Consider the following 190557-nt stretch of genomic DNA (forward strand, 5'->3'; position numbering starts at 1 on the left):
TGCAGCACTGGACTGCCAGCATTCATTGCTTCAATCAATGAACCTACGGCATTGCCTGCACCTGCGCCCGTACTGGTCAAGGCCACACCTAAGCCTTTAAAACGTGCATGTGCATCCGCCATGGTGACAGAACCTGCTTCACCGCGCGCTGCAACAAAACGCATTTTTTCACGCCGGCCTACAGCATCAGCAATTGGCAAGTTGTGAATAGAAATCACGCCATACATGCTGTCTACATTGTGCTGTTCTAATACTCGAGCGATTGCTTCGCCTACATTTACACGTTCAGTCATTGTTCTTTCCTTAATTTTTTCAATTCGTTGTTTATGGGTGTTTAGCTGCTAGTCCGACCATGGATTGGCTTGCTCGTTTAAACCCAGATAAATACTTTTTTGCTGCATATACGACAGGATACCGAGGCGCCCTTTTTCACGGCCAATACCGCTGTCTTTAAAGCCGCCAAATGGTGCGCTGATAGAGAATTTTTTATAGGTGTTGATCCACACTGTGCCCACTTCCAGCAAACGGGCAATTTTCCATGCTTTACGGTAGCTTTCTGTCCAAATGCCTGCGGCTAAACCAAAACAGCTGTCATTGGCTTGTTCAAATAAGTCTTTTTCGTTGTCATATGGCATAACCACCAATACAGGGCCAAAAATTTCTTCTTGGCAGGTTTGCGCGCTATTGCTTAAACCCGTAATGATCGTGGGCTTGTAGAAACTGCCTTTGGCAAACTCGCCTTCTGTAATCGCCTCACCGCCAGTGACTACCGTACCGCCTTCAGCTTTGGCTAATTCCACATAACGGTGCACAGATTCCAAATGTTTTTGGTTAATCAATGAGCCCATATGCACATTTGGCTGTTCAGGATGCCCCACACGTAAACCTTCAGTGATCTCCACCAAACGTTTTAAGAAGCTGTCATAAATTGACGTATGGATGAACAGACGCGAACCTGCAATACACGCCTGACCTGCCGAGCTGAAAATACCGTAAGCAATGCCTTTGGTTGCAATTTCAATATCTGCATCTGGCAGTACAATCGTTGGAGATTTACCACCTAACTCTAAAGATGTGGTAATCAGCTTTTCAGCGGCAATATGCGCCAAGTGGCGGCCAGTAGATGTACCGCCCGTAAACGAAATTTTGCGAACCAAAGGATGCTGTGCAATAGCATCGCCAATGACAGAACCACGTCCAACCAGTACACTCAAAATGCCTTTCGGCAAGCCTGCTTCTTCAAAGATTTTAGCCAGTTCTAAGGCAATTAATGACGTCGCTTCGGCAGGTTTTAAAATCACCGCGTTGCCTGCTGCAATGGCTGGCGCCAATTTTTGCACTTCGCTGGCAATTGGAGAATTCCAAGGAGTAATGGCTGCTACCACACCCACTGGTTCATGCACGCTCATGGTCAAAAAATCTTGTGCACGTTGCGTAGTCAATTCTTCATTAAAAGTTTCGCATGCTGCTGCATTAAAGCGCGCAGTTGCTGCCGCGCTCATCACCAAAGCACGTGTTTCAGCTAAAGGCTTGCCGTTGTCACGCGTTTGTAATTTAGACAATTCATCTGCGCGGGCTTCAATAATGTCGGCTACGCGGTACAAAATTTTTGCGCGCTCATGCGGCAAAGAATTGCGCCACTCTGGCTTACGCCAAGCTTGATCGGCCTTTGTAATCGCTTCTTCAACATCTTCCAAAGTTGCGGTTGAGATTTCCGCATTGACTGAATTGTCTGCTGGAAAAACGCTTTGAATCACGTTGCCGCGGCCTAAACGCCATTCACCTGCAATATAAATTTCTTTTACCATGACACTCACCCAATCCCTTTAAATCTGAATCGCATCTACGCTATTTCTGCACGCACGGATCACGCTCAATGCGGCCAATGTTGAAGTCTTTGGATTACTCTCCAAAGGCACTCCAATCATTTCAATACTCATTTGACCAAACCGCCCTTGGGCAATAATGGTATGTTTGTTTTGGCTGATGTTCGGATCAACCGTCAGTTCAACCATGGTTTCATCCATACCAATGCCTGCCAGCGCAATGGTGGCCGCCACATTGGCATTGGCTGGAAAATTCAACGCAGCTTCACGTGCAGTTCCGGTATAAAAAACGGTTGCTTCAGTCACTTGATCTAAATCAATCAGCTTTTCCGCATAACTGCCGCGCCAGCTATTTGGGCTTTTGCAGCCTTTATAAGTGACTTTTTCCAAACCGCCTTCTTTGGCAGCCGAAATACCGTCAATTCCTGCAATTGCGCCTGCCAGCAAATGAATATGCGCACCAGACTGCTCTGCTGTATTTTGCAGCTGTTCAAAGAAAGCGCTGTCAGCCAATGTGCCTACAGAGATCAAGCCAATGTTCCAGCCTTTTTCCAGCACTTTTGCAGCATGTTCTTTGACTGCTGCCTGACCTGCCACTTCAATCACGTAGTCTGGTGTGCCGTCACAGTCATCAATATTGGCAATGACTTGAACATCGGCTGCCACTTCTTGCTGTACGTTTTGAATACTGCGCTCAGGCACCACCACCCATTTCAGCTCAAGGTCTTTAGGCAAATGGCTACGGACTTCATTTGCCATTGCGCCAAAACCAATCATCATTAACTGTTTCATACGCTCACCTTATAAATGCTTGTTAAAGCCGCCAGACACATCAACCGCAGAGCCTGTGGTGTATGACGCCATTGGCGATGCCAAGAACACCAAAGCGCGCGCCGGCTCTTCAGGCTTGCCCAAACGTGCCATTGGAATACCGCGTTTTTTGGCAATATTGCCAATCCACTCTTCCCAGCTTTGGTTATGATCAGAACGGGCTGCAAAGCGGCGTTTCCACTGTGCAGATTCCACCATGCCCAATAAAATCGAGTTCACGCGGATGTTGTACTGAGAAAATTCATGCGCCAACGAATGGGTTAGATTCAGCAATGCTGCCCGTGCAGATGAGGTCGCAATCATATGCGGCTCTGGCTGCAGCGCCAGCAAAGAATTGACATTGGTGATCGATGCACAAGCCGACTGCTGCAGCGCAGGCAAAAATGCGCGGATTGGATGCAGCACACTGAAATACTTCAGTTCAACTTCTTTAATCCAATCTTCATCCACTGTATTTTCAAAATTAGAAACACGGCCTTGGCCTGCGTTGTTAATTAAAATATCGACACCGCCAAATTCGCTATTCACTTGTTTAGCAAAGCGTTTAACATCCGCTTTGTCTAAAACATTACAAGTCGCAGTAAAAATTTTGGCATTTGGATAGCGCGATAAAATCAGCGCTTTAGATTCATTTAAACGCTGCTCATCACGGCCGCACCATGCCACAAGCGCGCCTTCCGCAACTAAGAGTTCTACCGTTGCCAGCCCAATGCCAGACGAGCCGCCGGTGACTACTGCTTTTTTTCCTTCTAATTGGAAGCTCATTTCCCTATCTCACATCAGTGCTTAATTAAGCGACAATAAAATTTGGTTGAATTGCTCTGCTTGGTCCAAATAACTTAAGTGGCCCGCAGCGGCAATGTCGTAACACGGCTTCAGCTGAAACTGATCTGCCAATGCTTGAATATCTTGTGGAGGCGTAATGCCGTCCGCCATGCCTTTAATCACATGAATATTGTGCTGTTCTGGATTTAAATAGCTTTGGATTGCGTCATAAGCCAACAGGTACGATGCATCACTAAAACCATCTAAATGAATGTTGTGCATCACCGCTTCAATCAGCGCTAGCGCCTCAGCTGAAGCATTGGCCACCAAATGCGGCCCGCGTGATTGCGCCATGCCAGATGCGCCCAGTGTTTGCAGCATTTTGGGACGCTTTTCAAAGACATCCTGCTGTTTCTGTGCATCACTGCCTTTGTAGCCTTGCGCCACATTAGCAATCACTAAAGCCTCTACAGCATCTGGATACAGCGCATTAAAAGCCGCAGCTTGCATTGCACCTAAAGAATGCCCAACTAAAATAATTTGTTCTTGGCCCTGACCCGAACCTAAGTTCAGATCTAAAGCATCTAGCATGCCTTTTAAGCGTTTTGCATAATCTGCTGCATTTGGCTTTGTAACTAAACGGTCCGACTGGCCATAGCCCGGCGCATCCCATGCAATGACATGAAAATGATGACTTAAATCTTGCAGCTGCTTGACCCAAGAACCCGAGCCAGAACTGATGCCATGCAGCAACACCAGAACTTTTCCTGTACCCGCTTCGCGGTAAGATTGCTGCACGCCGTCAAACTGAATCATTTTCAATTCAAACTGCGCCAATTGCTCGATTAAAGTCATCTCTTTACTTCCTAAAATTAACGCTTGATTTGAGACAGCGGATGCTCAGGTGGATAGTTCGGAATGGTCGGCTTACCCGTACCGAGCATTACGCACATCAAGGCATCTTCAGTACCAGGGTTAAATAGGCCGCGGTAAATGCCCGGCGGAATTGAAATCAAATCACGCTCTTTTAAACGGGTTGAATATTCTTGGCCGTCGTGTTCAATGAACAGGTCAATTTCACCGCGCAGCATAAAGAACACTTCTTCTACATCGTGATGAATATGCAGCGGGCCTTCACATTGCGGCGGCAGCACCATCGTAGAAAAGGTAAAGTTTTCTGCAGGAACGGTATTGCCATCATTTGCTACACCCGTTGCGCCTGTACCCATATAACGCATCTGTGCGCGGCGGTATTTCGGGTCGTAATCCGCTTGGAATTTAAGTGCATCAAAATCATATTGACGCGTTTCAAAGCGCGCGATGCGTCCACCAATCCAGTCTTCCAATGATTGGCCTTCAGGCTGTGTCCAAGATTCAAATTGTTGTACAGACATGACTATCTCCTTTTCAGCTCCAAAGCTTTTTAGTATTGGAGCAATTTCATTCAGGGTGTTCTTTACGCGCTCAGCTGTTTTCCTGAGCGCGTGTGTTAATTTTTAATACAGCTCAATCAGTAGCGTTTCAGCAATGGCGCCAAGAAGAAGGAACCAATCACGGCCACCGCAGCCAAGAAAGTAATGCCGATATTAAAACTGCCGGTTTGCATCACAATTGCGCCGATAATCACAGGCGCTGCTGCGCTGGCAAAGTTGCCCAAGCCATTGAAAATGCCGCCTGCGGTTGCGCCGACATCTGCTGTGGTAATACGCGCCAGCAAAGCAAACACCGCTGCGACACCAAAACCCCAAGCCATTGCGCTGAGCGACATCGCCAAAATCACCAGCATTGGATTGGTCGCAATGACCATCACGTACATGAAAATACCTGCGACCAATAAACCGCCGCTGACTTGAATCGCACGCTTGCCTATCTTGTCGGAAAGGAATGCGCCAGCCACTTCACCAATCAGCATGGCTATGAACGGCAAGCTTGAGTAAATACCGAACTCTTTCAAGTTGAAACCTTTGTCCTGAATCAGGTACGAAGGCACCCAGCTATTCAAGCCCCACAGGTAAGTCATCAACGCGATATTGAACACACACAGCAACCAAAATGCGCTGTTGCTGAACAATGCTTTGGTATTGCTCAAATGCGTACTGAAATTCACGCGCTTGCCCACACCTTCTAAATCCACAGTACGTTTCAGCTGTAAATTGCGTAGGCCAAAGACAATTAAACCCAGTACGACAAACGTCATTGCACCCATCACAAAGAAGGTGGTGTGCCAGTCATAGTGCGCTAGGACGAATGCGGTAATAGGAAAACCTAAGAATGCGCCAATCGGTGTGCCCAATAAAAACATGGTTGATGCACGCGCTTGCTGACGGTCTGTGTAAGTTTGTTTCACAATGGTATAGGCCAAGGCGAATAAAGGACCTTCTGCCAAACCAAGCAGTACACGGAGTGTTAACATCGCTGAATAATCTGTGGTGAAGCCCATCAGAATCATCAGCATTCCCCAAGAGCTCACACTCCAGAACAGCATCTTTTTAGGACAAAAAATGTCGCCTAAAAAGCTTAAAAACATTGATGAAAAGCCATAAGCCAACAGGAAACTGGTCATCAGCCAGCCCAGTTTGGCCTTGTCTTGTCCAATGCCCATCGCATTCTGAAAAGTCGCGTCAGAAAACAATACGGCAATACTGATTTTGTCAAAGAAAGCCAGCACCACGCAGATCATTAAAATGATTGCCGGTGTCCAATGCTTAAACCCTGTTTTTGCACCACTATCCATGGGTAAATCCTTTATTACATGGTCTAATATTTGGGTTAAAACAATTACTTAAGCTTCATTAGATTAAAGTCAGGATCTTGCAATTGAGCTGGATCCAACTCACGGCTGCTGGCCATCCAACGTTTTGCCAGTTTCACCAGTTTTGAGTCATTGACTGCAATCATGTTGAGCAGTTGATTGTGTTCATCCAAATAAAAAAACGTTATTTGCAAATCTGAAGTTTTACGAATCACCACCTGATGTGTTTTTTCAGGTTGATAAGTGCCTAAAATTTGAATGTTGCATTGATATTGATCTGACCATAACCAAGGAATATCTTGATAAGCAGTCATGTCCCCAAGCATGGATTTGGCAGCCGCGATCGCCTGATTTTGCGCATTGGCCCAAGACTGGATGCAATAGCCCAAATTGGGGTGAATCGCTACATCGCCCGCAGCATAAATATCTGCATCGGATGTTTGGCCAAATTCATTTACCACAATGCCATCTTTAACTTCGAGTTCAGCTAAAGCAGCCAATTCCTTTGCAATTTCCGCACCTGCACCCACCACCACACAATCAAACTGCTTTAATTTTATGTCTGCATCAAAAACTTCGACTTTCTGATCAGCTGTTTCGATCAAATGCAGCTTGGTGGCATTGAGATGAATGGCCGTGCCTGCATCTTCATGCAATTGCTTTAAATAATCTGAGACTTCAGGACTCACACTGCGTGCGCAAAGACGTGAGCCGTATTCAAAAATTTCAACCTGCTTGCCCTGCTTGCGTGCAGTGGCTGCAATTTCAAGACCAATCCAGCCGCCGCCAATCACTGCAATATGCTCTGCTGACTTAAATTTTTCAGCCAATTTTTGGCAGTCTTTAATGTCACGCATGGTGTAAACGTTGTGCATGCTGGACCATGCAGAAACAGGAACGCGTGCTCGGCTGCCCGTGGCAATCAGCAACTTGTCATATGCCAGCACTTTGCCGCTTTCCAAATGCACGGTTTTATCCGCTTTATCCAATTTGACCGCATGGTCTGGCTTATGCCATGTCACTGAAAAATCATTGACCTGATCTGCAGAAAATAAATTTAGGCTTTCAACTGCCGCTTCCTGCGACAATACTTGCTTAGACAATGGCGGACGCTCATAAAAGACTTGATCTTCATTGGATACCACATGAATTTCACCGCCAAAACCTTGACCGCGCAGCGTATGCACTGCCCAGCCAGCGGCCTGCCCTGCACCCACAATTACAATCCTGTCCATGCTGATCTCCTTATCCTGATTGGACTTTAAGCGGGTTTGACCTGACGGCGGGTTTCATGATCTAAACCGCCTTCAATTGCCCACTCCGTAAACAGCTCCAAGCTGTGTTCTTCTTCACGCGGCTGCCATTCTTCTGTCAGGTAATCATCATTGGTGTAGTACTCAAAAGCACCGCCCAATGGCGAGTTGACATACCAGAAATACGCCGATGAAATCGGGTGGCGGCCCGGACCAATAAAGGTTGACCAGTCTTGACGGTTCATGCTCAAACCGCCGCCAATCACTTCATGAATATCACGCACCACAAAAGCTACATGGTTTAAGCCAGCAGGCTTATTCGGAATAGACAGCAGGAATAAATCATGGTGGAAACCTTCACCGCGGCAGCGTAAAAATGCACCGCGCTTTCGGTAAGCATCTGACAAATGAAAGCCAATTTTTTCAATATAAAACGCTTGCGTGGCTTCCAAATCTGGCGTGAAAAACACCACATGGCCAATATCGACAGGCTCAGCTTTTTCATACACTGGGCTGGCTGCGTTCACACGCTGAATATTGCCAAATTGGTTGATGCCTTCGGTTTTTGCTGCAGGAAGCTCATGTGTAATGCTTTTTTCAAACACAATGGTCATGCCATTAGGATCGCGGCACTGCACATGTGAAGTCGAGCTGGCAAAACCTGCTTCATTGGCTAAACTTGCTTTTAACTGTTCAAAGTCTTGTTCATTTTCAACACCCCATGTCACTTCACGCAGTGTTGAACCTGCTTCAATCGCTGGCGGCAAGCGCGCATCTGCAATATCAAACAGGTAAATTTTGCTGCCATTTTGGGTCTGATATAAATCTGTAGCATCAATATCTGAATCAACAGCTTTTAAGCCAAAATCAGTTAAAAAAGTATTCGCCTCTTGGCGGTTTTCGACACCAAATTTAAGGACTTCAATTCCTGTAATCATGTCGTGCTCCTTAATTAAATACAAAACCGCCGTTCACAGGAATATTCTGTCCAGTCACAAAAGAAGATAAATCTGAAAGCAGATAAATCGCTGTGCCGTTTACATCCTGTGGAAGCTGCTGACGCTGTATTGCTCTTCCATTGACATACAAATCATGACGCGACTGAGGTACATATTCTGTGGCTTCAACCAAGGTCAACCCTGGACTGATGGTATTGACACAAATATTGTCTGGACCTAATTCAGTTGCCATGGAACGGGTCATCGAGATAATTGCACCTTTGCTGGCCACATAAGCCATCAACTTCGGTGCGCCCCATAAAGCAGTGTCTGATGCAATATTGATAATTTTGCCCTGACCTGAAGCTTTTAAATGCGGCACGCAAGCTTGAGAAACCAGCCATGTACCTTTGACATTGACCGTCATTACTCGGTCCCAAAGCGCTTCGTCATAGCCCATCATGTCCACACCGCCTACGCCTGTAGCTAAGGCAGCACAGTTAATTAGACCGTCTAAACCACCAAGGGCTTCAACAGCAGTTTGCACCGCATGTTGAATAGACTGTTTTTGACTTAAATCGATACTGACGGCAGATACCTGAAAACCTGCATGCGCTAACTTTTCAGCTTCTGACTGCACCAAATCCGTCAAAATATCTGCCATGACCACCGCAGCGCCAGCTTCTGCAGCCGCTTGAGCAAAATCGCGCCCAAGGCCTCGCGCTGCACCAGTCACTAAAATGCGCTTGCCCGCTAAAATCTGTAGGCTAGCCATTGGCAGTTTCCTTCATATCAATACGGTTTGAATCTTGCGCACCGCGTAATGCCGTAATTTTCTTAATCTGCTTTTCCGCTTCTTTTTTCATTAAGCGGCGTAAGCGTGAAAGCCCGACATCGTGCTGATAAAGAAATTCATGCTGACGCGCATTTGGCGCCATGTTTTCAAGAATAATGCGGTCTTGCTCCAACACATCCCAATGTAATTGCTCAAGATGGTTGCGGTACAAGAAGCGCCATACATTACGTTGCCAGCCAGAGACTTTACGGCAGCGCCAGAAAAATACGCGGGTGTTATTGGCATCAATCGGTGTTGCAAAACCGACAATCCAGAACTCGCCGCCCGGACCAAATGACTTACGGTAAGGAATAGATAAACGCAGCCACGCAGCACCTGTTTGACCGTATTCAACCCAGTCAAAGTTCACACCCGTCTGGCCTTCTTTTTCAAAAACAAAGCCATCTTTAGTAGCACGATGCTTCATTTCTGCCGTGCGTTCACCGTCTGCCATAGAGTGCGATGTGCAATGCAGGTATGTGCCGTGCATTGGGTCCATCACGTTATCAATGGCATATTGATGGTTCACTTTCCAATCTGCCATGCAAAGGAATGAACTCCACTCCTCAGTTGCAAGCTGATCCGGCAAAACCAGTTCTGCAGGCGCTTCTGCATCATCAATACCAAACCAAATGAAGATCGCATCATTCAGTTCTTTCACTTGATAAGACTTCACACAGTCACTGCCTTTAAGCGGGCAATCATGTACCGCTGGCACATCTTCCACTACGCCGTCATGACGCACTTCTACACCGTGATACCAGCACGCTACGCGGTTACCCAGATTCCAGCCTAAAGATAAACGTGCACCGCGGTGCGGACAGCGGTCTTCCAAGGCATGTACAGCGCCTTGCTCATCACGCCATACCACAATATTTTCGCCTAAGCGGGTAATGCCGACTGGATTTGAACCCACTTCCCAGCTGGCCAATACTGGATACCATTGATCACGCAGACCAAGATCCAAATATTGTTCTAAATTAATTTCTGTCGTCATGATGAAATCCTTTTCTTAGTAGCCTAGACGCTGCATCTCTTTCGAGAAGCTTTCAGCGGTCCATACATCACCCGCTACCGTTCTAAACCCTTGCTGATTCAGCGCTTCGGTTAATGCATCCAGTTCAGTCACATCATTACTGAAGGCTTGAATTAAATGCTGTACAAAGTCCAGTTCGTACTGGCTCGGTGCTCGGCTGCGGTTCTGCCAAACTAGGTGCTCAACATCTCCAGGGATTTGAATATTGTTGATACCTGCTTCGGTCGAAGGCGTTGCATTGATCCATCTCGCGAGCTTTTCATTAAATTCTTTCATGTGAATATTTCCTTTGCTTCACTGCTTAGAGCTGAATTTGAACTTCTCCGTTCTCAACTCTGACAGGGTAAGTGCACAAATCTCTGCACCCTGGACCGCTTTCTAAAGCGCCCGTTTCCAAATTGAAAATTGCTTCGTGCAGCGGGCATTCAACTGTGAGTCCTTCAATGAAGCCTTCAGTCAACAATGCATATGCATGCGGGCAGACATTTTCAACAGCGAAATAATTTTCCTCGATCACAAAGACACCAATCTTTTTGTCGTCAACCTCAATCGCTTTAGGTTCTTCCTCAGCGACTTCGTTCACCTTGCAAACAGATATCCAGTTCATGTGCTCATCTTCCGTGTTTTATATGTAAAACATAATTTGATATTTAAAACATTAATAATAGAATAATACCTGACCAATTTAGTTGTCAATTTTTATATAACTTTAAAATTCAATAACTTATTAAAATTAAACATTTTGAAATGTTTTAAATGCGAAATATTTATTTATATACGAAACATTGTGATATTAAAAATACCCCGTTAAAATAGGCATAGATCTTCTCAAGCGAGGAGATAAATCAGCATAAATACAGGTTAGCTTGGCAATGAATTCCACAACTACAGATGCCCTATTGGAGCAGGAAACTGACTCTAATAATGATGAGCGTTATTTAGTACCCGGTTTGGTACGCGGCTTAGCCATATTAAAATTATTTGATCAAAGCAATCAGGAAATGACCATTTCTGAAATTGCAGAAAAAATTGACGTGAACCGTTCCAGCGCATTCCGATTGATTCATACATTGGAGCATTGCGGATACTTAAGAAAAATGTCGCAAAAAACCTTTGCGCTGAACAGCAATGTGATGGAATTGGGCTATAACAGTCTATCTAAATCATCTTTAACGGAACTGGCCGCACCAATCATGCGCAATCTGCGCGACCAGATTAAAATTGCGGTGCATCTCTCTATCTTGGAAGGCACAGATATTGTTTTTATCAGCAATGTGCAGTCTATTGGGCCATTCACCAGCAATGTACATATCGGCACGCGCTGGCATGCGCATGCAACCGTTATTGGGCAATTAATCCTGTCGCGCCTGCCTGAGGCGGAAGTGATTCAGCGCTATGAAAACTTTACAGACTGGAAGGTCTATTCAGAACGCACACCGCGAGACATCAAATCACTGCTGGCGCGTTTAAATGAGGTGCGTAAGCAGCCCTTCATGGTGAGCTGGGGGCATTTTAATACCGACATGGCTGCCTGCGCTGCGCCTATTTACAGCCAAGCCAGCGGTGATGTAACGGCTGTGCTGTCCGTCAGCTGTCCTTTAAGCACTTATACAGAAGACGAGTTTAGAGGCGAAATCGCGCAGAACGTCATTGAATATGCGAACCAAATTTCTAAATTTATTTATATTTGACGCTATTAAGCACAGCTGTGTTTTCATATGCTGAAATCGGCAGCGCGCCAATTACATATAGGTGTAATTGGCGCGCTGCCTAATCTGCGCGTTAATTTGCTTACTGTAAATTGGCTTTCAGAATTTTAAGATACTCATTTAATTTTTTAATGTCGTTGGGTTTTAAGCCCGTAAAACTATCCGTTAACAGCAATGAGGCGATTTCATTAATTTTCTCGACCATGGTCCAGCCCTGCTCTGTCAAACTGACTTGAGTGACTCGATTGTCATTGTCGCAAATTCGGGTATCCAGCAACCCCTCATCTTTTAAACGGTAAATGATTTTAGTCACCGTCGGCATTTTCATAATTGTATTGATGATCAGCATCAGTTGCATATTTTCCAAAAATTCCAAAAATTCCAAAAAAAAGCGCACCTTAAACGATATATTTGAATCAAATTAAATGCCCCATTGCTACCTTTTTTAATTGCTATATTTTGAAAACTTTTACGGCGCATTGTTCTGCTCTGAAGCATTACCTCACATCATCTGCTCTCAATAGCCGTTCATTCGCCCAAAAATGCTTAAAAGCGCACATAAGCAATAGATTTTCATGATCAAAAGCAAAAATTTAAAAACGGGCCAAATCTTTAAATATGCACCAAAACATCACACTTTAAAAATGAAAAATTGTTCAACTCTTACTTTATTATTTATCGTACATTATTCGACTAAGGCACATTGATTTATCAAAATTTTACACATAAAATCAATCTATTAAGAAGTGAGCACAAATTATCCTTTGGCCGCAAAATATTATGGTATTCTCCAAAAAAGCGCCGAGCTTAGCTCATTAATAATTTATGCACGTGAGAATGCTTATGCTTAAAAAATTTGAAATATTTGATAATCCTCGGGAATTAGCCCTTGCTGAAATGTCAAAAAGCATTCCTGATGAACAGTGGGAAAAGAATCTACAATTCCTGAATAACCTGCGGAAAATAATCGCTGCGCATCCAGTTTCCACACACCCTGCCATTCAAGTATTAAACAGCGGCCAGCTTTGTATAGAGCAGCTCAAAAAAATTCATCTTGAATACCGGCATGCCATTGTTCAAATATTTACTGATGCCTTATTAATGGCGCAATTTCAAAGCAAACAGCTGGAACTCAAATTACATGCAGGCGCTAAACTCGCACCGCGTGTGCTGCTGAGCCTGAACATTTTGGATGAATTCGGCTTCCGCCCTGGCTTTGATAAAAATAATTATTATCAAGGCAATCCAGCTTATGCGCATTACCCGCTCTTTGAAGACTTACTGGCACAATATGGCATTAGCGAAACTGAACGCAATGCATATCAACCATCCCAAATTGCTGATGATGTCCGCAGCTATTTAGAAGCATCCTACAGCAGCTATATGAAAGTTTTAGCGCTTTTAGCCGTAGCAGAAGAAGAAGTGATTTTATTCAGCCCGCCTCTGCGCCAAGCGACCAAAGCTGCAGGCATTACTGTTGATGGCGGCGGTTATTATTATGTGCACGGCATCTCCAGTGATGAAACCGCTGAAGCGGCAGATGATGATCATCAAAATGACCTCTGGTATGCCTTAGCGCAGGCCATCACAGCAGATGATTATGATGGTTTACACCAGCTTTGCATTGAATACTGCGCACTATGGAATAGCTTTTGGGATTTGCAAATTGAAGACATAAACGAATTCGCAGCATTGCAAGCGGTATAAATTGCTGCTGCGGCTGTTCTATCATGCAATCCTTAAATAAAAAGCCTGAATATAAATATGCTTGATCAATAAGGTCGATTTGCTTAAATCGATTTGGCTTGACTCACTGAATATTAAAGTGTTGAGCAGCAGCGATTGCTTGATTTAAAATCAGCAGTACATCAATTCGCCCTGCTGAATATACACACCCTAGCATCTGCTTTTTATACACATGCTGAATTATAAGTACAGCTAAAAAAGAAATGTCGCTAAAAAGCCACGAACAGTTTCATGGCTTTCTTAAGAGCTAATCCTTCTGAACGGACCAAATACTTCCTGTCTCCGCAGCTTGTTGACGATGTTTTGCTTGTTGGTAAAACCTGAAAAATACCCCAGCAAAAATTACAGCGGTAATATCAATCCACCATAAAGCGCCATGCGAAGCCCATAGGCTTGAATTTGGCAGAATAATTGCAGCCAGTGACGTTAGTGGCAGACAGCACAGCACCACAGCTATCGCCATAAAAAACTGTGGCAAAGCTTTTGCAGCGCCAGCAGCAAAACAGTAGATGAGACTCAGTGCAAAAACCGCATAATAGCTATACATGAGCCAGTGATTTAAACTGCTTAATTCCGCATAAAAAACATACCCCCAGCGCCCAGTCAGCATACTGCTGGCAATTGCTAGAATACAGCCGAGACAAGCACCTACAGTTAAATTAGCAATCATCCTCACATCTTTACGCTGCTGAACTGGACTCAACTCTGGATTTTTTTGCCGCTTCAAACGCGACTCAATCCAAAGGATATTTCCTGAATAAAACAGGAATGCGCCGCCGACACCTAAAATAAGATACAGCCAGCGGGTCAAATCACCGCCATAGTTACCAAAATGCAAACTGAACATCGAGCGGATCACTTGATCCATCGCGCTCGCAGAGGTATTTAAATTGCTGGTACTTGGCGCTTTATCCAAATAAGGATTAAAGACCATGACATCAAAACGGTCACCGCGCAGCATTTGATCCGCGCTATACAAATTGGCACGTGCAGAGGCTTTTTCCGGCCGATCCATATGATTAAAACTGATGGAACTGACCTGATATTCAGGCGCCTGCAGCTTAATTTTTTGCAGCAGCTTTTCAATGTCTAATGGCACTGGTGTTTCTACAACTTTTGCCACCGCCGAACGTTGAGCCTTGGCTTTATCATTGCCAATTAAATTTCCTATTGCATCGTAAAACACATCATGAAATGCAAAAGCAATCACCGACACGCTGATAATAATATGAAAAGGTAAACTGGTAATGCCCACTACATTATGTGCATCCAGCCAAAAACGCTTTTTGTTTTTACCTGCCCGAACCGCAAAATAGTCTTTTACCAGCGTCGGCAATAAGATAATCAGGCCTGTCATCAGCGCAAGAAAATACAATACGCAAACCACACCCATGACATACATACCAATTGTATGATGTCCCAAAGTCCCAGGTATGCCCGCTGTTTCATGCAGCTGTTCAATCAGCCAGCCCATTTTAGATAGATTTTCTTGTTCTACTCGCAGTGTATTTTCGGCATTCAGCGTCGCCAGCATACTATTTTGATGCGTATCAAAGCCATGATCATCCTGCCCTTTCAGCTCAGGCGGCTGCCATTGCATTGGCGCATAATGAAATTCTTTAGAATCAAAATTAAGTTGGAAGCTTTTCTGCGTTTCAGGATATTTGGCCTGAACCTGCTCAATCAAAGTATTGTACTGAGAATTTGCAATAGGCTGCAGCTGCTGCTGTGGCGGTGTTGCCCAGCGGCTTAAGTCATGCTGAAACATGCTTAAGCCACCTGCAAAAAAGCAGATGAATAAGACAATGCCTGAGGTAATGCCAACCCAAGTATGCAGTGTTTTGGCATGCCTGATGATATCGGTACGTACTTTCATACTATGTGGCTCTCATCCAGCATAAAGCGCCATATGCCAAAGCATTCAGCAGCAGAAAAATGAAGATAGACTGCCAGCCCTTAGGAATAAAATAGGCAATAAAACATAAAGGCAACCATATCCAAGGAATAGACCACATACCCAATTGCGGTGCGAGACTCGGGCTAAAATGTTGCACTGCCCATAAGGTAATTAGCGAAGCGCACAGCAGCGCCAGCATGAATCCCAACACAAAACCCGCAAAAGATTTTGACCACCAATCAGGCTGGATTTTTTGTTTAAAGAATGAATTCATGCGCTATATTTTTTCATCATTAAAGGGATAAATGGTAAAAAAGACCAAACGACCAGCAGTGTTAAAAGCCACATATATACTGCGGCTAACTTTGGCAAAGATAGAACAAAAAGCAGCAATGCCAAGACTAGGCTACCAACGCCAAGCCAACGATATGAACGGGATAAAACGGACTTCATGAGCCCTTGATTGGGATGCGTGCAATACAGAAGAATGCTGCCCAAAAAGACAAAGAAAAATGCAAGAAACTTCATCACTTACACCTTAATTATGGTTATTGAAAGACTATATTGCCAAGCTTAAGCAATGCATTGATAAATAGAGATCGATTTAAAAATTAGAAAATTTGCAGGCAAACGCTGGTATGTTTATAAAACGTGCATCACACAAAAATTGAAATAAAATAGGAAAGATCTCAAACAATCATTGCAAGAGATCTCCCATTTGCAATCAGCATTATTCCAACGCTGACTGATTATTCAGACTTAGAAATCAAAGGTTAAGCCAAGTTTATAAGTACGGCCAGAACCTAATGTTGTGAAGCCGCTGTTGAACACACCTGCCCAATATTTTTCATCGGTCACGTTATCAATATTTGCGCGGAATGTTGTATCTACACCGCCAATATTGGTTTTGTATTTCGCACCGATATCTAATAATGTGTAATCAGGCAATTCTAAAGTATTGGTATTATTTAAATACTGTCTATCCACGTAATTAGCACGTGCATTTACACTAAAACCATCAAGCTGCGGCACACTATATTCAACCCCCAAACCAGCAGTAAACTCAGGCTGACCTTCTACTGTATTGCCAGTAATATCAACTTTACCACTCATGCCTTTTGTATATTCCACATCAATATAGGCTAAGTTGCCCCATACGATCAGATTATCAATCAGGTTGCCAGAGAATCCGTATTCAATCCCTTTGGATTTAGTTTCGCCGCCATCAGTGGTAATTTGGCTAGCACCATTTACAGGAGCTGTATAAAACTCTGTAATGGTACTTGGTTTTTTAATTTGATAGGCCGCTAAAGTGTGCAGCCATGAACCATGCTGGTATTTGGCACCAACTTCATATTGCTTGGTTTGGAATGGCGCAAAAGTTGTTCCATTGTTCGCATCCAACGGATTATTAACTGTACTGCCCTGCGCAAGGCCTTCGACATAGCTGGTATAGAGTGAAATATCTTCACCCCATGGTTTAACCACAATACCAAGGCTTGGTGACAGCTTATCTTCACTGTATTCAACACCCGTCAATGGGTTTTTAATGTCCATATCTTGGAAACGAGCGCCTAAAATCAGCTGTACTTTATCATCCAGCATTGAGATTTGGTCAGTTAATGAATAGCTGATGTAATCATTATCAGATTGTTTAAACATCTCTGGGGCATTTGATGGCATTGAACCACCATTACTTGGATTATAAATATTCGTCGTAAATGGTACAGCTGGAGAACCTTGTCCAGTATGCTTTTTGACTTCTTGATGTAAATAATCCGCGCGTAAACCAACGACATGATCAATAGCGCCCGTACTGAATGCGCCTTCTAGCCCTAAGTTAGCTGTAGAATTGTGCTGCTTCAATTTCACATGATAATACTGAGAATTCGCATCACCTGCCTCATTGGTCACAATCATGCGCGTGCCAAACAGATGTCCTTGATATTCTTGTTCTGCGGTACCAGCACCTGCAATGACTTTCAGATTATCCAGCAGTTTATATTCACCCGATAAACCTACGTACTGAGCAGACTGCTCCCCATGCAGGTTAGGGAAATAATTCTTTTTGCCGTCTGGCGCATCAAGTACTTTACCTAATTGCGCAAAAGACACCATTGCCGGTGATCCACCACTGCGTTTGTCTTTGGTCGCATAAGCATCAAAATTAAGTTTAGCGCGGTCCGTAGTCCAATCTAAGCCCAGAACAGCCGAAGTACTTTCGTCTTCTAAACCGTCAACTACATGTTCACCTTGACCAAAGTTGGCACTAAAACGCGCACCAAACTCTTCATTTTCACCCATACGGCGTGCGACATCAAAGCCTGATTTATAAAAACCATCGCTTTCAAAGTTAGCATTAACACGAGTCAATTCTTTATCAGCGCGTTTGGTATTGGCAATAATCACACCGCCCACACTGCCGCCAGGCGCCATACCCGCAACCAGAGCATTAGGACCTTTTAATACAGTAACCGAGCTTAAAATATCCGTGGTAATCCGCCCTGTTGGCGCCATACCGTACATGCCATTTAAGTTGTAATCTTCCCAATTGACACTAAAACCGCGGATATTGAAGTTTTCGTTTAAATGACCGCTGTTTGTGGTAGTACGAATACTTGGATCAATTTTCAACACATCCATCATGGTATGCGCATGCGAGTCCTGAATGGCTTGATCACTGTAGTTGCGGATCGTAAATGGTGTATCCAGCACATCTTTTTCGCCCAAAATATTCAGTGTTGCTTTCTTTTTTAGTTTCCCCGTGACATCGGTTTCTTGCGAGTCCGCTTTGACAACAATCGTTGGCAATACCGTTGTATCTTCAGCAACAGCAAAAAATGGCGCGGCCATTAAAGAGAGAAATAATAGATTTTTTTTCAAGATGATGTCTCACTCTATAGTGATGTTAAATTTTGTAGACATCATACACAAATTAATGAGAATGATTCGTATTTGATTAACAATTCTCATTAATATTAACTATACAAATATTTCTTTTAAAAGTTAAAACCGATCATAGTGGCATTATTTATTGAACAAACATCAATGAATAGATTGGTATAAAGCAAAGAGCATTCACTTCAACATTCACCTGATTCAAACCAATGAACGAACATTTTTTGAAATGAGTTCGGCTGACTTAGTCATTATTATTTTTAAAAATTAAGGCAATTCAGTTTTCTTGTTGATTCAGATTCAGCACCAAATGCTGAAGCACGATAAAACAGCCCGCCCATATGCATCATTCAATGCCTAAGTCACGGACTGTTTTCGTGTATGCAGAATGTTTATTCCAAATAGAAAGTCTTTAAAGGCGGATAACCATTAAACTCAACTGAAGCATAAGAAGTGGTATAGGCACCAGTACTCAGCCAATACAAACGGTCGCCCATGACCAAATCTTTGGGTAAGGGATAGGCAACTTTTTCATACATGATATCGGTAGAATCACAGGTTGGGCCTGCCAGCACCACATTGGATTTAGGTGCATTATTCAGCATTTTCGGGGTATAAATCGGGTACTTAATCATTTCCCCCAAGGTTTCTATTAAGCCATTGAATACACCGACATCAGTATAAATCCAGCGCTTTTCATCCTGTTCAGACTTATTTGCAATGAGCACAATCTCTGAAACAATCACCCCTGCATCTCCAACCAGAGAGCGGCCCGGTTCTAAAAACAATGTGACTTTTTGCTTAAAGTGATCATCCAAATAGCATTGAATGCGTTTTGCATAATCTTGAATGCTGTCAATATCTGCTAAATATTGTGCTGGAAAACCGCCTCCCGCATTAATCAGCTCAAGCTGTATGCCATGTTGCTGCTCAAGCGTGTCAAAGACAGTTTTCACCGTTTTTAATGCCGTGCGCCATACCGTTACATCATTTTGCTGACTGCCCACATGGAACGACACACCATAAGGCTGAAGCCCCATTTGTTTGGCTTTGACCATCAAATCTATTGCCATCTGCGTATCACAGCCAAATTTACGGGATAAAGGCCAGTCCGATGTTGTACCAGACTCGACCAATACACGGACAAACACACGTGAATTTGGCGCATGCAGTGCAATCTGTTCTAAATCTGCCTGTGCATCTGTGACAAATAAACGAACGCCTTGCTCATATGCATATTTCACATCGACAGCTTTTTTAATGGTGTTGCCAAATGAAATCCGCTCGGGCGAAATGCCGCATTCAATCACCCGATCCAGCTCATATACGGAAGCCACATCAAAATATGAGCCTAATCGATCTAAACGCTGCAGAATTTCACAGCTAGGATTGGCTTTGACCGCATAGAAGATCCGTGCCATGGGAAAACTTTGCTGCAGCTCCTGATATTTAAATTCTACACGATCTAAATCCACCACTAAAAATGGGCTGGGTTTATTGGCAGCAAAGTTCTGAATTTTTTGCCACTGTTTTGAAGAGTAATAATTTTCTAACTGCATGGAAATCCACCATTACATACAGATGTGAACGAAAATGGCCTTTGGCTATGATGTTGGCTGGGACCGTTCAATACGGCGGTCAATCGTCTAGATTGACCGCTTTAATTTGGAAGCGATAATTTTGGAAGCAACAATCAAGCTGGACGCAATTTTAAGCGCTGCTGCCAGTCATTTAATGTTGGCTCTTCGACCAAGTCTTGAAATTCAACACTCAGCCCTTGTTCACGCCATTGGCCGACCAAAGTCATTAAACTGACGGAATCTAGGCCAAGCATAAATAAGTTGTCATCATTTTGAATTTCACTGGCGTCAATTTCCAATTGCTTGGCCAATGTTTGACGCAGCCCGTCCAATGTCAATGCAGCATGGCTCATCGTACAATCTCCGTTTGAAGCTCACTGAGCACAGCTGCTGTATCTACCACTTTGGCACAGCGCCCAGTTGCATATTTCAATGCCAGTTCATGTTCTTCTAAACTGAAATCTGCCAGTGCATCACCTACTAAAAATGCCTGCATATCCAGCATAAATGCCTCAGCCGCAGTCAGTAAGCAACCAATATGCGCATACACGCCGCAAATAATCAGCTGATCACGGCCCGCGTCCTTAATACGCTGTTCAAAATCACTTTTCTTAAATGCGCTATAACGCCATTTGGTTAATACCGTATCTTGTTCGGCAGGTTTTAAGCTTGGAATAATCTGCACAATTTGCGGATCATTGCCCAAACCTTTCCCCCAAAAATCGGTCAGCAGCTGACGGTGCTCTGTACTTTGATCTCCTGGCTGAGCGGTGTAATACACGGGTATGCCTAGAGCATGGCATTGATCAATCAATTGACGGCAATGCTGGATCAGCTCTGGAATGGGTGCTTGCGTCTGGTCATAAAAATCTAAGAAATACTGCTGTAAATCATGCACCAAAAGTACAGCGCGGCTCGGGTTAAGCGTCCAATTTACTTTATTGATGGGAAAATGCTGCGCCTGCGGCATGGGATAACTTGCAATACGTGGAATAGCCATGGTTTTACCTATTAATTTATCAATTCTGTTATGCAGCCAAGCGCTGTCTTAATGCTTTTTTATCAATTTTGCCCAAAGCGGTATAAGGCATGTCTTCCACAAATTCGATGCGGTCTGGAATCTTATATGTCGCCAAGCCATAGCTTTGTACATATTGACGAAGCTGCATCATTAAACGTGTGGCGCTAGGATCTTGAGCATCTGCGCGCCATTGAATATAAGCGCAGCTTTTTTCTCCCAGCATGGCATCTGGCATAGACACCAATGCAGACTGAATCACCTGAGGATGCTGATTCAGCACTTGCTCGACTTCTTCGGTCGCAATTTTTTCACCGCCACGGTTAATCTGATCTTTACTGCGACCTTCCACAATAATATTGCCCGCCGCATTGATGCGTACCAAATCACCCGTGCGGTAAAAGCCATCTACCGTAAAAGCACTGCGGTTATGTTCAGGCGCGTTGTAATAGCCGCGAATGGTATAAGGACCACGCGTTAATAAATGCCCTACTTCACCCTGAGGCACTTCTTGGTCTTGATCATCAACCACTTTAATTTCATCATCTGGGCTAATTTTGCTGCCCTGCGTTGTTATGATCTGCTCGACATCATCGTCATAACGGGTGTAATTAACTAAGCCTTCCGCCATGCCAAAAACCTGCTGCAAACGGCAGTGATATTGTTCAATCAATTGCCGTGCCAAAGCATCCGCTAAGCGCGCACCGCCAACTTGCAATACCTCTAATTTGGCAAAGATATTTTCAGCACCCTTTTGTACGGCTTCTGCCCAGCTAGCAGCCAATGCAGGCACCAATGAAATATGAGTAATCTGATGCTGCTGAATGAATTTAAAACATGCATCCGCAGATGGGTCCTGTGACAAAACCAAAGTCCCGCCTGCATAAAACAGACCTAAAGAACCTGCCGAACTCATGCTGAAATTATGCGCCACAGGCAAAACCATCAGCATCTTAGTTTGCTGATTCAACTCACAAATCTCGGCACTGGCGCGCACGCTATATAAATAATCATCGTGGGTTCTGGGAATCAGTTTAGGTGTGCCGGTACTTCCGCCAGACAATTGAAAAAATGCCATATGACGCGCAGTCAGTTTAGGTGGAACAACACGTTTTTTTTGCAGCTGGGCAGTATCTGGCCAAGAGTCAAACTCTCCAGCATCGCCCACCACAATCACCTGTTTTAAACTCTCACAGCGTTGCTGGCATATTTGCGCCAATGTTCTGTAGTCAAAGCCCATAAATTTATCAGCGCAAATATAGAGTTTTGCTTGCGTCTGATTAATAAAATAGCTGAGCTCTGCATGTCTATGCGCAGGCAAGCTCATGACTGGACGCATACCAATGCGCAGCGATGCAAAATAGGCAATAAAAAATTCTGCAATGTTAGGCAGTTGGATCACCACAGCATCACCCGTTTGATAGCCTTGCTGTGTCAAATACACTGCAAATTCATCAATACGCTGCTGCAATTCGCAATAGCTATATTCGCGCTCACCGCAAATCAACGCAGTATTTTCAGCATATTTGTCTGCGCATTCTGCAAAAAACTCGCTGATGGTTTGTCCAATCCAATAGCCTTTTGCTATGTACTTTTCTGCAAACTCAAGCGGATATGGAACAATACCCTCACTCAGTTTTTGCTCTAATAATGGTTCTAAATTCATAATACTGCCTTACTGATAAGCCAGCTGATCTGCGTCTAAACCCAATGCATTGAGCATGGTTTTAAATTTCGCAATGGTTTCATTCAACTCACTGGTAGGCTGAGATGCTTCGACAATTCCTGCACCTGCATACAAACGTGCTGAATGCTCAAAAATACGGCCACAGCGGACATTCACCGCCCATGCCCCATTGCCGCTTGCATCGCTCCAGCCCATCGTTCCTGCAAATAAATTACGCTGAAATGGTTCTAACTCTGAAATCAGCTGACGCGCTAAAGGCGCAGGCTGACCGCATACCGCTGGTGTTGGATGTAAAATGGTGGCCAAATCAAAGACATGCATATCAGGATCTTTTAGTGTCCCTTTAATTTGAGTTGCCAAATGCCACACCGTTTGTGTTTTGATCAGCGATGGGCTTTTAGGAATCGATAAACTTTGACATAAAGGTGACAGTTGGTCTGCAATTGCTTCAATGACGACCGCATGTTCATGCTGATCTTTTGCCGATGCAAATAAACGCTCTGCCTGTGCTTGGTCTTCTGCAGGATCTGCACTGCGCGCCAAAGTTCCAGCAACAGGATTGCTGAATACATATTGATTTTGCTTGGCTACTAAAAGCTCCGGACTGGCCCCCATAAACCAGCCTAATTTTTTTGGATCTTGCGCCAAGGCAAAGGTATAACCCTCTGGATTAGTTTTAAATAATTGATAAAACAGTTCTACAACTGGAATTTTCTGTTTGCACTGCAAGTCGATTGCACGTGCCAGTACTGCTTTTTCCAGCTCCGTTGTTTTCATTAATTCCACCAGCTTTGCTACCCCATCGACATAGTCGGACTGCGGCGGAATTAAAGTTGCTTGAACTTGTGAGAGTCGTTCAATAGGTTCCGGAAAATTGGAACTGCCTGTCACAAAGGTATTTTTCGCTTCTGCAATCGACATCTCAGGTAAGTCCCGATTATCAAAAGGCAAGCTGCCAACCAAAATGAGTTCTGCATTTCCTGTGGTTTGAATTTTCTGCTGAAGCTGCTGCTGTGCATGCTTTAACCATGCCTGCTGCTGATCGGCAAATGACAGCTTGGACTGACGTTCGAATTGAATATTTTCAAGCAATTTTTTACTTGAAATCGTCCCCGTTGGCGTTGCAAAAACAAAGCCGGCTAAATCTGCCTCAATCAAATCCTCCTTGGTTATTCCAATCATGTTTTTAAATACTGATGGTTCTATTGGCAACATATTTGCTCTCACATCTTTCAATTATGTTTTTTTTACTGTTTCAAACTGCACTGATTTCATTAGAGCAGTTGAACTCATGTACTATAATGATTATTATTATCAAATAGAAATGATAATCGTTACATTTTGTTAACATAATAAAGGATCGTGGAATGTTCACAGTGTTTGTTGTAACTGGTGCCGCACGAGGCATTGGCGCAGTCGTAGTCAAAAAATTACTGCAGCAAGATCATCGTGTTATTGGTATAGATCTCAATCCAGATGTAAAAGCATGGGAGGTCATGCAGCACATACCGCCAGCACAGCAGCAAAATTTTTATGCTATAGCGCATGACATTAGTCAAACAAATAGCTTGATCGAATGTATTCAGCAATCCCCATGGGCAGACCAGCCGATTACAGGATTGGTCAATGCTGCGGGCATTTTAGAAATGGGCAGCTTGCTGGAAACCACAGCAGCACAGTGGCAGCACAATTTAGCAATCAACTTTATGGGGCCTGCCTTGCTGTCCCAATGGGTTGCACAGCAAATGATTCCTCATAAAACTGGCGCTATCGTCAGCATCAGCTCAAATGCCGCGCTCATTCCGCGCATGAATATGGGCCTGTACGCTACCACCAAAGCAACGGTAAGCCATTACTTCAAAAACTTAGCACTTGAACTTGCACCGCATGGCATTCGCTGTAATCTGGTCTTGCCGGGCTCTACCCTCACACAAATGCAAAGACAGTTGTGGGCAGATGATCAACCACCGCGTGGAATTATTGAAGGCAATTTAGAACAATACCGTAACGGTATCCCACTGGGCAGCATGGCTGAACCTGAAGATATTGCCAATGCTGTTTTGTTCTTACTTTCAGATCAAGCCAAGCAAATTACCATGCATGAATTAGTGGTCGATGGCGGCGCTACACTTGGCATCTAGCTCCACCAAAACTAGCTGCCAGATTTAATCTGGCAGTTTTTTTTCAATACTTAATTCGCTGCATCGCAGTTCAGGCTGCTGCAGCCATAAGCGCAGCATGCGCATGAAATCATGCCAGTACTCGCCCAATGCTTGAACATCATACAGTTCTTTATGACCATCTACAGCAAGATATAAGCGCTCTATCCCATCTACAAATTTGTTGGTAATCGCGATGTCAAAATCTTCAATCGGCCCTGCAGATATAGTGGTTTTGGTTAATCGGCAGCCTTCAAATTGTTCTGGCAATGGATAAGGAATCCAATTCACAATTGGCCCAAATAAAATATTTTCATAAGGGTCAAAACCGTCCAGCACATGGCGCATCTGCTCAAAATAACTTTGCTGATGCGGGCGAATTTCATTAAAGCGCTGTGCCAAGAGCTGTACGGTTTCAGGTAAATTTTCTTGACCATTGCCTGCTAAGCGCAGAGGTAGAATGTTCATGACTAGGCATGGAATCCGCATGGACGCTGTGCCTAAACGCGACATCATAGGCACACCAAAGCATTGCTTTTCATCACCAGACTGTTTAACCAAATAGCTCATCATCACTGCCATGACCACCATGGCGCTGGGTAATTTCAGCTCAGCAGCCAATTGGTTCATCTGTTGCTGCGTTTCCCAATCAATCACATCTTCATAACGCGGGCCTTGATAAAATGGCTGCTTTAATTTGCGCTTTAAACGCTTTTTAGGCGCAAGTTCATTGGAAAAATTTTCGCGCCAGAACTGCAAATCCTGCTCAGCTTTAGGCGACTGCAAGTAACGCTGTTCATCTGCAAGAAACTTATCAAAATGATCAAAAGCCTTATTTTTTAATGGCGCTGTATTTTTTAAAGATTGGTAATAATCTAAAAAGCGGCTAATCATCAAACCATAAGCATAGCCATCTAATGCCACATGATGCGCTCTAAAAAATAGCCCGTATTTTTGCTCAGCTAAATGTGCAAAGACATAGTCATACAAATGCCCTTCGCTTAAATCAAAGGGCGGCTCAACAGCTTGATCAGCCCAATCCAAAATGCCCTGCTCGTCTAAATGCGATAAATCTACACATTGTGCTGGGCGCAAATCGACATCATCCACACGATAAGCCTTGCCGTCCTGTTCTACAGCGCGCCAATGCAATGCCTTGGCTTCCTTCAGCGTCAGCTCTACAGCCTGCTGAAATAATTCTCGATTTAATGGCCCTTCAATAACCAGCCATTCTGCGGTATGAAATGGGTAACTGCCATGATAATGATGCCCTTTCCACATACTGTGCTGTGCACGGGTTAAAGGAGCCAAAGAATCGATTGTTTGCATGTGTCATACCGTTATTCAAACAATTTTTATAAGTCAGTATAAAAATCTTATGTGTATTTATTGAGGAAAAAGCCCTGTCTGCCTGATTGCTGCAGCGCTCAAAATATTAATTATAATAATTATCATTTGCAAATGATTTCTATTTGCATTAGTGTAACCTCATAAAATCTACAGGCAATACAGCTTATCAGTTCGTATATCACGCCCTTGGTAAATGGAGATAAACACTCATGGCCCAAAACCTCATCGCTCAGCCGCGCCATATTTATGTCCATTCATCAGAACAGCTCTCGGCTCATTTGCAGCGTGTTTATTTTCGCAGTGATGATTTTTCTGATTTTCCTACCAACCAAAATGGCGCACACATTAAGCTGTTTTTTCCAGATCAGCCTCATCAAAAACCGCTTTTGCCACAGCGCAATGAACTAGGCAAAGTCATCTGGCCTGAAGGGAAAAAACCCATCACCCGCACCTACACCATCCGTCATTTTTTAATCCAAGAACAATTATTAGCAATCGATTTTGTACGCCATGCAGATTTTGGCATTGCGGCAGACTGGGCTATTCATGCCCAAGCTGGCAATATACTGGGACTGGCTGGCCCCGGTGGCCCCGCCCGCTTTAACCCTGATGTGCAGTATTGGGTGTTCATTGCAGATTTATCTGCGCTTCCAATGCTGGCGGCATCTTTAGAACAGCTTCCCACTCACGCACAGGGCCAAATTTGGATTGAAATTGAAGATGAAGCCGATCAGATTGAATTGTCTTATCCAGCAGGAATGTCATTAAACTGGCTTGTTGCACATGCCAATCCAGAACAGCAGATTGATGCATCGTTACAGCAGCTGGATTGGGATACTCAGCAAATTTCTGTCACATTGGCGGGTGAAAGTGCACGAGTGATTAACCTGAGGAAATTACTGCGAACTCAATATCAGCTACCAAAAACCCATTTGTATGCTGTGCCCTATTGGAAAAAAGGTCAAAGTGAAGAGGCGTATCATCAGGAACGCCATCAGGTGATGGATAATGAAGCGTAGCCGTTGAACACGAACGATAAGACAGTATGAATTTTAAGAATAAAGAAAATATAAGAGTGGTTACAGTGAATTTAAAACATGAAGTTATGGTTATATTGCTCATCAGCGCTTTAGTCACCGTGATCACTACCCAATATATTCTTGCGCAATCTTAAATTCAGGCGATGTTAAGCATAAATAAACATATACATCAAAATTTAGATGCAGGATTGATTACATTCATTCAATCCTGCATCACTTTAATAACAAATTAGCCCACTTCATTGCGGATATTATTCACCATATGCAATAAGCGTGGCGCGATTTCATCTTCCAGCTTTTCACGGCCTAAAATAAAACTTGGACCGCCGCAGTTAAAGACCAATAAGCCATGCTGCTCATGATAATAAGGCACAGCAACCGAATTCACATCCTTATGCCACTCCCCAACAGAAAAGCAATAGCCAAAATCCTGATAATCTTTAAAGGACTGGTCTAAATCACGCTTAATTTTAATCCATTCATCTTTATGTTTTGAGCGGATGGCATCGAGTAAAAATTCACGTTCATCTTCAGGCATTGCCGCCAAACATGCGCGTCCTACAGAACTCAGATGAATGGGCAAATAGGTGCCCACTTGACGGCGCATGGTGACATTGCCTTTGCCCTGAACGACGTCCAAATAGATCATATTCAGGCGGTCACGGGTCGCCATGGCAACAGCAGCCTCAGCATAATCCGCCAATTCTTTCATGTAATGATGTGCAATCGATCGAATAGACAGATTCGAAAGCATTGAATATCCAAAAGATAAAACACCGACTGATAGCTGATATTTGCTTGAATTTGGAACCTGTTTTAAATAACCCAAACGTGACAAAGTATGCGTCAAGCGCGTAATAGTCGGTTTTGGAAGGCCTGTCATCTGCGACAGTTCCAGATTGCCCAAATGCTGATGCTTAGGCGTAAAACAGCGCAACAATTCTAAGCCGCGGGCAAGTGCAGTAATGTATTGACGATCATTCTCCTCTTGCATGTCCTCAATCGGGTGCAAAAGTTCATGGCGCAAAGGAGCCAACAATTTTTCTTCTTGCTGCAATTCTGTACCGTCTGTCATTCCAAAATCTCTAAATATTCAATAAGCGTACCGCATGGCGAAATTATAATATAGTTAATACCTATATAGCAAAACAGCAACTTTGATAAAAAGTTGCTGTTTTTTTTAAACTTAAAGAAATTAAAAATTGCTCTAAGCGATAATTCCTTTTTCTTTTAAGTTTTGCAGCTGTTCAGCACTGACCACACGCGATAATACCTCATCCGTATGTTCACCCAGCATTGGCGGCGCTTTTTTGTATTGTACGGGTGTACGCGACAATTTAATTGGCGAGCCAATGACTTGCAGCTTATCTTTTAATGGATGGTCCATTTCTACCAGCATATTGCGCGCTTGCACTTGCGGTTCTTGAAAGGCCTGTTCAAGGTTGTTAATTAAGCCAACAGGCACTTTCACGACATGAATCGCTTCAACCCAATGTTTTGCTGTATTACCCAAGAAATGTGCGGCCAGTAAATCACCAATTTCTTGACGGTGCTGAATACGTAAAGCATTGGTCATAAAACGCGGATCAAGCGGCAATTCAGGCAAGCCAATGGCTTGGCTCAATGCAACGAATTGCTTGTCATTGCCGCAAGCAATAATAAAGTCTTGGTCAGCAGCACGGAACACTTGATAAGGCACAATATTGGCATGCGCATTACCGTAACGGCCCGGCACTTTACCCGAAGCCAAATAGTTCATGCCTTGGTTGGCCAACAGCGCCACTTGCACATCCAGCAAAGCCATATCCACATGCTGGCCTAAGCCTGTGATATGCCGATTGAGCAATGCCGCTTGAATGGCAATGGTTGAATACAGCCCTGTGGTTAAGTCTGCAAAGGCAACGCCAACTTTTTGCGGACCGCCGCCCGGTAAATCATCTTTTTCACCAGTCACAGACATTAAACCGCCCATGCCTTGGACAATAAAGTCGTAACCCGGTTCAGGCGCACGAGGACCTGTTTGACCAAAGCCCGTAATTGAGCAATACACCAAACGCGGATTAATCTCTTTTAAGGTTTCATAATCCAAACCATATTTTTTTAGAGAGCCCGCTTTGTAGTTCTCAATTAAAACATCAGAATTTGCCGCTAAAGCGCGCACCAACTCCTGCCCTTCTGGTGTTGCAATATCAATGGCAATTGACATTTTATTGCGGTTGGCGGACTGGTAATAAGCAGCTTCACGCGTATCTTCACCACGATCGTTTTTCATCCATGGTGGGCCCCACATACGGGTATCATCACCTGTTTTTGGACGTTCCACCTTAATTACTTCAGCGCCTAAATCTGCAAAGATTTGACCACACCAAGGACCTGCAAGTACGCGACTTAAATCCAGTACGCGAATACCGTCTAATGCACCCATGTGTTTTTCCTATTTATACGCTTTCAATAACCATTGCGAGACCTTGTCCCACACCAATACATAAACTGATCACGGCATATTTTTGACCGCGGCGCTTTAATTCACGTGCTGTACTCAAAGCCAAACGTGCACCCGATGCGCCCAGTGGATGACCGACAGCAATTGCACCGCCATTTGGGTTAACTCTTGGATCATCCAGAGCCACATCCAAACCTTTTAGGCAGGCTAAAACTTGAGATGCAAAAGCTTCATTGATCTCAATAACATCCATATCTGCTAAAGTCAGATTGGCGCGTTTCAAGGCCAGTTTGATGGCATCTACTGGACCTGCGCCCATGATGCGCGGCTCAATACCTGCTGCGCCAGATGACAGAATTTTTGCAATCGGCTTAAAGCCTAAAGTTTGTTCCGCCTCTGCTGAACCAATAATCAATGCGGCTGCGCCATCGTTGACACCAGATGCATTGCCCGCAGTCACCACGCCGTCTGCAAACAATGGTTTCAGTTTTTGAAGCGCTTCCATATTAGACGATGGGCGCGGATGCTCATCGACTGCTACTAATTTAGGCGGTAATTTTCGGCCCTGCGCTACTTCTACCGCTGTAATTTCAGCTTCAAAAAAACCGTCTTGCTTAGCGGCTTCGTATTTGGCTTGAGATGCAGCGGCAAAAGTGTCGGCATCTGCACGTGTAATACCGTATTCCACAGCAACGTTATCGCCCGTTTTTGGCATGGTGTCATCACCAAATTGTTTTTCGATGATTGGGTTTGGAAAACGTGCACCAATGGCTGAATCAAACACTTTAAAATCGCGGCCAAAGGCTTTTTCAGATTTGGCAAATACAAATGGCGCGCGTGACATAGACTCCACACCGCCAGCAATGAAAATATCGCCTTCACCGCAGCTGATGGCACGCGCAGCATCAATCACGGATGCTAAGCCAGATGCGCAAAGGCGGTTGACTGTTTGCGCAGGTGTTTTTACATCCAAACCCGCAAGCAAAGCAGCATGACGCGCAATATTGCGGCTGTCTTCACCCGCTTGGTTGGTATTGCCTAAAATGACGTCATCATAAATATCGTTGGGTAAATTGTGCTTTTCAAGAAGCGCTTTAATCACACCAGCAGCTAAGTTGTCTGGGCGAATGGTTGCAAGCTCACCTGCATGACGGCCAAATGGCGTACGTAAACCATCATAAATAAATGCATTTAACATCGAATTTTCCTTTTTGGTCCGATTAAACAGATGCGCTTTGAAGCAAAGATAATTTGAGCTGAGCGCGGCGTTTTAGCCATGGGCTTGGACGGTAACGCTGATCACCGGTATTGGCTAAAATACGTTCTAAAATCAGTAAAATACGTTGAGCACCTAGAACATCTCCCCAAGAGATCGGTCCATACGGATAACCCAAACCAAGTTTGACGGCCTTATCAATATCCGATGCTGCTGCAATTTGCTGCTGGCCAATATCACAGGCCAAATTCACCACCATTGCCAACACACGCTGCGCGACAAAACCGACACTTTCAGCAATCACAGTTACACCATGATTATTTTTTGCAAATAGTGCATGTGCTTGGTTGATATATAGTTTTTGAGTCACAATTGATGGCATCAGCGTGCGGTGCTTGGTAAAATCTGTCAGCATATCAATGCTCACCGCGCGTGTTGCATCAACACCTAAACGTAATGCAGCCGTGGTCGTATCTTCACCATATGTTGCTAAAATAATTAAACTGTCCGCTGCCGGTTTTTCTGCAGCATCAACAATGAAACCGTTTTCGTTTAAGTAGTCACATAAAATCGCCGCATCTTGCTCACAATCTGTTTTAATCCAGACTGGACTGAATGCCGTGATTGCAGGAACAGTTTGGATCGGCTCTTCATTGGTTTTTTGGCCATCTTGATATTTATAGAAGCCTTCTCCGACTTTACGGCCGACCTTTTTACCTGCCAGCATTTGTCGAGTCAGCGCATGCGGACGGTATCTGTCTTCTTGATAAAATTGATTAAAAATCGATTCCATCACTGGATGAGACACATCTAGCGCAGTTAAATCAAAAAGCTCAAACGGACCCATGCGAAAGCCTGCACCATCACGTAAAATCCGATCAATATCCGAAACGCTGGCAATGCCCTCGCCTAATGCTTTTAACGCTTCTGTACCATAAGCGCGGCCTGCATGATTGACAATAAACCCAGGGGTGTCTTTGGTGCGTACACCCAAATGCCCTATGCGCTGCGCCAGTTCCAGCAAATCAGCAACCACAGACTCATCTGTTGCTAAGCCTGCAATCACTTCTACAATTTTCATTAGCGGTACAGGGTTAAAAAAATGAAAGCCTGCCAGTCTTCCTTGATGTTCAAGTTCAGACGCAATGGCCGTCACAGACAGTGACGAGGTATTTGTCGCTAGAATAGTCTCTGGCGATACAATCACTTCCAGCTGTTTAAATAAACTTTGCTTAATGTCTAAGTTTTCAATGATGGCCTCAACCACCAGATCCACACCTGCCACTTGCTCAAGCTGCTCGACCACTGTGAAACGCGCTAAAGTTTCATTCAGTACAGCTTCTGTGAATTTACCTTTGGCCTGCAACTTTTCCAGCATGGACTTAAGTTTTGCGAGGCCTGCGTCGGCTGCGCCAGCTTTGGCATCATATAAACGCACCTCAAGACCTGCCTGAGCCGCAATTTGCGCAATCCCCATGCCCATTACACCAGTGCCAATGAGCGCCATCGATTGAATGGTCATGTCTTATTCTCCAGTGTATTGCGCAGGACGTTTTTCAAAGAAAGCATTGACGCCTTCTTTTTGGTCCTTGGTATCAAATAAAATTTGGAATGCTTTACGCTCAAGCGCCAGCGCGCCTTGCAGCGATTGATCCTGCCCGAGGTTCGTGACTTCTTTAATTTGCTGAACAGCAATTGGTGAAAAACTTGCGATGGTTTTAGCCAATTCAATGGCATGGCTAATGGTCTGCTCATCTTCTACCACTTCAGACACCAGCCCCATACGGTTCGCTTCTTCTGCAGAAATGAATTTGCCTGAAAGCACCAAAAGCATGGTTTGGAATTTGCCAATCGCGCGCAATAAGCGCTGCGTGCCGCCTGCACCCGGCATTAACCCTAATTTAACTTCAGGCTGACCGAATTTTGCAGATTGACCTGCAATAATGATATCGGCATGCATGGCCAGCTCACAGCCTCCGCCTAAGGCATAGCCATTCACGGCCGCAATAATCGGCTTTGGACAATCCACCAAACTTTGCCAATATTGCTCTGTATGACGTAAATACATCTGTGCAGTCGTTGCAGTTGTAAAATCTTTAATATCTGCGCCTGCAGCAAAAACCTTTTCACCGCCTGTAATCACAATGGCGCGCACAGCATCATTTCGACTGAGCTCTTGAAAAGTTTCTGACAGCGCTTGGCGCAGTTCTAGGTTTAATGCATTACGCGCTTCCGGACGGTGCAATTGAACAACGGCAACGCCATCTTCCTGAAGGCTAAGATTCAATATTGGGTTGCTTTCCATAACTATCTCATTTCGCACAGCGGTATTTAATACACAATATACATATTTTAATGTCTTTGTAAATTCTAAATTTGATGCATTAAATTTTTTACGATGTTATTTAAATTAAAAATAAATAATAAAAACAATTATTTAATCAATAAACTCAACTAAATATCAAATACCGCTGTGCGAAATATACTTTCGTATATGTTGATTCAGGTTTTGCTTTTGATTAATATCCGACTAAATCGTTTTGTGTAGATCTTGATCATCGTGTGGATTTGCGGGTCAAGTTAAATATCCTAAATATGGAGTGAGATCATGGTTCGTGATCAGGAAACCTTAGACCAATTGGTTGATATGATTCGTCAATTTGTTGAAGGTGTATTAATCCCAAATGAAGAAGTTGTTGCTGAAACTGACGAAATTCCAGCAGAAATCGTCCAGCAAATGAAAGAGCTGGGCTTATTTGGCTTAACCATTCCTGAAGAATATGAAGGCCTCGGCTTAACCATGGAAGAAGAGGTCTATATTGCCTTTGAACTCGGGCGCACCTCTCCTGCTTTCCGCTCTTTAATCGGGACAAACAACGGTATTGGCGCTTCTGGCCTAATTATCGATGGCACTGAAGAACAAAAACGCCACTTCCTGCCTAAATTGGCAAGCGGTGAAATCATCGGTTCATTTTGCTTAACTGAACCTGATTCAGGCTCTGATGCAGCATCACTCAAAACCACTGCAGTAAAAGATTGCGATGAATACATCCTAAACGGCACTAAACGCTTTATTACCAATGCTCCACATGCTGGCGTATTTACTGTCATGGCGCGTACCAATACCGAGCTTAAAGGCGCCGCGGCAATTTCTGCATTTATTGTAGACAGCAAATTGCCAGGTATTTCATTGGGCAAGCGTGATAAAAAAATGGGCCAAAAAGGCGCTCATACCTGTGATGTGATCTTTGAAAACTGCCGCATCCCTGCTTCTGCTTTAATTGGCGGAGTTGAAGGTGTGGGCTTTAAAACAGCCATGAAAGTTTTAGATAAAGGCCGTATTCACATTGCGGCCTTAAGCGTTGGCGCTGCAACCCGCATGCTGGATGACTCACTGCAATATGCCGTTGAACGCAAACAGTTCGGTCAGGCCATTGCTCAATTCCAGCTGATTCAGGGCATGCTTGCCGACTCTAAAGCAGAAATTTATGCTGCAAAATGTATGGTTCTTGACGCCGCTCGCCGCCGTGATGCAGGTCAAAATGTCAGCACCGAAGCCTCTTGCGCAAAAATGTTTGCCACTGAAATGTGCGGCCGTGTTGCTGACCGCGGTGTGCAGATTCATGGGGGTGCAGGCTATATCAGTGAATATGCGATTGAACGCTTCTACCGTGATGTCCGTTTATTCCGCCTGTATGAAGGTACAACTCAAATTCAACAAGTGATTATTGCGCGTAACATGATACGCGAAGTTACCCAGTAACCGTTTTGGCTGGGTCAACATCTCCTTGCGGCCCAGCCTTTTTTTATTAAGGTAAAGGATTATGACGATCAAGAATACGATCTCAAAAATCGGTCCTAACACATGGAAAGTTGCTTTTATATTCGCATTCCTTGCGTTATTGGTCGATGGTGCTGATTTAATGCTGCTGTCTTACAGCTTAAACAGTATCAAAGCTGAATTTGGCTTAACTCCTGTAGAAGCAGGTATGTTAGGCAGCTTTACTCTCGCCGGCATGGCAGTTGGCGGCATTTTCGGCGGCTGGGCATGCGACAGGTTTGGCCGTGTCCGTATTGTGGTCATCTCTATCTTATTATTCTCTGTCCTCACTTGCGGACTAGGTTTTACCAACTCCTTCATGGAATTTGGCGTACTGCGCTTTTTTGCATCCCTCGGTCTAGGCTCTTTATATATTGCATCAAATACACTGATGGCAGAATATGTGCCGACTAAATTCCGTACGACGGTACTGGGCACTTTGCAAGCAGGCTGGACCGTTGGCTATATCGTTGCAACCTTACTTGCAGGCTGGCTCATTCCCGACCATGGCTGGCGTGTGCTTTTTTATGTCGCCGCATTGCCCATCATTCTGGCAATTCTGATGCATTACTTAGTGCCAGAACCTGCTGCATGGCAAGAAAGCCGCTTTAAGAAAATTGAAAAATCAGCTGAGCCCGCTCAGTCAACTTGGAAACTTATTTTCCAAGATAAGAAAAACCGCAATATGTTTATTTTATGGGCATTAACTGCTGGTTTCTTACAATTTGGCTATTATGGTGTAAATAACTGGATGCCAACTTATCTCGAAAGTGAACTTGGCATGAAGTTTAAAGAAATGACGGCTTATATGGTAGGCACGTATACAGCCATGATTCTAGGTAAGATTCTGGCTGGCTTTATGGCAGATAAATTAGGCCGCCGTTTCACTTATGCTTTTGGCGCAATTGGTACAGCCATCTTCCTGCCGCTTATCGTGTTCTATAACTCACCTGAAAATATTTTATATCTATTGGTCATCTTTGGCTTCCTTTACGGTATTCCATATGGCGTAAATGCAACCTATATGACTGAAAGTTTTGCGACCAACGTCCGCGGCACAGCGATTGGCGGCGCTTATAATGTTGGACGCTTAGGCGCAGCGATTGCACCAGCAACGATTGGCTTCCTCGCAAGCGGCGGATCAATTGGCATGGGCTTTGTGGTGATGGGCGCCGCTTACTTTATCTGCGGTGTCATTCCAGCCTTATTCATTAAAGAAAAACAATACGATCCGCAAAAATCGTAATTCATTTCTCTCACAAAAAAGCCTCTACGTAGGCTTTTTTTTATGCGCCTGATGTTTATATTTCGCTTTTTTTAGTGATAGTGAATATGCTAAAATATCGCTAAGCGAAATAAGGTTTCATAATTATGGAAGATTTAATCCGAGAATCGATGGAGTTTGATGTCGTCATCGTTGGCGCAGGCCCTGCCGGGCTTTCAGCGGCGATCAAAATCCGTCAACTTGCAATTGAAAATAACCTGAACGATCTGTCCGTTTGTGTCGTGGAAAAGGGCTCCGAAGTCGGTGCGCACATCCTCTCTGGCGCGGTGCTTGAACCGCGCGCAATCAATGAACTCTTCCCTGACTGGAAAGAACAGGGCGCGCCTTTAAATGTGCCTGTCACTGAAGACAAAACTTACTTCCTATTGTCTGATGAAAAGTCTCAGGAAATGCCGCATTGGATGGTGCCTAAAACCATGCACAATGACGGCAACTATGTCATTTCGCTAGGCAACGTGGTGCGCTGGTTAGGCGCTAAAGCGGAAGAGCTAGAAGTGTCTATCTTCCCTGGCTTTGCCGCGTCTGAAATTCTGTACCATGCAGACGGTACAGTAAAAGGCATTCAAACCGGCGACATGGGTATTGGTAAAGACGGCGAACCGACGCACAACTTTACTCCAGGCTATGAGCTGCATGCGAAATACACGATTTTCGCTGAAGGCTGCCGCGGCCATCTAGGCAAGCGCCTGATTGCAAAATTTGATTTAGATAAAGATGCCGATCCGCAGCATTACGGTATCGGTATTAAAGAATTGTGGGAAATTGATCCTGCGAAACATAAAGCGGGTACCGTCATGCACGGTGCTGGCTGGCCTTTGACTGAAACTGGCTCTTCTGGCGGCTGGTGGCTGTACCACGCAGAAAATAACCAAGTGACTTTGGGTATGATTGTCGATCTGTCATACACCAACCCGCACATGTATCCATTCATGGAAATGCAGCGCTGGAAAACCCATCCGCTGATTAAACAGTTCCTTGAAAGCGGCAAACGTATTTCTTATGGCGCGCGTGCTGTGGTGAAAGGCGGTTTCAACTCGCTGCCGAAATTCACCTTCCCAGGCGGCAGCTTAATTGGTGATGACGCAGGCTTCCTGAACTTTGCCAAAATCAAAGGCTCTCACACTGCCATGAAATCAGGCATGCTGTGCGGTGAAGCGGTCTTTGAAGCGATCGCTGACGGTGTGGAAAAAGGCGGTGACCTTGCCATTGCCCGTGTCACTGAAGGCGAAGATTTCTTTACTAAAGAACTGACRGCGTACACAGAAAAATTCAACAGCAGCTGGCTGAAAGAAGAACTTCACAGTGCACGCAACTTTGGCCCTGCGATGCATAAATTCGGTACCTTTGCTGGCGGCGCGTTCAACTTTATTGATCAAAACGTCTTTAAAGTGCCGTTCACTTTGCATGACTTACAGCCTGATTTCAGCGCGCTGAAAACTGTAGATGCCAACAATGTGAAGCCGAACTATCCAAAACCGGATGGCAAGCTGACCTTTGACCGTTTATCTTCAGTATTCGTATCCAATACGGTGCATGAAGAAAACCAGCCTGCTCACTTGAAACTGACAGATGCGTCTATTCCTGTAGATGTAAACCTGCCGAAATGGGATGAGCCTGCACAGCGCTACTGCCCAGCTGGTGTGTATGAAATCATGGAAAATGATGACGGTTCGAAGCGTTTCCAAATTAACGCGGCCAACTGTGTGCACTGCAAAACCTGTGACATCAAAGATCCATCTCAGAATATCACTTGGGTAACGCCGGAAGGCGGCGGTGGTCCGAACTATCCAAATATGTAATTTGAATAGTTCTGCGTTTGAACGTATACCCTTTGCCGAAGTTATTCATTAACTCTGCATTTTAAATTTTTTAGGTAATCCCAGTTCTCTAGAGAGCTGGGATTAAAAATTGGACTGCGCTCAAACACATTCGCAAATTCAATGCATCTCTTTTTCAGAAAATAAAAATATCCAAATCTCTAGGCACAATGCCCTTTAAATCATTTCAAATTGAAGAAATTCGTGGTTATTACACATCCCATTCCAGTCACCCTTTCAGGTGACTTCCCACATAATAAAACTCTATAAGCTTCCTAACGATATAAAACTTATAGGGTCTGAATCGGTGAATACTCAACTAAACCAAGGCGGTATATATACAACTTTCAGCGGTGAAAGCTTTGAAGTCATTAACCCCGCTACAGCAACGCCTTTTGCAGTTTTAAACAGCAGCAGTGCAGCCGAGATTGACCACACTGTGAATCAAGCAGTAGAAGCATTTGCAACATGGAAACAGGTAACCGATACAGAAATTTATGCGCTTTTCAGTGCTATCGCTGCCGATATCCGCAGCCAAAAAGCCGAAATTGCAAGCTTAATTACCCAAGAGCAAGGCAAGCCGCTGTTTTTAGCAGAAGTTGAAGTCGAGCTTGGCGCAGGCTGGATTGAGCACCTGCGCGATACAGAAATTCCTGTAGAGCAATATGAAGAAGCCAACGGCAAAGTGATCCGTATATATAACAAACCCATCGGCGTAGTGGCCTCCATTACGCCATGGAACTGGCCTTTTATGATTGCGATCTGGCATCTGTTCCCTGCCCTGAAAACCAAAAATTGTGTGATTAACAAACCTTCTGAATATACCCCGCTCAGCACCATCAAACTGATTGAAATTATCAACCATCATTTGCCTGCAGGCGTTTGCAGTATTGTCCTTGGCAAAGGTGATACTGGTGCACATCTGACAGCGCATCCAGCTATTGGTAAAGTGGCATTTACTGGCTCAACCCGAACAGGTCAGGCAATTCTCAAAAATTCAGTCGACAGCTTAAAAAGTGTTGTGCTGGAACTGGGTGGCAATGATGCTGCGATAGTTTTGGAAGATGCAGATCTGGATTACGTTGCTGAAAAAATCTTTGGTTCAGCCTTTTTAAATATGGGGCAAACCTGTACCGCCATTAAACGCTTGTATGTACACGAAGACATTTACGATGCTTTGGTCGAAAAACTGCTGGCTATGGCGCAAGCACAGGTCATTGGCTCAGGCTTAGACTCTGCAACAACTTTTGGCCCAGTGCAAAATGCCATACAGTATCAAAAAGTCAAAGCACTCATTGATGATGCTATTACACAAGGCGCATCCGTATTGACGGCAAAAATGGAAGTGCCTGAGCACGGCTATTTCATTGCGCCCACTATTATCGGTGACCTGCCGGCGGGCACAGCACTAATTGATCAAGAACAATTCGGCCCTGTGCTGCCAATTATCCGCTTCAATGATATTCAGTCAGTCATTGCAGAAGCCAACCGTTCTGAATTTGGTCTGGGCGGCTCAGTCTGGTCGGCAGATATAGCCAAAGCTGAAGCCGTGGCACAACAGCTGGAGACTGGCACTGTATGGATTAACCGCCATGCAGAAATGTCGCCGAATGCTGCTTTTTGCGGCTGGAAAATGTCAGGTCTGGGCCATGCCTTTGGTTTAAGCGGTTTGCTGCAATTCACCAAAAAACAAGCGATCCATATCAATCCATAAGCCGAGCGCTTTAGCCTCACTCAAAGCTTTATATGCGCAGTAAAATCCCCTCGGATGTGCTGCGCATTTATTCATTTGCTAAAAAATATGATTGCACAGGACGCCCATGCTCGAAATCGCATCCATTATTTTGCCCATTTTTTTAACTATTCTGATCGGCTATTTGGCGCTGCATTTTTCAATGCTGAGCAAAGAACACGTGAAACTGCTGGGTCTATTTATTATTAAAATTTCACTGCCCTGCCTGCTGCTGGTCAGTATTTCCTCACAAGATTTTCATTCCCTGCTGCAGCTGCCATATCTGATCAGCTATGGCGTAGCCTCATTTGCGGTATTTATTTGCGCAGTGCTGATTTATTTCAAACTGTTTAAAGCGCCGCTGACTGAAGCTGGCGTGATGGGCATGGGCGCTGCTATGTCCAATACCGGTTTTATCGGCAGCGGTCTGCTGTATTTATTTTTGGGCGAAAAAGCTGCGATTTATTTCGGCATGACTTTTTTAATTGAAAACTTTATTGTGTTTTTAATGTTCTTGATCTGCATTGAGCTGGATCAGCATCATGCGCCGCTGCGGCAAATTCTTAAAACTGGGCTCGTGAATATCGCCAAGAACCCGCTGATTATTGCTTTGGTTTCGGGCTTTGTTTTAAGCGCCTGCCAGCTGCCGCTGCCTGAACTGCTGCAAAAAACCTTAAGACCGATTGGCCAAACATCAGCACCATTGGGGTTATTGGTTATCGGCGGCAGCCTATACGGAATTTCACTGCGCGCGCAAACACATTTAGGGCGTGATATTGCCGTGATTACCGCATTAAAACTGCTGATGATGCCGCTATTGGTCTATGGCATGTTTCAGCTTTTTCCGTCCGCCAGCGCAGAGATGATCTTCGCAGGCGTGCTGCTGTCCAGCGTTTCTATGGTTGGCCTATTTGCTGTATTTGGCCAGCAATACGACCTGCAGAAAGTGCCCGCGGTATTACTGGTCAACACAATCCTTTGCATCATCAGTCTAAGTGCTGTAATCCACTTTTTACACCTTTAACGCGTTTGAATGGTCTGCCTGAGCTGATCCCAAAATTCGTTCACATTTTCGGGATCATTCATTTTATTTTTAATGATATAAATATGATTATTAAAACGGTACTGCGCATCAAACTGTGTCAGGCGGCCATCTAAAATATCTTTTTCCACCAAAGAATACGGAAGCCACGCAATACCAAGCCCCTGCAGCGCCAGTTCACGCAAATCCTGTGCATTATCCGCTTCATACAGTTTTTTATAATTCAAACTTTTAATTTTTTCATCAACAAAACTTTTTAAAAAGGTTTCACGTCCATACGCCAGCAGAGGGAAATGCTTGCTTATATTATATTTAGGCGTATCCCCTTCATTTAAACTGACTGGAACCACCTGTATTTCCTGCAATTTTAAATGCGCTAAAATCTCAGGATTCAATGAGCGGATCAAATCCTCGTCACCATAACAGATCAGAAAATGGCAAGCGCCCTGCATTAACTTTTTTAGGCCTTCCCATAAATTCACGCTACTGATTTCATAATGCAGGCCTTGCATTTGTGCAGGTAAAGCGCCAATAAATTTTGGAAAAAAATGCGCCAGCAAAGAATGCGAAATGCAGATTTTAATACCGTCATGTTTGTCCTGCTGCTGTGCATGCAGCAAGTCCAGCGTATTGTTCAGCTGGCTGCGGATGCTTTTTGAGGTTTTCAGCAGCACCTTGCCGGCATCCGTAAAACTGACGGTTTTAGACTCACGGTTGAGCACAGCAAAACCCAGCACTTCTTCTAAATGCTGCATTCTGCGGGTAAAGGAAGACTGGCTGACATAGCGACTTTCAGCAGCTTTAGAAATAGACCCTTCTGTTTCTAAAGCAATGAGATCTTCGACCCAGCGAATCTCTAAATTCATAAAATTTTGGTTTTAAAATAACTGAAATCAATATGCATTAATTGAATATTATCTGCAATAAATGCATTAGAGAATAATACAAAATGTTTCTAACATCTAAAAGATCTTAAACCACAGGTTCAATTTAAATGAATGCCGTCATCTCAAGCCGCGTAGAAAAAGATTTGATTGGAGAACGACAAATACCTAACCAATATTATTATGGAATTCAAACACTTCGCGCTTTAGAAAACTTTAACTTAAGTCCTAACAAACTGAATCATTTTCCAGTATTTATTCAGACATTGGCGCTGGTAAAATTGGCCTGCGCACAAGCCAACTATAAATTGAACTTGCTGGATGCAGACAAATATCAAGCCATTGAATATGCATGCAAGCAGATTGCTGCTGGCGCATATCAGGACCAGTTTGTATTGGACATGCTGCAAGGCGGCGCCGGCACCTCCACCAATATGAATATCAATGAAGTCATTGCCAATGTAGGTCTGGAATATATGGGCCATGCCAAAGGCCAGTACCAATATCTGCACCCGAACAATGACGTCAATATGTCGCAGTCCACCAATGACGTGTACCCAACTTCTATTAAGCTGGCATTGGCAGAAATGTGCACCCTGTTGCATGCGCCCTTTCAAAACCTGATTGGCGGTTTAAATGCCAAATCAGAAGAGTTTAAAGGCATTATGAAAATGGGCCGTACCCAGCTGCAGGATGCTGTGCCCATGACCTTAGGCCAAGAATTTGCAGCCTTTGCCGGCACACTGCAAAAAGACTTGCAGCTGCTGCAAATGCTTGCTCCGCAAACGCTGCTGCAGGTCAACTTGGGCGGCACAGCGATTGGCACAGGCCTGAATGCAACGTCTGCATACCGTAAACTGGCAGTGGAAGCTTTAGCAGAACTGACAGGTAAACCCGTACAAAGCGCAGACAATTTGATTGAAGCCACCTCAGACATGGGCGACTTTGTGCTGCTGTCGGGCTTATTAAAGCGTACGGCAACCAAGCTGAATAAAATTGCCAATGATTTAAGGCTGCTGTCCAGCGGACCGCGCACAGGTTTTGGTGAAATTCAGCTGGAAGCGCGCCAAGCCGGCAGTTCGATTATGCCGGGCAAAGTCAATCCAGTCATTCCAGAAGCGCTTAACATTGCCAGCTTTCAAATTATCGCCAATGATTTGGCCGTGACTTTAGCCGCCGATGCTGGTCAACTGCAGCTGAATGCAATGGAACCTCTGATTGCTTTTAAACTGTTTGAATCACTGGATATTATGGGCAATGCGCTGCAGATGTTCCAAGACAAATGCATCAGCACACTGCAAGCCAATCCAGAACGCTGCCGTTCACTGGTGCAGAACTCTATTGGCATCATCACTGCGCTGAACCCGTATTTGGGCTATGAAACCACCACCCGTTTGGCGAAAACAGCATTCTTGCAAGGCAACAGCGTACTGGATCTGATTCAGGCCGAACAGCTGATTCCTGCCGAACAGATACAGCAGATTATGTCGATTGAACAGATGACTCAGTCCGCTTAAACAAAAAGCCCTGCTTGATGCAGGGCTTTTTGATGGTGATAAATTTATGCCGTGAATTAAATGCCGCTTGATAAACAAGCGGCGTTTTTTAAAGAAGCATCAATTCCGAAAAATAATCGGACTGCCGTCCATAAAACGGTTAAAACGCATTAAAGATAAATCAATTTTAGGTGTCTGCTGCATCACCAGATCCGCCAGCGCTTCTGCAGCAGCAGGCCCAACCGTCAAGCCATTATAAAATCCCGAACCCACATAAAAGCCTGGCACGCTGTCTACCGCAGAAAGGTACGGCATGTGATCCGGCGTTGTGGTTAAAAAACCCGCCCAGCTTTCTTGGAATGTTCTTTGATTGTCCGCGGCATATAAAGCATAACGCTGCATGGCATCCTGCAAAGGCGGTGTAAACACTTCAGGCGTCAGGACACGGTGCTGCTGCAGCGGTGAATCCCCTGTACGGCAGTAACGGTGCATATTTTTATATTCAAACAGCAGCGTATTAATATCAAATACTGGTGAAAACTGCCCCTGCATGGCGACCATGGCCTGCATCAGTTTCGGCATGTTTTTCAGCATGCTGACCGTAATCGGCAAGCGTACTGCAGGCGCGCAAATATCAACACTGTTATGGCTGGAATGGCGAATCGCAATATCACTCTCAGCTGAAATCAGCGGCAGTTTTTCATTCAGTTCAAATGCATCGAGGCTGGCAGCAGAAGTGCTGACCCGCCCAATACTGGCAAAGGCCATAAATTGCGGCAAGTCCAGACCTAGACTTTGAGCCAAATACGGCGTCCAAGCGCCCCCAGCCAAAATAACGAAGTGGCATTTAATCTCACCCAGCTCAGTCGCAACGCCGCATACGCGCCCAGCCTGCGTCAAAACTTCACGCACGGCGCAGTGCTGAAACAGCTGACCGCCTTTGGCGCGAAAAGCCTCCGCTACTGAAGAGGCAAAATGCTGCGGCTCTGCGCAAGCGTCACTGGGCTGGTATAAACCGCCAACAAAGTCTTCACGCCAGCCCGCGGTTTTTTCTTTCAGTTCTGATTGCGTCAAAATCTGGCCATCTATGCCCGGCATGCCTTTGACTGCATCCAGCCAGCCAGCAGCTGCTGCCAAACCCTCTTCAGATAAAAAGCCTGTGACCGAACCAGTTTTGACATAGCCTGTTGGGCCTTGCACCCGCGTATGCATGTCTTGCCACTGCTGCTTAGCGCGGGCTGCCATTTCCAGTTTGACTGGGTCTGCAAATAAACTTTCAATATATCCCAGCGAACGGCCTGAAGACTCCCCCGCCACGGCCCCTTTTTCACACAGCACAACCTTCAAACCGCGCTCTGCCAGAGTCAGTGCGGTTAAACAGCCTATATTGCCGCCGCCAATCACTACTGCATCGGCTTCCTGAGGCAATACTGCATCACTTTGCACTGGACGCGCCCGAGACACGCCATTGCCCAGCCTAACACCGCCGCGGTTTTTCAGCACCGCTAAGCCAGACTGGGTAAACAATTTCAGCATTTGCCCATAAGGCGGCGCTGCCTGTTCATGATTTTGCACTTGTTCGGTCATAGTTGAGGCTCCAGCACAGTGCCATCACTAAAACGGCTTAATCTGAATGTGTCTGCATCAGGATGTTCCGGCAGTCCCAGCATCATGCCAGACAGCATCTCCGCCAGCGCAGGTCCCCACGAAAAACCGTAGCCGCTGGCCATTAACACATAAAAACCCTCAATATCCTGCACAGCACTGGCAATTGGCGCATTATCTTGGGTAAAAGCAACCGTACCGCACCAATGTTCTGCAATCGGCTGGTTCTTTAGTTCTGGGAAATAGGCTGCCATCTGCTGTTTAGAGCTTTCAGCGGCGCTTAAATCGACTGTGCCAGTAAAGACCCGATGCGCTTCAAATGGCGAACTATGATGGTGATTCCAGCTGCGCTTTATTTTCCAGTCATTTAAAGTGTTCTGTCCAAAATTGATTTTGACGCCTTTTGAGCCGCCCAGCATTTTTTGAATCGGTAAAAACTTGTTGAATAAGCGCAGCGCATCACGGCTGATCGGCGCACTCATGCCAGTCACCAAGCCAAGTGAATAACCGCCGTCAACCTGTTTGCGCCAAGCAAATGCGCCTTTTCCGCCGCAGCCCGCTGGACCGCCTTGAAAATCCTCCACCCGCCCCATCGACATCACCACATACAGCTGCGGCACATCAATGCCATGATGGGCGCAAAAAATCCGTGTCCATGTATTTACAGCAGACACGGCCTGACTAGTACGAATATAGCCTTTTTCGGTAAATACACCTTTGACTTGACGGTTTTGAATGTCCAAACCGCGGGCTGCGCAATGCGTGACAAAAACTACACCCAGCCGCTTGGCATATTCGGCAACTGCTGCGGTTGTCAGCACTGGTTCTATACAGCCATCGCTCGGCGCGGTAATTGCGCCATAGCATTGACCAGTAAATTCAGGCGCAAGCTGCCCGACTTGATCGGCAGCTAAAATTTGAATGTCCGTATCCGCTTCAGGCTGCACGGAAGCCAGCCATTCTTGATAAAATGCAAACTCTTCTGCAGATTCGGCAAAATAGCTGATGCTCTGTTCACGGTAACCTAAATCGCCGATTTCCTGCTGCAGTTCACGCCACAGACTTTTACTGCGCCGCGTCAATTTCACTTTATGCACAGAATTCAGCAGCTGCGACACCCAGCCAAAGGCTTTACTGGAGGATTCACAGGCAATTTCGCCCTTTTCCAGCACCACAATTTTTTTGCCTTGCTTCGCCAAATTGCAGGCGGTCAGTACACCGCAGATGCCTGCACCGATAATCACCGCATCGGCCTGTTCCGGCAGCGCACTCGCCGCTTGTACTTCTACTGAACGCATGATGCCAAGCTCAGTATGGCGCGGCGGCGGCAGTATTATGTCTGGACTAGCTGCGGTCTGCAGCATGTCTGGCGTTTCTGTCATACCTGTCCCCTTAGCCCTGCTGTGCGGCGTCTGCCCATTCAATATGGCCAATGACCGCTTGATGCTCTGCATTGATCCAGCCTTTGTTCAGGGCATAATCCAGCATTTGTTTTAAACCATGAACCCAGGCTTCATCCTGCAAACGGCTGCCAGCTTGCTGTTCTATAAACGCAATGCTGACTTCCGCCTGATCTGCATTCAGCATCCGTCCTGCGCCAGCTTGCGCAAACTGCGCGGCTGTGAGTTCTAAACGGCCACGGGCTTCAATATGAAATTTTTTAAAATCATCAAGTTCGACAATTTCCACCTGTTCTGGACTCGCAATAATTTTCATCGTTCTCTCAATCTATCGAATATGTTCTGTCATCAAACAACATCACTGAGCAAAGGCTCAATGATGTTCCTGACGGATGCGCATGACTTCTTCCATGTTGTCGCCAGCAGCAATGTGCTTATAAATTTTGGCTTTGTTTTTCTTCAAATACAGCGCATACAGCAGACCAAAAATAAAGGCCGCCAGCACTGAATACGGCAAATAATTGCTCCACGCTGCTTCCATGCCGGTAATAAAATTAAAGCCTTTTAATTCGATATACATGGCAGCGGTCAGCAGTACGATAGACAGCGCTGGCGCAAGATAAGTTTTCCACCAATGGCCTTGGCTTTTTTTACTGCGCATGAAATAGCCAATCACAGCAAATGAAGACAGAATTAATAATGATGTGCCGCTAATGGCTGCAATGCCAAAGCCGATCGGGCTGAGCTGGCTGTATGGGCTGATGCCGAATGAAGCCGCTAAAACAATGACTGCGCATGAAATGCCAATTAAGCTAAAAGCAGCATTGGACGGTGCGCCATTGCTGTTCAGTTTTGCCAAATAGCGTGGCAGAATCCGGTCACCTGCAAGGCCGTTTAAATAACGCGCCATAAAGTTCACGACCGCCAAATTGCAAATCATTACACCTAAAATCGTCACAATACCGAACAGCAGCAGGCCTGTTTCACCCAGTGATGCTTGAATCGCGCCAATAATGAAACCGAAAATTTGCTGTGACAGCACTTGGTCCATCAGTGTTTGCGGACTAGCAAAGGACACCAGCGTCCAAGACACCAAGAAGAATGTTAAAGATAAAATGGTCACCGAAATCGCCAGCGCGCGCGGAATCATTTTTTCTGGATTTTTCGTTTCAGGCGCATACAAAGCCCCCGCCTCTAAGCCTTGAAAGACTAAGAAAGAGAAAATAAAAGCCACATGCCAGTTGCCGTATTGGAAGACATCCCAATGAATCACTGCCGGTGAAAATGCAGCAGCTGCGCCATGCAGATTGGCAATGCCGAACAGCAGCGCCGCGATCAGCAGCAATTCACACAGGACAATCACCCCGCCGACAAAGGCGCTGAAATCAATTTGGTTCCAGACCATGATGCCGACAAATGCCACCAAGCCGACAAGACTCATTTGCCAGCTTAAATCAAAGCCAAGTGACGTTACGGTTTCCCCAATCACGGCAGAGCCCACGGCAAAAGAACCTAAACAGCCAGAGACATAGCCCACTACCGCAATCATCGATGCACCCACACCAAAAGGCTTGCCGACACCGCGTGCAATGTAGCTGTAAAATGCGCCTGGACGGCTGATCTGGCGGACCATTTCAGCATAGCCAATGCAGAATAGGCCAATAATTGCGCCCGCGATTAAATACGTTAAAGCGGAGGACGGCCCGCCAAAAGCCAAGCCCAAAGGCAAAGTTGCCATCACCACCGACATTGGCGTTAAAGCGGCCAAAATCAGTACGACAATCTTCCATGTTGTCAACGTTCTCTGCGGCATGCCGACTTCTTGCACATCAGCACGAGCAAGTTGATTTTCTAGTGTACTGCTCATAGTTGTTCCTTCAAGAGTTGATGATTGGCGGCAAGCTAAATTTGAAAACGATCAAATGTATACGGCGCCGGATTGATAATAGGCGGATGTCCACAAAGTAAATCTGCTGCCAGCTGTCCTGCGGCTGGCGATGTGCCAAAGCCATGCCCAGAAAAACCTGTGGCAAGAGTTAAACCGGGAATTTTTGCCACAGGGCCAATGACAGGCGTTGAATCTGGTGTGACATCAATGACGCCTGCCCAAGCCGATTTGATTTTGACCTTGACAAATGCAGGCCAGGCTTTTTGCAAATTGTTCAGCGCTTCTTGATTCAAACGCATGTTGGATGCAGGGTCCATGGTGCGGATATGTTCAAACGGAGAAATGGACTGCCCTGACCAGCGGCGCGCAAGGCTTAAATCCTTTAGTGAATAACGGTTAAAACCGATGCGTAAAAATCCGCGCTGATGACGCAGCTGATCTAAATATTGCGTGCCGATCAGCAAGTGATCGAGGGTCAGAGGCGCATCCAATGCCCCGCGCTGGGTGATAATAAAACCGCCATCTCGGTGCTTTCTGAATGAAAAATCTGGCGCGCCGACTGCAATTTCTGTAGCGACTGGCAGCCGCTCTGTATGCAGCACCGAACAAATCAAAGGCAGCGTCGGAAAATGGATGCCTAAGTTGCCTAAGAATTTGCGTGACCATAAACCGCCAGCCAGCAAAATTTGCTCACAGCGGATTTCGCCTCGTTCTGTCACCACACCAGAGACTTTTCCGCCTGTTAGGCTTAAAGTGCGCACAGCGCAGTTTTCGATAATCACAGCGCCTTTTTTTAATGCCGCCTGTGCAATCGCGCTGGCGGCCAATGTCGGTTCAGCACAGCCGTCGGACGGTGTATAAATACCGCCGCGCCATTTTTCCTGTCCATTCGGCACCAGCTGCGCAATTTCTTGACCGCTCAGAATACGTGAATCTAAATCCAGCGCTTCAACCGATTTTTTCCAGCCTTCATACATGGCCATTTGCGCATCATCACGGGCAGCAAACAAAATCCCAGACTGACGGTAACCGACCTCCGCATCGACCCGCTGCGCCATGCCCGCCCATAAGCGGTCGGACGCTTGCGCCAAGGGCACATCATCAGCCAAACGGCTGGTTTTTCGAATCCAGCCCAAATTACGCGAAGACTGCTCGCCTGCAATCCGGCCTTTTTCCAGCACGGTCACCGCTACGCCGCGCTCAGCCAAATTCAGTGCAGCCGTCAGCCCGACAATACCGCCGCCAATAATCACCACCGCCGTTTCTTTCGGTATCACTACTGAGGTCTGTACAGGAGTCGTTTGAGGCGCCATCACTTTTATCCTTTCTACATTCACGGCATAGAACAGCCATGCAATAAAAATGCAGCGCTCCGTAGATTGCTGCATTTTTATCTGATTAAACCGAAACCACCAATTCTTCTACATCTGCTGTGCTTGCGCCTAGGAAGGCTGTCAGCTCAATTTCCACCTTATAAACCGTAGAGCCTAATGGCGGGCAGGTAATGGTGGTTGCAGGGTTAATGCCTTTGAATTTCTGCCCGACCACGCCCATCACCGCTTCAATATCTTTCGGCTCCTGCACATAAACGCGGGAGAAAATAGCATCCGCCAAGCTGGAATCCACAGCCTTTAATGCATTTTCCACATTGGCAAACACCTGCAAGGTCTGCTCTATAATATCTTCTGGTATCTGTTTAGTTTCAGGGTTACGCCCAGCGGTATTGGACACGTAAATCCAATTGTCTACTTTTACGATGCGTGAATAGCTGCCTTTTTCTTCAAACGGTGAGCCTGTTTTTACTTTTACAATTTTCGTCATGTGTGTATTCCAATTTAAATCTATATCAATGTGTGAAGTCTGCTTTAAGCCAAAGCTGGCGTTTCCCATAAATTCAGCGGGACGCCTAAGCCTTGCGCCTTCGCGCTGCGGTAAATGTAAGTGCCCCACGCCACATCCTCGACCGGCATGCCGCCGACAGACATTAAAATAATTTCGTCATCGTTCTGACGCGCTGGCGCTTCTTTGGCCACAATTTTTCCCAAATCTTCCAAACGCGCTTCGGGCAATACGCCAGCTTCCAGCAGGTCAATAAATTTGCAGCCAATCAGCGGCACATTGTGATGCAACGGACGCGGCAGCTCTTCTGCCCATGCGTGATATAGGCCTGGATTGTCCATCACCAAACGCGATTCTTTCGCCATCGCGTCGTCGATATTGCACAATGAAGACATGCTCAAGAATGCCCCTGCTTTGACCCATTCACGTTTGATCAGCGGGTATTCATCCGGATTGCCGACTTGGCCTGAAGTGCAGTAAGCGACGAGATCCGAATCACGCACCAGCGCTTCTGCATCATCTACTTCAATGATGCTGCTGATTTGCGGATAGGTGTCTTTCACCCAAGCAATATAGCTGTCTAAGCTTTTGCGGCTGCGGCCTTTAACTTTTAAGGTATCAATTTCAGGGCAAGCTACCATAAAAGCGCTGAGGCTGGTTTTCGCCATTACGCCTGGCCCTAAAATACCCAGCACTTTGGAATCTGGACGGGCAAGGAAACGTGCGCCTACTCCCGGGATTGCGCCTGTACGGTAGGCTGAAAGCAGGTTGGCAGACATAATCGCTAAAGGTGCGCCAGTGTCGGTGTCATTTAAAATAAACATCAAGATTGAGCGCGGCAGACCGCGTTCTTTATTGGCAATGTTCGAGCCATACCATTTCACACCTGATGTGCCGAAGCTGCCGCCCAAATAGGCAGGCATCGCCATAAAGCGGCGGTCTGCGGTCGGTTTCGGCATATTCGGAAAAGGTGAATTTTCAGGAAACGTCACCATTGCGCCATGTGAATCATTATTTGAACCTGCCATGCGGTAGTCGCCGCGGTACAGCAGTTCAAACATTTCCTGCATCGCGTCTACACACTTCGCCATATCTGTCACGCCGGCTTTAATCATGTCGGGTTCAGACAGATAAATAAAATCAATCTTTGCTTGGTCTTTTTCCATATCACTTCAATCTATTTCAAGCTGTACTGACCAAGGCTCTAAACGGGCTTGCTGGTCAGATCAGCGTTTTTCTGGAGAGTTTTCCGAATCCAGCCCAAACCGCATCCAGAAAAAATAATCATTTTTTAATCTGTAAATACATTGCTGCTGTCTGCTGTGATGACTGCGCCTTTATAGGCCCACACATCAAATTCAACTTTCATGCGCGGATCAACCAAGCCCACGATCGTCAGCGCGGCGCTGGCCGTCCGTGTACCGCTTAAGTACTGACGGATCACCGCATCGACTGCCGCCACGTCAGCACGGTCAGTGACATAAGGTGTAAACCACACCACTTCATTCAAGCTGCTGCCTTGGCTTTCCAGCATGACTTTGATTTTTCCAAATGCAGTGACGGCCTGTTCTTGCGCAGATTCAGCAATATGCCCTGATGCATCATGACCGCCTATACCGCTGACCAGTACCCAGTCTTCGTTGGCAGCAAAATGCGCGAATGGATGCGGCGGAAGCGGGTTGGCATTGGACTGCCAATTTTTCTTACTCATTCCCCGCTCCTTAGGCCTGTTCTGTGCCGTTTTCTTCCCATTTGCGAATCACTGGATCTTCACCTGGAATGGCATTTTTCCAGATATCAATCAGGTTGCCGTCACGGACAATGGCAGGATTCGGCACGTCTTTACGGCGTTTCACTGCATATTCCATCACGGTGTCATAACCTTGCGGCGAAGTGCGTGTATCCAGCGGTTTGCCGTTTTTACGGAAATGCGGCAGGACTTCTTGCGAGAAAATGGTCAAGCATTTATCCAGCAGCCAGCGCTTTTTAATGCCTGTAGAAAAGTTCAGCAGCACGCGGCCGCAGCCTGTTTCCAAAATCGTTTCTTCTAATTTCTCAATCACAGTTTGCGGAGAACCCACGACCACCCAGTTATTGTCGATCAGGTCTTGCAGGGTCATTTTTTTGGTATCAAGACCATAGCCATTCGACAAAATCGCTTTCATGGAGTTGAGTGAGGTATAGCCCGGCGGGAACGTTTCTACTGCTGAAGTTTCAAAGTAGTTTTGGTAATCCCACAAGTATTCCGCTTCCACTTCCTTACGTGCAATTTCATCGGTTTCCGCAACATGCACTTGAATTACGCAGGCGCTTTGCTTGGCATCCGGCTCATAGCCTTCTTTACGGCAAAGCTCACGGAATTTTTCCATCGTTGCTTTCATTAAAGGGCGATGGTTCAGCACGGTTTGGTAGGTGTAACGGCGTTTCGCAGCCAATTCCAAAGTTTCCAATGAGCCGCCGCTTGGCAGCAGAAAATCCACTTTATGATCTAAACGCGGCCACACATTGACATAGTTTTGGTTAAAGAATTTACCGCGCCAAGTAAATGGGCCCGGCTCACTCAAAGCCTTCGCCAATAAATCATGGCCTTCTTTATGGCGCTCACGCGCAGTGGCAGGATTCATGCCTAATGAGTGGTACTGCTGACCTAACCCCATCGGCAAACCAATCATCAGCCGGCCATGCGACATTTGACTAACTAAAGCAATTTCTTCCGCCAAACGGATTGGCGATTGATACGCATTCAGCAGCGGGCCGCTGGCTAAAATTTTGATGCGCGATGTGCGTGCAGCCAAATAGGCCGCTGCCACCATGCCAGACGGAAATGGGTTAATCGGGCCATTGTGCTGTTCGGTAAATGCCACGCCGTCTAAACCGTATTTTTCCATGCTGACCAGCACGTCCAAGGTGTTTTCTAAAACGTTTTGACCTTGAATCGGGTCATAGTAAGAATTCGGCAAATCAATATAAATTGACTTTGAAGGACGGTCGCCTGAATACGGAATATTGGGATAAACCCCTTCTACTGTGCCGAAAAACTCGACATCGTGCTTAATTTTGCATGCATCTGAATTTGATGTAGTCATTTTGAATCCCTCAATTTTTATCTTTGACTTAAGCTTCTGCTGCAGTTTTGGCTGCGGTACTTAAAGCAGGCGCTGATGTGCGGTTTTTAGCAATAAATGCGCTGATTAAGGCCGCCACTTCTTGCGGGTTTTCGTACACCAAAGCATGGCTGGTCGGAGAATTGCTGACATTGCCCAGCGTTTTCAGTTCGCTGTTTGGAAGTAACGCGGCGTAGCGTGCAGGCTGCAGATTGCCCGTCATGCGGTCATCTTCGGCTGCGATCACCAATGCTGGCGCTTTCACGCGCTGCAAACGGCGGTTCAGCTTGTAGTCATAGCGCGGATTCCAAAATAAAAGCGCCGATGTGCCATCTTCATGAAATGCCTGCAAAATATCGCTAGTCCCGCCCTCTTGAACTAGCAGCTCTTCATGCGCTGCAGCGCGGCCGTTGAACAAAGCATCTAGCGCGGCTTCTGGCTGAAAGCGGAACACGTCAATAAACGGCTCATCATCAATATGCAGGCCCAGCGGCGTAATGAGGGTGATTGAGGCATAGCGTTCTGGGAAATACACCGCCAAATTGGCTGCCAGCCATGCGCCTAAAGATGTGCCCACCAAGTGGAAATGGGTCAAACTCAATGTGCGGAAGAACGCATCGTAATGCAGCACAAAGTCTGTCCATGAATCCTGATCTTCAAAACGCGGCGTGTCGCCATAACCAGGGTGCTCAGGCGCAATCACATCAAACTGCTCTGCCAGCGCCTGATGAATTGGCCCCCATTGGCGTGTGCCTGCGCCGCCATGCAAATAGACCAGCGTTTCGCCTTGGCCTTCACGGCGGTAAGCAACATCCAGCCCCTCTACTTCTACAATTTTAGGTTCTGTCCAATTTTTCCATTGGCGCGATGCAAATTTAGAAGTGTCAATCTTCAATGATTTTTCTAATTCGATTTGAGGCATGTGGCTAACTCCGAGAATATCTTGACGACTAATCTCAGGTGAAAACACTTTTTCAGCAATCACACAAAAAGGTGACAAGCCAAGCGGGCCGTCACCTTTCTGGAGTAGTGTATTTTTTTTCGCCGTGTGTAGATTTTATACAGGAACGATCAAAAGGAGATTGTCATAGCAATGATTTTAAATCTGCCATGACAGGTTTCTCACTTAAGGAAATACTTATGAATATGCACACTTCAATGTTGGACACGATGGCGCTGCGCACAGCGTTTTCTCATTTTCCGTCGGGCGTCGTCGCCATAGGCGCGCGTCACAATGACGAAAATCATGCCTTGGTTGCCGCAGCGTTTAATGTCGGCATTTCGCTTGAACCTGCACTGGTCAGTGTTGCCATTCAAAACTCATCTTCGACTTGGCCTATTTTAAAAAATGCCCCTGAACTTGGTATTTCTGTGTTTGCCGAACATCAAAAAACCTTGTGCTATCAAATTAGCGGCAAAGACAAAAGCAAACGTTTTGACAATGTTGAACTGTCTTACAGCGTCAACAATGCCATGTATTTACCAGAAGCATCGCTGTATTTCACCTGTGAAATTTATGCGGAATACCCAGCCGGCGACCACACCATGGTGCTGCTGAAAGTGAAATCATTCAGCACTGGCAGCCACGAGCCGATTGTTTTTCATAAATCCAGTTTTACCGTTTTAGAAAAAACCCAATAACACCGTTTTGGCCGGCCCTAGTTTAGCGCTGGCTTTTTTATGCTCCATATAATGCATTATCCAAGGGGACTTCGATCCATGACACTGAAAACTCTGTTTAAACCTTCCATTCTGCTCAGCTGTATGGCGCTTGCCAGCCATAGCTTTGCAGCAGAAATTTATAAAGATGACCAAAAACAGCTGGATGTAAATATCACCAGCTGGGTCGGCGCATTCAGTTCGCAGGAAAACTACTATCCAACCGATAAAAACGGCAGCCAGTGGACAGAAGGCTTTGTCAAATACGGTGTGTCTGGCAGTCTAAAAACAGCTGCAGACAGCTCCATTTATGGTGCAGTGGCTGGTGTGACCTCTTTTGTCCGCGGGGATGGCGACATGGCCGGCAACAGCCGTGGCACGGAAGACAAAAACACATTGGAAGATGCCTATATTGGCTGGAAGTCGGGCAATTTACTGCCAGCTTTAGGTGAAAATGGCTTAGATATTTCTTTCGGTTCACAAGTCTATCATTTAGGCGATGGCTTTTTGGTGACTGATGACAGCGCCAACTTAGGTGAAAACCGCAATTATCCAGATGCCGAAAGTAAAATGGTCAGCCGCGGCGGCGCGTACTATACCGCTGCCCGCCGGTCTTTCCATAAAGCGGCTGTCGTCAAAATTGGGCAAGCGGAAGGCTTAAAAACTGAACTGGCATGGGTGCAGTCAGACAACCCGATTCATGCCTCATCTGAATTTGCTTCTGCAGATGTCAACTATAAATCTGGCCCGCACAGCATTGGCTTTGACTATATTAAATTTTTAGATTTCAACGAAAATGAAGCTGCTTTGCTGAATCCGAATGTCTTTATGCGCGACAACATGCAGGTCTACGCCGTACGAGGCTCAACCAATGCGGGCATTGAAAATGTCAACTTAAGCTTTAACTTCAGCCGCCAAGAAAAAGAAAAACTCCTGACACCTACGTATGATGTGATTGATCAAAACCATAATGACAATGCATGGTATGCAAGCGCTGGCTATAATTTTGCCAAATCGCCTTGGACCCCTTCACTGAATTACCGCTATACGCATTATTCTGAAAACTGGGACCCGATGTTTGTCGGTGTTGAAAAGCTTGGCACATGGATTCCAGGTGAAGTTGCCGGCAACTTTGCTGGGCCATTCAACAGCAATTCCAATATTCACATGATCAGTGTTGAAGCATTCCCGAGTGAGAAGCTTCTTTTGGGTGCAAACCTGTATAAATTTGAATCTATTGATACCAGCTCTCAGCCTGACTACAGCGGTAAAGAACTGGATTTATTTGCCATGTATCAAGTCAACCAAGCGCTGTCACTGATTCCAATTGTCGGGATTTATAAACCTGAAAAATCTGCAGACAACAACGGCAGCCAAATTGGCTCGACCAAAACCAATGTATTTGCCGGGCTGATTGCCGCCATTACCTATTAATAAAAATAGATTAAAAAACACCCGCAAGCCATACAAAATAAAATTATAAAATGGCTTGCTATAGTCGACAAAAATAATACACTTTATATGAATAAGAAATTAACCATTGCGCCGAAATGAATCGGCATGCTCTAAGCAAAATGGTCTAAATATTGCTAATAGGATGTTAGCAGAAAAGTTCAACTTAGCTTGTATAAGGGAATATTATGAATATTTCACCAGAAGCCCTCGCTTCGTTAATATCTTCAAGCGGTTCAAATAGTTTTGGCAATTCACTTCTCAATTTATTTAATGATAATTTAGGAATTATTGCCTGTCTGGGCTATCAATATACGGCGGATCAGCATCATCCCCGTAAATTAATGTCTTCGCATAGACTTGGCTTCAATAATCTTCAGGAAATTAATGAGAGCATTGATACTTGGATTGCCAGCGATTATGACAATGACCCGCTGTTTAAATATATTCAATACAACTCTGCATCCATTCCAAGTACGCATTTCTTAGATATCAATCATTTAAAAGCCAGCGATAAAAAATCTGAAGTCATTCTGCAAAAATATTACGATCCATTTGAAATAGGTGAGGAAATTACATGGAGCTATAAAGCTGGCGATCATTTTTACACGATTAATCTGTGCCGCCACAAGTCCTCTGAACGCCTGTCAAATCATCAAAAAGCTTTTTTGACCCGCATTTCAAATTTGGTTGTGCAAAGCACGATTCAGCATTCAAAGCTTCTGCAGCTGAGTGATGTGCCTGTTACAATATTTAGTACAGCACCTATTAATGTTGATATCGAACAAGATAGTTTTGAAGACCGAAATGCAAATATTGAAAAAATTACCAATATTTTGCTTAGATATAATTTGACACACCGCGAAGCTGAAATCTGCGCATATATTACTCAGGGCTATAGTTCTGTAGCCATCAATCTCATTTTGAATATCTCAATCAATACCATTGCTACACACCGAAAACGGGCATATTCAAAACTGCAAATTTCATCGCAAAGAGAATTATTCCGCTTAATTTACAAAAATCAAATTATTTGATTTTTAAAGACTTAACTTGCAATAAAATTTAAGAATAGAACTGAGTGAAAACTTTGAGCTTTTATTAATTAAGCTCAAAATTTTTATTTCGTTTAATTTATACGAGCTATAAATAGCATCACTTCATCATTATATTTAATGGCAGGAAAAAGGCTTAAATCTTTACGGTTTAAGCCTTTTTTCTTTAAAACCTGGCATATTTTGCTAAGTTTTGGAAGATATTTGGGGGGAATAGCGTCAATTAAATAAAATACTAACCCATTCATTCCAAAGCTATTTTATGGAATAAAAAAATAATTAACCCAATTTTGACCCATTAAATTTAGTCCTTTGAATCACTTAACAATCTTGTTCAAATTTTATCTCTTGATTCGAAATTTTATATTTTTTTTCAACAATGAAAGAAATATTAAATCAATAATTTATAAATTAACTCTAATTACTATTTTACTAAGACTTATTTACTTCCATTCATCTTAACTTAAAGATTTAATCATGTGCTATCTATCAAAAAACTCAACTCTTTATAAATAATTTATTTTTAAATATTTCACTCAATCTAAAGAGTATGCCCAGTTACTCAATTTTATAATTAGTAAATTCATAAAAACATTAATAATAATTAAATGTTATAGAGTATTAAATGAAACCCTATGATTAAAAACCCCCACATTCAGAAGCAAAATATCTAACAAGCTTATTCAAATATTAAAGCACCTCCAAGCTGCTTTATCAAAGAGAATATCCAGATTTAAATATTAAATATTAATGACTTGATCAATATAAAAGTTTATCAATTTTTCTTTATTCATCCCTGCTTGTTTACAGCTGTTTGAACTGATAAGCAGAGCAACCCCATAGGTAATACTCCAAATATAAGAAAAATAATCACGAACAGAAAATACACTTCCCATCCGTTTTAAATGCTCCGCTGTAATGTCTTTCATTTCGAGAATTCTTTTTTCACGTATAGAATACAGCTCGTCAAATAAATAGTTCAGTTTTCGTTCTTGACTGGTAATCTGTTCCTCTATTGTATGTAGTCTAATCGTGCGATTTGAATTATTTAAATGATACAACATAAAATTTGATAAAAACGTCTTGATATCTTTATTGTAGTGTATTGAAATATCTAATAACCGTTTTTCATTTTGGATTAAAATTTCCAAATATATTTGATTTTTACTCTTAAAATATTTATATATGGTGCCCTTTGCCATATCTACTTCTTTTGCTAAATCATCTATTAAAACATACTGACAATTATCAATTAAAAGCCTTTCTGCCGACTCCAAAATTTTTTGTTTGTTTAATATGGTTTTTTGATTTCTCACTGTACTCATATCATTTCCGCTGATAATATTCTAATATTTGACAAAACTAATTTAATTTAGATAAATAAAACAAATAATTACAAGACTTAGATACAGGTAAAATACTTCTCAAAGGGGTTTTTCCATTACTTTGAACATCATCACATACAAAAGGTTTTATTGTATAAAAAGATAGAACTGGCGCAGATGAACGTCTACATAAAATTGTTTTAAAAATCATAAATCGCTGTGAAATTCCATTGATTATCTATCCCCCTTTTTATCATTAAATGTTTTACGCTCACCCTACATATACTCCAGATCAAAATTCACTGGAATCACTGGATTATAAAATCCATTGATCCAGCCTTTAGCTATAAAGGCTGGCTTTTTTGATTAAGGCTAACAAATATCTTTAAATATGAGACACTAATTCTGGAACAACAGTGTTCAAGTCACCGACTAACCAGTAGTCTGCTACTGCATTAATTGGCGCTTCTTCGTCTTTGTTGATCGCAACGATCACTTTAGACTCTTTCATGCCTGCCAAGTGCTGAATCGCACCGGAGATACCTACAGCGATGTACAGTTCTGGCGCAACGATTTTACCTGTTTGACCAACTTGCATGTCGTTTGGTACGAAGCCAGCATCTACTGCAGCACGTGACGCGCCTTGAGCAGCACCCAGCTTGTCAGCCAATGGGTCAAGTACAGTGTGATAGTTTTCACCTGAACCAACACCGCGGCCGCCAGATACAACAATGCGTGCAGCTGTTAATTCTGGACGTTCAGATTTAACGATTTCTTCGTTAATGAACTTAGAAATACCCGCATCGCCAGCAGAAGCAAGCGCTTCAACTGCAGCAGAACCGCCGTCGCTTGCAACTGGATCAAATGCAGTACCGCGTACAGTTGCAACAACGATTGATTCGTCAGATTGAACTGTAGCAATCGCGTTGCCAGCATAGATAGGACGCTTGAATGTATTTGCTGAATCGACTGCAGTAATGTCAGTGATCATGCTGACATCAAGAAGCGCAGCTGCGCGTGGCAGAATGTTTTTACCCGTTGTTGTAGACGCAGCAAGAATGTGCGAATAGCCAGAACCGATAGAAGCAACTAATTTACCTACGTTTTCAGCCAATTGGTTAGCATAAGCAGCGTCGTCAGCAAGCAATACTTTGCTTACGCCAGCAACTTTAGCCGCTTGGTCAGCAACCGCTTGCGCGCCTGAACCAGCAACCAATACAGTGATATCACCACCGATTTTTTGCGCTGCAGCAACAACGTTTAAAGTAGCGCCGTTAAGTGCTTTGTTGTCGTGCTCAGCGATAACTAAAATACTCATGATTTTTATCCTTCTGTATTAGATCACTTTCGCTTCGTTTTTCAATTTTTCTACAAGCTCGTCTACAGACTTCACTTGTACGCCCGCTTTACGTTCTGCAGGCGCTTCAACTTTAACCGTTTTAAGCTTAGTTGCAGGGTTTACGCCATAATCAGCCGGTGACTTGGTATCCAGCGGTTTTTTACGCGCTTTCATAATATTTGGAAGAGCTGCATAACGCGGTTCGTTCAAACGCAAGTCAGTGGTGATGATTGCAGGAAGCGCAAGTTCTACAGTTTGCAGACCGCCGTCAATTTCACGCATCACTTGTACTTTGTCGCCGTCAACTTTCACTTCTGAAGCGAAAGTTCCTTGGCCTGCGCCAAGAAGAGCGCCAAGCATTTGGCCGACTTGGTTTGAGTCATCATCAATGGCTTGTTTGCCTAGAAGGATTAATTGAGGCTGTTCCGCTTCAACCACACCTTTTAAAATTTTAGCAATTTCAAGCGCGCCTAGCTGGCTGTCATCAGCTTCAACTAAGATACCGCGGTCAACGCCAAGCGCCATAGAAGAACGGATTTGTTCTTGAGCTTCTTTAGGACCAATAGAAACAACAACGATTTCTGAAACAGTTCCTTTTTCTTTTAAGCGAACCGCTTCTTCCACTGCGATTTCACAGAATGGGTTGATTGACATCTTAACGTTTGTTAAGTCAACACCACTGTTGTCCGGTTTAACACGAACTTTAACGTTGGCATCAACCACACGTTTTACAGCAACAAGAGCCTTCATGTTACACTTCCTCAGCTTTTAAATTAAAATTGGTTTTACTCTGCACTTGCGCCATATCTGCGCGTTTATGATTAATCAGAGATAAAGCCACAGCACCTATTAAACCTGCCAAAGCAATCACAAAGAAGTTTTGCTGAATCGGCAAATTTAACGACACAATAAAACCAATTAATAGCGGTGCGCCAATTGCGCCTAAACGCCCTACGCCTGAAGCCATGCCAATTCCCGTTGAACGGATCACGCTTGGATAAAATTGACCGCAGTATGAATATGCAACAATTTGCGCACCTGTTGAACAAGCACCTACAACAGCAATAATGAAATACAGCATGCTGGTCGACATAGGCATGGTCATTAAATACAAAAAGACACTGCCCAAGGCATACATAATGACCAACACCCATTTAATGTGGAAGCGATCTGCTAACCAGCCGCCACCGACTGCGCCAACAATTGCGCCAATATTCAGCGCGATCACAAAAGTAAGTGCGGAACCTAATGAATAGCCTGACATTGCCATTAACTTGGTGAGCCAAGTGCTTAACGCATACACCATAAACAGGCAGGTAAAAAATGCCACCCAAAACATCAGGGTACTGAACGCGCGTCCGTCACTGAATAACAGCCCCACCGTCGGTTTTAGATTACTATTTGATGAACCATTGACAAAAACCGCATCCGCAGGGAATTGTGCTTGCGGTGCAATTTGCTCTGCAATCTTACGCAGTTCAGCCTGTTTATTTTTCTTCACCAAATAAACCACTGATTCCGGCATGGATTTCAAGATAAAAGGCAGCAAAACAACTGGTATACCTGCAGCATAGAACACCACCTGCCAGCCATATTGCACAATAAACTGCTTGCCTAAAACCGCCGCTAAAATTCCGCCTACGGCATAACCCGAAAACATCAATGAGGTCATGACATTACGCACTTTCTTCGGTGAATATTCCGTCATTTGCGCAACCACATTCGGCATTACGCCGCCAATGCCTAATCCCGCAATAAAACGCACGATGCTGAATGTCACAGGATCATCGGCTAAACCCGCAATCGCAGTAAAAGCACTGAATAAAAATACACAAATGGCAATGGTTAAGCGGCGGCCAATTTTATCGGCAAGACCGCCAAAAAAAATAGCGCCAATCATCATTCCAAATAGCGCTGAACTCGCCATAAATCCAGCCGTTGAAGCACTTACATTCATTTGTTCCATAATTGAAGGTAAAGCTGCGCCTGCAACAGAAATATCATATCCATCCAGAATGATAATCAGCATGCACCACATTAAAACTTTGGCATGAAAACCGTTGAATTTAGCTTCACTCGCTAAATTCTGCATATCGACTTGACTCATCAATCAACTCCTTGATTGTTATTGTTGTTGTAGTTCTTTACTGTTTTTAGCATTCCGTTTGCCATACGCATCCAATTGCTGTCTGGATATTTCTGACAGAAATCAAAACCCGAACTTGTTGAATAAACAGCCAGATCAGATTAGTGAATGATTGTTTTTATGTCAACACCATTACATATATATTAATAAAACACCTAGATAATTGGCATACTTTCAATTTATTTATATTTAGATATTGACATAAAAACAATTCAACCTATGCTTTTTATAAATCTAATTTTCCAAGGAAATGGAACATGCTTGTTAAACTTCACTATGAAAACAATATTGCGGTTATTCGATTGCACCGCCCTGAAGCAAGAAATGCATTAAATGCAGATATGATTGAAAATTTACAAGAAATTGTGTCAGAAATTTCAACACTGAATCTACGTGCCGCCATCTTCACTGGTGAAGGCAAAGCCTTTTGCGCGGGTGCAGACATCACCGAATTACTGAATAAAAGTCCTGCAGAACATTTGCATAAAATACAAATCGGTCAGGCCTTATTCCAGCAAATACATGAATTAAAATTTCCAACACTGGCCTGTATTCATGGCCTGGCTTTGGGCGGCGGACTTGAACTGGCGATGGCTTGTACATTTAGAATATGCAGTCCTGATGCAGGTCTTGGACTGCCTGAAATAAAACTCGGTTTAATTCCTGGTTATGGCGGAACACAGCGCTTACCGCGTTTAATTGGGGTATCAAAAGCGCTTGAAATGGTTGCCAGCGGCAGAATTGTGTCTGCAGAAGAAGCCTATACCATCGGCCTGGTAAATCAGATTATAGAAATGCCAGATCCAATTGAAAGCGGAAAAGCCTATTTAAATTCATTAGCAGCACAATTTCCAGTAGCCATTCAGCAAATTATGCAGGCGGTTCAATCTGCAACCGATTTAAATATTCATCAGGGGCTCGAATTGGAGGCCAAACTTTTTGTGGAATGCAGCCAAAGCGCTGATGCTGCTGAAGGCATACAAGCTTTTCTAGAAAAACGGAAAGCGAATTTTAGCCAACAATAGTTTTAAGTTTGTTTTGTGCAGATATGCGAACTGCAAATATCAATAGAAAACACACTTAATAATTATGCCAGATTCAAAGCTTGGAAATTACGATCAAACTATATATTTGATTCTTAATTGGCTGTTTTTAAAGTTTTTTCAAGCAAGTAACCGTATTGATCAGCAATGTTTACATGTATCTGATATTTCACTATTTCATTGCTGCGTGATGGGCACGCTTTCATGTCCGCACCTCAATAATGCAGGCATTTCAGTTTCAGATTTAACCGAATACTTAGTGATTATCCGGCAAAGTTTAAACAATGCTTTAAAAATGATTAGAGCGTGAAGGCTGTGTACAGCTTGTCAGCTCTCATCAAGACAACAAAGCCAGCTCTATTTACAGGAACGTTTTTTATTTTCTGTCCCCAAGCCATGTCTGACTTTGTCTTAGATGTTTTAGCCAGCTTAATTCACTTACTCAACAAGTTGAATATACGCCTCAAACAGAGCCGCATTGCACAACCTGATGCTGACACGATTGGTACGGTTTTGGTTTCTAGCAATGCGCTAGGTTTTGGACTGATAAAATTTATAACGTTACTTAAAATCAAAATTAAAAGGAGTTTCAAATGCAGCAACATACCTTGGTGGATCAAGCCATTAGCTCAAGGCATTCTGTACGCGCTTTTAAAAATACCCCACTTGATACACAGACCATCAAAGATATTTTAAACATCGCCTGCCGTGCACCGTCAGGCAACAATATTCAGCCTTGGAAAGTTTATGTCGTGAATGGCCAAAAACGCAAAGAGCTGATTCAGCAGGTCTGTGCAGTGCAAAGCCAGATTTTTGCGCAGCCTGAAATTGCAAGCCGTCATCAAGAAACGTTTAAGTATTATCCTGAGCAATGGACATCGCCATTTATTGAGCGCAGCCTGAAATTGCAAGCCGTCATCAAGAAACGTTTAAGTATTATCCTGAGCAATGGACATCGCCATTTATTGAGCGCCGCCGTGAAAATGGCTGGGGACTTTACGGTTTGCTGGATATTAAAAAAGGTGAACAGCAAAAAATGCAGCAGCAGCATTTACGTAATTATCAGTTATTTGATGCTCCCGTAGGCCTATTTTTTACTTTAAGCACAACTTTAGAAACTGGCTCAAAAATGGACATTGCAATGATGATTCAAAATGTCATGATCGCAGCCAAAGCACGTGGAATTGATAGCTGTCCTCAAGCTGCATGGAATCCATTTCATCAAATTGTTGCTAAAGTGCTTGGTATTCCTGAAAATGAAGAACTCGTTTGTACCGTTGCCTTGGGTTACTCAGACCAAACGCAAGTGGTGAATCAATTACATACACCGCGTGTTCCTGCCGAAGAGTTTGCTGTTTTCTATGATTAAAATCAAAAGATTAAAAGGCACATAAGGTGCCTTTTATTTTAGTCTTGCTGAATGATATTTTTATGCCTTAAAACGTTCAATGCATCTTCAGAAACAAAACGGTTTAAAATTTTGTCAGTACTTCATCCAAATAAGGGGGTGCTTTAACATATTGGACTGGCATTCTAGACAATTGAATGGGTAAACCAATCAAAAGATAATTTGAACGTAATGGATGCTCCATACTAACAAGCATTTCACGCGATATCAGCTGCTCTTCTTCTAATTAATGCTTGCTGTAAAGCATTAGTCATACCAACCGGAACCGTCACCGCATGAATACCTTCGACCCAAAACTTTGCGGATTGAGTCATAAAATGCTGCTGCAACAACGCTTTAATTTCTTAACGATGGGTCACACGGCCCTGCAAGAATTAGACTTAAATCAAGAACTTTAAAGCCTGTCAAAGCACCTATAATTTTTCTAGTTAGTTTTTGACTTCCATTCATTAGGTGTGCTGAATATATAATTTGCCATTAAAATCATAAAATTATTTGAAAAAACCAACTGGCATAAATCACTTAAATTATTAAAACACAATTATTTATTATGAATTGAGTCAATAGATGATAAAGCATAAGCAGCAATTATTACTGCTGAAATTTTTATAAAATTGGATGTTGGTTTATCTTTTGCAATGAGCCAGAAAATTAAAATGTCTTTTTAAATTGATTGAACCATTGCTTGATTCTTTGATCCCCACTGGAGATTAAAAAGCCTTCGATATCTAATCCTAAGAGCGTTTTACCTAGCTTGTCTTTAAGCTAGGACAGGATCGGACGATACAGCCAATAAAAAAGCCCTTAAATATTGAATTTAAGGGCTTTTTTACATTCAGTCGAACATCTCTGAATTGAATTTTGGTGGGATGGCGTCAATTGAACTCAAAACCCAATCCAATGATTTTAAATATTAATTTAAATAATCTAGAAATTTTGTACCCAATTTTTACCCAAATCAGATTTAGTGTAATGTGTTTGCATCAGCTGGCGACTCATCATTCAACGGACGAGCATTCAGCTGCTACTTCATTCAGGTGTTATGTATCTAAAATTATTTAGGATGAATTTTATATAAAGCTGTCTAAATATATAAAAACTTTTGCAAATAAGAAAAACCTAAATTTAGCTTTAAAAAGGGATTTAAACTTCCTCATTCTCGAAACTAAGCACAACAGTTTTTTAGAGTAAAAAATAAATGGAGCAGGGTTTTGATCAAAAAATGATTAAATATTGAACTTTTATTTCTTTTATAAAATCTTATTTTGTAGCTTAACTAAAGTATSAAATRCGTGCAGTGATCAACAACAATTCAATGTCTGCATTTTTTCTTCAAATTTAATCAGTTTCAAGATATATGACCACGTATCTTCAGGAGAAAAGAGCTCTTTACTGATGAGCGCATTTATCGTTAAACCATCTAATATACCGATAAAAAAATTTGCTATATCTACAGGCTTATTAATTTTGAGCTCTCCAAAGACATCCTGCACTAGCTGCGACAACCAAGTTCTATATTCATCAATTGGTTTTTTTACAGAAGAATACATTATCAATATTTCTAAAGAAGCTTTATTGAACATACACCCATTAAATTGATTTGAAAAAATCCAATCTATATACCAGTTATATATACCTTGCAACCTTAAAAGCGGCTCATTAATACCTGCTAATTTCGACTCAATAGCACTTTGGATATCTAATTTTCTTTGGTAAAGACAAGACTCAATTAATTTTTCTTTAGATGGGAAATATTTATAAAAAGTCATTTTTGCGACTTTAGATTCTAAAATAATTTTATCAACACCTACAGAATTGTAGCTACCCTGATTAAAAAGAGCAGTAGCTATGCTTATTATTTCCTCTTTCTTAGACACTGTAAAAACTCTCCAAAACAGACAAGGCTTAGCCAAACTTTTTAAACTTAGATACAGATAATAACGACGCAAGAGTAATCAAAAAAAAAATGAGATGCAAACAAAAAATTTAAAATTATTTATTATTAATCCATAGTTTACAATCAATTTACAGCCAACTTTTTTTATTAAAGTCAATTGCTTTCTTCAAAAAACATACATAAAATCAATTTGTTAAGAAATGAGTGAAAAATGAACTTTGACAGTGTTTTTCTGTGGCATAGATATCAAAAACTCAGTGCTTGACTCATTAATCCACAATATAATTGAGAATAGTTATGCTTAAAAAGTTTGAAAAATTTGATGACCCCCGTCAAAATGCTCTTGCTGAGATACAAAAAAGTATCCCTGCAATTCAGTGGGAGGATAACTTAAAATTTCTCAAGAGTCTGAGAAAAACCATAGCTGACCATCCAGTTTCAACACATCCAGCGATTGAAATCCTCAATAGTGGCTTATTAAATAGAGACACCCTAAAAAAAATTCATCTCGAATACCGTCATGCCATAGTTCAAATTTTTACTGATGCCTTATTAATGGCTCAATTTCAAACAAAACAATTAGAACCTAATCTTCATTCTGGAGCAAAACTCGCACCGCGTTTTTTGTTGAGTCTGAATATATTAGATGAATTTGGATTCCGACCGGGTTTTGATCAAAATAATTATTATCAAGGCAACCCTGCTTATGCACATTATCCATTATTTGAAGACTTATTAAGTCAATATGGCATATGTGAAACGGAACGCCAAAAATATCAGCCGACTGCTATCTCAAATGATGTCAGAATCTTCTTAGAGCAATCTTACGATAGTTACAAAAATGTATTAGCCCTTCTTGCTGTCGCTGAGGAAGAGGTGATTCTTTTCAGCCCACCATTACGTCAAGCAACTAAAGCTGCAGGAGTTGATGTTGAAGGCGGCGGTTACTATTTTGTTCATGGTGTATCCAGTGATGAAACAGCCGAGGCCGCAGATGATGATCATCAAGATGATCTTTGGTATGCCCTAGCCCAAGCAATTACGGCTGATGACTATGAACAACTGAGCAGTTTATGCCTAGAATACTGCAACCTATGGAATGCTTTTTGGGATACTCAAATTTCAGAGATTGAAATAATGCCCGAATTAAAGGCTGTGTGATTTCCATAAAAGAGTTATTTTTCGACTCATCGATATCTTTCAGAGAATGGAAGATATCGAAACTAATTTTCTTCACTTATTAAGCAGATTAATTGCATACTATTTAGCGTCATTTCTAATAATAAACTTTTATAAATTTTAATTACCTACTACAAGCTCTTTATGAATTGACCAGCTTTCAGCTTAGCATTATGATTCACTTGCTGGCCTACATTGCCAGCCGGTTTTAGCAGACCGTTTAGCCAAGCACACTAAAAAGTCTATCTTTTTGGTGGGCAACCTTGTGTGTCCTCCTTTGCGGCGGAACGGGAGGGGGACACCTTCGGGTGTGCTGATCCTTTGGCTATCAGTCTGCTAACCCCCTTTTGTTTCGCCACCATTATTTAGCAGTAATGTGGTGAAACTTCTTTCATAGCCAAAGGAGTCATAACCATGACTGTTTCTCTGTTTTATATTTCTCATTTTATTCCGATTTCACTCCGCTCATCTGAACCGAACGGCAGCCCTGCTTTGCATTGCTAATGAAGATCTTTGCCCGTCTGATTCTCATCATCGGCGTATTGGTCTGGCTTGGCCCTGCAGTCATTGGTTTTTTTGCTGTACTGCTGGTGTTCTGGCTTTTGGTTGCATTGGCTGGCTGGGATAAGCCGCCCCGCGAATAAAACCGCCCCTACCTGAATGCTGAATTGGAATTAGGCTTTGATCGTCCTCTGTTTACGACAGGAGTCATCATGTCTTTTATTTCTGCACTGCCCATGCTGGGCGCTATTCTGCTCACCGCCGTTTCTCTAGCCGGCTGTGAAAGCAAAGCCAAACGTGAATTCAATGCTGGATGCCAGTCCGGCGGAACCGACCGTTCAACCTGCTCTTGTGTCTATGACAAACTTGAAGCGCGGTATTCTCCGGCCGTGATGCAAAAACTCAGTGAGCAGCATCTGAATCAGTTTGATTTACCGCCTGATTTTGCTGACAGCATGCTTGCCGCTGCCCAATACTGCCAGTCCCGCTAGGAAGAATAACCATGAAAATTAAACATTATTTAATTGGGGCATATATCGTCATTGCCTTGCTGTTTTCCTTTTATTTAAAGGGGTGCAGTTCAACTGCAAACGAAAGCTATTCTTACAATTTGGGCAAGGCGGCGGTTTGGCCAATCTCAATGTTTAACTGATCTTTGAGCGTTAAACAGCATCTTGCAATATTAAACAACAAGAATTTGGAACTTTATTTTTATGAACAGCTCAATAATGAAAGCTTTTTTACAGGGCGGCGCCATCATGGCTTGCCTATTCGGCGCTACGCTCAGCCATGCTGATGTCCAAAGCATGACTAAAATCTACAACAGTCCACAAACCGCACCCAAGACGCAGCGCTGTAAAGGCAATCAGAACTGCAATGCTTTTTATGCGCTGTCAAAGCAGTGGCTGTCTATTCCTAATAATTTTACCGCCTATGGCGACAATATTAAGAACTATGCCAAGGCGGGAGACGGTTACGGTCTTTGGAAAGGCGCCAGCTTCAAAAAACAGCGCAGTATCGATCTGTCACAGGCGGCTGAACCCATTTTTTATAATGCAGGGGGAGCCTCAGCAGCGGATGAACGTATCTTTGCGCAAGGCTTAGCCGTGCTTATCTATCTTGAAAATAAGAAATAAGAAGGAATTGAATCAATGCAAAAATTAATACTGGCGCTTAGCCTGGCTGCCTTCGCACCGCTTGCTTTAGCCAAAGCTCCACAAGTCACCGTTGTCGTTAAAAAAATCGAAGGCTTTGGAGAATCAGGAGATGCTTTTACCTTTAAGGCGGTTTCAGGCAAACGCTATATGGTCTATAACGCAGGCGGCGCCAACCCCATTGCAGGAGAAAAATTCATTCAGCAATCGGCCCGCTCCCAACAAAAAATCTGTCTGATTTTAGACAGCTATTCCAGTGAACCGCGAATGGTCGATGCCGTAAAAAAAGGCGCATGTAAGTAATTCACACACTGCCCTTTATCTGAACCCATACCCGCTGGATTGGGCAGATAAGGGGCATTGCTCATTATTTTTGGGATTGCGGGGAAGATATGCATTATTTAAAAACTGGGCTGATCGTCAGTGTATTGATTTTTTTAGGGGCCTGTCAGGATAAACCGGCAACCGATGCAGGTACTGCCACAGAAGCTGATGCTGAAGTTGATCCAAAGCTGCAGGCCTTGCTGGATACACCTGTGAGTGAGTTGACAGAGGATAAGCTTCGGGAATATATGGGGGATGACTACGATCCCAGCGTACTGGCAAAAGAACCGGCCCCTGCAGCTGTTGAGGGAGATGCTGAGGCTGCTCCTGAATCCGCAGCAGAACCGCAATATAACGAAGAGTTTGAACTTAAGGTTTATCGTGAAATCACGGACTCAACCATGACGGGTTACATTGATAAAATTGATATCCTGTCTCTGAATGACCAGCCGACCACCATAAAAAATGTGGTCGTTAATCGGGGCAATTGCAGAGTGATTAGTTTATATGACTATCAAAATATGCGTTACGGTTCCGCGGCTTTAGCCTATCCGCGCTGCAATGCAGCGCATATTCGGGAAGTCGCTATCAGTACTGCTCACGGGACTTATACCTATCGGATAGGATAAAGACGAGTGCATGATTAATTTAATTCATGCACTAATCTGTACGTAATATCAAGCTATATATCAATATAGAATTAGTATGTTTAAGTTATTCCAAGCTATTGTTTCAATTTAATAATTTTCTATGATTAATAGCATTTGATCGAATACTTCCCCCACTGATTTTACCCTCTGTAAATAAATCCGATGTAAGGTGCCATGTATCAAATTTACCTTCAGTTTTAGACTTAACGTTAATCTCAACCTTTTCAAAACCTTTTTCAAGAAACTTAAAAAATGCTTTGTTGAATTTTTTTTTGTCTGACCTTGAGAACTTAGGCTCAGCTAGATTTTCACTATTGGAAACCTCAACGAGCTGGATTTTATGCTCTTTAATATACTTAGCTTCAAAATAAAAAAGCATTAAACTATGCATTATTGTTTCTATAGATTTTTTCTTCTCAACAAAGTCATATATTGTTTTTTGATTTTTGGGTAATGCTGTAAACATTGCTTCTGCCAATCTAGTAACTTGATCAAGTTGCTCTAAGTCCCTAAGTTCACCTTTTTGAACATTTTCTTGAATTCTTTTTTCAGAGTGCAGTTCGGTCATCTCATAGTTAAAAAAATGCCAACGAATAAGATGATGTAAATGTTTGAGTAGAAATTGCAAAATAGTATCAATCAAGGCGATCGGCTCATGCTCAAGCGAAAGATAACTGACGGTATCAGCAATTGGATTACATTGAGGAGCCTGTACACCATACAAAAACCAATTATGAAATACAGAAAAATGTTTCTTATTTAAATGCTGACTCCTATAGTTTTCTAACTCAGTAAATGCTTGCATGCTGTACGGAGAGTAGTAAGGAATTAAACTTAATAAGCTCATCAAATTAGTTAAAAGGGGTTCTTTTGAATCTTCCAATAATTTTAAAATTTTATAGTACTTAAAAAATATCTGTTCAAATTGATCTGGAACTAAAAAAGAATAAATATTATAGCGTTCTACAAATCCAGCTGGATTCAACGCTCTAAGACGGGCATCTGGATAAAACCCGATATGCGTATTAACTATCCAATCATGAATTTGGTCTTGTTTGTACCCTAAGCTTTCAAATACATCTATATTATTTGGTTTAGAACCATATTGATGATAATTCCAAAAATACTGAACTAGTTGTTGCTTAAATTCCTTTTCAAAATTCATAGTATCTATAGATATTTTTTCAATGTTAATTCTCGGGGGGTGTGAACTCAAGAACCTATCAGCTGCTACTTCAATATCAAGGTTCTTCTCTTCATACCATGCACATTCTTCGGCATATATTTGTCTAATTTTCACTCTTTCAAAAGAATAAACAACTACGATCTTCATCATCAAGTCAAACATTTTTTCAATTTTTTTACTATTAGGGTTCATAGTGTAAAGAACTAGCATATTCTAATCACACTTTACCTATTCTCTAATGGCTCTACAACAAGTACGTTGTGCAATTAGCTGAAAAATAGATGAAAACACACCACGATAAAGATAACTCATCCCCTACTTTAAGAATGTTAAAGCTTAAAGCAGTGGTTGAAAAATGCCAGATTAGTCGCTCAACCATTTATGACAAATTAGACAGCAAATCAAAACGTCATGACCCCGATTTTCCAAGCCCAAGAAAACTTGGAATAAACAGTATAGCTTGGCTTGAATATGAGATCGATGAATGGCTCAAAACTCGAACTAGATACTAATACTATCAAGCATAACTTTCATAAAAACCAAATCCCTCTTTCTCATATATACAAGGGATGACGCTTGAGCATCATCCCTGTAGAGCAGTCATGTCTACGTTTAGAGAATTTAGGTTTTTTAATTTAATTATTAATACATTAATCAAATATACACAGGATAAAACAAGTGAACTTATCACTAAACGATGAAAATCCATGTAATACAACAGAGCTATCAACTTATCAAGAGAAAGGATATTTCTATATAGCGAACGATCCTGCTCTCTACATGCTCTTTACGGTCATTAACATTGTACAAGCCATTAGCAAAGATCCAATTCACAATCTTTTCCTTATGGACAAGAACGGAAGGGCTTTAGCTGCAAACAACCGATCTATAGAACAAGCACTAACTAGCCGCATATCAATCCATGATCTTGCGGACTCTAATTATACTTGTGAACATTTGGATATTTTTACTGAGGCATATCAAGTTGCTGTCGCTCCTTATATTCACCCTGAAGATGAGTATAGTTTCTGGAAAGCTCAACCTAATTGTAAATTTGATATTTTAACCAGCGCGCATGGTTTGATTAAAGGCTCTAGATCAGCAGCCTTGCTTAAAAACAACTTGATTAATGAGATCTGTCAACTAACAGATCAGCCTAAATTTAAAATAGCGCAATACGAACGTGCTAAAAAAGCCAAACATCAATACGAACAAGCAAGCAAACTGGTGAATAGCCTTAAAAAATCTTTTAGTAAGCTTTTAGTTTTACGTATTGATTTTTGTTGGAAAAACCAAGCTGCTTCGACTATTGATGAAATGAAAACCTATTTCTCACGATTTCTGAAAAAATTTCATCACGAAAAAAACTTACCCAACATTGTAGGTTATCTATGGAAACTTGAGTTTGGCCAACAAAAAGGCTACCACTACCATTGTATCTTTTTCATGGATGGCAATAAGTTTCAGCGTGATGGTTATTATGCCGAAGTGATTGGTCGATACTGGAGCAAACTCACCTTAGACAAAGGTTTTTACTACAATTGTCACCGCGACAAAATTAAATACCGCAACTTGGCAATTGGCATGGCTCATCATGATGATCAGAGCTTTTTTAACAATCTTGACCAGGTTCTATTGTATATCTGCAAGCAAGATCAGTTTTTAATCAGCAAGCGCCTTCTTACTCCAAAATTACGCGTATTTGGCACCAGCCAGCGGCCTTCCAAAGCAAAGATGGTTGGGCGTCCACGCAAATTCAAAACAATACCCACAGACACAACTCTATCATCAAAACTTGCCGTTATTGCTAAAAACAGATCAGCATTCAATCACAATCAGGGGATTCAAAAATGAGCTTAAATCAACTTATACAACTTAATGCTTTAGATTTAATTGGTAATCAACGCAACTTAGCGAATATGTTTTACCTTGAAAATTTGAGCAATACAGCCCATCTAATAAGCTTAAAGAGTTCAAAACCATTTCAAGTCAAGGGCGAATTATTAACTCCAACCGCTGCCCTGCTTCAATTGGATGGAGTGATTAAAAACACACTGCAAATGATCCAGCTTGGCTTTACTCCGCCAATTGAATTACATACAAGCCCGTATGTGTTGAGCAAAGCAGCCGCGGCCTTGATGCTAAAAACCTATCACATTGCCATGCAACAGCAATGGTTCGATCTGCTGGCGATTAACAATCATCCATATAAGGCCCAAATACATTTATCGCTGCTTCAGCTCTGGAATGAAATTCGCGGATACTCAATGAGTGCTGAAGCTGAAAAGGAAGCTAAAGGCCGCAACAGGCTAATTACTGAACAACGCAATCAGAATTCCCGCATTGTGAGCCGTTTGCTCATTGAACACACTAATATTCAGATCAGTAAAATTTCATATCCTTTTGCTATAGCTTGCAATACCCAACAATTGGACATGAATAAAGTTGAAAAGACTTTAGTTAAGCTGAAAAGCAGGATGGTTGATCAGCTTCAACAATTGAATAAAGGTAATCTGCTCTCTCTGCAATGGCGTATACAGAGAACTTTACCTGGGCAATATTATGTAAATTTTTTAATCTATCATTCAGAACAACAGCCATTGCAGTTGCCACAGAATCAGGAACAGTTTTTAAATAGTTTCAGTGAGTCTGAACAGCTAATCATTAGACTGGATTTATCGAGTGTTATAACTCAATTCATCAGAATTGAACGTGATAATTTTCAGGGAACCAACTTGGAACAATGGAAAGTAATTTTTAACAGCATGCTGTATCCTTTGAAGTATTACTACTATCAATCCAAAGTAATCTCAGCAAAGTTTGAATACATCATGTACTGATACCATTTGGTTTTATTTACTTAAATAGCCCAATAACTAATTATTGGGCTATTTAATATCTAGTCAACACTCTACCCATTAAGTAGAAAACTAAATACCATCAATCTTCAAAATTTGCCCATACATCGTAAATCATATGCTTGTTATCGACTTCAAATAACATGCACACAAGCAACCGATACTTCTCGATTTTTAAAGCTTCATTTACTGCATCTTCTGCCGCTACATAGATTTGTGCTAAATCAGGAATCTTTACATAAATTCGGTTTATAACCATCTCCGTTTCTTCAACCTTACCTACAAATTCATCCTCATCATACAAATGAATGACATACCCTAAAAATTCAGCGGTATCAGGCAAATCTAAATGGCGCTTAGCTTCTTCTATAGTGATACGCTCACCCACAAGCTTTTCTTGTTGAGCTTGAGCTATACGCTCTTGCAAGGAGCCTCTATTTTTTGCTTGTCCCATCTTACTACCTTTTTAAAATAAAAAACTTAATGAACAATATATGCATATATTTGTCATATCTTGGCTAGGCCCCAAATACCTGCATAAAGATTTATGACAATTTATACAATTCAATTTTAAGTATTTAATTTATATAAATTTAATATATTATCCCTAGAATAGCAATTTCCCAGTTAAGGCTGACATTTTTTCTCAATTTTTAGCAATTCAAATAAATGGGGGATGATTGGGGGATTTAATAAATTACAAAAAAATATAATCAATAATTATCAACATCTTATATAAAAAATATGACTCCCTCTCTCGCCATATTCTATTCTCATGATGATTCATGAGGTCTTAAAAAGCTTAAATCTAAAGGGTTTAGGCTTTTTTTGTGACTCAAATTCAGTGTCCATCACGCAAGTTTAAGTTTTCTTTCGACACAATCTGCAAAATTCAGAGAAAAAAAAGCCGTATCGAGGGATGATACGGCTGTTAAAGGTGCTCAACTTCTGCTTCTGAGGATGCCCATTAAACTGGTTCGGCTTAATGGACAAATACAGTATCTGCCCCCAAGATGAAGCAAAGCTTAAGAGCAGAAAAAACGTCTATGTTCCGCCAGATGAATCTATGTTGCGTTTTGGCTGCATAAATACAGACCGTCTGATGCCGCATTCCAATACCCGTTGACTCTTCATGCATAACAAATATATGAAATAAAATTCAAAAACATATAATTAAAGACAATCAGCACATCTCAAACGGGCTATTTACTGACACGATTTATTACAAATAGAAAATTTAGCGCCTAAAGACAATTGCTACAGTCTGTGTTAAAAAATAATTAATGCAATTTATTCAGGGTATTGCACGGCACATTTATCTATTCATTCAAATTGAGCATGAAGCAGAAACTTTTAATTTCCACTTGATCCACTTTTACTAAACAGCATCATCGAACATTCAACATAAATAACTGCTATTCGGGAGAACACATGAATAACAGCCAAAACTATGTCAAACAGATCAAGAATGCGAAACGGGGCGGCTACACACCAACCATAGCCAAGGACATTAATAAACATAAGATTCAAAAAGCCCTTAAACTGATTGAACAATGGCGAGATTTAGCCAGTGAACTGAAGCCCCAGCTGCAGCTGGACACAGCATTTACCCTTGAAGAATGCGCGCAAGACCTAGACAAAATACTGCGCAGCAAATAAATACCACCTCTCTTCCCAGTACGGGCATGGTCTGAGAATGAACAGCTATGCCCTTTTTGAATGACGCAATCTATTCAATCGCTCATTTTTTGGCTTGCACCTTAAAAAAAAATCTGTAGAATGCTTTCACAACGCCGGCATAGCTCAGTTGGTAGAGCAACTGACTTGTAATCAGTAGGTCCACAGTTCGAATCCGTGTGCCGGCACCATTTCTTAGCCTCGCTTTTTAGTGAGGCTTTGATGTTTCTGCACCACGCATTTTTCTTTAGGCGCTGCCTTTCTGCGCCGCAATCTGCACATATCTCACCATGCCTGATGCATATAGCGTCCGGCACAGCTTGGCTGTCATCTGTATTTTAAAATGTTCCAAGCCTTGAGACGGCGCAGATGCTTTTAAAGCTGTTTCTGCATAACGTGCAAAGCCCGCCAGCACCTGCTCGCTCAGATCTTCAATCTGCACCGTTTTAAATTCATATTGCGCTAAACACTGGCGCAGCGCCTGCTCTGTCATTAAATTCTGCAGATTCACATCGGCGGCTTTGAGCAATGCCTGCAATTTCAGCCGCTGCAGCGCATTTAAATTCAAAAAATCATCCGACAGCATTAAGGTGTGAAAACCCAAATATCCATTTGAATTCAAAACAGAAGCTGTGGATAACAGGAATGAATTTAAAGTGCTGTGATACGCCGCATCAATACAGAGCACGGCATCAAAGGTTTTTTGAGGGAAAATCTGTTTTAAATTTAAAAACGAACTGCAGTGAATTTCAAACTTTGAATTTAAATTTTTTTGGATTTGGGCAACGCAAGCGGGCTGCAGTTCTACTGCGCTAAGCTGCTGAATTTGATAATGCTGCTGCCAATGCTGCAGGCTGGCGCCATGACCGCAGCCCAGGTCTAAAACGGTATCTTCAGACTTCAGCTGTATGGCTTGCGCCAAATGATCCGCCAGCGCTTGGCAAGCCTGCGGATACGATTGTGTATCCGCCTGCCAGAACCCTAAATTGCTCCAAGCCAGTTCGGCTTCATCTCCCAGCAGGTTTGCATTAATTGCATATTTATGCTGCGGAAGAAAATTTCGGACTGTTTGAAGCCATGTCATGGATTAGTAACCGAGCTGAGGAGCAACCTCCACTTTAGGTTTTAATCCCACAAACGGCAATGGTGCGCCAAAAATTTCTGCAATATGCATCGCAGAAGTCACCGCAGATTCTAAAATCGGCAGGCCGTCGCATGACCATGAACCGCAATAGAACACTTTACGGTTCAGCGTCTTATGGCGCTGCTGCAGCTCTTTATTCAATGCCACCGTGTCTGAGTCCACCACAGCGCGTGTCAGTGTCACAGTCGAAATGACTTTTTTCGGATCAATCGGCGTGACTGGACGCCAAGTTTGAAACACGGGTGTTTTACCGACGAGGCTAGGTTCAATCGAATTCAGCCAAACCGTAAACTGCTGCTTGGTAAATTTACGGTCCATCATATAGCTCAGCACAGCCCAATCTTTACGGTTTGGCGGCATCACAGTCGGATCAGTATGAATGACTAAATCGCCCTGCTCAAATTTGAATTTTTTCAGTAAGGCAATATCGTCAGCAAATTGCTTTTGATCCAGAAACTCTTCAATTTTCGTGGTGGGTGTTGCCACAACAACGCGGTCAAATTCTGTCACTTGACCTTGCGTATTGGTCACTAAAACTTTCTCGCCCTGCTCTTGAACAGAGGTAATGGCTGAACCGCTGACAATATTGATATTTTCAATCAGCTTATTGACCAATGCTGGCGTGCCGCCTTGCAGGCGAAGCAAAGCATCGCCATCCGTTAATTGGCGCAGGAACACCAAAAGCGGTTTTGCAGGCCATTCACCAATGGTTTTAGGATTGCAGGTGCAGATGGTATAGAGCACAGGCATCACTGCGCCATGCAAAAAGACTTCTTCAATATCATTGCGGTTAATAAATTCCGCGAGCGTAATATCTTGGTCGCTGGATTTAAAAAACTTCGCAATTGCTGTTTTCAGCTGCAGCATGCCTTTAACCAAGCGCCAGCCATATTGCTGAATGCCTTTGCGGTTATTGATAATCGGGAAATTGCCAATCCGGCTGCGCGACGTGGTCAGCCAAGTTGAGGTTTTTTCTTCAAATAGCCAGCTGCACGCCATATAGGTGCGCACTGGAAAGGTCTTAATGCCTAGATAGGCCGCCAAACTTAAAGTATTGCTCCAGAGATGCGGATTCATCACCCGCAAAGGGGCATCAATCAAGCCGCCTTCAAATTCGGTGCTGTGACTGTCCATACCGCGTCCAGGCAGAGCTTCAAAAATTGTAATCTGGTGGCCTGCGTCTTTTAGAATTCTCGCGGCAGCAAGCCCAGCCATGCCGCTGCCGATGACTGCAATATCCAATCTTCTATTCCGTATGTAAAAATTTTCATAAAATTATGACCCATGCGGGCAAAAAACTGGTTATTAAAAACTACCAGAATACGGCCTTTTCAAAATTTGATACAAAAACCCACAAAGGCCTATATTTACAATTCTTAACACAGAAATTCAATCACAATAAATATAAGAAAAACCAGAAATTATTTTAATAAATAAAAATAAATCATTGAAAAACAATAGCCATATATTAACCATTTTTTGAATTTTAATTTTACTTTTGAAAAAATAAACGCTAATATTTGCCACACAAAACGATAACTGCATCACAAAATCTTAATAAGAATTTAAAAGTGGCAGCAGCACAAGAAGAACTCTACAGCGTAAAAAAGAAAAAGCCCCTGAACATGTTCAGGGGCTTCATTTTTTTCAGTATACGCTGCTCAGCGCCAGCCATTAAACCGACTGAACAGGGATTTCGCCAAATTTTCCTTGATTGAAATCTTGGAAAGCTTGCATAATTTCCTCTTTAGTGTTCATCACGAATGGCCCATAGCCTTGAATCGGCTCATTCAGCGGTTCGCCTGTCAGCACCAAAAACTGGGTATCCTGATAAGCCTGCAATTGAATTGCTGGATCACCGTCACGGGCAAACATGACGATTGAGCTGTCCAATACTTTCTGGCCGCCATTGACCGCCACTTCACCTTTCAGCACCACCAGCAATGCATTGTGCCCAACTGGAACATGCACAAAGGTTTCATAGTCCGCTTTTAACTCGCCGTCCCACATATTGACTGAGCTGAACGTCTGCGCTGGACCATGATGGCCGCCAAACTCACCTGCAATGACCCGGATGTGGCCTGCGCCGTCATCCATGTCTATGCGTGGAATATCCGCCGCAGTAATCGCTTGATAGCGCGGTTCAGTCATTTTGTCTTTAGCAGGCAAATTCACCCACAGCTGCACCATTTCAAACAAACCGCCATGCTGCGCAAAGTCTGGAGAATGAAACTCTTCATGCACTAAGCCAGAGCCTGCCGTCATCCACTGCACATCGCCTGCCTGAATCGTGCCTCCGCCGCCGGCAGAATCTTTATGCGTCACTTCACCTTGATAAGCGACGGTCACGGTTTCAAAACCGCGGTGCGGGTGCGAACCAACCCCATGCTGTGCAGTGGTTGGATCAAAATGATACGGCGCCGCATAGTCTAAAAGCAAAAATGGGCTGATGGCTTGCCCTAAGCGGTCATAAGAAAACAGATTTTTTACAGGAAACCCATCTCCGACCCAGTGCATGCTTTGGTTGCGATATACGCCTATTACTTTCTTCATCTTTTTACTCCTATCCGCAATAGGATGAACATGGGCACATTTTAGTCCCGAATACTGCTTAAAAACAGTCATGAATCAGAATGCAGTTTCTTATTAATAAGACAATATAAATGTTTTTAGGGATTTAAAAGTCCATTAAAATCCTAAATATAAGCAAATATTTCAAATTATCCCATTTTTATGACTTTTAGTCTCAAATTCAACCTTGAATTTATCCTAAATATAAAACTAATATACTATCCGTAGCAGTACTGCCCTAACGGGCTGCAGCGAAAATTCGATTACGATTTAAACTCATCAAGAGGAAGAGAAAATGGGCAAACCATACGTTCGTTTAGACAAAGATAATGCAGCCGTTCTTTTAGTAGACCATCAAACAGGCCTGCTTTCACTGGTACGCGATATTGATCCTGATAAATTCAAGAATAACGTGCTGGCGCTTGCAGCCGCAGCCAAATATTTCAATCTTCCAACCATTTTGACCACCAGCTTTGAAGATGGTCCAAATGGCCCGCTGGTGCCTGAACTGGTTGAAATGTTCCCAGATGCGCCTTATATTGCGCGCCCTGGCCAAATCAATGCTTGGGACAACGAAGATTTTGTTCAAGCCGTGAAAGCAACAGGCAAAAAACAGCTGATCATTGCCGGCGTAGTGACCGAAGTCTGTGTGGCTTTCCCGACACTGTCTGCTTTAGCTGAAGACTTTGATGTATTCGTGATTACGGATGCCTCTGGCACTTTTAACGCCTTAACCCGTGACTCTGCATGGGACCGCATGTCTCAGGCCGGCGCACAGCTGATGACTTGGTTTGGCGCTTCATGTGAATTGCACCGCGACTGGCGCAATGATATTGACGGTTTAGGCGCATTATTTGCGGCGCATATTCCTGACTATAAAAACTTAATTCAAAGCTATGTAAAAAATACATCAAAATAATCTGATATTTTTGATATAAAGAAAGCAGCTTTCCAGCTGCTTTCTTTATTTGAATAGCTGTTTTTTATGATTTAAAGCATTGTTTAAAAAACAATAGAATAACCGTATGATGCCTGATTGATTATTGAGGGTCGAGGTGATGAATGCACTCATTTGATGACTATTATTATTTCTACCTTGTGGTGAAGCATGGCGGATTTAGCGCGGCCAGTGAAGCATCCAATATCACCAAATCCAAGCTCAGCCGCCGGATTTTAGACCTTGAAGCAAACTTTAACGTCAATTTGATTCAGCGTTCGACCCGTCATTTTAAAGTCACGCCGCTGGGCCAAGAGTTTTTTGCAGAATGTGAGAAAGTCATTCAGCAAGTGGACTGCGCGCACAATGTATTAATGAAGCAAAAAAGCGAACCGCGCGGCTTAGTCAAACTCAGCTGCCCATCCGTGATGATGCGCTATCAAATCCGCACATTGCTGAATCAGTTTTTAAAAGAGCATCCGCAAGTCCAAATTGAAATGGAATTGACCAGCCGGCGTGTCGATATTCTGCATGATGATATCGATCTCGCCATCCGCACCAATTTTCAAGCCAATGAAGATTCCAGCATTGTGGTGCGTGACGTCATTAAAACCACGCACTGCCTTGTGGCCAGCCCTGAATTATTAGATGGCCATGCCATTCAATATCCAACTGAAATCAATAATTATCCAACCATTGTGCTGGGCACGCAAAAACAGCATTATCACTGGCGCCTGCACCGCTTGGAGAGTCAGGAACAGATTGATATTCCGCTCGAACCTCGCATTAAAAGCAACGATCTGGCTGGCGTGTATTATTCCGCAATGGATGGCTTAGGCATTGCAGATTTGCCTTACTTAACTGTAGAACAAGATTTGGCTGAAGGCCGTTTGGTGCATATTTTGCCAGAATGGTGTTCCAATATCGGCACGGTGCAGCTGGTCTACGCTTCTCGTAAAGGACAGCGCTTGGTGATGGAAAAGCTCGTCGAACATCTGGTTGAAGGTTTACGCGCCAATGCCGAAGAACATAACGGCTATGCCATATAGCAGTACTGGCAGCGCCATGATTGAGGCTAATTTTGCTGAATGCGCCGTAAAAAAAATCCAGCGCATGCGCTGGATTTTTTGACTCAAAACGAAACGCTTTGAAATTAGATTTTACCAACCAAGTCGATTGATGGCGCTAGAGTTGCTTCACCTTCTTTCCATTTTGCAGGGCAAACTTCACCTGGGTGAGCATGCACATATTGCGCGGCTTTCACTTTGCGAAGAAGCTCTGATGCATCACGGCCAATACCGCCAGCGTTAATTTCTACAATTTGGATTTTGCCTTCTGGGTCAATCACGAATGTACCGCGGTCTGCCAAGCCATCAGCTTCAATCAGCACTTCAAAGTTTTTTGCCAAAGTCCATGTTGGATCGCCAACCATTGGATATTCAATTTTCTTAATTTCTTCAGAAGAATCGTGCCAAGCTTTGTGTGTGAAATGCGTATCTGTCGATACTGAATAGATTTCTACGCCCATTTGTTTGAATTCAGCATAATGATCAGCAAGATCGCCTAATTCTGTTGGACATACAAAAGTAAAATCAGCAGGATAGAAGAACACTACAGACCATTTTCCGATCATATCTTTTTCAGATACTTCAATGAATTGGCCGTTTTGGTAAGCAGTTGCGTTAAACGGTTTTACTTCAGTATTAATCAAGCTCATTTCATTTTCCTTTCAATCATTTCAGGGGAATGCTTATCTGTTGAAGCTAGAATACGAAAGATTTCCACATCGGTAAAACAGTAGTTTTTTATTATAATAATCGAAATATTAGATCATTATATCCTTTCAATTCCTGTAAATCCATTGGCATTGCCTATAATAAAAAGAGACAACTTTTAGCCAATAATTTGCTTCTGAATCACTTTCTCTAAAATAATTTTTGAATTTATATTGGCTATGCCTTGAAATATACCAGCGGCGATGATTTTAAACGACGCGATTTAGGCGTTGGCGTAGCTGCCCGCTTTAATCATGGTCTTGGATTTGACTATGAACGGCTTTATACCCATGACTCATGGAACACACAAGATATGCATCTGTTTGGTCTGCGCTATGAATGGTAAACCACTGTAAAGACCATAAAAAAAGCCCTGATCTTGGGGCTTTTTTTATGGCATGCAATCATACTCAGCATTGAATCAGCGCTTAAGCAAAACCCTTAAACAAAAAGAACAAACCAATAACAACCAAGAGTACAGCAAAGCATTTTTTAAGCACTGCTGGCGATAGCGCATGCGCTGTTTTTGCGCCAAATTTAGCTGTCACAAAGCTCATCACACTGATGCCTAAAAAGGCATAAATATGTACAAAGCCAATGGTGTTGGGTACATCAATATGCTCTTTCATTCCAAAGAACATAAAGCCTAAAGCGCCTGCAATTGCAATAGGTAAACCGCAAGCAGCAGAAGTTCCCACCGCTTTTTGCATAACAACACCATTATGACTTAAATAAGGTACCGTTAAACTGCCGCCGCCAATGCCAAAAATGGCAGATGCAACACCAATAACCGCGCCCGCACCAATTTGTTTGCCTGTAGACGGTAAAGGCTTACTGGTATCCACGGCTTTTTTGGCGCCTGTAAACATGGTGTAAGACACCCAAAGCAAAAACACACCAATAATGAGCTGCAAATGCGTGCCTGACAAAATGCCCGCAATGCCCGCACCGACAAAGCAGCCAATCGCCATCGGTAAAACAAGGTTTTTAAAGACTGGCCACAGCACTGCACCATTTTTATTATGCGCCATCGTCGAGCTGATTGACGTCACCACAATGGTCGCTAATGATGTGCCCAGCGCCAATTGCATGATCACATCTGGGCTATACCCCATTTGCGTAAAGACCACATATAACAATGGAACGATGATGGTTCCACCGCCCACACCAAAGAGTCCAGCGGCAAATCCTGCAAAGGCGCCAATAATTAAGAAAGTAATGAGTTCCACAATATACCGATTTAAAATTAAGAGATATCTTGCATAAATCAAATATGAACTGCCATTCAGTAAATAATGAATGTTCCCTCTCCTTTTAAAGGAGAGGGCTAGGGAGAGGATTTATATTCAAATGCCCCCTCATCTTAGCCTTCTCTTAGAGCCATATATGGCGAAAGTGAAGAAACTTTTCATTACTCATTTAATATCTCATTCTGATTTTTTGACATTTACAAGAAATCTAATATTGATTAAAAATAATTAACGAAGTGATTAAGCCTCTTCAACCTGCCCCACTTGATGATAAGCGCGATTGAAATACACGAGGCTTTGATCTTGTTCACTTTTTTGAATTGCAGCCACACGGCAAATAAAAATGCTGTGCGTACCCACTTCCTGAATTTGATCAATCTCGCAGTCAAAACTCACCAAAGCTTCTTCAAGCACAGGCGCGCCAGTTTCTAGCGTGGTCCAGTTGCCTTGACTAAAGCGCTCATCCGAACCGTATTTACTCGATGCAAATACATTTGAAATGTGCTCATGTTCAGCAGCCAGTACATTCACTGTTAATATTTTATTTTCAATAAAATGTTCATGCGAACGTGATGATTTATTCATGCATACCAATAAAGTTGGAGGCGTATCAGTGACGCTGCATACCGCAGATGCAGTAAATCCATAGCGGCCAGACATTCCTGCAGTCGTCACCACATTGACCGCGCTTGTTAATAATGACATTGCATTTTTAAAGTCTGTAGCTTGAATCATCACTTTATTCCTCAGTCCCTTGTTTGGAACTGCATGTTTCCTATATGTTGATCTGCCTAATAATTTTGATAATTAGGCCAATAATTTGAATGCGTTTTGACAAAATTTTGAAATGAGGCAGTGTGCCCATTCATTGGACACACTGCGTTTTCATACGATTCTTTGGTAAGTTTGAAAGATTAAGCAGAAAGCTCTTTACGGATAATGTCCGCACCTGCGCTCAATGCATTTAACTTGCCGCGCGCCACTTCACGAGGCAATGGCGCCATACCGCAGTTGGTAGAAGGGTAAAGCTTGTCTGCATCCACAAATTGCAATGCTTTACGCAGGGTATTCGCCACTTCTTCAGGTGTTTCCACTTGATTTGTAGCTACATCAATCGCACCCACCATCACTTTTTTACCGCGGATCAATTCAATTAAATCCATCGGTACACGTGAGTTTTGGCATTCTAAAGATACGATATCAATTTTAGACTGCTGCAGTTTCGGGAACGCTTCTTCGTATTGGCGCCATTCAGAACCTAAAGTCTTTTTCCAGTCTGTGTTGGCTTTAATACCGTAGCCATAGCAAATGTGCACCGCAGTTTCACATTTCAGACCTTCCAGCGCACGTTCTAGAGTTGCCACGCCCCAGTCGTTCACTTCATCAAAGAATACGTTAAATGCAGGCTCGTCAAACTGGATAATATCCACGCCTGCAGCTTCTAATTCACGCGCTTCTTGGTTCAGAATTTTGGCAAATTCCCAAGCCAATTTTTCACGGCTCTTATAATGACCATCATAAAGTGTATCAATCATGGTCATTGGACCAGGCAAAGCCCATTTAATTGGCTGATTGGTTTGGCTGCGCAAGAATTTCGCATCTTCGACAAAGACCGGTTTTTGACGGCTGACTGCGCCCACGACGCTGGGAACGCTCGCATCATAACGGTTGCGGATACGTACAGTTTCGCGTTTTTCGAAATCTACGCCATCCAAATGCTCAATAAAGGTGGTCACAAAATGCTGGCGGGTTTGCTCGCCATCACTGACAATATCAATGCCTGCATGCACTTGTTCTTGCAATGACAAACGCAAAGCATCCTGTTTGGCTTCAAGCAATTGCTCGCCTTCTAGTTTCCAAGGAGACCAAAGCTTTTCTGGCTCTGCAAGCCAAGAGGGTTTCGGTAAGCTGCCCGCTGTTGATGTTGGGAGTAAAATCGCCATATTAAATCTTCTATCTTTAAATTCTTTATCAAAAAATCAATTTCTTGCACATGCAAGAAATCTAGTGTCTAAATCAAATTGCGATTAGGCAGCACTTTCAACAGTAAAGTTGGCAGCCCATTCATCCAAAATGTCTTTATATGGCTTAATGAAGTTTTCTTCAGTCCATTTGCCCTGTTTTACTGCCAATTGACCACGTTCAACACGGTCATATACCACTTGAGTCAGTGAGAAATCTTGATAGTTCAAGCTTGGCTGATATACCAAACCTGCCACTGAATTGGTATTGTAAATTTCAGGACGATATACTTTTTGGAAGCTTTCCATCGTGCTGATCGCACTGATCAATTCAAAATCTGTGTAGTCGCTCAGCAAGTTATTTGCAGAATAGAAAGCCAATGGCGCAGTTGCATTTTCAGGTTTAAAATATCGGACGCTTAAGCCCATTTTTGCAAAGTATTCATCGGTACGTGAATAATCATCATTGGTGTATTCCACACCTAAAATAGGATGCACATTGGCAGTACGGTAATAGGTTTTAGTCGTTGACACGCTTAAACAAATCACCGGCTGTTTTTTAAATTCGGCTTTAAAAACCTCTGAATTTACAAGGTGCTGATACAGCTTGCCGTGTAAATCACCAAAGTCTTCTGGCTTTTCATTGAACTTGCAACCTAGTGCTGGCAATACCACGCTAAAGTCATAATCACGCACATAAGATGAAAAACTGTTGCCAATCATGCCTTCAATACGTTCATTGGTTTTATGGTCGATAATGGTACTTTTTAAAGTTTCAATAAATGGGAAAGTTTGACCATTCCCTTCTACATCAAGCTCTGCAGAAATAATGTCAATTTCTAGTGAATAGCGGTCTGCATTAGGGTTGTCACAGCTTGCCAAAGTATTGAAGCGGTTGTTGATCATTGCCAATGTACGGCGTAAGTTTTCTTCACGGTGTTCACCGCGTGCTAAATTGGCAAAGTTTGTAGTTTGGCGTGTGTTATTTGATGGTTCGTAGTTCTCATCAAAACGAATTTTTTTAATTGAACATTGAAATGCTGTACTCATGGAGATTCACAACCCTAAAAATAAAATATCAAAATTTCTGTCTGGGTTAAGTTATACGTGAACATAAAGATGAATAAAAATGATTTAACCTCAACACAAAGTGAGTGAAATTCATGTTTGTTGATTTTATCAGATGCATTTGTTCAACTGAGAGCGATAAAAACAGATCAGATAAAAATAATCACGCACAATAATTTTTACTAAAATATTGAATAAACAGTAAGTTAATTATTTTTCTTAACAAAGTTCTATTACAGCATAGAGCCGTACTGATGAAGTGAATGAAAACTTGGCTTTCAGAAGAGTCACCATTGGAATTCGGTGATTTATTCAGCTAAATGAATTTAGCTCATCTTAAGCTGAGAAAAGATCAAGCTCTTCATTCTTTATGGTGCATCTAAATCTTTAAAATATCAGGTATCAGTGAATCCATTCTTTTATAACGATGATGTCTAACAAACTTGAACGCCAAAAACTGACTTTACCCAAAGGTCATGACAAACTTCTGCTCCACTCTTGCTGTGCGCCCTGTTCTGGCGAAGTCATGGAAACCTTAATTGAATCCGGCATCAATTTTTCCATCTTCTTTTACAATCCGAATATTCATCCCGTCAAAGAATATGAAATACGCAAAGAGGAAAATATCCGCTTTGCGGAAAAGCATAATATTCCGTTTATCGACTGTGATTACGACACAGACAACTGGTTTGAACGCGCTAAAGGCATGGAGAATGAACCTGAAAAAGGCATCCGCTGTACCATGTGTTTTGATATGCGCTTTGAACGCACCGCCCTGTATGCGTCAGAACATGGCTTTAGCCTGATCAGCAGTTCATTGGGTATTTCACGCTGGAAAAATATGAATCAGATCAATGATTGCGGTCATCGCTCTGCTTCACATTATTCAGGTATTACATACTGGGACTATAACTGGCGTAAAAATGGCGGCGTAGTGCGTATGCTGGAAATCAGCAAGAATGAAGAATTTTATCAGCAGGAATACTGTGGCTGTGTATATTCACTGCGGGATACCAACCGCTGGCGCATGAGTCAAGGCCGTGACCGCATCAAACTGGGTGTAAAATTTTATTCCAATGCCATGGACGATGAAGATTAACGGCCTTCCCTTAAGCCTCTGAAGTCAAATACCAATTTTTCCAAGAGCTGGTGCCGCGCACTTCAATTGGCACAGTTGCGATCAGTTTATCTTTTAAAATTTCAGTCTGTTCAACGGCTTTAGCGAGTCTGGCTTTGACCGAATGAATGCATTCACGGTCCCCAAATTCACAGCGGTCTAAACTCGTGCCGCCGCATGGCCCATTGGCCAAACCCTTGGGGCAAGTTTCTGGGCAAATATATAAAGTATCTCCCAGGCGGCACTGCCCGCAGCTCTCACAGCCCACAATACTATGCTTACTGATATGTTCCGTTTTCAGCAAGGTTTTTGCAGCTGCCCTGCGTTCCCAAAAGGGCGAGTTGAAAATAAATCTTCCGACGCCTTTGGCAATTTTTGAATCAAAAAAAGCATCATGCATGACATGCAATTGATGATATTTCATGATCTGACCCGAAGATGGCGGGCGTGAAAAATCAGCCGGCTCCGGCATCAGCTCTTTGCCTGTTTTGATTTGCCATAATGACGTCCACAAAGCCTCAAGCGCGTGTAAATCCAAATGACGGTATTCCTCGATATAGCTTTCCAGCAGCATCTGCTCTTCTGGCTTATGACAGGCAGATAAATCCACCCCTGCAAAACCCAAGTGTTGGCAGATTAAAATCTGTAAGGCGCAGCGCAGATAAACCCGTTCGCTCAGCCCTGCCTGCTTTTCTTCCGCCAAAACTTTGAGCATATGGGGGGTAATGACAATCCCAGCCACTTTATGTTTCAGCATAAAATTGGCGCGCGCTAAACTGAGCGGCATCACGCATGCAAGGATATTCTGAGTATAGTGATGCCGTTTTAAAAATGCCTGAGCCTGCTTGAGCGCCTCGATGTCATAGCCTAATTGGGTAACAATAAAATCGGCGCCGGCTTTAATTTTCTTATGCAGCTTTAAATATTGCGCATCACGTTCAGCTTCAGCATATTTAAATGGATTAAATGCAACACCAATGCAAAAACCGCCAGACTCTTTGGCCGCCATAACGGCATTGACCGACTCTAAATAGCGGCTGCGCTCTGCGCTGTCATTTCCTTTGTGATGCTCTTTCAGCTTATCTCCAGTCAGCAAAAGTAAGTTTTGAATATCAGCAGCTTTTGCTTGCTGCAAGAAATATTCTAAATCCTGAATATCCCGCCCCTTGCCAGCAAAATGCAGCACTTTTTCAACTGCATCTGGATATTGCCTGCTCGCGTCAAGCGGCGCCATGTCATGATCAGAATGTACCCGGTCTGCCAACGTCATCATTGCAGGATAACCGGCAAATACCGTTTTCACGGGAAAGACTTCATTGAATGAGCTGAGATATTCCACTAGGACACAAAATTTGTTTTGCTGGAAATAGGAAAATAATTGAGACATGCAGATTGAGAGATTTAAAGCATCAAAAGAGAATGCGCTAAATTATAGGCTAAAAATAGAAATGCGGCCTGCTGCAAATGTTAAAATCATGCGGCCACTTCTATCAAAAATAAATAGCCCGTCTCATGCTTATTTATGGTGTTGTACATATTTCATTTTGATTTCAATACCATGTGGCAGGTTCAACTTCAGAAATGTAAAAATGAGTTCAATACTGCCATCACCCTTTTTTCTTGCACAAAAAAACCCGATTTAAATCGGGTTTTTTAAAATTCATTACATATATGATCTAGAACGGAAGATCATCGTCCAAATCTGCTGGAGCTGCTGCTGGCGCTGCTTGCGGCTTAGGTGCAAAACTGCTTGGGTTATTGTTGGCATAGCCATTGCCTTGTGCATTGCCGCCTTGATTGCCATAACCGCTTTGGCTAGCGCCGCCTTGATTGCCGTAACCGCTCTGCTGGTTATTGTTATAACCGCCTTGCTGGTTATTATTGAATCGCGGCTGTTCAAAGCTTTGACCCTGCTCACCTTGCGGACGGCTGCTGTCCAGCATTTGCATCTGTTCACCGCGAATTTCAGTCGTATAGCGCTCTTGACCATTTTGGTCTGTCCATTGACGGGTACGCAATGAACCTTCAATGTACACTTTAGAGCCTTTGCGCAGGTATTGCTGAGCAATTTCACCTAAACGGTTATGCAGCACAATACGGTGCCATTCCGTTTGTTCTTTGCGCTCGCCAGTACTTTTATCTGTCCACGAATCGCTGGTCGCGATAGAGAACTGAGTTAGCGAACCGCCATTCGGGAAAGTTTTTGTTTCAGGATCTCGACCTAAAGTACCAACTAAAATGACCTTATTAACACCACGCATCTGAGGTAATCTTCCTATTTGTTTCTATTATTTACTTTATAAGAGTTATGCTTAAATGGCTAGCTCTTTCCCTAACAACTGCGTTAAGTGCTGTCGCGCTGGCTCATCTATGAGCTGCTTATCCACTTTTATATACGCCACTTGCTGGTCAGACATCACCACGACCTCTTCAATACCACGAATTGCCAAAAGCTGAGAAGTCCATTCATCCGTTTCTTTACCTTCCGGCAAGCTGAAAACCACTGAAGATAAATAGCGCGGCTGCGCCAAACCAAAGCTGATGAACAGCCAAAGAACCGCAATAGCAGTCAGAATACCCCAGCCCATGGCCGTATTATTCAACAGCAGGAGCTGGCCGCCCAGCATGCCGCCAAAAAACGCGCCTAAAAACTGCGAACTGGCATTCACGCCCATAGCCGTGGCTTTCGACTGAATTGGCGCCGCTTTTGACAGCCAAGACGGCAGCAGCGCTTCCATCACGTTAAAGGCAATAAAAAATAAGCCCAGCCCCGTCAGCAGAATATATTTGGATTCATAGCCAAAAATCAGTACAGCAAGACCCAAAATAATGCCGCCAATGGCGGTGAGGAAAATGCCGCGCATTTTGCGGTATTTCTCTGCCAAAATAATACTTGGGAAAGCAAAAAACAGGCTGATCACCAGCAAAGGCAAATACACCAAACCATGGCTGGACAGCGGAATTTTGGCAAAATCAATCAGCTGCGACGGCATATAAATAAACATTGCTGTCAGCAGCAAATGTAGCGCAAATACCGATACATGCAGACGGTTTAGGCTGCCCATTTTCAGCACTTGCTTCAGCTGCGTCAGGTAGCCTTGCTGATAATTACGGTGATGGCGGGTGACTTTCGGCACCAGCAGCAGCATGGAAATTGCCGCCAAGCCCATAATAGTCGTCACCCAAAACAGGCCAGAAATGCCGACGAGACCTGTCAGCCACGGCCCAATGCTGAATGCCACCACAAAGGATAAGCCAATGCTCATACCCATCGCAGCCATGGCTTTGGTGCGCTGTTCTTCACGGGTCACATCCGCCAAAAGCGCCATAACCACCGCGCTGACAGCGCCGCCGCCAGCAATTGCACGGCCGATAATCACGCCATAAATGGTTTCAGACATGGCAGCAATGGCGCCGCCCAATGCAAACAGCAAAAGGCCGAAGACCACCAGCGGCTTACGGCTGTAGCGGTCTGCAATCAAGCTGAAAGGAATCTGTAAAATGGCTTGCGTTAATCCGTACACGCCCACCGCCAAACCAATCAGCGCAGGCGTTGCATATTGATAAGACTGCCCCGCCACAGAAAAGACCGGGATAATCATGAACAGGCCCAACATGCGCAATGCAAAAATACTGCTTAGGGCAAAAGTTGAGCGGCGTTCTAAAGCATTCATCATATCAAAAGCATAAATTCAGGGATTAACAGATAGCGATATCCTACATCATTCCAGCAGCCTGCGCTGAGGTATTCATGTACTCGCCAGAGAATAAAAAAGGGCGCAATCAATGCGCCCTTTAAGTATAACCGCTTTTCATGAAGCGTAAATTAACCGCGCAGCGCCTGGCGCTTTTTATATTGAATTGATGCGAAGATTGCCCAAACAATAAATGCGACGCCAATCAGGCCCGTCACCACTTCTGGAATATGCACGCCTGTACCGCTGGCCAGCATGATGAATGCCAATGCGCCAATCGCATAGTGCGCGCCATGCTCAAGAAAAATATAGGCGTCCAACGTGCCTTTTTCGACCAGATAAATCGTCATTGAACGCACGAACATTGCGCCAATCGCTAAGCCCAGCATAATGATGACCACATCTGAGGTAATCGCAAATGCGCCAATCACCCCGTCAAAACTGAATGAAGCATCCAGCACTTCCAAATACAGGAAGCCGCCGATACCCGCTTTAATTACGCCAGTTGATGCGCCGTTGGCATCATGCGCAATTGCATTGCCGTCTTCATCAATTTCCGGCTCACCGCCCAGCAAATGGCTCAGCACTTGTACGCCGATATAAATCACAATGCCCCAGATCCCCGCCATGGTCACGACCAGACGTTTCGCTTCTTCAACATTGGCTGCCATAATCAGCAGCGCAATTAAAGCCAGAAAAGCGGACATGGCAGGCACATTGGCCAAATTCGCCAAGCGCGCTTCCAGCCAGCGGAACCAATGTGTATCTTTACCTTCATCTAGGAAAAAGTTCAGGAACACCAGCAATAAGAAAGCGCCGCCAAAGGCAGCAATTTCAGCATGATGCGCCATCAGCTTGGCAGAATAGTTAATCGGGTCATTTAAAGCCATTTTCACGACTTCCATCATGCCCATATCTGCAGTCACGGCAACAATCACGATAGGGAAAACTAAACGCATGCCAAACACAGCAATAACGATGCCTACGGTCAAGAAAATCATTTTCCAAAAATGATCCCAGCCGCGTAAAACTGAAGCATTCACAACCGCGTTGTCAAAAGACAGCGACACTTCCATCACCGCAAGGATTGCAGTGATGGTCAGCGCAGTGATCATGGCCTGAACACCTGCGTTTGGCCCGTGGCTAAAGCCCCAGTACGCAGAAATTGCCAGACACACGATCGTAAAGAAGATGGAGAAACCAAAATGTTTCAGCATGACATTCGACCTATGAATTTATTAAAATGTGGGAAATTGGGTAAAACTTAAAGAAAAGTGTTTAAGATTTAATGTGCGCAATTATGAACTTTTTTTCTATCGATTCCAAAACACTTCGTATGATTTTCTTGAATAGATAAATGCTTTCCCGCTAAATTGAGGAACAGGCTTATTTTTTATTGATGTTTTTGCAAAAAGAGCAACAGACCGCAGCACGACAGAACGTTGCGCCCTTGCACTGAAGTGGCCTGATTATTTCCTTTAAGTTCTGCGGTACCAGCCCAGATAAATTCCCATCGCAATCACCACCAGAAAAATCATCCAGCGGGCTTCACGAAATTCTGAACGCGCTTCGGCTTTAGCTTCCGCTGTTTCTGAGCCGTACTGTGATTTCACCATCGGGTTTAATTTGGCGATTGCCGCCAAATCTTTCGGCTGCTCACCTTCACCAATCAAGATATACAATCCTTTGACTTCCATCTCTTGCAGCGGACCCAGCACAATGGAAAGCCCTGCAGTTTTGGCATTATAGTCTGGCACCCAGTCTTCCACACGCGCATAAACATGCGCTCGGCTCGCATCAAAAACCTGAGCATCTGTAATTTTTTTGCCCGTCTGTTCCTGAATAATATCGGCTAAATCTTGATATTTTGACAGGGCATAGTCTTTACTGCGCGCCAATTGAATGCCCTCAAAATTCAGATCATCTGATTTTTTGGCTGGCTCATTTTTAAATAGCAGGCCTTCCGGCGTCAGTTTCAATCCCATGGCAGTGTTATCAGGCGCTTGATTGGCCTGCGTCACGATATAGACCATTGACCAAATTTTCGCGCTAGGCGAAACGGCTGCAGTTTGAGCTTTGTAAAGCTGTTCTACTGAGGGTTGAATCACCTGCTCAAAGGCGATAATTTTGGTGTCTTCTGCATATGCAGCTGCGCTCAAAATGAGGCCAGCAAAGCACCCGAGTAATTTCTTGAACATCACATTCTGCTCTTATAATGATTAAAAAACATATTATTTTTCATCATTATAAGCTAAATCACCGCATCCGCATCTATGCAAAGTAAGATTAAATCATTGGAAAAATTAAGGTTTTTGTGACATTTATGCTGTTTTTCTAATCAACTTTGCTTAAATATTCTAAAACTGCTGCCACACATAAATCAGCACTGCCGCTGCCACAGTCCAGCCTAAAGCGGCAGTCCCTAAACAGCTCCACAAAGGCATTTTTTCTGCCAGAAGATACACCAGCAGCAGATAAACAAAATAGGGAATTAACGACCAAATGCCGAATAGCGCCGTTTGGCGTAAGGCTTCTGCACCTTTTTCCTGTGAGACAATCACATGCGCAATAAGGGCAAAAGTGGGAAACAGCGGGACAAGACCCGCAATATAAAAAACTTTGCTTCTCGAAAAAACGGCAATGATGAGCACCGCCGCTGCACCCAGCAGGCTTTTTAAAAATAGGGACAGCATATTTATCTTTCTCTGAGCCTTTTACGCATGCACTCGGGATATATCAGTTCGGGGTTTTACACAGCAGATTGCTTTGAAAACGCTGTTTTTGCTGTACGGCCAGCTGCTTAAACTGCGCCTGAACTTTTAAATCAGACGCACTCATTAAATGCTGATTGGCATCCATGATGGCCAGCATCTGATCATAGTGCTGCGGAATCTGCTCACAGCTCAGCTTTTTTTCTTCAGCTTGAGTTTTGGCTTGGCCCAGCTGCTGCACCAGCAAATCAATTTTTTCACTTTCTGCTGTCAGCGCTTTGGAAGCCTGCTCGACTGTACTGTATTTTGCAGCGTGCGACTTCGCTGCAGGTTCTTTTTCGCAGGCAGTCAGCGCAGAGATCATCAAGATGGCCGCCGCAGTGCTTTGCAGCAGCTTTTTTTGCTTTAAATTCATATTTGTCTTTTATCCGCTCTGCCAGACCTTTGCTGTCTCAGGTGTTCATCAATCACCATTGTCCAGTTTAGCAGATTTGGTTGCACTCCCCCACTAAGTAAGCAACAGCCGATTGACCCGAATTCTGCCCCGTTTTTCTTCATCGCAGCCTTTTTCTCATAATATAAATACGAAATCCAAGGTTTTTTACACTTGAACATTTTTCATGCGCTATCATATATACCCTTCAATTTGCACAAAACCGAGATGTTTTTATGAGCCAAAGCCACATCCGTATTCGAGGCGCACGTACCCATAACTTAAAAAATGTGTCACTCGATATTCCCCGCGACAAGTTTGTGGTGATTACGGGGCTTTCGGGTTCAGGCAAATCCTCTTTAGCCTTTGACACCCTGTATGCCGAAGGCCAGCGCCGCTATGTAGAATCTCTGTCTGCCTATGCGCGCCAGTTTTTATCGCAAATGGAAAAACCCGAAGTTGATTCGATTGAAGGCTTAAGCCCTGCCATTGCAATTGAACAGAAATCCACCAGCCACAACCCGCGTTCTACGGTGGGCACAATTACAGAAATTTACGACTATTTGCGTCTGCTGTATGCGCGTGTCGGCACACCGTACTGCCCAGAACATGACTTGCCAATGGTGGCGCAAACCGTTTCTGAAATGGTCGATGCCGTGAAAGGATTGGAAGAAGGTACGGCGCTGATGCTGCTGGCGCCTGTGGTGCGTGAACGCAAAGGTGAATATACCGCCCTGTTTGAACAGCTGCAAAGCCAAGGCTTTGTCCGCGCACGCGTGGACGGTGAGATTATGGAAATTGATCCGCCGCCAGAATTGGACAAAAAGAAAAAACACACCATTGAAGTGGTGGTTGACCGCTTTAAAGTGCGCGATGATTTAGGCAACCGTATTGCGGAAAGTTTTGAAACTGCGCTGCGTCTAGGCGGCGATATCGCGATGCTGTCGTGGATGAAAGGCGAACACGAAGACCGCGTCTTTTCCGCCAAGCACTCTTGCCCCGAATGCGACCGCGCCGTTGCTGAATTAGAACCGCGCCTATTTTCGTTTAACAACCCTTTTGGCGCATGCCCGGTCTGTGACGGCTTAGGAACACGCAGCCATTTCAGTGCGGACAAACTGATTCCAAACAATGCGCTCAGCATCAGCGAGGGTGCAATCCGAGGCTGGGATAGACAGCGTCCGTATTATTACAGCATGCTGCAAAAAGTGGCGGATCACTACAGTTTCACACTAGAAACACCGTGGAATGAGCTGGATGCCGACACCAAGAAAAAATTCCTTTACGGCACGGGTAAAGAAAAAATTGACCTGAGCTATATTGATGAACGCGGCCGCCGCCACAGCCGTGTGCAGGCCTTTGAGGGCATTTTGCCGCATTTGGAACGTCGCTACCGCGAAACCGAATCCAACTATGTGCGGGAAGATTTGGCGCAGTATCTGTCAAATGCTGCCTGTGATGCCTGCGGCGGTTCACGTCTGAACGAAATTTCACGCAATGTGAAAATTTTGGACAAAACCATTGCCGAAATTACCAAGATGTCGATTGGCGATGCCGAAGATTATTATCAGCACTTAAATTTAAGCGGCGCCAAAGGCGAAATTGCCGACAAAATTTTTAAGGAAATCCGTGAGCGCCTGCATTTCTTAGTGTCAGTCGGCCTGAACTATTTAAGCCTGTCACGTTCTGCAGAAACACTGTCTGGCGGTGAGGCGCAGCGAATCCGTTTGGCTTCGCAAATTGGCGCGGGCCTGATGGGCGTGATGTACGTACTGGATGAACCCTCGATTGGCTTGCATCAGCGTGATAATGACCGCCTGCTGGAAACCTTGGTGCGCCTGCGTGACTTAGGCAACACGGTGCTGGTGGTGGAACATGATGAAGACGCGATCCGCGCAGCCGACCATATTATTGATATCGGCCCTGGTGCTGGCATACATGGTGGTCATGTGATTGCTGAAGGCACTTATGATGAAATCCTAGCCAATAAAGACTCACTCACAGGTCAATATCTTTCAGGCAAACTGAAAATTGAAGTACCAAAAAAACGCATCCAGCCGCCAAAACCAGATGAACAAATCAAACTGATGGGCGCAGCAGGCCATAACCTGAGAAATGTCGATTTGACCATTCCTTTAGGCATTATGACTTGCGTGACGGGTGTTTCGGGTTCAGGAAAATCGACCTTAATTAACCGTACATTATTGCCTTTAGCCGCAACGCAATTGAACGGCGCAACTACACTGACCGCTGAAAAATTTGATTCTATTGATGGCCTGCAATTCCTTGATAAAGTCGTAGACATTGACCAAAGTCCGATTGGCCGTACCCCGCGTTCTAACCCTGCCACCTATACAGGTTTATTTACGCCAATCCGTGAATTGTTCGCGCAGACACAGGAAGCCAAAGCCCGCGGCTATGCTGCAGGACGTTTCTCGTTTAACGTCAAAGGCGGACGCTGTGAAGCCTGTGAAGGCGACGGCATGATTAAAGTGGCCATGCACTTCCTGCCAGACATGTATGTGCCTTGCGATTCTTGCCACGGCAAACGCTATAATCGTGAAACGCTGGAAGTGAATTACAAAGGTAAAAACATTTCTGATGTGCTGGAAATGACTGTTGAAGATGCGATGCATTTCTTTGATGCGATTCCTGTCATTCACCGCCGTTTGGAAACTTTGAATCAAGTGGGCTTGGGCTATATCCGTTTGGGTCAGTCTGCAACGACGCTGTCTGGCGGTGAAGCGCAGCGCGTGAAATTGGCGCGTGAATTGGCGAAGCGCGATACAGGTAAAACACTGTATGTGCTGGATGAGCCGACCACAGGCCTGCATTTCCATGACATTGCCAAATTGCTGGACATCCTGCATGAGCTGCGCAACAAGGGCAACACCATTGTGGTGATTGAGCATAATCTGGATGTGATTAAAACCGCAGACTGGATTATTGACTTAGGCCCTGAAGGCGGCGCTGGCGGCGGGATGATTATTGCAGAAGGTACACCTGAAGAAGTGGTGAAATCTAAAGTTTCACATACAGCGAAGTTCTTAAAACCATTGTTGAAATAGAATCTCCCCCCTTGCGGAGCAGTGCTCCTCATCTTTAGTAAAGAGGGGAAACTCCCTCCTTTTTCAAAGGAGGGCTGGGGAGGATTTTAAATATATAAATTTCATGATAAAACGGTGATTCATTGACCGTTTTTTTATTTTATGACTTTATTAGAAATATTAGATACTTCTGTGAAAATTGGCTTAGGGGCACTAATTACTGGAATATTTGCTTATTTCAATCAAAAAGTGAATATATCTGCATCAGTAACAAAAGAAAATCTTCTATATAATCGAAATCTCTTAACGAATATTTCAAAAGATGTTGAAGAAATTAATCATCTCATTTTGAAAATGTGGGCCATTTTTGAATTTGAAACTAAACAAACACCTATCTATAAGAATAAAATTCTAGACAGACTTGATCCTTTGCGCATTTCATTATTTAACGACTTTAATTTACTGAGTAAAAATGAAGGCTTACTTTTATTACACGGTTTCACACAACAACAAGAAAATTTAAGAGCTTATGGTGAATTACTTGGGAAATTTAATTCATATACTCTTTTCAGAAATGGTGCTATCGATATTGAAACAACCAAACAATACAGAACGGAAATTTTAGAAACAAGGAAAGGACTTTATAACAGCTTAAATAAGGCCATTCCTAAATAATTTATCGGCATCAATATCCAATCACATGACCCGCGACATAGATGTCGCCCGTTTGACTGGGGTACACGGACGTGCCCTCAGTCAAACTGAAAAAATTTGCTACTTTTGTTCTTTCAAAATTAGAAAGCTTCCTACACAACTTAATTAACAAATCATGACGCAAAATGAGGACGTGCTAACTGATATTCCTAATGCAAATTGCGAATAATAAGTCCTCTTTCATCAATTATTTTTTGAACTTTTAAAAATCATGATGTAAGTTCCCTCTCCTTTCAGGAGATGAGAAGCACTGCTTCGCAAGGGAGAGGTTGTTTTATGTTTAAAATCCCTCATCCTAACCTTCTCCCAAAGGGAGAAGGGACTTTCATTGATAATTTAAGTACCGATTAATGATCATTTTTTGATTTATGAAAGAACTCTATTATTTATATTAAATAAAGACTTCTCTCTTAACTTATACAAATTAACGTGACCTTCTTCAAAATACCCAGTAATAAAACCTAATCCGAAACCGAGTTCTTCCCTTTCGCCTTTGCCCGAAACAACGCCTCATCCGCCCGCGCCAGCAACGCGATCCAACTTTCCGCACCCACCGCTGCCCCAGCACTGATTGAGACATTGACCTGCTCAAAGCCTTCTCTCTGAAACAGATCAGAGGCCAAAACAGCCTTCCTTATTTTTTCCGCAATTTTCAGCGCCCGCTCCAAGCTGATATTTTCAACCAGCACCAAAAACTCATCTCCGCCATAACGCACCAGCAAATCAGACGCCCGTATGCTTGCCTTTAAACTTTCCGCGACAGACTGAATAACGGCATCACCCACAATATGGCCAAAACGGTCATTCACCTGTTTGAAATTATCAATATCAATCACAATTAGGCAGGTATTCTGAAATTGGCTGGACTGTTTTTCCAGCAGCTTAATATATTCATCCAGCGCAAAACGGTTCGCTACTCCAGTCAAAGAGTCTGAATGCGCAATATGCTTCAGCTGAAACTCCAGCGCTTCACGCTGATGCAATTTCTTTTGCAGCCGATGAATCGCATCAAAAAGACTCAGGCTCTGCTTTGAAGATTTTTCAGATGACGTTTTCGATTCAGGATGAGCCAGCTTAAACAGCTGCTCCCGAGCCTGAATTAAAGGTCCAAAAACCCATTTTCTCGCATAAATCATGGTCATAGAAACCGTCAGCAAAGACACCAGCACCATTAAAATGGCATAAATTAGTTTCTTTTTGGCATTTTGCTGTTCGCTATACGCCACTTTCACGCTGGACTCTAAAATGTAATTCTGCAGTTCCACTACGGTTGCAAAACCGTCGACCATTGAGCGAGTCAGTTCAGGACCCGTCATTCTATATGGCCGCGCATTTAAACTGTCATCGACTAAATTGGCAATGACTAACAAACCATGATCAAAAAAACCGTGTTTTACCCGCAGGTACAGTGTATCAAACGTTGCCGTTTGACTATTTTTAGGCTGAATCACGCCCACCAAACGCCATAAATATTGGGTTTGGTGCTGCGTCTGCAGCGAGCTTGCCAAGTTTTCAGTGGGAATAGATTGCTGGAAAGATACGGCCGGCATAATATTCGATGCTGATCGCCCCGCCTGATCACGCAATTCAGACAATAATAAAATTAAAGTATAGTAATTCGACAATGCCTGATCTTTTTGCTCGGCGTCATACACCAAGTTTTGCATGACGGCATCACAGGCATCCCACGCATGGAACATCGCGGTAATGGCGTCATTCATATGACGCATCGTGCGCTGTTTATACGGCGTTGCCGCATAAGCATCGACCTGCTGGCGGCCCCGCATCAAAGCAGGAACAAAATTTCGCCTCAAATCCTGCGCCGCGCGATGTTGCCCCGCATGATTCAGACTTTGCACAGTCGATTGCAGCAACTGATCGACTTGAACCCGATACTGCTGAAGTTCCGCTAAATATTTTTCTGCATCTTCAGGCGCACCTGTCATAGCATTATTGGAAGGCGCACGCTCTCTCGAAACTTTATTGGTCAATTCGGATAATATTTTGAGACTCTGAATTTCTGAAAGCGCTTCTGAACTTTTTTTATAGCTGATATAGCTGCTGACAATCAGCGGCAAGCCTATCAGCAATACAGTCAAAACAATGACCAGCATCGCAACCCAAAGACGGCGGCGGATATGTTCCGAACGCAATGCATTGCTAACCATAATCTTAACCCCGTATCCAAAGACCATAGCGCCTGAACAGCACTGCATCAAAAAAATGCCACTGGAGATTATATATTTGTGACTTAACTCACATTATATTTAATTAAGGTATTTTAATACACACCATTCAGAAGATTTTATGATTTAAATCATTTGAGTACCGGATGAAATGCCGTATGTGCAGCATCTGTTCATGATGCGATGGAGCAGTGAATGAGCCGGCTCACCGGATTAATAATTACGCCAAGTCCGAACGATCGCCGTTACTTTGCCCACTAAAAATTCAGTTAAAAAAAAGCCCAGCTTTGGGGAAAGCCGGGCGGATAAAACAAAATATGTGGAGAGTCGGTCGAAAATCACCAAAATAGCAACAAAACCGATCTAATTTTTAAATTATGTGATATTTCGCAAAATAAGTAAAGATTATTTTGCATTACAAAACGCATTTATGAAAAAAAATGCCTATAATTCACATAATATGTGTTTATAAATGAATACAGCGAGTTATCGACAATCACCGCATACGCTATTTTATTTTTGAATGCCATCAATGACCTGCCTAAGAATGCAGCCTTAATATGCATAACAAAAAGCCTAAATACCTGTAATGCCCATGAATATTTGATTCGGAATAGGCAGTAATGGTCGTGGGATATTTTTTAACAAAAGGTAAACTTTAAAAAATAAAAATGCGTAATTTGAAGACAATTTTAAAGTCTTGGGCACTCAATCTGCTGGCTTTTTAAGCAGGGCCGCCGTGAAGATTATCAAAAGATTCGATAACTAATTCTCATTTATTATAAATTTTAACGATTATTTTTTTAAAATTAATTCAATATATCAATCCACAATTTGGCTAAAATCAGAAAAACTAAAAATAGAATTTACATATTTCACTGTAATGGCAGTGTTTTTAGATCGAATTATGAAAAAATCAGGTATACATTTTTAATACAAAATAGATTTTAGAGCAATTATTCAAATTAAGAATGTTCTTTTAGTTCATTGACTTAATAAATTGTTACAATACAATGCGCAATGTTTAATCCATTTGCAACATTACTGGTAACTCTTATGAAAAAACTCGGTTTAGCCACTGCATTATTATTAGCAATGACCGGTGCTCAAGCGTATCAAGTAGAAGTACAAGGTCAATCTGAGTACATCGATACTACGACTAATGACAAAGACTTCACTGGCGGTGTTCAAGGCACTTACTACTTCAAAAATGTTGACTCTTCTAAAGGTCCATTGGCTGAAGCTGCATTTTTAAACCAAGCATCTAACGTATCTGCTGCGTATAACTACGGCGAATTCGGTACTGACGGTATTGACGTTACTGCTCACAACTTTGGCGCGAAAGGCGAAGTTTTCGTACCGACTAAAGTTGTTCCTGTATATGCAAGCGCGTCTTACAGCCACACAATTTTAGATGCTAAAAACAATGCATCTGCATTCTTAGAAGACAGCGGCGACCGCTATGCTCTAGAAGTTGGTGCGCTTCCTACAGCTAACTTCTTAGTTGCTGTAGGTTACACAAGCGCTGCGAACCAAGCAGCTATTGATGCGTTCAATGTAATGGGTAACGGTGTTGCTAAGTCTGTAGCTGAAGCTGCAACTATTGGCGAAGACCAAGACGCAATCACTGCTCGTACTAAATACGTTGGCGCGATTGACGACACTAACATGGCAATCGGTTTCGAATCTGGCATCATCTATGGCGATGCTACTGCATTCCAATTCAAAACTGATCTTTACCTAAACCCTAAATTAAGCGTTGGTGCATCTTTCGCTCAATCTAGCTTTGAAGGTACTCCAGATACAGCTTGGGGCGCGAACGTAAACTACTTCATCACTCCTGCTGTTGCAGTTGGTGCATCTTACGTAAATGCAAATGCTGAAGGCGACATCAACGACACTCAAACTGTTGGTGTAAACGCTAAATTCCGCTTCTAATTCATTTTAGAAACTGAATACAAAAAGGGCGCTTTCAGCGTCCTTTTTTATGGCCTGAATTTTAGCTGCCTGACCTATTCATCTTTATGCTTATTCGGTAAATGCGCTACATATTGCAGTGCAATTAAGCGTGAAACAATCAACGCCAAAAACATCACCCCGCAAAACATCTGCAGCATCGCCAGCACACGTGCAGGCGCACTGGCAGGCATAAGATCAGAAAGCCCTGTTGCAGACTGCAGGCTGAAACTTAGAAACAGTAAATCCAGCCAAGACTGCATGCCAGGAATATCAGGATTGGCAAAACTGCCGGGATAAATCAGCTGGCAAATGCTGTACAAAAAGGCAAATCCCCAGGCAATCAAGGTAAATACGGCGCCTGCAGCGAACAGCTCATCTTTGGTTAAATAGCGGTCTGCAAACATATAGCGCAGCAAGCCATAAGCCGCGCTAAAGTAAGCCAAGGCTTCAAAGCAATGCGCCGCAATCTGAATCATTGGATGCTTAAAACCCAAAATCATCAAGGTCGAAAAAATCACCGCGCCGCTGACAAAACTGAGGCCTAAAATCGTAAACATTGGCGTCTGGCGGATGACTTTTGCAATCAGCAGCAGCACCAAAACCCCAAGCACCCACAGCAGCGCCCGATAACTCATACTGAAATTCGGCACAGCCGTTAAGATTAAAATCAGCAGCTGAAGCAGCAAAAGCCATGCCGAGGGCAATAAGCGAAAACCCTTCCAAAAATCGATTAGTCCTTGCATGCCCTGATCTCACACTCGTGTAAATATTTTTTATTCTGCAGGCCAATAAAGGGCCTCATCTGAATTTAACTTAGCATGAAGGCGCCGCCCGCCACAAAGTTAATTTTGTCAGAAGCGCATTCTGCCTGTATGCCTTACAAGCAGCAGGAAAAGTTACAGAATTGGATAAAAATAGCGCTGTGCATCCTCTCGAACATGGGCGTACATTAAGAATCATGTCTGCACGTGAGGACATACACATGAATATCCGGCTCTTCCTGCTTGCGCCCATTTGCGCCGTCGTCATCAGCGCCTGCACGCAAAACAGTCCACTATTGAAAGGCCATGAAAACTTCGTAGGCACATGGAAAACCGACCACAGTGAACTGGTGATCAAGCCGTCAGGTGAAGTCAGTTACCAGCACAAAGAACATACTGAAAAACGGCTGGCGGAAGAAACCTTCAGCGGCATTTCCTCTGCATCAGTCCAAGCCAAAATCAGCCATTTTGACAGTCAAAGCTTCCGTATCGGCGAAGGCAATCTGAATAAAGAATTTAAGATTGATCAGGCGCCGCATTTAACGCAAGGAAAATGGCAAATGATCTTAAATGGCGAGCGCTATACACGTCAGTAAAAAGGAGTATTCACTGCTGATGATTTTCTCCGCCTGTCATTTCGGACATAAAAAAAGCCCCTTGCGGGGCTTTTTATTGACGTTCAGATTAGTGATCTGATGCGCCAGAGATGCCGATACCTGTTTGCGAACGAACAAACTGTGCATCAAATGCTTTACGCTCTGCTTGCGCCTGTGCTGAGTTATCAGTCACAGAGAACAGCCAGCAGCAGATGAATGCCAATGGCATCGCAAAAATTGCAGGACCATTGAATGGGTTAACTGCTGTTTCAGCAATACCCAATGTATCTACCCAAACTGCTTTAGATAAGATAATCAGTGTCACCGCTGTAAGTAAACCGACCAGACCGCCGATCACCGCGCCGCGAGTCGTCAAGCCTTTCCAGAACATAGACAATACAAGCACTGGGAAGTTTGCACATGCTGCTACAGAGAATGCCAAGCCAACCATGAACGCAACGTTTTGCTTCTCGAACAAAATACCCAAGATCATTGCAAAGATCGCTAAGCCCAAAGTTGCAATTTTAGACATGCGAAGTTCAGATTCAGGTGTTGTTTGGCCTTTCTTGAATACGTTTGCATACAAGTCATGAGAGATTGCAGAAGCGCCAGACAGTGTCAGACCCGCTACAACTGCAAGAATTGTTGCGAATGCGACTGCTGAAATGAAGCCCATGAACAAGTCACCGCCCAATGCATCAGACAAGTGAACAGCCGCCATGTTGTTACCGCCAACAAGCTCAAGCTTACCTGTTACCGCCATTTTCGCTACGTCAAGGAATTGCGGGTTGTTCGATACATAAAGAATCGCGCCGAAACCGATGATGAACGTTAATAAGTAGAAGTAACCAATGAAACCTGTAGCAACAACCACTGATTTACGCGCTTCTTTGGCATCTTTTACTGTAAAGAAACGCATTAGGATGTGTGGAAGACCTGCTGTACCAAACATTAATGCAAGACCTAGAGAGATCGCATCAATCGGGTTTGCAGCCAGTTTACCTGGACCCATGATGTTGCCAGCTTCAGCCAGAGTCACATCGTGAACTTTAGCAAATACTTCAATTGACTGAGAGAACATCTCAGAGAAGCTGAAACCCACGCCTTTCATAACCATAAATGCCATGAACGTTGCGCCAGACAGCAGCATAACCGCTTTAATGATCTGTACCCAAGTGGTTGCCAGCATGCCGCCGAACATTACGTAAGCCATCATCAGAAGGCCAACAATGACCACAGCAATATTGTAGTTCAAGCCGAATAATAATTTAATCAGCTGGCCTGCGCCGACCATCTGAGCAATCAGATAGAATGCAACAACCACCAATGAACTCATTGCTGCCAAGGTACGCACTGGTTTTTCAGCCAAACGGAATGACACCACGTCAGATAAGTTGAACTTACCTAAGTTACGCAAACGCTCTGCTACTAAGAACAGTACAATTGGCCAGCCCACCATGAAGCCTAATGAATACAGCAGACCGTCAAAGCCCGAGCTGAATACCAATGCCGAAATACCAAGGAACGATGCTGCTGACATATAGTCGCCGGCAATTGCCAAGCCATTTTGGAAACCTGAGATGCCGCCGCCCGCAGTATAGAAATCTGCAGTATTGGTGGTTTGCTTTGCCGCCCATTTGGTGATTAATAGCGTAAAGCCCACAAAAATGGCGAACATGATGATCGCATGCCAGTTCGTCGCTTGCTGCTGCGCTTCACCTAAATCTGGTCCTGCCATTGCCATACTTGACATCAGCAGCGCTGGCGCAGCCAGCGCCTGAGCTTTCAATGAATTCCATTTCATCTTAGTGCAGTCCTTTCTCATGAGTGATCGCTTCAACTTCGCGCATTGCTTCTTCGTTTAATGCATCAAGCGTATTGTTCGCAATATACGAATACACGCCGCACAAAACAAAAGACAGTACAATGATGCTTAGGCCTAACGGCATACCGATGGTGGTTACACCGCCGCTCACTGATGACATTAAAAATTCTTTGTTGTAGCCGACTAACAGCATGAAGCCAACATACACCACCAGCATAATGATGGTTAATGTCCAGCTTAATCTACTTTTGCGGGCAACCATTTCCTTAAATTTTGGATTCTGTAGAATTTGCTCTACTTGTCTATCATCCATTGCCTTACTCCTGTCAGCGCCCAACCATGGACGCAAAATTTTTTAATTCGAATTATTTCGCCCCTAACATTAGCAATCTTGTTAGCCCTTTGTAATTTAGACTTTGGTCGTTAAATTTTGATCAGTTCCCTGCGAAGTTTCACAGATAAGGTATGATAAGCCTAAGATTTCAATATTGCGGGCAAGATGAACAGCTGGCTTATCATGGGGGTACTGGCCCTCTACATTGCACTTCTTTTTATTTGCGCATTCTTTGGTGAAAAACATGCCAGCAGGCTCAGCACCCGCGGGCGCATGCTGCTGTTCAGCCTGACCCTTGGCGTGTACTGTTCATCGTGGACATTTTACGGCGCCACAGGCGCGGCGGTGCGTGAAGGCATCATCTTCCTGCCGATTTATTTGGGGCCATTGCTGTTCGTTGCTTTGGGCTATGATATTTGGCGCCGCTTGGGCCGAGTGCGCCAGCATCACGCCATTTCATCGATTGCCGACTTTGTTGCCGCCCGCTACGGCAAGAGCGGGCCGCTGGCGTCACTGGTGACTATTTTAGCGGTCATCGCCATCATCCCTTACTTGGCGCTGCAGCTGCGCGCTATTGCGCTCAGCGCTGCTGTCATTCTAGATTCTCCAGCAGGCATCAGCAGCACCACCAATGGCGTGCTGTTCCTCACAGGGATTTTAGCTCTTCTGGCCATGATGTTCGGCACTCGGCAAATCGCCAATACTGAACAGCACGGCGGCTTGATGCTGGCAGTCGCTTTTGAGTCCTTTGTCAAACTGTTTGCGCTTTTGGCAGTCGCATTTTTCTTTGTTTTTGAGTCGCCCGAGAACCTGCATCAAATCAACGCTGATATCAGTGCAACTTTTAAAGACATACAGCTGTTTGGCGTCCCGGAAAGCTTCTGGATCCAAACCTTGCTGGCAGCACTGGCGATTATCTGCCTGCCGCGCCAGTTCCACGTTGCAGTGGTCGAACTGCGCGATGAAAAACACATCCGCGGCGCACGGCGATGGTTTGCGGTGTATTTAATTCTCACCATCATCGCAATTATCCCCATCGCCAGCTGGGCCTTGCATGCAGCGCCTGCGTATTTGGCCATTCCTGATGTTGCCGTGCTGTCACTGCCGCTCAGCTATAACCAAGACTGGCTGACACTGCTGGCATTTTTAGGCGGCTTTTCGGCCTCTACAGGCATGCTGCTGGTGTCATCGGTAGCGCTGTCCATCATGCTGAGCAACGACTTGATTATGCCGGCGCTATGGCGCACCAATCTACTATCACGCCATGACAAGCGCCTGCCGCTGGTGCTGAAGTTCACGCGCCGCGTCTGTATTTTGGCCGTCATGCTGCTGGGCTTTTTGTTCTTCCATTTCTTTAACGATATAGACCAGCTGTCGGTCTTTGGCTTATTGGCCTTCAGTGCAGTCGCGCAATTCTCCCCTGCCTTAATTGGCGGCCTGTACTGGCGCGGCGGCAGTAAGCAAGGTGTATATGCCGGTTTGCTGACTGGCTTTGCTCTGTGGGCTTATACTTTGCTATTGCCAACGGTGCTGCGCAGTCTGCCTGCAGAATTTAAAAGCTATACCAAAAGCTTTTTAGAGCAAGGCCCTTTTGGCATGAACTGGCTGCGTCCAGAAGCCTTGCTCGGATTTGAATCCTTTGACCCTTTAACGCATGGCGTTGTTTGGGCGCTTGGCCTGAATATTATTTTATACATTTGGGTATCGCGGATCTTCCGCCCGAGCATTGCAGAACAGATTCAGGCGGAAAGCTTTTTCTATTACGAAACCAAACCGCTGCCATCGCACAATACCTCTAACGATATTAATTATTTGCATCATGATGTTGCACGCTTAAAAGTCGGCGATCTGATTACACTGGCCAAACGCATTACCGGTGAGGGTGCGGCCACCCGTGCCTTCCAGCAGTTCTGTACGCAAAATAATGTCTCGCTGAATGAAAACAGCAGCGCCAACGGCATGTGGTGGCGTTTTACTGAGCAGTATCTGGCCGGAACCATTGGCGCAGCCTCAGCGCGTACCCTGTTGACCACGGCCATGGTCAATAACGGTCTGGCCCTCGGCCAAGTCGCTAACATTCTGGACCAAGCATCGCAATGGCAGCGCTTTAACCAAAACCTGATCATGACCATGATTGACCACATGACCCAAGGCGTCAGCGTGGTGGATGAAAACATGTGTCTAGTCGCATGGAACAATCAATATTTAATATTGTTTGATTATCCAAAAGATATTGTCTATGTCGGCTGTCCTATTGCAGATCTGATCCGCTATAACGCTGAACGCGGCGAATGCGGACCGGGTTCTGTCGAAGAGCATGTGCGTAAACGGATACACTGGATGCAGGTTGGCAGCTCGCACGAATTTGAACGCATCCGTAAAGACGGCCGTGTGATTCAAATGCGCGGCAACCCAATTGAGGGCGGCGGCTTTGTGACGACTTTTGCCGACATTACGGCCTTCCGTGAAAACGAAGCGGTATTGGAAGCCCGTGTGCAAGACCGCACGCAGCAGTTAGCAAATGCCCTGTCTGAGCAGCAGCTGGCGCGTGAAGTGGCCGATAAAGCCAACATGTCAAAAAGCCGATTTATTGCCGCAGCCAGCCATGACCTGCTGCAGCCGATGCACGCAGCGCGTCTGTTCAGCACAGCTTTAGAACAAAGCGTGCAAAGCGATGAAGACCGTAAAACCCTGCAGCAGCTGGACCGCGCGCTGCATGGCGCAGAAAGCATGCTCTCTGCGCTGCTGGACATTGCCCGCTTAGAAGGCGGTACCATTCAGCCGAAGCGCCAGTCTTATCCGCTGCATGATCTGCTCAGTGACTTAGAACTGCAATTTAAATCTATTGCTGCTCAGCGCGGCATTAAATTCAGCGTGCATGATGCGCAGTTCTGGATTGATACCGATCCGCAATGGATTCGCCGTATTATTCAAAACTTTGTCAGCAACGCGCTGCGCTACACTGCCCGCGGCCGTGTGGTGGTCGGCGTACTGCGGGCTGCTGGCAAACCGAACCATATCCGCATTGGGGTCTGGGATACAGGTCCCGGCATTGCAGAAGAACAGCGCATTAAGCTGTTTCAGGAATTCGAGCGCTGCGGCCACACCTCACCGTGGGGCGAACAAGGCCTCGGACTGGGATTGGCCATTGTACAGCGCATGACCAGCCTGCTGGACTACCCTGTGCATGTCCACTCAGAGCTGGGCAAAGGCTCCTGCTTCATGATTGATGTGCCCGTTGTCGAAGCGCCGAAAGTGACTGCTGCGCCAGTTCAGGCTGTGCCGCTGAAAACCAAAGCCTATAAAATTCTGTGCTTGGACAATGATGAAACCATTCTGGAAGGTATGTCTACATTATTGACCAAGTGGGGCTATCAGGTCTTTAAAGCCACTGAACCTGAACAGGCGCTGGAGATACTGCTGCAGGAAAATATTCAGGTATGGCTGGTCGATCAGCACTTGAACAATAACAAAGTCGGTTTGGATTTTATCGTAGACAACCGTCAGGAAAATGTACCTGTGGCGCTGATTACTGCTGATTCAGACCCTGAACTGCCGCAGCGCCTGAAAGAACTCAGCATTGTGCTGCTGAAAAAACCGCTGAAACCCGCATCACTGCGTTCGTGGCTATCTGGTTTAAAAATTTCAGGAAGCTAAAGCTGCAGTTTTTATACAGGTCCATTACTTAAGACCTCATCTGAAGCCCATTTCAATCACGTGAAATGGGCTTTTTTTAGCGCTAAATTCATCTGTGCTTAAGCCAAATAGCATTATTTTTTAATGCATAGGCAAAATGCAGCAAAAAATATGCGATATCCCGCATAAAAGATGACCAAAATGCTCAAATCCCCTTTGCCTATGGCAGAAATCAACCATTACACTGGGTGAACAAATGTATACTTAGTTACAATTTTAAAAGTCTATGTTTTATATAAAATATTAATAGAAACAATATGATTTAATACTTTAGTCGTATTTTTATTCACCCAGTTTAAAGCCTACAAGTAGTTCATGAATTGACCGTTTTCACTCAGCATCTAAAGCCAAGATATGCGTTCTGAAAATCGGTCTAACGCCTTCAACGGAGTTGAATTATGAATATCTATGAAACTGTGCCGCATGGCATTCACCGTACACAGCAATTTCACCGTGAATACGGCGCAAATGCCATGCTTCCTGAAATCTGCTGGGCTGAAGTTTTCAAAAACAGCAAACTGCACGACACACATTTGCAAGCGCTGGATACCTTGTACCAATGTGCTGTGCCCCTTGCGCTGCAGGTCTTTGATGAGCTGCAGTTTGATGTTTTTGCACCTTCGGCTTATGAACCGCAAGGCTTAGGCCTGTTTGACCGCTTGGCGCAGCAAGAAGAAAAGCTGCTGCAGCGCTTAGAAGCTGAGTCAGCAGATTTGAAGGAATCAACCCGTCATCAAATTTGGAGCATGCTGCTGCGCGGCGGCGCGGTGCTGGTATTCAAAGCATGGCTAGCCAAAGTCAAAACTGGACAAAATCAGCTGGATACGTCTCAGTTTGATGAATTGTCTGATTTGCTGTTTATTAAAACCTCACCTTTTGAATTGGCGGAACGCCTCGGTGTCGATGCCAATTCACAGCAGGACCATATTTTCCTTATGCATGGCAACGATGTCTATCTGGACCGCTTCAATAGTCTTGAAACCGCAGCGCTGTTTGTCGATCTGGGCGTATATGACGCCGCTTTCCTCAGCCTGCGCGATGACAGCGTCGCAGCGTACTTAAAGAACAAAGGTTATGTCACAGATGATCAGATTGATGAGCTGCAATGCGCTTTGAATCCGCTGTTCTGCACCGACTTGACCCCTAAACAGAACTATATTGCTTAAAAAGATATGGGGCTGCCGTTCAGTCAAAAAAAAGACCTCATCTGAGGTCTTTTTTTATAGCGTCCTAGCGCTTACATTTTCTTTTCTTCAATGTTCAGCGCATTAATGGCCAATACCGCCTGTGTACGGTTCTGTACACCGAGTTTGCGGAAAATCGCAGTAACGTGGGCTTTAATTGTCGCTTCAGACACATCCAGCTCATACGCGATTTGCTTGTTCAGGAGCCCTTCAGCAACCATCATCAATACACGGAATTGCTGCGGCGTTAAAGACTGAATGCGTTCTGCCAAAGCAGTTTCATCTGCTGCACGCGGATCAAAGCTGACATTGGTCAGCAAATTCGGCGGCAGCCAAATTTCACCTTCCAGCACTTGGCGGATCGCTTCGCCAATATGGCTTGGATGCGCAGACTTTGGAATATAGCCCATCGCGCCATGCGCAATGGCGCGCTGAATAATTGAAGTTTCTTCATGTGCAGAAACGACAATAATCGGTAAAGCGGGATATTGTGCACGAACATGAACTAAAGCTGAAAAGCCTGATGCACCCGGCAAGTTTAAATCCAGAAGGACTAAATCCGGTTCAGGACCATTCTCCAAACGTTCATAAAATTCATTTACTGCCGCCGTCTCATGAATTTGAGCTTGCGGTAAACTGTAGCGCACAGCTTGAATCAAAGCATGGCGGAACAGCGGATGATCATCAACGATTAATATGTTCATAAGCAGCGTGAAAGATCTTGTGCACAGTAAGCCCTATTCTAACCACACATGAGGCGATAAGGATATGCAAGTTATAACTATTTTTTTATCAAAGTGCAGTTTTACTGTACAAATTCTTCGGTTTTATGGCATTTCGTGAAATCTTCAATTCAAATCTTTTTTTCATATAAATTTAATCATTGCAGTGAAAATCCTTATCCAAATTCAATATAAATTGAAAATTCAAGCTCTTATCTTAAGTAAATTAGATAATTATTCACGCAATCACTTATATCTCAAAAACAGATAACTTTTAGACTTTTGCTTATTTTACAGGAATAAGCGCATTCAGCATTAATAAAGGTATTCCGAGCTAACCCACTTTTCAGGTTAAAAAATGTCTACTGTAAATGTTGCAAAAAACCTTCTTCAAAAACCGCTGAATATTGTTGCTGTTTCAGGCGGACTAAACACCCCGTCAAAAACAGAGGCGCTGGTGCAGGCCATTTTGGATGAGTTAGGCGATGCCACGCCGATCAATGTGCACTTTATTAAATTCAGTGAAATCGGCCATCTGCTGGGCGGCGCAATTTACCGCAATCAATTGCCGCAGCGTGTGCAGGACGATTTAGCCGCAGTTGAAGCAGCAGATGCATTGATTGTTGGCACACCCGTTTACCGTGCGTCATTCACCGGCCTATTCAAGCACTTCTTTGACTTTGTAGAACAGACTGCATTGGTGGATGTACCTGTGCTTTTAGCAGCCTCTGGCGGTTCTGAACGCCATGCCTTGGTGCTTGAACACCAATTGCGCCCATTGTTCAGCTTCTTTCAGGCGCAGACTTTACCCATTGGCGTCTATGCCACAGACAAAGACTTCACGCCTGCATACACCATTCACAGCGAATTTCTGCGTGACCGCATTACTTTAGCTGTGGCGCGTGCTTTGCCAGTCTTAGAATGGGCGCCAGCCAAAGGCCATCGTGCAGAAGCGGTAAAAGAAAAATCACAGCAAGCCAATCAAAATTTGGGCATCAACAAGCAAATTGAACAGGAAGACGTGCTTCCCTCTGCAGCTGTGCCTAGCCTAGACGCTGCTGAAGCGCGCCTGCACAGCAAAAAGCCGAAAACACAGGTGGCTTAACCGCCCGCAACTATTCCATCTTGAGGATATGCAAAATGTCAGTACAAGAAAAAAACATTACTTTTGCTTATTGGGTGCCAAACGTCAGCGGCGGTCTGGTGGTCAGCAATATTGAACAGCGCACAGACTGGAGCTATGACTATAACGTCCGTTTAGCGCAAGCTGCGGAAAAAAGCGGTTTTGAATATGCCTTAACGCAAATCCGTTTTACCGCCGGCTACAACGCGGAAAATCAGCATGAATCGGTCAGTTTCAGTCACGGCATTTTAGCCAAAACTGAAAAACTGAAAGTGATTGCAGCCATTTTGCCGGGCCCATGGAAACCTGCACTGGCAGCTAAACAGCTGGCGACCATTGATCATCTGACCAATGGCCGCATTGCGATCAATGTCGTGAGCGGCTGGTTCCGCGGCGAATTTGATGCGATTGGCGAAGAATGGCCTGAGCATGACCAGCGCTATGCGCGTTCGGAAGAATTCATCCGTAGCTTAAAAGGCATTTGGACGCAAAATAATTTCAGTTTTGACGGCAAGTACTATCAGTTCAAGGACTACACCCTGAGTCCTAAACCGCTGCAAAAACCGCATATCGAAATTTTCCAAGGCGGCAGCTCCCGCGCCGCGCGCGATATGGCGTCACGCGTATCAGACTGGTACTTCACTAATGGCAACACGCCTGCTGAACTGAAAAAGCAGATTGATGATATCCGTGAAAAAGCCAAAGCCAACAACCATCAGGTCAAAATTGGTGTAAATGCGTTTGTTATTGCCCGCGATACAGAGGAAGAAGCGCAAGCCGTGCTGCAGGAAATTATTGATAAAGCCAATGTTGAAGCCGTGAATGCCTTTGGCGATGCAACGCGTGAAGCAGGCGCTGCCACCACAGAAGGCGAAGGCAACTGGGCCAAATCAACCTTTGATGATCTGGTGCAGTATAACGACGGCTTCCGTACCAATTTAATCGGCACGCCGCTGCAAATTGCAGAACGGATTGTGGAATTGAAAAGTGTCGGTGTTGATTTGATTCTGTCCGGCTTCCTGCATTTTATTGAAGAAGTCGAATACTTCGGCGAAAAAGTATTGCCATTGGTGCGTGAACTGGAAGCACAGCAACAGCGCGCCCCTGCCAAATCTGCCTAAACACAGCTTTGACAGTCTCCACAGCGCCATAATAACGATTATAAAATTGGCAATTCATTGATTCCCCCAAAGCTCGGTTTGGGGGATTTTTTATGCTGCAGATTTTCTGTAAATTGTCCAAACGCAAGACAAGTACAGTATTGAGTTTTTTTGCAAAATGCGCCATGACCTGCAGGGCATTTCACTTTAGAATGCAGACAGCATTCTTTTTATTATTTGGCATCATCAGAGGGAATTCAGCAGATGTATACCGGCATTGTTCAAGGCTTAGAAAAAATTTTAGCAATCCGCAAAAGTGAAGGCTATATCACGCTGGTCATTTCCAATGATCACAATTTTTTCCATGATGTTTTTATTGGCGCCAGTGTTGCAGTCAACGGAACTTGCCTGACTGCAACACATATTGATCTGTCTGCGAACCAAGTGCATTTTGATGTTTCTGACCTGACCTTAAGCCTAACCACACTGGGCAGCCTAAAAGCAGGCGATGAGGTGAATATTGAACGCTCTGCTAAAGTCGGTGCAGAGAATGGCGGCCACAGCTTATACGGCCACATTGAAGGCACAGCGCAGGTCAGAAATCTCAGCCGCAGCGGCGAGACTCTGCATATTGATCTACACATTCCAAACGGCAACATCAAATACTTCTTCCTTAAAGGCTTTATTGGCCTGAATGGCTGCAGCCTGACGGTGAACCGTGTCGACCGTGAAGCTGAAGAAATTTCAATTGATTTGATTCCGGAAACATTGCGCCTGACCACATGGAAAGATGTCAAAGCAGGCGATGCGGTGAATTATGAAATTGACCAGACTACGCGCACCTTAGTCGATACATTAGAAAATATTCATCGCCGCTAAGAGGCTTGCTGAATTCTTTTTCTTATAATAAAAAAGCCTCCAATCAGAGGCTTTTTTAAGAGCGGCGTCGAGAAAGCTTAAGAATAAAAACTCGGATCTGGCACTTTGCCCGTCAGCACCCATTCGCCAATTTCCTGATATTTATAATCCACAGGATCATGCAGGGTTTGCGTGCGCACATTGCGCCAGAAGCGGTCTAAATTCAGCTTGGCGGTGGTTGCCCGCGCACCCATCACTTGAAAAATATTCTGCGTAATATTCAGCGAAGCATTCGTGGCTGCAATTTTTGCAGTCGCAACCGCAATTGAGACTTCCCCGCGCTGTGCCGCTGTTAATCCTTCACCGACATTCCAAGCTTCCTGCAGCACATCAATCGCCTTTTGCGCCAGCAAGCGTACACCTTCCAGCTGCACATAAAAATCTGCAGCATGCTTTTGCGTAAAAGGATCATTGACTGCATGCTCCGCCAGTGACTTTGACCATGCCTTTTGGGTTTTGACTGTATCAATTGCAGTTTGATAAGCGCCTTCTGCTACACCTAAAAATAGATGTACAAAGATCAGCTGCGCAATCAGCGGGCGCAGGCTGGAATATGGCGTGCTGAGCGGCCCAGGATTCAGCAGCAGTTCATTTTTATGAATCTTCACCTGTTCAAAATGGCTGGTACCGCTGTCGGTTTGACGCTGCCCCATATTGTTCCAATCGCCTAAGAAACTAACGCCTTCACGTGCGGTTGGAATCACCCCAATCAGCAATTTTCCAGCATCGTTAAATCCTGAGCACAGTAAAATATCCGAATCGATAGACCCTGAACTAAAGCTTTTGTCGCCATGAAAAATAAACTCATCTTCAGAAACAGACGTTACTGTTGTACGACGGTCCAACGGGTTTAAGGTATTGCCCCAAAATAAACTGTCTTTTGCCGTCTGCTCAAACCAAGGCGTATACTGCTCAGGCTGCGCAAACAGCTGTACAGTGGCAATCAGTAAATGATGAAAACCATACACATGCGCCAGCGAACTGTCTGCCTGCGCAATCTGCTGGATGGTTTTAAATATAGTATTCCACGATGCGCCTTGACCGCCATACAGCTGCGGTATAGACAGCCCAAGCAAACCGCTGTGGCGGATCAAATCGCGTTCATGCTTGGGATTGCCGCCCTGCTTATCCCGCTCAGCTGCGGTTTGCGCAAAGACAGAGGCCAATTGTTTGGCAATTTCTATGGGGTCTAAATTTAGGGCTGTGGGCGCATTCATATCGAGATCTGATTTTATTCTTACTCTGCAAGCTTAGCAGACCCTTTAGCAGAGATTTATCTCAATGCCTGCTGTGCTTATTCCAAAATTGAAAATGCCGCAGCATATCCACGGCATCCTGAAATGCAATGCGCCAGTTAGACTGACGCATTGCTGCAAAAAACACCTAAGCGCTTTGGCTATTAACCGTTTTCACTTCCGCAATCAATTGATCTACCACCGCTGGATCTGCCAGCGTAGAAGTATCACCTAAGCTATCCAGCTCATTGGCGGCAATTTTGCGCAAAATCCGGCGCATGATTTTCCCTGAACGCGTCTTCGGCAAAGCGGGAGCCCAGTAAATAGCATCTGGTGTCGCCACTGGCCCCAAGACTTTGCGCACCCATCCAACCAGTTCTTTACGCAGCGCTTCAGTTTCTTCAATACCAGCCTGCAGCGTGACATAGGCTGCTACGCCCTGCCCTTTAATGTCATGCGGCATGCCGACTACAGCTGCCTCAGCCACATGCTCATGCGCCACCAGCGCGCTTTCGATTTCCGCTGTGCCCAAGCGGTGGCCGGATACATTCAGCACATCATCTACGCGGCCGGTAATCCAGTAATAGCCGTCCGCATCGCGGCGCACGCCATCCCCAGTAAAATATGTACCTGGATAGGTCGAAAAATAAGCCTCGATAAAACGTTCCGGATCGCCCCAAATGGTGCGCATTTGTCCGGGCCAAGAATCTTTGATAATTAAATTGCCTTCAACTGCGCCTTCCAGCTCTTTGCCGTCTGCATCGACCACCGCAGGCTGCACGCCAAAAAATGGGCGGGTTGCTGAACCCGGTTTCAGGGCAGTCGCGCCAGGCAGGGGCGTAATCATCATGCCGCCTGTTTCTGTCTGCCACCATGTATCCACAATCGGGCAGCGGCTTTCGCCCACGACGGTATAGTACCAATGCCATGCTTCGGGATTAATCGGCTCACCCACAGAACCCAGCAGGCGCAGGCTGCTGCGGTCACTTTCCCGCACAAAAGTATCACCTTCACGCATCATGGCGCGGATCGCCGTTGGCGCGGTATATAAAATCGTGACGTTATGCTTATCGACAATATGTCCTGTGCGCGCCCAGGTCGGATACTGCGGCACGCCTTCAAACATCACCGTGGTGGTGCCGTTGGACAGCGGGCCATACAGCACATAAGAATGTCCAGTAATCCAGCCGACATCAGCTGTACACCAAAACACATCGTCCTGTTTTAAATCAAAAACTTCGCGGAAAGTGCAATTCACATAGGTCAGATAGCCGCCCGTGCTATGCAGCACGCCTTTCGGCTTTCCAGTAGAGCCTGAGGTATACAGAATAAATAAAGGATCTTCCGCATTCATCGGTTCTGGCGGGCAAATGTCATTCACCGACATGATTTCCATGTGATACCACAGGTCACGATCAGGCTTCATTTCGATTGGATTGCCGGTACGGTGCACCACCATCACGCGCTGGACCGATGCAGTGCCCTCAATCTGCAATGCCGCATCTACATTTTCTTTCAGCGGAATCGGCTTGCCGCCGCGCATGCCGCAGTCCGCTGTAATGACTATTTTCGCCTGACTGTCATCAATCCTGCTGGCTAAAGAATCTGGCGAAAAACCGCCAAATACCACGCAATGCACAGCGCCAATACGGGTGCAAGCCAGCATGGCAATCGCGGCTTCCGGCACCATCGGCATATACAGCACTACACGGTCGCCTTTGCCCACGCCATGCTTTTTCAGCACATTGGCAAAACGGCAGGTCTCGTCATGCAGTTCTTCAAAGGAAATAATTTTATGCCGTGAGGGATGGTCCCCTTCCCAAATAATGGCAGGCTTATGCGGATGCTCTTTTAAATGGCGGTCAAGGCAATTGGCGCTGACATTCAGCTGCCCATCGGCAAACCATTCAATTTTAAAATTGTCTTTATCGAAACTGGTATTTTTAACTTGGCTAAACGGCTTGATCCATTCGATTTTTTGAGCCTGCTCAGCCCAAAATACATCGGGCTGCTCAACAGATTGCTTATAGCGCTCTAAATACTCCGATTCGGAAACGCGGGCGGTCTTTTTAAAACTTTCGGGTACAGGATAGATCTCATTCATAATTCTACATCCTTGATTTTCTTCATCTCATCACGAGAGGCATGCCACATTTTTGGTATTATATTTTTTGCATACAGCCAGTATGACGTTTATTTTTTAAGCAGATCAATCATGCTTTGGTCGTATTTTGATCATCCTATTTAAAACATAGGCTTGTGCAAGAATTCAAGCTTTTCCTGTGCCATTTGCGTATCTCTGCATTTATTTTTGTTTTTCTGATTTTAAACAGCACTGCAGCACAGGGAATATCCCGAGCCAGCCTGCCAATAAGAATATTGTATTCTAACTAAGCCGTTCAAATAAAAGATTATTCTTCATATTCAGCAACGCTTTACAGCTCATATGATCAACAGCGTCATGCTACTTTAAACATCCATATGACTCTGCATGCCATATAGATTTTCCCGAACAATTATGCATATTTGCATAAAACATATCATTTCACCGCATTTTGTTTCTTAATTTTCCGCCAAATTTCAGGCAAAATAGCTGAAAATTAATTGAAGATTCGGAGCCCCCGTGGCTGAAAAAGAAAATGCTTTGAGTGATGTTACTCAAGGCACCACCCAGCTTTTGCAGGAAGCGACTGAAAAGACAGCGCAAACTGTAATTGAACACACTGCAAAATATAATGACGCTTACAGCACCATCGACAAATTTATGGATGGCTTTTGGGAACGTCTGCCTTATATTTGCATCGCGCTTATTTTCTTTACCATTTTTTACATGCTATCCAAGCTGTTCAAATTATTTGTACGCAAGGCATTGGCAGAAAAATCGTATACAAAGCAAAATTTGGTTTTAGTCTTAAACCGTGTCGGCAGTTCAGCCATTATCTTCATTGGCTTCTTAATTGCCATGGTGATTGCTATACCGGGCTTCACACCGGGTCAGCTGATGAGCGCCTTGGGGATTGGTTCGGTTGCGATCGGTTTCGCGTTCAAAGACATCTTCCAAAACCTGCTGTCTGGTATATTAATTTTACTGGGCGAACCCTTTAAAATTGGCGATGACATTATTGTATCGGGGATGGAAGGCACGGTTGAAGATATTCAAATCCGCGCAACTTTTTTACGCTCGCCAGATGGCCGCCGCATTGTCATTCCAAATGCGACTGTTTATACCAGCCCAGTCACAGTCAACACAGCTTATCCGCGCCGCCGCTGCGAGTTTATTGTCGGGATTGGCTATGAAGATGATGTGCAAAAAGCCAAAGATATTATTTTCAATATTTTAGACCGCGACCCAACCATTCTCAGCCAGCCGGCTTTCACGGTAAACGTCAGCGCTTTGGCAGATTTTTCTATCAATTTAAATGTACGCTGGTGGGTAAATACCTCAGAAACCACAACCTCTGGCTCAATCAGTGAAGTTCAAGAACGTGTGATTCACGCCTTCAATGAAAATGGCGTTTCTATTCCTTATCCAGTACAGGAAGTGAAGGTGTACCGCGGTGAACAAGATGCTTCAAGCGTGAAATAAACGCCCAAGCACATAAGGAATCACCGTTTCAGTACGGATAATCCGGCTGCCCAAGCTTACTGCCTGGCAGCCGTTTTTTTTCAGCAGTTCAATTTCATAGGGAATAAAACCGCCTTCCGGTCCAATCACAATCGTGCAGCCATGCGCTATGCCAGCGGGCATCTTAAGGTCTTCATATGGATGCGCAACAAAAGCAGGCCGATCTGCTGAAATCAGCGTCGGCAGTATATCTTCAACAAAAGGCTTAAAGCGCTTGTGCAGTTCAATTTGCGGCGCGATGGTATCGCCTGCCTGCTCCAGCCCTAAGTCAATATAATGATTCAGCTGCTGCAAAAACGGCGTTTGCCAATAACTTTTGTCTACGCGGTAACTGTGCAGCAGAATGATTTTTTCCACGCCCAGTGTCACACTGTCCATAATTAAGCGGCGCAGCACTTTTGGCCTTGGCATCGCCACAATTAAAGTTACTGGCAATTTTGCAGGGACTGCCTCTTCGCGCAGCGGCTTCAGCTGGATCTGCTGCCCAGACACACTGAGTACTTCTGTCAAATAGCGTTTGCCTTCACGGACACCGACCTTCAACGTATCTCCAGCCTGTACATCCACATGCGTGCGCAAGTGCTCCAGCTGACGTTTGGCACTGATGTTCCAACGCTCAGATTCGGTTTGACGCGGGTTAAGAAGGACGATATTCATAAATTACCAATAGACTGAATGCTAAAACATTTGCCATCGAGGACGGCGACAGGGATGTCGACGGTACACTGAGGTACAGGATGTACCTTCAGCGTACAGAGGATTTTTGCTACTTTTAATCCTTTAAAAGTAGATAATGCCTAAAAATAGGATGTTCAAATATCACTCTATGATAAGGCCGTGCAGGTGTAAAAGTTCACTTAAAGATACTGATCAATCACTTGAATATGCTTTTGCAGAGATCCCGTATTTTTTTGCATAATCGCCTGCGCAGCTGCATTTAAAGCCTGCGCTTTGTGCTGATTTTCCACCAGCGCAACTAGGGCTTGCACGGCCTGCTCTGCATCCTCAACCACTTCTACCGCTTGCACAGCAGCAAACTCATCGACAATGGTTTGGAAATTAAAATAATTCTTGCCCAGTACCGTTGGCACCTGCAGCGCAATCGGCTCTAAAATATTATGTCCGCCGCCCGGTTCATTCAATGACCCGCCAACAAAGCAGGCTTGGCTTAAGGCCAGCCACTGCCAAAGCTCACCCATGCTGTCCGCCAGATACACTTGCGTATCAGGCAAAATAGCTTGCCCTAAACTTCTGCGCTGGGTCTGCAAGTCCAATTTCTGAGCTTCAGCAAAAACCTCATCAAAGCGTTCAGGATGGCGCGGGACAACAATGCACAGCAGTTCAGGATGGCGCTGCAAATAAGGTTTTAAAGCGTTTAAAATTTTCTGTTCTTCAGGCGCATGTGTACTGGCAATGGTCAGAATATTCCGCTCAGCCAATGACCAGTCTACGTTTAACTGCGCTGCCTGCTCAACTGCATGCTGCGGCGCATCAATATCAAACTTGATGCTGCCTACCACCTGACTGTGTTCAGCTTGAGCGCCCAAATCAATAAAACGCGCTAAAGTCGCCTGATCCTGCGCCAGCAATTGATTGAGACCTTGCAGCATCGGACGGCTTAGGCTGGGCACTTTGCCATAGCCCTTGGCAGATTTTTCTGACAGGCGCGCATTAATCAGCAGGCAAGGCAGCTGCAATTGATTGGCCTGATCAATCAGATTGGGCCACAGTTCAGTTTCCACTAAAGCCAGCAGTTTGGGCTGATATTTTTCAATAAAACTGCGTACCAAATGCTTTTGATCGGCTGGCAGATACACGGCTTGAAACAGCGCTTCATATGGCGCTTTTAAAAATAGAGATTTGGCGCGGGCCTGCCCCGTCTTAGTGGTATTGGTGACTAAAACTGGATGGCCATGCTTGAGATAATGTTCAATGAGCGGCTGGGCTGCATTGGTTTCACCTACAGACACCACATGAAACCAAATCGCCTGCGTATTTTTTACAGGCTGAAATGGGCCAAAACGCTCGAGGCATTCCTGCTGATACTGCGCGTCATTGTCCGCACGCTTTTTGATGCGCGACCGATACAAAGGCTTAATGATCGAAAGCGCTGCGTTATACCAGAAAGGAGTAGCCAAATAATTTGCCCTGATGCCGATTGTCTCGGCAGAATATAGCAGAGCATTACCCGCATGTTAATGGATAATGCTCATGAAGGAAGATATTAATTTTGCAGACTTGGATAATCGACATAACCTTCGGCAGACTGTACGCCAATCATATTTTCCAGCACCAATTCATTTAATGGCGCATCCTGAACCAAACGCTCGAACAGATCTGGATTGGCAATATAAGCCTTGCCGAAAGACACAGCATCTGCTTTGCCAGAAGACAATAAATCAACCGCATCTGCGCGGCTGAGGCGCATATTGGCAATATACGGCACACCGCCTGAACGCTGTTTCATATACTCGCTGATACTGTCATTCGCCAAATATTCACGGGTAAAAAAGAACGCAATTTTGCGTTGCCCCAGCTGCTCTAAAGCATAGCCGAATGTTTCACGTGGATCATTGTCGCCCATATCGTGCTCATCACCGCGCGGCGCCAAATGTACCCCGACACGGCCTGCGCCCCAAACCTCAATCAGCGCATCTACCACTTCCAGCAATAAGCGCGCACGGTTTTCGACCGAACCGCCATATTCATCTGTACGCAGGTTGGTTTTGCTTTGCAGAAATTGGTCAATCAAATAGCCGTTTGCGCCATGCAGCTCAACACCGTCAAAACCCGCTTCTTTAGCGCGGATTGCCGCCTGTTTGTACTGCTCAACAATGGCGTGAATCTCTGCAATGTCCAGCGGGCGCGGCAATACATATTCACGCTTAGGACGCATCAGGCTGACATGGCCTGCCTGCTGTACCGAACTGGCCGATACAGGCGTTTCGCCATTGAGTAAATCAGGATGCGAAACCCGGCCCACATGCCACAGCTGAGCGACAATCAAACCGCCTTGCTCATGCACCGACTGTGTTACCAGCTTCCAGCCCCGCACTTGCGCATCGGTAAATAGCCCAGGCGTATTTAAGTAGCCATTGGCTTCTTCTGAGATGACCGTCGCCTCAGAAATAATCAAGCCGCTGCTTGCGCGCTGCGCATAATACTGCGCCATCATCTCTGTCGGCACACGGTCAGCCGTTGCGCGGCTGCGGGTCAAAGGCGCCATTACTACACGGTTTTTCAAGTGCAGGTCGCCCAGTATTAAAGGAGAGTTGAGTTCAGCCATATCCGCCTCATCACCCACTGCTTGTTCGATTTAGAGTGAGTTTTGCAAGTAATCAATATATTGCTGAATGAGCGCTTCATTGCGGGAAAAATACGACCACTGTCCATATTTTTCCGCCTGAATCAGACCTGCCTGCTGCAACACGGACAAATGATTCGACATGGTGGATTGAGAGACCTTACCGAGTTTTTCGATATTCCCTGCACATACACCGCGATTAAAGCCGCCGCATTGCTCTTCAGACAAAAACTGCTCTGGCGATTTCAGCCATTCCAGAATCTGCCGCCGAGTCGGGTTTGCCAAGGCTTTAAAAATTAAATCGATATCCATAGTTCAGACAGGTTTAATCAAACAAATAAGAAATCAGCACAAAGCGCTATTCAGCATCTTGAATCTACTATATCGTATTTTTTCGATTTATATATCGAATATTTTAGATATATTTTCAAGACACTGAAAAGAGCTTGTTTTTAAACAAAATTTAATTAAAGACCTTGCTTCAAGCTGGCTTCAATAAATTTGTCCAAGTCGCCATCCAGCACTGCGCCAGTGTTCGAGCTTTCAACACTGGTACGCAAGTCTTTAATGCGCGAGTCATCCAAAACGTAAGAGCGGATTTGACTGCCCCAGCCAATATCAGACTTAGTGTCTTCTAAAGCTTGTGCTGCATCATTACGCTTTTTCATCTCTAATTCATAGAGTTTTGCACGCAATTGTTTCCAAGCGTGGTCACGGTTGGCGTGCTGCGAACGCTGGTTCTGACATGCCACCACAATGCCCGTCGGCGCATGTGTTAAACGGACTGCAGAGTCGGTTTTGTTAATGTGCTGACCGCCCGCGCCTGATGCACGGTAAGTATCCGTACGAACATCCGCAGGGTTGATTTCAATTTCAATATTGTCATCAATTTCAGGCGAAACAAAGACTGCAGAGAATGAAGTATGACGGCGGTTACCTGAGTCAAATGGCGATTTACGCACTAAGCGGTGTACGCCAGATTCTGTACGTAACCAGCCGTAGGCATACTCACCTTCTACACGGATGGTTGCAGATTTAATGCCTGCCACATCACCGTCAGATTCTTCCATCACTTCTGCTTTAAAGCCGTGACGCTCAATCCAGCGCAAATACATGCGCAGCAGCATAGACGCCCAATCCTGCGCTTCTGTACCGCCTGAACCCGCTTGAATTTCCACATAGCATGGGTTTGGATCCATCGGATTGCTGAACATGCGGCGGAATTCTAACTTCGCAAGTTCTTCTTCAGCAGCATCTAATTCAGCTTGTACATCTGCAAGCATTTCCTCTTCTTCAGCTTCAACAGCTAAATCAAGCATTGCTTGCGCATCTTCCAATTGAGCAGATAGGCCTTCCAAAACGTTAATTACGTTTTCAAGTTCGCCTTTTTCTTTGGCCATCGCTTGCGCGCGGTTTTGATCATTCCAAATCGCTGGATCTTCCAGCTCACGCAGAACCTCTTCTAAACGCTCTTTCTTCAGATCGTAGTCAAAGATACCCCCGTAATGTTTGACCACGGTCGTTTAAGTCTTTTAGCTGTAATAGATACGGATTAATTTCCACGTGAATTACTCTCAATCAAAAATTTTGGCTTAAATAGCCCGCAATTATAGCACAGACCTTTTCTGCAATTTCAGCCACTTTACAGACGATTCTATTTGACGCCGCATCCCTAAGCACCATAATCACAGCAACAAGCACCCATCCGACACTAAGAAAGCCGACAATATGCATGCGCTTGAAACAGGCATCATTTTTTTACAAACCATTTTATTTTGAAGGCACAATTGAGTTAAGCCTATTTCATAGAAAAATCACATTGAAAGACTAAGGCGATACTGATTTCTCAGGTATTCATATTAATGTCTTAAGATTCAGGATATATGCTGGATTTCAGCAGTGAGATCCCCCTTTTATAACCTCAATTCCAGTTTTCACTTCTTAATAACTGCTTTCAATCCTTGAAAAAGCGCTTTTTTAAGATACTTTTTTCATTTTCATCAGAGCATGGAATCTGCAACATTTGCTTTAAATTGTGTCTAATTTTTATACACACCATGCCAAATCCACAATATGCACACAGTTTTAATAAAACAAAACATTTTGAATTTATATTTATTAACCAAATAGTTAAGATTGAATAATTACACAATGTTACCTCAGTCACAGTCTGGTAACTTTCTAAAAATTGACGCGCAGTTTTTTTGCTCTAGACTAAAAGTTGTAACAAAAAATGTATTTTAAGTCTATTTTCAGAGGGGCAAAATCCATGAAAAAATTAGTGATTGCTTCAGCATTATTATCTGCTTTAGCTGTAACAGGCACTGCAAATGCGTACCAAGCTGAAGTTGGCGCTTCTGCAGGTTTGATTGATCCAGATAACGGCAGTTCAAGCGGCTCTTTTGGTGTAGATGGTACTTATTACTTCAATCCCGTTCAAACACGCAATGCACCGCTTGCAGAAGCGGCATTCCTTGACCGTGCAAGCAATGTGAACGCAAAGTATAACTACGATGAAGTAGGCGATGACGAAGTTCATAACTACGGCGTTGGTGCAGAATACTTCGTACCAAACTCTGATTTTTACTTAAGCGGTAATGTTGGCCGTCAAGATGTTAAATTCAACAATGGCGCAGACTTCGATACAACACTTTACAGTGCAGAAGTCGGTTACCTTCCAGCACCGGGCTTATTGATTGCCGCGGGTCTTAAAGGCTATGACAACGACTATAATGACGGTGTAGACCCTACGCTTCGCGCTAAATATGTCACTACCCTGAGCAACGGCAAAGACATCAACTTAGAAGCTGGCGCAGCATTTGGCGACTTAGATGAATACAACCTTGCTGCTGATTACTTCATTGATAAATCGTTAAGCCTTGGCGCTGACTATTACAGCAATGATTTAAATGACAACAGCGAGTTCGGCATCAACGCCCGTAAATTCTTCACACCTCAAGTCAGCCTTGAAGGCCGTGTAGGTTTCGGCGAAGTTGGCAACAACGATTACAACAAATTTGGTGTAGCAGCGAAATACCGCTTCTAAGACCAAACCGTCTATCTAGCCAGATAGAAAAAAACCGCTCTTATGAGCGGTTTTTTTTGCACTTGAATTTTAAATCTTCTGAATTAACAATTGACTAAACGAACTTTTTTTGTACAATTCCGCATAACTGTCGTAGAACAGCCACTTATTTATAACAAAGAGAGAATCTTTAGAATGTTAAAAAAAATCGCTTTTGCTACTGCAATGATTGCAAGCATGGGGACTGCACACGCCTACCAAGCAGAGATCAATGCTGCTTATGAAAAAACCGATCTGGACAACAGCGAAGGCATCGATACATTCAGCATTGGGGGCAAATATTATCTCAATGGGGTCAACAGCAAAAACCATCCGCTGGCTGAAGCGGCTTTCTTAGATAAGGCCAGCAACATTGGTTTAGCATATGCCAATGCAAGCACCGATGATGAAGGCTATGAATTGGAAATTGATACGATTGGCATCAATGGCGAATTCTTTATTCCAAATTCACAATTTTATTTTGCTGGCAGCATTAACCGCGCAGAAGTCACAGTAGAAACAGATTTTTTTAAAGAATCTGAAGATAATACGGGTTATGCTTTTGAAGCGGGCTATTTGCCAATCAATGGCTTGCTGCTTGCTGCTGGTGTTTCTAAAGAAAATATTGATGCGGCGCAGGCTTCCAAAAAAGGCTTTATTAATTCCTTCAGCACAGCTGCTGCACTGGATGATGAAACAGCCTTCACTTTGCGCGCAAAATATGTAACCTTGATTGGCAACCATTTTGCCAACTTTGAAGCTTCAACTGCGATGGGTGATGAAACAGCTTATGGAGTTGCTGCAGACCTTTATCTTGACCCAACACTAAGCGTAGGTGTGTTGATCAACGATGCAACGCTAGAAGACTTTGATACCGTTTTCTCCGTCCGCGCGCAAAAATTCTTTAGCCCTGCAATTGCAGCTGGCCTGAACTACACCACCACTGATGGTGCAGATTCTTTTGGTATTAACGGCACGTTCCGCTTCTAATATCGAATACAAAAAAAGCCGCTCATCTGAGCGGCTTTTTTTTAATGGTTCATATTTAAGAATTTGCTTACTGCTCTAAATGCAGCACACGCAGCTGCAGGCTGGTTGCACCATTGAAAGTATTTTTATCCAGCTCATACACCAGCCGCACATGATCTTTCATGGGATCATAGGAGTAATTTGATGCAGCATTAAACGCAATCGCATCCAATATCTGCCCAGAAGCTAACGCCAGTTTCAACTTTAAATGCACATCTTTCAGCCAGCGGTAATCCAAAACTTTAAAACGGCCTTCAAAAATGGGCGCAGGAAATTTCTGCCCCCACGGTGTCAGCTGCTGCAGTGTATCAACTGTAGCAATTTGAAATGCATCATCAGGCAAATCACCATCCGTCCACAGCACAGCTTGAAACAAGCTGTCATCCTGCTGCATCATCAGCTGTTCAAATTCGGTTTTAAAGGCCTCAAAATTTTCTTTCAGAATGGTCAAGCCCGCTGCTGCTGCGTGCCCGCCAAAATGACTGACCAAGTGCGGATGCTGTTCTGCAATCTGCTCAATGCTGTCACGGATATGAATACCCTCAATAGAGCGCGCCGAGCCTTTGATGTGCTTGCCGTCTTCATCGGCGGCAAAGACAATCGCGGGACGGTGAAACTGCTCCTTTAAACGGCCTGCGACAATGCCAATCACCCCCTGATGCCAATGCGGCTCAAACAGAATCAAAGCAGGCGGCAAATTGTCCTGATCCAGCTGCAGCTGCTGCAGTTCCTGCAGTGCATCCTGCTTCATTTGCGATTCGACTTGGCGGCGCTCAACATTCAGCTGATTCAGCTGCTGCGCCAGCGGATAAGCCGCCTGCAGATCTGGCGCAATCAGGCATTCAATCCCAATATCCATGGTATCCATACGCCCAGCCGCATTAATCCGCGGACCCAGCACAAAACCCAAATCCTGCGCTTTCAGCTCAGCAGGATCACGCCCAGCAATATCCAGCAAAGCGCTGATACCGGCACGGCATTGTCCCTGCTGAATCCGCTTCAAACCTGCATCCACTAAAATGCGGTTGTTGTAGTCTAAACTGGCCACATCGGCATACGTGCCCAATGCCACTAAATCTAAATAATTCGCCACCTTGGCGGATGATTTGCCTTGTTTAGCGCGCAAGCTCGACAGATTGGCCAGCACATAAAATGCTACACCCACGCCCGCCAATGCTTTGCTTGGAAAATCGCAGCCCAGCTGATTGGGATTGACCACCGCCTCTGCTGGCGGCGTCGCCTTGGTCGTAAGATGATGATCGGTAATAATCACCTGCATGCCGTGCGCCTGCGCCTGCTCTACACCCGTATGGCTGGAAATACCGTTATCCACGGTAATCAGTAAATCTGGGGTAAAAGTCGCGAATGCCAAATCAGCAATGGCAGGTGTTAGCCCATAACCGTATTTAAAACGGTCAGGCACTAAATAGTCCACTTGGGCGCCCATTTCACGCAGAGCCAGCAGCATTAAAGCCGTACTGGTCGCGCCGTCGGCATCATAATCGCCGACAATGACGATTTTCTGCTGCTGATCAATCGCCTGATCGATCAACTGAATAGCCTCAGATAAACCTTTCATTTCTGGCGCCAGCAAATGCTTCAATTTCAGCTGCAATTCCTGCTCGGACTCTACGCCGCGGCGCGCCAAAATCTGCGCGATAAACGGCGCAACGCCCTGAATCAATTCAGGGCGCGTCAATAAGGGTCTTTGCTGTATTAAGGTCTTTGACATTTAAGGCATCAATCGCTGCAAAACCCACTGCCCATCCAGCTTTTCATAGCTCAAGCGGTCGTGCAGACGGTTCGGACGGCCTTGCCAGAACTCATAATAATCCGGCTCTAAGCGGTATCCGCCCCAGAACTCAGGTTTTGCCAGCGTGTCTTTGCCTTCCACTTGATCATGCAGCTGCTGAAAACGCTGCTGCAATTCTTCGCGGCTGGCAATCACACCGCTTTGCGGTGTGCTGATGTGTGCAGCAATCTGGCTGTCACGCGGGCGCTTATGGTAATAATCCGTCGATTCCTGTTCAGAGATTTTGACTACTCGGCCTGAAACGCGGATTTGACGCTCCTGCTCCTGCCAATAAAACAATAATTCTGCATACGGATTTTCTGCTAAATCATTGCCTTTTTGGCTGTCATAATTGGTATAAAAATCATAGCCCGAAGCCGCTGCACCGCGCAGCAAAACAGTACGCACATGCGGACGACCTTGCGCATTGGCCGTCGCCAATGACATAGTATAGGGTTCATTCAGCTGCGCTTCCAAAGCATGGTTAAACCACAATAGAAATTGCTCATGCGGATCGCTGTTTACGTGATCTTCATGCAGCTCCCCTTTTTGGTAGCTCATGCGCAATTCGCTTAAATCTTTGATCATATCAGTCATGACATTTCACCTTATGCCGCATTAGCCCGGACGGCATCCGCTAAATGATTCGCCAAAGCAGTCACTTCATCCAGCTGATGGCCTTCCACCATCACGCGGATCACAGGTTCTGTACCTGATTTACGGATCAGCAAACGGCCGCGGCCTTTCAGTTGCGCTTCGGCTTTTTCAAATTCTGTAACCAGCGCAGGAACTGAATACGGGTCAAACATTTGGCTTAAACGCACATTCACCAGCACGTTTGGCAGCAAATGAAAACCTGCTGTCAGTTCATCCAGCGCTTTTTGCTGTTCAACCATCACAGTCAGTACTTGCAATGACGCAATAATGGCATCGCCTGTGGTGCTCTTATCCAAAGTCAAAATGTGGCCAGATGGCTCTCCGCCAATCGACCAGCCATTGTCATCCAAGCCTTGCAATACATAGCGGTCGCCTACTTTAGCGCGCAAGAGTGGAATACCCGCTTTTTCCAAAGCCAATTCCAGCGCCATGTTGCTCATTAGCGTGCCCACAATACCTGCAGGTTTGTTCGAGCTTTGTGTCGCAAGGATATAGAGAATATGGTCGCCCGTTACCAGCTCACCATTTTTGTCGACCATAATCACACGGTCTGCATCACCATCAAAGGCAATACCGACATCTGCCTTGTGCTTCAGCACCGCTTCCTGCAGACTTTCTGGATGTGTCGAACCGCAGCCTTCATTAATATTCAGACCATTTGGCTCATTGTGAATAGCGATCACTTTTGCGCCCAGCTCACGGTATACAGCGGGACCCACGTTATAGCCAGCGCCATTCGCACAGTCCACCACAATGGTCAGATCATTTAAATCATAATGATATGGGAAGGTAGATTTGCAGAATTCTATATAACGGCCTTGCGCATCATCAACGCGAACACTTTTACCCAGATTTGCAATATCATCAATGATCAGATCTTTTTCCAGCTCTTGATTAATTTCATCTTGCAGACTGTCTGGCAGCTTTTTGCCTTCACTGGAGAAAAATTTAATACCATTATCAAAATACGGATTGTGTGAAGCTGAAATCACAATACCTAAATTGGCATGCAAGGCGCGGGTTAAATGCGCAATGGCTGGTGTTGGCAAAGGGCCAAGCAAATGCACATATACACCCGCCGCATTCAGGCCAGACTGCAGCGCAGATTCTAAAATGTAGCCAGAAAGGCGCGGATCTTTGCCCATCACCACAACAGGCTTGGCTTTTTTACTATGGCGCTTGATCACTTTACCAGCGGAAAAACCTAATTTTAAAGCAAATTCAGGGGTAATTGGCATCACGCCAAATTTACCGCGAATGCCATCAGTACCAAAATAACTCATTGTTGTCTCACTTCTTAACGGGTGATTTTCATCATCCTTTTTTCATTGCAAAACACTTTACACCAAAACAAAAAAGCCGTCATTTATATGACGGCTTTTTTACAGCATAGACTGGATATTAGCCTACACGGTAGTTCGGTGCTTCTTTGGTAATGGTCACATCATGCACATGCGATTCAGACATGCCTGCAGAAGTAATTTTCACAAATTTGGCATTTTGACGCAGGTCTTCAACAGTAGCAGAACCTGTATATCCCATAGAAGAACGCAAACCGCCCATCATTTGATGCACGATATTGCCCATCGGACCTTTGTAAGGTACACGGCCTTCAATACCTTCTGGCACTAATTTTTCCGCACCCGCTTTAGAGTCTTGGAAATAACGGTCAGCAGAACCTGTTGCGCCCGCCATTGCACCCAAAGAACCCATACCGCGGTAAGCTTTGTAGTAGCGGCCTTGGAAGAATTCAACTTCACCTGGCGCTTCTTCAGTACCCGCCAGCAATGAACCAACCATAATCGTGCTTGCGCCTGCGCCAATCGCTTTCGCCATGTCGCCAGAGAAGCGGATACCGCCGTCAGCGATCAATGGGATTTGATCTTTCAGAGCATTCGCCACAGAATCAATTGCAGAGATTTGCGGCATACCGATACCTGCAACGATACGTGTCGTACAGATTGAACCAGGGCCAATACCTACTTTCACAGCATCGGCGCCAGCGTCAAGCAAGGCAAGCGCTGCATCGCCAGTTGCAATGTTGCCGCCAATCACTTGAACCTGCGGATAGTTCGCTTTAACCCAGCGTACACGCTCGATTACACCAGCAGAGTGGCCATGCGCGGTATCCACAACAATCGCATCCACACCCGCTTCAACCAGCGCTTCAACGCGGCTTGGTGTTTCTGCGCCAGTACCGACTGCAGCGCCAACACGCAAACGGCCTAAGTCGTCTTTGCAGCTGTTTGGATAAAGTTCAGCTTTACGGAAATCAGTAACCGTAATTAAGCCTTTCAATTCATTGTTTGCGCCAACCACCAGCACTTTTTCAATGCGGTTTTTCTGCAGCAATGCTTGAATGTTTTCTTTTGATTCATTTTCACGAACAGTCACCAAACGGTCTTGACCCGTCATGATGTTGCTTACTGGCTGTTCTAAATTGGTTTCGAAACGTGTATCACGGCCGGTCACAATACCCACCACTTTACCGTCTTTAACTACAGGCACGCCGCTGATGTTGTTTGCTTGAGTTAAAGCAATCAATTCGCGCACTGTCGTTTCAGGAGTCACGGTGATAGGGTCTTTCACCATGCCCGCTTCAAATTTTTTCACACGGCGAACTTCAGCGGCTTGCGCTAAAATGTCCATGTTTTTGTGCAAAATACCAATACCACCGTTTTGCGCCATCGCGATCGCCATGCGGGACTCAGTCACCGTATCCATAGCTGCTGATACTAAAGGAATATTCAGATTAATGCCGCGGGTCAGCCGTGTCTTTAAAGAGACATCTTTTGGGAGAACAGTAGAGTAGGCAGGGAGTAATAGGACATCATCAAAAGTTAACGCGTCTTGAACGATGGTCAACATAACAGTCTCACTGGTAATTTCCGTGCGCTATTATAAACAAAAAATCAATTTTTATTCATGCCTATTTCGGCCAATGCTGATTTTTTTTGTCAAAACTTATTTTTTCAGCGCAGCTCAAACCTTAAGTGCTGATTTTTTAGCGTCATTTACGCCGCCTGTCTTTTATCAGAAAAATAAAAGCAAAGCTTTTGCTCTGCTTTTATGTGAATCAGCAAACTTGATCAAAATCTTCATCATTCAACGGATCAGGCGCATCAATCGGTACAAAAGGAATCATCTGATACGCAGCGCGCGCTTTATTGCACTGCGCATCGGCAATTTGCACTTCTTTGCACGAAGAACTGCGCGCTTCATACATGCCGCAGCTGACCTGCTGCCCAATCTCGCCTTTCAGCGCAATACAGCGCGGATTCTGCTGATTGGTGCCCGCCATGCATGAATAAACAGCAGAAACAGGTTCTGTATAGTGTTCAGGCATAGCTATGCCTTCCGCCCAGTAGAATGAAACTCTAAAAAAAGCGCAGCAGGCGCCGCAGCTTAAACACGCATCCTGTGCGGGAACTTGAGACAGCATTGTTATAAATTCTCAGTATCAAAAGTATTTTTTTGAAGCTGAATATTAAAAAATACTGCCCTGCAGCTCAATATTTTTTTATTACTTCCAGCGTTTATTCAGGGAAGGTAAAAACAGACTCATCCATTAAGTCTGTGCCGCATTGCAATGTTTCAATCCAGTCCAAAAATTGATTGATCTGCTCTTTGCCTACAAATGGCGTGCCATGCTGCGGCACAATCATTTCCACATCCATACCGCGCACCATATTGACCCATAGGCGGATAATTTTATTGTTGCACATATAACGTTGATGGAAGCCTTTCATCTTTGGAATATGCGCCGCAAAGTTTTCTAAAGGCTTAGCTGCATCTTCCACCATAGAAGCGCCCATATCGCCTGAAAATAGAATTTTGGCAATCGGGTCATAAAACTGAAAATTGCCAACCGAGTGCAGAAAGTGCGCTGGTACTGCCACAATATAGCTTTTGCCTAAATTGATGATTTGACCATGATCCGGCAGCTCGACCAGACGGTCCAGCCAATTGCCTTTCATGCGGTCACTCATAAATGCCGAATTTAAATGCGGTAAAAAGCGCGCCCACAACTTAGACGCCACCACTTTGGCATCGGTATAGACCAGCCAGCGCGGCATAGATGTAATAATATCCGGGTCTTGGTGTGACGCCATCACATAATCCAGATTGGTCAGACGCGTATATTTATTCAATTCCATCGTCAGCGGCACATAAGTCAGGTCACCGCCTGGGTCCAGCACTGCAGCGCGCTCATGATCCAAAATTAAAAATTGATTGGCTTGAACGCCTTCACCTTTCACCAAACTGGTAAAGCTAATGCATTTGTGTGTGCCGTTATCGAATAACACCTGCGACGTTGTGCGGTCAAATGCCATACCTATTCCCCAAAAATTCTATTTTTTTCGTGCAAGACGCCGAATACCCTACAACATATATGGATTTACACAAACTTACAATAAAATTAAGACCAATATCATTAGAAATATCAAATAATTGAGGTGGAATATTCATAAAAAAATCCCGATTTTTTAAGTCGGGATTTACGGTTTCAAAGGCTTAATCAGAAAAAATAATGCTGTACTAAGGTTGTTACACCGATAATCAGAAAAATCGCTGCGCCAATTTTATGAATCAGTGAAATCGGCAGTTTGCCCGCTAATTTATTGCCGATAAACACTGCTGGCGCATTGGCGATCATCATGCCGACTGTCGTCCCTGCCATGACCCAGAAGAGGCTGTCAAAACGCGCTGCCAGCGCAACGGTTGCAATCTGGGTTTTGTCGCCAATTTCCGCTAAAAAGAACAATACAAAGGTCGCGCCAAAGACACCGTATTTTTGCCATTTGTTAATGCTGTCAGTTTCATCACCCAGCTCATCAGGAATCAGCATCCAAGCCGCCATCGCAATAAAGCCTAGCGATACAATCCACAGCAGCGTGTCTGGGCTAAGCACAGTCGTGATCCATTGACCTAAGGCCGCAGATAGGCCGTGGTTAATCAGCGTGGCTAATAAAATGGCGGCTAAGATAGGAACAGGCTTGCGAAAGCGTGCAGCAAGAAGTAAAGCAAGGAGCTGGGTCTTATCGCCCATTTCAGCTAAAGCTACAATTGCAGTCGAGAGTAGGAATTCGTGCATATCATCTTTCTCTGGCTAGCAAATTTTGCCCATGACTTACCGCTCCTGCTAGCCATGATCAACCGTATAAGTTGATTGCAGAGTGGTAAATCAAAGGTCTTGCCAACAAACAAAAGAAAGCTGAATTCAGCTGATTTGGTTCTTTGCTATGATGACCATGCCCGTTTTAGGACAATTATGTTGATCATCACCTATTTACGAAATGTAAATAGCGGCTACTCCCCAATGAAGTATGATGATTTTAATCATCTGTACAGATTTTGGCAAACACATTTTGAATATTGCACCATGAATCAATCTTTAGACCCTATGCAAAGCCTGCTGCAGCAGTACCGTCAAGTACAGAATATTGTCATTTTGGGCGGCGGGCCATCTTTACAGACTTTAGATTTAGCCCAGCTGCATCCTACTCAAGAATGCCTCATCATCTGCTGCAATCAGGCTTTTCAATTGATGCCTCAGGCGCAGATCGCGCATCACTCTGATTATCAATGGTGGAAAAACTATCAGCAGGCACTGGACACTGAATTTCAAGGGCAGCTGATTACAGGCTGCGGACTGGGCAGCAATGCCAGCTATCCTGAGCATATTCATCAATTCAGCACCTGCCAAAATGACCAGCTGGCGTCACTTTTTCAATCCCTTCGGCTGACTTATGGCAATAACTGCGGCTTGCAAGCCTTGGCGCTGGCGCATTTATTTCAGCCCGAATCCATATGGCTGGCAGGCTTTGACTTTAAAGCGCAGGAACAGCGCAGCCACGGTTATGTCAAATATGACCATAAAGATATGAGCCATTATGAAAAATTTTGGGGATTTTTTCTCAAAGATTTCTCACGCTTTGAGCGGCTGCGCCATTCACTTTGGCCGCAGCATTATCCTGAACGCAATCTGCCGCAAATTTACAACCTGAATGCAGACTCAGCACTGAAGCTCTACCCATGTCCAGTGCAGCTTCCGCCTTTCCTGCAAATAAAAAACCCTGCCTAGGCAGGGTTTTATTCTACAGATATGCAAATATCTGAGATTAGATCAGCAAAGTACGGATATCTTTCAGCAGCTTGGTCAGCTTATTGCTGAAACGCGCTGCATCTGCACCATTAATCACACGGTGATCATAAGACAATGACAGCGGCAGCATCAGCTTTGGATCAAAGCCTTCACCATTCCATACGGGCTGCATCGTCGCTGGCGAAATGCCTAAAATAGCGACTTGCGGCCAATTTACCAGCGGTGTAAAGGCTGTTCCGCCAATTGCGCCTAAGCTGGAAATGGTAAAGTTCGCGCCCTGCAAATCTTTTGGCGACAGCTTTTTGTCACGCGCTTTTTGACCCAACTCACCCAATTCCACCGCAATCTGCTTAATGGATTTTTGATCTGGATTGCGCAGCACAGGAACGGTCAAACCGTCCGGTGTTGCAACCGCAATGCCCATATGGATCTCATTGCGCAGCAGCACTGATTTGCCGTCATCAGCCAGATGGCCTGCAAATTCACGCTCTTCTTTCAGCAAATGCGCAACCGCTTTAATGATGAACGCCATAATAGTCAGGCTGATGCCATCTTTCTTAAAGCCGCCTTTCAGATCATTGCGCCATGCTTCAAGCTCTGTAATATCCGCCAAATCGAACTGCGTCACTTGCGGAATAAAGTTGTTCAATGACAGCTGCGGAATAGAAACCTGCTGCAAGCGAGTCAGCATTTTTTCCTCTACGCCGCCAAAAGCATCAAAACTCGGCAATTTAGGCAATGCAGAAGCCTGTACTGCAGAAGCTGCTGCTGGCGCAGCTTGAGGTGCAGTCAAACGCGTTTTCACATAAGCAACAATATCTTCTTTCATCACGCGCGCATGCGGGCCAGATGCTTTCACCTCTGACAAAATCACACCTAACTCACGCGCCAGCTTACGCACCGCCGGGCCTGCATAAACTTTGCCATTGGCATCATTCTGCGCTTTGGTCAGCTTATCTGCACCCTGTTCTGACACAGGAACAGCAGCCGACTGTACTGCAGGCGTAGGCTGCGCTTTGGTTTCAGCTTTAGGCGCTGGAGCAGAAGCAGCCGCAGGTGCCGCGGCTGGAGCGGAAGATTCACCCTCAATCGTCACCAAAGCCAAGCCTTCGCTCACGTTTTGACCGAGCTCAACATGAATCGCTTTAATCACCCCTGCTGCTGTGCTCGGCACTTCAACAGTGGCTTTATCAGACTCCACGACCACAATGCTTTGATCTTTTTCGACCGTATCGCCTACTTTCACCAGAATTTCAGCAACAGCGGCTTTATCTACACCTAAATCAGGCACAGCAATCTCAATGGCGCCCGTTTGCACTGGTGCAGCTTGAGCCGCAGCTGGAGCTTCCACAGGCGCTGGGGCAGCTGCAGGAGCGCTTGCTGCTTTTGGCGCTTCCGCTGCCGGTTCAGAACCTGCAGTTTTAACAGTCAGAATAATCACGCCTTCTTTCACGCTGTCTCCAGCTTGAATCGCGATAGATTCTACCGTGCCGGCAACCGTGCTCGGCACTTCTACTGACGCTTTGTCTGATTCCAGCAATACTAAACTGTCGTCAACGTCAACGGTGTCGCCCACCTTCACTAGAATTTCAGCAACTGTGGCTTTTTCCACACCAATGTCTGGCACTTGCACATCGACCGCAGCAGATGCAGCCGCTGGAGTTGCCTGCGCAGGTGGCGCCTGTTCCGCTGCTGCTACCGCTGGCTGAGGCGCTGGAGCCGCTTCAGCTTTCGGTGCTTCTGCTGCAGGCGCTGCATCTTCAGTTTCAAGCTCAATCAGCACCGTGCCTTCCGCGACATTATCGCCCAAAGCCACAGAAATGCTTTTGACCACGCCAGCAGCTGTGCTTGGCACTTCTACTGACGCTTTGTCTGATTCCAATAGAACGACGCTGTCATCAACTGCAACGGTGTCGCCCACTTTCACTAAAATTTCCGCAACAGTGGCTTTATCTACACCAATATCAGGAGTCGTAATTTGCATGATTAGTTCTCCTCTTTGTAGTCAGCAACAGGGTGCAGTTCAGGATGCGCTTGCGGCAGCCATGCCACTGGACGGTCTGTGTCTAATTCAAAAGTAGAGATCGCATCTTTCACTAAACGCGCATCCACTTCGCCTTCATCTGCCAATTTTTTCAGCGTTGCCACCACAATGTGCGCCGCATCTACACCAAAGTAGCTGCGCAAATTCGCACGGGTATCCGAACGGCCATAGCCATCTGTACCCAATGCTACAAATGGGCGGTTGTCTGGCAGATACGCGCGGATCTGTTCACTATACGCGCGCATATGATCTGTTGCTGATACCACGATGCCGTTTGTACCGCGAAGCTGCTGAGATACCCACGCTTCTTTTGACGTTTCCGCCATTGGATGCAAGCGGTTGTATTCTTCACACGCCATGCCGTCACGCGCCAATTCATTGAAGCTGGTTACGCTGAATACATTTGAGTGAATTTGATATTCATCACGCAGAATTTGAGCCGCTTTGATCACTTCACGCAGAATCACGCCTGAACCCATCAGCTGAACAGTGGCTTTTTCATCTTCCTGCAGTAAATACATACCGCGCTTGATGCCTTCTTCAGCGCCTTGCGGCATTTCAGGGTGTTCGTAGTTTTCGTTCATTACTGTTAGGTAATAGAACACACGCTCTTGGTTCACATACATGCGCTGCAAGCCGTCATGCACAATCACCGCCAATTCATAGCCGAAACATGGGTCATAAGACACGCAGTTTGGAATAGTATTGGCTAAAATATGCGAGTGGCCATCCTGATGCTGCAAGCCTTCGCCGTTCAATGTGGTACGGCCGGCTGTTGCGCCCAACAGGAAGCCTTGCGCCTGCGCATCGCCCGCTGCCCATGCAATATCGCCGATACGCTGGAAGCCGAACATTGAGTAGTACATGTACATTGGAATCATTGGCAGGTTATTGGTTGAATAACTGGTTGCCAACGCTGCCCAAGCACTCATCGCACCGGCTTCGTTAATGCCCTCTTGCAGCATGTGACCGTCTTTTGCTTCACGGTAATGCATCAGCTGTTCTTGGTCTTCAGGCGTATATTTTTGACCGTGCGCTGCGTAGATACCCAACTGACGGAACATACCTTCTAAACCAAAAGTACGCGCTTCATCTGGAACGATTGGAACAACACGGTCTTTAATCGCTTTTTCTTTCAATAACGATGCAATTAAACGCACCATCAACATAGTCGTTGACTGTTCTTTGCCACCGCTGCCTTTCAATACCGCATCAAATACAGATAACTCTGGAATTGCCAGCTGCTCGCTTTCTTTGCGGCGCGCAGGCAAATACCCACCAAGCGCTTCACGGCGTGCTTTCATGTATTTCAGTTCAGGCGAATTTTCGCTTGGACGGTAGAACGGCAGTTCTTCCAGCTGATCATCATTAAATGGCAAGTTAAAACGGTCACGGACATATTTCAGCGAGTCAATTTGCATCTTTTTAATCTGATGCGTTTTGTTCACTGCTTCAATTTCTTCAGACAGACCATAGCCTTTAACTGTTTTCGCCAAGATTACTGTTGGCTGGCCTTTGGCTGTACATGCTTCTGCATAAGCAGCAAAAACTTTGTACGGGTCATGTCCGCCGCGGTTTAGATTATCAATATCTTCATCGCTCAGGTCTTTAACCAGTTCTTTCGCTTCTGGGTATTTACCGAAGAATTTTTCACGCGTATAAGCGCCGCCTTTCACTTGATAGCGCTGGAAATCGCCATCAACCGCTTCTTCCATCACAGACTGAAGTGCGCCAGTTGTATCTTTTGCCAACAGCGGGTCCCAATGACGGCCCCAAACGACTTTAATGACACGCCAGCCCGCACCGCGGAACAATGACTCAAGCTCCTGAATGATTTTACCGTTGCCGCGTACAGGGCCATCCAGACGCTGCAAGTTACAGTTCACAACCCAAATTAAGTTATCGAGTTTTTCACGGCCAGCCAGTGAAATTGCGCCTAAACTTTCAGGCTCATCCATCTCACCATCGCCTAGATATGCCCAGACTTTACGATCTTCTTCTTTGATCAAGCCGCGGTTCATCAAATATTTTTGAATATGCGCTTGATAGATCGACATGATCGGGCCTAGGCCCATCGATACTGTTGGGAACTGCCAATAATCCGGCATCAAATATGGATGTGGATAGCTTGGTAAGCCAATGCCGCCTACTTCGCGGCGGAAATTACTTAAATGTTCTTCTGTTAAACGGCCTTCAAGGAATGAACGCGCATAAATACCTGGCGCACAATGGCCTTGGTAGTAAATCATGTCGCCGCCGAAGCTGTCGCTGTTGGCGCGGAAAAAGTGGTTAAAGCCCACATCGTATAATGTTGCTGAAGACGCAAAGCTGGCCAAGTGACCGCCCAAATCATCCCCAGTTTTGTTGGCGCGAAGCACCATTGCCAAAGCATTCCAGCGGATCAGCGCGCGAATGCGGCGCTCCATGTCCTGATCGCCCGGCATTGCTGGCTGTTCTTCAACTGAAATCGTATTTCGGTAAGGAGTATTTAGACGCTGAATAGGAACATGCTTAGCGATGGCGCGCTGGTACAGTTTTTCAAGCAGAAAAGCTGCACGCTCTGTTCCCATATGCTTTAAAACTGAATCGAATGCGTCTTGCCATTCTTGGGTTTCCTGCGCATCTGTATCGCCATAGAACGCCATATTTCACCTATCCTGTGAGCCTAATCAATGCATCTATATGTACCATACTTTGCGTTAGCGCAGTTATGGCTGCGGATGAATACGACATTGGACTAATATTTAGGAAATAAATAGACATTGACCATTCCTTACACAAATCAGCAAAAAATAGCCAATAACGAATAAACAATAACCGTTTTCTATTCTATAAAGTGATAGTGTCAAATGTGTAGGTATAAAATGTAAAAAAGCCACTGCTTGAGTTTTCAGGTTCAGGCAGTGGCTTTTCGATTAAACAGTTTTTTTAAGTTTTTTATGCAATATGTTTTTATAGTCGTATGGGACGCTTACGGCAGCATCGCCAAGTAAGTTGATGGATTTTTGCGCTGGCCGTCTTTCACTACTTCATAGTGCAGATGCGGACCCGTACAGCGTCCTGTACAGCCTACATTGGCAATTTGTTCGCCAGCTTCCACACGGTCGCCTACGCGCGCAATGAGGCGTGATGCGTGTGCATAGCGGGTAAGATAGCCATTGCCATGATTAATTTCGACATATTGACCATAGCCTGTGCCCCAGCCTGACTTAGTGACAATGCCTGGGCCAGTCGCATAAATCGGTGTGCCGCTCGGCGCTGACATATCTAAGCCAGAGTGGTTTTCCGCGCGTCCGCCCATAGTACGTCCGCCATAGTTAGAGCTGATGCGCTTTAAATCTGGAAGCGGATGAGTGACCAGCCATGAATACGGATTGCCAGATGATGCAGAAAATGATTTTGTGCTGCTAGTACCGTATTTTTTTGCCAGCGAGGCATTATTGAGTTCAATCGTCTTTTCACGCAATTGAACATTCAATTTCGTTTCAGCAGGAATATCAATATCGCTGGATTCAGAATAGGCACCTTGTGATAAAGTGCGGGTAAGCTGCTCAATACGGTCTGATCCGTCTTGATTTACTTCTACCAAGTCCGCAAACGCAACTGATGCTGCTGAAGCGGCGAATGAAAATGCCAATAAAATACGGCGCAAATGCATAAAAAACCTCATTTAAACTGTTCTTAATCGAATTCTTTGAGTGATCTCTTCCTTGATATCTACTGAAAGAAGCGCATAAGATTAGGACATAAACATGAAGGAAATATGAATGTCAGAACCCTTGAACATCTTTCAACAAACAAGAAAACACTTAAAAACAGGAAACTTTACGTTTCTCTCAACGCAAGTTGCTGCTTGGCAGAAACTCACGAAACTCGTTCAACCTTTATTGCCCCAGCCGGAGCAATGGCAAGTTGTTTGTTATCAAAATGGCGTGCTGATGCTTACTGGTGAAAATCAGGCTCTGGTGAGCCAACTGGCGTATCTTCAAAAGCAATATATTACTCAGCTTTCACAAATACAGGAATTGAAGGATTTAAACAAGATTCAGGTACGCTTAAGAACTCCGTCTCAAACGACACCGCCCCCTGAAAAAGTTTCAGAACCGCTCAGCCCCGAAACGCAAGAAATGCTGCGCAATGCTGCTGACTTTGTGAACGACCCTAAGCTTAGCCAAGCTATGCTGCGTTTGGCAAGCAATAAAAAGTAACCGGCCCGAGACTGGCCGCTTTCATTAAAAATTTTATGTGACCCAATTAACAGTTTAATTTGTTACATTATAACACTGCATTTAAAAGACAATGACTTATGTCACACTGACGTAGCTGATCGGGCAAGCATTAATGTCATCAAATGTTACAATTTCGTAGCTCGTTGGATCGCTTTTAACATTGCGCAGCAGCTGATTATTCAAAGCATGGCCAGACTTATATGCATCATATTTCGCAATAATTTGATGGCCAAGCAAATATAGATCGCCCACAGCATCTAATATTTTGTGACGAACAAACTCATCCGCGAAACGCAGCCCTTCTTCATTGACCACACCGGTATCATCCAAACCGACCGCATTGTCCAAACTCGCGCCCAGCGCCAAATTGTTGGATTTCAGATAATCCAAATCTTTCATAAAGCCAAATGTGCGCGCTTCACTGACTTCATAGACAAATGTTTCGGTTGAAAAATCAATGGATGCAGACTGATCTTCTTTTTTAAATGCAGGATGGTCAAAATCAATCGTGAAATTCAGCTGAAAGCCTTCATGCGGGCTGAATACCGCTTTTTTATCATCAATTAAGGCCTCAACCGGCTTTAAGATTTTAATGAATTTTTTTGGCGCATTTTGTTCAGCCAAACCGCCCTGCATCAGCAAATAGATAAATGGGCCAGCACTGCCATCCATAATCGGAACTTCAGACGCAGACACCTCGATAACCAAATTATCAATGCCCAGACCCGCAATTGCGCTCATAATATGTTCAATGGTGCCCACTTTGGCATTTTCCTGCACCAAGTTCGAGCACATAAACGCTTCCTGAATCAGCATCGCATCTGCTGGAATATCCACTTGCGGCTCCAGATCAATGCGGCGAAACACAATTCCCCCATCTGCATGATGCGGCACAAAGTTAATCATAACTTTTTGCCCACTATGAAGACCAATTCCGCTCGCTTTCACGACGCGCTGCAGGGTACGCTGTTTCAACATGCTTTTTCATTCGTCGGTAGATAAAACCGCTATACGTTAGCATATTTGGCCATTGATAAAAAACAAAAAAGGCAGCGAAAGCGCTGCCTTTTTCTGTTTTTTATTTAAAAATCAATATACTTAAGCTTATTTACGCTGTTGATTTTTTAGATAATCCTGAATGCTCATTGGCGTTGGACGCGGACTTGAAACAGCAGGAGCAGACTGAATTGACGCACCATTTGTACCATCCGCCTGCTGACGCTGAATCGCTGGCACATCATCTTCATCCACAGCTTGAACTGCTGAAGGACGCATAGACTGCTGTACATTTGGGCGTTTTACAGGTTCAGCAGTATCTGCAGAATTACGTGTTAAGCCAGTTGCAATCACAGTTACGCTGATTTCATCACGCGCATCTGGATCAAATACTGTGCCGTAGAACACCTGACCTTCATCAAGATCGACAATTTGGTTCACGACATCGGTAATTTCTTCAATCTCACCGAAAGTCACATCATCGCCGCCTGTCACGTTAATCAGAATACCTTTGGCATTCATAATCGTTACGTTATCCAGCAATGGACTGCGGATGGCTTGTTCAGCTGCTTGACGCGCACGGTTTTCACCGCGGCCGCTGCCCGCACCCATCATTGCATAACCACGTGTGCTCATGGCAGTTTTCAAATCGGCAAAGTCAAGGTTGATATGACCCGGACGAACCACCAAATCAAAGATACTGCGCACCGCATTCAATAACACATCGTCTGCTTTTTTATACGCGTCTTTCATTGAAATGTCGCGGAATACTTTAAGCAGGCGCTGGTTTGGAATAATGATCAAAGAATCAACATGCGCTTCTAAAGCTTCAATGCCTTTTTCTGCAGACTGCTGGCGGCGCTTGCCTTCAAAATTAAATGGCGTAGTCACTACACCTACAGTCAGAATGCCCATTTCTTTGGCAATTTCTGCTACGACTGGCGCAGCGCCCGTGCCTGTGCCGCCGCCCATGCCTGCAGTGACAAACACCATATCGGTGCCTTCCAAATGCTGGCGGATCAGCTCACGGCTTTCTTCAGCAGCAGCCTGACCCACTTGCGGATTTGCGCCAGCGCCTAAACCGCGCGTGCCCTGCTCACCCAATTGGATTTTGAATTGCGCATTCATGCGGTCCAGCGCTTGCTTATCTGTATTGGCACAGACAAATTTGACACCCTGAATGTCTGATTCAAGCATATGCTGTACAGCGTTTCCGCCTGCACCGCCTACACCGAATACTGTAAAACGGGCTTGACCAATGCTATCGCTTTGATCATCTTCTAAAAATTCAAATGAGGCCATGACCTGTAAAATTCCTAATCATAATTGGCAGTTACATCAGCCCGTATACTGCCTTGATCTTAATAAAATTGTTTTTAGAATGCGGTCCCAGCCCGAGCTTGTCAAGTTCAAGCGATATTCCGTACAACTTCCCAACAATATTCCCAAAAATTTCCACCTAAAAGATGGATTTCAGCGTCTCATTCAACCCTGACCAAGCCCGTTTAAACCGCTGCATCACAGATAAACGTTCTGGATCATCCTGCTCAACAATCGTATCCTGCGTATCGCTTTGACTGAACATCAGCAGTCCAGCTGCAGTTGCATATTGCGAACGGCGCAGCGCAGCCTGATTTTGATCTTCTGCATTCACCTGAACCGGCGGATTGCCCAAATGCGCAGATACACCTAAAGTCTTGCGCGCAAAACTGACCATGCCTTCAATCTGCCCTGCATCACCTGTCAGCACCACACCATGATATAAGCCGTGAATCGCGCCGTTGCGTTCCAGAACCTCACGCACCATACCTAGAATTTCATCGTAGCGGGCAATAATGATGTCTGTCAGCTCGATCCGGCTGATGGTTTGCGGGCCATCAATGCCTTGGAATTGAATCATATGGTCTGGTTTCACGACTTTCAGATCAACACAGCCATACAGCAGCTTGATGCGTTCCGCTTCTTCAGTCGTTGTCTGCAATACCGCGGCAATATCACGCGTTACATGCTCACCGCCGCGCTGAATCGTATGCGTCATGGCTAAACGGCCATCTAAATATACTGCAACATTGGTTGTGCCTGCACCAATATCCAGCAAGCAGACGCCATATTCACGCTCATCTTTCAGCAGGCTGGCTTCCGCCGTCGCCAAGCTGGAAATCACCATGCGCTCTACACCGATATTCGCGCCTTTCAGCGCGCGGTCTAGGTTTTGCATGGTGCTGATCGGCAGCATCATCAGATGGTAATGTCCCGTCATGCTTTGTGCAGACATGCGTACGGGATTAAGCACCCATTCAGGTGCATCATCCAGCTCAAAACCCAGCGGCACAGCGCTGACCATATAATGATCCGAGGTTAAATGGCTAGCTTTAGCCAACTCTAATGCGCGCACCACTTCATTGGTTGTTATCGTATGATCCGCATTTTGTACTGGAGTACGCCCAGAGGCATAAAAACTTTTTAACTCAGCGCTAGGAATGGAAATCCAAGCCGAATGCACACGGCACTCTGCCATGTCTTCCGCTTCCTGCACTGCATTTTTAATCGCGGTAATTACTTTATCGAGACTGACAATTTTGCCTTTATTCATGCCTCGGTTACGAGCGGTCGCCATGCCAATAACCTGAATATTATCAGGTGCATGTACCTTACCAATCAAAACTGAAACTTTATGTGTCCCAATGTCAATCGCAACAACTGAGGGAACAGCTTCATTCATTATTTACTACTACCATTCACATGTGTGTTTAATTTATGGCGCAATGCCTCTATGTGTAAAGCCCAACATTATGGCTTTACGGTTATTCCGTCTGCAATGCCTGTGTCATTAATCGTTACAACAAAGTGGCCATTCACGATTTTAGGCGGCACAGCATTTTTCCACTGGATTGCCAAACCATTGCGATAGCGCAAATCAATTGCTGAGATATTAGACCAAACTGGCTTTAAATCTGTATTTGCCAGATGACTCAAGCGTTGAAGCTTACTCATGGTTTGATCCTGATCGACAATAATGCGCAGGCCAGAATCAAACTGCATAAACCAAGTCATGCGCTCCGTTAAATATAATTCTTTTAAACGGATGCCGACTGGAAGGAATAACTGGTTAATTTCGTTGTAGCGGCGCATCATCATTTTTGAATGCGTCACAGGCCCATGTAGCAGTGGCAGGTTTTGATAATCACGCGGTGTGACTTCCGTAAACACATCGCCGCTGTCACTCAGCAAACGCCCTGTTCCCCAACGGGCAATCGCATTGCGGGGCATTACACGCACACGTATGGCATTTGGCCATGCGCGCGATACAACTACGCGGTCGACCCAAGACATTTCTAGGGTACGGTCACGTATGGTTTTTAAATCTGAGGTGAAGTAGTTTTCCTTCACCATCGGCGCTACATGCATCCGTACTTGTTTTTGTTCTGCGTCTGAGCGTGTGCCGACGACATCAAGCGATGCGATTTGCGCATCAGTCATCACCCGATATAAGCCAAAAATCCCTGCAGCCAATACCACTGCCGCCACCAAAAGCAATAACCAGCCGCCCGCATTCGCAAGCTTTTCCTTTCGCGTCGGAGGCTTGTCATGAATTGAGGTGACTGCTGCCCGCTTGCGGCGCATGGATGCAGGGAGTTGAGCCATATCTTAGTGAGCCGTGCCCGTCAGTGTCTGCTCTAAAATAGCAACACAAAGCTGATCAAAGTCCAGACCGACCGCTTTAGCCGCTTTCGGCACTAAAGAGTGGCTGGTCATACCCGGTACCGTATTGACTTCAAGCAGCCAGAAATTGCCATTTTCATCCTGCATGGCATCAATACGGCCCCAGCCGCTTGCGCCAACAGCCTGAAATGCGCGTAAACACAGCGCTTGCAGGCGTTTTTCTTCATCTTCAGACAAGCCGCATGGAATACCGTACTGCACATCATTGCGGTTGTATTTTGCTTCATAATCGTAAAACGCAACATCTTTTGGCGGTTCTAAACGAATCACCGGCAAAGCCTGACCATTTAAGATCACAATCGTAAATTCACGGCCTGTGATCCACTTTTCAGCCATGACCACTGCATCGTGTTCAGTCGCCTTTTCAATCGCATCTGCAAAGTCTTCAATTTTTTCAACTTTGCTCATGCCAATGCTTGAACCTTCATGCACAGGCTTAATAATGAACGGCAAACCAATGCTGTTCACAATTTCATTCAGGTCTGAATCTTTGCTGACAATACGGTACGGCGCTGTCGGCAATTCTGAACCTTGCCAAACCTGCTTGGTTTTCACCTTGTCCATGCCGATCGCAGAACCCTGTACGCCAGTGCCTGTATACGGAAGATTCAGCCACTCCAAAGCGCCTTGAATCTGGCCATCTTCACCGCCGCGGCCATGCAGCACAATAAATGCGCGGTCATAGGCCACAAGCTCAGTGATACTGCGCTCTTGCGGATCAAAACCTTCCGCATTTACCCCTGAGCGCACCAATGCTTCAAGTACCGCGTTACCGCTATCTAGAGAAACCCCGCGTTCAGCAGATTTACCACCAAACAAAACGGCAACTTTGCCGAACTTTGAAGCATTTGACACGTTTATATCCTTAAACTTTAAAATTGGTCGATTTACTCAAAATCGCATCTGAGGATGCTTATTTTAAATATAGGCTGTTTTGAGCCAGCTCAATTGAGATAGCTCCCACATTACCTGCGCCCTGTGTTAATAACAAGTCACCTGCTTGTAACACTTTTTTCATCGCGTTCTGAAGGTTGCCTTCTACAGGATCAATCAGAATCGGCTCAACCTCACCGCGCAGGCGGATGCTTCGCGCCAAAGCGCGGCTGTCAGCGCCAACAATCGGTTTCTCTCCCGCAGAATAAACTTCCAGCAGAAGCAATTGATCAACTTGTGACAATACATCAACAAAATCATCAAAACAGTCACGGGTACGGCTGTAGCGGTGCGGCTGGAACATCATGACCAAACGGCGGTCCGGATGGCTGGCGCGGGCTGCTTTAATGGTTGCTTCAACTTCTTTAGGATGGTGGCCATAGTCATCCACCAGCTTCACATCACCCGCTTCCAGCGCAAATTGACCCTGAACTTGGAAACGGCGGCCTACACCGCTAAAGCCTTCCAATGCGCGCGCAATGGCTGCATCAGACACGCCTTCATCTGTGGCAATGCCGATGGCGGCCAATGCGTTTAGAATGTTGTGCGCGCCCGGCATATTAATGGTTAAACGCAGCGGTTCACGGTCTTTACGCAGCACCGTAAAATGCGACTGCATACCGTCCTGCTCTACATCTACCGCACGGATGTCATTGTCTTCATGAAAGCCATAGGTCAGCAATGGACGGCCAATGCGCGGCATGATTTCACGGATATTGGCATCATCGCCGCAAACAACAGCTAAGCCATAGAATGGAAGCTTTTGCAGGAACTGCACAAAAGTGTCTTTTAGGACATCAAAGCTGCCGCCATAGGTATCCATATGGTCGGCATCAATGTTGGTCACAATAGCAGCCATTGGCTGCAAAAATAAGAAGGACGCATCTGACTCATCCGCTTCAGCCACAATAAAACGGCTCGCGCCCAATGCAGCATTGACACCTGTACGGTTCAGCAATCCGCCAATCACGTAAGTCGGGTCCATGTTTTCTTCTGCAAGCATGCAGGTCACCAGACTAGTGGTCGTGGTTTTGCCATGCGTACCCGCAACAGCAATACCGTGACGGTAGCGCATCAATTCACCCAGCATTTCTGCACGGCGAACCACAGGCACCCGTCCATCAATGGCAGCTTTGATTTCTGGATTTTCTGGATCAATCGCTGTCGATACAACCAATACATTCGCATCTAGAATATTTTCCGCGGTATGGCCGATATAGACTTTAATGCCGTTTTCTTCCAGCTGCGCAGTCGTTTTTGACGCTTTAATGTCTGAACCCGATACTTTATAGCCTTGGTTCTTCAAGACTTCTGCAATACCGCACATGCCTGCACCGCCAATCCCCACAAAATGAATGTGTTTGATACGGCGCATTTCTGGCACTTTAATTAACTTTTTCGCTTGCTCAGCAGGACTTGAAGGAGACATAAATTACTCGGTTTACAATTCTTGAATTAAACGAACGACATGCTGCGCAGCATCTGGCTGTGCTTGACGGCGCGCTTTGACTGCCATTTCCTGTAATAGCTGGCGGTTCATCAGCGGCTGCAGCAATGCAGTTAAACTTTCTGGGGTCATTTGAGCCTGCGGGCAAATTTTCGCAGCCTGAATGTCTGCCAGGAATTTGGCATTTGCAGTTTGATGATCATCTACAGCGCTTGGCAGCGGCACAAAAACGGCAGCCAAACCCGCTGTTGCAATTTCCGTTACGGTCAAAGCGCCAGCACGGCAAATAATCAGGTCTGCATCTGAATAGGCTTGCGCCATATCTTCAATAAAAGGTGAAACTTCAACTTTTAAAAATTCAGGCGCATCAGCATAGCGGGCCTGCGTAGTTTCTGCGTTATTTTGTCCGCATTGATGAAACACGCTTAAAGGCACATTCAGCTGCTTTAATGCTTCCGGCACGCATTCATTTAATGCGCGCGCGCCTAATGATCCGCCCACAATTAAAATACGCAGCGGCAGCCCCGCCTTTTCACGCTCTTGATAGCGCCAAGACGGATTTAAAATTTCAGTGATTTCCTTGCGCACAGGATTGCCTGTTGCAACGACTTTATCTTGTGCAGGAAAGGTATTTGGAAAAGCTTCACAGACTGTTTTGGCAATCCGCGACAGCTGAGTATTGGTAAAACCGGCAACTGCATTTTGCTCGTGAATAATCACAGGAATACCCAAAGCGCGGGCAGCCAAACCGCCGGGACCTGCCACATAGCCGCCAAAGCCGGCAACAGCGTCAACTTTCAGCTGCTTCATATAGCGCATTGCGCTAAGCGTTGCTTTTAGAATTTTAAAGGGCGCCAAGACTTTGCGCACAATGCCATTGCCGCGCACGCCTTGAATGTCAATTTGATAAATCGGGATATTGTGGTTTTTCAGCAGCCGATTTTCCATGCCTGCCGGCGTTGCCAGCCAAGACACTTCAATGCCTTTTTGCTGTAATTCCTTTGCTACGGCCAAAGCTGGGAACACATGGCCGCCCGTTCCTGCGGCCATCATCATTACATGTTTAGGCTGTTTTAGCTGTGCATCAGTCACGGTCTAATTCTTCAATTTAAATAAGGCTAGTATGAGTCTTTATAAGCAGACAATTGTAATCACAAACGCATTGCCGTGAAAGTTTATTTACGGGTTTTCACCGACTGCACCATTGTTTTTTTCTGCAGATTTTCAAGTTTAAACTAGTTTTATTATTAATCGTGCTAAATTGTCAAATTTTATACATTTTTACACCATTTTAGTTCAATACTGCCCTCATTTTTCACCTGCTCTATCATTAAGCGCTTTCTAATAAGATAAAAAAAGAGCTCTTTCGAGCTCTTTTGAAAGGCCCTGCATTTAAGCATTTCGGCCTTTTTCCAGCACGGCGAACAGATCATCTGCAATGGACATGCTGAATTGCGCATCAATTTCACGGATACAGGTTGGGCTGGTGACATTAATTTCTGTCACATAGTTGCCAATCACATCTAAACCGACAAATATCAAACCTTTTTCACGCAAGAACGGCCCGACTTTTGCCGCAATGGCTTTATCATTTTCTGTGAGTGGACGTGCTTCACCTAGCCCGCCTGCAGCCAAGTTGCCGCGCACTTCGCCATTTTGAGGAATACGCGCCAAACAGTAAGGCACTGCCTCGCCATTGATCATCAGAATGCGCTTATCGCCATCGACAATTTCTGGAATATAGCGCTGCGCCATAATCGGCTGTGTGCCGTTATCGGTCAGAATTTCAATGGTTGAGCCAATATTCACTCCATCTTGGTATAAGCGGAAAATACCCATGCCGCCCATGCCGTCTAGCGGTTTGACAATCACATCGCCCTGTTCTTTTAAAAATTCGCGGATCAGGCTTTGCTGTGAAGTCACCAAGGTGGGCACTTGCAGTTCAGGGAACTGAGTCGCAAACAGTTTTTCGTTGCAGTCACGCAGGCTTTGCGGTTTATTGATAATCCACGCGCCTTCACGCTCTGCCTGTTCTAAAATATATGTGGTGTAGACAAAGTTCATGTCAAACGGCGGGTCTTTGCGCATCAATACGACATCATAGGCTGCAATGGATTCTTTTTTCTTTTCGCCCAGTTCATAGTAGTGATTGTAATCTTCAAAGACGTTTAAAGGCGCGATTAAACCAAATGCCTTGCCGTGATCGATGTATAAGTCCTGCTGCAATGCATAACCCAATTCATGGCCGCGGCGGGCGGCTGCCCACAGCATAGCCATTGTTGAATCTTTTTTTAGGTTTACATTTTCGATGGGATCCATCACCACAAGTACGCGCATATTTTCGCTCTTTTAAAAATAATCTGCTTAGGAGTATAACGGAGATTATTCTTTTGTTTTTCTGAATTTCAGTAAAGCTTTATCAGTTCTTTTGAAGTGGAATAAAACCTATATGCAGCAAGCAATTATTGAATTTGATCAAGATGAAGAAGGCCACTGGTTTGCGCAGCTTGCCTGCCGCCACACTCAGCATGTACGGCATAATCCGCCTTGGCAGAACCGTCCTTGGGTCATAACGGAGCAAGGACGGAATGAAAAGCTGGGCATGATGCTGGAATGTAAAAAATATGATGAAGATGGTTTCGTATAAGAGATTTTATGTTAAATAGCCAATTTAAATAACTAAAAGGTAGCTAGAAAATTGGTGTCTATTAAGTTACTTAATAATATACTTTTTAATTTTTCCATATTCATCTTTATATAAAGAAATCCAAGCAGTACCAGATTTTTTTTATTACCATCAATATAAACTATATAATAAACTTAACTATTTATAGAGTAACTTTCCTTAACAATATGATAATCTTGCACCACATCATATTTACTTAGAATCACAGAGTCACTCGAAACAATATTATTAATATATTCTTCATTTTCCATATTGTCTGAACTACACTTCCATATGAACAACGGCATGAATATCATTAAAAAAGTAAAGCTAGAAATTTATGTTTAAAAAACTCTCCCACAAAATCAATCATCAAATAAAATCTAAAATGAATATAATACACGTTATACAAAATTATTTAATTTACTCTTTATCAATCATATTATAATAAAAAAAATGAAGGCCCAAAAAGTATAATTAAAAATAATTTTACATTTTTAAATTAATAGGAAATAAAGCTATTTTTCAATTATGAATATTTAATGTGTTGAAACAGGCATTCGCAGAATAAGATGACACATTCTATTTCTGAGATTGCTTTATCCAAACCACACTCATCGACACGTGATGGACTATAGCCTAATGATCTATAAATTGATTGATCCACATAAAAAGCCTCGATCATACGCTTTCGGCTTTGAAGACACTGTTTTAACAAATATTCTAAATCTAAAATTTGCGTTTTATTTTTAAAATATGTGATCAGCTGTCTAAAGCTTTTTTTAGATGCTGACTGAGTGCTGATTTGATCATTTTGAATTATAATCTGCTTCAGTTTCGACTCTAATAAATCAAATTTCCGTGTGTACAAAGCATACTTTACCGTTAACGTCCTGCCTTCGTATTTCTGCAAACGAAATCTAAGTAAATCATTTACACCGCACAAAGTGGTTAATTGATTCTGCATATTCTTACTCGATATTAATTAAGCTCCCTACCCAAAGCTCAGACTCTGGATAGAGAACCATTTCATTCAATTAATAATAAAAACATTAAGAGCACTGCGGCATTTCACCTTTTGCAAGACGACTATTAATATCATCAATCACAGCGGGCAATTCCGCAATTGTGTCAATTAAATAATGTGGCTTAGAATCTTCAAAAATTTTGCTGATACGCACGCGCTCTTTGTCTAACTCCACGGCATCTAAATTTTTATATTCTTCATAGCTCAGGCCAAGTGCATTGCCCGAACAGGTTAAAGCAACTGTCCACATGCCTGCACTGCGACCTTCTAAAATCCCTGGCCAAGTATCATCTACTTTCACACAAGCTGAAACGTCACTGATGCCCAAAGCAATCACGTTCTGCAAAGATTGGGCTGGATAAGGCCGGCCATTTGGCACTTCATCAGTCGCCACAACATGATCTGGGATATAGCCATTTTTTCCCGCCAGCTCTACCACTTTATCCATGACCACTTTTGGATAGCCTGAGCATGTGCCGATCTTCAGCCCCTTGCCTCTCAGAAGTGAGATTGCGTCCAAAGCGCCGGGAATTAAAGCCGAATGCACGGCAATTTTTTCAATTTGTAACGGCATAAAGCGATTATAAATATCGGTGACATCGTCATCAGTTGGAATTCTGCCAAATTTAGCGCGGTAACGTTCTGCAATTTCAGGAATATTGCACAGCGTTCGAATATGATCCCATTTACCCATTCCCATCGGGCCTCTGGACTCCTCCAGTGAAACCTCAACACCAAACTCACGAAATGCTTCCACAAAAATTTGTGTCGGCGCAAATGAGCCAAAGTCTACTACAGTGCCTGCCCAATCTAGAATGACGGCCTGAAGCTGCGTCGGTTGTTCATATTTCATATAGATAACTCCATTTAAAAAATTATGTTGAATCGTGAATAGCTAGAACATGCTGTTTGAATACATCTGAAATCATTGCTCGATCTTTTCGAATGCTTAAACAGCACAAACGGTATTCGATATAAAAAGGGTGGTCTACAAAGTGAACTGGCCTCAGGTTTGGCATCTCCACATATTCCACTTCCGCTACAAAGCCAATGCCGACTCCTTGAGAAATGGCATGAAAAATCGCTTCACGGCTATTCAGCTGCATCACGCAATTCATCGAAATGCCGGCCTGATCACAGACCTTTTCAACTTGAAAGCGAGTTTGGGAACCGTGCTCCCGCAATACCATGTTTTCGTTTTGTATCTGCTGTACGGAAATGGACTTTTCTTTCACCCAAGGATGATCATCCCGCACCACAGCAATAATCGGATAGCGCTTATACACTTGGGTGTAAAGATCCTCTTCAAATGCAGGGCGGGCTAAAATTGCAATATCAATATCAAAGTCACGCAGCTTTTCCAAAGTTCCCGATGCTGAATAAAACGAGGTTTTAAAATCGATATCTGGATATTCCATACGCAATTTATAAGTCAGCTCCATTGCGATAGGTGGTGATACTGCACCAATACGAAACATCCCACCTTTTTTCTGCTGAAAGCTTTGCAATAAATGAATGGCTTCTTCTTCCAGTTTAAACAGCGGCTTAGCAATCTCATAGAGCTGCTGCCCTGCAATGCTCATTTCAATGAAGCCGCCGTTTCTATGAAAAAGTTCAACTTTGTAGACTTTTTCTAGGGCTTTGACCTGTTCACTTACAGTCGGCTGTCCAATGCTTAAATATTCTGCGGCTGCAGTAAAACTGCCTTTGTACGCTACAGCATAAAAGGAACGCAGCCATTTATGATATTGATGCATTTTCAAACTCCCTGTAATTCAAACTTAACGTCTTACAAACAATGCCACTGCGGCGCTGCACACACAGGCAATGGTCACAATCATGAAAATCAGAGATGTGTTGCCGGTATGATCCAAAATCTTCCCAATTAGCGGTTCAGCTAGACCTGCAAACAGATAAGATGAGAAATTCATCACTCCTGTTGCAGTCCCTGCACGCTTAGACCCAACTAGGTCAGGACATAATGCCCAAAAACTGGAAGCAGGGCCGTAAACAAAGAAACCGCATAAAAATAGTGCGCCAATGGCCATGGTGCTGTGAATTGGCAAGCTCCACATCCAAAGACTGGTCAGCGCGCCTAAAGCCATATAAAGCATGATGGCAAGATAGCGTTTAGATCCGAATAACTTATCCGATACCCAGCCATTGCTGAGTGCGCCTGCTGCCATCCCCACAGGTAAGGCAATTGTGATCCACTTCGGGTCAATGCCGCCATCTCCTGTTTTCCAGTCAGATCCTAAGAAATGAACTGGAACCCAAATAATTAACCCATAGCGTGCGGCATTTTGAAAACCTAACGATACCGCGGCAATGATTAATTTTGCATTTTTCAAAACTGCCTTGTAACGCTGCAATGACGTTTCTTCATCCGCATTATCTGCAGCTTCTTGGGCTTTATCTTCCTCGTTCGCCACACCCGTATTTTCTAAAGGTTTAAACCCCAGATCTTCTGGCCGTTCACGCGCAATAAAATAGAATAAAATCCCGCCCGCAAGCATTAGCAGTACAGGTAAACGGAAGATCCAGCGCCATTCAAGGTGAAGAACTTCAATCACAACCACAGAAGTGACATACGATAAAATAGATGCACAGCCGGCAGCAAAAACATAGAAACCGTAAACCTTACCGCGTTCAGAAGCACTCCACCAGTTCGATAGCAGGCGGCTGCCTGGCGCCCATCCCAAAGCCTGCAAATATCCATTTGCTGCCCAAGGAATAATTAAGCTCATAAAACCGCTGGCAAAACTCACAATCCAATTTGCACCGCATGAAAGCACGGCGCCTGTGGTCATGATTTTTCTTCCGCCATATTTATCTGCAAGGTTGCCGTTAATGGCTTGCCCAATAGCATACGCCCACAGCATACTTGCCGAAATCCAGCCCAAAGATGCACTGCTCAAACCGAATTCGGCCTGAATGCCTGGAATAGCAAAACCAAAAGTTTGCCGGCCTGTATAAAAAAATAAATAGCAAAACATTGCTGCAAACAGCATACGCCACTGCGCTTTACGAAATGCAGGGGTATTGTTGTCTGCTAACGCAGCAGGATAGTGCGTTCGATCCATGATTCTTTTTCCTTCTTCTCATATCTTCTTTGCCTTGAAAAAGGCCAGAAGCTATATCCATATAGAGTGTGTAGATTTAGAAACTTTTCACGCTGATTAATCTTGGCTTATGAGGCATCGGCTCCTATGAAATTTTTGCCGCGCGCGCCTTGCAGGGCATAATTCACGATTTCCCTTTGTTCGTCTTCATTTACGCCGTAGTCACTGAATTCCGTTTTAACATTGAGCTGATTTAATAATTCTAATAAAGAGGCTTGAGCATCTTGCAGGTTCGGACCAAATAACTCCTGCAGCACTATGTCTCTATGCTTGTTTTTTCCCCATGCCAAACCCAGTACGTAAGGCAACGTAAATGAACAAGCAATACCATGCGGCAAGCCGTAACGCAGAGTCATTTCATAAGAAATGGAATGCGCTAATGCTGTTTTGGTATTTGAAAAGGCAATCCCTGCTTTCAATGCCGCCAAAGCCATACGTGAACGCAATTCAGCGTTAAGTAAGTCATGGGATAATTGAGGCAGGCATTCAAAAATTTCTTTAACTGCCGAAATTGCAAAAGTATCAGATATGGGGTTGGCGTTTACATTCCAAATGGACTCTAAAGCATGAGATAATGCATCTAACCCCGTTGAAATAGTGATGGATTTTGGAATAGTCAGCATTAAATCGGGGTCCACAATCGCCGCAGTTGGCCATGTGCAATCTAAGTGCAATGAGTATTTCTTTTGCTGCTGACTGTCCCAAATGGTCGCCCATGGGGTGACTTCACTCCCTGTCCCGGCTGTGGTTGGAACAGCAATCAGCTTTTTGCATCTTGCTGGAGCAAATGCTTTGCCAGTCGACAGTAATGCCAATAAGTCTTCAAATTGTCCAGTTTCCGTACCTACAATTAACGCCTTCGCAGTATCAATCGAACTTCCGCCGCCAACTGCCAGCACAGTATCGCAATGTTCAAATGTGCGCCAAAAATTCTCATAGGTTTCTTTTAACTGGGAAACATCTGGATTGGGCTGTACATCATCAATGATATGAATCAGCCGATCGCCTAAAAGCAACTTAATCTTTTCAATTAAACCTAGGCTTTTGGCTTCAGGAAAGGTCACTAAAGTGACCGTTTGATTCTCAGTCAGCGCTTTAATATTGCTCAGCGAACCTGCTCCAAAATAAGTCGAAACAGGGTTATAAAATGTATCAGCCATGATTATTCCAACTCCTTCTTCGTATAATCACGATTGATATAGTTGGCTGAATTTAAATCCAACTCAAATCGATTAATTAATCCCCTGTATCGTTTCTACCGATACGTCTTGCTTCAAAAATTGAACAAACTCCATATGACACGATTAAATGGCAGAATCAAAAAAGGAAGCTTCCGCTTCCTTTTTCACAACCTTAAAATCTAAAAAATCTTAGATACCGTATTTCACACGGTAAGCATCCATTTTAGCCAAAGCCTCTTTTTCACCTTTAGCATCTAGATAGTCCATTAAATCTTTCATGGTAATTAATGCATGCACTGGAATTTCAAGTTCTTTTTGCACTTCTTGAATCGCAGAAAGCGTACCTTGACCTTTTTCCTGACGATCCAGCGCCACCAATACACCCGCAATTTGCGCGCCTGCATTTTTCAAAATAGTCACCACTTCACGGATTGCTGTACCTGCGGTGATCACATCATCAATGATCCAGACCTTTTTTCCCGCAACTGATGCGCCAACCAGTACACCGCCCTCACCGTGATCTTTAGCTTCTTTGCGGTTAAAACCCCAAGGTACGCTTACGCCATGATTTTGCGATAATGCCACAGCAGTTGCCGCGACAAATGGAATACCTTTATACGCAGGGCCAAAAATCACTTCCACGTTTTCGCATTCTGTCAATTTTGCTGCATAGCCCGAAGCCAACAGAGACAAAGCTTCGCCGTCATTCAGCAGGCCCGCGTTGAAAAAATAAGGACTCACACGGCCCGATTTTAAAGTAAACTCACCAAATTTAAGCACACCGCGTGATAATGCGAGTTCGATAAAAGCCTGTGGGTTAAAAGCCGCTTGCGCTGTCATGGGGTGCTCCATTTTTCTAAGTTGAGGTTAAACCTGAGCATGATACCAAAGACTAGCTATCCAAGTGATCAAAAAATTCTAAGAGTCGTATCTATTAACGTGAACGGCTTGCGCTCTTCTGTGACTAAAGGCTTGCTGGAATGGCTAGAACAGTCTGATGCCGATGTGATCTGCATGCAGGAAAGCCGCATTACTCATGCCCAATGGACAGACAAATTCAAACCCGAAGGCTGGCACACACACCTGTTCCCTGCAGAGCGCGCTGGCTATGCCGGCACCGCTATTTACAGCCGCCTGCCCTTCATTTCGGTGACTGACGGTTTAGGCTTTGAATTGGCAGACTCGCAAGGCCGCTTCATTACTGCCGAATTTGACTTAGGCTTAGGCAAATCTGCTCATATCTGTTCGCTGTATTTGCCGTCTGGCTCTTCAGGCGATGAAGCGCAGGCACGCAAAGACCACTTTTTAGAAGAATATACAAAAATTCTGAAGCAATGGCGTGATGAAGACAAATCCATCATTGTCTGCGGCGATTACAACATCGTGCATAAGCGTATTGATATTAAAAACTGGTCAGGCAACCAAAAATCTTCAGGCTGCCTGCCACATGAGCGCGCTTGGCTGGATCATATCTATGATGATTTAGGCTATGTCGATACCTTCCGTGAAGTCCGCAAAGAAGCAGAGGTCTACTCTTGGTGGTCCAACCGCGGGCAAGCGCGTGCGAAGAACGTGGGCTGGCGTATTGATTACCAAGCCTGCTCGCCAGACTGGAAAGAACGCACAGTCAATGCATGGGTGTTTAAAGACGAATGGTTCAGTGACCATGCACCCGTCATTATCGACTACAAGCTTTAAAATTCAGCTTAATTCAGTAAACACTTGTTTACTGAATTAAGGTCGATTTCGCACACGCCCTGCCGTTTTAGCAGATTTTACTGACACGGATTGCAGTGCATTATTGTCGCACGGCACAGGGACATGTCAGGATGACACGAAGGGATAGGACGCCGTAGGAAGAAAGCAGAAACAAACTAATGATTTAGCTTGTTTTTCAAGGATGTGACAATGGACGTTGTACTGAGACCCGCATGATCAGGATGATTAAATGCGGGTTTTCTCTTTTCTGCAGTCCGTGTTTTTATTCTAACGAACTACTCATCACCATCTATAGGTTTTTTATTCAGATGATTGGCAGCCTCAGCCCAATTGCACTTCTCTGATCCTCAGTTTAAAAGCCTTATATGTCGCTTTGATGACAATCTCAAACTGCCTGCATTTTTTAAACACTAAAGCTGGGCCAGAAGCATAGAGCTTTTCTCGATTTTTCGTTAATCTGTAAACATTGAAAATGAATGATTTTAGGACTGACCGCAATGCTTAAGATTTACGGCATCAAAAACTGCAGCACCATGAAAAAAGCTTTTGACCTGCTCAATGAGCTAGGCTTGACCTATGAATTTCATGACTATAAAAAACAGGCCATTGATGCAGAAACCTTAAAAGCTTGGCTGGATGCCAAAGGCGCTGAAATTATTCTGAATAAAAAAGGCACTACATGGAAAAAGCTGACAGAAGCTGAACAGCAAGATGCGCTTGCCAGCGAAACGAATTTAATTCAAACCTTAAGCGCGCACAGCAGCATGATTAAACGCCCCGTACTGCAAACCGAGCACGGCATTCTAGTCGGTTTTGATGAGGCGGCTTACCGCGCTTTAAAATAAGCACTGCTCTTATTTAAATATAAAAAAACCTGACTTGATGTCAGGCTTTTTTATTCAGACTTGTATCTGGCTCAAGCCCTTAACAAATTAGTTAGCGCGGATCCAAGTTTGGTTACGGCCCAGTGCAGACACGCCAATGTAGCCGCGCACTTCAAGCTTTTTGCCGCCATCTGCAATTTCACTCTTCATGCTGTAGGTTTTGCCTGATTGCGGATCTAAAATTTTGCCGTCATTGTATTTGTTGCCGCCAGAATTTTTAAGACCGCTGACAATACGCAAACCTTTCAAAGATTTGTTGTGATATGGGCCTTCACACTTGGTGCAGGCATTCTCTTCGCCTTTGGTCAGAATTTGCTGAATACTGGCTGTCAACGTGCCGTTCTTTTGCTCAGTAAACTTCACAATAGCTTTCGGCTGCTTGGTTTTGTCATCAATGGTTTTCCAAGTCGTACCATTTAAAGGGTCTGCAGCGTTAGCCAAAGCAGTTAACCCAAGTAGTCCTAATGCGAGTGCAATTTTTTTCATTTTTGTTTATTTCCCTGGTCTGGTATAGACAGCTTAATTATTAAAAACTCACAACAAATTTGCAATTTTTGAATGTGACCATTTAGTGTAACCTTGTAACTTGTGTTGGTAAATAAGCAAGCCTGCACCCTAAAAAAATAAAAGATGGATGGAACATGAAGATATCTCCGCTAACGAAACAATTATTCACAGAGCGTTTTTTAAAAACCGCCATCCGTGCGCCCAGCCAGTTCAATTTACCGCCCAGCACTTTGCGTTTTGCCTTGGAGCAGCTGTGCAAAATCATCCCTCAAAACCCGAATATCCAAGTCCGCCCCTTGCGTCTTTCTGGCCTGCGCGCCGAAGAACTCAAACCGCAAAGCGAATCAACACAGCTGATTTTCCATATTCATGGCGGCGCTTTTTTTCTAGGCTCAATGCGTACCCACCGCGCTTTTTTGACTCAGGTCGCTGCCCGCACGCAAATGCAGGTGCTGCACTTGGATTATCCGCTATCGCCTGAGCATCAATATCCAGAAGCGCTGGATGCCTTGTTTGATGTGTATTGCCAGCTGCTGGATCAAGGCGTGCAAAGCAAAGATATTATTCTGTCCGGCGACTCCTGCGGCGCCAATCTAGCCCTAGCGCTGGCACTGCGGATTCAGCAGGAAGCAATGCCGCAGGTCAGCGGGCTGGTCTTGATGTCGCCGTTTTTAGACCTGACGCTGAGCAGTGAATCACTGCGTTACAACCGCAAGCATGATGCCCTGCTCAGCATTGAAGCGCTGGAAACCGGTATTGATTACTATGTGCCGAAATCCATCGACCGCGCCGACCCAATGGTTTCGCCTTTTTTTGCAGATTTAAAAGGGCTGCCGCCGATTCATGTTCAGGTCGGATCGAAGGAAATTTTGCTGGATGATGCGCAGCGCTTTAAAAACAAAGCTGAAGAAGCCGGTTTGGATGTGGAGTTTAAAATTTATACCGGCATGTGGCATAACTTTCAGATGTTCAGCGCATGGTTTGAAGAAGGTCAGCGCGCCTTAGCCGATCTGGCAGAATTTGCGCACCGCTTAGACCGCGACTAAGCCAAAAGAATCCAGATATTGCAGGCAAAAAAATGGTCAGCCGAAGCTGACCATGAAATGCTGAATCCATAAAGGGAGTGGTTTCAGCTGAGGAAGGATCTTTTAAGGTTTAGATGGCTTGAATTTTTTCCATCGCATCCGCCATCGCCTTATCTTTCAGCTCTGGGCCCATATTTACGCCTTCAGCGCGAATAATTTCGACATCATTTACCCCAGTAAAACCGAAAACAGTTTTCAGCAGGCCTTCTTGATAGTCTGCAGGGCTGTTTTCGCCATACACACCGCCGCGGCTGCTGGCAATGTAGGCTTTTTTATCGCCCGCCAAACCGACTGGACCATTTTCAGTGTATTTAAAGGTTTTGCCAGCAACACTGATGCGGTCAATCCACGCTTTCAGTGCAGAAGATAAGCCAAAGTTATACATTGCTGCGCCAATCACTACGACATCTGCATCCAAATACTGCTGAATCAGCTGTTCACCCAGTGCAGATTGCTCTGCATTTTGGCCCATCAATATTTCAGCAGTTAAATGCGGAATCGCTTGCTGCGCTAAATCCAGATGCTCAACTTGCGCATCCGCATGTTTTGCTTTGAGCTGAGCAACAATGGCTTGGCTCAACTGACGTGATACAGAAGCATCGCCCATAATGCTTGAATCGATATGCAGAACTTTCATGATAAATCCTAATGCTTTAATTTCTTAACTGTTAGGCAGTGTATACAATTTTATAAATGAAATAATCCCAAGCTTTAAGACACACCGTTTTAAAAATGAAACAATTTAAAGCCTGTGGACGCAGACCCTAAAGTCAAAAAATAATCGTTACCAAAGCCGGAAAAGCATGTTATTTTAAGTTTAAAGATAATCTATCTGTATAAACTTAAAGAAAAAAATCAGAATTATGATAAGGATGTACGCGAACGCATGAAGCTCCTTCCGCTAAAGGGTGAGGCCATTTCGAAGCACAAAATTATTCAATATATGCTCGAAGATGAAGTCATCATGAACTGGAATATTCTCAAAAAATGCGTACTCATGCTGATTTTGGGTGCAGCCGTTCATTTGACTTGGATCATCTGGAAATCCTTTGTCTTGCTTAGCCCCAGCCTTGGCCAATGGGTCAATGTGCCTTTGGTGCAGTTCCAGCTGCTGATGAATTTTGTATTCTTTATCTCTTTGCTGGTCATGATCTGGCCTTGCTATGCTTGGCAACATAAACACTGGGTTCGGCAATTCCTGCCTTTTCTTTCCGTCGGGCTGTTTGTCATTTCACTGTGCAGGGACGGCTATGTGATTGGCACGCTCAGCCCTGCCACGATGATTTCCTATGTCAGCTTAGTCACCGTCGGCTTGGTGCTGCTGCCGCGCAGCATTGTCTACAGCGCCTTTATTCCAGCCACCTTATTTTTGGCAGGATGCACGTATCTGAGTTATGCCGGCTATCTCAGCTATGCGCCGCTTTTTCAAATTGACGGCTCTGCCTTTAACAACGGCTTCTGGCTGCTGTCCATGCTGTTCTTTATTGTGCCAATCTTGTTCACATGCATGATTTTATTTGAAATTTTACTGAGTCAATGGCGTCACCGTGAACGCCTGATTAAACAGCTCAGCCAAATCGATCCATTGACCAATCTATTTAACCGGCGCAGCATTAATCAATGCCTTGAGCAGTTAAACGATGCGCACGACGAACGCTATGCTCTCGTGCTGCTCGATCTGGATCATTTTAAACACATCAATGATCAATACGGGCACCATAAAGGGGATGAAGCGCTGGTCCAAGTCAGCGCCATTTTGAGCCAGCAGCTGCGCGGTACAGATGTGGTGGGACGCTTTGGCGGTGAAGAATTCATTTTGATTTTGCATCATTCCAATACCAAACAGGCGCAGCAGGCCGCTGAACGCTGCCGCCTTGCGATACAGCACATACAGCTGATGTCTGATGAAAACCAGCCGATTCAAATTACAGCCAGTTTCGGCATTGCGGTATCTAAGCCCGATATGCGCCCGCAGCTCTTGCTCAGTCAGGCAGACAAAGCCCTTTATGAAGCCAAAGCAGGCGGCCGAAATATAGTGAAAATATATACTGAAGCTAAGGGCGAAACGGCTTCGATTTAAAGCTGGGCTTCTAAATACGCAACCCGCGCTGTTTCTGCTTCAGCGCCTTGCACCCAAGCTTGAACCGCAGGATGCGCCAGCATCAGCTGCATATACTGCTGTGCAGATTCACTGACAGGCAAGCCATAGGTTTTAATGCGGGTCACCACAGGCGCATAAAAAGCATCCGCAATGGAAAACGCCCCGCACAAAAAAGCCTGAGGATGAGGACGTCCAGCCCAAATCTGTTCAATCCGCTCCACATCCTTACGCAGGTTTTCATCTGCAGCCCAAAGCTTGGCGCCATATTCATCTAAATGCGCGCGGATATTCATGCCGCATTGGCTTCGTAAAGCCATAAAGCTGCTGTGCATTTCAGCAGTTATACAGCGGGCGCGGGCCTTGAGGGCAGGATCGGACGGCCACAGCTCAAGATGCGGAAATTTTTCAGCCAAATACTCACAAATCGCCAAAGAGTCCCACACAACCAGCCCCTGATCGAGTAAAACTGGCACCTTGCCATTGGGATTCACTGCCAGCACTTTCTGCTTAAATCCGCCGCCATTGGGCTGCGCCGAAAATTCCACCATGACTTCTTCAAAGGGAATCTGAAATGCCTTCAGCACCAGCCAAGGGCGCATAGACCAGCTCGAATAGTTTTTATTGGCAATCCATAGCTGCATGATGACGCTCCTCATGATTTAGGCTTTCAGTTTAAAACCGCTTCAGCTGCTGCAGCAATTCATCCTGTGTAAACGCACCGGTTAAGCGCAGTCCGCGGACTTCCTGATGCTGTTCATCCAAAAATAAATACGTAGGCGGGCCTAAAATGTCCCACTGATTCAGCAAAACCTGATGTGTTTCATCGTAATGGCTCAGATCCAGCTTAATCAGATAATACGGCGCCAAGGCCTGCTGCACAGAAGCAGATTTTAAAATGCGGTGCTCAATCGGCTGGCACGCGACACACCAGTCTGCATAGACATCAATCACTGCCTTTTGCCCTGCTGGAATTTCACTGAGCAGCTGCTGAAATTCTGCTGCAGTTCTGGCCTGATGCCATACAGCCTGCGCAGTTGCCTGCTCCGCAAAAAAGCGCTGGCTTTGCTGATACTGGCTATAAATAGCATAAGGCACAGCCGCGCACAGCACCAAAATATACAGCCATCTGAATGAGGTGCTGCGGCCTAAAATTCTCCACAGCACATAGCCAACAAAACTGAGTTCCAGCGCGAGAGACAGCCATTGCATCCAGGCTTCACTCAGCAGCGGACGGATAAAATACAGCGCCAAGCCCAGCATAATAAAGGCAAACAGCACTTTAATCTGATTCATCCACATGCCCGCTTTCGGCAAGATGCGTGAACCTAGAACACTGGCCAAAAGCAGCGGCGTTCCCATGCCAAAGCCTAAAGTAAACAGCAATAATGCACCCTGCCATTGGCTTTGCGTCTGAGAAATAAACAGCAGCGCGCCCGCCAACGGCGCTGTCATGCATGGCCCCACCAGTAAGGCGGAAATCATGCCCATTACGCCCGCACCCAGCAGACTGCCGCCTTTTTGCATCGACTGTGCATGATCTAAACGCTGCAGCAGCGCGCGCGGCAGCTTAATTTCAAACAGTCCAAATAGGTTTAAGGCAAAAACCACAAACAATAGGCTGAACGCAATTAAGGTCGACGGCTGCTGCAGCCAGCGCTGAAAGTTCAGCCCCGCCGATGAGGCGATCAGCCCCAAAACCGCATAGACCATGGCCATGCTGCAGACAAAGGTCAGCGCAATCATCCATGCTTTCAAGCCTTTGCTGTCACGAACTATCAGAGAAGTCAAAATGGGCAGCATGGGTAAAGAACATGGCGTAAAGGCCAGCAGAATGCCGAGGCCAAAAAACAGCAGCAAGCCATAAGCCAAAGAGCTTTCAGCCAGCTTTTCCGACCACATTTGATCTTTGGCTGTTTCTTGATCTGCAGCAACCGCTGCTGGCGCTGATGTTGTACTGGATGCACTAGGAGCAGCCTCCAATACCGTATTCTGCAGATTGCTGCCGCCGGCTAAATCCAGCAGCTGCTTTGTTTTGCCATGATTCTGCACACTGACCAAACCGTTTGCATCGGTTTGAAAATCTATGTTTTGCGGAGGATAGCACACCCGGTCTTTGGCGCAGCCCTGCCATGTCACATGATACTGCTGCGATGCCTGCGTCGGAATCTGCAGCTGCAGCTGATCATAATAAACCTGCACTTGCCCAAAATTGTCGTCGTGCAGGCTTTCAGCTGGCGGCATGTTTAAGGCAAGCGGCTGGCTGCCCTGCTGCACGCTGATTTTATGCTGATATAAATAGTAATTTGGCGGAATGTTCCAGCTCAGTTCCGCTTGCTGCGCTGCGCTGGACATCACGGTCAATGGAAAAGCCTCTTCTGGAGAAAGTAGCGCAGTGTCCGCCTGCACCCCTGCACTCAGCAGCAGTACTGCTCCCGCAGCGCCATAAGCTAATTTTTTCATGCCCAATTCTTCATGCTGAGACTCATCCTAAGCGTATATAGCTGCATATTCTAAACGTCGACACTCAAAGGCCGGCTTAGAATAAGTAAGATACCCCCAAGCCTGACTGATAGCCTTTATCTTTTCCGTCTAAATCGACGCCAATGCTGGCATCCAGCTGCATGCGGTCATTCAGCGCATAAATCAGGCCTGTGCCTAATGCATATTCACACTCTTGGCTTTCCGCTTTGCGGAATACGAATTCAGAGTAGCCCGATAATTTGCCGGAAATTTGATACCCCAGTGTCGGAATCGCCGAAACTGCCCAATTGCCGTCTTGCACCTCATAGCGCATCGTGATTGAGGTATTCAGCAAATCACTATAGGCATAGTCCACCGCTGAACTGAGGCTGTAAATATCGTCCTCATTGCTAAAACCTTCATTGCCCGTTGCAATCACCGCTTCTGCCAAAACAGCTAGGGTCAGCTTTTCATCGTCCAAATCAATGGCCTTTTTCAAGCCAATGCTGACATCACCTAAACCGTCATCTTCTACACTGCGCCCAGCAACTTTGGTTTTGCGCCAAGATGGGCCTTGCCAGCCCAATTGCAGCTCTAAATCTTTCGCCAAACCCGTACGCAGCAGCATATCGCCATTTAAAGCAGTGCTTTTAATTTTTGCGCCAGCAGCATCTGTGCCTTCCTGATAGCTCATGCTCGGCAAACCTTGCTCCCATGCCAGCTGGCCGACTGGGGTAATGCCCGTGCCAAAGCCCGTGCCGGGGCGGTCAAATGAAAACTCTGCGGCCAAACTGTATGTACTGACACTGGTCAGGGCTGCAAATGCAAATGTTTTGATTGTTGTCATGCAAATTCTCTTCTAATTACACCAATTCTTTGGTCATTTTTGCGCCATGGCTGCGCAGCAGCTCTAAAGTTTGCTTTTCTTCATCCAGTGATTCAGACCAATTGATTTCATCAAAATCACAGTCAAAGAACAAATCGCTGATCGATGAAAGAATGGTTAAACCATCACTGTCTTTGGTATTCGGATTCACTTTTTCATCCAGCAAGCGCTTCACTGCTGGCACACAAGCCGCACTGGCAGCGTCCCACAGCGGACCGTACAGTTCTTCCGCATCCCATAAATGCAGATTCACTTTGGCCTGAATCAGCGCTTCCAAAATCTCTAAATGCACTGCCAGACGTTCCTGCTTTTGCGCTTCAGATAAAGCTGCACCAGCTTCATAAGCTTCACAAATTTCTTCCCACCATTTAAAGAGGCCGTCAGACCACACAGAAACCGCTGGACCTTTTTCAAAATCGATAAAATTTGGATTCAGGCCATCCGCCAAAAGACGCTTCACCTGCTCAAGGTTCTGCTCTTCTATAGCTTGCACAAAAACTTGCTGCTGTGCTGTTAACATGGGAACGCTCACTTCAAATGATTAATGACTATTATGCCGAATAAACGGCCTTTTGTTTTGACTTAATGTAAAAGTGGCGGCATTTTCTTTACAAAAGGACAGACATAAAAAAAGCCCCGCAGGGCTCTTTTTTGAATCGCGCTTAAACGTCTTCATCATCGTCTAGATCAGCATCAGCAAAAGCTGGCTGTGCGCCGCGCGGATTCTCTTTTTTCTCAAAGGTATGTTCTAAACTGCGTTTCAAGCGCTCAATTGCACCATGAATGGCAGTATCAATGTTGTGGCCTTTATGATTGACCACCACAGGCTTAAGTCCTGCTGGGCGCGCTTCGATCATACATTTGATGTCGTCGCTGCCGCCTTTATCCCCATTTTCATCGCTAAAGTGCACCGAGAAGTGAGTAATGCGTTCACTATGGCGCTGGAATTCCTGATTCAGTTCTGCACGAACGTACTCAATTAATCGGTCACTATTTTGAATGTTCTTATCTGTACGGATTTCTATGTTCATAATATCATCCTCTAACTTTCTGGATTATCTATAAAATATTGTGCAAAACTTTCTTATTTCGGCACGCTTACATCTGCTGTTTTATACAGCCAGAACATCTTCAATTTAGTTTGGAACGGGTCCTCCACATTGAATGATGACACTTTTTATCGTCTGCAGAACTGTGTCCTTATACTTCGAATATCGTGCTTAATTTAAAAATATGCAAGTGCTATTTTATATTTTTTTGAAATCCCCTATTTACTATATGGTTTTATTCTTTCGCATTTAATTTCAGTGGAATTTTCAATTTTAAATTTATTGATGAATTTAAATTTTAGATATTCTTATCAATATTTTAAATTAAATAAACCATGAGATTTACAAAAAAAAATCCATACACAGAACAAAAAACCTATTTCTTATATGGATTTTTTTTTATCCAATAATCAATTTTGGCTTTATTTTTGCTAAGGAATCTGTATGCTTTCAATGCTTCTCGGGGGAGAGACTTTTTAATGAAACTTACACAAATCGTAACTGCATGTGCACTGGCTTCTGCTGCTGCGTTCACCCAAGCTTCGCCTGTAGTATGGCAAGATTTCAGTTTAACTGGCCTTTATGGCGACAACTATGAAGTTGGAACTGAAGACCGTACCACAGCGACTGTAGAATATGCTGCTAAACTGAAATACTCAGATGTATTTTTCTTTGTTGACCAGCAAGTTGACGGCAATGATGATCACTCTACATACTTAGAGTTATCTCCGCGTTTGAGCCTAGGTGAGGTTTCGGGCACTAAGCTTTCCGCTGGCCCAATTAAAGACGTATTAATTGCGACCACTTGGGAACATAACGCCGGATACAGACAAAACCAAGAATTCAACAACTTCTTGTATGGTGTCGGTTTCGATCTGAACATTCCTTATACACAGTATGCCAGCGTTAACTTCTACCGCGCAAACAATGATCTTCAGAAAGACGACTATCAAATGACCATCACTTATGGTGTGCCATTTAAACTGGGTTCTGAAGATTTCCTTGTAGACGGTTTCCTTGACTGGTCAACTGCTGAAAAAGGCGACCATGCAAGCGAATTAAACTGGACTACACAGTGGAAATGGAATGTCGGCAAACACATTTCTCCAAAAACCCGACTATACCTAGGTGTTGAACACTCTATGTGGAACAACAAATTCGGTATTCAGGGTGTAGACCAAAATGATGTCAGCGCTTTAGTGAAATACCATTTCTAATTCCTGACAGAATAAAAAAAAGCAAGGCCAAGCGCCTTGCTTTTTTTATGTCTAAGTTTTCTAATAATCAGATCTTTATTAGCTATTCTCAGCCATGCCTTTTAAAATCCGCCCTGCAACAGAGCAAGATCTGCCCTCTATTCTTGCAATTTACAATCCTGAAGTGCTGCATGGCTTTGCCACTTGGAACGATCAGCCTTTTAGCCTTGAATCTTTTCAAAACAAGCTGCAGGAATTTCAAAAAAATGATTGGCCGTTTTGGGTCATTGAAGATCAGGACAGCTTTAAAATTGCAGGATACGCTGATTATGCGCCCTTCCGGCATTTTTCCGGCTACTGCTATACCGCCGAGCATTCTCTCTATATAGCGCCAGAATATGCACGCTTAGGCTTGGGCAAACGCCTGCTGCAGCACTTGATCAAGCATGCCGGGCAGCATGGCAAGCACGTGCTGGTCGCAGGCATAGATCATGGCAATGCCGCATCAATCGCGCTGCATCAGCAATTTGGCTTTACTCAGACAGGCTATATGCCGCAAGTCGGGCAAAAGCTCGGGCAATGGCGTGATTTGGTGCTGATGCAGCTGATCTTAGATTAATTTCTCTGGCTGAATCTTTTTTTGAATCACACTGATGACAGCTAAATTCTGTTTTGCCGCATCGCGGTAAAAATCCTGAAGCTGCAGATAAATCAATTTTAACTCTGCCAGATACAGCTCCTGCGCCAGTTCTGCTGGCGCTGTATGCACCACATCAAACTGATAGCGCTTTTTCAGCTCATCCACGCTCAACTGCTGCAATTGCTGCTGAATTTCTGACACTCTGACGACAGTGTTGTAATGTACCGTTTCCGGATGATCGATCCGTTCTGACAGCGGATGCTCAGCCTGAATTGCATACTGCAGCGGCGTGCTGGACTGCTGGTCAACATTCAAGGCGTGATTGACGCTATCCCAAGTCTGGCCTAAATAGAGGGACTGCAGAATAAAGTTTGATTCCAAAACAGCTTGGGAATTGTCAGCCTCGATAATCAAGGTTTCCAAATCATTGGGGTGAATTAAAAATAAGCTGGCTTCCATCGATAATCTCTTGTCGCGGTTTTCAGTTCAGCCTAAAGCAAATTCAAAAAAAATCTGCTGAAAAATTGTATACATAGACGCTGCCATGCACAGAAAAGCTCTCTGTTTCATGTAAATAATCCATTCTTTTCTGTGCAAGTAAAATTTATGCAATCAAAACTGAAATAAAGTTCAGCATGGTACGGCCTACTTAAAGTCATGCGAATAAGGCATAAAAAAGCCGCAATTATTGCGGCTTTTTTTTGTTTACAGAAATGCACCATTTAAACCGTCAATTCCGCCAAGTTGCCTTTTTGCTCCAGCCAATCTTTGCGGTCACCTGAACGTTTTTTCGCAAGCAGCTTGTCCAGCAAGCCTGCCGTATGGTGCGCATCATCTAAATCCAGCTGCACCAAACGGCGCGTATCCGGATCAAGCGTCGTTTCACGCAATTGGCTGGCATTCATCTCACCCAGACCTTTAAATCGGGTAATTTGCGGATTCTTGGTTTTGCATTTCTTTAAAACACCCTCTAACTCTGCATCATCAAGGGCATAATGCACATCTTTATTATCATCAATACGGTACAGCGGCGGCATTGCGACAAATAAATGACCTTCTTCAACCAAAGTCGGGAAATGTTTCACGAACAACGCGCATAATAAGGTTGCGATATGCAAGCCATCCGAGTCAGCATCAGCAAGAATGCAAATTTTGCCATAGCGCAGTTCAGACAAATCATCTGAACCCGGATCGACTCCAATCGCAATCGCAATGTTGTGCACTTCTTGTGAAGCCAGCACCTCATCTGAAGATACTTCCCAAGTATTTAAAATCTTGCCGCGAATCGGCATGATGGCTTGGAAATTCTTATCCCTCGCCTGTTTGGCAGAGCCGCCCGCAGAATCGCCTTCCACAATGAACAGTTCAGATTCTTCTAAGATATGACCCACACAGTCTGACAATTTACCCGGTAAGGTCGGGCCAGCCACAATCTTTTTACGTTCAACTTTTTTGGCGGCTTTTAAACGGCGTCCTGCTTTGGCAATCGCCATTTCTGCCAGCTGCATGGCAATGTCAGAATTTTGGTTCAGCCAAAGCGCGAAAGCATCTTTGGCAATATTCAGCACAACACCCGATGCTTCACGGCTTGAAAGACGCTCTTTGGTTTGACCTGAAAATTGCGGCTCTTGAAATTTGAGCGACAAGATAAAGTTCACGCCATCCCATACATCTTCAGCTGACAGCTTCATATTGCGCGGCAGTAAATTCCGCAGTTCACAAAACTCACGCATGGCGTCTGCGACACCTGAACGCAAGCCGTTGACATGCGTACCGCCCTGAGCGGTCGGAATTAAATTGACATAGCTTTCTTGAATGGATTCGCCGCCTTCCACATTCCAGCAGATGGCAAATTCTGCGCTGGCGCGGTCTGCATCGCCTGACGATACAAAAGCCGGCATCGGCAGAATCTCACGGTCCTGCAGTTCATCCATTAAATAATCGACTAAGCCATTTTCAAATTGCCATTCGATTTTTTCATCGTTAATGTGATCGATATAATTGATTTGCAGGCCTGCCGCTAAAACAGCTTTGGCTTTTAAATTATGCTTTAAGGCTTTTAAAGCAAATTTCGGTGAATCAAAATATTTAGTTTCCGGCCAAAAATGTACCGATGTCCCCGTGGCGCGTTTAGCGCATTTGCCTTCCAGCACCTCTAAAGGCGCAACTGGCTCGCCATGCTCAAAGGCCATTTTGTACAGGTTGCCCTGACGCTGCACTTCCACTTCCACACGGGTCGACAGCGCATTGACCACTGAAATGCCCACCCCATGCAAACCGCCCGAAAATTGATAGTTATCAGTGCTGAATTTACCGCCCGCATGCAGTTTGGTCAGAATAATTTCAATCCCGCTTTGACCATATTCCGGGTGAATATCGACTGGCATGCCGCGGCCATTATCTTCTACAGATAAGGAGCCATCTTTATAAACCGTCACGGTAATTTTATTGGCATGCCCTGCAAGCGCTTCATCGACAGCATTATCAATCACTTCCTGCGCCAAATGGTTGGGCCGAGTCGTGTCGGTATACATGCCCGGCCGTCTGCGGACCGGATCTAAACCAGATAAAACTTCAAGTGATTGAGCCGTATATTGCGTCACGTTGCAAAATTCCCTGCAGGTTTGGTTAAAATATTCATCTCTAGCGCTACAGTATATTCTTTTTAGCGAAAAAGCATATCAATCGCTTTTTCAGCGCTATTTCTTTCGCCACTTAGCGCCTTTTGTACGTCAAACTATGACGCCAGCACAGATAAACTGATCCACTTTTGCTCTTTTTACGGGATTTCAGTATTTTTGAACAGCCCAGCATCCAATTTTTTTGTTTCTATTATGCGCCATATGCATCCATCAAACGATTCCGCGCGCAGTTCCTGCCTGCTGCGCCATTAAAAACTGCACAATCATCGGCATCTTCTCGGCAAAATCATCCATACCGTGATTGCCATTTGTCTCACAAATCAGCAGTGCCTGCGTTGCTGGCTGGCTGAAAAAGGCTTCAGCCTCATGGTAATCCAGCACTTCATCACCTTGCTGCAGCAGGACCAATATGGGTGCATCGGCGCTGTAGTTTTGAATTGCGGTCTGCTCTAAAGCATCTAATTGCGGATGATCCAGCGACCATGTTTCAGTGACGGCAAAAGGAAGCTGTTCGTCTGAAAATAATTGCCTGAACAGGGTCCAAGGCTGCATGGCGGGATTAATTAATACCGCTGCAATTTGATGTTTAGCCGCCAGCTGCAAAGCATAAAAACCGCCCAAACTGCTGCCAACCAGCGCTGTATTAGCTGTTCCCAAGTGTTCAATCAATGCTGAAACCTGCTGCAAAGCCTGCTCTGGCGGAACATTCAAATCTGGCAAATGCATCTGAATTGGCGGCATTTGCCCAGTTTGCAATCCTTCACAGTAATGCTTGAGCAGCTGCCCTTTAATAGACTGCACACTGCTTTTAAAGCCATGCAGATAGATCAGATTCATATCACCCCTTGCTCACTTGCAAAATGAGACTTTTACTCGTTAAGAAATATGATAGTGTGATTTGGTTCACATTTTTATAAAAATCGTTAATCTCGAAAATTGTCAGACAAAATAAACAGGATAAATCTGCAAATCTATGTATTTTAAAATGAATTCGAGATGATTCATAAAATAGATACAAGAAAAACCTTCCCTGTCTGGACGCAGTCCAGTGTATAGGGAATGAGTAAAAATAGGACACTCAACAATGCCTAGTTTAACGCCTCTGCATGAAACTTATTGTAAATGGGACCGCACGCCGCCCAGTCAGGCTGATGTCCTCGAGGGCTTGGCGCAGCTGGTCACTATGCGCTTCAGTGATGTTGTGCACGATCTGATTCGGAATATTCAACGTGAATTGCTGATCAGTGTTTTTGGCATGAGCGAGCAAAGATCAAGAAAATTCCAAAAAATTCCATACGTCGAAAAAATCTATCAATTCAGCTACGAAACTTTTTTCAATTACGGCAACTATCTGCTGGCGCCGATCCTGCGCAGCATTATTGAAAAGTTTCCGCGGCTGCATGACAAACCGCTCACGCCAACACTGCATTTTCTGGTCGGGGCGCTGAACGGCGTCTTGGGCGATTATTTGCTGAAATACCACAATCCCATGGCCTTGCCTATGGTGGTGTATGATCATTACGGCGCAGTGCAGAAAGGCGAATTGACTGGACGCATTACCCTGCTGGTGCATGGCCTGTGTATGAATCATCTGGACTGGTCAACCCGCAAATACGGCGGCATCGGTGAAAAACTGCTGGCGCAGCGTGACCACAACACCATGCTGTACCTCAACTACAATACGGGACGCCGCATTTCCGCCAATGGACGCAGCCTGTCCAACACCTTGGAAGATCTGGTGCGCCGCAATCCGGGCATTACCAGTATTGACCTGATTGGCCACAGCATGGGCGGCTTAGTGTCCCGCAGCGCTTTATTTTACGGCAAGCAAAATATGTATGACTGGATTCATCGGGTGGAAAATCTGGTTTGCCTCGGTTCACCGCATCACGGCGCGGTGCTGGAGCGTCTAGGCTTTGCGCTGCAGAAGTATTTGGGCCGCATTCCCATGGGCAAAATTGTCGGCCATATCGCCAATATCCGCAGCAACGGCATTTTGGACTTGCGCTACGGCAGTGTGCGTGATGATGACTGGGAGCATAATGAAATACGGATTGGGCTGATGGACGACAACCGCAAGCCGGCGCCCATTCCTTCTCATATCGATACTTATCTGGTGGCTGGCACCATTGAGTTTGAACACCGCAAGAACCGCACACTGCAAGTGATTGGCGACTATCTGGTCAGTGTCAAAAGCGCCTTGGGCGAGCATCCAAATCCGCGCTACCAGCTGAAAGTGCCGGATGCGCATAAGGCTATTTTTTATGGACTAAATCATTTTGAGATTCAGCATCATCCGCAAGTGGCAGAGCAGATTGCGCATTGGTTTTACCCCAATGCTGAAGATGCCAAATGCACTGAAATTCATGAGTTTATGATGGATTTAAAACGCTTTGAAGGCATTGCCCTGACTTAATGAAAAGCCCTCTTCTGAGGGCTTTTATTTACATGCTGGAAACTGAAAAATCAGTATTTATCTCTTAAGCGCTTCACTGGCGCAGTCTGATACTTGCGCAGCAGCTGCCAAAGGCTGATCAGAAGCAAAACACTGAAAAATGCCAACGACCATACAGGCAGTGACTGGCCGAATAAAGTCCAATCCACTTTGGCGCATTCACCCGAGCCTGTCAGCACTTGCTGAAACACCGATTTAAGCGGCAGCGTATCCAGCCAATAATCCAAACCAGGGCCGCAGCTCGGCACTTGGTCAGGCGGCAGGCTTTGCAGCCAGACATGGCGCGCGGCCACTCCGGCTGACCATAAAATGGACAAGCTGCCTAAAAGCGCATACACACGCTTCATGCCATTTGAGACAGGATTGTGCAAAAAGGCAATCAATGAAATCAGGCCGAGCCCGATTAAGCCAATACGCTGAAAAACACATAATGGGCAAGGTTCAAGCCCTTGGCCATGCTCTAAATACAGGGCAAAGGCCATGCCAATTACACTGGCTAAAAACAGCAAACCACTCACGAAGCGGTAACTCCACTGCATGGCGTATCCTCTTAATTTTATTTATCTGAATTGGGTTAAGTACTGGTCAAAACTGACAGAAGCATCCTGTTCAAGCGCCTGCAGGCGCGCTACAGATTCTTCCGCAGCCGCAGCAAAATACGCCTGTGTTTCAGCACTGAGCTGATGCTGCTCATAGGCTTCAGCATGCTGCTGCGCCATATAGCTGCCAAAACTCCATGTGCCGCCCTGCGCCAGCGTATCTTCAATCATTTTAGCAGACAGGGTTTCATCAACTTCGTCTACACGCAACTGCATCACTGCCAGCGCATCGCGGTACAAATGTGTCTGATATGCACCGTCCAGTAAAGCAGCCAATGGCTGCATTTCTGTTAAGTAGCGGCTGCACCAGTCTTCAATTGGGTAACTTTCGCCATGTTCAGCAATACTAGCATTTGGCGCACGGCCGCGGTTGACGACCTCGGCCTGATTCTGTTCAACAATTTCTTGTTCATCATCCAGCAAATCTGGACTGTCTTTGAGTAAGCAGTACAGCGCCAGCACTTCGAGGAAGCCTGCGGTATTTTCATCAATGCCAATCGGGTCATACGGGTTTACATCTACCGCGCGCAGCTCTACATAGCCTACACCGCGCTTCTGCAGCGCTTCTGACGGGGTTTCGCCATCCTGCGGCACCTGTTTTGGGCGCACAAGACTGTAGTACTCGTTTTCAATCTGCAACACATGGTCATTGATTTGAATCGGCTCGCCTTGGGCATCATTCAAGCCCAAACGGCTAAAAGGTGCATAAGGCGTTTTCACCGCTTTTTGCAGGCCATCTAAGTAGCCGCTGAGGTTGTTATAATGAATGCCCAGCTGCTTTTGCGCAGAGTTTTGATAGCCAAAACGGCCCATGCGCAGCGCAGTGGCATATGGCAAATACAGCGTACCCTTTAAAAGCGGCAGCAGATGATGCTCACGGCCAGTCATGAAGCATTTGCATACCGATGGGCTGGCGCCCACCACGAACATCACCAGCGGTGTCAAGCGGATAAAGTTGCGGATCAGGCCAAAATAGCGGTGGCTGCGGTAATCCTGCAGGCTCAGCGCTTTCAGCTGTTCATCCGTTTCATCGGCTTGCAGCGCTGCAAAAAAATGATCCGGAAAAGATAAATTGTAATGCACGCCTGAAATGGTCTGCATGCGGCGCCCGTAGCGCACCCCCAAGCCATGGCGGTACAGCGTTTTAAAACGGCCGATATTGGAAGTGCCATACTGCGCCAAACGGATGTTTTCTTCCTGATCATCCAGCATGCAGGGCATAGACAGCGGCCACAGTTTTTCATCGTGCTCGAGATGCTTATGCACCACGCTGTGAATATCTTTTAGATAGTTCAGCGCCTGGCCGATGGTTTCCTTCGGCGGAGTAATAAACTCCATCAGCGCTTCTGAATAATCAGTCGTGATATGCGGATGCGTCAGCGCTGAACCCAGCGCTTGAGGATGGTCAGCCTGAGACAGAAAGCCGCTGCTTTGCATGCGCAAGCTTTCGCGCTCTATGCCGCGCAGCATGCCGCTTATATGCGTAGAATCCACCCAAGCCGGTAAAATGTCTTGAGAGGTCGATTCGGGCTGACTCATTGCAATCTCGCTTAAAAGGAAGAACTACTAAAATAAAATCATTTGTTTACGCAGTATAACGTGATTTATCCGCTGCATATGATCCCTTGCTGTTTTTTCAGGCGATCTGAGATTTTATTTTTGCAATTTTTTATCACAAAGTTCCCCTATATGACATTCTAAATTTGTGATCTTATTGATCAATAAATGCTAAGCACTTCTAAAACTCATGAATTATCAAGAAATTTTGAACTTTTGGTTTGCACCTGAAACCCAGCCGCACTGGTTTGCGCAAAGCACTGATTTTGACCAAGCCCTTGAAAAAAGGTTTAAAACTGTACTGCACAGTGCGGCTCAATCTGAACTGTGGCATTGGCGCAGCAGCATTGAAGGCCGTTTGGCTGAAATTATTGTGCTGGATCAATTTTCGCGCAATATCTTCCGCGATACCCCTTTTGCTTTCGCGCAAGACCCCTTGGCGTTGGCTTTGGCGCAGGAAGCCGTGAATCAAGGACTTGATCAGCAGCTGACGCCGGAACAGCGTGCATTTTTATACTTGCCGTTCATGCATAGCGAGTCTCCGCAGATCCATCAATATGCGTTAAAATTGTTTGAAGATTTGGGCAATCCCCTTAATTTAGATTTTGAAAAAAAGCATAAAGTCATTATTGACCGTTTTGGACGCTATCCGCACCGCAATGCCATTTTAGGCCGCGCGTCCACCGCAGAAGAACTTGAATTTTTAACTCAGCCCAATTCCAGTTTTTAACTTTGGGAAATGGGTTTTCTCTCCCCTTCAACCGCCATATTTTAGGAGGTTAAGTATGAAACAGTTATTATTAGGCGCAGCCCTAGGCCTCAGCTTGGCGCTGGCTGGTTGCGCAACAACGCCGTCAAAACCGCTGACTTTTGATCAGCTGGGAAAGTTTGAAAACATCCCGCTGAATGCGCAGACTTTCCGAATCAGCTTTAGAGCCAGCCCCAATATGAGCTTTGGCACGGCAGAAGAAATCACATTAGTCAAAGCTGCGCAGGCAACGGTTCAAAACGGTTTCCAGTTTTTTAAAGTGCTGGATGATCCCAGCAACCGTACCCAGCAGCCGCCTCGACAGGCTGTAGTCTATCCAGCGCCATCGCCTTATCCATACGGTTATGGCCGCCGCTATCCAGGCTTCTGGCCAGATCCATTTTATGATATGCCGCGTGTCGTCACTTTAGACCCGACGCAAGTGGCCTATACCATTGAATGCTTTAAAAATGAAAAAACTGCGCCGAAGGATGCATTTGATGCGCGTCTGATTTTACAGTCTTTAGGCGCTAAATACGGCCTTAGCCGCACAGGTGAAATTTTGCCTGCCCCTGCTGCACCCGCTCCCTCAAAATAGGAACACATAACGCGCCATGCCTATGGATCAAGACCAGACAGCCGTATCTCCAAATCTGCAGCGCAGCAAGCGCTTTGCCGCCATCGCCTTAGTCATGGCGGTGCTGGCATGGCTCGCCTTAATGGTGGCCGCTAAACTGCTGCCGGACTATGTCTGGCTGATTCATATTCTCATGCTCTCTGCTGAAGCGGGCGTGGTCGGCGGATTGGCCGACTGGTATGCCATTACTGTCCTGTTCCGCAACCCTTTCGGCAAAATGCCGATTCCGAAATTTCTGCGCGACCACACCGAAATTATTCCGCGCAATAAGGCCCGCATAGCAGAATCCATGGGCCGTTTTGTACAGGAAAATTTTCTGTCGCCGCAGGTGGTGGAACGCAGCCTGCAAAATACCGATTTATCGCTGGCGGTAGGCAAATGGCTGGCCAATCCGCACAACAACAAGCAAGTCACGGAAGTTATTCAGCAAACTGTGCCCAAAATCTTTGATTTTGTCGGCCAAGAGCAAATAGGGCGGTTTATACAAAGCAACAGCGTGCAGTGGGTGAAGAACACTCAAGTCAATCATTTGGCCAGTGAAATGCTGCGCGCGGTGCTGGAAAATGATTTCCATCAGGATGTATTGCAGCGCGGACTGGATTTGGCGCACGACTGGATGATTCATCATCCTGAGCAGTCCCGTGATTTAACCCGCCAGCTATTTAAAGAACTAGGCGTTTGGAAGCTGGCCAAAGGCGCCAGCTGGATCGGCATTGATGTGCAGCAGCGCACCATCGACTCATTGATTGAACGGGTTGAATCGATGCTGGCCGACCCAGAGCACCCATGGCGCCAAAAAATTGAAGAAGCCGGCCAAAACCTGATGCAGGAGCTGGCGAACAATCACAGCGCAGCCAGCATGCGCCTGAATCAAACCAAAGATGCCCTGCTCGACAGCCCGCATGTCCTGAATTTCATCAGCGGCGCCGTGGTCATCTTATGTGATGCCATCAAGTCGGATTTGCAAAAACCGGATTCTGGCGTGGCGCACAATTTGCGCGTTGCCATTCAGCAAGTCGGAGAAAATATTGTTTCCAATGTCGCTGTGCGCCAGCTGTTAAATGAAAAGCTCAGTGATATTGCGATTAATCTGTCTGACCAATACAGTGAAAAAGTCATCCGCTTTATCAGCGAGCGCATTCATGAGTGGGATTCCAGCGAAATGATTGACAAGATTGAAAATGAAGTCGGCGGCGACCTGCATATGATCCGCGTCAACGGCGTAGTGGTTGGCGCATTTATCGGCTTAGTGCTGGGCATCATCCGCGCTGTGGTTGAATATGCGCTGTAACGGACAGCCGATCTGACAGATATTAGCCTTGGGCTGTTGCATTGCAGTCCACTCAATTGATTCCATGAACAGTTTTATCTGGATCATTCACTTAAATTTATTCTTCAGCTGAAAAGCCGCTAAGCTGGCGGCCCAAAAGCAGCGCCAAAAAATTGATACAGCCTGCCGAGCTCTAAATACCAAAATTAAAACTTAAACATCACAATCAAACTTTTTTATGCCGACCCTATTTTCTGCTGCAGCACAGCTGAATAGGCCTGTCAGCTGCCGTGAAACCCCATAAAATCGGCCAGATATTTCAGCTAATTTTGCGTCTATTCAGCCTTGGTATTTTATTCAGCATGAAGAATCCTATATTTTTCATCGAATATTATTTATTCGCAGCAAATGCCTTCACCTAAAGAGTCTGAAATTTGCTATATTTACCGTTTTTCTGCGACATTTATTTTTCGACTGATTATGAATACGGCAATACAAGCAGCTCTCGACCATGCAGTGCAATCCCTTCAAGCCGAAGGTGTACTCCCATCTGACTGGAAAAATACCAGCACTTTGACGCGTACCAAAGACCGAAGCCACGGCGATTTTGCGTCAAATATTGCCATGATTGGGTCTAAAGCTGCCGGTATGAAACCGCGTGATTTGGCGGAAAAAATTATGGCGAGCTTGCCAGAAGTTGCAGACATCAGCAAAGCAGAAATTGCGGGTCCCGGCTTTATCAACTTCTTCTTAAACGCCAATCAGCGTTTTGCGGTATTGGAACAGATCCAAGCGCAAAAAGATCAGTTTGGCCGTACCCAAGCCAATGCCGGCAAACGCATTCAAGTAGAATTTGTTTCCGCTAACCCGACGTCAAGCCTGCATGTGGGCCACGGCCGCGGCGCAGCATACGGCATGACCGTTGCCAATCTGCTTGAAGCGACTGGCGCAAGTGTTGACCGTGAATATTATGTTAACGATGCTGGCCGTCAAATGGATATTTTGGCGACTTCGACTTACCTGCGTTATTTAGAGCTGAACGGCCAAGCGCTGGTTTTCCCAAAAAATGCTTACCAAGGCGACTACGTCAAAGAAATCGCGCAAAGCATTATTGACCAAGACGGCGATGCTCATGTGCGCCCTGTGGCAGATGTCTATAAAGACGTGCCTGAAGATGTTCAATATGCAGCTGAATTGGATGCGGACGGCAACAAAGTGGTGCTGTCTGGCGACAAAGAAAAGCACATTGACGGCTTGATCTTCAATTCGCAAAACTTAATTGGCGAAGGCTACCGTGTATTCCATCAAGCTGCTCTAAAAGCCATTCTTGATGATATCAAAGATGACCTTGGTGAGTTTGGCGTAACCTTCAATCAATGGTTCAGCGAAGCATCTTTAACAGAAAAAATTGAAGAAGCGCTGCAGACTTTAGATCAGCGCGGCTTTCTGTACGAAAAAGACGGCAACATCTGGTTCAAATCGACTGAATTTGGCGATGAAAAAGACCGCGTGGTTAAACGCCGCAACGGTCAAACCACTTACTTTGCTTCTGATATTGCCTATCATCTGAATAAGCTTCAGCGCGGCTATACAGATATCGTCGACATTTGGGGTTCTGACCACCATGGTTACATCGCGCGCGTAAAAGCAGCAATTGATGCAATGGGCTACGACTCTAAAAAATTAACCGTGCTGCTGGTTCAATTCGTGAGCTTATGGCGCAGCGGTGAAATGGTGCAAATGTCATCACGTTCTGGGCAGTTCGTGACTTTGCGTGACCTGCGTAAAGAAGTCGGCAACGATGCTGCGCGTTTCTATTACGTCATGCGCAAATCAGAGCAGCATATTGATTTTGACTTAGACTTAGCTGTGTCACAAAGCAAAGACAATGCGGTGTACTATATTCAATATGCACATGCGCGTATTTGCCGTATGCTGGAAAAAGCTGCAGCGACTGGCGTACAGTTTGATGTTGCCGCGGCAGCGCAATTTACAGCGAAGCTGGAACTGGAAGCAGAATCTGAGATTCTGGCTAAACTGGCAGCCTATCCTGAAATTGTGGCCCGTGCAGCCAACAGCTATGAACCGCATCAAGTCGGCAACTATTTGAAAGAATTAGCTGCGCTATTCCACGGCTGGTACAATGAATACAAAGTGCTGGGCGATGATGCAGAATTGACTCAAGCGCGCTTACTGCTATCTGTAAACGTTCAGCAAGTTATTCGCAACGGCTTAGAGCTATTGGGTGTTTCTGCGCCTGAAGCGATGTAAGCGTAGCCAGAATACTGTTCACAGCATTCCTTTGCAGTACCGATCTGAGGGTCTGTATCTGCAAAGCTCGGCTACACAGCGATAAGGCTGAAAACCGTGCCCTTGGCGGCATATTTATTAGAATAATGAGGTTCCCACGTGTTTGGAAAAACGCAGCGCGGTGTATCTGAACGGCCCAATAAGCCGAAAAAACCATTAATTCCCGCTTGGCTGGGAACCTTGGTCATTATCTTGATCATCTTAAGTTTTCTGGTGGCGCTGATGCTCTGGAAACCTTGGGAACCTGTAAAGCCTAAAAATCAAGTCAGCCCTGAGCATGCGCCGGAAGAAACCAATAAAGACTACCGTTTTTATGATCTGCTGCCGCAGCAGCAAGTCACGCCTATTCCTGAGCAAGCCATCCCTGAAACAAAAGATGAAGGGACCGTGGTCATTGTTGAAGCGCCTAAAGAAGAAGCACCTGCTGTTAGCTCAGCAGAGGATGATAGCCAAGACAGCGCGCCTGCTCCAGTTTCCAGCTATATTCTGCAAGTCCGCAGCTACGATGACCCTGATCAGGCAGATGCGCGCCGCGCTGAAATCATTCTGAATGGCTTATCGGCAGATGTGGTACAAACTACTGAAAATGGCAAAGTCTGGTACCGCGTGGTGTCGGGTCCTTATACTTCACAAGAAGCAGCTGTTATTGCACAGCAGACTTTGCAGCACAGCGGCATCGATTCCATTGTGGTCAAACGCTAATCTTGCATAAAAAAAGCGCCTCGAATGAGGCGTTTTTTTTATGCTTTTACTCCCCCCTTTCATAAAGGGGGAACGAGGGGGATTTATATGACAATCCTCCCCTAACTCCTCCTTTGTCAAAGGAGGGGGATTTTTGTTAAAGCGTATGCCCCATCGCTTTACCCATCACCACGGCAGAATTGGCCTTAAAGGCTGCATCCCACTGCATTTTATTTTCTTCAAATAACACCACGGCGGTAGAGCCTAAATAGAAACGGCCCAATTCTGCGCCTTTTTCTAGATGCAAATGATGCTGATTCAGCTCTAAACGCCCAGTCGGCTTCACTTTACCTGTTGCCACTGTTTCAATGCCTGCAACGATCATTGCGCCTACTAAAACCACAGCCATACGGCCCAGCTCTGTATCAAATAAGCACACCATGCGCTCATTGCGGGCAAATAAACCTGGAATGTTTTCTGCCGTGGTTTGGTTTACAGAGAACAGCTCGCCCGGCACATACAAGGTTTCAGTCAATGTGCCGGCAAAAGGCATGTGCACGCGGTGGTAATCTTTAGGGGACAAATACACTGTAGCGAACTGGCCATTTTTAAATGGCTCAGCCAATTGCGGATCTGCAATCAGTTTTTCTACCGAAAAGCTCTGGCCTTTGGCTTGAAAAATATCGCCTTCTTCAATTTTGCCCAGCTGAGAAATTGCGCCATCTGCAGGCGATACAATGCTGGATGCATCAGCATCAATGTCACGCACGCCGTCTTTTAAAGAACGGGTAAAAAACTCATTGAAGGATTTGAACTTCAATGCATTGCTTTGCTCTGCAATAGACATATCAATGCCATATTGCGCTTTGAACGCAGTAATGACTGCATTTTTCAGCACTGGATGCTCACTGGCTGCAACTTTGCCAATCACACGGGACAATTTATGCTGCGGCACAACACGCTGCGCCTGAATGAAAATTTGTTTTTTTAATCGTGATGTGATGCTCAAGACGGCAACTCTCCAGTAATGACAGGGCTATCCAGACGATTGCCCCATTCGCTCCACGCACCATCATAAGCCTGAATATTCCAGCCCAGAAGGCGGCCTATAATATAGGCAAGCCCTGAACGGTGATGAGACTGACAGTAAACCACCACGGGTTCATTGAAATTGAATCCCAGCTGTTCTAAGCGCTGCTGCGTGCGTTCCAAGGGATGCAATTTTAAATGATTTTGCCGGTTTAGGGCAGTACTCCATTCAAAATGAAGTGCGCCGGGAATGTGACCGCCGCGTCTAGCAGCTAAACGCAGGCCGGTATATTCATCTTCTGTACGGCAATCCCACACTTGCACGGCATCTTGACTGACTTTATCCAGCAGCTGCTCATAATCTGTATGATACTGATTTTTATTCTCTAAATTAACAGAAAGCAGATGATCTACAGGCTGAACCGTTTCGACTTCTGATGTTGTCGGCAGACCTGCGCCCAGCCATGCATGAATGCCGCCATTCAATAGGCTGGTATGTTCAAAGCCAAGGCAATGCAGATTCCAGATCAAACGCCCTGCCCACGCGCCGCCTTCATCGTCATACACCACCACATGATGATCTGGACTGATATTCAAATGGCGGATCAGCACCTCTAAGCCCGCCTGATCAGGCAATAGGCCGGTCGCCTGCTCTTCTTGGCGCACCAGTAAACTAGGCTTCATATGCACCGCATGCGGGATGTGCAGCTGCTCATACACAGAGCTGCGGCATAAATCGATAATTCTCAGTTTTTCGTGGCCTAAATACGGCACCAAGTCTTCGGCTTCTATCAATAGCCCTAAATTTAAAGCAGCTTCAGTCATCGCTATTCGGTGATTAATCTATCTATTTAGATTGATCTTAGCATAACTGCATTTCAGCACTATGCTGAAATTTTGCATTCCTTTAGCAAAACTGCAGATATAAAAAAAGCCGAACCGCAGTTCAGCCTTTGACGCATATTGGCAATTAAGCCTGTTCTTCCTGAATATCAAATACCTGACGCAAATAGGCCAAGAAAGTGTCATTATCCGTCATGGTTTTGCCTGGGCTGTCCGAGATTTTCGCCACAGACTGGCCATTGCATTCCACCAGTTTCAGCACAATATTCAGCGGAGTCTGCCCCATATCATTGGTTAAATTGGTGCCGATACCAAAACTGACTTGGAAACGGTCTTTGAAGTAATTATGCAGGGCCCATGCTTTTTCTAAATTCAAGCCGTCACTGAAGGTCAGCATTTTAGAGCGGGTGTCAATTTTCAGCTTTTTATAATGCGCATAAGCTTTGTCGCCCCAAACAAAGGGATCACCGCTGTCATGGCGCAAGCCGTCAAACAGTTTGGCAAAATACAGGTCAAAATCACGCAGGAATGCATCCATGCCGACCACATCGGTCAAGGCAATACCCAAGTCACCGCGGTATTCCTGCACCCAAGTTTCCAAGGCCGCCTTTTGAAAATTGCGCAGGCGAACATCCAAAGCCTGGAAAGCCTGTAAAAATTCATGCGCCATGGTGCCAATCGGGGTCAGATTCAAATCTTTAGCAATCAGCACATTGCTGGTGCCGCGGAAAATATTCGGCGCAGCACGATTGAACTCTTCAATCACATGCTTTTGCCAAATATAGCTGTAACGGCGGCGGGTGCCGAAATCGGACACCAAAAATGGCGGATCATTTGGATTCTGCACAGCTTCATACTGCTGAAGCAGCGCAACTTTTGCCGCTAGGCGGCGCTCGCCTTCTGCCTGCACGTCTGCAGAATTCATGCGTTTAAAATACAGCTCATTGACAATCGCGAGAACAAAGATCTCAAACATCATGGCCTGAACCATTGGGCCTTCTACCCAAATATCCAAACGGCCTTCGCTATCGATGCCTGCCTTAATAAAGCGGCGCTTCAGCTGGAACAATTCCAGATAATCGACAAAATCGCTTTTGATAAACCGCAGGCTGCGTAAATAGATCAGTTCATCTTCACCGAATTTTAATTGGCACAGATGGTCCAGCTGTTCATTCAAATCGTCCAGAATATCCGTCAGCGGATAGACCGTATCTTCTAGATTCCTGCAACGGAAATGGTAAACACTATGTGTTTGCGGAAATTTGTGCAGCACCACTTGCAGCATGGTGAATTTGTACAAGTCAGTGTCTAGCAAGGATTGAATGATTGGAGCCATATCTCTGAAAATTTCGCTGTGCTTTTTGCATTAAAGCATACTTTGCCTAGCGATATTGCAAGTTTTACGTACAGCCAATTGAATTCTAGACCAAAGTTTCAGTTGATCTGCTTAATTATTTTGCGCCTGCCGCTGTGTCTTTTTCCAGAGCCGCAATAATTTGCTGCAGCTGTTTTTCCTGTCCAATCACCTGCGCGAATTCAGCCGCGGTCTTCTGTCCGCTTTTTTGCCCATTGGCATCACAGTCGACTTTACGCAGCTGTTTGGCAATGGCAAATTCCATCTTGAATAAAGCGCCCATCAATGCGGTATTGCCCTTGCTGTCACGCGCGCAGCGGTCGGCACCATGCGCCAATAACGAGGTGACAATATTCTGATGGCCATAATAAGTCGCCATCATTAATGGCGTGAAGCCTGAAGCATTGCGCACGTCAACGGGGAAACAATGCTTGAGAAATTCGTTGGTGACTTCTTCATTGCCTGTTTTGGCCGCGGCAAAGAAGATGTCGATCAATTCCTGTTGTGAGGTCATCTGAACATCTGCAGCGGTTTTAGCGGGGGAGATATCCTGTGCAATGGCTACATTTGCGAATGCGCAACTCACCGCAAGAATACTGGCTAAAAATGTACGTTGCATAATGCTCATGATGAACTCCAACAGAAATCGAATAGAAAATTGAATTGGAAATAATTCATTCTGTGACATTCAAAGAATGAAAAGCAGCGCCTGTAAAACCCACCCTAGGATTGCAGGAAAGGTATAGAGTTTTACAGGACTTTCTGTAGGTGATGCTTTTTAAATCCTAGTCACCAATCTGATTCAGACCAATCGGGATTAGTCTTTCAGCTGTGCAGCTTTCGCTTTAACAGTCGCCAAGTTGCCGTTTACCGCTTTAGTCATACGCGTACCGTAGTCAGCATCTGCTTTGTAGAAGTAAGACAGCATGATGTGCTTGGTTTCAGAATCTTTCACATTGCCCAAGTCAGCCGCCAAGTTCATGATTAAATCGTCTTTTTCTTTAGCAGTGTATGAACGGTAAAGCTCACCCGCTTGCTTGAAGTTTTGCTCTTTAACCGCAGCTTGCTGAACAGTGCCAGACAATGGAGTTTGTACCGCACGCGCTTTCGCAGTTGCTGGTTTTGGCTCAATGCGGCTTGGTTCATAGTTCACGTTAGATGAAGTACCGCCAACGTTCATGTAGCCATCTTGGTTGTTATTGTTAACAGCAACCACTGGACGGTTTACAGGAAGCATTTGGTGGTTCGCGCCTAAACGGTACATTTGCGTATCTGAGTAAGAGAAGATACGGCCTTGTAATAGACGGTCTTCAGATGGCTCGATACCTGGTACAAGGTTACCCGGAGCTAAAGCAACTTGTTCCGTTTCTTGGAAGAAGTTTTTCGGCATACGGTTCAGCGTCAAAGTACCCACTTTAGTTTCTGGAACTAGGTTTGTAGGCCAGATTTTCGTTGGATCCAATGGATCGAACTCCAAGCTGTTTAAATCTTTAGGGTCCATTACTTGGATGTAAAGATCCCATTTCGGGAAGTTGCCCGCGTTGATGTTCTTGTAAAGATCATTCGTTAAGTGGTTGAAGTCTTTACCTTGCAGCTCAGCAGCTTCTTTAACGTTAAGACCCTTCACGCCCTGTTTAGAACGGAAGTTGAATTTAACGTATTTGTATTCGCCTTTATCGTTATAAAGTTTGAATGCGTGTACGCCAAAACCGTCTTGTTCGCGATAGCTCGTCGGAACACCTTCTTTACCATAAACATGAGTGATCATGTTGGTTGCCCAAGGCTGGCTAGACAAGAAGTCAAATACGCGGTTTGCGTCTTGCATGTTGTCGATTGGGCTTGGCTTCATGGCGTGAATGAAGTCAGGGAATTTGATTGCATCACGGATGAAGAAGACTGGAGATTGGTTACCCACTAAATCCCAGTTACCTTCTTGCGTGTAGAACTTGATCGCGAAGCCGTGCGGGTCACGTAAAGTTTCTGGAGAATGCTTACCGTGAATTACTGTAGAGAAACGTAAGAAAACTGGAGTTTTCGTACCGCCCTTGAAAAGTGAAGCAACAGTAAGATCAGACAAATCTTTCGTTGCAACGAACTCACCATAAGCGCCTGTACCGCGTGCATGCACTACACGCTCAGGAATACGCTCACGGCCAAAACGCTGTAATTTTTGTACTAATTGAACATCTTGAAGTAAAACTGAACCGTTTGGACCCGCAGTAATCGAGTTCTGGTTGTCGCCTACTGGCGCACCATTGTCTTTGGTTAATGGCGCTGCTTGAGCCGCCGCTGTTGCTGTTGCCAACATGGCAACAAGTAAAGAACGCTTAAACATCGTCTTCATCTCACTATAATTGATCCTTTCCTGCTCCGCTAAGATAGCCAGTCTTTTTAAATTGTCAAAACAGATAATACTTATGATTTCAATCGCTTTAACAGATTGATTATTTTTTATTTTATTTTTTTCAAAACATTAGCCACCGACAAACCGCAAAAAACGTATAGCCATGCAGCCAATTTGCTACAATCCACACTTGCCCAATTCAGCAGGAAATAAAACCCCGTATGCGTGCCTTATTACAGCGTGTTCTAGAAGCGAAAGTCGTCGTTGATGGCGAAACTACTGGTGAAATTCAGCACGGAATTTTGGTTTTTCTAGGCATAGGCAAAGAAGATACGCTAGAGAAAGGGCAAAAACTGATTGATAAGATCTTAAAATACCGTTTCTTTGATGATGAGCAAGGCAAAATGGGCTGGAATGTCAGCCAAGCAGGCGGCGGCGTATTATTGGTCTCACAATTTACCCTGATGGCGCAAACGCAAAAAGGGCTGCGTCCTGATTTTGGTCCAGCCATGCCGCCAAGCGATGCCAAAGCGCTGTACGAACAATTGGTCGGCTATGCAAAAAGCCAATTTGAAAATGTGCAAACCGGTATTTTTGCCGCAGATATGAAAGTGCATTTGGTCAATGACGGCCCCGTGACCTTCAATTTAGACGTTGAATAAGCGCCAGACATAAAAAAGCCCTCCAGATGAGGGCTTTTTTAAATCCTCCCCTAGCCCCTCCTTTTTTAAAGGAGGGGAAACAAGGAGTAAATCTTACTTGCCTGTTTTTTCTTTAATAAAACGGCGGGCAATTTTAATTTTTTCTTTCACTGGTTTCGGCAATTTTGGCGGAATCAGCTTAGCAGCTTGGTTAAACCACACCAATAGGCCAAAGTCGCCTTCCATTTTAATGCTGCCGTTTTGCATGCCCGTCATGAATGCAGTCGGATCACCTTTCATTAAGGTTTTTACACCCTGCTCGCTGTCCGCAAACTGCAAAATGAAATCCGCTTTTTCAGCATCGCCAGAGACTGTGTCAATTTGTCCATTGTTTACAATAATTTGACGCGCCAAGCCTAAGTCTGTACCAATCTGAATACGGAACTGGCGCTCATGAACCAATTCAATAAATTTAGGGCTGGTGCGTGCAAGCTGCTTCATGCGCAGCGCTAAACCAGCAACCAGTAAGTCCAGCGGGTCCGTGCTGACATCAACCAGCGGCAGCTTTACGACAGGGATTGATGATAGTTTCATGACTTTGAGCCTATTGTAATTGTTGGAAAATTGACTGCCTCATCCTACCATAACTTCTAATTTCAGGCGTATGGCTTTGTATAATAATTATCGAGGCGCAATAGATAAAAAAATGCGCCCCAAGGCGCATTTTTTTAACAAACTGTTTGAGGACTTAACGGCTAGAGCACTGCTGCTGATCATCTTCATAGACAGGCGTATGCTCAATGTAGCGCCGGCTCGCAACCGCACGCTCTGCGCGGCGGTCTTCGCGCAGTAAAACTAAACTAAACACCACCATCGCAGAAGTCACTGCAGTCAGATAGCTGTAGGTCATTGGCAATTCAAATACTGTTTGCGTGCCAAAGCGAATGACTTCAATAAGTCCCCAGACCAGCATCCCAGCCAGCATAAAACTTAACCAGCGACGATAAGGCGAGAAGAAAACAGCAATCAACGCAGTCGCAATTAAGCCAATGCCGACGATGGTCGCTAAATTCGCTGTTACCATAAAAACCTCCGTCATACGGCAGAGTCTGCATGCTAATGATGCTGGGTTCTGCCGACAAATACCGTTAAATGGATCAATCAAATATTGTCGATCTAAATCTCTATGGATGCATTATGAGGAGTTTTTTGTATAAAAAAAGTCTTGTCTTCTGATGCCGCGACATACCTTGTCGCAATATTATTTTGTCATTACATTTTTTTGTTTTAGGCTTTTTCTGGAACAATGATTCCGCCACGCTTGGCGTGTCATTACAAAAAAAACAGTGCATTTCCGGATAAAAAAATTATTTTTTCAGATTGGCTTAATCGTTGTTTTTATCCGCAATTTTATAAATTGCCATCGGTCAAAAATGCTTAAATTCAGTGCAAAAAAATGCGGTGCAAGCACCGCATTCTGCGTCAATCACTTTGATTTAGGCGCGATTCAAGTCTTTATCATGCACGCCAAGCAGATAAAGCACACCATCCAAACCAACGCTGGAGATGGCCTGATTGGCATTTTGACGCACCAAAGGTTTCGCGCGGAAAGCCACGCCTAGGCCTGCAATAGACAGCATTGGCAAGTCATTCGCGCCATCGCCGACAGCAATGGCCTGCTCCAGAGAAATGCCCATTTCTTCAGCAATTTGCGTCAGTAAAAGTGCTTTGCGCGCGCCATCGACAATATGGCCTTTCACTTCACCTGTGACCATACCGTCTTGTACATCCAGCACGTTGGCATGCACTTCATCTATGCCCAGTTTTTCCTGCAAATATTCTGCAAAATACTGGAAGCCGCCTGAAAGAATCGCTGTGCGGTAACCCAAAGATTTCAAAGTTGAAATGAGGCGCTCGGCACCTTCAGTTACCGTCAATCGTTCCGCGATTTTTGGCAGTACAGAAGCATCCATACCCTTGAGCAGCGCAACGCGGGCGCGGAAGCTTTGCTGGAAGTCCAACTCGCCCTGCATTGCGCGTTCAGTGATTTCAGCCACTTGAGCGCCTACACCCGCTTCAATGGCTAATTCATCAATCACTTCCTGCTCAATTAACGTCGAATCCATATCAAAACAGACTAAACGGCGGTTGCGGCGGTAAGCATTGTCTT

Annotated in this window: 175 protein-coding genes, 1 tRNA gene, 1 pseudogene and 1 riboswitch (1 of these 178 only partly in view); of the genes and pseudogenes, 58 read left to right on the forward strand and 119 right to left on the reverse strand. The window is 44.8% G+C overall.

The features are described from left to right. The 13 genes from B9T34_RS01955 to nirD all read right to left on the reverse strand — a co-directional run. Nucleotides 1-293 carry the start of a thiamine pyrophosphate-binding protein gene (locus tag B9T34_RS01955; RefSeq protein ID WP_086211463.1) on the reverse strand. 1348 nt of this gene lie to the left of the window's left edge, so the window shows 293 of its 1641 coding nt (coding positions 1-293); the start codon lies at nt 291-293; its stop codon lies off the left edge, out of view. Between the two features lie 48 nt (nt 294-341). Further along, nucleotides 342-1808, reverse strand: coding sequence for an aldehyde dehydrogenase (locus tag B9T34_RS01960; protein WP_086211464.1), 1467 nt, complete (start codon nt 1806-1808; stop codon nt 342-344). 18 nt (nt 1809-1826) lie between these two features. Beyond that, on the reverse strand, nt 1827-2618 hold the full coding sequence (locus tag B9T34_RS01965) for an aspartate dehydrogenase (protein ID WP_086211465.1): 792 nt from the start codon (nt 2616-2618) through the stop codon (nt 1827-1829). A 9-nt stretch (nt 2619-2627) separates the two neighbouring features. Continuing rightward, nucleotides 2628-3422 (reverse strand): SDR family oxidoreductase, encoded by a 795-nt coding sequence (locus B9T34_RS01970; protein ID WP_086211466.1) that lies wholly within the window; start codon nt 3420-3422, stop codon nt 2628-2630. A gap of 21 nt (nt 3423-3443) precedes the next feature. After that, nucleotides 3444-4277 carry an alpha/beta fold hydrolase gene (locus B9T34_RS01975; RefSeq protein WP_086211467.1) on the reverse strand — a complete coding sequence of 278 codons (834 nt, stop codon included), beginning with the start codon at nt 4275-4277 and terminating at the stop codon, nt 3444-3446. Nucleotides 4278-4294: 17 nt separating this feature from the next. Continuing rightward, entirely contained in the window at nt 4295-4816 is a 522-nt protein-coding gene (locus B9T34_RS01980; RefSeq protein ID WP_086211468.1) for a cupin domain-containing protein, read from the reverse strand. 116 nt (nt 4817-4932) lie between these two features. Next, on the reverse strand, nt 4933-6156 hold the full coding sequence (locus tag B9T34_RS01985) for an MFS transporter (protein ID WP_086211469.1): 1224 nt from the start codon (nt 6154-6156) through the stop codon (nt 4933-4935). 44 nt (nt 6157-6200) lie between these two features. Then, on the reverse strand, nt 6201-7409 hold the full coding sequence (locus B9T34_RS01990; protein ID WP_086211470.1) for an NAD(P)/FAD-dependent oxidoreductase: 1209 nt from the start codon (nt 7407-7409) through the stop codon (nt 6201-6203). 26 nt (nt 7410-7435) lie between these two features. Then, nucleotides 7436-8365 (reverse strand): VOC family protein, encoded by a 930-nt coding sequence (locus B9T34_RS01995; protein WP_086211471.1) that lies wholly within the window; start codon nt 8363-8365, stop codon nt 7436-7438. Between the two features lie 10 nt (nt 8366-8375). Further along, entirely contained in the window at nt 8376-9140 is a 765-nt protein-coding gene (locus B9T34_RS02000; RefSeq protein ID WP_086211472.1) for an SDR family oxidoreductase, read from the reverse strand. After that, nucleotides 9133-10197 (reverse strand): aromatic ring-hydroxylating oxygenase subunit alpha, encoded by a 1065-nt coding sequence (locus B9T34_RS02005; protein WP_086211473.1) that lies wholly within the window; start codon nt 10195-10197, stop codon nt 9133-9135. Before B9T34_RS02005 ends, B9T34_RS02000 begins: the two co-directional genes overlap by 8 nt. A gap of 15 nt (nt 10198-10212) precedes the next feature. Next, nucleotides 10213-10512, reverse strand: a complete 300-nt coding sequence (locus B9T34_RS02010; RefSeq protein ID WP_086211474.1) for a recombinase-like helix-turn-helix domain-containing protein — start codon at nt 10510-10512, stop codon at nt 10213-10215. 25 nt (nt 10513-10537) lie between these two features. Further along, on the reverse strand, nt 10538-10843 hold the full coding sequence (gene nirD / locus B9T34_RS02015) for a nitrite reductase small subunit NirD (RefSeq protein WP_086211475.1): 306 nt from the start codon (nt 10841-10843) through the stop codon (nt 10538-10540). 265 nt (nt 10844-11108) lie between these two features. Between nirD and B9T34_RS02020 the strand changes: the two genes are divergently transcribed. Continuing rightward, nucleotides 11109-11927: an IclR family transcriptional regulator gene (locus B9T34_RS02020; protein WP_086211476.1), complete on the forward strand. Its 819-nt coding sequence runs from the start codon at nt 11109-11111 to the stop codon at nt 11925-11927. Between the two features lie 100 nt (nt 11928-12027). On the opposite strand, the gene B9T34_RS02025 is transcribed toward B9T34_RS02020, so the two are convergent. Beyond that, entirely contained in the window at nt 12028-12312 is a 285-nt protein-coding gene (locus tag B9T34_RS02025; RefSeq protein WP_139841242.1) for a MarR family winged helix-turn-helix transcriptional regulator, read from the reverse strand. Between the two features lie 476 nt (nt 12313-12788). Between B9T34_RS02025 and B9T34_RS02030 the strand changes: the two genes are divergently transcribed. Next, complete coding sequence (locus tag B9T34_RS02030) at nt 12789-13652, forward strand: hypothetical protein (RefSeq protein WP_086211654.1); 864 nt, start codon at nt 12789-12791, stop codon at nt 13650-13652. Nucleotides 13653-13938: 286 nt separating this feature from the next. Here B9T34_RS02030 and B9T34_RS02035 read toward each other — a convergent pair whose 3' ends face one another. From B9T34_RS02035 to B9T34_RS02075, 9 genes are all read right to left on the reverse strand, one after another. Continuing rightward, a complete protein-coding gene (locus B9T34_RS02035) occupies nt 13939-15567 on the reverse strand; it encodes a PepSY-associated TM helix domain-containing protein (RefSeq protein ID WP_086211478.1) in 1629 nt (542 codons plus the stop codon). Between the two features lies 1 nt (nt 15568). Further along, nucleotides 15569-15862, reverse strand: a complete 294-nt coding sequence (locus B9T34_RS02040) for a hypothetical protein (protein ID WP_086211479.1) — start codon at nt 15860-15862, stop codon at nt 15569-15571. Further along, nucleotides 15859-16116: a hypothetical protein gene (locus B9T34_RS02045; protein ID WP_086211480.1), complete on the reverse strand. Its 258-nt coding sequence runs from the start codon at nt 16114-16116 to the stop codon at nt 15859-15861. The genes B9T34_RS02040 and B9T34_RS02045 overlap by 4 nt, the downstream gene beginning before the upstream one ends. A 231-nt stretch (nt 16117-16347) precedes the next feature. Next, a complete protein-coding gene (locus B9T34_RS02050; protein ID WP_086211481.1) occupies nt 16348-18441 on the reverse strand; it encodes a TonB-dependent receptor in 2094 nt (697 codons plus the stop codon). A 437-nt stretch (nt 18442-18878) separates the two neighbouring features. Next, nucleotides 18879-20045 carry a type III PLP-dependent enzyme gene (locus B9T34_RS02055; protein ID WP_086211482.1) on the reverse strand — a complete coding sequence of 389 codons (1167 nt, stop codon included), beginning with the start codon at nt 20043-20045 and terminating at the stop codon, nt 18879-18881. 134 nt (nt 20046-20179) lie between these two features. Continuing rightward, complete coding sequence (locus tag B9T34_RS02060) at nt 20180-20419, reverse strand: phosphopantetheine-binding protein (RefSeq protein ID WP_086211483.1); 240 nt, start codon at nt 20417-20419, stop codon at nt 20180-20182. Beyond that, on the reverse strand, nt 20416-21066 hold the full coding sequence (locus tag B9T34_RS02065) for an isochorismatase family protein (RefSeq protein WP_086211484.1): 651 nt from the start codon (nt 21064-21066) through the stop codon (nt 20416-20418). The genes B9T34_RS02060 and B9T34_RS02065 overlap by 4 nt, the downstream gene beginning before the upstream one ends. Before the next feature lie 28 nt (nt 21067-21094). After that, a complete protein-coding gene (locus B9T34_RS02070; RefSeq protein WP_086211485.1) occupies nt 21095-22750 on the reverse strand; it encodes a (2,3-dihydroxybenzoyl)adenylate synthase in 1656 nt (551 codons plus the stop codon). 9 nt (nt 22751-22759) lie between these two features. Beyond that, complete coding sequence (locus tag B9T34_RS02075) at nt 22760-23986, reverse strand: isochorismate synthase (protein ID WP_086211486.1); 1227 nt, start codon at nt 23984-23986, stop codon at nt 22760-22762. A 152-nt stretch (nt 23987-24138) separates the two neighbouring features. On the opposite strand from B9T34_RS02075, the gene B9T34_RS02080 reads away from it, so the two are divergent. After that, nucleotides 24139-24912, forward strand: coding sequence for an SDR family oxidoreductase (locus B9T34_RS02080; protein ID WP_086211487.1), 774 nt, complete (start codon nt 24139-24141; stop codon nt 24910-24912). Between the two features lie 24 nt (nt 24913-24936). On the opposite strand, the gene B9T34_RS02085 is transcribed toward B9T34_RS02080, so the two are convergent. Continuing rightward, nucleotides 24937-26259: a condensation domain-containing protein gene (locus tag B9T34_RS02085; protein WP_086211488.1), complete on the reverse strand. Its 1323-nt coding sequence runs from the start codon at nt 26257-26259 to the stop codon at nt 24937-24939. A 230-nt stretch (nt 26260-26489) separates the two neighbouring features. On the opposite strand from B9T34_RS02085, the gene B9T34_RS02090 reads away from it, so the two are divergent. Beyond that, nucleotides 26490-27299: a siderophore-interacting protein gene (locus B9T34_RS02090; protein ID WP_086211489.1), complete on the forward strand. Its 810-nt coding sequence runs from the start codon at nt 26490-26492 to the stop codon at nt 27297-27299. Nucleotides 27300-27549: 250 nt separating this feature from the next. Here the strand turns inward: B9T34_RS02090 and B9T34_RS02095 are convergent, their stop codons facing one another. The 5 genes from B9T34_RS02095 to B9T34_RS02115 form a co-directional block, all read right to left on the reverse strand. Further along, nucleotides 27550-28395, reverse strand: a complete 846-nt coding sequence (locus tag B9T34_RS02095) for an IclR family transcriptional regulator (protein WP_086211490.1) — start codon at nt 28393-28395, stop codon at nt 27550-27552. A 132-nt stretch (nt 28396-28527) separates the two neighbouring features. After that, nucleotides 28528-29745 (reverse strand): CaiB/BaiF CoA transferase family protein, encoded by a 1218-nt coding sequence (locus tag B9T34_RS02100; protein WP_086211491.1) that lies wholly within the window; start codon nt 29743-29745, stop codon nt 28528-28530. 13 nt (nt 29746-29758) lie between these two features. Beyond that, nucleotides 29759-30961 carry a 3-oxoadipyl-CoA thiolase gene (locus B9T34_RS02105; RefSeq protein WP_086211492.1) on the reverse strand — a complete coding sequence of 401 codons (1203 nt, stop codon included), beginning with the start codon at nt 30959-30961 and terminating at the stop codon, nt 29759-29761. 22 nt (nt 30962-30983) lie between these two features. Then, complete coding sequence (locus B9T34_RS02110) at nt 30984-32501, reverse strand: 3-hydroxyacyl-CoA dehydrogenase (RefSeq protein ID WP_086211493.1); 1518 nt, start codon at nt 32499-32501, stop codon at nt 30984-30986. 3 nt (nt 32502-32504) lie between these two features. Further along, nucleotides 32505-33284: an enoyl-CoA hydratase gene (locus B9T34_RS02115; protein WP_086211494.1), complete on the reverse strand. Its 780-nt coding sequence runs from the start codon at nt 33282-33284 to the stop codon at nt 32505-32507. A 303-nt stretch (nt 33285-33587) separates the two neighbouring features. Between B9T34_RS02115 and B9T34_RS02120 the strand changes: the two genes are divergently transcribed. From B9T34_RS02120 to B9T34_RS02140, 5 genes are all read left to right on the forward strand, one after another. Then, on the forward strand, nt 33588-34742 hold the full coding sequence (locus B9T34_RS02120; protein ID WP_086211495.1) for an acyl-CoA dehydrogenase family protein: 1155 nt from the start codon (nt 33588-33590) through the stop codon (nt 34740-34742). 61 nt (nt 34743-34803) lie between these two features. Beyond that, nucleotides 34804-36045: an MFS transporter gene (locus B9T34_RS02125; protein WP_086211496.1), complete on the forward strand. Its 1242-nt coding sequence runs from the start codon at nt 34804-34806 to the stop codon at nt 36043-36045. 125 nt (nt 36046-36170) lie between these two features. Next, nucleotides 36171-37883: an electron transfer flavoprotein-ubiquinone oxidoreductase gene (locus tag B9T34_RS02130; protein ID WP_086211497.1), complete on the forward strand. Its 1713-nt coding sequence runs from the start codon at nt 36171-36173 to the stop codon at nt 37881-37883. A 325-nt stretch (nt 37884-38208) separates the two neighbouring features. Further along, nucleotides 38209-39615: an aldehyde dehydrogenase family protein gene (locus B9T34_RS02135; RefSeq protein ID WP_086211498.1), complete on the forward strand. Its 1407-nt coding sequence runs from the start codon at nt 38209-38211 to the stop codon at nt 39613-39615. A gap of 106 nt (nt 39616-39721) precedes the next feature. Then, nucleotides 39722-40657, forward strand: a complete 936-nt coding sequence (locus B9T34_RS02140) for an AEC family transporter (protein ID WP_086211499.1) — start codon at nt 39722-39724, stop codon at nt 40655-40657. Here B9T34_RS02140 and B9T34_RS02145 read toward each other — a convergent pair. Then, nucleotides 40654-41541: a LysR substrate-binding domain-containing protein gene (locus B9T34_RS02145; protein ID WP_086211500.1), complete on the reverse strand. Its 888-nt coding sequence runs from the start codon at nt 41539-41541 to the stop codon at nt 40654-40656. The two genes, B9T34_RS02140 and B9T34_RS02145, sit on opposite strands and share 4 nt — an antisense overlap. A gap of 128 nt (nt 41542-41669) precedes the next feature. Here B9T34_RS02145 and B9T34_RS02150 point away from each other — a divergent pair, with 128 nt between their 5' ends. Next, nucleotides 41670-43076 carry an aspartate ammonia-lyase gene (locus B9T34_RS02150; protein ID WP_086211501.1) on the forward strand — a complete coding sequence of 469 codons (1407 nt, stop codon included), beginning with the start codon at nt 41670-41672 and terminating at the stop codon, nt 43074-43076. Nucleotides 43077-43175: 99 nt separating this feature from the next. Here the strand turns inward: B9T34_RS02150 and B9T34_RS02155 are convergent, their stop codons facing one another. The 10 genes from B9T34_RS02155 to B9T34_RS02200 all read right to left on the reverse strand — a co-directional run bounded on the left by B9T34_RS02155 (nt 43176) and on the right by B9T34_RS02200 (nt 53813). After that, the gene (locus B9T34_RS02155; RefSeq protein WP_086211502.1) at nt 43176-44642 is read right to left on the reverse strand and encodes an NAD(P)/FAD-dependent oxidoreductase; all 1467 of its coding nucleotides are present in this window, start codon (nt 44640-44642) and stop codon (nt 43176-43178) included. Next, nucleotides 44639-46042 carry an NAD(P)/FAD-dependent oxidoreductase gene (locus B9T34_RS02160; RefSeq protein ID WP_171265092.1) on the reverse strand — a complete coding sequence of 468 codons (1404 nt, stop codon included), beginning with the start codon at nt 46040-46042 and terminating at the stop codon, nt 44639-44641. Before B9T34_RS02160 ends, B9T34_RS02155 begins: the two co-directional genes overlap by 4 nt. Nucleotides 46043-46052: 10 nt before the next feature. After that, the gene (locus B9T34_RS02165) at nt 46053-46376 is read right to left on the reverse strand and encodes a hypothetical protein (protein WP_086211504.1); all 324 of its coding nucleotides are present in this window, start codon (nt 46374-46376) and stop codon (nt 46053-46055) included. A 57-nt stretch (nt 46377-46433) separates the two neighbouring features. Beyond that, on the reverse strand, nt 46434-47927 hold the full coding sequence (locus B9T34_RS02170; protein ID WP_086211505.1) for an APC family permease: 1494 nt from the start codon (nt 47925-47927) through the stop codon (nt 46434-46436). Between the two features lie 35 nt (nt 47928-47962). Further along, on the reverse strand, nt 47963-49336 hold the full coding sequence (locus B9T34_RS02175) for an NAD(P)/FAD-dependent oxidoreductase (protein ID WP_228147390.1): 1374 nt from the start codon (nt 49334-49336) through the stop codon (nt 47963-47965). Nucleotides 49337-49346: 10 nt separating this feature from the next. After that, the gene (locus B9T34_RS02180) at nt 49347-49769 is read right to left on the reverse strand and encodes a RidA family protein (RefSeq protein ID WP_086211656.1); all 423 of its coding nucleotides are present in this window, start codon (nt 49767-49769) and stop codon (nt 49347-49349) included. A 44-nt stretch (nt 49770-49813) separates the two neighbouring features. After that, nucleotides 49814-50953, reverse strand: coding sequence for a tyramine oxidase subunit B (locus B9T34_RS02185; RefSeq protein WP_086211506.1), 1140 nt, complete (start codon nt 50951-50953; stop codon nt 49814-49816). 125 nt (nt 50954-51078) lie between these two features. Beyond that, entirely contained in the window at nt 51079-51498 is a 420-nt protein-coding gene (locus B9T34_RS02190) for a RidA family protein (protein ID WP_086211507.1), read from the reverse strand. A gap of 10 nt (nt 51499-51508) precedes the next feature. Continuing rightward, complete coding sequence (locus tag B9T34_RS02195; RefSeq protein WP_086211508.1) at nt 51509-52873, reverse strand: LLM class flavin-dependent oxidoreductase; 1365 nt, start codon at nt 52871-52873, stop codon at nt 51509-51511. 28 nt (nt 52874-52901) lie between these two features. Further along, on the reverse strand, nt 52902-53813 hold the full coding sequence (locus B9T34_RS02200) for an alpha/beta fold hydrolase (RefSeq protein ID WP_086211509.1): 912 nt from the start codon (nt 53811-53813) through the stop codon (nt 52902-52904). A 218-nt stretch (nt 53814-54031) separates the two neighbouring features. On the opposite strand from B9T34_RS02200, the gene B9T34_RS02205 reads away from it, so the two are divergent. The 3 genes from B9T34_RS02205 to B9T34_RS02215 all read left to right on the forward strand — a co-directional run bounded on the left by B9T34_RS02205 (nt 54032) and on the right by B9T34_RS02215 (nt 57039). Then, the gene (locus B9T34_RS02205) at nt 54032-54532 is read left to right on the forward strand and encodes a flavin reductase family protein (protein WP_171265093.1); all 501 of its coding nucleotides are present in this window, start codon (nt 54032-54034) and stop codon (nt 54530-54532) included. A gap of 78 nt (nt 54533-54610) precedes the next feature. Continuing rightward, the gene (locus B9T34_RS02210) at nt 54611-55984 is read left to right on the forward strand and encodes a hypothetical protein (protein ID WP_086211511.1); all 1374 of its coding nucleotides are present in this window, start codon (nt 54611-54613) and stop codon (nt 55982-55984) included. 206 nt (nt 55985-56190) lie between these two features. After that, on the forward strand, nt 56191-57039 hold the full coding sequence (locus B9T34_RS02215; protein WP_086211512.1) for a LuxR C-terminal-related transcriptional regulator: 849 nt from the start codon (nt 56191-56193) through the stop codon (nt 57037-57039). Nucleotides 57040-57131: 92 nt separating this feature from the next. Here B9T34_RS02215 and B9T34_RS18805 read toward each other — a convergent pair whose 3' ends face one another. The 5 genes from B9T34_RS18805 to B9T34_RS02235 all read right to left on the reverse strand — a co-directional run bounded on the left by B9T34_RS18805 (nt 57132) and on the right by B9T34_RS02235 (nt 61828). Next, complete coding sequence (locus B9T34_RS18805) at nt 57132-57305, reverse strand: hypothetical protein (RefSeq protein ID WP_171265094.1); 174 nt, start codon at nt 57303-57305, stop codon at nt 57132-57134. Between the two features lie 492 nt (nt 57306-57797). After that, nucleotides 57798-58382, reverse strand: a complete 585-nt coding sequence (locus B9T34_RS02220; protein ID WP_086211513.1) for a TetR/AcrR family transcriptional regulator — start codon at nt 58380-58382, stop codon at nt 57798-57800. A gap of 385 nt (nt 58383-58767) precedes the next feature. After that, nucleotides 58768-59700 (reverse strand): electron transfer flavoprotein subunit alpha/FixB family protein, encoded by a 933-nt coding sequence (locus tag B9T34_RS02225; RefSeq protein WP_086211514.1) that lies wholly within the window; start codon nt 59698-59700, stop codon nt 58768-58770. Nucleotides 59701-59718: 18 nt separating this feature from the next. Further along, entirely contained in the window at nt 59719-60471 is a 753-nt protein-coding gene (locus tag B9T34_RS02230) for an electron transfer flavoprotein subunit beta/FixA family protein (RefSeq protein ID WP_086211515.1), read from the reverse strand. Nucleotide 60472: 1 nt separating this feature from the next. Continuing rightward, the gene (locus B9T34_RS02235; protein ID WP_086211516.1) at nt 60473-61828 is read right to left on the reverse strand and encodes an MFS transporter; all 1356 of its coding nucleotides are present in this window, start codon (nt 61826-61828) and stop codon (nt 60473-60475) included. Nucleotides 61829-62124: 296 nt separating this feature from the next. Here B9T34_RS02235 and B9T34_RS02240 point away from each other — a divergent pair, with 296 nt between their 5' ends. Continuing rightward, the gene (locus B9T34_RS02240) at nt 62125-62892 is read left to right on the forward strand and encodes an enoyl-CoA hydratase/isomerase family protein (RefSeq protein ID WP_086211517.1); all 768 of its coding nucleotides are present in this window, start codon (nt 62125-62127) and stop codon (nt 62890-62892) included. Between the two features lie 611 nt (nt 62893-63503). Next, nucleotides 63504-64279 (forward strand): annotated as a pseudogene (locus B9T34_RS19160) (nitroreductase). A gap of 1340 nt (nt 64280-65619) precedes the next feature. Here B9T34_RS19160 and B9T34_RS02255 read toward each other — a convergent pair. Then, complete coding sequence (locus B9T34_RS02255) at nt 65620-66195, reverse strand: TetR/AcrR family transcriptional regulator (protein ID WP_086211519.1); 576 nt, start codon at nt 66193-66195, stop codon at nt 65620-65622. A gap of 317 nt (nt 66196-66512) precedes the next feature. On the opposite strand from B9T34_RS02255, the gene B9T34_RS02260 reads away from it, so the two are divergent. The 6 genes from B9T34_RS02260 (at nt 66513) to B9T34_RS02280 (ending at nt 70002) form a co-directional block, all read left to right on the forward strand. Continuing rightward, nucleotides 66513-67376 (forward strand): hypothetical protein, encoded by an 864-nt coding sequence (locus B9T34_RS02260; protein ID WP_086211520.1) that lies wholly within the window; start codon nt 66513-66515, stop codon nt 67374-67376. A 521-nt stretch (nt 67377-67897) separates the two neighbouring features. Continuing rightward, nucleotides 67898-68038, forward strand: coding sequence for a hypothetical protein (locus B9T34_RS18820; protein WP_171265095.1), 141 nt, complete (start codon nt 67898-67900; stop codon nt 68036-68038). 69 nt (nt 68039-68107) lie between these two features. Next, the gene (locus B9T34_RS02265) at nt 68108-68386 is read left to right on the forward strand and encodes a hypothetical protein (protein WP_086211521.1); all 279 of its coding nucleotides are present in this window, start codon (nt 68108-68110) and stop codon (nt 68384-68386) included. Between the two features lie 222 nt (nt 68387-68608). After that, entirely contained in the window at nt 68609-69031 is a 423-nt protein-coding gene (locus tag B9T34_RS02270) for a hypothetical protein (protein ID WP_086211522.1), read from the forward strand. A 15-nt stretch (nt 69032-69046) separates the two neighbouring features. Then, nucleotides 69047-69352, forward strand: a complete 306-nt coding sequence (locus B9T34_RS02275) for a hypothetical protein (RefSeq protein WP_086211523.1) — start codon at nt 69047-69049, stop codon at nt 69350-69352. 89 nt (nt 69353-69441) lie between these two features. Then, the gene (locus B9T34_RS02280; RefSeq protein ID WP_086211524.1) at nt 69442-70002 is read left to right on the forward strand and encodes a hypothetical protein; all 561 of its coding nucleotides are present in this window, start codon (nt 69442-69444) and stop codon (nt 70000-70002) included. A 103-nt stretch (nt 70003-70105) separates the two neighbouring features. On the opposite strand, the gene B9T34_RS02285 is transcribed toward B9T34_RS02280, so the two are convergent. Beyond that, nucleotides 70106-71359, reverse strand: coding sequence for a hypothetical protein (locus B9T34_RS02285; protein WP_171265096.1), 1254 nt, complete (start codon nt 71357-71359; stop codon nt 70106-70108). A 176-nt stretch (nt 71360-71535) separates the two neighbouring features. Here B9T34_RS02285 and B9T34_RS02290 point away from each other — a divergent pair, with 176 nt between their 5' ends. From B9T34_RS02290 to B9T34_RS02300, 3 genes are all read left to right on the forward strand, one after another. Further along, complete coding sequence (locus B9T34_RS02290; RefSeq protein WP_086211657.1) at nt 71536-71721, forward strand: AlpA family phage regulatory protein; 186 nt, start codon at nt 71536-71538, stop codon at nt 71719-71721. Between the two features lie 166 nt (nt 71722-71887). After that, nucleotides 71888-73063: a YagK/YfjJ domain-containing protein gene (locus B9T34_RS02295; protein ID WP_086211526.1), complete on the forward strand. Its 1176-nt coding sequence runs from the start codon at nt 71888-71890 to the stop codon at nt 73061-73063. After that, on the forward strand, nt 73060-74049 hold the full coding sequence (locus B9T34_RS02300) for a hypothetical protein (protein ID WP_086211527.1): 990 nt from the start codon (nt 73060-73062) through the stop codon (nt 74047-74049). The genes B9T34_RS02295 and B9T34_RS02300 overlap by 4 nt, the downstream gene beginning before the upstream one ends. Before the next feature lie 100 nt (nt 74050-74149). Here the strand turns inward: B9T34_RS02300 and B9T34_RS02305 are convergent, their stop codons facing one another. Continuing rightward, complete coding sequence (locus B9T34_RS02305) at nt 74150-74521, reverse strand: hypothetical protein (RefSeq protein WP_086211528.1); 372 nt, start codon at nt 74519-74521, stop codon at nt 74150-74152. Between the two features lie 977 nt (nt 74522-75498). Here B9T34_RS02305 and B9T34_RS02310 point away from each other — a divergent pair. Both B9T34_RS02310 and B9T34_RS02315 read left to right on the forward strand, forming a co-directional pair. Further along, nucleotides 75499-75726 (forward strand): hypothetical protein, encoded by a 228-nt coding sequence (locus B9T34_RS02310; protein WP_086211529.1) that lies wholly within the window; start codon nt 75499-75501, stop codon nt 75724-75726. Between the two features lie 133 nt (nt 75727-75859). After that, nucleotides 75860-75935 (forward strand) — tRNA-Thr (locus B9T34_RS02315). Between the two features lie 56 nt (nt 75936-75991). Here the strand turns inward: B9T34_RS02315 and B9T34_RS02320 are convergent. The 3 genes from B9T34_RS02320 to B9T34_RS02330 form a co-directional block, all read right to left on the reverse strand. Continuing rightward, nucleotides 75992-76828 (reverse strand): SAM-dependent methyltransferase, encoded by an 837-nt coding sequence (locus B9T34_RS02320; protein ID WP_086211530.1) that lies wholly within the window; start codon nt 76826-76828, stop codon nt 75992-75994. A gap of 3 nt (nt 76829-76831) precedes the next feature. Then, nucleotides 76832-78130, reverse strand: coding sequence for an FAD-dependent oxidoreductase (locus tag B9T34_RS02325; protein ID WP_139841243.1), 1299 nt, complete (start codon nt 78128-78130; stop codon nt 76832-76834). Nucleotides 78131-78562: 432 nt separating this feature from the next. Further along, complete coding sequence (locus B9T34_RS02330) at nt 78563-79441, reverse strand: pirin family protein (RefSeq protein WP_086211531.1); 879 nt, start codon at nt 79439-79441, stop codon at nt 78563-78565. A gap of 313 nt (nt 79442-79754) precedes the next feature. On the opposite strand from B9T34_RS02330, the gene ycaC reads away from it, so the two are divergent. Together ycaC and B9T34_RS02340 are read left to right on the forward strand one after the other, a co-directional pair. Then, a complete protein-coding gene (gene ycaC, locus B9T34_RS02335; protein WP_086211532.1) occupies nt 79755-80378 on the forward strand; it encodes an isochorismate family cysteine hydrolase YcaC in 624 nt (207 codons plus the stop codon). A gap of 143 nt (nt 80379-80521) precedes the next feature. Beyond that, entirely contained in the window at nt 80522-81445 is a 924-nt protein-coding gene (locus tag B9T34_RS02340) for a LysR substrate-binding domain-containing protein (protein ID WP_086211533.1), read from the forward strand. Nucleotides 81446-81549: 104 nt separating this feature from the next. On the opposite strand, the gene ahpC is transcribed toward B9T34_RS02340, so the two are convergent. Continuing rightward, nucleotides 81550-82113 carry an alkyl hydroperoxide reductase subunit C gene (gene ahpC, locus B9T34_RS02345; RefSeq protein ID WP_086211534.1) on the reverse strand — a complete coding sequence of 188 codons (564 nt, stop codon included), beginning with the start codon at nt 82111-82113 and terminating at the stop codon, nt 81550-81552. Between the two features lie 242 nt (nt 82114-82355). Between ahpC and B9T34_RS18705 the strand changes: the two genes are divergently transcribed. Next, nucleotides 82356-82517, forward strand: coding sequence for a hypothetical protein (locus B9T34_RS18705; protein WP_228147392.1), 162 nt, complete (start codon nt 82356-82358; stop codon nt 82515-82517). A gap of 82 nt (nt 82518-82599) precedes the next feature. Here B9T34_RS18705 and B9T34_RS02350 read toward each other — a convergent pair whose 3' ends face one another. From B9T34_RS02350 to B9T34_RS02365, 4 genes are all read right to left on the reverse strand, one after another. Further along, the gene (locus tag B9T34_RS02350) at nt 82600-83400 is read right to left on the reverse strand and encodes a sulfite exporter TauE/SafE family protein (RefSeq protein ID WP_086211535.1); all 801 of its coding nucleotides are present in this window, start codon (nt 83398-83400) and stop codon (nt 82600-82602) included. Between the two features lie 261 nt (nt 83401-83661). Continuing rightward, nucleotides 83662-84156 (reverse strand): flavin reductase, encoded by a 495-nt coding sequence (locus tag B9T34_RS02355; protein ID WP_086211536.1) that lies wholly within the window; start codon nt 84154-84156, stop codon nt 83662-83664. 179 nt (nt 84157-84335) lie between these two features. Next, the gene (locus B9T34_RS02360) at nt 84336-85364 is read right to left on the reverse strand and encodes a methionine synthase (RefSeq protein WP_086211537.1); all 1029 of its coding nucleotides are present in this window, start codon (nt 85362-85364) and stop codon (nt 84336-84338) included. Between the two features lie 84 nt (nt 85365-85448). Next, nucleotides 85449-86432: a putative oxygenase MesX gene (locus B9T34_RS02365; protein WP_086211538.1), complete on the reverse strand. Its 984-nt coding sequence runs from the start codon at nt 86430-86432 to the stop codon at nt 85449-85451. A gap of 448 nt (nt 86433-86880) precedes the next feature. Here B9T34_RS02365 and B9T34_RS02370 point away from each other — a divergent pair, with 448 nt between their 5' ends. Beyond that, nucleotides 86881-87549: an epoxyqueuosine reductase QueH gene (locus tag B9T34_RS02370; RefSeq protein WP_086211659.1), complete on the forward strand. Its 669-nt coding sequence runs from the start codon at nt 86881-86883 to the stop codon at nt 87547-87549. A 10-nt stretch (nt 87550-87559) separates the two neighbouring features. On the opposite strand, the gene B9T34_RS02375 is transcribed toward B9T34_RS02370, so the two are convergent. The 7 genes from B9T34_RS02375 to B9T34_RS02405 form a co-directional block, all read right to left on the reverse strand. Next, nucleotides 87560-88954, reverse strand: coding sequence for a methylenetetrahydrofolate reductase C-terminal domain-containing protein (locus B9T34_RS02375; RefSeq protein ID WP_086211539.1), 1395 nt, complete (start codon nt 88952-88954; stop codon nt 87560-87562). Nucleotides 88955-89243: 289 nt separating this feature from the next. Next, nucleotides 89244-89828 carry a single-stranded DNA-binding protein gene (gene ssb, locus B9T34_RS02380; protein WP_086211540.1) on the reverse strand — a complete coding sequence of 195 codons (585 nt, stop codon included), beginning with the start codon at nt 89826-89828 and terminating at the stop codon, nt 89244-89246. A 51-nt stretch (nt 89829-89879) separates the two neighbouring features. Continuing rightward, nucleotides 89880-91244: an MFS transporter gene (locus tag B9T34_RS02385; protein WP_086211541.1), complete on the reverse strand. Its 1365-nt coding sequence runs from the start codon at nt 91242-91244 to the stop codon at nt 89880-89882. A gap of 149 nt (nt 91245-91393) precedes the next feature. After that, a complete protein-coding gene (locus B9T34_RS02390) occupies nt 91394-92479 on the reverse strand; it encodes a DUF475 domain-containing protein (protein ID WP_086211542.1) in 1086 nt (361 codons plus the stop codon). 261 nt (nt 92480-92740) lie between these two features. Then, complete coding sequence (locus B9T34_RS02395) at nt 92741-93460, reverse strand: hypothetical protein (protein ID WP_086211543.1); 720 nt, start codon at nt 93458-93460, stop codon at nt 92741-92743. A 159-nt stretch (nt 93461-93619) separates the two neighbouring features. Further along, nucleotides 93620-93955 (reverse strand): GlpM family protein, encoded by a 336-nt coding sequence (locus B9T34_RS02400; RefSeq protein ID WP_086211544.1) that lies wholly within the window; start codon nt 93953-93955, stop codon nt 93620-93622. 43 nt (nt 93956-93998) lie between these two features. Further along, a complete protein-coding gene (locus B9T34_RS02405) occupies nt 93999-94388 on the reverse strand; it encodes a hypothetical protein (protein WP_086211545.1) in 390 nt (129 codons plus the stop codon). Nucleotides 94389-94642: 254 nt separating this feature from the next. Here B9T34_RS02405 and uvrA point away from each other — a divergent pair, with 254 nt between their 5' ends. Continuing rightward, nucleotides 94643-97474, forward strand: coding sequence for an excinuclease ABC subunit UvrA (gene uvrA / locus B9T34_RS02415; RefSeq protein WP_086211547.1), 2832 nt, complete (start codon nt 94643-94645; stop codon nt 97472-97474). Between the two features lie 141 nt (nt 97475-97615). Next, nucleotides 97616-98128 (forward strand): hypothetical protein, encoded by a 513-nt coding sequence (locus B9T34_RS02420; protein WP_086211548.1) that lies wholly within the window; start codon nt 97616-97618, stop codon nt 98126-98128. 500 nt (nt 98129-98628) lie between these two features. Here the strand turns inward: B9T34_RS02420 and B9T34_RS02425 are convergent, their stop codons facing one another. After that, nucleotides 98629-100335: a GGDEF domain-containing protein gene (locus tag B9T34_RS02425; protein ID WP_213034145.1), complete on the reverse strand. Its 1707-nt coding sequence runs from the start codon at nt 100333-100335 to the stop codon at nt 98629-98631. A 1074-nt stretch (nt 100336-101409) separates the two neighbouring features. Between B9T34_RS02425 and omp33-36 the strand changes: the two genes are divergently transcribed. Then, a complete protein-coding gene (omp33-36, locus tag B9T34_RS02430; protein ID WP_086211549.1) occupies nt 101410-102291 on the forward strand; it encodes a porin Omp33-36 in 882 nt (293 codons plus the stop codon). A 74-nt stretch (nt 102292-102365) separates the two neighbouring features. Here the strand turns inward: omp33-36 and B9T34_RS02435 are convergent, their stop codons facing one another. After that, nucleotides 102366-103055: an ion channel gene (locus tag B9T34_RS02435; RefSeq protein WP_086211550.1), complete on the reverse strand. Its 690-nt coding sequence runs from the start codon at nt 103053-103055 to the stop codon at nt 102366-102368. Nucleotides 103056-103294: 239 nt separating this feature from the next. Between B9T34_RS02435 and B9T34_RS02440 the strand changes: the two genes are divergently transcribed. Continuing rightward, nucleotides 103295-103669: a hypothetical protein gene (locus B9T34_RS02440; RefSeq protein WP_086211551.1), complete on the forward strand. Its 375-nt coding sequence runs from the start codon at nt 103295-103297 to the stop codon at nt 103667-103669. Between the two features lie 88 nt (nt 103670-103757). On the opposite strand, the gene B9T34_RS02445 is transcribed toward B9T34_RS02440, so the two are convergent. Both B9T34_RS02445 and B9T34_RS02450 read right to left on the reverse strand, forming a co-directional pair. After that, on the reverse strand, nt 103758-105473 hold the full coding sequence (locus tag B9T34_RS02445) for a cation acetate symporter (RefSeq protein ID WP_086211552.1): 1716 nt from the start codon (nt 105471-105473) through the stop codon (nt 103758-103760). A 1-nt stretch (nt 105474) separates the two neighbouring features. Then, nucleotides 105475-105807: a DUF485 domain-containing protein gene (locus B9T34_RS02450; RefSeq protein ID WP_086211553.1), complete on the reverse strand. Its 333-nt coding sequence runs from the start codon at nt 105805-105807 to the stop codon at nt 105475-105477. Between the two features lie 186 nt (nt 105808-105993). Here B9T34_RS02450 and B9T34_RS02455 point away from each other — a divergent pair, with 186 nt between their 5' ends. Further along, a complete protein-coding gene (locus B9T34_RS02455) occupies nt 105994-109485 on the forward strand; it encodes a PAS domain-containing hybrid sensor histidine kinase/response regulator (protein WP_086211554.1) in 3492 nt (1163 codons plus the stop codon). A gap of 437 nt (nt 109486-109922) precedes the next feature. Beyond that, nucleotides 109923-110690 carry a hypothetical protein gene (locus B9T34_RS02460; RefSeq protein WP_086211555.1) on the forward strand — a complete coding sequence of 256 codons (768 nt, stop codon included), beginning with the start codon at nt 109923-109925 and terminating at the stop codon, nt 110688-110690. A 71-nt stretch (nt 110691-110761) separates the two neighbouring features. Here the strand turns inward: B9T34_RS02460 and B9T34_RS02465 are convergent, their stop codons facing one another. Then, nucleotides 110762-111412 (reverse strand): response regulator, encoded by a 651-nt coding sequence (locus B9T34_RS02465; protein WP_086211556.1) that lies wholly within the window; start codon nt 111410-111412, stop codon nt 110762-110764. Between the two features lie 376 nt (nt 111413-111788). On the opposite strand from B9T34_RS02465, the gene msuE reads away from it, so the two are divergent. The 3 genes from msuE to B9T34_RS02480 all read left to right on the forward strand — a co-directional run bounded on the left by msuE (nt 111789) and on the right by B9T34_RS02480 (nt 114532). After that, entirely contained in the window at nt 111789-112535 is a 747-nt protein-coding gene (gene msuE, locus B9T34_RS02470; RefSeq protein ID WP_086211557.1) for an FMN reductase, read from the forward strand. Nucleotides 112536-112570: 35 nt separating this feature from the next. Next, nucleotides 112571-113674, forward strand: a complete 1104-nt coding sequence (gene sfnG, locus B9T34_RS02475) for a dimethylsulfone monooxygenase SfnG (protein WP_086211558.1) — start codon at nt 112571-112573, stop codon at nt 113672-113674. A 243-nt stretch (nt 113675-113917) separates the two neighbouring features. After that, entirely contained in the window at nt 113918-114532 is a 615-nt protein-coding gene (locus B9T34_RS02480) for a riboflavin synthase subunit alpha (RefSeq protein WP_086211559.1), read from the forward strand. Nucleotides 114533-114609: 77 nt separating this feature from the next. Here B9T34_RS02480 and B9T34_RS02485 read toward each other — a convergent pair whose 3' ends face one another. Beyond that, on the reverse strand, nt 114610-115788 hold the full coding sequence (locus B9T34_RS02485) for an acyl-CoA dehydrogenase family protein (protein WP_086211560.1): 1179 nt from the start codon (nt 115786-115788) through the stop codon (nt 114610-114612). Nucleotides 115789-115954: 166 nt separating this feature from the next. Further along, nucleotides 115955-117910 carry an acetate--CoA ligase gene (gene acs, locus B9T34_RS02490; protein ID WP_086211561.1) on the reverse strand — a complete coding sequence of 652 codons (1956 nt, stop codon included), beginning with the start codon at nt 117908-117910 and terminating at the stop codon, nt 115955-115957. A 519-nt stretch (nt 117911-118429) separates the two neighbouring features. Between acs and B9T34_RS02495 the strand changes: the two genes are divergently transcribed. Further along, entirely contained in the window at nt 118430-119392 is a 963-nt protein-coding gene (locus B9T34_RS02495; RefSeq protein ID WP_086211562.1) for a mechanosensitive ion channel family protein, read from the forward strand. Here B9T34_RS02495 and B9T34_RS02500 read toward each other — a convergent pair. The 5 genes from B9T34_RS02500 to prfB form a co-directional block, all read right to left on the reverse strand. Next, nucleotides 119378-120088, reverse strand: coding sequence for a 16S rRNA (uracil(1498)-N(3))-methyltransferase (locus B9T34_RS02500; protein WP_086211563.1), 711 nt, complete (start codon nt 120086-120088; stop codon nt 119378-119380). The two genes, B9T34_RS02495 and B9T34_RS02500, sit on opposite strands and share 15 nt — an antisense overlap. 200 nt (nt 120089-120288) lie before the next feature. Beyond that, nucleotides 120289-121569: a 3-deoxy-D-manno-octulosonic acid transferase gene (locus B9T34_RS02505; protein WP_086211564.1), complete on the reverse strand. Its 1281-nt coding sequence runs from the start codon at nt 121567-121569 to the stop codon at nt 120289-120291. An 86-nt stretch (nt 121570-121655) separates the two neighbouring features. Next, a complete protein-coding gene (locus B9T34_RS02510) occupies nt 121656-122717 on the reverse strand; it encodes an alkene reductase (RefSeq protein WP_086211565.1) in 1062 nt (353 codons plus the stop codon). A gap of 30 nt (nt 122718-122747) precedes the next feature. Further along, nucleotides 122748-123047: an ArsR/SmtB family transcription factor gene (locus B9T34_RS02515; protein ID WP_086211566.1), complete on the reverse strand. Its 300-nt coding sequence runs from the start codon at nt 123045-123047 to the stop codon at nt 122748-122750. 155 nt (nt 123048-123202) lie between these two features. Then, nucleotides 123203-124298, reverse strand: a protein-coding gene (gene prfB, locus B9T34_RS02520; protein WP_139841244.1) for a peptide chain release factor 2 whose coding sequence is annotated in 2 segments (ribosomal slippage) — nt 123203-124225 and nt 124227-124298 — 1095 coding nt in all. Because the reading frame shifts where the segments join, the coding sequence is not laid out codon by codon here. A 706-nt stretch (nt 124299-125004) separates the two neighbouring features. Here prfB and B9T34_RS02525 point away from each other — a divergent pair. Next, nucleotides 125005-125781 carry a putative porin gene (locus tag B9T34_RS02525; RefSeq protein WP_086211568.1) on the forward strand — a complete coding sequence of 259 codons (777 nt, stop codon included), beginning with the start codon at nt 125005-125007 and terminating at the stop codon, nt 125779-125781. Nucleotides 125782-125955: 174 nt separating this feature from the next. Continuing rightward, nucleotides 125956-126789, forward strand: coding sequence for a putative porin (locus tag B9T34_RS02530; protein WP_086211569.1), 834 nt, complete (start codon nt 125956-125958; stop codon nt 126787-126789). A 67-nt stretch (nt 126790-126856) separates the two neighbouring features. Here B9T34_RS02530 and recJ read toward each other — a convergent pair whose 3' ends face one another. The 7 genes from recJ to B9T34_RS02565 all read right to left on the reverse strand — a co-directional run bounded on the left by recJ (nt 126857) and on the right by B9T34_RS02565 (nt 134372). Then, on the reverse strand, nt 126857-128560 hold the full coding sequence (gene recJ / locus B9T34_RS02535; protein WP_086211570.1) for a single-stranded-DNA-specific exonuclease RecJ: 1704 nt from the start codon (nt 128558-128560) through the stop codon (nt 126857-126859). Further along, a complete protein-coding gene (gene pdxH, locus B9T34_RS02540) occupies nt 128561-129217 on the reverse strand; it encodes a pyridoxamine 5'-phosphate oxidase (protein WP_086211571.1) in 657 nt (218 codons plus the stop codon). 11 nt (nt 129218-129228) lie between these two features. Continuing rightward, nucleotides 129229-130560 (reverse strand): phosphoglucosamine mutase, encoded by a 1332-nt coding sequence (gene glmM, locus B9T34_RS02545; RefSeq protein ID WP_086211572.1) that lies wholly within the window; start codon nt 130558-130560, stop codon nt 129229-129231. 118 nt (nt 130561-130678) lie between these two features. Beyond that, nucleotides 130679-132145: an IMP dehydrogenase gene (gene guaB / locus B9T34_RS02550; RefSeq protein ID WP_086211573.1), complete on the reverse strand. Its 1467-nt coding sequence runs from the start codon at nt 132143-132145 to the stop codon at nt 130679-130681. A gap of 208 nt (nt 132146-132353) precedes the next feature. Then, nucleotides 132354-132719 carry a YkgJ family cysteine cluster protein gene (locus tag B9T34_RS02555; RefSeq protein WP_086211574.1) on the reverse strand — a complete coding sequence of 122 codons (366 nt, stop codon included), beginning with the start codon at nt 132717-132719 and terminating at the stop codon, nt 132354-132356. Between the two features lie 94 nt (nt 132720-132813). Then, nucleotides 132814-133611, reverse strand: a complete 798-nt coding sequence (locus tag B9T34_RS02560) for an MBL fold metallo-hydrolase (RefSeq protein WP_086211575.1) — start codon at nt 133609-133611, stop codon at nt 132814-132816. Nucleotides 133612-133796: 185 nt separating this feature from the next. Continuing rightward, on the reverse strand, nt 133797-134372 hold the full coding sequence (locus B9T34_RS02565) for a TMEM165/GDT1 family protein (RefSeq protein ID WP_086211576.1): 576 nt from the start codon (nt 134370-134372) through the stop codon (nt 133797-133799). An 89-nt stretch (nt 134373-134461) separates the two neighbouring features. Further along, a riboswitch (yybP-ykoY riboswitch) is annotated at nt 134462-134608 on the reverse strand. 52 nt (nt 134609-134660) lie between these two features. Here B9T34_RS02565 and B9T34_RS02570 point away from each other — a divergent pair. Continuing rightward, the gene (locus tag B9T34_RS02570; protein ID WP_086211661.1) at nt 134661-135362 is read left to right on the forward strand and encodes a 6-hydroxymethylpterin diphosphokinase MptE-like protein; all 702 of its coding nucleotides are present in this window, start codon (nt 134661-134663) and stop codon (nt 135360-135362) included. A gap of 37 nt (nt 135363-135399) precedes the next feature. On the opposite strand, the gene B9T34_RS02575 is transcribed toward B9T34_RS02570, so the two are convergent. The 3 genes from B9T34_RS02575 to B9T34_RS02585 all read right to left on the reverse strand — a co-directional run bounded on the left by B9T34_RS02575 (nt 135400) and on the right by B9T34_RS02585 (nt 141085). Next, nucleotides 135400-137367, reverse strand: coding sequence for a 2-oxo acid dehydrogenase subunit E2 (locus B9T34_RS02575; protein WP_086211577.1), 1968 nt, complete (start codon nt 137365-137367; stop codon nt 135400-135402). A 2-nt stretch (nt 137368-137369) separates the two neighbouring features. After that, complete coding sequence (gene aceE / locus B9T34_RS02580; protein ID WP_086211578.1) at nt 137370-140072, reverse strand: pyruvate dehydrogenase (acetyl-transferring), homodimeric type; 2703 nt, start codon at nt 140070-140072, stop codon at nt 137370-137372. Nucleotides 140073-140398: 326 nt separating this feature from the next. Further along, the gene (locus B9T34_RS02585) at nt 140399-141085 is read right to left on the reverse strand and encodes a M23 family metallopeptidase (protein ID WP_086211579.1); all 687 of its coding nucleotides are present in this window, start codon (nt 141083-141085) and stop codon (nt 140399-140401) included. Between the two features lie 109 nt (nt 141086-141194). Between B9T34_RS02585 and B9T34_RS02590 the strand changes: the two genes are divergently transcribed. After that, entirely contained in the window at nt 141195-141635 is a 441-nt protein-coding gene (locus tag B9T34_RS02590; RefSeq protein WP_086211580.1) for a DciA family protein, read from the forward strand. A 96-nt stretch (nt 141636-141731) separates the two neighbouring features. Here B9T34_RS02590 and lpxC read toward each other — a convergent pair whose 3' ends face one another. The 8 genes from lpxC to gshB all read right to left on the reverse strand — a co-directional run bounded on the left by lpxC (nt 141732) and on the right by gshB (nt 151092). Beyond that, nucleotides 141732-142634, reverse strand: coding sequence for a UDP-3-O-acyl-N-acetylglucosamine deacetylase (gene lpxC, locus B9T34_RS02595; protein WP_086211581.1), 903 nt, complete (start codon nt 142632-142634; stop codon nt 141732-141734). A gap of 126 nt (nt 142635-142760) precedes the next feature. Beyond that, nucleotides 142761-143954 carry a cell division protein FtsZ gene (gene ftsZ, locus B9T34_RS02600; protein WP_086211582.1) on the reverse strand — a complete coding sequence of 398 codons (1194 nt, stop codon included), beginning with the start codon at nt 143952-143954 and terminating at the stop codon, nt 142761-142763. Between the two features lie 157 nt (nt 143955-144111). After that, the gene (gene ftsA / locus B9T34_RS02605; protein WP_086211583.1) at nt 144112-145374 is read right to left on the reverse strand and encodes a cell division protein FtsA; all 1263 of its coding nucleotides are present in this window, start codon (nt 145372-145374) and stop codon (nt 144112-144114) included. 68 nt (nt 145375-145442) lie between these two features. Continuing rightward, nucleotides 145443-146297 carry a cell division protein FtsQ/DivIB gene (locus B9T34_RS02610; RefSeq protein ID WP_086211584.1) on the reverse strand — a complete coding sequence of 285 codons (855 nt, stop codon included), beginning with the start codon at nt 146295-146297 and terminating at the stop codon, nt 145443-145445. Between the two features lie 3 nt (nt 146298-146300). Beyond that, the gene (locus tag B9T34_RS02615) at nt 146301-147230 is read right to left on the reverse strand and encodes a D-alanine--D-alanine ligase (RefSeq protein ID WP_086211585.1); all 930 of its coding nucleotides are present in this window, start codon (nt 147228-147230) and stop codon (nt 146301-146303) included. Nucleotides 147231-147288: 58 nt separating this feature from the next. Beyond that, nucleotides 147289-148737 carry a UDP-N-acetylmuramate--L-alanine ligase gene (murC, locus tag B9T34_RS02620; RefSeq protein WP_086211586.1) on the reverse strand — a complete coding sequence of 483 codons (1449 nt, stop codon included), beginning with the start codon at nt 148735-148737 and terminating at the stop codon, nt 147289-147291. A 12-nt stretch (nt 148738-148749) separates the two neighbouring features. Beyond that, entirely contained in the window at nt 148750-149847 is a 1098-nt protein-coding gene (gene murG, locus B9T34_RS02625) for an undecaprenyldiphospho-muramoylpentapeptide beta-N-acetylglucosaminyltransferase (protein ID WP_086211587.1), read from the reverse strand. Between the two features lie 300 nt (nt 149848-150147). Continuing rightward, nucleotides 150148-151092 carry a glutathione synthase gene (gshB, locus tag B9T34_RS02630; protein WP_086211588.1) on the reverse strand — a complete coding sequence of 315 codons (945 nt, stop codon included), beginning with the start codon at nt 151090-151092 and terminating at the stop codon, nt 150148-150150. 112 nt (nt 151093-151204) lie between these two features. Between gshB and B9T34_RS02635 the strand changes: the two genes are divergently transcribed. Next, nucleotides 151205-151402 carry a DUF3565 domain-containing protein gene (locus B9T34_RS02635; protein WP_086211589.1) on the forward strand — a complete coding sequence of 66 codons (198 nt, stop codon included), beginning with the start codon at nt 151205-151207 and terminating at the stop codon, nt 151400-151402. Nucleotides 151403-151949: 547 nt separating this feature from the next. Here the strand turns inward: B9T34_RS02635 and B9T34_RS02640 are convergent. The 6 genes from B9T34_RS02640 to pyrE all read right to left on the reverse strand — a co-directional run bounded on the left by B9T34_RS02640 (nt 151950) and on the right by pyrE (nt 157590). Then, a complete protein-coding gene (locus tag B9T34_RS02640; RefSeq protein ID WP_086211590.1) occupies nt 151950-152387 on the reverse strand; it encodes a hypothetical protein in 438 nt (145 codons plus the stop codon). 85 nt (nt 152388-152472) lie between these two features. Then, on the reverse strand, nt 152473-153300 hold the full coding sequence (gene phnX, locus B9T34_RS02645) for a phosphonoacetaldehyde hydrolase (RefSeq protein ID WP_086211591.1): 828 nt from the start codon (nt 153298-153300) through the stop codon (nt 152473-152475). A 22-nt stretch (nt 153301-153322) separates the two neighbouring features. Further along, nucleotides 153323-154204, reverse strand: coding sequence for a LysR substrate-binding domain-containing protein (locus B9T34_RS02650; RefSeq protein ID WP_086211592.1), 882 nt, complete (start codon nt 154202-154204; stop codon nt 153323-153325). Nucleotides 154205-154228: 24 nt separating this feature from the next. Beyond that, a complete protein-coding gene (locus tag B9T34_RS02655) occupies nt 154229-155530 on the reverse strand; it encodes an MFS transporter (protein ID WP_086211593.1) in 1302 nt (433 codons plus the stop codon). Nucleotides 155531-155637: 107 nt separating this feature from the next. Continuing rightward, complete coding sequence (gene psrA, locus B9T34_RS02660; RefSeq protein ID WP_086211594.1) at nt 155638-156729, reverse strand: iron-containing alcohol dehydrogenase PsrA; 1092 nt, start codon at nt 156727-156729, stop codon at nt 155638-155640. 210 nt (nt 156730-156939) lie between these two features. After that, the gene (gene pyrE, locus B9T34_RS02665; RefSeq protein ID WP_086211595.1) at nt 156940-157590 is read right to left on the reverse strand and encodes an orotate phosphoribosyltransferase; all 651 of its coding nucleotides are present in this window, start codon (nt 157588-157590) and stop codon (nt 156940-156942) included. A gap of 39 nt (nt 157591-157629) precedes the next feature. Here pyrE and B9T34_RS02670 point away from each other — a divergent pair, with 39 nt between their 5' ends. Together B9T34_RS02670 and B9T34_RS02675 are read left to right on the forward strand one after the other, a co-directional pair. Further along, nucleotides 157630-158448 carry an exodeoxyribonuclease III gene (locus B9T34_RS02670; protein WP_086211596.1) on the forward strand — a complete coding sequence of 273 codons (819 nt, stop codon included), beginning with the start codon at nt 157630-157632 and terminating at the stop codon, nt 158446-158448. 518 nt (nt 158449-158966) lie between these two features. After that, a complete protein-coding gene (locus B9T34_RS02675) occupies nt 158967-159314 on the forward strand; it encodes a Spx/MgsR family RNA polymerase-binding regulatory protein (protein ID WP_086211662.1) in 348 nt (115 codons plus the stop codon). 87 nt (nt 159315-159401) lie between these two features. Here the strand turns inward: B9T34_RS02675 and B9T34_RS02680 are convergent, their stop codons facing one another. Continuing rightward, nucleotides 159402-159839: a DUF2147 domain-containing protein gene (locus tag B9T34_RS02680; RefSeq protein ID WP_086211597.1), complete on the reverse strand. Its 438-nt coding sequence runs from the start codon at nt 159837-159839 to the stop codon at nt 159402-159404. 155 nt (nt 159840-159994) lie between these two features. Between B9T34_RS02680 and B9T34_RS02685 the strand changes: the two genes are divergently transcribed. Continuing rightward, entirely contained in the window at nt 159995-160906 is a 912-nt protein-coding gene (locus B9T34_RS02685; RefSeq protein ID WP_086211598.1) for an alpha/beta hydrolase, read from the forward strand. Between the two features lie 109 nt (nt 160907-161015). Here the strand turns inward: B9T34_RS02685 and B9T34_RS02690 are convergent, their stop codons facing one another. Beyond that, nucleotides 161016-161582, reverse strand: a complete 567-nt coding sequence (locus tag B9T34_RS02690) for an FMN-dependent NADH-azoreductase (RefSeq protein ID WP_086211599.1) — start codon at nt 161580-161582, stop codon at nt 161016-161018. A gap of 249 nt (nt 161583-161831) precedes the next feature. Here B9T34_RS02690 and B9T34_RS02695 point away from each other — a divergent pair, with 249 nt between their 5' ends. Beyond that, on the forward strand, nt 161832-163025 hold the full coding sequence (locus B9T34_RS02695; protein WP_213034146.1) for a GGDEF domain-containing protein: 1194 nt from the start codon (nt 161832-161834) through the stop codon (nt 163023-163025). Here B9T34_RS02695 and B9T34_RS02700 read toward each other — a convergent pair. The 5 genes from B9T34_RS02700 to B9T34_RS02720 all read right to left on the reverse strand — a co-directional run bounded on the left by B9T34_RS02700 (nt 163022) and on the right by B9T34_RS02720 (nt 167423). Beyond that, a complete protein-coding gene (locus B9T34_RS02700; RefSeq protein WP_086211600.1) occupies nt 163022-163687 on the reverse strand; it encodes a glutathione S-transferase family protein in 666 nt (221 codons plus the stop codon). The genes B9T34_RS02695 and B9T34_RS02700 overlap by 4 nt on opposite strands. 31 nt (nt 163688-163718) lie before the next feature. After that, nucleotides 163719-165506: a protein-disulfide reductase DsbD gene (gene dsbD / locus B9T34_RS02705; RefSeq protein ID WP_086211601.1), complete on the reverse strand. Its 1788-nt coding sequence runs from the start codon at nt 165504-165506 to the stop codon at nt 163719-163721. 76 nt (nt 165507-165582) lie between these two features. Further along, the gene (locus B9T34_RS02710) at nt 165583-166353 is read right to left on the reverse strand and encodes a transporter (RefSeq protein ID WP_086211602.1); all 771 of its coding nucleotides are present in this window, start codon (nt 166351-166353) and stop codon (nt 165583-165585) included. A gap of 16 nt (nt 166354-166369) precedes the next feature. After that, nucleotides 166370-166912, reverse strand: coding sequence for an ankyrin repeat domain-containing protein (locus B9T34_RS02715; protein ID WP_086211603.1), 543 nt, complete (start codon nt 166910-166912; stop codon nt 166370-166372). Nucleotides 166913-167054: 142 nt separating this feature from the next. Further along, on the reverse strand, nt 167055-167423 hold the full coding sequence (locus tag B9T34_RS02720) for an HPF/RaiA family ribosome-associated protein (RefSeq protein WP_086211604.1): 369 nt from the start codon (nt 167421-167423) through the stop codon (nt 167055-167057). Nucleotides 167424-167920: 497 nt separating this feature from the next. Between B9T34_RS02720 and B9T34_RS02725 the strand changes: the two genes are divergently transcribed. Further along, nucleotides 167921-168658 carry an outer membrane protein OmpK gene (locus B9T34_RS02725; protein ID WP_086211605.1) on the forward strand — a complete coding sequence of 246 codons (738 nt, stop codon included), beginning with the start codon at nt 167921-167923 and terminating at the stop codon, nt 168656-168658. Nucleotides 168659-168752: 94 nt separating this feature from the next. After that, the gene (locus B9T34_RS02730; RefSeq protein ID WP_086211606.1) at nt 168753-169256 is read left to right on the forward strand and encodes a GNAT family N-acetyltransferase; all 504 of its coding nucleotides are present in this window, start codon (nt 168753-168755) and stop codon (nt 169254-169256) included. Here the strand turns inward: B9T34_RS02730 and B9T34_RS02735 are convergent. The 3 genes from B9T34_RS02735 to B9T34_RS02745 all read right to left on the reverse strand — a co-directional run bounded on the left by B9T34_RS02735 (nt 169248) and on the right by B9T34_RS02745 (nt 172756). Next, a complete protein-coding gene (locus B9T34_RS02735; RefSeq protein WP_086211607.1) occupies nt 169248-169736 on the reverse strand; it encodes a DUF1877 family protein in 489 nt (162 codons plus the stop codon). The genes B9T34_RS02730 and B9T34_RS02735 overlap by 9 nt on opposite strands. Nucleotides 169737-169999: 263 nt before the next feature. Next, nucleotides 170000-171880 (reverse strand): DNA topoisomerase IV subunit B, encoded by a 1881-nt coding sequence (gene parE, locus B9T34_RS02740; RefSeq protein ID WP_086211608.1) that lies wholly within the window; start codon nt 171878-171880, stop codon nt 170000-170002. Nucleotides 171881-172129: 249 nt separating this feature from the next. Continuing rightward, on the reverse strand, nt 172130-172756 hold the full coding sequence (locus B9T34_RS02745; RefSeq protein WP_086211609.1) for a YqiA/YcfP family alpha/beta fold hydrolase: 627 nt from the start codon (nt 172754-172756) through the stop codon (nt 172130-172132). 247 nt (nt 172757-173003) lie between these two features. Between B9T34_RS02745 and B9T34_RS02750 the strand changes: the two genes are divergently transcribed. Further along, a complete protein-coding gene (locus B9T34_RS02750) occupies nt 173004-174335 on the forward strand; it encodes a hypothetical protein (protein ID WP_086211610.1) in 1332 nt (443 codons plus the stop codon). 50 nt (nt 174336-174385) lie between these two features. Here B9T34_RS02750 and B9T34_RS02755 read toward each other — a convergent pair whose 3' ends face one another. Both B9T34_RS02755 and gshA read right to left on the reverse strand, forming a co-directional pair. Continuing rightward, nucleotides 174386-174913, reverse strand: coding sequence for a disulfide bond formation protein B (locus B9T34_RS02755; RefSeq protein ID WP_086211611.1), 528 nt, complete (start codon nt 174911-174913; stop codon nt 174386-174388). A gap of 21 nt (nt 174914-174934) precedes the next feature. Continuing rightward, nucleotides 174935-176512 (reverse strand): glutamate--cysteine ligase, encoded by a 1578-nt coding sequence (gshA, locus tag B9T34_RS02760; protein ID WP_086211612.1) that lies wholly within the window; start codon nt 176510-176512, stop codon nt 174935-174937. Between the two features lie 208 nt (nt 176513-176720). Between gshA and B9T34_RS02765 the strand changes: the two genes are divergently transcribed. The 5 genes from B9T34_RS02765 (at nt 176721) to B9T34_RS02785 (ending at nt 182197) form a co-directional block, all read left to right on the forward strand. Further along, nucleotides 176721-177260 carry a DUF924 family protein gene (locus B9T34_RS02765; protein WP_086211613.1) on the forward strand — a complete coding sequence of 180 codons (540 nt, stop codon included), beginning with the start codon at nt 176721-176723 and terminating at the stop codon, nt 177258-177260. 55 nt (nt 177261-177315) lie between these two features. Then, nucleotides 177316-177876, forward strand: coding sequence for a CC0125/CC1285 family lipoprotein (locus tag B9T34_RS02770; protein WP_086211614.1), 561 nt, complete (start codon nt 177316-177318; stop codon nt 177874-177876). A gap of 22 nt (nt 177877-177898) precedes the next feature. After that, nucleotides 177899-179206 carry a DUF445 domain-containing protein gene (locus B9T34_RS02775; protein ID WP_086211615.1) on the forward strand — a complete coding sequence of 436 codons (1308 nt, stop codon included), beginning with the start codon at nt 177899-177901 and terminating at the stop codon, nt 179204-179206. Nucleotides 179207-179665: 459 nt separating this feature from the next. Beyond that, nucleotides 179666-181456: an arginine--tRNA ligase gene (argS, locus tag B9T34_RS02780; protein ID WP_086211664.1), complete on the forward strand. Its 1791-nt coding sequence runs from the start codon at nt 179666-179668 to the stop codon at nt 181454-181456. A gap of 138 nt (nt 181457-181594) precedes the next feature. Then, a complete protein-coding gene (locus B9T34_RS02785) occupies nt 181595-182197 on the forward strand; it encodes an SPOR domain-containing protein (protein WP_086211616.1) in 603 nt (200 codons plus the stop codon). Between the two features lie 136 nt (nt 182198-182333). Here B9T34_RS02785 and asd read toward each other — a convergent pair whose 3' ends face one another. The 5 genes from asd to B9T34_RS02810 form a co-directional block, all read right to left on the reverse strand. Further along, entirely contained in the window at nt 182334-183185 is an 852-nt protein-coding gene (asd, locus tag B9T34_RS02790; RefSeq protein ID WP_086211617.1) for an archaetidylserine decarboxylase, read from the reverse strand. Next, nucleotides 183182-184030 (reverse strand): sulfurtransferase, encoded by an 849-nt coding sequence (locus B9T34_RS02795; protein ID WP_086211618.1) that lies wholly within the window; start codon nt 184028-184030, stop codon nt 183182-183184. The genes asd and B9T34_RS02795 overlap by 4 nt, the downstream gene beginning before the upstream one ends. Nucleotides 184031-184175: 145 nt before the next feature. Continuing rightward, nucleotides 184176-185384: a nicotinate phosphoribosyltransferase gene (pncB, locus tag B9T34_RS02800; RefSeq protein ID WP_086211619.1), complete on the reverse strand. Its 1209-nt coding sequence runs from the start codon at nt 185382-185384 to the stop codon at nt 184176-184178. Nucleotides 185385-185499: 115 nt separating this feature from the next. Then, a complete protein-coding gene (locus B9T34_RS02805) occupies nt 185500-186030 on the reverse strand; it encodes an ankyrin repeat domain-containing protein (RefSeq protein WP_086211620.1) in 531 nt (176 codons plus the stop codon). A gap of 189 nt (nt 186031-186219) precedes the next feature. Further along, on the reverse strand, nt 186220-187737 hold the full coding sequence (locus B9T34_RS02810) for a catalase (RefSeq protein ID WP_086211621.1): 1518 nt from the start codon (nt 187735-187737) through the stop codon (nt 186220-186222). A gap of 230 nt (nt 187738-187967) precedes the next feature. On the opposite strand from B9T34_RS02810, the gene dtd reads away from it, so the two are divergent. Beyond that, nucleotides 187968-188408 (forward strand): D-aminoacyl-tRNA deacylase, encoded by a 441-nt coding sequence (dtd, locus tag B9T34_RS02815; protein ID WP_086211622.1) that lies wholly within the window; start codon nt 187968-187970, stop codon nt 188406-188408. Between the two features lie 93 nt (nt 188409-188501). Here dtd and B9T34_RS02820 read toward each other — a convergent pair whose 3' ends face one another. The 3 genes from B9T34_RS02820 to serB all read right to left on the reverse strand — a co-directional run. Beyond that, entirely contained in the window at nt 188502-188981 is a 480-nt protein-coding gene (locus B9T34_RS02820) for an SCP2 sterol-binding domain-containing protein (RefSeq protein ID WP_086211623.1), read from the reverse strand. 154 nt (nt 188982-189135) lie between these two features. After that, the gene (aciT, locus tag B9T34_RS02825) at nt 189136-189471 is read right to left on the reverse strand and encodes a ciprofloxacin tolerance protein AciT (protein WP_086211665.1); all 336 of its coding nucleotides are present in this window, start codon (nt 189469-189471) and stop codon (nt 189136-189138) included. Nucleotides 189472-189883: 412 nt separating this feature from the next. Beyond that, nucleotides 189884-190557 (reverse strand): phosphoserine phosphatase SerB (gene serB / locus B9T34_RS02830; protein WP_086211624.1); only part of this gene is annotated, 674 nt, incomplete at its 5' end.

Origin of the sequence: Acinetobacter sp. ANC 3813 (assembly GCF_002135435.1) — a bacterium.
In the GTDB taxonomy this organism is placed as follows: domain Bacteria; phylum Pseudomonadota; class Gammaproteobacteria; order Pseudomonadales; family Moraxellaceae; genus Acinetobacter.

Bases quoted from the DNA above. Each gene is read 5' to 3' on its own strand.
- B9T34_RS02290 (WP_086211657.1), top strand. From the start codon at position 71,536: ATGTTAAAGCTTAAAGCAGTGGTTGAAAAATGCCAGATTAGTCGCTCA.
- B9T34_RS02320 (WP_086211530.1), bottom strand. From the start codon at position 76,828: ATGACATGGCTTCAAACAGTCCGAAATTTTCTTCCGCAGCATAAATAT.
- gshB (WP_086211588.1), bottom strand. From the start codon at position 151,092: ATGCGCGTACTTGTGGTGATGGATCCCATCGAAAATGTAAACCTAAAA.
- recJ (WP_086211570.1), bottom strand. From the start codon at position 128,560: ATGTCAAAGACCTTAATACAGCAAAGACCCTTATTGACGCGCCCTGAA.
- B9T34_RS02095 (WP_086211490.1), bottom strand. From the start codon at position 28,395: ATGACAGACGGTACAGAATTGCAGCAAGAAGAAAAATTGTTGGCTCCT.
- aciT (WP_086211665.1), bottom strand. From the start codon at position 189,471: ATGGTAACAGCGAATTTAGCGACCATCGTCGGCATTGGCTTAATTGCG.
- B9T34_RS02425 (WP_213034145.1), bottom strand. From the start codon at position 100,335: ATGGTTAGCAATGCATTGCGTTCGGAACATATCCGCCGCCGTCTTTGG.
- B9T34_RS02695 (WP_213034146.1), top strand. From the start codon at position 161,832: ATGAAGCTCCTTCCGCTAAAGGGTGAGGCCATTTCGAAGCACAAAATT.
- msuE (WP_086211557.1), top strand. From the start codon at position 111,789: ATGTCTACTGTAAATGTTGCAAAAAACCTTCTTCAAAAACCGCTGAAT.
- B9T34_RS02710 (WP_086211602.1), bottom strand. From the start codon at position 166,353: ATGACAACAATCAAAACATTTGCATTTGCAGCCCTGACCAGTGTCAGT.
- ahpC (WP_086211534.1), bottom strand. From the start codon at position 82,113: ATGAGCTTGATTAATACTGAAGTAAAACCGTTTAACGCAACTGCTTAC.
- aceE (WP_086211578.1), bottom strand. From the start codon at position 140,072: ATGGCGTTCTATGGCGATACAGATGCGCAGGAAACCCAAGAATGGCAA.
- B9T34_RS02265 (WP_086211521.1), top strand. From the start codon at position 68,108: ATGTCTTTTATTTCTGCACTGCCCATGCTGGGCGCTATTCTGCTCACC.
- B9T34_RS02400 (WP_086211544.1), bottom strand. From the start codon at position 93,955: ATGCTGTCCCTATTTTTAAAAAGCCTGCTGGGTGCAGCGGCGGTGCTC.
- ycaC (WP_086211532.1), top strand. From the start codon at position 79,755: ATGGGCAAACCATACGTTCGTTTAGACAAAGATAATGCAGCCGTTCTT.
- nirD (WP_086211475.1), bottom strand. From the start codon at position 10,843: ATGAACTGGATATCTGTTTGCAAGGTGAACGAAGTCGCTGAGGAAGAA.
- B9T34_RS02465 (WP_086211556.1), bottom strand. From the start codon at position 111,412: ATGAACATATTAATCGTTGATGATCATCCGCTGTTCCGCCATGCTTTG.
- B9T34_RS02110 (WP_086211493.1), bottom strand. From the start codon at position 32,501: ATGACCATTCAATCGATGGCGCTCATTGGCACTGGTGTAATGGGCATG.
- pdxH (WP_086211571.1), bottom strand. From the start codon at position 129,217: ATGACTGATATGATCAAAGATTTAAGCGAATTGCGCATGAGCTACCAA.
- B9T34_RS02460 (WP_086211555.1), top strand. From the start codon at position 109,923: ATGAATATCTATGAAACTGTGCCGCATGGCATTCACCGTACACAGCAA.
- B9T34_RS18805 (WP_171265094.1), bottom strand. From the start codon at position 57,305: ATGAATGGGTTAGTATTTTATTTAATTGACGCTATTCCCCCCAAATAT.
- B9T34_RS02085 (WP_086211488.1), bottom strand. From the start codon at position 26,259: ATGCAAACAATCGATTCTTTGGCTCCTTTAACCCGTGCACAGCACAGT.
- B9T34_RS02585 (WP_086211579.1), bottom strand. From the start codon at position 141,085: ATGCATTTGCGCCGTATTTTATTGGCATTTTCATTCGCCGCTTCAGCA.
- ftsA (WP_086211583.1), bottom strand. From the start codon at position 145,374: ATGAATGAAGCTGTTCCCTCAGTTGTTGCGATTGACATTGGGACACAT.
- B9T34_RS02485 (WP_086211560.1), bottom strand. From the start codon at position 115,788: ATGAATGCGCCCACAGCCCTAAATTTAGACCCCATAGAAATTGCCAAA.
- B9T34_RS02240 (WP_086211517.1), top strand. From the start codon at position 62,125: ATGCTTGTTAAACTTCACTATGAAAACAATATTGCGGTTATTCGATTG.
- B9T34_RS02030 (WP_086211654.1), top strand. From the start codon at position 12,789: ATGCTTAAAAAATTTGAAATATTTGATAATCCTCGGGAATTAGCCCTT.
- B9T34_RS02690 (WP_086211599.1), bottom strand. From the start codon at position 161,582: ATGAAAGTTCTGCATATCGATTCAAGCATTATGGGCGATGCTTCTGTA.
- B9T34_RS02435 (WP_086211550.1), bottom strand. From the start codon at position 103,055: ATGCAAGGACTAATCGATTTTTGGAAGGGTTTTCGCTTATTGCCCTCG.
- B9T34_RS02355 (WP_086211536.1), bottom strand. From the start codon at position 84,156: ATGATTCAAGCTACAGACTTTAAAAATGCAATGTCATTATTAACAAGC.
- B9T34_RS02160 (WP_171265092.1), bottom strand. From the start codon at position 46,042: ATGACAGAAACGCCAGACATGCTGCAGACCGCAGCTAGTCCAGACATA.
- B9T34_RS02125 (WP_086211496.1), top strand. From the start codon at position 34,804: ATGACGATCAAGAATACGATCTCAAAAATCGGTCCTAACACATGGAAA.
- B9T34_RS02610 (WP_086211584.1), bottom strand. From the start codon at position 146,297: ATGGCTCAACTCCCTGCATCCATGCGCCGCAAGCGGGCAGCAGTCACC.
- B9T34_RS02655 (WP_086211593.1), bottom strand. From the start codon at position 155,530: ATGGATCGAACGCACTATCCTGCTGCGTTAGCAGACAACAATACCCCT.
- B9T34_RS18820 (WP_171265095.1), top strand. From the start codon at position 67,898: ATGAAGATCTTTGCCCGTCTGATTCTCATCATCGGCGTATTGGTCTGG.
- B9T34_RS02770 (WP_086211614.1), top strand. From the start codon at position 177,316: ATGAAACAGTTATTATTAGGCGCAGCCCTAGGCCTCAGCTTGGCGCTG.
- B9T34_RS02000 (WP_086211472.1), bottom strand. From the start codon at position 9,140: ATGGCTAGCCTACAGATTTTAGCGGGCAAGCGCATTTTAGTGACTGGT.
- B9T34_RS01990 (WP_086211470.1), bottom strand. From the start codon at position 7,409: ATGGACAGGATTGTAATTGTGGGTGCAGGGCAGGCCGCTGGCTGGGCA.
- B9T34_RS02260 (WP_086211520.1), top strand. From the start codon at position 66,513: ATGCTTAAAAAGTTTGAAAAATTTGATGACCCCCGTCAAAATGCTCTT.
- B9T34_RS02330 (WP_086211531.1), bottom strand. From the start codon at position 79,441: ATGAAGAAAGTAATAGGCGTATATCGCAACCAAAGCATGCACTGGGTC.
- gshA (WP_086211612.1), bottom strand. From the start codon at position 176,512: ATGAGTCAGCCCGAATCGACCTCTCAAGACATTTTACCGGCTTGGGTG.
- B9T34_RS02445 (WP_086211552.1), bottom strand. From the start codon at position 105,473: ATGAAATGGAATTCATTGAAAGCTCAGGCGCTGGCTGCGCCAGCGCTG.
- B9T34_RS02805 (WP_086211620.1), bottom strand. From the start codon at position 186,030: ATGAGCATTATGCAACGTACATTTTTAGCCAGTATTCTTGCGGTGAGT.
- lpxC (WP_086211581.1), bottom strand. From the start codon at position 142,634: ATGTTGAAACAGCGTACCCTGCAGCGCGTCGTGAAAGCGAGCGGAATT.
- B9T34_RS02280 (WP_086211524.1), top strand. From the start codon at position 69,442: ATGCATTATTTAAAAACTGGGCTGATCGTCAGTGTATTGATTTTTTTA.
- B9T34_RS02105 (WP_086211492.1), bottom strand. From the start codon at position 30,961: ATGTTAAATGCATTTATTTATGATGGTTTACGTACGCCATTTGGCCGT.
- argS (WP_086211664.1), top strand. From the start codon at position 179,666: ATGAATACGGCAATACAAGCAGCTCTCGACCATGCAGTGCAATCCCTT.
- B9T34_RS02040 (WP_086211479.1), bottom strand. From the start codon at position 15,862: ATGAATTCATTCTTTAAACAAAAAATCCAGCCTGATTGGTGGTCAAAA.
- B9T34_RS02675 (WP_086211662.1), top strand. From the start codon at position 158,967: ATGCTTAAGATTTACGGCATCAAAAACTGCAGCACCATGAAAAAAGCT.
- B9T34_RS02170 (WP_086211505.1), bottom strand. From the start codon at position 47,927: ATGAGCAGTACACTAGAAAATCAACTTGCTCGTGCTGATGTGCAAGAA.
- B9T34_RS02150 (WP_086211501.1), top strand. From the start codon at position 41,670: ATGAATGCCGTCATCTCAAGCCGCGTAGAAAAAGATTTGATTGGAGAA.
- B9T34_RS02090 (WP_086211489.1), top strand. From the start codon at position 26,490: ATGGCCCAAAACCTCATCGCTCAGCCGCGCCATATTTATGTCCATTCA.
- B9T34_RS02810 (WP_086211621.1), bottom strand. From the start codon at position 187,737: ATGTTTAAGCGTTCTTTACTTGTTGCCATGTTGGCAACAGCAACAGCG.
- B9T34_RS02590 (WP_086211580.1), top strand. From the start codon at position 141,195: ATGTCAGAACCCTTGAACATCTTTCAACAAACAAGAAAACACTTAAAA.
- B9T34_RS02100 (WP_086211491.1), bottom strand. From the start codon at position 29,745: ATGGGTGCATTAGACGGTATTCGCGTACTGGATTTAAGTCGCGTACTT.
- pncB (WP_086211619.1), bottom strand. From the start codon at position 185,384: ATGGCTCCAATCATTCAATCCTTGCTAGACACTGACTTGTACAAATTC.
- glmM (WP_086211572.1), bottom strand. From the start codon at position 130,560: ATGAGTTATTTTGGTACTGATGGCATTCGCGGTAAATTTGGCGTGATG.
- B9T34_RS02065 (WP_086211484.1), bottom strand. From the start codon at position 21,066: ATGGCTATTCCACGTATTGCAAGTTATCCCATGCCGCAGGCGCAGCAT.
- B9T34_RS02420 (WP_086211548.1), top strand. From the start codon at position 97,616: ATGACTTTATTAGAAATATTAGATACTTCTGTGAAAATTGGCTTAGGG.
- B9T34_RS02525 (WP_086211568.1), top strand. From the start codon at position 125,005: ATGAAAAAATTAGTGATTGCTTCAGCATTATTATCTGCTTTAGCTGTA.
- B9T34_RS02730 (WP_086211606.1), top strand. From the start codon at position 168,753: ATGCCTTTTAAAATCCGCCCTGCAACAGAGCAAGATCTGCCCTCTATT.
- B9T34_RS02185 (WP_086211506.1), bottom strand. From the start codon at position 50,953: ATGGAAAAAGACCAAGCAAAGATTGATTTTATTTATCTGTCTGAACCC.
- B9T34_RS02395 (WP_086211543.1), bottom strand. From the start codon at position 93,460: ATGTTCAAGAAATTACTCGGGTGCTTTGCTGGCCTCATTTTGAGCGCA.
- B9T34_RS01975 (WP_086211467.1), bottom strand. From the start codon at position 4,277: ATGACTTTAATCGAGCAATTGGCGCAGTTTGAATTGAAAATGATTCAG.
- B9T34_RS02750 (WP_086211610.1), top strand. From the start codon at position 173,004: ATGCCTAGTTTAACGCCTCTGCATGAAACTTATTGTAAATGGGACCGC.
- B9T34_RS01960 (WP_086211464.1), bottom strand. From the start codon at position 1,808: ATGGTAAAAGAAATTTATATTGCAGGTGAATGGCGTTTAGGCCGCGGC.
- B9T34_RS02215 (WP_086211512.1), top strand. From the start codon at position 56,191: ATGAATATTTCACCAGAAGCCCTCGCTTCGTTAATATCTTCAAGCGGT.
- B9T34_RS02010 (WP_086211474.1), bottom strand. From the start codon at position 10,512: ATGAAAGAATTTAATGAAAAGCTCGCGAGATGGATCAATGCAACGCCT.
- omp33-36 (WP_086211549.1), top strand. From the start codon at position 101,410: ATGAAAAAACTCGGTTTAGCCACTGCATTATTATTAGCAATGACCGGT.
- B9T34_RS02285 (WP_171265096.1), bottom strand. From the start codon at position 71,359: ATGATGAAGATCGTAGTTGTTTATTCTTTTGAAAGAGTGAAAATTAGA.
- pyrE (WP_086211595.1), bottom strand. From the start codon at position 157,590: ATGACAGCGCAAGCGGCTTTTAACCCACAGGCTTTTATCGAACTCGCA.
- B9T34_RS01965 (WP_086211465.1), bottom strand. From the start codon at position 2,618: ATGAAACAGTTAATGATGATTGGTTTTGGCGCAATGGCAAATGAAGTC.
- B9T34_RS02060 (WP_086211483.1), bottom strand. From the start codon at position 20,419: ATGAGCCATGCTGCATTGACATTGGACGGGCTGCGTCAAACATTGGCC.
- B9T34_RS02300 (WP_086211527.1), top strand. From the start codon at position 73,060: ATGAGCTTAAATCAACTTATACAACTTAATGCTTTAGATTTAATTGGT.
- B9T34_RS02305 (WP_086211528.1), bottom strand. From the start codon at position 74,521: ATGGGACAAGCAAAAAATAGAGGCTCCTTGCAAGAGCGTATAGCTCAA.
- B9T34_RS02005 (WP_086211473.1), bottom strand. From the start codon at position 10,197: ATGACGACAGAAATTAATTTAGAACAATATTTGGATCTTGGTCTGCGT.
- B9T34_RS02405 (WP_086211545.1), bottom strand. From the start codon at position 94,388: ATGAATTTAAAGCAAAAAAAGCTGCTGCAAAGCACTGCGGCGGCCATC.
- B9T34_RS02500 (WP_086211563.1), bottom strand. From the start codon at position 120,088: ATGAATATCGTCCTTCTTAACCCGCGTCAAACCGAATCTGAGCGTTGG.
- B9T34_RS02685 (WP_086211598.1), top strand. From the start codon at position 159,995: ATGAAGATATCTCCGCTAACGAAACAATTATTCACAGAGCGTTTTTTA.
- B9T34_RS02640 (WP_086211590.1), bottom strand. From the start codon at position 152,387: ATGCAGAATCAATTAACCACTTTGTGCGGTGTAAATGATTTACTTAGA.
- B9T34_RS02700 (WP_086211600.1), bottom strand. From the start codon at position 163,687: ATGCAGCTATGGATTGCCAATAAAAACTATTCGAGCTGGTCTATGCGC.
- B9T34_RS02370 (WP_086211659.1), top strand. From the start codon at position 86,881: ATGTCTAACAAACTTGAACGCCAAAAACTGACTTTACCCAAAGGTCAT.
- B9T34_RS02450 (WP_086211553.1), bottom strand. From the start codon at position 105,807: ATGGATGATAGACAAGTAGAGCAAATTCTACAGAATCCAAAATTTAAG.
- B9T34_RS02140 (WP_086211499.1), top strand. From the start codon at position 39,722: ATGCTCGAAATCGCATCCATTATTTTGCCCATTTTTTTAACTATTCTG.
- phnX (WP_086211591.1), bottom strand. From the start codon at position 153,300: ATGAAATATGAACAACCGACGCAGCTTCAGGCCGTCATTCTAGATTGG.
- B9T34_RS02375 (WP_086211539.1), bottom strand. From the start codon at position 88,954: ATGTCTCAATTATTTTCCTATTTCCAGCAAAACAAATTTTGTGTCCTA.
- B9T34_RS01995 (WP_086211471.1), bottom strand. From the start codon at position 8,365: ATGATTACAGGAATTGAAGTCCTTAAATTTGGTGTCGAAAACCGCCAA.
- B9T34_RS02080 (WP_086211487.1), top strand. From the start codon at position 24,139: ATGTTCACAGTGTTTGTTGTAACTGGTGCCGCACGAGGCATTGGCGCA.
- B9T34_RS02775 (WP_086211615.1), top strand. From the start codon at position 177,899: ATGGATCAAGACCAGACAGCCGTATCTCCAAATCTGCAGCGCAGCAAG.
- B9T34_RS01980 (WP_086211468.1), bottom strand. From the start codon at position 4,816: ATGTCTGTACAACAATTTGAATCTTGGACACAGCCTGAAGGCCAATCA.
- B9T34_RS02530 (WP_086211569.1), top strand. From the start codon at position 125,956: ATGTTAAAAAAAATCGCTTTTGCTACTGCAATGATTGCAAGCATGGGG.
- B9T34_RS02650 (WP_086211592.1), bottom strand. From the start codon at position 154,204: ATGCATCAATATCATAAATGGCTGCGTTCCTTTTATGCTGTAGCGTAC.
- B9T34_RS02575 (WP_086211577.1), bottom strand. From the start codon at position 137,367: ATGCAAATTACGACTCCTGATATTGGTGTAGATAAAGCCACTGTTGCG.
- B9T34_RS02225 (WP_086211514.1), bottom strand. From the start codon at position 59,700: ATGAGTATTTTAGTTATCGCTGAGCACGACAACAAAGCACTTAACGGC.
- B9T34_RS02670 (WP_086211596.1), top strand. From the start codon at position 157,630: ATGATACCAAAGACTAGCTATCCAAGTGATCAAAAAATTCTAAGAGTC.
- B9T34_RS02180 (WP_086211656.1), bottom strand. From the start codon at position 49,769: ATGACGAAAATTGTAAAAGTAAAAACAGGCTCACCGTTTGAAGAAAAA.
- psrA (WP_086211594.1), bottom strand. From the start codon at position 156,729: ATGGCTGATACATTTTATAACCCTGTTTCGACTTATTTTGGAGCAGGT.
- B9T34_RS02220 (WP_086211513.1), bottom strand. From the start codon at position 58,382: ATGAGTACAGTGAGAAATCAAAAAACCATATTAAACAAACAAAAAATT.
- murC (WP_086211586.1), bottom strand. From the start codon at position 148,737: ATGTCTCCTTCAAGTCCTGCTGAGCAAGCGAAAAAGTTAATTAAAGTG.
- ssb (WP_086211540.1), bottom strand. From the start codon at position 89,828: ATGCGTGGTGTTAATAAGGTCATTTTAGTTGGTACTTTAGGTCGAGAT.
- B9T34_RS02765 (WP_086211613.1), top strand. From the start codon at position 176,721: ATGAATTATCAAGAAATTTTGAACTTTTGGTTTGCACCTGAAACCCAG.
- B9T34_RS02755 (WP_086211611.1), bottom strand. From the start codon at position 174,913: ATGCAGTGGAGTTACCGCTTCGTGAGTGGTTTGCTGTTTTTAGCCAGT.
- B9T34_RS02560 (WP_086211575.1), bottom strand. From the start codon at position 133,611: ATGGCATTTGACCGCACAACGTCGCAGGTGTTATTCGATAACGGCACA.
- B9T34_RS02070 (WP_086211485.1), bottom strand. From the start codon at position 22,750: ATGAATTTAGAACCATTATTAGAGCAAAAACTGAGTGAGGGTATTGTT.
- B9T34_RS02045 (WP_086211480.1), bottom strand. From the start codon at position 16,116: ATGAAGTTTCTTGCATTTTTCTTTGTCTTTTTGGGCAGCATTCTTCTG.
- B9T34_RS02050 (WP_086211481.1), bottom strand. From the start codon at position 18,441: ATGGCCGCGCCATTTTTTGCTGTTGCTGAAGATACAACGGTATTGCCA.
- B9T34_RS01985 (WP_086211469.1), bottom strand. From the start codon at position 6,156: ATGGATAGTGGTGCAAAAACAGGGTTTAAGCATTGGACACCGGCAATC.
- B9T34_RS02230 (WP_086211515.1), bottom strand. From the start codon at position 60,471: ATGAAGGCTCTTGTTGCTGTAAAACGTGTGGTTGATGCCAACGTTAAA.
- uvrA (WP_086211547.1), top strand. From the start codon at position 94,643: ATGAGCCAAAGCCACATCCGTATTCGAGGCGCACGTACCCATAACTTA.
- B9T34_RS02165 (WP_086211504.1), bottom strand. From the start codon at position 46,376: ATGAAAATTATTGCGAGTCCAGAACAGGTGGAAATTGTCGAACTTGAT.
- B9T34_RS02565 (WP_086211576.1), bottom strand. From the start codon at position 134,372: ATGCACGAATTCCTACTCTCGACTGCAATTGTAGCTTTAGCTGAAATG.
- B9T34_RS02075 (WP_086211486.1), bottom strand. From the start codon at position 23,986: ATGTTGCCAATAGAACCATCAGTATTTAAAAACATGATTGGAATAACC.
- B9T34_RS02720 (WP_086211604.1), bottom strand. From the start codon at position 167,423: ATGAACATAGAAATCCGTACAGATAAGAACATTCAAAATAGTGACCGA.
- B9T34_RS02390 (WP_086211542.1), bottom strand. From the start codon at position 92,479: ATGCTGAAACATTTTGGTTTCTCCATCTTCTTTACGATCGTGTGTCTG.
- B9T34_RS02205 (WP_171265093.1), top strand. From the start codon at position 54,032: ATGAATATGCACACTTCAATGTTGGACACGATGGCGCTGCGCACAGCG.
- dtd (WP_086211622.1), top strand. From the start codon at position 187,968: ATGCGTGCCTTATTACAGCGTGTTCTAGAAGCGAAAGTCGTCGTTGAT.
- B9T34_RS02360 (WP_086211537.1), bottom strand. From the start codon at position 85,364: ATGGCGATTTTACTCCCAACATCAACAGCGGGCAGCTTACCGAAACCC.
- acs (WP_086211561.1), bottom strand. From the start codon at position 117,910: ATGAATGAGATCTATCCTGTACCCGAAAGTTTTAAAAAGACCGCCCGC.
- B9T34_RS02515 (WP_086211566.1), bottom strand. From the start codon at position 123,047: ATGGATATCGATTTAATTTTTAAAGCCTTGGCAAACCCGACTCGGCGG.
- B9T34_RS02120 (WP_086211495.1), top strand. From the start codon at position 33,588: ATGGTTCGTGATCAGGAAACCTTAGACCAATTGGTTGATATGATTCGT.
- B9T34_RS02155 (WP_086211502.1), bottom strand. From the start codon at position 44,642: ATGACCGAACAAGTGCAAAATCATGAACAGGCAGCGCCGCCTTATGGG.
- B9T34_RS02055 (WP_086211482.1), bottom strand. From the start codon at position 20,045: ATGCAGTTAGAAAATTATTACTCTTCAAAACAGTGGCAAAAAATTCAG.
- B9T34_RS02715 (WP_086211603.1), bottom strand. From the start codon at position 166,912: ATGTTAACAGCACAGCAGCAAGTTTTTGTGCAAGCTATAGAAGAGCAG.
- B9T34_RS02480 (WP_086211559.1), top strand. From the start codon at position 113,918: ATGTATACCGGCATTGTTCAAGGCTTAGAAAAAATTTTAGCAATCCGC.
- B9T34_RS02735 (WP_086211607.1), bottom strand. From the start codon at position 169,736: ATGGAAGCCAGCTTATTTTTAATTCACCCCAATGATTTGGAAACCTTG.
- B9T34_RS02440 (WP_086211551.1), top strand. From the start codon at position 103,295: ATGAATATCCGGCTCTTCCTGCTTGCGCCCATTTGCGCCGTCGTCATC.
- ftsZ (WP_086211582.1), bottom strand. From the start codon at position 143,954: ATGGCCTCATTTGAATTTTTAGAAGATGATCAAAGCGATAGCATTGGT.
- B9T34_RS02235 (WP_086211516.1), bottom strand. From the start codon at position 61,828: ATGAGTCAAGTCGATATGCAGAATTTAGCGAGTGAAGCTAAATTCAAC.
- B9T34_RS02340 (WP_086211533.1), top strand. From the start codon at position 80,522: ATGCACTCATTTGATGACTATTATTATTTCTACCTTGTGGTGAAGCAT.
- dsbD (WP_086211601.1), bottom strand. From the start codon at position 165,506: ATGAAAAAATTAGCTTATGGCGCTGCGGGAGCAGTACTGCTGCTGAGT.
- B9T34_RS02270 (WP_086211522.1), top strand. From the start codon at position 68,609: ATGAACAGCTCAATAATGAAAGCTTTTTTACAGGGCGGCGCCATCATG.
- B9T34_RS02570 (WP_086211661.1), top strand. From the start codon at position 134,661: ATGAATCAATCTTTAGACCCTATGCAAAGCCTGCTGCAGCAGTACCGT.
- B9T34_RS02020 (WP_086211476.1), top strand. From the start codon at position 11,109: ATGAATTCCACAACTACAGATGCCCTATTGGAGCAGGAAACTGACTCT.
- B9T34_RS02175 (WP_228147390.1), bottom strand. From the start codon at position 49,336: ATGCAGCAATCTACGGAGCGCTGCATTTTTATTGCATGGCTGTTCTAT.
- B9T34_RS02795 (WP_086211618.1), bottom strand. From the start codon at position 184,030: ATGACTGAAGCTGCTTTAAATTTAGGGCTATTGATAGAAGCCGAAGAC.
- B9T34_RS02275 (WP_086211523.1), top strand. From the start codon at position 69,047: ATGCAAAAATTAATACTGGCGCTTAGCCTGGCTGCCTTCGCACCGCTT.
- B9T34_RS02210 (WP_086211511.1), top strand. From the start codon at position 54,611: ATGACACTGAAAACTCTGTTTAAACCTTCCATTCTGCTCAGCTGTATG.
- B9T34_RS02035 (WP_086211478.1), bottom strand. From the start codon at position 15,567: ATGAAAGTACGTACCGATATCATCAGGCATGCCAAAACACTGCATACT.
- B9T34_RS02190 (WP_086211507.1), bottom strand. From the start codon at position 51,498: ATGAGTAAGAAAAATTGGCAGTCCAATGCCAACCCGCTTCCGCCGCAT.
- sfnG (WP_086211558.1), top strand. From the start codon at position 112,571: ATGTCAGTACAAGAAAAAAACATTACTTTTGCTTATTGGGTGCCAAAC.
- B9T34_RS02200 (WP_086211509.1), bottom strand. From the start codon at position 53,813: ATGCCTCAAATCGAATTAGAAAAATCATTGAAGATTGACACTTCTAAA.
- B9T34_RS02310 (WP_086211529.1), top strand. From the start codon at position 75,499: ATGAATAACAGCCAAAACTATGTCAAACAGATCAAGAATGCGAAACGG.
- B9T34_RS02455 (WP_086211554.1), top strand. From the start codon at position 105,994: ATGAACAGCTGGCTTATCATGGGGGTACTGGCCCTCTACATTGCACTT.
- B9T34_RS02820 (WP_086211623.1), bottom strand. From the start codon at position 188,981: ATGAAACTATCATCAATCCCTGTCGTAAAGCTGCCGCTGGTTGATGTC.
- B9T34_RS02365 (WP_086211538.1), bottom strand. From the start codon at position 86,432: ATGAGTACAGCATTTCAATGTTCAATTAAAAAAATTCGTTTTGATGAG.
- B9T34_RS02385 (WP_086211541.1), bottom strand. From the start codon at position 91,244: ATGATGAATGCTTTAGAACGCCGCTCAACTTTTGCCCTAAGCAGTATT.
- B9T34_RS01970 (WP_086211466.1), bottom strand. From the start codon at position 3,422: ATGAGCTTCCAATTAGAAGGAAAAAAAGCAGTAGTCACCGGCGGCTCG.
- B9T34_RS02510 (WP_086211565.1), bottom strand. From the start codon at position 122,717: ATGGCTGAACTCAACTCTCCTTTAATACTGGGCGACCTGCACTTGAAA.
- guaB (WP_086211573.1), bottom strand. From the start codon at position 132,145: ATGTTGACCATCGTTCAAGACGCGTTAACTTTTGATGATGTCCTATTA.
- B9T34_RS02115 (WP_086211494.1), bottom strand. From the start codon at position 33,284: ATGGAAAGCAACCCAATATTGAATCTTAGCCTTCAGGAAGATGGCGTT.
- B9T34_RS02145 (WP_086211500.1), bottom strand. From the start codon at position 41,541: ATGAATTTAGAGATTCGCTGGGTCGAAGATCTCATTGCTTTAGAAACA.
- B9T34_RS02195 (WP_086211508.1), bottom strand. From the start codon at position 52,873: ATGACTACATCAAATTCAGATGCATGCAAAATTAAGCACGATGTCGAG.
- B9T34_RS02725 (WP_086211605.1), top strand. From the start codon at position 167,921: ATGAAACTTACACAAATCGTAACTGCATGTGCACTGGCTTCTGCTGCT.
- B9T34_RS02635 (WP_086211589.1), top strand. From the start codon at position 151,205: ATGCAGCAAGCAATTATTGAATTTGATCAAGATGAAGAAGGCCACTGG.
- B9T34_RS02680 (WP_086211597.1), bottom strand. From the start codon at position 159,839: ATGAAAAAAATTGCACTCGCATTAGGACTACTTGGGTTAACTGCTTTG.
- B9T34_RS02745 (WP_086211609.1), bottom strand. From the start codon at position 172,756: ATGAATCTGATCTATCTGCATGGCTTTAAAAGCAGTGTGCAGTCTATT.
- B9T34_RS02555 (WP_086211574.1), bottom strand. From the start codon at position 132,719: ATGCTGTCTCAAGTTCCCGCACAGGATGCGTGTTTAAGCTGCGGCGCC.